The 230,686-nt window shown below is 64.4% G+C and carries 166 protein-coding genes, 53 pseudogenes and 2 riboswitches (2 of these 221 running past the window's edge); of the genes and pseudogenes, 116 read left to right on the forward strand and 103 right to left on the reverse strand.

All coding sequences use genetic code 11. From position 1 onward, the window contains the following. From LN139_RS23200 to LN139_RS23215, 4 genes are all read left to right on the forward strand, one after another. A protein-coding gene (locus LN139_RS23200) for a hypothetical protein (protein ID WP_236357306.1) crosses the window boundary here: on the forward strand, window positions 1–77 show its 3' portion. Its footprint begins 328 nt before the window's first position; the window shows 77 of its 405 coding nt (coding positions 329–405); its start codon lies beyond the left edge, outside the window; it ends in the stop codon at window positions 75–77. A gap of 200 nt (window positions 78–277) precedes the next feature. Beyond that, window positions 278–1,090: an HDOD domain-containing protein gene (locus tag LN139_RS23205; protein ID WP_236360584.1), complete on the forward strand. Its 813-nt coding sequence runs from the start codon at window positions 278–280 to the stop codon at window positions 1,088–1,090. A gap of 1 nt (window position 1,091) precedes the next feature. Continuing rightward, a complete protein-coding gene (gene mutM / locus LN139_RS23210) occupies window positions 1,092–1,904 on the forward strand; it encodes a bifunctional DNA-formamidopyrimidine glycosylase/DNA-(apurinic or apyrimidinic site) lyase (RefSeq protein ID WP_236357308.1) in 813 nt (270 codons plus the stop codon). A gap of 98 nt (window positions 1,905–2,002) precedes the next feature. Further along, window positions 2,003–2,347 carry a multidrug transporter gene (locus tag LN139_RS23215; RefSeq protein WP_236357310.1) on the forward strand — a complete coding sequence of 115 codons (345 nt, stop codon included), beginning with the start codon at window positions 2,003–2,005 and terminating at the stop codon, window positions 2,345–2,347. A 3-nt stretch (window positions 2,348–2,350) separates the two neighbouring features. Here LN139_RS23215 and LN139_RS23220 read toward each other — a convergent pair whose 3' ends face one another. Both LN139_RS23220 and coaD read right to left on the reverse strand, forming a co-directional pair. Next, window positions 2,351–2,605, reverse strand: coding sequence for a YfhL family 4Fe-4S dicluster ferredoxin (locus tag LN139_RS23220; protein WP_236357312.1), 255 nt, complete (start codon window positions 2,603–2,605; stop codon window positions 2,351–2,353). Between the two features lie 92 nt (window positions 2,606–2,697). Continuing rightward, the gene (coaD, locus tag LN139_RS23225; RefSeq protein WP_236357314.1) at window positions 2,698–3,177 is read right to left on the reverse strand and encodes a pantetheine-phosphate adenylyltransferase; all 480 of its coding nucleotides are present in this window, start codon (window positions 3,175–3,177) and stop codon (window positions 2,698–2,700) included. A 146-nt stretch (window positions 3,178–3,323) separates the two neighbouring features. On the opposite strand from coaD, the gene LN139_RS23230 reads away from it, so the two are divergent. Both LN139_RS23230 and LN139_RS23235 read left to right on the forward strand, forming a co-directional pair. Then, window positions 3,324–3,983 carry a TetR/AcrR family transcriptional regulator gene (locus tag LN139_RS23230; RefSeq protein WP_236357316.1) on the forward strand — a complete coding sequence of 220 codons (660 nt, stop codon included), beginning with the start codon at window positions 3,324–3,326 and terminating at the stop codon, window positions 3,981–3,983. 57 nt (window positions 3,984–4,040) lie between these two features. Next, window positions 4,041–4,895 carry a sulfurtransferase gene (locus LN139_RS23235; protein ID WP_236357318.1) on the forward strand — a complete coding sequence of 285 codons (855 nt, stop codon included), beginning with the start codon at window positions 4,041–4,043 and terminating at the stop codon, window positions 4,893–4,895. Here the strand turns inward: LN139_RS23235 and LN139_RS25950 are convergent. The 4 genes and pseudogenes from LN139_RS25950 to LN139_RS23260 all read right to left on the reverse strand — a co-directional run bounded on the left by LN139_RS25950 (window position 4,877) and on the right by LN139_RS23260 (window position 9,267). Beyond that, window positions 4,877–5,790: pseudogene (locus LN139_RS25950) on the reverse strand (YheT family hydrolase). The gene LN139_RS23235 and the pseudogene LN139_RS25950 sit on opposite strands and share 19 nt — an antisense overlap. An 89-nt stretch (window positions 5,791–5,879) precedes the next feature. Next, window positions 5,880–6,470, reverse strand: coding sequence for a 16S rRNA (guanine(966)-N(2))-methyltransferase RsmD (rsmD, locus tag LN139_RS23250; RefSeq protein WP_236357322.1), 591 nt, complete (start codon window positions 6,468–6,470; stop codon window positions 5,880–5,882). Continuing rightward, window positions 6,470–7,918, reverse strand: coding sequence for a M16 family metallopeptidase (locus LN139_RS23255; RefSeq protein ID WP_236357324.1), 1,449 nt, complete (start codon window positions 7,916–7,918; stop codon window positions 6,470–6,472). Before LN139_RS23255 ends, rsmD begins: the two co-directional genes overlap by 1 nt. Beyond that, window positions 7,915–9,267, reverse strand: coding sequence for a M16 family metallopeptidase (locus LN139_RS23260; protein ID WP_236357327.1), 1,353 nt, complete (start codon window positions 9,265–9,267; stop codon window positions 7,915–7,917). Before LN139_RS23260 ends, LN139_RS23255 begins: the two co-directional genes overlap by 4 nt. A gap of 224 nt (window positions 9,268–9,491) precedes the next feature. On the opposite strand from LN139_RS23260, the pseudogene ftsY reads away from it, so the two are divergent. The 4 genes and pseudogenes from ftsY (at window position 9,492) to rpoH (ending at window position 13,525) form a co-directional block, all read left to right on the forward strand. Next, a pseudogene (gene ftsY / locus LN139_RS23265) lies at window positions 9,492–10,858 on the forward strand (signal recognition particle-docking protein FtsY). Beyond that, window positions 10,855–11,526, forward strand: coding sequence for a cell division ATP-binding protein FtsE (gene ftsE, locus LN139_RS23270; protein WP_236357329.1), 672 nt, complete (start codon window positions 10,855–10,857; stop codon window positions 11,524–11,526). Before ftsY ends, ftsE begins: the two are co-directional and overlap by 4 nt. Further along, window positions 11,523–12,554 carry a permease-like cell division protein FtsX gene (gene ftsX, locus LN139_RS23275; RefSeq protein ID WP_236357331.1) on the forward strand — a complete coding sequence of 344 codons (1,032 nt, stop codon included), beginning with the start codon at window positions 11,523–11,525 and terminating at the stop codon, window positions 12,552–12,554. Before ftsE ends, ftsX begins: the two co-directional genes overlap by 4 nt. Before the next feature lie 116 nt (window positions 12,555–12,670). Continuing rightward, window positions 12,671–13,525 carry an RNA polymerase sigma factor RpoH gene (gene rpoH, locus LN139_RS23280; protein WP_236357333.1) on the forward strand — a complete coding sequence of 285 codons (855 nt, stop codon included), beginning with the start codon at window positions 12,671–12,673 and terminating at the stop codon, window positions 13,523–13,525. Between the two features lie 61 nt (window positions 13,526–13,586). Here the strand turns inward: rpoH and mtgA are convergent, their stop codons facing one another. After that, entirely contained in the window at window positions 13,587–14,306 is a 720-nt protein-coding gene (mtgA, locus tag LN139_RS23285) for a monofunctional biosynthetic peptidoglycan transglycosylase (RefSeq protein ID WP_236357335.1), read from the reverse strand. A gap of 71 nt (window positions 14,307–14,377) precedes the next feature. Here mtgA and LN139_RS23290 point away from each other — a divergent pair, with 71 nt between their 5' ends. From LN139_RS23290 to trmB, 4 genes are all read left to right on the forward strand, one after another. Further along, window positions 14,378–14,749: a DUF423 domain-containing protein gene (locus LN139_RS23290; protein ID WP_236357337.1), complete on the forward strand. Its 372-nt coding sequence runs from the start codon at window positions 14,378–14,380 to the stop codon at window positions 14,747–14,749. An 84-nt stretch (window positions 14,750–14,833) separates the two neighbouring features. Next, on the forward strand, window positions 14,834–15,034 hold the full coding sequence (gene thiS, locus LN139_RS23295; protein ID WP_236357339.1) for a sulfur carrier protein ThiS: 201 nt from the start codon (window positions 14,834–14,836) through the stop codon (window positions 15,032–15,034). Between the two features lie 49 nt (window positions 15,035–15,083). Next, window positions 15,084–15,878, forward strand: coding sequence for a thiazole synthase (locus LN139_RS23300; RefSeq protein ID WP_236357341.1), 795 nt, complete (start codon window positions 15,084–15,086; stop codon window positions 15,876–15,878). Between the two features lie 9 nt (window positions 15,879–15,887). Then, the gene (gene trmB / locus LN139_RS23305) at window positions 15,888–16,607 is read left to right on the forward strand and encodes a tRNA (guanosine(46)-N7)-methyltransferase TrmB (RefSeq protein ID WP_236357343.1); all 720 of its coding nucleotides are present in this window, start codon (window positions 15,888–15,890) and stop codon (window positions 16,605–16,607) included. A gap of 117 nt (window positions 16,608–16,724) precedes the next feature. Here trmB and LN139_RS23310 read toward each other — a convergent pair whose 3' ends face one another. The 9 genes and pseudogenes from LN139_RS23310 to LN139_RS23350 form a co-directional block, all read right to left on the reverse strand. Beyond that, complete coding sequence (locus LN139_RS23310; protein ID WP_236357345.1) at window positions 16,725–17,048, reverse strand: DUF3392 domain-containing protein; 324 nt, start codon at window positions 17,046–17,048, stop codon at window positions 16,725–16,727. Between the two features lie 9 nt (window positions 17,049–17,057). After that, window positions 17,058–18,213 (reverse strand): annotated as a pseudogene (gene hemW, locus LN139_RS23315) (radical SAM family heme chaperone HemW). Further along, a complete protein-coding gene (gene rdgB, locus LN139_RS23320) occupies window positions 18,210–18,803 on the reverse strand; it encodes an RdgB/HAM1 family non-canonical purine NTP pyrophosphatase (RefSeq protein WP_236357347.1) in 594 nt (197 codons plus the stop codon). Before rdgB ends, hemW begins: the two are co-directional and overlap by 4 nt. 24 nt (window positions 18,804–18,827) lie before the next feature. Then, entirely contained in the window at window positions 18,828–19,448 is a 621-nt protein-coding gene (metW, locus tag LN139_RS23325; protein ID WP_236357349.1) for a methionine biosynthesis protein MetW, read from the reverse strand. Window positions 19,449–19,455: 7 nt separating this feature from the next. Continuing rightward, window positions 19,456–20,595, reverse strand: a complete 1,140-nt coding sequence (gene metX / locus LN139_RS23330; RefSeq protein ID WP_236357351.1) for a homoserine O-succinyltransferase MetX — start codon at window positions 20,593–20,595, stop codon at window positions 19,456–19,458. Window positions 20,596–20,682: 87 nt separating this feature from the next. Next, window positions 20,683–21,153 carry an RNA methyltransferase gene (locus LN139_RS23335; protein ID WP_236357354.1) on the reverse strand — a complete coding sequence of 157 codons (471 nt, stop codon included), beginning with the start codon at window positions 21,151–21,153 and terminating at the stop codon, window positions 20,683–20,685. Window positions 21,154–21,155: 2 nt separating this feature from the next. Then, a complete protein-coding gene (locus tag LN139_RS23340) occupies window positions 21,156–21,746 on the reverse strand; it encodes a YggT family protein (protein WP_236357356.1) in 591 nt (196 codons plus the stop codon). A gap of 10 nt (window positions 21,747–21,756) precedes the next feature. Next, a complete protein-coding gene (gene proC, locus LN139_RS23345; RefSeq protein ID WP_236357358.1) occupies window positions 21,757–22,575 on the reverse strand; it encodes a pyrroline-5-carboxylate reductase in 819 nt (272 codons plus the stop codon). Window positions 22,576–22,606: 31 nt separating this feature from the next. Beyond that, a complete protein-coding gene (locus LN139_RS23350) occupies window positions 22,607–23,296 on the reverse strand; it encodes a YggS family pyridoxal phosphate-dependent enzyme (protein WP_236357360.1) in 690 nt (229 codons plus the stop codon). Between the two features lie 64 nt (window positions 23,297–23,360). Between LN139_RS23350 and LN139_RS23355 the strand changes: the two genes are divergently transcribed. Continuing rightward, a complete protein-coding gene (locus tag LN139_RS23355; protein ID WP_236357362.1) occupies window positions 23,361–24,395 on the forward strand; it encodes a type IV pilus twitching motility protein PilT in 1,035 nt (344 codons plus the stop codon). 61 nt (window positions 24,396–24,456) lie between these two features. Here the strand turns inward: LN139_RS23355 and LN139_RS23360 are convergent, their stop codons facing one another. Further along, on the reverse strand, window positions 24,457–25,179 hold the full coding sequence (locus LN139_RS23360) for a C40 family peptidase (protein ID WP_236357364.1): 723 nt from the start codon (window positions 25,177–25,179) through the stop codon (window positions 24,457–24,459). Window positions 25,180–25,427: 248 nt separating this feature from the next. Here LN139_RS23360 and LN139_RS23365 point away from each other — a divergent pair, with 248 nt between their 5' ends. Beyond that, a complete protein-coding gene (locus tag LN139_RS23365) occupies window positions 25,428–25,841 on the forward strand; it encodes an NINE protein (protein WP_236357366.1) in 414 nt (137 codons plus the stop codon). 36 nt (window positions 25,842–25,877) lie between these two features. Here LN139_RS23365 and LN139_RS23370 read toward each other — a convergent pair whose 3' ends face one another. The 7 genes and pseudogenes from LN139_RS23370 to gshB form a co-directional block, all read right to left on the reverse strand. After that, window positions 25,878–27,140, reverse strand: coding sequence for a dihydroorotase (locus LN139_RS23370; protein WP_236357368.1), 1,263 nt, complete (start codon window positions 27,138–27,140; stop codon window positions 25,878–25,880). After that, a complete protein-coding gene (locus tag LN139_RS23375) occupies window positions 27,137–28,141 on the reverse strand; it encodes an aspartate carbamoyltransferase catalytic subunit (protein WP_236357371.1) in 1,005 nt (334 codons plus the stop codon). Before LN139_RS23375 ends, LN139_RS23370 begins: the two co-directional genes overlap by 4 nt. A 10-nt stretch (window positions 28,142–28,151) precedes the next feature. Beyond that, window positions 28,152–28,665 (reverse strand): annotated as a pseudogene (pyrR, locus tag LN139_RS23380) (bifunctional pyr operon transcriptional regulator/uracil phosphoribosyltransferase PyrR). A 30-nt stretch (window positions 28,666–28,695) separates the two neighbouring features. After that, entirely contained in the window at window positions 28,696–29,124 is a 429-nt protein-coding gene (gene ruvX, locus LN139_RS23385; protein WP_236357374.1) for a Holliday junction resolvase RuvX, read from the reverse strand. Beyond that, the gene (locus tag LN139_RS23390; protein ID WP_236357377.1) at window positions 29,124–29,693 is read right to left on the reverse strand and encodes a YqgE/AlgH family protein; all 570 of its coding nucleotides are present in this window, start codon (window positions 29,691–29,693) and stop codon (window positions 29,124–29,126) included. Before LN139_RS23390 ends, ruvX begins: the two co-directional genes overlap by 1 nt. A gap of 64 nt (window positions 29,694–29,757) precedes the next feature. Then, complete coding sequence (locus tag LN139_RS23395; RefSeq protein WP_236357379.1) at window positions 29,758–30,660, reverse strand: energy transducer TonB; 903 nt, start codon at window positions 30,658–30,660, stop codon at window positions 29,758–29,760. A 98-nt stretch (window positions 30,661–30,758) separates the two neighbouring features. Further along, entirely contained in the window at window positions 30,759–31,709 is a 951-nt protein-coding gene (gshB, locus tag LN139_RS23400; RefSeq protein WP_236357380.1) for a glutathione synthase, read from the reverse strand. Between the two features lie 175 nt (window positions 31,710–31,884). On the opposite strand from gshB, the gene pilG reads away from it, so the two are divergent. From pilG to trhA, 7 genes and pseudogenes are all read left to right on the forward strand, one after another. Then, window positions 31,885–32,292 (forward strand): twitching motility response regulator PilG, encoded by a 408-nt coding sequence (gene pilG, locus LN139_RS23405; protein ID WP_236357382.1) that lies wholly within the window; start codon window positions 31,885–31,887, stop codon window positions 32,290–32,292. Between the two features lie 32 nt (window positions 32,293–32,324). Further along, on the forward strand, window positions 32,325–32,690 hold the full coding sequence (gene pilH / locus LN139_RS23410) for a twitching motility response regulator PilH (RefSeq protein ID WP_236357385.1): 366 nt from the start codon (window positions 32,325–32,327) through the stop codon (window positions 32,688–32,690). Between the two features lie 10 nt (window positions 32,691–32,700). Continuing rightward, window positions 32,701–33,240 carry a chemotaxis protein CheW gene (locus LN139_RS23415; RefSeq protein WP_236357387.1) on the forward strand — a complete coding sequence of 180 codons (540 nt, stop codon included), beginning with the start codon at window positions 32,701–32,703 and terminating at the stop codon, window positions 33,238–33,240. 21 nt (window positions 33,241–33,261) lie between these two features. Beyond that, window positions 33,262–35,280: pseudogene (locus LN139_RS23420) on the forward strand (methyl-accepting chemotaxis protein); the annotation flags it as partial. A gap of 1,143 nt (window positions 35,281–36,423) precedes the next feature. Continuing rightward, window positions 36,424–39,561 (forward strand): annotated as a pseudogene (locus tag LN139_RS23425) (response regulator); the annotation flags it as partial. After that, window positions 39,554–40,018 carry a chemotaxis protein CheW gene (locus LN139_RS23430; protein WP_236357393.1) on the forward strand — a complete coding sequence of 155 codons (465 nt, stop codon included), beginning with the start codon at window positions 39,554–39,556 and terminating at the stop codon, window positions 40,016–40,018. The pseudogene LN139_RS23425 and the gene LN139_RS23430, both read left to right, overlap by 8 nt. Window positions 40,019–40,085: 67 nt before the next feature. Beyond that, window positions 40,086–40,703, forward strand: a complete 618-nt coding sequence (gene trhA / locus LN139_RS23435) for a PAQR family membrane homeostasis protein TrhA (protein ID WP_236357396.1) — start codon at window positions 40,086–40,088, stop codon at window positions 40,701–40,703. Between the two features lie 97 nt (window positions 40,704–40,800). On the opposite strand, the gene LN139_RS23440 is transcribed toward trhA, so the two are convergent. Beyond that, a complete protein-coding gene (locus LN139_RS23440) occupies window positions 40,801–41,514 on the reverse strand; it encodes a 16S rRNA (uracil(1498)-N(3))-methyltransferase (RefSeq protein WP_236357398.1) in 714 nt (237 codons plus the stop codon). An 18-nt stretch (window positions 41,515–41,532) separates the two neighbouring features. Next, entirely contained in the window at window positions 41,533–42,939 is a 1,407-nt protein-coding gene (locus LN139_RS23445) for an adenosylmethionine--8-amino-7-oxononanoate transaminase (RefSeq protein ID WP_236357400.1), read from the reverse strand. 215 nt (window positions 42,940–43,154) lie between these two features. Here LN139_RS23445 and LN139_RS23450 point away from each other — a divergent pair, with 215 nt between their 5' ends. Then, window positions 43,155–43,706: a cytochrome b gene (locus tag LN139_RS23450; RefSeq protein ID WP_236357403.1), complete on the forward strand. Its 552-nt coding sequence runs from the start codon at window positions 43,155–43,157 to the stop codon at window positions 43,704–43,706. Window positions 43,707–43,743: 37 nt separating this feature from the next. Continuing rightward, window positions 43,744–44,349 (forward strand): YceI family protein, encoded by a 606-nt coding sequence (locus LN139_RS23455; RefSeq protein ID WP_236357405.1) that lies wholly within the window; start codon window positions 43,744–43,746, stop codon window positions 44,347–44,349. A gap of 69 nt (window positions 44,350–44,418) precedes the next feature. Here LN139_RS23455 and LN139_RS23460 read toward each other — a convergent pair whose 3' ends face one another. The 4 genes and pseudogenes from LN139_RS23460 to ahcY all read right to left on the reverse strand — a co-directional run bounded on the left by LN139_RS23460 (window position 44,419) and on the right by ahcY (window position 49,769). Continuing rightward, window positions 44,419–46,314, reverse strand: coding sequence for a DEAD/DEAH box helicase (locus tag LN139_RS23460; protein WP_236357408.1), 1,896 nt, complete (start codon window positions 46,312–46,314; stop codon window positions 44,419–44,421). A 261-nt stretch (window positions 46,315–46,575) separates the two neighbouring features. Continuing rightward, entirely contained in the window at window positions 46,576–47,343 is a 768-nt protein-coding gene (locus LN139_RS23465) for a substrate-binding periplasmic protein (protein ID WP_236357410.1), read from the reverse strand. Between the two features lie 72 nt (window positions 47,344–47,415). Further along, window positions 47,416–48,243 (reverse strand): annotated as a pseudogene (gene metF / locus LN139_RS23470) (methylenetetrahydrofolate reductase [NAD(P)H]); the annotation flags it as partial. A gap of 116 nt (window positions 48,244–48,359) precedes the next feature. Then, on the reverse strand, window positions 48,360–49,769 hold the full coding sequence (ahcY, locus tag LN139_RS23475) for an adenosylhomocysteinase (protein ID WP_236357412.1): 1,410 nt from the start codon (window positions 49,767–49,769) through the stop codon (window positions 48,360–48,362). A gap of 22 nt (window positions 49,770–49,791) precedes the next feature. Beyond that, window positions 49,792–49,891, reverse strand: a riboswitch (S-adenosyl-L-homocysteine riboswitch). Window positions 49,892–50,072: 181 nt separating this feature from the next. Here ahcY and LN139_RS23480 point away from each other — a divergent pair. Then, entirely contained in the window at window positions 50,073–50,471 is a 399-nt protein-coding gene (locus LN139_RS23480) for an acyl-CoA thioesterase (RefSeq protein ID WP_329610984.1), read from the forward strand. 43 nt (window positions 50,472–50,514) lie between these two features. On the opposite strand, the gene LN139_RS25955 is transcribed toward LN139_RS23480, so the two are convergent. From LN139_RS25955 to LN139_RS23510, 7 genes and pseudogenes are all read right to left on the reverse strand, one after another. Continuing rightward, on the reverse strand, window positions 50,515–50,625 hold the full coding sequence (locus tag LN139_RS25955; RefSeq protein WP_442964356.1) for a hypothetical protein: 111 nt from the start codon (window positions 50,623–50,625) through the stop codon (window positions 50,515–50,517). A gap of 40 nt (window positions 50,626–50,665) precedes the next feature. Beyond that, a complete protein-coding gene (locus tag LN139_RS23485; protein WP_236357414.1) occupies window positions 50,666–51,907 on the reverse strand; it encodes a cation:proton antiporter in 1,242 nt (413 codons plus the stop codon). Window positions 51,908–52,266: 359 nt separating this feature from the next. Then, window positions 52,267–53,232, reverse strand: a complete 966-nt coding sequence (locus LN139_RS23490) for an IS110 family transposase (RefSeq protein ID WP_236357417.1) — start codon at window positions 53,230–53,232, stop codon at window positions 52,267–52,269. A gap of 368 nt (window positions 53,233–53,600) precedes the next feature. Continuing rightward, a complete protein-coding gene (locus LN139_RS23495; RefSeq protein ID WP_236357419.1) occupies window positions 53,601–55,328 on the reverse strand; it encodes an acetyl/propionyl/methylcrotonyl-CoA carboxylase subunit alpha in 1,728 nt (575 codons plus the stop codon). After that, a pseudogene (locus LN139_RS23500) lies at window positions 55,325–56,902 on the reverse strand (carboxyltransferase domain-containing protein). The gene LN139_RS23495 and the pseudogene LN139_RS23500 overlap by 4 nt, the downstream one beginning before the upstream one ends. 37 nt (window positions 56,903–56,939) lie before the next feature. Continuing rightward, window positions 56,940–57,710 carry a LamB/YcsF family protein gene (locus tag LN139_RS23505; RefSeq protein WP_236357421.1) on the reverse strand — a complete coding sequence of 257 codons (771 nt, stop codon included), beginning with the start codon at window positions 57,708–57,710 and terminating at the stop codon, window positions 56,940–56,942. A 20-nt stretch (window positions 57,711–57,730) separates the two neighbouring features. Continuing rightward, the gene (locus LN139_RS23510; protein ID WP_236357424.1) at window positions 57,731–58,963 is read right to left on the reverse strand and encodes an NRAMP family divalent metal transporter; all 1,233 of its coding nucleotides are present in this window, start codon (window positions 58,961–58,963) and stop codon (window positions 57,731–57,733) included. Window positions 58,964–59,227: 264 nt separating this feature from the next. On the opposite strand from LN139_RS23510, the gene LN139_RS23515 reads away from it, so the two are divergent. From LN139_RS23515 to LN139_RS23525, 3 genes are read left to right on the forward strand one after another with little or no spacing between them, the layout of a single operon-like run. Then, the gene (locus LN139_RS23515; protein ID WP_236357427.1) at window positions 59,228–59,890 is read left to right on the forward strand and encodes a GntR family transcriptional regulator; all 663 of its coding nucleotides are present in this window, start codon (window positions 59,228–59,230) and stop codon (window positions 59,888–59,890) included. 19 nt (window positions 59,891–59,909) lie between these two features. Beyond that, window positions 59,910–60,851, forward strand: coding sequence for a DMT family transporter (locus tag LN139_RS23520; RefSeq protein WP_236357430.1), 942 nt, complete (start codon window positions 59,910–59,912; stop codon window positions 60,849–60,851). Between the two features lie 27 nt (window positions 60,852–60,878). Next, on the forward strand, window positions 60,879–61,265 hold the full coding sequence (locus LN139_RS23525) for an MAPEG family protein (protein ID WP_236357432.1): 387 nt from the start codon (window positions 60,879–60,881) through the stop codon (window positions 61,263–61,265). Window positions 61,266–61,269: 4 nt separating this feature from the next. Here the strand turns inward: LN139_RS23525 and LN139_RS23530 are convergent, their stop codons facing one another. The 6 genes and pseudogenes from LN139_RS23530 to LN139_RS23555 form a co-directional block, all read right to left on the reverse strand. After that, on the reverse strand, window positions 61,270–61,653 hold the full coding sequence (locus LN139_RS23530) for a DUF1090 domain-containing protein (RefSeq protein WP_236357433.1): 384 nt from the start codon (window positions 61,651–61,653) through the stop codon (window positions 61,270–61,272). Continuing rightward, window positions 61,650–61,973 carry a hypothetical protein gene (locus LN139_RS23535; protein ID WP_236360623.1) on the reverse strand — a complete coding sequence of 108 codons (324 nt, stop codon included), beginning with the start codon at window positions 61,971–61,973 and terminating at the stop codon, window positions 61,650–61,652. Before LN139_RS23535 ends, LN139_RS23530 begins: the two co-directional genes overlap by 4 nt. Before the next feature lie 320 nt (window positions 61,974–62,293). Further along, window positions 62,294–62,401 (reverse strand): annotated as a pseudogene (locus LN139_RS23540) (hypothetical protein); the annotation flags it as partial. Between the two features lie 224 nt (window positions 62,402–62,625). Further along, the gene (locus LN139_RS23545) at window positions 62,626–63,396 is read right to left on the reverse strand and encodes a hypothetical protein (protein WP_236357435.1); all 771 of its coding nucleotides are present in this window, start codon (window positions 63,394–63,396) and stop codon (window positions 62,626–62,628) included. A gap of 92 nt (window positions 63,397–63,488) precedes the next feature. Then, window positions 63,489–64,679 (reverse strand): methionine adenosyltransferase, encoded by a 1,191-nt coding sequence (metK, locus tag LN139_RS23550; protein WP_236357437.1) that lies wholly within the window; start codon window positions 64,677–64,679, stop codon window positions 63,489–63,491. 19 nt (window positions 64,680–64,698) lie between these two features. Then, window positions 64,699–65,693: pseudogene (locus LN139_RS23555) on the reverse strand (ArsR/SmtB family transcription factor). 230 nt (window positions 65,694–65,923) lie between these two features. On the opposite strand from LN139_RS23555, the gene tkt reads away from it, so the two are divergent. The 7 genes and pseudogenes from tkt (at window position 65,924) to fba (ending at window position 72,279) form a co-directional block, all read left to right on the forward strand. After that, a complete protein-coding gene (gene tkt / locus LN139_RS23560) occupies window positions 65,924–67,921 on the forward strand; it encodes a transketolase (protein ID WP_236357440.1) in 1,998 nt (665 codons plus the stop codon). Between the two features lie 60 nt (window positions 67,922–67,981). Next, window positions 67,982–69,047 (forward strand): annotated as a pseudogene (gene epd, locus LN139_RS23565) (erythrose-4-phosphate dehydrogenase). 3 nt (window positions 69,048–69,050) lie between these two features. Continuing rightward, a complete protein-coding gene (locus LN139_RS23570; protein WP_236357444.1) occupies window positions 69,051–70,214 on the forward strand; it encodes a phosphoglycerate kinase in 1,164 nt (387 codons plus the stop codon). A 5-nt stretch (window positions 70,215–70,219) separates the two neighbouring features. Continuing rightward, on the forward strand, window positions 70,220–70,447 hold the full coding sequence (locus LN139_RS23575) for a hypothetical protein (protein WP_236357446.1): 228 nt from the start codon (window positions 70,220–70,222) through the stop codon (window positions 70,445–70,447). Between the two features lie 66 nt (window positions 70,448–70,513). Beyond that, entirely contained in the window at window positions 70,514–70,720 is a 207-nt protein-coding gene (locus LN139_RS23580) for a hypothetical protein (protein ID WP_236357448.1), read from the forward strand. A 57-nt stretch (window positions 70,721–70,777) separates the two neighbouring features. Next, window positions 70,778–71,110, forward strand: coding sequence for an MliC family protein (locus tag LN139_RS23585; protein WP_236357450.1), 333 nt, complete (start codon window positions 70,778–70,780; stop codon window positions 71,108–71,110). 104 nt (window positions 71,111–71,214) lie between these two features. After that, on the forward strand, window positions 71,215–72,279 hold the full coding sequence (gene fba, locus LN139_RS23590) for a class II fructose-bisphosphate aldolase (protein ID WP_236357452.1): 1,065 nt from the start codon (window positions 71,215–71,217) through the stop codon (window positions 72,277–72,279). Between the two features lie 74 nt (window positions 72,280–72,353). On the opposite strand, the gene LN139_RS23595 is transcribed toward fba, so the two are convergent. Next, window positions 72,354–73,052: a polysaccharide lyase family 7 protein gene (locus LN139_RS23595; RefSeq protein WP_236357454.1), complete on the reverse strand. Its 699-nt coding sequence runs from the start codon at window positions 73,050–73,052 to the stop codon at window positions 72,354–72,356. Window positions 73,053–73,357: 305 nt separating this feature from the next. Here LN139_RS23595 and LN139_RS23600 point away from each other — a divergent pair, with 305 nt between their 5' ends. The 4 genes from LN139_RS23600 to LN139_RS23615 all read left to right on the forward strand — a co-directional run bounded on the left by LN139_RS23600 (window position 73,358) and on the right by LN139_RS23615 (window position 77,194). Beyond that, entirely contained in the window at window positions 73,358–75,493 is a 2,136-nt protein-coding gene (locus tag LN139_RS23600; protein WP_236357456.1) for a putative bifunctional diguanylate cyclase/phosphodiesterase, read from the forward strand. Window positions 75,494–75,523: 30 nt separating this feature from the next. After that, entirely contained in the window at window positions 75,524–76,018 is a 495-nt protein-coding gene (locus LN139_RS23605) for a M48 metallopeptidase family protein (RefSeq protein WP_236357458.1), read from the forward strand. A 23-nt stretch (window positions 76,019–76,041) separates the two neighbouring features. Continuing rightward, window positions 76,042–76,356, forward strand: a complete 315-nt coding sequence (locus LN139_RS23610) for a winged helix-turn-helix domain-containing protein (RefSeq protein WP_236357460.1) — start codon at window positions 76,042–76,044, stop codon at window positions 76,354–76,356. Window positions 76,357–76,453: 97 nt separating this feature from the next. Continuing rightward, a complete protein-coding gene (locus tag LN139_RS23615) occupies window positions 76,454–77,194 on the forward strand; it encodes a substrate-binding periplasmic protein (protein WP_236357463.1) in 741 nt (246 codons plus the stop codon). A gap of 134 nt (window positions 77,195–77,328) precedes the next feature. Here LN139_RS23615 and yccS read toward each other — a convergent pair whose 3' ends face one another. From yccS to putA, 5 genes are all read right to left on the reverse strand, one after another. Then, complete coding sequence (gene yccS, locus LN139_RS23620; protein ID WP_236357466.1) at window positions 77,329–79,530, reverse strand: YccS family putative transporter; 2,202 nt, start codon at window positions 79,528–79,530, stop codon at window positions 77,329–77,331. A 51-nt stretch (window positions 79,531–79,581) separates the two neighbouring features. Beyond that, the gene (gene selO, locus LN139_RS23625; protein ID WP_236357467.1) at window positions 79,582–81,045 is read right to left on the reverse strand and encodes a protein adenylyltransferase SelO; all 1,464 of its coding nucleotides are present in this window, start codon (window positions 81,043–81,045) and stop codon (window positions 79,582–79,584) included. 25 nt (window positions 81,046–81,070) lie between these two features. After that, window positions 81,071–84,373 carry a mechanosensitive channel MscK gene (gene mscK / locus LN139_RS23630; protein ID WP_236357468.1) on the reverse strand — a complete coding sequence of 1,101 codons (3,303 nt, stop codon included), beginning with the start codon at window positions 84,371–84,373 and terminating at the stop codon, window positions 81,071–81,073. 33 nt (window positions 84,374–84,406) lie between these two features. Then, complete coding sequence (locus LN139_RS23635; RefSeq protein WP_236357470.1) at window positions 84,407–86,149, reverse strand: potassium/proton antiporter; 1,743 nt, start codon at window positions 86,147–86,149, stop codon at window positions 84,407–84,409. Window positions 86,150–86,351: 202 nt separating this feature from the next. Further along, entirely contained in the window at window positions 86,352–90,302 is a 3,951-nt protein-coding gene (gene putA, locus LN139_RS23640; RefSeq protein WP_236357473.1) for a trifunctional transcriptional regulator/proline dehydrogenase/L-glutamate gamma-semialdehyde dehydrogenase, read from the reverse strand. A gap of 326 nt (window positions 90,303–90,628) precedes the next feature. Between putA and putP the strand changes: the two are divergent. Beyond that, a pseudogene (gene putP, locus LN139_RS23645) lies at window positions 90,629–92,115 on the forward strand (sodium/proline symporter PutP). An 88-nt stretch (window positions 92,116–92,203) separates the two neighbouring features. After that, window positions 92,204–93,055 carry a 23S rRNA (adenine(2030)-N(6))-methyltransferase RlmJ gene (locus tag LN139_RS23650; protein ID WP_236357475.1) on the forward strand — a complete coding sequence of 284 codons (852 nt, stop codon included), beginning with the start codon at window positions 92,204–92,206 and terminating at the stop codon, window positions 93,053–93,055. Window positions 93,056–93,087: 32 nt separating this feature from the next. On the opposite strand, the gene msrA is transcribed toward LN139_RS23650, so the two are convergent. The 4 genes and pseudogenes from msrA to aceE all read right to left on the reverse strand — a co-directional run bounded on the left by msrA (window position 93,088) and on the right by aceE (window position 101,448). Continuing rightward, on the reverse strand, window positions 93,088–93,732 hold the full coding sequence (msrA, locus tag LN139_RS23655) for a peptide-methionine (S)-S-oxide reductase MsrA (protein WP_236357478.1): 645 nt from the start codon (window positions 93,730–93,732) through the stop codon (window positions 93,088–93,090). 63 nt (window positions 93,733–93,795) lie between these two features. Further along, a pseudogene (locus LN139_RS23660) lies at window positions 93,796–96,473 on the reverse strand (putative bifunctional diguanylate cyclase/phosphodiesterase). A gap of 337 nt (window positions 96,474–96,810) precedes the next feature. Then, window positions 96,811–98,790, reverse strand: a pseudogene (gene aceF, locus LN139_RS23665) (dihydrolipoyllysine-residue acetyltransferase). A gap of 11 nt (window positions 98,791–98,801) precedes the next feature. After that, window positions 98,802–101,448 (reverse strand): annotated as a pseudogene (aceE, locus tag LN139_RS23670) (pyruvate dehydrogenase (acetyl-transferring), homodimeric type). A 383-nt stretch (window positions 101,449–101,831) separates the two neighbouring features. Between aceE and glnE the strand changes: the two are divergent. From glnE to LN139_RS23710, 8 genes and pseudogenes are all read left to right on the forward strand, one after another. Next, complete coding sequence (gene glnE, locus LN139_RS23675) at window positions 101,832–104,756, forward strand: bifunctional [glutamate--ammonia ligase]-adenylyl-L-tyrosine phosphorylase/[glutamate--ammonia-ligase] adenylyltransferase (RefSeq protein WP_236357480.1); 2,925 nt, start codon at window positions 101,832–101,834, stop codon at window positions 104,754–104,756. 55 nt (window positions 104,757–104,811) lie between these two features. Then, window positions 104,812–105,861: a lipopolysaccharide heptosyltransferase II gene (waaF, locus tag LN139_RS23680; RefSeq protein ID WP_236357482.1), complete on the forward strand. Its 1,050-nt coding sequence runs from the start codon at window positions 104,812–104,814 to the stop codon at window positions 105,859–105,861. 1 nt (window position 105,862) lies between these two features. Beyond that, window positions 105,863–106,924 (forward strand): lipopolysaccharide heptosyltransferase I, encoded by a 1,062-nt coding sequence (gene waaC, locus LN139_RS23685; RefSeq protein WP_236357484.1) that lies wholly within the window; start codon window positions 105,863–105,865, stop codon window positions 106,922–106,924. After that, window positions 106,924–108,031, forward strand: a pseudogene (locus LN139_RS23690) (glycosyltransferase family 4 protein); the annotation flags it as partial. The gene waaC and the pseudogene LN139_RS23690, both read left to right, overlap by 1 nt. 15 nt (window positions 108,032–108,046) lie before the next feature. Next, a complete protein-coding gene (gene rfaP, locus LN139_RS23695; protein WP_236360586.1) occupies window positions 108,047–108,853 on the forward strand; it encodes a lipopolysaccharide core heptose(I) kinase RfaP in 807 nt (268 codons plus the stop codon). Further along, window positions 108,853–109,587: a lipopolysaccharide kinase InaA family protein gene (locus LN139_RS23700; RefSeq protein WP_236357487.1), complete on the forward strand. Its 735-nt coding sequence runs from the start codon at window positions 108,853–108,855 to the stop codon at window positions 109,585–109,587. Before rfaP ends, LN139_RS23700 begins: the two co-directional genes overlap by 1 nt. Beyond that, a pseudogene (locus tag LN139_RS23705) lies at window positions 109,584–110,335 on the forward strand (lipopolysaccharide kinase InaA family protein). Before LN139_RS23700 ends, LN139_RS23705 begins: the two are co-directional and overlap by 4 nt. Then, on the forward strand, window positions 110,335–111,786 hold the full coding sequence (locus LN139_RS23710) for a lipopolysaccharide kinase InaA family protein (protein WP_236357489.1): 1,452 nt from the start codon (window positions 110,335–110,337) through the stop codon (window positions 111,784–111,786). The pseudogene LN139_RS23705 and the gene LN139_RS23710 overlap by 1 nt, the downstream one beginning before the upstream one ends. Before the next feature lie 12 nt (window positions 111,787–111,798). Here the strand turns inward: LN139_RS23710 and LN139_RS23715 are convergent, their stop codons facing one another. Further along, window positions 111,799–114,723: a dermonecrotic toxin domain-containing protein gene (locus tag LN139_RS23715; RefSeq protein ID WP_236357491.1), complete on the reverse strand. Its 2,925-nt coding sequence runs from the start codon at window positions 114,721–114,723 to the stop codon at window positions 111,799–111,801. A gap of 171 nt (window positions 114,724–114,894) precedes the next feature. On the opposite strand from LN139_RS23715, the gene LN139_RS23720 reads away from it, so the two are divergent. From LN139_RS23720 to LN139_RS23750, 7 genes and pseudogenes are all read left to right on the forward strand, one after another. Then, window positions 114,895–116,652: a carbamoyltransferase family protein gene (locus LN139_RS23720; RefSeq protein ID WP_236357493.1), complete on the forward strand. Its 1,758-nt coding sequence runs from the start codon at window positions 114,895–114,897 to the stop codon at window positions 116,650–116,652. Then, window positions 116,636–117,763, forward strand: coding sequence for a glycosyltransferase (locus LN139_RS23725; RefSeq protein ID WP_236357496.1), 1,128 nt, complete (start codon window positions 116,636–116,638; stop codon window positions 117,761–117,763). The genes LN139_RS23720 and LN139_RS23725 overlap by 17 nt, the downstream gene beginning before the upstream one ends. Then, a pseudogene (locus LN139_RS23730) lies at window positions 117,763–118,658 on the forward strand (GNAT family N-acetyltransferase). The gene LN139_RS23725 and the pseudogene LN139_RS23730 overlap by 1 nt, the downstream one beginning before the upstream one ends. After that, window positions 118,655–120,075: pseudogene (locus LN139_RS23735) on the forward strand (PIG-L deacetylase family protein). The pseudogenes LN139_RS23730 and LN139_RS23735 overlap by 4 nt, the downstream one beginning before the upstream one ends. Window positions 120,076–120,079: 4 nt before the next feature. Then, window positions 120,080–120,958 (forward strand): DUF6625 family protein, encoded by an 879-nt coding sequence (locus tag LN139_RS23740; RefSeq protein WP_236360588.1) that lies wholly within the window; start codon window positions 120,080–120,082, stop codon window positions 120,956–120,958. Further along, window positions 120,955–122,109 carry a glycosyltransferase gene (locus LN139_RS23745; protein WP_236357498.1) on the forward strand — a complete coding sequence of 385 codons (1,155 nt, stop codon included), beginning with the start codon at window positions 120,955–120,957 and terminating at the stop codon, window positions 122,107–122,109. The genes LN139_RS23740 and LN139_RS23745 overlap by 4 nt, the downstream gene beginning before the upstream one ends. Then, window positions 122,102–122,983, forward strand: a complete 882-nt coding sequence (locus tag LN139_RS23750; RefSeq protein ID WP_236357501.1) for a glycosyltransferase — start codon at window positions 122,102–122,104, stop codon at window positions 122,981–122,983. Before LN139_RS23745 ends, LN139_RS23750 begins: the two co-directional genes overlap by 8 nt. Here LN139_RS23750 and LN139_RS23755 read toward each other — a convergent pair whose 3' ends face one another. Beyond that, on the reverse strand, window positions 122,984–123,610 hold the full coding sequence (locus tag LN139_RS23755) for a hypothetical protein (protein WP_236357503.1): 627 nt from the start codon (window positions 123,608–123,610) through the stop codon (window positions 122,984–122,986). 95 nt (window positions 123,611–123,705) lie between these two features. Beyond that, complete coding sequence (locus tag LN139_RS23760) at window positions 123,706–124,806, reverse strand: O-antigen ligase family protein (protein ID WP_236357505.1); 1,101 nt, start codon at window positions 124,804–124,806, stop codon at window positions 123,706–123,708. A 265-nt stretch (window positions 124,807–125,071) separates the two neighbouring features. Between LN139_RS23760 and LN139_RS25010 the strand changes: the two are divergent. From LN139_RS25010 to hldE, 6 genes and pseudogenes are all read left to right on the forward strand, one after another. Then, window positions 125,072–125,793: pseudogene (locus LN139_RS25010) on the forward strand (ABC transporter permease); the annotation flags it as partial. Window positions 125,794–126,081: 288 nt separating this feature from the next. Then, entirely contained in the window at window positions 126,082–126,477 is a 396-nt protein-coding gene (locus LN139_RS25015) for an ATP-binding cassette domain-containing protein (RefSeq protein WP_268944888.1), read from the forward strand. After that, window positions 126,405–126,740: an ATP-binding cassette domain-containing protein gene (locus LN139_RS25020; RefSeq protein WP_268944793.1), complete on the forward strand. Its 336-nt coding sequence runs from the start codon at window positions 126,405–126,407 to the stop codon at window positions 126,738–126,740. Before LN139_RS25015 ends, LN139_RS25020 begins: the two co-directional genes overlap by 73 nt. Window positions 126,741–126,857: 117 nt before the next feature. Then, window positions 126,858–127,252, forward strand: a pseudogene (locus LN139_RS23770) (sulfotransferase family 2 domain-containing protein). Further along, window positions 127,245–127,844, forward strand: coding sequence for an adenylyl-sulfate kinase (cysC, locus tag LN139_RS23775; protein WP_236357507.1), 600 nt, complete (start codon window positions 127,245–127,247; stop codon window positions 127,842–127,844). The pseudogene LN139_RS23770 and the gene cysC overlap by 8 nt, the downstream one beginning before the upstream one ends. 72 nt (window positions 127,845–127,916) lie before the next feature. Next, window positions 127,917–129,337, forward strand: a pseudogene (gene hldE / locus LN139_RS23780) (bifunctional D-glycero-beta-D-manno-heptose-7-phosphate kinase/D-glycero-beta-D-manno-heptose 1-phosphate adenylyltransferase HldE). A 22-nt stretch (window positions 129,338–129,359) separates the two neighbouring features. Here hldE and LN139_RS23785 read toward each other — a convergent pair. From LN139_RS23785 to LN139_RS23800, 4 genes and pseudogenes are all read right to left on the reverse strand, one after another. After that, complete coding sequence (locus LN139_RS23785; RefSeq protein WP_236357509.1) at window positions 129,360–130,319, reverse strand: metal ABC transporter ATPase; 960 nt, start codon at window positions 130,317–130,319, stop codon at window positions 129,360–129,362. A 36-nt stretch (window positions 130,320–130,355) separates the two neighbouring features. Continuing rightward, on the reverse strand, window positions 130,356–131,165 hold the full coding sequence (locus tag LN139_RS23790) for an aldo/keto reductase (protein ID WP_236357512.1): 810 nt from the start codon (window positions 131,163–131,165) through the stop codon (window positions 130,356–130,358). Then, window positions 131,162–132,336, reverse strand: a pseudogene (locus LN139_RS23795) (NAD(P)/FAD-dependent oxidoreductase). The gene LN139_RS23790 and the pseudogene LN139_RS23795 overlap by 4 nt, the downstream one beginning before the upstream one ends. Before the next feature lie 40 nt (window positions 132,337–132,376). After that, window positions 132,377–132,709 carry a DMT family transporter gene (locus LN139_RS23800; protein ID WP_236357514.1) on the reverse strand — a complete coding sequence of 111 codons (333 nt, stop codon included), beginning with the start codon at window positions 132,707–132,709 and terminating at the stop codon, window positions 132,377–132,379. Between the two features lie 97 nt (window positions 132,710–132,806). Between LN139_RS23800 and LN139_RS23805 the strand changes: the two genes are divergently transcribed. Next, window positions 132,807–133,697, forward strand: coding sequence for a LysR family transcriptional regulator (locus LN139_RS23805; RefSeq protein WP_236357516.1), 891 nt, complete (start codon window positions 132,807–132,809; stop codon window positions 133,695–133,697). A 24-nt stretch (window positions 133,698–133,721) separates the two neighbouring features. Next, window positions 133,722–135,001: pseudogene (gene waaA, locus LN139_RS23810) on the forward strand (lipid IV(A) 3-deoxy-D-manno-octulosonic acid transferase). Here waaA and LN139_RS23815 read toward each other — a convergent pair. Further along, on the reverse strand, window positions 134,944–136,401 hold the full coding sequence (locus LN139_RS23815; RefSeq protein WP_236360590.1) for a TolC family outer membrane protein: 1,458 nt from the start codon (window positions 136,399–136,401) through the stop codon (window positions 134,944–134,946). The pseudogene waaA and the gene LN139_RS23815 overlap by 58 nt on opposite strands. Before the next feature lie 149 nt (window positions 136,402–136,550). Continuing rightward, window positions 136,551–136,658, forward strand: a riboswitch (TPP riboswitch). Between the two features lie 250 nt (window positions 136,659–136,908). On the opposite strand from LN139_RS23815, the pseudogene LN139_RS25960 reads away from it, so the two are divergent. The 4 genes and pseudogenes from LN139_RS25960 to cytX form a co-directional block, all read left to right on the forward strand. After that, window positions 136,909–137,022 (forward strand): annotated as a pseudogene (locus tag LN139_RS25960) (hypothetical protein); the annotation flags it as partial. A gap of 224 nt (window positions 137,023–137,246) precedes the next feature. Continuing rightward, a pseudogene (gene thiC, locus LN139_RS23820) lies at window positions 137,247–138,487 on the forward strand (phosphomethylpyrimidine synthase ThiC); the annotation flags it as partial. A gap of 42 nt (window positions 138,488–138,529) precedes the next feature. Further along, entirely contained in the window at window positions 138,530–138,667 is a 138-nt protein-coding gene (locus LN139_RS25965; RefSeq protein ID WP_442964461.1) for a hypothetical protein, read from the forward strand. A 98-nt stretch (window positions 138,668–138,765) separates the two neighbouring features. Further along, window positions 138,766–140,019: a putative hydroxymethylpyrimidine transporter CytX gene (gene cytX, locus LN139_RS23825; protein WP_236357518.1), complete on the forward strand. Its 1,254-nt coding sequence runs from the start codon at window positions 138,766–138,768 to the stop codon at window positions 140,017–140,019. Here cytX and LN139_RS23830 read toward each other — a convergent pair. After that, a pseudogene (locus LN139_RS23830) lies at window positions 139,988–140,726 on the reverse strand (RsiV family protein). The gene cytX and the pseudogene LN139_RS23830 overlap by 32 nt on opposite strands. 184 nt (window positions 140,727–140,910) lie before the next feature. Between LN139_RS23830 and LN139_RS23835 the strand changes: the two are divergent. The 9 genes and pseudogenes from LN139_RS23835 (at window position 140,911) to LN139_RS23875 (ending at window position 150,050) form a co-directional block, all read left to right on the forward strand. Next, entirely contained in the window at window positions 140,911–141,531 is a 621-nt protein-coding gene (locus tag LN139_RS23835; RefSeq protein ID WP_236357521.1) for an NUDIX domain-containing protein, read from the forward strand. Further along, window positions 141,522–141,974 (forward strand): DUF1249 domain-containing protein, encoded by a 453-nt coding sequence (locus LN139_RS23840; RefSeq protein WP_236357524.1) that lies wholly within the window; start codon window positions 141,522–141,524, stop codon window positions 141,972–141,974. Before LN139_RS23835 ends, LN139_RS23840 begins: the two co-directional genes overlap by 10 nt. A gap of 103 nt (window positions 141,975–142,077) precedes the next feature. Continuing rightward, a pseudogene (cpdA, locus tag LN139_RS23845) lies at window positions 142,078–142,895 on the forward strand (3',5'-cyclic-AMP phosphodiesterase). After that, entirely contained in the window at window positions 142,895–143,485 is a 591-nt protein-coding gene (locus LN139_RS23850; RefSeq protein WP_236357526.1) for a YqiA/YcfP family alpha/beta fold hydrolase, read from the forward strand. Before cpdA ends, LN139_RS23850 begins: the two are co-directional and overlap by 1 nt. Before the next feature lie 12 nt (window positions 143,486–143,497). Continuing rightward, window positions 143,498–145,402, forward strand: coding sequence for a DNA topoisomerase IV subunit B (parE, locus tag LN139_RS23855; protein ID WP_236357530.1), 1,905 nt, complete (start codon window positions 143,498–143,500; stop codon window positions 145,400–145,402). Next, window positions 145,399–146,379 (forward strand): esterase-like activity of phytase family protein, encoded by a 981-nt coding sequence (locus LN139_RS23860; RefSeq protein WP_236357532.1) that lies wholly within the window; start codon window positions 145,399–145,401, stop codon window positions 146,377–146,379. The genes parE and LN139_RS23860 overlap by 4 nt, the downstream gene beginning before the upstream one ends. Beyond that, a complete protein-coding gene (locus LN139_RS23865) occupies window positions 146,376–146,900 on the forward strand; it encodes a retropepsin-like aspartic protease family protein (RefSeq protein ID WP_236357534.1) in 525 nt (174 codons plus the stop codon). Before LN139_RS23860 ends, LN139_RS23865 begins: the two co-directional genes overlap by 4 nt. Window positions 146,901–146,907: 7 nt before the next feature. After that, window positions 146,908–149,165: pseudogene (gene parC, locus LN139_RS23870) on the forward strand (DNA topoisomerase IV subunit A). Window positions 149,166–149,345: 180 nt separating this feature from the next. Beyond that, window positions 149,346–150,050, forward strand: a complete 705-nt coding sequence (locus tag LN139_RS23875) for a PqiC family protein (RefSeq protein WP_236357537.1) — start codon at window positions 149,346–149,348, stop codon at window positions 150,048–150,050. Between the two features lie 33 nt (window positions 150,051–150,083). On the opposite strand, the gene LN139_RS23880 is transcribed toward LN139_RS23875, so the two are convergent. After that, entirely contained in the window at window positions 150,084–151,397 is a 1,314-nt protein-coding gene (locus LN139_RS23880) for a bifunctional DedA family/phosphatase PAP2 family protein (protein WP_236357539.1), read from the reverse strand. Beyond that, the gene (locus LN139_RS23885) at window positions 151,376–152,071 is read right to left on the reverse strand and encodes a DNA-3-methyladenine glycosylase (protein ID WP_236357541.1); all 696 of its coding nucleotides are present in this window, start codon (window positions 152,069–152,071) and stop codon (window positions 151,376–151,378) included. The genes LN139_RS23880 and LN139_RS23885 overlap by 22 nt, the downstream gene beginning before the upstream one ends. A 175-nt stretch (window positions 152,072–152,246) precedes the next feature. On the opposite strand from LN139_RS23885, the gene LN139_RS23890 reads away from it, so the two are divergent. The 13 genes and pseudogenes from LN139_RS23890 to LN139_RS23950 all read left to right on the forward strand — a co-directional run bounded on the left by LN139_RS23890 (window position 152,247) and on the right by LN139_RS23950 (window position 164,326). Then, on the forward strand, window positions 152,247–153,518 hold the full coding sequence (locus LN139_RS23890; protein ID WP_236357543.1) for a glutamate-5-semialdehyde dehydrogenase: 1,272 nt from the start codon (window positions 152,247–152,249) through the stop codon (window positions 153,516–153,518). Continuing rightward, window positions 153,515–154,177, forward strand: coding sequence for a nicotinate-nucleotide adenylyltransferase (gene nadD / locus LN139_RS23895; RefSeq protein ID WP_236357545.1), 663 nt, complete (start codon window positions 153,515–153,517; stop codon window positions 154,175–154,177). Before LN139_RS23890 ends, nadD begins: the two co-directional genes overlap by 4 nt. A 55-nt stretch (window positions 154,178–154,232) precedes the next feature. Then, entirely contained in the window at window positions 154,233–154,613 is a 381-nt protein-coding gene (gene rsfS / locus LN139_RS23900) for a ribosome silencing factor (RefSeq protein ID WP_236357548.1), read from the forward strand. 11 nt (window positions 154,614–154,624) lie between these two features. After that, a complete protein-coding gene (rlmH, locus tag LN139_RS23905) occupies window positions 154,625–155,092 on the forward strand; it encodes a 23S rRNA (pseudouridine(1915)-N(3))-methyltransferase RlmH (protein ID WP_236357551.1) in 468 nt (155 codons plus the stop codon). An 18-nt stretch (window positions 155,093–155,110) separates the two neighbouring features. Beyond that, a pseudogene (gene mrdA / locus LN139_RS23910) lies at window positions 155,111–157,005 on the forward strand (penicillin-binding protein 2). A gap of 31 nt (window positions 157,006–157,036) precedes the next feature. Next, window positions 157,037–158,142: pseudogene (gene rodA / locus LN139_RS23915) on the forward strand (rod shape-determining protein RodA). Window positions 158,143–158,159: 17 nt separating this feature from the next. Beyond that, window positions 158,160–159,164, forward strand: coding sequence for a lytic murein transglycosylase B (gene mltB, locus LN139_RS23920; protein ID WP_236357554.1), 1,005 nt, complete (start codon window positions 158,160–158,162; stop codon window positions 159,162–159,164). After that, window positions 159,165–160,171: pseudogene (locus tag LN139_RS23925) on the forward strand (septal ring lytic transglycosylase RlpA family protein). It begins immediately after the preceding gene. Between the two features lie 92 nt (window positions 160,172–160,263). Further along, the gene (locus tag LN139_RS23930; protein ID WP_236357557.1) at window positions 160,264–161,427 is read left to right on the forward strand and encodes a D-alanyl-D-alanine carboxypeptidase family protein; all 1,164 of its coding nucleotides are present in this window, start codon (window positions 160,264–160,266) and stop codon (window positions 161,425–161,427) included. Window positions 161,428–161,504: 77 nt separating this feature from the next. Next, a complete protein-coding gene (locus LN139_RS23935; protein ID WP_236357559.1) occupies window positions 161,505–161,780 on the forward strand; it encodes a DUF493 domain-containing protein in 276 nt (91 codons plus the stop codon). Then, entirely contained in the window at window positions 161,780–162,427 is a 648-nt protein-coding gene (gene lipB / locus LN139_RS23940; RefSeq protein WP_236357562.1) for a lipoyl(octanoyl) transferase LipB, read from the forward strand. Before LN139_RS23935 ends, lipB begins: the two co-directional genes overlap by 1 nt. Window position 162,428: 1 nt before the next feature. Then, the gene (gene lipA, locus LN139_RS23945; RefSeq protein WP_442964357.1) at window positions 162,429–163,436 is read left to right on the forward strand and encodes a lipoyl synthase; all 1,008 of its coding nucleotides are present in this window, start codon (window positions 162,429–162,431) and stop codon (window positions 163,434–163,436) included. Next, the gene (locus tag LN139_RS23950; protein WP_236357565.1) at window positions 163,436–164,326 is read left to right on the forward strand and encodes a S66 peptidase family protein; all 891 of its coding nucleotides are present in this window, start codon (window positions 163,436–163,438) and stop codon (window positions 164,324–164,326) included. Before lipA ends, LN139_RS23950 begins: the two co-directional genes overlap by 1 nt. A 140-nt stretch (window positions 164,327–164,466) precedes the next feature. On the opposite strand, the gene LN139_RS23955 is transcribed toward LN139_RS23950, so the two are convergent. From LN139_RS23955 to leuS, 4 genes are all read right to left on the reverse strand, one after another. Then, window positions 164,467–165,783 carry a lytic murein transglycosylase gene (locus tag LN139_RS23955; protein WP_236357568.1) on the reverse strand — a complete coding sequence of 439 codons (1,317 nt, stop codon included), beginning with the start codon at window positions 165,781–165,783 and terminating at the stop codon, window positions 164,467–164,469. A 65-nt stretch (window positions 165,784–165,848) separates the two neighbouring features. Further along, on the reverse strand, window positions 165,849–166,886 hold the full coding sequence (gene holA, locus LN139_RS23960; protein WP_236357570.1) for a DNA polymerase III subunit delta: 1,038 nt from the start codon (window positions 166,884–166,886) through the stop codon (window positions 165,849–165,851). Window positions 166,887–166,929: 43 nt separating this feature from the next. Next, a complete protein-coding gene (locus LN139_RS23965; RefSeq protein WP_236357572.1) occupies window positions 166,930–167,538 on the reverse strand; it encodes an LPS-assembly lipoprotein LptE in 609 nt (202 codons plus the stop codon). A 66-nt stretch (window positions 167,539–167,604) separates the two neighbouring features. Next, window positions 167,605–170,211, reverse strand: a complete 2,607-nt coding sequence (leuS, locus tag LN139_RS23970) for a leucine--tRNA ligase (RefSeq protein WP_236357574.1) — start codon at window positions 170,209–170,211, stop codon at window positions 167,605–167,607. 228 nt (window positions 170,212–170,439) lie between these two features. Between leuS and LN139_RS23975 the strand changes: the two genes are divergently transcribed. Together LN139_RS23975 and LN139_RS23980 are read left to right on the forward strand one after the other, a co-directional pair. Further along, the gene (locus tag LN139_RS23975) at window positions 170,440–170,724 is read left to right on the forward strand and encodes a hypothetical protein (protein WP_329610985.1); all 285 of its coding nucleotides are present in this window, start codon (window positions 170,440–170,442) and stop codon (window positions 170,722–170,724) included. Window positions 170,725–170,794: 70 nt separating this feature from the next. Next, window positions 170,795–171,652, forward strand: a complete 858-nt coding sequence (locus LN139_RS23980; protein WP_236357578.1) for a YdcF family protein — start codon at window positions 170,795–170,797, stop codon at window positions 171,650–171,652. Here the strand turns inward: LN139_RS23980 and lnt are convergent. From lnt to miaB, 5 genes are all read right to left on the reverse strand, one after another. Beyond that, a complete protein-coding gene (gene lnt / locus LN139_RS23985; protein WP_236357580.1) occupies window positions 171,550–173,076 on the reverse strand; it encodes an apolipoprotein N-acyltransferase in 1,527 nt (508 codons plus the stop codon). The genes LN139_RS23980 and lnt overlap by 103 nt on opposite strands. A gap of 14 nt (window positions 173,077–173,090) precedes the next feature. Next, window positions 173,091–173,930 (reverse strand): HlyC/CorC family transporter, encoded by an 840-nt coding sequence (locus LN139_RS23990; protein ID WP_236357581.1) that lies wholly within the window; start codon window positions 173,928–173,930, stop codon window positions 173,091–173,093. 6 nt (window positions 173,931–173,936) lie between these two features. After that, a complete protein-coding gene (gene ybeY, locus LN139_RS23995) occupies window positions 173,937–174,431 on the reverse strand; it encodes an rRNA maturation RNase YbeY (RefSeq protein ID WP_236357583.1) in 495 nt (164 codons plus the stop codon). Continuing rightward, on the reverse strand, window positions 174,424–175,413 hold the full coding sequence (locus tag LN139_RS24000) for a PhoH family protein (RefSeq protein ID WP_236357586.1): 990 nt from the start codon (window positions 175,411–175,413) through the stop codon (window positions 174,424–174,426). Before LN139_RS24000 ends, ybeY begins: the two co-directional genes overlap by 8 nt. Window positions 175,414–175,511: 98 nt before the next feature. Further along, window positions 175,512–176,840 (reverse strand): tRNA (N6-isopentenyl adenosine(37)-C2)-methylthiotransferase MiaB, encoded by a 1,329-nt coding sequence (gene miaB / locus LN139_RS24005; protein ID WP_236360594.1) that lies wholly within the window; start codon window positions 176,838–176,840, stop codon window positions 175,512–175,514. A gap of 125 nt (window positions 176,841–176,965) precedes the next feature. Between miaB and LN139_RS24010 the strand changes: the two genes are divergently transcribed. Further along, window positions 176,966–177,292: a DUF1820 family protein gene (locus LN139_RS24010; protein WP_236357587.1), complete on the forward strand. Its 327-nt coding sequence runs from the start codon at window positions 176,966–176,968 to the stop codon at window positions 177,290–177,292. Here LN139_RS24010 and LN139_RS24015 read toward each other — a convergent pair whose 3' ends face one another. The 4 genes and pseudogenes from LN139_RS24015 to LN139_RS24030 form a co-directional block, all read right to left on the reverse strand. Then, window positions 177,293–177,844, reverse strand: a complete 552-nt coding sequence (locus LN139_RS24015; protein WP_236357589.1) for a tetratricopeptide repeat protein — start codon at window positions 177,842–177,844, stop codon at window positions 177,293–177,295. 145 nt (window positions 177,845–177,989) lie between these two features. Next, window positions 177,990–179,269 (reverse strand): annotated as a pseudogene (gene hemL, locus LN139_RS24020) (glutamate-1-semialdehyde 2,1-aminomutase). Window positions 179,270–179,296: 27 nt separating this feature from the next. Then, complete coding sequence (thiE, locus tag LN139_RS24025; RefSeq protein WP_236357592.1) at window positions 179,297–179,920, reverse strand: thiamine phosphate synthase; 624 nt, start codon at window positions 179,918–179,920, stop codon at window positions 179,297–179,299. A gap of 23 nt (window positions 179,921–179,943) precedes the next feature. Next, window positions 179,944–180,741, reverse strand: coding sequence for a hydroxymethylpyrimidine/phosphomethylpyrimidine kinase (locus tag LN139_RS24030; RefSeq protein WP_236357594.1), 798 nt, complete (start codon window positions 180,739–180,741; stop codon window positions 179,944–179,946). A gap of 235 nt (window positions 180,742–180,976) precedes the next feature. Between LN139_RS24030 and LN139_RS24035 the strand changes: the two are divergent. The 3 genes and pseudogenes from LN139_RS24035 (at window position 180,977) to amn (ending at window position 186,575) form a co-directional block, all read left to right on the forward strand. Beyond that, window positions 180,977–183,366, forward strand: a pseudogene (locus LN139_RS24035) (hybrid sensor histidine kinase/response regulator). A gap of 49 nt (window positions 183,367–183,415) precedes the next feature. Beyond that, window positions 183,416–185,050, forward strand: coding sequence for an acyl-CoA dehydrogenase family protein (locus LN139_RS24040; RefSeq protein WP_236357596.1), 1,635 nt, complete (start codon window positions 183,416–183,418; stop codon window positions 185,048–185,050). Between the two features lie 112 nt (window positions 185,051–185,162). Then, window positions 185,163–186,575: an AMP nucleosidase gene (gene amn, locus LN139_RS24045; protein ID WP_442964460.1), complete on the forward strand. Its 1,413-nt coding sequence runs from the start codon at window positions 185,163–185,165 to the stop codon at window positions 186,573–186,575. Between the two features lie 80 nt (window positions 186,576–186,655). On the opposite strand, the pseudogene LN139_RS24050 reads toward amn, so the two are convergent. After that, window positions 186,656–187,533, reverse strand: a pseudogene (locus tag LN139_RS24050) (acyltransferase). Between the two features lie 196 nt (window positions 187,534–187,729). Between LN139_RS24050 and rloA2 the strand changes: the two are divergent. Beyond that, a complete protein-coding gene (rloA2, locus tag LN139_RS24055; protein ID WP_236357598.1) occupies window positions 187,730–188,239 on the forward strand; it encodes a retropepsin-like aspartic peptidase RloA2 in 510 nt (169 codons plus the stop codon). A gap of 15 nt (window positions 188,240–188,254) precedes the next feature. Here the strand turns inward: rloA2 and LN139_RS24060 are convergent. Beyond that, window positions 188,255–188,959, reverse strand: a pseudogene (locus tag LN139_RS24060) (3'-5' exonuclease). Beyond that, a pseudogene (locus LN139_RS24065) lies at window positions 188,956–190,891 on the reverse strand (putative nucleotidyltransferase substrate binding domain-containing protein). The pseudogenes LN139_RS24060 and LN139_RS24065 overlap by 4 nt, the downstream one beginning before the upstream one ends. Before the next feature lie 197 nt (window positions 190,892–191,088). Between LN139_RS24065 and LN139_RS24070 the strand changes: the two are divergent. Beyond that, entirely contained in the window at window positions 191,089–191,532 is a 444-nt protein-coding gene (locus LN139_RS24070; RefSeq protein WP_236357600.1) for a response regulator, read from the forward strand. A gap of 30 nt (window positions 191,533–191,562) precedes the next feature. On the opposite strand, the pseudogene LN139_RS24075 reads toward LN139_RS24070, so the two are convergent. Beyond that, a pseudogene (locus LN139_RS24075) lies at window positions 191,563–193,741 on the reverse strand (malate synthase G). Between the two features lie 195 nt (window positions 193,742–193,936). Between LN139_RS24075 and LN139_RS24080 the strand changes: the two are divergent. Next, a pseudogene (locus tag LN139_RS24080) lies at window positions 193,937–194,456 on the forward strand (glycine cleavage system protein R). 216 nt (window positions 194,457–194,672) lie between these two features. On the opposite strand, the pseudogene rarD reads toward LN139_RS24080, so the two are convergent. The 3 genes and pseudogenes from rarD to LN139_RS24095 all read right to left on the reverse strand — a co-directional run bounded on the left by rarD (window position 194,673) and on the right by LN139_RS24095 (window position 198,543). After that, window positions 194,673–195,563, reverse strand: a pseudogene (gene rarD, locus LN139_RS24085) (EamA family transporter RarD). 27 nt (window positions 195,564–195,590) lie between these two features. Then, a complete protein-coding gene (locus tag LN139_RS24090; protein WP_236357601.1) occupies window positions 195,591–196,565 on the reverse strand; it encodes a serine/threonine protein kinase in 975 nt (324 codons plus the stop codon). Between the two features lie 77 nt (window positions 196,566–196,642). Beyond that, window positions 196,643–198,543, reverse strand: a pseudogene (locus tag LN139_RS24095) (PhoX family protein). Between the two features lie 455 nt (window positions 198,544–198,998). Here LN139_RS24095 and LN139_RS24100 point away from each other — a divergent pair. Next, a pseudogene (locus LN139_RS24100) lies at window positions 198,999–199,286 on the forward strand (transposase); the annotation flags it as partial. Then, window positions 199,211–200,371: an IS3 family transposase gene (locus LN139_RS24105; protein WP_236357603.1), complete on the forward strand. Its 1,161-nt coding sequence runs from the start codon at window positions 199,211–199,213 to the stop codon at window positions 200,369–200,371. The pseudogene LN139_RS24100 and the gene LN139_RS24105, both read left to right, overlap by 76 nt. 90 nt (window positions 200,372–200,461) lie before the next feature. Here LN139_RS24105 and LN139_RS24110 read toward each other — a convergent pair. Both LN139_RS24110 and LN139_RS24115 read right to left on the reverse strand, forming a co-directional pair. Beyond that, window positions 200,462–201,233: pseudogene (locus LN139_RS24110) on the reverse strand (TOBE domain-containing protein). Window positions 201,234–201,269: 36 nt separating this feature from the next. Beyond that, window positions 201,270–201,996, reverse strand: a pseudogene (locus LN139_RS24115) (ComF family protein). 91 nt (window positions 201,997–202,087) lie between these two features. On the opposite strand from LN139_RS24115, the gene bioB reads away from it, so the two are divergent. The 12 genes and pseudogenes from bioB to LN139_RS24175 all read left to right on the forward strand — a co-directional run bounded on the left by bioB (window position 202,088) and on the right by LN139_RS24175 (window position 212,207). Further along, window positions 202,088–203,146, forward strand: coding sequence for a biotin synthase BioB (gene bioB / locus LN139_RS24120; RefSeq protein WP_236357605.1), 1,059 nt, complete (start codon window positions 202,088–202,090; stop codon window positions 203,144–203,146). Between the two features lie 6 nt (window positions 203,147–203,152). Continuing rightward, window positions 203,153–204,325, forward strand: coding sequence for an 8-amino-7-oxononanoate synthase (bioF, locus tag LN139_RS24125; protein ID WP_236357607.1), 1,173 nt, complete (start codon window positions 203,153–203,155; stop codon window positions 204,323–204,325). Then, a pseudogene (locus LN139_RS24130) lies at window positions 204,318–205,000 on the forward strand (alpha/beta fold hydrolase). Before bioF ends, LN139_RS24130 begins: the two are co-directional and overlap by 8 nt. After that, window positions 204,993–205,783 (forward strand): annotated as a pseudogene (gene bioC / locus LN139_RS24135) (malonyl-ACP O-methyltransferase BioC). The pseudogenes LN139_RS24130 and bioC overlap by 8 nt, the downstream one beginning before the upstream one ends. A gap of 11 nt (window positions 205,784–205,794) precedes the next feature. After that, a complete protein-coding gene (gene bioD / locus LN139_RS24140) occupies window positions 205,795–206,517 on the forward strand; it encodes a dethiobiotin synthase (protein WP_236357609.1) in 723 nt (240 codons plus the stop codon). 38 nt (window positions 206,518–206,555) lie between these two features. After that, window positions 206,556–206,822 carry a pyrroloquinoline quinone biosynthesis protein PqqE gene (locus LN139_RS24145; protein WP_236357611.1) on the forward strand — a complete coding sequence of 89 codons (267 nt, stop codon included), beginning with the start codon at window positions 206,556–206,558 and terminating at the stop codon, window positions 206,820–206,822. A 219-nt stretch (window positions 206,823–207,041) separates the two neighbouring features. After that, on the forward strand, window positions 207,042–208,847 hold the full coding sequence (locus LN139_RS24150) for a phenylacyl-CoA dehydrogenase (RefSeq protein WP_236357614.1): 1,806 nt from the start codon (window positions 207,042–207,044) through the stop codon (window positions 208,845–208,847). 206 nt (window positions 208,848–209,053) lie between these two features. Further along, window positions 209,054–209,239 carry a hypothetical protein gene (locus tag LN139_RS24155; protein ID WP_236357616.1) on the forward strand — a complete coding sequence of 62 codons (186 nt, stop codon included), beginning with the start codon at window positions 209,054–209,056 and terminating at the stop codon, window positions 209,237–209,239. Between the two features lie 10 nt (window positions 209,240–209,249). Continuing rightward, entirely contained in the window at window positions 209,250–209,534 is a 285-nt protein-coding gene (locus LN139_RS24160) for a hypothetical protein (RefSeq protein ID WP_236357618.1), read from the forward strand. Between the two features lie 16 nt (window positions 209,535–209,550). Continuing rightward, window positions 209,551–209,712, forward strand: coding sequence for a hypothetical protein (locus LN139_RS24165; protein WP_236357621.1), 162 nt, complete (start codon window positions 209,551–209,553; stop codon window positions 209,710–209,712). A gap of 26 nt (window positions 209,713–209,738) precedes the next feature. Next, complete coding sequence (locus tag LN139_RS24170; RefSeq protein ID WP_236357624.1) at window positions 209,739–210,341, forward strand: GGDEF domain-containing protein; 603 nt, start codon at window positions 209,739–209,741, stop codon at window positions 210,339–210,341. Between the two features lie 99 nt (window positions 210,342–210,440). Beyond that, window positions 210,441–212,207, forward strand: a pseudogene (locus LN139_RS24175) (acyl-CoA dehydrogenase C-terminal domain-containing protein). A 266-nt stretch (window positions 212,208–212,473) separates the two neighbouring features. Here LN139_RS24175 and LN139_RS24180 read toward each other — a convergent pair. Then, a complete protein-coding gene (locus LN139_RS24180; protein WP_236357626.1) occupies window positions 212,474–213,358 on the reverse strand; it encodes a LysR family transcriptional regulator in 885 nt (294 codons plus the stop codon). A 169-nt stretch (window positions 213,359–213,527) separates the two neighbouring features. Between LN139_RS24180 and LN139_RS24185 the strand changes: the two are divergent. Continuing rightward, window positions 213,528–214,747, forward strand: a pseudogene (locus LN139_RS24185) (aspartate aminotransferase family protein). 123 nt (window positions 214,748–214,870) lie between these two features. Beyond that, on the forward strand, window positions 214,871–215,029 hold the full coding sequence (locus tag LN139_RS24190; RefSeq protein WP_236357628.1) for a YqaE/Pmp3 family membrane protein: 159 nt from the start codon (window positions 214,871–214,873) through the stop codon (window positions 215,027–215,029). Window positions 215,030–215,108: 79 nt separating this feature from the next. Here LN139_RS24190 and LN139_RS24195 read toward each other — a convergent pair. The 16 genes and pseudogenes from LN139_RS24195 to LN139_RS24275 form a co-directional block, all read right to left on the reverse strand. Continuing rightward, a pseudogene (locus tag LN139_RS24195) lies at window positions 215,109–216,947 on the reverse strand (prolyl oligopeptidase family serine peptidase). Next, window positions 216,919–218,065: pseudogene (pqqE, locus tag LN139_RS24200) on the reverse strand (pyrroloquinoline quinone biosynthesis protein PqqE); the annotation flags it as partial. The pseudogenes pqqE and LN139_RS24195, both read right to left, overlap by 29 nt. After that, the gene (gene pqqD, locus LN139_RS24205) at window positions 218,037–218,312 is read right to left on the reverse strand and encodes a pyrroloquinoline quinone biosynthesis peptide chaperone PqqD (protein WP_236357630.1); all 276 of its coding nucleotides are present in this window, start codon (window positions 218,310–218,312) and stop codon (window positions 218,037–218,039) included. The gene pqqD and the pseudogene pqqE, both read right to left, overlap by 29 nt. Then, window positions 218,309–219,059, reverse strand: a pseudogene (pqqC, locus tag LN139_RS24210) (pyrroloquinoline-quinone synthase PqqC). The gene pqqD and the pseudogene pqqC overlap by 4 nt, the downstream one beginning before the upstream one ends. A gap of 1 nt (window position 219,060) precedes the next feature. Beyond that, window positions 219,061–219,972 (reverse strand): pyrroloquinoline quinone biosynthesis protein PqqB, encoded by a 912-nt coding sequence (pqqB, locus tag LN139_RS24215; RefSeq protein ID WP_236357632.1) that lies wholly within the window; start codon window positions 219,970–219,972, stop codon window positions 219,061–219,063. Window positions 219,973–220,047: 75 nt separating this feature from the next. Beyond that, complete coding sequence (pqqA, locus tag LN139_RS24220; RefSeq protein ID WP_008365141.1) at window positions 220,048–220,119, reverse strand: pyrroloquinoline quinone precursor peptide PqqA; 72 nt, start codon at window positions 220,117–220,119, stop codon at window positions 220,048–220,050. Window positions 220,120–220,275: 156 nt separating this feature from the next. Next, the gene (locus tag LN139_RS24225; RefSeq protein WP_236357633.1) at window positions 220,276–220,590 is read right to left on the reverse strand and encodes a hypothetical protein; all 315 of its coding nucleotides are present in this window, start codon (window positions 220,588–220,590) and stop codon (window positions 220,276–220,278) included. Beyond that, window positions 220,557–220,955, reverse strand: a complete 399-nt coding sequence (locus LN139_RS24230) for a hypothetical protein (protein WP_236357635.1) — start codon at window positions 220,953–220,955, stop codon at window positions 220,557–220,559. Before LN139_RS24230 ends, LN139_RS24225 begins: the two co-directional genes overlap by 34 nt. Next, window positions 220,922–222,664, reverse strand: coding sequence for a pyrroloquinoline quinone biosynthesis protein PqqF (gene pqqF, locus LN139_RS24235; protein WP_236357637.1), 1,743 nt, complete (start codon window positions 222,662–222,664; stop codon window positions 220,922–220,924). The genes LN139_RS24230 and pqqF overlap by 34 nt, the downstream gene beginning before the upstream one ends. Window positions 222,665–222,813: 149 nt before the next feature. Next, window positions 222,814–223,895 (reverse strand): annotated as a pseudogene (locus LN139_RS24240) (polysaccharide biosynthesis/export family protein). A gap of 38 nt (window positions 223,896–223,933) precedes the next feature. Beyond that, window positions 223,934–225,091 carry a glycosyltransferase family 4 protein gene (locus tag LN139_RS24245; protein WP_236357639.1) on the reverse strand — a complete coding sequence of 386 codons (1,158 nt, stop codon included), beginning with the start codon at window positions 225,089–225,091 and terminating at the stop codon, window positions 223,934–223,936. Further along, the gene (locus tag LN139_RS24250; RefSeq protein ID WP_236357641.1) at window positions 225,088–226,200 is read right to left on the reverse strand and encodes a glycosyltransferase family 4 protein; all 1,113 of its coding nucleotides are present in this window, start codon (window positions 226,198–226,200) and stop codon (window positions 225,088–225,090) included. Before LN139_RS24250 ends, LN139_RS24245 begins: the two co-directional genes overlap by 4 nt. A gap of 4 nt (window positions 226,201–226,204) precedes the next feature. After that, window positions 226,205–227,530 (reverse strand): hypothetical protein, encoded by a 1,326-nt coding sequence (locus tag LN139_RS24255; protein ID WP_236357643.1) that lies wholly within the window; start codon window positions 227,528–227,530, stop codon window positions 226,205–226,207. Beyond that, window positions 227,517–228,815, reverse strand: a complete 1,299-nt coding sequence (locus tag LN139_RS24260; protein WP_236357645.1) for a hypothetical protein — start codon at window positions 228,813–228,815, stop codon at window positions 227,517–227,519. The genes LN139_RS24255 and LN139_RS24260 overlap by 14 nt, the downstream gene beginning before the upstream one ends. Beyond that, a pseudogene (locus LN139_RS25265) lies at window positions 228,796–230,042 on the reverse strand (glycosyltransferase family 4 protein). Before LN139_RS25265 ends, LN139_RS24260 begins: the two are co-directional and overlap by 20 nt. Further along, window positions 230,039–230,686: the 3' portion of a glycosyltransferase gene (locus LN139_RS24275; protein WP_236357649.1), read on the reverse strand. 354 nt of this gene lie beyond the right edge of the window; the window shows 648 of its 1,002 coding nt (coding positions 355–1,002); its start codon lies off the right edge, out of view — the gene reads right to left on this strand; its stop codon occupies window positions 230,039–230,041. The pseudogene LN139_RS25265 and the gene LN139_RS24275 overlap by 4 nt, the downstream one beginning before the upstream one ends.

Here is a 230,686-nt window from a genome sequence, read left to right on the forward strand (position 1 = left end):
GCAAGGTTCTATCCGATAACGTTTGGCGCACGCAGTATCAGGCATTCAAGGCGAAGTATGAAAGTGATGAAGGATAATCAGGAAAAACTTGGATGTTGCCCGGCACAGGTAGTGTAGAGGTACTGTTTCTTGTGCGTGGGTGGCGCTCTGCATTATGTGGACAGATGGGCCTGCACGATCGTGGCCTGGGAGAGTAGAATGGCTCCTCCATGGGAGCCCCATCATGTCGTTAGAGTTGTCCCCCGAGCAGATCGAACAGGCGTTGCAAGGCATTAGCGTGCCGCCGCAACCGCAGATTCTCGTCGATCTGCAGATGGAGCAGTACATGCCCGACCCCGACCTGAACGCGATCGCCCGGCTGATCGCGCAGGACCCGGGCCTCTCCGGCGCCTTGCTCAAAGTCATCAATTCGCCCCACTACGGGCTCACCAACCGCATTGCCTCGATCCAGAAGGCAGTGAACCTGCTGGGCAGCCGGTCGGTTATCAACCTCATCAACGCTCAGTCGATCAAGGGCGAGATGAGCGACGAGACCATCGTCACCCTCAATCGCTTCTGGGACACCGCCCAGGACGTGGCCAACTGCTGCGCCACGCTCGCCAAGCGCCTGGGTTCGCAGGCGTCGGATGAGGCCTACGCGCTGGGGTTGTTTCACGATTGCGGCGTGCCGTTGATGCTCAAGCGCTTTCCCGACTACATGCAGGTGCTCGAGCAGGCCTATGCCAATGCAGGCCCCGAGACTCGAATAGTCGATAGCGAAAACGACGCGCTCAATACCAACCATGCGGTGGTGGGCTATTACACCGCGCGCTCCTGGCGCCTGCCGGAGAACGTTTGCGCGGCCATCGCCAACCATCACAATGCGCTGGCGGTGTTCACCGACGATTCCCCTCGACAGGCACCACTGAAGAACCTGCTGTCGATCCTGAAGATGGCCGAGCACATCAGTGCCTCCTACCAGGTGATCGGCGGGCAGAGCGTGGACCATGAGTGGGAAGCGATCGGTGCGCTGGTGCTGGACTATGTGGGGTTGTCCGAGTACGACTTCGATAACCTGATGGTGAACATTCGCGAGCTGGGTAGCCACTGACATGCCTGAGTTGCCAGAGGTCGAAACCACGCGCCGCGGCATCGCCCCACACCTGCAAGGCCAACGTGTCACCCGCGTGATCGTGCGCGACCGTCGCCTGCGCTGGCCTATTCCGGAAGATCTCGACGCGCGGCTTTCAGGCCAGCGCATCGTCGAGGTGCAGCGGCGTGCCAAATACCTGCTGATCAATGCCGAAGTCGGTACGTTGATCTGCCATCTGGGCATGTCCGGCAACCTGCGCCTGGTGCCGGCTGACCAGCCGCCGCTCAAGCACGAGCACGTGGACATCGAGCTGGAGTCGGGCATGGCCCTGCGCTACACCGACCCGCGGCGTTTCGGGGCGATGCTGTGGAGCACCGACCCCCATGCGCACGACCTGCTCAAGAGCCTGGGCCCTGAGCCACTGACCGACCTGTTCGACGGTGAGCGGTTGTACGCGTTGTCCCGGGGGAGGGTGATGGCGATCAAGCCATTCATCATGGATAACGCCGTGGTGGTGGGCGTGGGCAACATCTACGCCACCGAGGCATTGTTCGCCGCCGGCATCGATCCGCGCCGGGAGGCCGGTGGCGTTTCCCGTGCGCGCTATTTGCGCCTGGCGCTGGAGATCAAGCGCATCCTGGCCAACGCCATCGAGCGGGGTGGCACTACATTGCGCGATTTCATCGGCGGCGATGGCCAGCCGGGGTACTTCCAGCAAGAGCTGTTCGCCTACGGCCGCGGCGGCGAACCGTGCAAGGTGTGTGGGCGAGCGCTGCGTGAGGTGCGGCTGGGCCAGCGCGCGAGCGTGTTCTGCGGCACGTGCCAAAAATGAATACATACAGGCTACGCACCGAGCACTGACAAACCCAACGCCGCTGATATAGTGAGGTGTATTTCCACCATGCGCCCGCGCTGCAGAAGGACCGTGCCATGAAGCCGTTTCGCGTGTTATCCCTTTCGCTCGTTTTGGCCATGGCCGCCCAGGCCATGCCCGCGTCGGCCGAGCTCAGTGGTGAATCCAGCACAACAGGGGATGCGACGTATCAGATTCAGAACCCGCCGGCGTACGCCATGATCGGCGACCTGCTCGTCGCCCGGCCCTTGCTGATCGCGGCGACAGTGGTGGGGGCAGGGCTGTTCGTGGTTGCACTACCGTTCACTGCCGCGGGCGGCAATGTCGGTGCGTCAGGCAGGGCATTGGTGGTGGAGCCTGGCAAAGCGGCCTTCGTGCGCTGCCTGGGTTGCACCGAAAGCGGCTATAACCGCCAGCGCTGAGCCTCAGGCGCCTTTGCCGGTGATGCGGCGATATTTTTCCAGCAGCTGCTCTTCGGTTTCCGGGTGGGCTTCATCCAGGGGAATGCAGTCTACCGGGCAGACCTGCTGGCATTGCGGCTCGTCGTAGTGGCCTACGCATTGGGTACACAGGTTCGGGTCGATCACGTAGATCTCTTCGCCCTGAGAAATAGCAGCGTTCGGGCACTCGGGTTCGCAGACGTCGCAGTTGATGCAATCGTCGGTGATGATCAGGGACATTGAGACTCCGGCCCAGGCTTGCGCACACGGGCATAGGCAAAACGGACAGGCGCCATTTTGCCCCATTGTGGCGTGCGATGCACGCCTGTGGCTCAGGTGGGGAAGCGCGCCTTGAGTGCCTCGGCTACCGCAGGGTGCACGAACTTGGAGATATCACCGCCCAAAGCCGCGATTTCTCGCACCAGGGTCGAGGATATGAACGAGTAGCGCTCCGAAGGGGTCAGGAACAAGCTCTCGACGTCCGGTGCCAGCTGGCGGTTCATGTTTGCCAGCTGAAATTCATATTCGAAGTCAGAAACTGCCCGCAACCCGCGCAGCAATACGTTGGCGCCCTGCTCCTTCGCGAACTGGGCCAGCAGGCTCGAAAACCCCATCACCTCCACGTTGGGCAGGTGACTGGTTACTTCGCGCGCCAGCTCCACCCTTTGCTCCAGAGGAAACAGCGGGTTTTTCTTGGGGCTTGCCGCCACCGCGATTACCACGTTGTCGAACAGGCGCGAGGCACGCTCGACCAGATCGCCGTGGCCCCGGGTAATCGGGTCGAAGGTGCCTGGGTACAACACTCGGTTCATCGCGGTGTCCTGGTCGAGGCCGGTTGAGGTGTCGCATGGTAGCGTAGCAACCGGCACCGGCCAAGCATGCCTGCCAATCGCGGCTTTTGCATCGGCCGCTTCGCTGGCTAAGATAGGCGCCCTCAACAGACAGGTAGTTCTACTGCATGAAGACCCCTGAACGCATCGTCCAGGCCAGCCTGGAGCTGTTCAACCAGCAGGGCGAGCGTAGTGTCAGCACCAACCACATCGCCGCGCACCTGGAGATATCTCCAGGCAACCTTTACTACCACTTCGCCAACAAGCAGGCGATCGTGGCGGTATTGTTCGAGCGCTACCAGGCGGCGGTCAGGAAGGCCATGCAATTGCCGGAGGGGCGCGCGCCCGGTATTGGCGACCTGAGCGAATACCTGACCAGCTTGCTGGAGCTGCTGTGGCAATACCGGTTCTTCTACCGGGACCTTGAGCACTTGCTCGCCAGCGACGAGGTGCTTGCCGGCCGCTATCGCGTGTTCTCCCGCCAATGCGTGGCGCAGGGAGGCAAACTGGTGGCTGCCTTCAACGAAGCGGGAGTCGTGGTGCTGAGCGAGCGCCAGGCCGAGGCGCTTACGCTCAACCTGTGGATCGTGCTGACTGCCTGGGTGCGTTACCGCTGCACGAGTGGCCCGCAACCGGCCCCGGAGCGTGACGTGATCCGCCGCGGTTGCTACCAGGTGCTGTCGCTGATTCATGGCCTGGTTCAGCCCGCCTGGCGAGGGGGTGTCGAAAGTCTGATGGACGAGTTCTTCACACCGCTCATGATGGGAGATGAACAAGGACTCGGCTAAGCGGAACTTGTACCGCCGCCGCCGATCAACCCAGCATCTGCCGGAACCTATATCACCATGCCCATCGCGCAACTGATTACACCTCAAGCCCTGGCGCCGCGCCTGAGCGAGCGCAACCTGGTCGTGCTCGACTGCCGCTTTTCCCTGGAAGACGCCGACTATGGCCGGCGCAGCTACAACGAGGGGCACCTGGAAGGAGCCCATTTCGCCGACCTGGAGCGTGACCTGTCGAGCAAGGTGGTCAAGGGCGTGACCGGCAGGCATCCGCTGCCTACGCCCGGGCACCTGCTCGAGCGATTGCAAGCGTTCGGGGTGAATGCCGACAGCCAGGTGGTGCTTTACGACGATGGCAACGGTGCTTACGCCGCTCGCGCATGGTGGCTACTGGCCTGGTTGGGCAAACGCAGTGGCGTCTATCTGCTCGACGGGGGTATCAAGGCCTGGCACGAAGCACGTCTGCCGCTGAGTCTGGATCCGCCCCGAAAGGGCCATGGGCATTTTTCGGGCAAGCCTGACGCCAGCATGGTGGTAACTGCACAGCAGTTGCACGACCGCTTGGGGCAGGAGCGCCTGACCTTGCTGGATGCACGGGCTGAGGCGCGCTTTCGCGGGGAGGTTGAGCCTATCGACCCGGTCGCGGGGCACATTCCTGGCGCCCAGTGCCTGGTGTTCACCGGCAATCTAGATGAGCAGGGCCGCTTTCTCGCTCCTGAGAAGCTTCATAAACGCTTTGCAGCGGCTATCGGCAAGCGGCCACCGGAGCAACTGGTAGCCTATTGCGGATCAGGTGTAACCGCTTGCCATAATCTGTTCTCCATGTGCCTGGCGGGCTACCCGCTCGGCAAGCTCTACGCCGGCTCCTGGAGCGAATGGATCACCGACCCGCAGCGGCCTCAGGCCACAGGCGCCTGAGCCATCAGCCACTGCGGAATGCGCCGCTCCAGGTAATACCCTGGAGCACGCAGGCTGCCTTCGACGAAGCCGACATGCCCACCGCAGGCGTGGCGTTCGAAGGTGGTGCAGGGCGACAGTTCACTGGCCTCTGGCAGGCTGTGGCGAAACACGAAAGGGTCGTCTTCGGCCTGGATCAACAGCGTCGGTGTGGTGATGCCGCCCAGGTAATAGCGGCTTGACGCCTGTCTGTAGTAATCCTGAGCGCTTTCAAAGCCGTGCAGCGGCGCGGTTACGCGGCCATCGAACTGCCAGAAATCACGAATTCCCTCGAGCGTGCCCAAGGCTCGCAGGCTGGCCAGCGCATCCAGGCGGCCCTCTTGCTGAAAGCGCGCCTGCTTGAGCTGCAGATAGCCGAGCATCTCGCGCATGAAGTGGCGTTGATAAATGCGTGAAAACCCCAATGCTATGCGGTCGGCGCACTGATCGAGGCGGTAAGGCACCGACACCGCGACGGCTGCCTGAAGCTGGGATTTGTCCCCTGTTTCTCCCAGGTACTTGAGCAGGATGTTGCCCCCAGCGAATAACCCACGGCATAGAGCGGCGCCATGGGCCTGTGCGCGGCGAGCAATGAAACGATTTCGGCCAGGTCTTCACTCGCGCCAGAGTGATAACTGCGCGCCAGCAAGTTGGGCTCACCCGAGCAGCCTCGCCAATTGATCGCCGCGCTGGCCCAGCCCTGAGCGCCCAAGGTGCGCTGCAAGCCCGCGACGTAAGGCGAGTTGGAAGAGCCCGTGAGGCCATGCAGCACTAGCACAAGCGGCGTACGGGCTTCGTGGGGGCCATGCCAGTCGATGTCGATGAAGTCGCCATCGGCAAGCCATAAACGCTCGCGTTGCCGATCGAGCGGCGGCATCTTGCGCCACAACGGCCCCCAAAGCGTTTGCAAGTGCGGGTTGCCCAGCCCGAAGGCCGGGCTGAAAGAGGGGAGTGCTGCCATTGAATTCAGGCGTCGCGTTGCCAGAGGGCGTAATGCACCTGGCCGCTCTTCTTCTCCCGATGCAGCCGCCAGTTGCCAGGCAAGCCAAGCTGGGAGGGCGCCGCCTCGCTTTCGGTGTAAACCCACGCCCCCGTCGCGAGCCAGCCCTCACTTTCGAGCAGTTGGCAGGTGGGCTCCAGCAGGTTCTGGTGGAAGGGTGGGTCGAGAAACACCAGGTCGAAGGGGTGAGCCGGCTGGTTGGCAAGGTAGCGCAGCGCATCGGCATGCAGCAGTTGGCCACTGGAGCATTTGAGCAGGTCAAGGTTCTGCCGCAGGCTGGCGATGGCAGAAGTGTTGGCATCCAGTGCCAGAGCCATGGCCGCACCGCGTGAGAGTGCCTCGAGATACAGCGCACCGCTACCTGCGAAGGGGTCGAGCACCCGCGCGCCTTCTACATAGGGCGCCAGCCAGTTGAACAGGGTTTCGCGCACCCGGTCGGGAGTGGGGCGCAGGCCTGGCCCTTCCGGAAAGCTCAGGCGGCGGCTGCGCCACTGGCCGCCGATGATGCGCAGTTGGCCGGTGCCGCCGTGGGCCTTGGCCTTTTGAGGAATAGCCATCAGTGCTCCGGGACGCCCATGGGTTGTTCGGTCGGTTTGTCGGACGGTGCCGGCAGCGGTTGTTGCTCCACGGTCGGGCCTACACTCACCACCACCAGCTTGCCCGCATCCAGATGCTTGTTCATGGCATCACGCACCTGCTCGACGGTCAGCGCCTGGGACTGGCTCATGAAGTCTTCGAGAAAGCTCGGCGGCAGGTTGTAGAAGCCCATGGCGCCCAGCTGCCCGGCAATGGCTGCGTTGCTGGCATTGGTCAGCGGGTAGCTGCCGGCCAGCTCGCGCTTGGCATCGGCCAGCTCCTGCTCGGTGGGGCCGGTCTTCAGGTAGTCGCGCAGGATGTTCTGCACCAGCTCCAGAGTGCCCTGGCTCTGGTTGGCGCGGGTCTGCAGGCTGATGCTGAACGGGCCCTTGGCCTGCATGGCGGTGAAGCCGGCGTAGACACCGTAGGTCAGCCCGCGCTTTTCGCGCACCTCGCTCATCAGGCGGGTGCCGAAGGCGCCACCGCCCAGGATCTGCGCGCCCATGCTCAGGGCTGCGTAGTCAGGGTCATCGCGCTGGATGCCCAGCTCGCCCAGCAGCAGGTGGGTTTGCTTGGAGGGGAACTCGATGTGGGTCACCCCAGGTTTCGGCTCGGCCGGCTCAGGCATCAACGCAAGGGCTGGGCCCTTTGGCAACGCGCTGGAGACTTGCTCGGCGATGGCCTTGGCCTGTTCAAGCGTAAGGTCGCCGACCAGCGTGATGACGGTGTTACCCGCTGCATAGGCTCGCTTGTGGAACGCGCGCAACTGCTCCTGAGTGATGCCCTTCACGCTTTTTGCATCGCCTTCGCTGTTGTGCGCATAGGGGTGCTGGCCGTAGAGCTGTTCGGCGAAAGCGCTGCTGGCGAGATAGCCGGGGTTCTGTTTGCGAAACTCGAAGCTGGCCAGCAGTTGGTTCTTGATGCGCGCAAGGGAGTCGGCAGGGAAGGTCGGGTGGCCTACCACTTCGCTGAACAGTTGCACGGCGGGCTCGCGTTTGTCGCCGGCCGAGAGGCTGCGCAGGGTGGCTACTGCCATGTCCTTGTAGGAGCCGTTGCGGAAGTCGGCGCCCAGCCCTTCGAAGCCCTGGGCGATGGCCTCGACGTTCTTGCCCGCCACGCCTTCGTTGAGCATGGCGTTGGTCAGCAGGCCCAGGCCGGGCTGCTCGCCGTCCTGGCTGCTGCCGGCAGCGAAGGTCAGGCGCAGATCGAACATCGGCAGCTCGTGGGCTTCGACGAACATTACCCGGGCGCCGGTTTCGGTGGTCCAGCGCTGAACGTTCAACTCGCGGTGCACGGGTGCGGCCTGGCTGAGCTGGGCAACGCTTTCGAGGCCTTTTCGGGCGGGTGCGGGCTCATCGGCAAGTGCAGGCGCGCCGGTGGCCAGCAGGCAGGCGGCCAGCAGTGTCGAGAGGGCCAGTGGTCGGGTCATTGGGCGGCCTCCTGAGGCAATACGTGGGCTACCGTCAGGCGGTCACGGGTAAAGAAGGCGCGAGCGGCAGCCTGGACATCCTCGGGGGTGACCTTCTGCAGGTCGTCCACTTCGCTGTCGATCAGCTTCCAGGACAGGCCGACGGTTTCCAGCCGGCCAATGGCAATGGCCTGGCTGCTCACCGAGTCGCGCTGGAACACGATGCCGGCGATCAGTTGTGCGCGCACCCGCTCAAGCTCCTGCGCGGCAGGCGGCTTGGCCTTGAGTTCGTCGAGCTGTTGCCAGAGGCCTTTTTCGACGTCGGCGAGGGTCTTGTGCTTCTGCACATTCGGAGTGGCGCTGAGCGTGAAGAGACTGTCACCACGATTGAACGGGTCGTAGTTGGCTGAAACACCCGATACCAGTTCCTGACCGCGCTCCAGGCGCGAGGACAGCCGCGCGCTGTAGCCACCGTCGAGGAGTGCTTCGATCAGGCGCAGTGCGTTGGCGCTGCGCGGATCGCTGGCAGTGGCCAGGCCTGGCACGTTGAAGCCCATGATCAGGCTGGGGAGCTGAGTGCGTTCGTGCAGCGTAAGCAGGCGCTCGCCGGGCGTTGCCAGCTCCAGCGGCAGCTTGGCCGGCGGCGTATCGCGGCGCGGGATGCCGCCGAACCATTTTTCCGCCATGGCCTTGACCTCGTCGGGCTTCACGTCGCCGACGACCACCAGCGTGGCATTGTTGGGGGTGTACCAGCTCTGGTACCAGTGGCGCAGGTCGTCGATCGACATCCGATCGAGGTCGGCCATCCAGCCAATGGTAGGGGTGTGATAGCCGCTGGCCGGGTAGGCAGCAGCCTTGAACATCTCGAAGGCTTTCTGTGCGGGCTTGTCTTCGGTACGCAGGCGCCGCTCTTCCTTGATGACTTCGATCTCGCGCTTGAATTCATCGGCCGGGAGGGCGAGGGTGGCCATGCGGTCGGCCTCGAGCTCGAAGGCGACCGGCAGGCGGTCGCGGGCAAGCACCTGGTAATACGCGGTGTAGTCGTCGCTGGTGAAAGCGTTTTCCTCGGCGCCGAGGTCGCGCAGCACGCGCGAGGCTTCGCCCGCGCCCAATTTGCTGCTGCCTTTGAACATCATGTGTTCCAGCGCGTGCGACAAGCCCGTTTGGCCCGGGGTTTCATAGCTGGAGCCGACCTTGTACCAGACTTGCGAAACGGCGATTGGCGCGCGGTGGTCTTCGCGCACCACGACCTTGAGGCCGTTGGCGAGGGTGAATTCGGTGGTGGGTTGGGGCTCTGCGGCAAAGGCCGCCAGGGGCAGGCAAACCGCGCCGGCGAGCAGGCCTGCGAGGCGGCGTGCTAATGCGTTCATGGGGAATCCAAACCTGTCGAGGGGCCTAACCGGGCTTAGCGCGGCAGGGCGATGAGGTGCTAGGATACTGCTTCCGCCGCGCCTGCGTCAGCGGATATCCCGCCAATCACCTGAACAAAACGTTACTCGTGAACGTGCCGGGTAAAACGCAGTCTGTTCTGCGATGTCGAGAATTCCTCGAAACGCCGCACTGGCGTTTCGCTAGCGTGAGATAGCCATCTTCCATGTTTGGTTCCAACGACGACAAAAAAGCCTCGGCCCCGGCCGCTGAAAAAAAAGGCCTGTTCGGCTGGTGGCGCAAGAAGCCCCAGGAAGAGGCTGTAGCGCCCAAGCCAGAGCCTTTGCCAGAGCCCGAGCCGGCCGCCGAGCCTGAGCCTTCGGCTGCCGAAGTTTCCCTGAGCAAGCGGTGGCTCTGGCGCCGGAGCCGGTACTGGCCCCTGAGCCGGTTATCGAAGCTCAGCCGGAGCCCGAACCTGTCGAAGCTCTGAAACCTGAGGCAGCGGGCGTGCCTGCGTTGCCTGTGGTCGAAGAGCCCGTCGCGTTCGAGCCTGAACCCGAGCCTGCGCCGCTGCCGCCAGCGCACTCGGCCGCCGAGCCAGAGCCTGAACCCCCTATCCCCGCCCTTGCGGCCGCGCCGGAGCCCGCCCCGGAGCCCGCCAAGGCTGGATTCTTCGCTCGGCTCAAGCAAGGCCTGAGCAAGACCAGCGCCAGCATTGGCGAAGGCATGGCCAGCCTGTTCATGGGCAAAAAGGCTATCGACGATGACCTGCTCGACGAAATCGAGACCCGCTTGCTCACCGCAGACGTCGGCGTGGAAGCCACCTCGGTGATCGTGCGCAACCTTACTCAGAAGGTCGCGCGCAAGCAGCTCACCGATGCTCAGGCGCTCTACGGCGCGCTGCAGGCGGAGCTTGCGAGCATGCTCGAGCCTGTCGAAAAGCCGTTGCAGATTCCGGCAAGCCCTGGCCCGTTCGTGATCCTGGTGGTGGGCGTCAATGGCGCCGGCAAGACCACCACCATCGGCAAGCTGGCGCACAAGTTCCAGCTCGAGGGCAAGAAGGTCATGCTCGCCGCAGGCGACACGTTCCGCGCCGCAGCAGTCGAGCAACTGCAGGTATGGGGCGAGCGCAATCGTATCCCGGTGATCGCACAACACACCGGCGCAGACTCCGCCTCGGTGATCTTCGATGCCTTGCAGGCTGCAAAAGCCCGTGGCATCGACGTGCTGATCGCCGATACCGCCGGGCGCCTGCACACCAAGGACAACCTGATGGAAGAGCTCAAGAAGGTTCGCCGGGTGATGGGCAAGCTCGACGAGTCGGCCCCGCACGAAGTGCTGCTGGTGCTCGACGCCGGCACCGGGCAGAACGCGATCAACCAGGCCAAGCATTTCAACCAGTCGGTAGAGCTCACCGGCCTTGCCTTGACCAAGCTCGACGGTACTGCCAAGGGCGGTGTGATTTTTGCTCTGGCCAAGCAGTTCAACCTGCCGATCCGCTACATCGGCGTGGGCGAAAGCATCGATGACCTGCGCACCTTCGAGGCCAAGCCCTTCGTACAGGCGCTGTTCGCTGAACGGGAGCGGGCATGATTCGTTTCGAGCAGGTCGGCAAGCGCTACCCCAATGGCCACGTGGGCCTGCACGAGCTGAGCTTTCGTGTGCGCCGTGGCGAGTTCCTGTTCGTCACAGGCCACTCCGGGGCCGGCAAGAGCACCTTGCTGCGCCTGCTGCTGGCGATGGAGCGGCCTACCAGCGGCAAGCTGCTGCTCGCCGGGCAGGACCTTGGCCAGATCAGCAACGCGCAGATCCCGTTCCTGCGCCGGCAAATCGGTGTAGTGTTCCAGAATCATCAGTTGTTGTTCGACCGCACGGTGTTCAACAACATCGCGCTGCCTTTACAGATCCTGGGCCTTTCGAAGCCGGAAATCGCCAAGCGCGTCGACTCCGCGCTCGACCGCGTTGCATTGAGTGAAAAAGGCGACCTCTACCCTGGCGACCTGTCGACCGGCCAGCAACAGCGGGTCGGCATCGCCCGCGCGATCGTTCACCGGCCTGCTCTGCTGCTGGCCGACGAACCCACCGGTAACCTCGACCCTCGGCTGGCAGCGGAGATCATGGGCGTATTCGAAGATATCAACCGGCTCGGCACTAGCGTGTTGATCGCCAGCCACGACCTGGCGTTGATCGCCCGCATGCGCCACCGCATGCTCACTTTGCAGCGTGGCCGCTTGATCGGCGACGGGGAGGCAGGCCAATGAGTGCCACTCGCAACCCCAAGATGTCTGATCGCGTCGCGCCCAAGGCCGCAGACCCGCAGCCGCCCAAGGAAAAAAAGCCCCGCAAGGGTGATGACGAGGGGCCAGATTTCGGCACGCTGTTCCACGCCTGGCTCGAAAGCCACCGCGCGAGCATCGCCGACAGTTTCAAGCGCCTTGGCCGGCAGCCTTTCGGCAGCCTGTTCACCTGCCTGGTGATGGCCGTGGCGCTGAGCATGCCCATGGGGCTTTCGCTGTTGCTCAAGAACATCGAGCGGCTCGGCGGCTCCTGGCAACGTGCAGCGCAGATTTCGCTGTACATGGACATCAACGCCAGCGACGCCGACGGGCAGGCGCTGGTCGCCCGGGCCAAATCGCTCTCCGGCGTTGCCGAAGCCGAGTACATCAGCCGTTCCGAGGCGCTGAAGGAGTTCCAGCAGCAGTCGGGGCTGGGTGAGGCGCTCAAGGAGCTGCCTGACAACCCGCTGCCGGGCACCGTCGTCGTCACCCCGCTGGAAGTCGACAAGAGCGCGCTTGAGTCCTTGCGAGAGCAACTGGCCGGTTTGCCCAAGGTGCAGCAGGCGCAGCTGGATCTTGTGTGGGTGGAGCGGCTGGCGGCCATTCTCAAATTGGGTGACCGTTTTATCTTCGGCCTGGCTGTGCTGCTGATTTCAGCGCTTTTGCTAGTAATTGGTAACACAATCCGCCTGCATATCGAGAACCGCCGGGTCGAGATCGAGGTGATCAAGCTGGTGGGAGGCACAGACGCCTATGTGCGCCGGCCCTTTCTTTATATGGGTGCGATCTACGGCTTTGGTGCGGGTATCTTCGCTTGGGCAATCCTGGCCTACGGGCTGAATTGGTTGAACCAGTCTGTGGTAGGGCTATCGGAACTGTATGGCAGTGACTTCGCACTCGGCGGCGTCCCCGCTTCGGATGGGGTTTCGCTCTTGCTTGGGGCCGTCCTGTTGGGGTATATCGGGGCGTGGATCGCCGTCGCCAAGCATCTGAGAGAGCTGGCGCCGCGCTGATCGGTTGAATTTTTGACGTCAAAGGCCGTTCTTCATCAAGGAACTTGGTTTTAGGTTCCCGGTCTTATTGGTCGGCGCTCCTCGGAGCGCGAATCTGAGTTTCGGAGGTTCATTACATGACCCAATCCTTGCAACCTGCATATGCGCTGGTCCCGGGTGCGAACCTTGAGGCCTATGTGCATACGGTCAACAGCATCCCGCTGCTGTCGCCTGAGCGGGAGCGCGAGCTGGCCGAGAGCCTTTTCTACGAGCAGGATCTGAGCGCTGCTCGTGAGCTGGTGATGGCGCACCTGCGTTTTGTGGTGCACATCGCCCGTAGCTATTCGGGCTATGGCCTGGCACAGGCTGACCTGGTCCAGGAGGGCAACGTTGGCCTGATGAAGGCTGTGAAACGCTTCAACCCTGAGATGAACGTCCGTCTGGTGTCCTTTGCCGTGCACTGGATCAAGGCGGAGATTCACGAGTTCATTCTGCGTAACTGGCGCATCGTCAAGGTTGCCACTACCAAGGCGCAGCGCAAGCTGTTCTTCAACCTGCGCAGCCAGAAGAAACGCCTGGCGTGGTTGAACAACGAAGAAGTTCACCGCGTAGCGGAGAGCCTTGGGGTAGAGCCTCGCGAAGTGCGCGAGATGGAAAGCCGGCTGACGGGCCAGGACATGGCGTTCGACCCGGCGTCCGAGGCGGACGACGACAGCGCATACCAGTCGCCTGCGAACTACCTGGAAGACCACCGCTACGACCCTGCCAGGCAGCTCGAAGAGGCTGACTGGAGCGACAGCGCCAATACCAGCCTGCATCAGGCGTTGCAGGTGCTCGATGAGCGCAGCCGCGACATCCTCTATCAGCGCTGGCTGGCTGAAGAAAAGGCCACGTTGCATGAGCTGGCGGAAAAGTACAACGTGTCGGCGGAACGCATCCGGCAGTTGGAAAAGAACGCGATGAACAAGATCAAGGGCTCTATCGAGGCCTGATCCGCTCAACGTTCTGATCGCCCGGCCCACCAGCAGGTGGTGCCGGGCGATTTGCTTTGCGCTAGCGCCAGGGTGCGGCGCGGCTGCTGTTCAGGGTTTTCAGGTACTCGTCGCCACCCAACTGGCCCATCTGCTGCCTGATCCACGCCGCTCGCCTTGCCACGTAAGGGCTTGGCCTGCTGGCGCTCCAGTTGCGCGGATTGGGCAGCACGGCGGCTAGCTGGCTGGCCTGCTGCCGCGACAGGTTCGCCGCAGTTACCCCGAAGTGATACTGCGCCGCTGCCTGCGCACCGAATACGCCCGAACCCCACTCCACCGTGTTGAGGTAGACCTCCAGGATCCGCTGCTTGGGCCACAGTACCTCGATCAAGGTGGTGAACCAGGCCTCCAGCCCCTTGCGCAGGTAGCTGCGGCCTGACCACAGGAACAGGTTTTTCGCGACCTGCTGGCTGAGTGTGCTGGCGCCACGGATAGAACCGCCCTGCTCGTTGTGAGCGAAGGCAGCGCGGATGGCGCCGACGTCGAAGCCCCAGTGGCTGGAAAACTTCTGATCTTCCCCGGCGATCACTGCGATCTTCAAATCATCGGAAATCCGCTCCCAAGGCTGCCAGCTGCGCTGCAGGTCGATGGGGTCGCCGCTGACCCAGGACTGCACTTTGCGCTCGACCATCAGTGCGCTGCCCACAGGCGGCACCCAGCGCATAACCAGTACCAGCACCACGCTAAGTAGCACGAACCATTTGATGAGCTTGAATACGCGTTGCAGGATCACACGCAGCATGATGAGCTTGGCCCCGGCCTTCAGAGCGGGCCATTATACAGATCGAACCCCATTGGAAACGGAGCTGCGTGATGCTGAAAATTTTCCTGATGCTGGCTGCCTTTTTCGGCTTCACCGGTGTCGGGCTGGGCGCCTTCGCCGCTCACGGCCTCAAAAACCGGCTGACGCCCGAATATCTCGCGATCTTCCAGACCGGTGTCCAATACCAGCTCATCCACGCGCTGGCGCTGTTTTGCACAGCGCTACTGGCGAGCCACTTGCCTGGGCGGTTAGTGGGTTGGGCAGGCGCCTTGTTCACGCTGGGTATCGTGCTCTTTTCCGGCAGCCTCTACCTGCTGACCCTGACCGGCGTCGGCAAGCTCGGCATCATCACGCCTATAGGCGGGCTGATGTTCCTGGCCGGCTGGCTCTGCCTGGGGCTGGTCGCGCTGAGCCTGGGCTGAGACGAACGGCCCAGGCGTACCTTGGTGGCGCAGGCAGTTGTGGGTAGAATGCCAACCCCAAACGAACCTGATGGCTGCCACCGCATGCGCATTCAACTCAATGGTGAACTCCTCGAACTGCCCGATGGCGCGACCGTCGAGGCCCTGCTCGCGCACCTGGAGCTGATTGGGCGGCGGGTCGCGGTGGAGCTTAACCTCGACATCGTGCCGCGTAGCCAGCATGCCGCCACGGCGCTCAACGAGGGCGACCAGGTCGAAGTGGTCCATGCGATCGGTGGCGGCTGAGCGCGCCGCCGCCCACCGCTTTTTCGCGCCAGACAACGAGGAATGCCCCATGAGCATCGTTCGCAGCGACAAGCCCTTTACCGTGGCGGGCCGTACTTTCCAGTCACGCCTGCTGGTCGGTACCGGCAAATACCGTGACCTGGAGGAAACCCGCCTGGCCATCGAGGCCTCGGGTGCCGAGATCGTCACCGTGGCCGTGCGCCGCACCAACATTGGCCAGAACCCCGGCGAGCCGAACCTGCTCGACGTGGTGCCGCCCAGCCGCTACACCATCCTGCCCAACACCGCTGGCTGCTACGACGCCACCGAAGCCGTGCGCACCTGCCGCCTGGCCCGTGAGCTGCTCGATGGGCACAACCTGGTCAAGCTCGAAGTGCTGGCTGACCAGAAAACCCTGTTCCCCAACGTGATCGAAACCCTCAAGGCCGCTGAAGTGCTGATCAAGGACGGTTTCGACGTGATGGTCTACACCAGCGACGACCCGATCATCGCTCGCCAGCTGGGCGAGATGGGCTGCTGCGCGGTGATGCCGCTGGCCGGCCTGATCGGCACGGGCCTGGGCATCTGCAATCCGTACAACCTGCAGATCATCCTCGAAGAAGCCAAGGTGCCCGTGCTGGTGGACGCCGGCGTCGGCACCGCTTCGGATGCGACCATCGCCATGGAACTGGGTTGTGAGGCAGTGCTGATGAACTCGGCCATCGCCCACGCGCAGAACCCGGTGCAGATGGCCGAAGCCATGAAGCACGCCATCATCGCCGGCCGCCTGGCCTGGTTGGCCGGCCGCATGCCCAAGAAACTCTACGCCAGCGCGTCCTCGCCGCTGGACGGCCTGATCAAGTAAGAGCGCAAGATGACCGATTCGCACCAACCGCCGGCCGAGGCCGGTGCTGACCAGCCGCACCGCCGCGCGATCAAAAGCTTCGTGATGCGCTCCGGCCGCATGACCGAAGGCCAGCAACGTGGGCTGGACATCGGCGGCCCCCGCTTCATCCTGCCGCTGGATGCCGGCCTGACCGACTTCGACCAGGTGTTCGGCCGCACCGCGCCGCGTACCTTCGAGATCGGCTTCGGCATGGGCCATTCCCTGCTGGAAATGGCTGCCGCCTCCCCGGAGCTGGATTTCATCGGCGTCGAAGTGCACCGCCCAGGCGTCGGCGCGGTGCTAAACGGAGTGCTGACGCAAAACCTGAGCAACGTGCGCGTCTACGATTGTGATGCTATCGAGGTGCTCAAGCAGTGCGTGGCCGACAACAGCCTCGATCGCCTGCTGCTGTTTTTCCCCGACCCCTGGCACAAGAGCCGCCACCATAAGCGCCGTATCGTGCAGCCGGCGTTCGCCGAGCTTGTGCGCAGCAAATTGAAGGTGGGTGGCGTGCTGCACATGGCGACCGACTGGGAGCCTTATGCCGAGTATATGCTGGAGGTGATGAATGCCGCGCCCGGCTATCGCAACCAGGCGGCTGATGGCGGCTGCGTGCCCCGGCCTGAAGAGCGGCCGGTGACCAAGTTCGAACGCCGCGGGGAGCGGCTCGGGCATGGCACCTGGGACTTGAAGTTCGAGAAAATCTAGTTCGTGGGAGGCCGGCTTGCCGGGCGACGTGCAACGGGCGACGTGCAACGGGCGACGGGCCGTCGCGCGGCGAGCCGCCCACAATCCCGGGCTTGGAGTTCGGGGTGAAGCTGTGCATCAGTTGCGGTCTGCGACCACCCCGATCAACACAAGTACCACCAACAACACCGGCGCCAGGCTGTAGTTGTTGAACTGCGACAGCCCCTTGATCACCCAGGGCGTTGCGTACACCAGTGCAAGCCCACTGCCCACCAGGCACACCAGCGCCATGGCCGGCACGCGCAGGGCCCCGGCGAAGCCGCCCAGCCGGCCCTCTACCCAGCTTTTGAATTGCGCGCCGAACAGCACCAGCACGCAGCCCACCAAGGCCAGGGAAATTTCCGAAAGGTTGCTGCGGCTCCAGCGGGAAACCGTCGCGAGCAGGTCCAGTATCAGGTCCATGGGCAATCCTTAATTCAAGAACAGCTGCAAAAGGTCATTCAGGAACAGCTGGCCCCGGGCGTTGCCACCAGGCGCGCCGGTTCGACCTTGAGCAGTCCCTTTTGTTCAGCCTCACGGCAGGCATCGGCCAGGCTCACCAGCGGCAGGCCGGTACGGGCTTCGAACAGCCCGGCATCGACGCCTTCTGTGAGGCGCAGCGCGTTCATCATGAATTCGAACGGCAGCTCATCGGCGGGAAGTGGCTTGTCGCCGGCCTTGAAGGGCTTGGCCAGGTTCAGGTAATCCTTGGGCAGGCGGGTTTTCCAGGTGCGGCGAATGCTGCCATCGAGGCCCGTGAGCTTGCCATGGGCGCCGGCGCCGATGCCGATGAAGTCGCCGAACGACCAGTAATTCAGGTTATGCCGTGCCTGCTTGCCGGGCTTGGCGTAGGCAGAGACTTCATACTGCGCGTAGCCTTCGGCCGTCAACAGAGCCTGGCCAGCTTCCTGGATATCCCAGAGGATGTCGTCCTCGGGCAGTTGCGGAGGCTGGTTCCAGAACACCGTGTTCGGCTCAAGCGTGAGCTGGTACCAGGACAGGTGCGTGGGCGCCAGCGCGACGGCCTGGCGCAAATCGTCGAGCGCCTCATCCAGGCTCTGGTCGGGCAGCCCGTGCATCAGGTCGAGGTTGAAGTTGTCGAAACCGGCACGGCGCGCCATCTCCGCAGCCCGCAGCGCCTCATCGCCGGTATGGATACGGCCAAGCTTCTCCAGCTTGGCCGGCTGGAAACTCTGAACGCCGATGGACAACCGGTTAATGCCGAGCTTGCGATAGGCCACGAACTTGGCCTGCTCGAACGTGCCCGGGTTGGCTTCCAGGTGATTTCGATGTCGCTGGCGAACGGGATGCGCGCCTGCACACCTTCCAGCAGCCGGCCCAGGGCCTGCGCGCTGAACAGGCTGGGCGTGCCGCCACCGAAAAAGATCGAGTTAAGCTCGCGGCCTTGGGCGTAGGGCAGGTCCTGGTCCAGGTCACTGAGCAGGGCGCTCACGTAGGCATCTTCGGGCAGCTCTGGGCTGGCCGTGTGGGAATTGAAGTCGCAGTAAGGGCATTTGCGCACGCACCAGGGAATGTGCACGTACAGCGACAGCGGCGGCAGCGCGCCACTGAGAGTCAGCTCGCTCATGCCAGGCCCAGGCGCTCGCGCAGCAGGGCCATGGCGCGAGCGCGGTGGCTCAGGCGGTTCTTCTGCTCAGGCAGCAGTTCGGCGCTGGAGCATTCGCCTTCCGGCACCCAGAACAGCGGGTCGTAGCCAAAGCCGTGTTCGCCGCGCGCAGCTTCAAGGATGCGGCCGTGCCACAGGCCTTCGCAAAGGATCGGCAGCGGGTCGTCGGCATGCCGTACCAACGCAAGCACGCAGACGAACTGCGCGCCGCGCTCGGCTTCCGGCACTCCGGCCAGTGCCTGCAACAGCTTGGCGTTGTTGGCGGCATCGCCCTGTCCATCGGCGTAACGCGCGGAATAGATGCCCGGCGCGCCGCCGAGAAAATCGACTGCCAGCCCCGAGTCGTCGGCCAGCGCCGGAAGGCCCGACAAGCGCGCGGCATTGCGCGCCTTGAGGATGGCGTTCTCGACGAACGAGAGGCCTGTTTCTTCGGGCTCCACCTGGCTGAATTCGCCTACCGAGCGCAGCTGCACGCTGCTGCCGAGCATAGCCTGCAGCTCCTTGAGCTTGCCGGCGTTGTGGCTGGCCAGGACCAGTTCGGGAATGTTCATTGCAAAAACCTCATGGGCGGCGGCTCACACCGCCACTTTATGTTCCGAAAGGCCGGGGCTGCTGACCCGGTAGATGCCGATTTCGCCCAGCAGGTTGGGCCACAGCCTGCTGCCCAGGTTGTGCCGGTGCTGGTTATCCACCGCCAGGCGGTCCAGCACCTGAGCGCGGCGCTCGCGGCACAGGGCCTCGAAATCCTTGAAGGTGCAGAAGTGGATGTTCGGCGTGTTGTACCAGGTGTAGGGCATGAAGTCCGAGACGGGCATCTTGCCTTTGGTCGCAAGGTAGGCGCGGCAGCGCCAGTGGCCGAAGTTGGGGAAGGTGATGATGCACTGGCGGCCGACCCGCAGCATCTCGTCGAGAATGCGGTCGGGGTAGGTCACCGCCTGCAATGCCTGGGTCATCACCACCACGTCGAAGCTGTTGCTGGCGAAGTTGCCCAGGCCCTTGTCCAGGTCCTGCTCGATGACGTTCACACCTTTGCCTACACAGGCATTGATGTTGTCAGGGTCGATCTCCAGGCCATAGCCGCCCACGCCCTTGTGGTCGCGCAGCCAGGCGAGCAGTTCACCGTTACCGCAACCCAGGTCGAGTACCCGGCTGCCGGTGGGGATCCATTCCTGGATGATGTCCAGATCGGCTCTCATGGGGCCCTCAAAGCTCAATACGGTTCATGTAGCTGGAAAACGCCTGCAGATAGCGCGGCACCGGGATCAGGAAAGCGTCGTGGCCCTGGGGCGCGTCGATTTCCAGGTAGCAGACGTTCTTGCGCGCAGCCATCAGCGCATCGACCAGCTCACGCGAGCGGGCTGGCGAGAAGCGCCAGTCGGTGGTGAACGACATCACGCAGAAGTCGGCTTTCACGCTTTCGAAGGTTTTGGCGAGGTCGTCGCCGTGGGCGGCAGCGGGGTCGAAGTAATCCAGGGCTTTGGTCATCACCAGGTAGGTGTTGGCGTCGAAACGCCCTGAGAACTCCTCGCCCTGGTAGCGCAGGTAGCTTTCGACCTGGAATTCCACATTGTGGAAGTCGTAGTTGAGTTTTTCGTTCTTGAGCCCGCGGCCGAATTTCTCGCCCATCGAGTCATCGGAAAGATACGTGATGTGGCCGACCATCCGCGCCAGCATCAGCCCGCGTTTGGGAATCACGCCCTGCGCCTGGAAGTCACCGCCATGGAACTCGGGGTCTGAAAGAATCGCCTGCCGCGCGACCTCATTGAAGGCGATGTTCTGCGCCGAAAGCTTGGGCGCCGAGGCGATGGCCACGCAGTGGCGCAGGCGCTCGGGGTAGGTGAGTGACCATTGCAGTGCCTGCATGCCACCCAGGCTGCCGCCGACCACGGCCGCCCATACCTCGATGCCCAGGCGGTCAGCCAGACGGGCCTGGCTGTGTACCCAGTCTTCCACGGTGACCACCGGAAACTGAGCGCCCCAGGGCTTGCCGGTTTCCGGGTCGATGCTGCTCGGGCCGGTGGAGCCATTGCAGCCGCCCAGGTTGTTCAGCGAGACCACGAAGAACCGGTTGGTGTCGATCGGCTTGCCGGGGCCGATGCAGCTGTCCCACCAGCCCGGCTTGCGGTCGCTCTCGCTGTGGTAGCCCGCTGCATGGTGATGGCCCGACAGTGCGTGGCAGATCAACACAGCGTTGCTGGCCTCGGCGTTGAGCGTGCCGTAGGTTTCGTACATCAACTCGTACGCAGCGAGGGCGCGCCCGCAGGCCAGTGGCAGCGGCTCATGGAAATGGGCGGTCTGGGGAGTGACAAGGCCGACGGAGTCGTCGGCGAAGACCTTGGACATCTGGCCTGCTCTCGGGTGAATGAGGCACAAGTCTAAGGATTGGGCGAGGTTTGTACCAGTGGCAGGCTCAGGTGCCTGCCAGGCCGGTTATTTGAATTTCGGGCCCGAACGGGTATTCAGGCCCTTGGCCATACGGTCATAAAGCAACACATTGACCGTTGCCGCGAGGTTCATGCAGCCGTTGGTTGGAATGTAGACCGTCTCCTCGCACCAGGCCCGCACCTCCGGGCTCAGGGTGCCGTCTTCGGGGCCGAAGATGTACAGCGCGCGGTCGGGGTGGGTATAGGTGGTCAGGTCGCGGGCGCCGTCCACCAACTCCACCGCCACCGGCGTGCAGCCCAACGGGATGATTGCCTGCAGGTCTTCTACGCCGATCAGCGGGATGTCGTAGTGCACTCGCTTGGTATCAGTGACGAAGTCTTTCGAGCGTTCGTAGCGTTTGCCGGTGTAGAACACCGAGCTGACCCCGAAGCAGCCGGCGGCGCGCATCACCGAGCCGACGTTCTCCGGGGACTTGGGGTTGAACAGCCCGACGCAGGCATAGCGCTTGTTCACCACGCTCAGATCAGCCGGGAGATGATGTCAGGCATCAGCGTGGCGTCGGCCAGCGCACCGATCAGGTAGGTGCTCAGCAGCTGGATCAGCACGAAGGCCACCAGCGGCGAGAGATCCAGGCCGCCCATGGTCGGCATGATGCGGCGGATCGGCGCCAGCAACGGCTCGCAGATCTGGTTGGCCAGTTCCGCAGCCGGGTTATGGCTGTTGGGCGCCACCCAGCTGACGATCACCATCAGGATCATGGCGAAGAAGAACACCTTCAGGAACAGCGAGGTGACACCGATGATGGCCCAGATCAGCATCTGCACAGGGGTGCCGGTGACGCCGTAGGCCAGCAGCAAGGTGAGCGCCATCACCAGCAGTTGCACCAGGATCGCCAGCAGCAGCGAGGCGGTGTCCAGCCCGCCGATGCTGGGGATCACTTTGCGCAGCGGCCGCAGCAGCGGCTGAGTGGCGCGTACCGCCACCTGGCTCAGCGGGTTGTAGAAGTCAGCCCGCACCAGTTGCAGGATGAAGCGCAGCAGCACCAGCAGCAGGTAGAGGCCGCCGAATACCTGGATCACGAACACGGCAGCGCCGTTCAAAGCCGTCATATGCAAATCCTCACTTGCCCAACTGTTCAGCCAGTTCCACCGAGCGCGCCGCAGCGGCGCCCAGTGCCTTGTTCACCAGCGCCTCGAAACCCTCGGCCTGGAATGTCTTGATTGCCGCTTCCGTGGTGCCGGCCGGTGAAGCCACCCGGCGGCGCAATTCGGCGGCGTCCACGTCACTGCCAACGGCCATGCGCGCGGCGCCCAGCGCGGTTTGCTCTGCCAGGCGCGCAGCAGTGGCATGGGGCAGGCCAAGTCGTTCACCGGCGGCGGTCATCGCCTCGATGAGCAGGAAGAAATAGGCCGGGCCGCTGCCAGAGACAGCGGTTACCGCGTCCATCTGCGCCTCGGTGTCGACCCATACCGCAAGGCCCACAGCCCCGAGCAGCTGCTCGGCCTGATCGCGTTGCTCCTGGCTCACCGAGCCATTGGCATAGAGCCCGCTGGCACCTTCGCCAAGCAGCGATGGCGTATTGGGCATGCAGCGCACGACAGGGCGCTCGCCCAGCCAGTTGGCAAGGCTCTGGCAGGTGATGCCTGCGGCCACCGAAACGATCAACTGGCCGGGCTTGAGCGAAGGTTGCAGTGCCTGGCAGACGCTTTTCATCATCTGCGGCTTGATCGACAGCACGATGACGTCGGCGCCTTCGGCAGCCTTGGCGTTGTCGGCGTGCATGGCGATGCCGTACTCGGCGGCCAGGCGGTCACGTGTCGGCTGGCTGGGCGCGCTGGCGCAGACGTGTGAGGCGGGCACGCCTTTGGCGCGCATTCCGCCGATCAGGCTGGCGGCCATGTTGCCGGCGCCGATGAAGGCGATGCGGGGAGTGGTCATGGGGAGATCCTTGTGCATGAAGGGCGCGGCATCAAGGCTGTGAGCCATAGTCGCGCGCGCCGAACAGGGCGGTGCCGATGCGAACCCAGGTCGCGCCGTGGGCCACGGCAGCTTCCAGGTCGTGGCTCATGCCCATCGAAAGGGTGTGCAGGTCCAGGCCAGGTTGTTGCAGCAATGCCTGCACCTGAGCGAAGGCCGCGTCTTGCTCGGCGCGCGCCTCCGTGGGTTCGGGAATGGCCATCAACCCGCGCAGGCGCAGGTTCGGCAGCGCCGCTACGGCGGCTACGAGCGCGGGCAGTTCCTGCGGTGTGCAGCCAGCTTTGCTGGCCTCGCCGCTGATGTTCACCTGCAGGCAGATATTCAAGGGCGCCAGCGTGGCCGGGCGTTGCTCGCTCAGGCGCTGTGCGATCTTGAGGCGGTCTACGGAATGCACCCAATCGAAATGCTCGGCGATGGCTTTGGTCTTGTTCGACTGAATGGGGCCGATGAAATGCCAGATCAAGGGCAAGTCAGTGAGCTCTGCCTGCTTGGCCAAGGCCTCTTGCAGGTAGTTCTCGCCGACATCGACAACGCCGGCGGCGTACACCTCACGGATCGCCTGGGCAGGTTTGGTCTTGCTCACCGCCAGCAGGCCGACTTCGCCGGCACCGCGGCCGGCTGCCACCGCAGCTGCCTGAATACGGGCGCTTACCGATGAAACGTTGTCTGCTATCGTGGACATAACTTGCGCCAGCGGCTCTTGGGTCTGCGGCATTCTACCTGCTTGTCCGTATTTGGGGAGTCTCATGGACATTACCGAACTGTTGGCCTTCAGCGCCAAGCAAGGCGCTTCCGACCTGCACCTGTCGTCGGGGTTGCCGCCAATGATTCGCGTGGACGGCGATGTACGCCGGATCAACCTGCCTGCCCTTGAAGACAAGCAAGTGCAGGAGCTGATCTACGACATCATGAACGACAAGCAGCGCCAGGATTTCGAAGAGTTCATGGAGACCGACTTCTCCTTCGAAGTGCCAGGTGTGGCGCGTTTCCGGGTCAATGCGTTCAATCAGAACCGCGGTGCGGGCGCCGTGTTCCGCACCATCCCGTCGAAAGTGCTGAGCATGGAAGACTTGAACATGGGGGATGTGTTTCGGCGTATTGCCGAGGTGCCCCGTGGGCTGGTGCTGGTGACCGGGCCTACCGGTTCGGGCAAGTCCACCACCCTGGCGGCGATCATCGACTACCTCAACAGCAACAAGCACCATCACATCCTCACCATCGAAGACCCGATCGAGTTCGTTCACGAGTCCAAGAAGTGCCTGGTCAACCAGCGCGAAGTGCATCGCGATACCCTCGGCTTCGCCCCGGCGCTACGCTCGGCCTTGCGTGAAGACCCGGACGTGATCCTGGTCGGCGAGATGCGCGATCTGGAAACCATCCGCCTGGCGCTGACCGCTGCCGAAACCGGGCACCTGGTGTTTGGCACCTTGCACACCACCTCGGCTGCCAAGACCATCGACCGCGTGGTGGATGTATTCCCGGCCGAGGAAAAGTCCATGGTTCGCTCGATGCTTTCGGAGTCGCTGCAGGCGGTGATTTCGCAAACCCTGCTGCGCAAGATCGGCGGAGGCCGAGTGGCGGCCCATGAAATCATGATCGGCACCCCTGCGATCCGTAACCTGATCCGCGAAGACAAAGTGGCGCAGATGTATTCGGCGATCCAGACCGGCGGGCAGATCGGCATGCAGACGCTGGACATGTGCCTGAAGGAGCTGCTGGCGCGTGGGGTGATCAGCCGCGAGAGCGCGCGTGAGAAGGCCAAGATCCCGGACAACTTCTGACCGGCCATTGGCTTGGAAACGAAAAAGGCCCGCAGTTGCGGGCCTTTTGCATGGAGAGCGATCAGCGCGGGTGGCGCGTATCGTTGCTCGCCAGGCGCAGCTGAGTTTGTGGCTGCGGCTTGAGCACGCGCTTGGCGACGGCGAAATGCTCGTTCCAGTAGGGCTTGTTCAGGCTGTCGATGGTGACGGCCTTGCCACGGCTGGGTGCATGGATGAACTGGTTGTCGCCCATGTAGATGGCCACATGGTTGACCTGGCGGCCGCGGGTTTTGAAGAAGATCAGGTCGCCGGGCTTGAGGTCTTTGCGCGGCACTTCAATGCCATGGCCGGAAGCCATATCGCGCGAAGTGCGGGGCAGGTTCACCGATTTCACGTCGTTGAACGCGTACTTGACCAGCCCACTGCAATCCAGGCCCTTGCCAGGCGTGTTGCCGCCCCAGCGATAGGGGGTGCCGAGGGCGTCGACCGCGCGGGCAACGACCTGGCTGCTCTGTTTGGTCTGGGCTTTGGCGACAGCGGGTACAGCTTTGCCGCCCTTGGCACGTTTGCTGTTGTCGGCGACACGGCTGCCACGCTTGCGTGGGTCGGCCTTGGTGACGGCCTGTGCGAGCTGTGGAGTGTGCTGGCGGGTAGGCGTGTTTTCGGTCTTGCTGGCTTGCGTGGTCTCGGTGCGAGCGGTGTGGCCCGAGAACCCGCCGGGAAGTCTTTGCTCACGGGTGGTGGCGTGAGCAGCCAGTGGCAACAATAGGCAAAGAGTCAGCCATGTCTTGATGAATGGACGCATTAGGCGAGGCTCAGTGAATGGACGCGCAATCTTATAACAGCTTTTTTTGTCGTTTTCCCCCCGCTGGTCGATCCGGTTTTGTGTCGTTTCGAACTGGCGGCGGCAAATTCTGTCGTAAAGATCCGCTTGAGCCCTCTGTTTCCGGGAGTTACGGTTATGTGTCCGTCCGGTGACCACTTGTCGGGCCGATTGAGAAAAGTCACATACCTGAATAGAAAATTTAATTATCAGCGACCAACGGTACCCACATGAATGGCTATCAAAACGCCCCTTTCCATGACACTCACAGCAAGGTGCTGGGCTACCTGCTATGGATTTTCGGCTTCACTGGGGCGCACCGTTTCTACTATGGCAAGCCGGTCACCGGCACAATCTGGTTCTTTACACTGGGGTTGCTGGGCATCGGTTGGCTGATCGATCTGTTTCTCATCCCGTCGATGGACGCTCAGGCCGACCTGCGCTTCCGTTCCGGGCGCATCGACTACAACCTGGCGTGGCTGCTGCTGACCTTCCTCGGCATATTCGGCGTGCACCGCTTCTATCAAGGCAAATGGCTGTCGGGGCTCATCTACCTGCTGACGGGCGGCTTGTTCTTCCTGGGTGTGCTCTATGACTTCTGGACACTCAATGACCAGATCTCTGTGAAAAACGCAGGCAATTGAAGGCGCGGCCAGCGCTGTCGCTGGCCGCGAGTTGCTTCAGATCACGCGCCCATCCACCAGCGTGTGGCGCACCGCCCCAGGCAGGCAGTGGCCCAGGAACGGGCAGTTCTCACCCTTGGACAGCCAGCCCTGGCCAGCGACCGTAGAGGCTTCAGGGTCGAACAGCACCAGGTCGGCCGCGCCTCCCACCGCCAGCCGCCCTGCCGGCAGGCCCAGGGCCTTCGCAGGCCCGAAGCTCAAGCGATCGAGCAGGGTAGGCAGGTCGAGCAGGCCGTCCTGTACCAATGTCATCGCCAAAGGAAGCAAGAGTTCAACACTGCTGATGCCAGGTTCAGTCTGCCCGAACGGGGCATTCTTGGCGTCGCGCTCGTGTGGTTGGTGATGGCTTGCGATGGCGCTGATCACGCCGGCCTTGATGCCCTCACGCAGCGCCTGGCGATCGGCCAGGGTGCGCAGTGGCGGTTGCACGTGATACAGGCTCGAGAAGCCCGTCAGCGCCTCGTCGGTGAGGATCAACTGGTACATCGCCACATCGGCGGTGACCGGCAAGCCTCGGGCCTGCGCCTGTGCGATCAGCTCAACGCCACGGGCGCTGGTGACCTGAGTGAAGTGGGCGCGCACGCCGCTCTGCTCCACCAGCAACAGGTTGCGCGCCAGCGCCACGGTTTCGGCGGTTTCCGGGATGCCTGGCAGGCCCAGGAAGCTGGCGGTCGGGCCTTCATGGGCCAGGCCGCCGGCAGCCAGGTCCGGGTCTTGGGAGTGGAACACCACGGCCAGGTCGAAGGTAGCCGCGTACTCCAGCGCGCGCAGCAGCGTTCGGTTGTTCGGGAAGGACTTCAGGCCGTTGCCGAAGGCCACGCAGCCGACGTCACGCAGCCCGACCAGCTCGGCCAGTTGCTCGCCGTCCAGGCCTTTGCTCAGCGCGCCGATGGGGTACACCTTGCAGTGCCCTGCGGCCGCTGCGCGGTCGAGGATCAGTTCGGCCACGGCGGTGGTGTCGAGCACCGGCCGGGTTTGCGGTGGGCAGCACAGGCTGGTGACGCCACCGGCTGCCGCCGCGCGGGTTTCGCTGGCGATCGAGCCCTTGCGGGTATAGCCGGGCTCGCGAAGGCTGACCGAGAGGTCGACGAGGCCTGGCGCAGCGACCAACCCTTGGGCGTCGAGGCGCTCGTGCGCGGTGAAACCGGCGGGAGCCACGCCAATCGCCAGCAGCTTGCCGCCTTCGATGTGCAGGTCGGCGACGGTGTCCAGGTTGTCAGCCTGGCTGATCAGGCGTGCGCCCAGAATGCTGAGGTTCACTGGGCGTTCTCCTGTTCGAGCTGGCGCTGCGCGGCCTGACCGCCCATGGTCATGGACAGCACGGCCATGCGTACGGCGATGCCGTAGGTGACTTGATTGAGGATCACGGAGTGGGCGCCGTCGGCCACGGCCGACTCGATCTCCACGCCGCGGTTGATCGGGCCGGGATGCATCACGATGGCATCAGGCTTGGCCAGTGCAAGGCGCTGGGTGGTGAGGCCGAACAGGCGATAGAACTCGCCTTCGCTCGGCAGCAGCCCGCCTGCCATGCGCTCGCGTTGCAGGCGCAGCATGATCACCACGTCCACGTCCTTCAAACCTTGCGCCAGGTCGGTGTAGACCTTAACGCCATACTGCTCCACACCCACCGGCAGCAGGGTGCGCGGGCCGATCACGCGGATATCGGGGCAGCCCAGCGCCTTGAGCGCCAGCATGTTCGAGCGCGCCACGCGCGAGTGCAGGATGTCGCCGACGATAGCCACCGACAGATTCTTGAAATCGCCCTTGTGCCGGCGAATGGTCAGCATGTCGAGCATGCCCTGGGTCGGGTGCGCGTGGCGCCCGTCGCCGCCGTTGATGACCGCCACCTGCGGGCACACGTGTTCGGCGATGAAGTGCGCGGCGCCCGAGTCGGCGTGGCGTACCACGAACATGTCTGCGGCCATCGCCTCCAGGTTGCGCAAAGTGTCGAACAGGGTTTCGCCCTTGCTGGTGGAGGAGGTGGAGACGTTCAGGCTGATCACGTCGGCCGACAGCCGCTGGGCGGCCAGCTCGAAGGTGGTGCGGGTGCGCGTCGAGTTTTCGAAGAACACGTTGCACACGGTTTTGCCGCGCAGCAGCGGCACCTTTTTCACCGCTCGCGCGCCGACTTCGAGGAAGGAGTCGGCGGTGTCGAGAATTTCGGTGAGCAGTTCGCGGGGCAACCCGTCGAGCGAAAGGAAGTGGCGCAGTTGGCCCTGGTCGTTGAGCTGCAGCGGGCGCTTGGCGTCGAATGGCGTCATCGCGGGACTCTTAAAGGCTGGAGGCAGTGAGGGCCTGGCGCTCGAGGGCGAGCGGCGAGGGGCCGAGCAATTTACCCGTTCATGGGCTTGCAGCGACAGGGTGGCGCCCACCACATGCGGGCGGATCGGCAACTGAGCGTCGTCGAGGTCGAGCAGGCACACCAGCGTCACGCTGGCCGGGCGGCCGTAATCGAACAGCTCGTTGAGCGCGGCGCGCACGGTGCGCCCGCTCATGAGCACGTCGTCGATCAGCACCAGATGCTGGCCTTCGATCTCGAACGGCAAAGCGGAAGGCCGCACCTGGGGTGCAGGCCGCTCTGGCTGAAGTCATCACGGTAGAAGGACACGTCGAGCGTGCCCAGCTCGGCCTGGCTGCCCATGGCCGCCAGCAAGGCCTGGGCGACCCAGACGCCGCCGGTGTGGATGCCGATGAAGCGCGGCTGCTCGATACCCTTGCGGGCAAGGTACGCAGGCAGGTCCTGTGCCATCTGGCGGATCAGCGCGGCGGGGTCGGGTAGGGTCATGGCGTCCTCGATGAGTGGAAAGTGAAGCGATCAGCCGGGGTTGGCCTCCAGCCAGCCTTCGAGCAACAGGCGCGCGGCGATGGCGTCGACCGGGTTGTCGCGGTAGCTGCCCTTCTGCCCACCACGGGCCAGGCGTTCGCCCTTGGCCTCGAAAGTGGTGAGGCGCTCGTCGTGAGTATGTACCGGCAAGTTGAAGCGGCCATGAAGCTTGCGGGCGAACTTTTCGGCGCGCTCGCTCATTTCGCTGGGGGTGCCGTCCATGTTCAGTGGCAGGCCCACGACCAGTGCGTCGGGTTGCCACTCCTTGAGCAGGGCCTCGACCCGCGCCCAGTCGGGCACGCCATTTTGCGCCTTGAGGGTGCAAAGCTCGCGAGCCTGGCCGGTGATGGCCTGGCCGACGGCGACGCCGATCTGTTTGCTGCCGTAGTCGAAACCCAGTAACAGGCGAGGTGCTGGCATCAGGCATGGCCCGCCTGGCTGGTGAGCAGGCTGAGGTCTACGCCGAGGCGCCTTGCGGCTGCATTCAGGCGCAAGTCGGGCTCGGTGTTGAAGAGGATGTCGGCATCGAACGGGCAGGTGAGCCAGGCGTTGTCGGCCAGCTCCGCCTCCAGCTGGCCGCTTTCCCAGCCGGCGTAGCCCAGGGTGATCAGGCTGTGCTTGGGCCCCAGGCCATCGGCGATGGCGAAGAGGGCGTCTTGTGAAGTGGACAGCGAGATGCCCCCCAGCTCGACGGTGGCCTGGTAGGTAGGCCCGCTGCTGTGCAGCACGAAACCGCGATCCGTTTGCACCGGGCCGCCGGCGTAGATCGGCACCAGCTGCGCGCTCAGAGGCGGCTCGATGTCGGGCTGCAACTGTTCGAGGATATCGGCAAGGCTCAGGCCTTGCGGGCGATTGATGATCAGCCCCATGGCACCGCTGTCGCTGTGCTCGACGATGTAGGTCAGGGTGTGAGCAAAGTTCGGATCGGCCATGTGCGGCATGGCGATCAGGAACTGGTGCTTCAAGTAGGTGGGTTGGAAGTTTTTCATGGGGCTAAGTGTGGCGCTGGGCTGGCAGACATACAAGCTGGCAATGCCCACAGGTGTGTTGCCATCAGTTGCTCGACAGCTTGTCGCCTTTTTCGAAACGCCAGGTACGGATGATCTCCAGCCGGTCGATATCGGAAAGGTCGCCCGTGAACGGCGAGAAGGGCGCTGCGAGGCGCACGATGCGCATGGCGGCCTGGTCGAGCACCGGTTTGCCCGAGGATTCGAGGATCTGCACTTCGTAGAGCGAGCCGTCGCGGTTGAGCGACACCAGCATGCGCAGGCTGCCGTAGATGCGTTCGCGGCGGGCTTCGTCGGGGTAGTTCAGGTTGCCGATGCGCTCGATCTTCTTGCGCCAGTCTTCTTTATACCAGGCGCCCTTGTCGCGGATCGTGGAGGCCGCAGTGAGCCGGTAGATGCGCGGGCGCTTGGCGTAGGCCTGCTGCTCGCGGGCAAGCTCGGCTTCAAGGCTGGCGATCTGGCTGGACATCTGCGGGCTGTCGAAGTCGGGTGTGGCGCTCTGCGGTTTGTCCTGCGGCTTGCTGCGATCCGGGTCGGCCTCGGTCTTGCGCTGGGCGGGCGCCACGGTGGCCACTGCCTTCTGCTTTTGCGGAGCGTCGACCGGTTGCACACGCTGGGCCGGCGGCGGGGTCACCTGGTTGATCTGGGTGTCTTCGAACGGCGCTACCTGCGTGGTGCGCGGGATGGCCTTCTTCTCCAGCGTGCCGCTGCCTTGCTGGTTGTTCTGCGCGAGAAAGTCAGCCTTTTTCGGGGCTTTGTCGCTCTGGAAACTGGCCAGGGTCACCTCGAGGGTACGGGTGATCTCCGGGGGCGGCGTGGGGCTGAAGCTCAGGCCCAGCAGCAGCGCCAGATGCAGCAGCGCAGCGATCACCAGAGCAAGGCCCAGGCGGTCGGATGGGCGGTGGGCGATGCGCAGCAACTGGGCGGGAATGTGGGTGAAGCGGGTCATCAAGCGCCTGCGGTGCGTGGGCAAAACGAACGGCCGGCATCATAACAGATGGGCCGCGAATGCGGCGCCTCAGGGTTGACCAAAGGCGCCGCCTGGCCTCAGCGGCCCAGCTTGCGGGCGATGGCGTCCATCAGCTTGCCACCGATGTCGGTGTCGAAGGCGGCATCAATCTCGCGGATGCAGGTGGGGCTGGTGACATTCACCTCGGTGAGGTAATCGCCGATTACATCCAGGCCAACGAACAGCAGGCCTTTTTCGCGCAGCGAAGGGCCGACCTGTGCCGCGATCCAGCGGTCGCGCTCGGTCAGTGGCCGCGCTTCGCCACGGCCGCCGGCGGCCAGGTTGCCACGGGTTTCGCCCTGGGCCGGGATGCGCGCCAGGCAGTAATCCACAGGCTCGCCGTCGATCATCAGGATGCGTTTGTCGCCGTTGACGATCTCCGGCACATAGGCCTGCGCCATGATCTGGTGTGCGCCGTTGTGGGTGAGGGTTTCGAGGATCACCGACAGGTTCGGGTCGCCGGCGCGGTGGCGGAAGATCGACGCGCCGCCCATTTCATCCAGTGGCTTGAGGATCACATCGCCATGTTCCTGGGCAAAGGCGCGCAGGATGTCCTGGCGGCGGCTCACCAGCGTAGGCGGGTTGCACTGCGGGAACTGGGTGGCGAAGAGCTTTTCATTGCAGTCGCGCAGGCTCTGCGGCTTGTTGACGATCAGCACACCGGCGCGCTCGGCCGCCTCCAGCAGGTAGGTGCTGTAGATGAACTCGATGTCGAAGGGCGGGTCTTCGCGCATCAGCACGGCATCGAGCTCGGTGAGCGCGATGTCCTGCTCTTCGCCCAGCTCGTACCAATGGGCCGGGTCGGCGAACACCTTGAGCGCGCGTGCCCGGGCACGAGGTTCGCCCGAGGTCTGATAGAGGTCGGGCTGCTCCATGTACACCAGCTCCCAGCCACGGGCCTGGGCGGCCAGCAGCATGGCCAGCGAGCTGTCCTTTTTGTAGGAGATGCGCGCGATGGGGTCCATGACAATCCCGAGGCGTACGCTCATGGGGAAATCCTCTATAGGGCGGGGGCCGGAACGGCCCGTGGCGATGGAAATGGCCGTCAGGGTGATGCCAGGCGCGGCGTGGGTCAAGGCGCAGGCCGTGGAACGCGTTCCAGTAGCGTGCTGAAAAGCCCCTTAGACGACACCTCTGAAGCATCCACAGCCTGATAGAGCAATCATGGAGCAGCATTCCAACGGTCTCAAGGTCATGGTCGTCGATGATTCGAAAACCATCCGCCGCACAGCCGAAGCGCTACTGCAGCAAGCCGGTTGCCAGGTCATCACCGCCGTGGATGGCTTCGATGCACTGGCCAAGATCGCCGACTACCAACCCAGCATCATCTTCATCGATGTGATGATGCCGCGCCTGGACGGTTATCAGACCTGCGCCCTGATCAAGCACAACAGCCAGTTCCGCAGCACCGCCGTGGTCATGCTGTCGTCCCGTGACGGGCTGTTCGACCGCGCCCGTGGGCGGGTGGTGGAAGCCGACCAGTTCCTGACCAAACCATTCAGCAAGGAAACCCTGCTGGGCGCGATCCGGGCCCATGTGCCAGGCTTCGGCGTGCCGCAGGGGCAGCCATAACGGCGGCGCTGCCGCCATTGACGGGGAAGAGCATGGCCCGAATTCTGATTGTCGACGACTCACCGACCGAGCTGCACAAACTCACCGATATCCTGGAGAGGCAAGGCCATCAGGTACTCAAGGCCGACAACGGCGCCGATGGCGTAGCCCTGGCGCGCCAGGAAAAACCCGATGCCGTACTGATGGACATCGTGATGCCGGGCCTCAATGGCTTCCAGGCCACGCGCCAGCTGGCCAAGGATCCTGAAACCAGCGCGATCCCGGTGATCATCGTTACCGCCAAGGACCAGGAAACCGACAAGGTCTGGGGCACCCGCCAGGGTGCGCGCGAGTACATCACCAAACCCCTGGAAGAGGGCGCCCTGCTGCGCACCCTCGCCGCCGTGCTGGCCGGCTGAAGAGGCGCGCATGACACCGGGGCGCACCGCCTTCGAATTGCTGCTGGAGATCGACCGCCGCTGCCGCGCCCAGGCTGCCGCGCTGCCGTCGCAGCAGGCGCGCCTGCAGAACTGGAGCGGCATCGGCTTTCGCCTGGCCGGGCACTGGTTCGTCGCGCCCATGGCAGAAGTGGTCGAAGTGCTGCCCGAGCCGCGCCTGACCCAGGTGCCCGGCGTGCGCCACTGGGTAATGGGCATGGCCAACCTGCGCGGCCGGCTGCTGCCGGTGATGGACCTGTGCGGGTTCTTCGGCCAGGGCCTGAGCCCGTTGAAAAAGCAGCGGCGCATCCTGGTGATCGATCACGAGGAGCTGTTCACCGGCCTGATGGTCGACGAGGTCCCGGGCTTGCAGCATTTTGCGATGCAACGCCTGAACCCTTCTTCCCCTCCGGGGCTGCCACCGTCGATGGCGCCCTACGTGCAGGGGCACTTTCAGCGTGAGCGCAACTGGGCGGTGTTCAGCCCCCTGGCGTTGACGCATGTTGCGGAGTTCATGAATGTGGCGTTGTAACCCCCCTGCGCGGAGGGCTCGATGAAACGGGCTGTCCAAGGTTCACGCAGCGCGGCGCAGATCGCCGGGCTATTCGTGGCGCTGATCATCCTGATCATGCTGCTGTTCGCCAACTTCGCCTACCTCAACACCCGCGCCAACTACGACAAGCAGTACATCAGCCATGCCGGCGAGCTGCGCGTGGTGTCCCAGCGCATCGCCAAGAACGCCACCGAAGCCGCGGCGGGCAAAGCCGAGGCCTTTCGTCAATTGAGCGAGGCGCGCAACGAGTTCGAGCGGCGCTGGCGCTACCTGGTCGAGGGCGATCGCCACACCGGGCTGCCGCCGGCGCCGCATGAAGTCAGCGATGAGATCAAGGCGGTGCAGGCTGGCTGGGACCACCTGCGCAAGAACACCGACACGATCCTGGGCAGCGAGCAAACCGTGCTTGCGCTGCATCAGGTGGCCGCGACCCTCAGCCAGACCGTGCCACAGCTGCAGCTGCAATCGGAAAAGGTCGTGGACATCCTCCTGCGCCGGGGTGCGCCAGCCAATCAGGTCGCAATGGCGCAGCGTCAATCTCTGCTTGCCGAGCGTATCCTCGGTTCGGTCAATACGGTGCTGGCTGGCGATGAGAACGCAAGCCAGGCCGCCGAAGCCTTCGGCCGCGACGCTAACCGCTTCGGCGTGGTGCTGGCCGGCATGCTCAACGGCAATTCCGGCCAGCAGATCAGCCAGGTACAAGACCCCGAAGCCCGCGCCCTGCTCAAGGAAATCTCCGAGCTGTTCGCGTTCGTTTCAGGCTCTGTGGACCAGATCCTGGAAACCTCGCCTGAGCTGTTCCGCGTACGCGAGGCCAGCTCGGGCATCTTCAACCTTTCACAAGGTTTGCTCGACGACGCCTCACGGCTGGCCACAGGGTTCGAGCACCTGGCGGGCGGGCGTTCGGTCGATACCGTCGGCGGCTACGTGCTGGGCCTGCTGGCGCTGGCTTCGATCATCCTCATCGGGATGGTGATGGTGCGTGAAACCAACCGCCGGTTGCGGGAAACAGCCGAGAAGAACGAGCGCAACCAGGCCGCGATCATGCGCTTGCTCGACGAGATCGAAGACCTTGCCGCCGGCGACCTCACGGTTACGGCATCGGTCACCGAAGCCTTTACCGGCACCATCGCCGACTCGATCAACAACGCCATAGACCAATTGCGCGAGCTGGTGACTACCATCAACCGCGCTGCTGAAGATGTCGCCTACGCGGTCCAGCACACCGAGGGCAACGCCAGCCACCTGGTCAAGGGCTCGGAGCATCAGGCCCAGCAGATCAGCGAGGCGTCGCGGGCGATCAGCGACATGGCCCAATCGATCGACCATGTGTCCAACAATGCCTACCAGTCGGCCAAGGTCGCCGAACGCTCGGTGGACATCGCCAACAACGGAAGCCGCCTGGTGCACAACACCATTCGCGGCATGGAAACGGTGCGCGAGCAGATCCAGGAGACGTCGCGGCGGATCAAGCGCCTGGGTGAGTCCTCCCAGGAAATCGGCGACATCGTCAGCCTGATCGACGAGATTGCCGACCAGACCAACATTCTGGCGCTCAACGCAGCGATCCAGGCGTCAATGGCTGGTGAAGCCGGGCGTGGCTTTGCGGTAGTTGCAGACGAAGTGCAGCGCCTGGCCGAGCGTTCGTCGTCGGCACTGCGGCAGATCGAGCTGCTGGTGCGGGCGATCCAGGCCGACACCAACGAGGCAGTGATGTCCATGGAACAAACCACCTACGAGGTGGTGCGCGGTGCCCGCCTGGCTGAAGACGCCGGGGTGGCGCTCGAGGAAATCGAAGGCGTGTCGGAAGACCTCGCCGCGCTCATCCAGTGTATTTCCAATGCGGCCCAGCAGCAGACCTCTTCTGCCGGGCAGATTTCCCACACCATGGCCATCATCCAAGAAATCACTACCCAGACCTCCTCCGACTCCATCGCCACGGCCGACAGCATGGCGAACCTGGCGCGCATGGCCAGTGAAATGCGCCGTTCGGTCTCAGGTTTCCGCTTGCCCGCCGGAGCCGGGCTCGGCGCCATGAACGCGGCCGTGGATTTCGTGGCCCTCGAGTGGGTTCGCAGGGAGCTGGCCGATAGCCTGCCGCCCATACGGCAGGCACTGCTGGCCGGCGACCCGGCCCTCGCCCGGCAATGGCTCGCCCAGGCGCGCGGGGCAATGCGCTTGTTGGAGCTTGAAGGTGCTGGCGCGTTGCTCGAGGCGCTGGGGCTTCTTGATGCTCTACAGCCGGCAGTGCAAGGCCTGCTGCTGCGGGTGATGGAGCAATTGCCTGAGTGGCTGGAGCGCGTACACCGCGCCCGGCGTGATATGCCCGAACTGATGCTGCCACTGCTCACCGAGGCGCGCGCCTTGCAAAGCGGCGCTCCGGGTGCTGCGCAAGTGTTGCCGCCAGAACTGGCCGGCAAACTGGAAGCTGGCAACCGCGATGCGCTGCGGGCGGTGGTCCAGGCGCTGTGCGTGGAGCTGGTGCGCCATCATGAAAGCCTGGAAGCCTGGCTCGAAGCGCCGGAATGTGGCCCACAGGCACTGGGCGAGCGCCTGCCGGCCTTGCGGCAAGTAGCCGACACGCTGGCGGTGCTGGGTTTCGAACAGCCACGCCGGTTGATCCTCGATCAGTTGAACGTGCTGCAAGCCTTCGTGCAGGGCCAGCGCGCGCCGGATGAGGCTGCGCTGATGGACGTGGCCAGCGCCCTGCTGTACATCGAGGCCACACTGAACGGCATGGTCGGGCCCGAAGCCGGTCGCCAGCGACGAACTTGGCCCCAGCACGGATATCGACGAAATCCACCGCCTGGTGATTCGCGAAACCCTCGCGGGCCTTGAGCGCTTCGCGCAGGGGCTGAAGGCGCCTGGGCGGCAGGCTGGCCTCCGGCCGAATGCCAGGCGCTGGCCGAGCAATTGCACCCGTTGGCAGGGGCGCTTGCGATGATCCCGTTGCCTGCTGTGGCCTCGCCATTGGAGGCGATGGCGCGCTGGCTGGCGGGCGCGCCCAGGCGAGTGATTGCCGAGGCACTGGCCGAGGTGATCTGCGCGCTGGAATACCACCTGGAGCGTTTGCTGCTCGATCCCGACGGCCCGCACCAGCCCAGCCTCGCTCGTGCCGAGCGGGCGCTCGATGCGCTATGCCGGGGCGCCGGCTCCGCGGCAGCCGGGCTGGCTGCTGACGCGCCTGAACCTGTGGCGCCCGCGCCGGCCTCGTTGCTGGCGATCTTCCGTGATGAGGCGCAAGGTTACCTCGCCGTGCTGCAGCGCTGGCTGGCAACGCCGGAAGCTGTGCCTGGGCATGCCTTGCACGTGGCGTTGCACACGCTCAAGGGCAGCGCCTCGATGGCTGGGGCCAGCGCGATCAGCGAATTGGCTGCGGCCCTTGACCGCATCGCCCAGCGTGCTCCGCTGGACGAACCTGAGGTTCGCACGCTCTTCGAGCAGGGCGCCGCGCAAATCGAAAACCTCCTGGCCGGCGAGGCCGCCGAACGGGCACAGGCAGTGATCGACCAGGCCAATGCTCTGCTTGGCGGGGCAGATGCCGCGCCGCCTTCGGCCGCCCAGAGCTTCTTGCGCGCACATATGGATCGCGTGCTCGACAGCGAAGCGGCCCTGCGTGCCTGGGCGCGCCAGCCACGCAGCCGCCAGGAGTTGGCCGGCTTGCTCGACGAATTGACCGACCTTGCACAAGGCGCCCACGACGCAGGCCTGTCGGCCGTCGATGAGCTGTGCGAAGCGCTGCTGGATGTTTACGGCGCGGTGGAGGAGGGCAGCCTGCCGGTCAACGATGCGTTCTTCGAGCGGATGGGCCGTGGCCACGAGGCGCTGATCGATCAGTTCGACCAGTTGGCCGCAGGCCAAGGCGCTGCGCCTGCTCCGCTTGCATTGCGTTACCTGCGGGAGTTGCTCGACCAGGCGCTGCCGCCGGACGCCCTCGGCCGCCTGAGCGACGGCCAGGCGCAGGCGCTGCCAGCCCTGAAACCGGAACCGGAACCAGAACCGGAACCAGAGCCAGAAACCGACGGCGTCGACGAAGGCCCTGCCGACCAGGAGCTGATGCAGGTCTTTCTCGACGAAGGCTTCGACATCGTCGAAAGCGCGGGCGAGGCCCTGCTGCGCTGGGAAGCCGAGCCCGGCAACACGCTGGAGGTGGAAAACCTGCTGCGCGACCTGCACACCCTCAAGGGCGGCGCGCGGATGGTGGAAATTGCGCCGATCGGCGACCTGGCCCATGAGCTGGAAACCCTCTACCAGCGGCTGGCCGCCGGCACGTTGCTGCCCAGTGCCGGGCTGTTCGAGCTTTTGCAAAAGGGCCATGACCGCGTCGGCCTGATGCTCGATGCCCTGCGTTCTGGCCAGCAAGTGCAGGCCGACCCCGCGCTGATCGCTCGCATGAACGGCTTTGGCCTGGCCCACGCGCCACGGGGCAGCGCCCAGTCGCCGCGCATGGAGCCTGCGCCGGCCGTGATGGAGCGCGGGCCGGTGGACATGGTCAAGGTCACCGCGCTGGTGCTCGAAGAGCTCGGCGACCTGGCAGGCGAGGCGGCCATTGCCCGCGGGCGTGTCGAGCAGCAGGTCAACGACAGCCGCTCGGCCCTCTATGAAATGGAAATGACGCTCCAGCGCATGCGCGACCACCTGCTGCGCCTGGACAGCGAAACCCAGGCCGGCCAGCGCGAACATGCCCAGGAAAGCACGGCCTACGCCGAGTTCGACCCGCTGGAAATGGACCGCCATTCTCAGCTGCAACAGCTCACACGGGGCCTGTTCGAGGCGGTCTCTGACCTGCTCGACCTCAAGGACACGCTCGACGAGCGCAACCACGAGGCCCAGGCGCTGCTGGCGCACCAGTCACGGGTGAGCAGCCAATTGCAGGAAGGCCTGATGCGCACGCGCATGGTGCCTTTCGAACGGGTGTTGCCACGCTTGCAGCGGGTAGTACGGCAGGTGGCCGAAGAGCTGGGCAAGCAGGTGATTTTCGAAGCCGGCCATGCCGAGGCCGAAATGGACCGCACGGTGCTCGAACGCATGGTCGCGCCGCTGGAGCACATGCTGCGCAATGCCGTGGACCACGGCCTTGAGCCTGCGGCGATACGGCGCGCCTCGGGCAAGCCCGAGTCGGGCCTGATCAGCCTGAGCGTGGCCCACGAGGGCGGCGAGGTGGTGATCGAGCTGGCCGACGACGGCGCCGGTGTGCCGCTGGACGCGGTGCGCAACAAGGCGGCCATGCGCGGCCTGCTGGCGGCGGGCAGTGACATGAGCGACCACGATGTCATGCAGTTCATTCTTCAGCCGGGGTTCTCCACCGCCGAGAAGATTACGCAGATTTCCGGGCGCGGCCTGGGCATGGACGTGGTGCATGAGGAGGTCAAGCAGCTTGGCGGCAGCATGACCATCGACTCGCGGCGCGGTGTGGGCGCGCGATTCCAGATCCGCCTGCCGCTGTCGGTGTCGGTCAACCGGGCGCTTTTGGTGCAATGCAACGAAGAGCTGTACGCGGTGCCGCTCAACAGCGTGGAAGGCATCGTGCGGGTCGGGCCCGCCGAGCTGGATGCACATTACCGGCATACTCCGCCGGTGTACCGTTACGGCGGCATGAATCACGACCTGCGTTACCTCGGCCAGTTGTTGAATGGCCAGGCCCGGCCTGCGCTGCTGAGCCAGGAACAGGCACTGCCGGTGCTGCTGGTACGGGCACACGAGCATCAGGTCGCCGTGCAGGTCGATGCGATCACCGGCTCACGCGACATCGTGGTCAAGAGCCTGGGGCCGCAATTCGTGACAGTGCCGGGCCTTAATGGCGCAACCATTCTGGGCGACGGGCGAGTGGTGCTGATCCTCGACTTGCTGGGCCTGATCCGCGCGCAGCAATTGCGCCAGGGGCCGGCGCGCAGCCCCGAGCAGCGCGCCGAGCCAGCTCCCGCTCGGCCACGTCGAGTGCTGGTGGTCGATGACTCGGTGACCGTGCGCAAGGTCACCAGCCGCTTGCTGGAGCGCCATGGCATGCACGTGAGCACCGCACGGGACGGTGTCGAGGCGGTCGAGCGCATGGAAGAGCAGCGTCCTGACATCCTGCTGCTGGACATCGAGATGCCGCGCATGGACGGCTACGAGGTGGCAGCCTGGGTGCGCCGCGACAGCCGCCTGAAAAGCCTGCCAATCATCATGATCACCTCGCGCACCGGAGAGAAGCACCGCGACCGTGCCATGGCCCTCGGGGTCAACGAGTACCTGGGCAAGCCGTTCCAGGAGCCGCAACTGTTGGCCTGCATCGAAAAGTGGAGCCCTCGCCATGCATGAACGTGCTTTCGAGCGGCGCCACAGCCTCACGGCCTTGCTGCTGCCGTTGACCGATCGTCAGTTGGTGCTGCCCAACGTTGCGGTCGCCGAGCTGATCGATGACCGCCCCGGCGTGCCGGTGGCCGGCGCGCCTTCCTGGCATCTGGGGCACATCGCCTGGCGCCATCGCGAGCTGCCGTTGCTGAGCTTCGAGGCGGCCTGCGGCACCGAGCCCCGGCGCGGCGAGCGCAACCACATCGTGGTGCTCAACGCCTTGAGCGGCGGGCCTTTGGCCTTCTACGCCATGCTGGTGCAGGGGATCCCTCGCTCGTTCAAGGTCGACAGCCAGCTCAGCTACGTGGATGTGCCGCTGGACCGCTTCGAACTGGCAGCGGTGCAGTTGGGGGAAAGCGTGGCGCGGGTGCCGGACCTGGACGGCCTGGAGCGGCTGGTGCAGCAGGTATGGCCGGCGCTGTAATACCTGCGTAGGCAAAGCTTGCTGCAGCATGGCGGCCTCACTCAGGAACCAAGAGGGCCTTGCCGCCATGTATCACGGCGAACGTCTCAATGCCTGGACTCACCTGGTTGGCACGGTGCTGGCCTGCGTCGGTGCGCTTTGGCTGACCGCGCTGGCCGGTATCCAGGGCAACCCCTGGAAGATCGTCAGTGCCGCGGTGTACGGCGTCACCCTCACGGCGCTGTACGCCATTTCCACCGTTTATCACAGTGTGCGCGGCCAGGCGAAAACGGTGATGCGCAAGCTCGACCACCTCGCCATCTACTTGCTGATCGCCGGCAGCTATACACCCTTCTGCCTGGTGTCACTGCGCGGGCCTTGGGGGTGGAGCCTGTTCGGGGTGGTGTGGGCGCTGGCGGTGCTGGGCATGTTGCAGGAGCTCAAGCCGCGGTCTTCGGCGCGGGTGTTGTCGGTGGTGATCTACGCCGTGATGGGCTGGGTGGTGCTGGTGGCGGTCGGGCCACTGCTCGATGCGCTGGGCACTGCCGGCTTCTGCTGGCTGGCCGGCGGAGGGCTGTTGTACACGGTGGGGATCATCTTTTACGCACTTGGCGAGCGCATGCCCCATGGGCATGGCATCTGGCACCTGTTCGTGATCGCCGGCAGTTTGCTGCACTTCGTGGCGATTTTCTTTTATGTGATCTGAAGGGGGCCGTCGCGCGGCGAGCCGCCCTCCCACTTTTTGAAACCTTCATATGCCTGATCGATGAAGTGAGAAGGCGGCTTGCCGCGCGACAGGCCGATCAGAAATCGCCCCACAACTGCTGCGCCAGCGCCAACGCCACCACTGGTGCGGTTTCGGTGCGCAGCACCCGTGGCCCCAGCCGGGCGGGATGGAAGCCCTGAGCCTGGGCCTGAACGACTTCCTGTTCGGTGAGGCCGCCTTCCGGGCCGATCAAAAATGCCAGGCGCCCGGGCCGTGGATGGCTGGCAAGCGGCTCTGCCACCGGGTGCAGCACAAGCTTCAGGTCTGCCTCTGTCTGGCCAAGCCACTGCTCAAGAAGCAGTGGCGGATGTATCACCGGCACGCTGGAGCGCCCGCATTGCTCGCAGGCGCTGATTGCGACCTGCCGCCAGTGGGCCAGGCGTTTATCGGCACGCTCGTCCTTCAGGCGCACCTCGCAGCGCTCGCTGAAGATCGGAGTGATCTCGGCAACGCCCAGCTCGGTCGCCTTCTGAATGGCCCAGTCCATGCGCTCACCGCGCGACAGCCCCTGACCCAGATGCACATGCAGCCCGGAGTCCGGCTGGCCGGCCAACTGCTCGATCAGGCGCACGGTCACGTGCTTCTTGCCCACTTCCAGCAAGGTCCCCCGGTACTCCTGGCCGGAACCGTCGAACAACTGCAGCGCGTCGCCTTCGGCCAGGCGCAGCACCCGCGCGATGTAATGGGCCTGCGCCTCCGGCAGCGGGTGGTCGCCCAGGCTCAGGGGCAGGTCTGTGTAAAAGCGTTTCATCGATAACCTGTTCAGCGGTTAGCCCGGGTCACGAAAACCGGGGTGGAAGTCAGTCTTGACCGGCACGCTCACGCGGCTGCCGGTGGCGATGTCGATGCCCTCGCTGGCCACTTCGGCGAGGAAGTCGATCTGTTCGGGCGTTATCACATAAGGCGGCAGAAAATACACCACGCTGCCCAGCGGGCGCAGCAACGCGCCACGCGAAAGGCCATGTTCGAAAACCTTCAGGCCACGGCGCTCCTGCCAAGGCCAGGCGGCCTTGGTGGTTTTATCCTTGACCATCTCTATGGCCAGCGCCATGCCGGTCTGGCGCACCTCACCCACATGCGGGTGGTCGGCCAGGTGCGCAGTAGCGCTGGCCATGCGCGTGGCCAGCGCCTTGTTGCGCTCGATCACGTTGTCTTGCTCGAAGATGTCGAGCGTGGCAAGCGCTGCGGCACAGGCCAGCGGGTTGCCGGTGTAGCTGTGCGAGTGCAGGAAGGCGCGCAGCGTGGAGTAGTCGTCGTAGAACGCCTGGTAGACGTCATCGGTGGTCAGCACCGCCGCCAGCGGCAGGTAGCCCCCGGTCAGGGCCTTGGACAGGCAGAGGAAATCCGGGCGGATGCCGGCCTGCTCGCAGGCGAACATCGTGCCGGTGCGGCCGAAGCCCACAGCGATTTCGTCGTGGATCAGGTGCACGCCGTAGCGGTCGCAGGCCTCACGCAGCAGTTGCAGGTACACCGGGTGATACATGCGCATGCCACCCGCGCCCTGAATCAGTGGCTCGACGATCACCGCAGCAACGCTGTCGTGGTGCTCGGCGAGGGTCTGCTCCATGGCAGCGAACATCGTGCGCGAGTGCTCTTCCCAGCTCACGCCCTCAGGGCGCAGGTAGCAGTCGGGGCTTGGCACTTTCAAGGTCTCGAGCAGCAGCGCCTTGTAGGTTTCGGTGAACAACGGCACGTCGCCCACCGACATCGCCGCGATGGTTTCACCGTGGTAGCTGTTGGAGAGAGTAACGAAGCGCTTCTTGGCCGGTTGGCCGCGGTTGAGCCAGTAGTGGTAGCTCATCTTCAGCGCCACTTCGATGCATGAGGAACCGTTGTCGGCATCGAACACCCGGTCGAGCCCTTCGGGGGTGATCTTCACCAGGCGTTCGGACAGCTCGATCACCGGTGCGTGGCTGAAGCCGGCCAGGATCACGTGTTCGAGCTGGTCGACCTGCGCCTTGATACGCTCGTTGATGCGCGGGTTGGCGTGGCCGAAGACGTTGACCCACCAGGAGCTGACCGCATCGATATAGCGCCGGCCTTCGAAGTCTTCCAGCCACACCCCTTCACCACGGCGGATCGGTATCACCGGTAGCGTCTCGTGGTCTTTCATCTGGGTGCAGGGGTGCCACAGCACGTTCAGGTCACGCTGCATCCACTGGTCGTTCAAGCTCATGGTGATTCTCCTGGCAGCACGTTTGGCCTGCTGGGCTAAATTGATGCGCAAGCCTATGCGTCATGGGCGATAGGGGCAACTGCCGTTAATGGTTAGTTAACAGATGTATTTCAGACTTTTCATCGCCTGGCTCGATAGATCAAAGCGAAAAATTCTGCTTTTTTTCGATGTTTAAGCCGGTACGCTTGCTCCCACGGTTATCGAGGATTTCGCCGATGCAGCTCAAGAATTCACCCGCCCGTTATGGCGCCGTCAGCATGTTCCTGCATTGGGGCACAGCCTTGACGGTGTTCGGCATGTTCGCCCTGGGCCTGTGGATGGTCGGCCTTGGTTATTACGATCCTTGGCGCAAGGCAGGCCCGGACCTGCACAAAAGCATCGGGCTGACGTTGTTCTTCTTCATGCTGTTGCGCGTGGTGTGGCGTTTCATCAGCGCGCCACCGCCGCCTACTCCCAATCAGGGCCGGCTGACACGCCTGGCCGCTGCGGCGGGGCACTTGTTTCTCTACGCAGACCTGTTCCTGGTGATGATCACCGGTTACCTGATCTCCACTGCCGACGGTGTGGGCATTCCGGTATTCGGGCTGTTCGACGTTCCTGCGTTGTTCACAGGCTCCGACAGCCAGGCCGAGGTCGCCGGGACGGTGCATCTGTACCTGGCCTGGGCGCTGGTGAGCTTTGCGGTACTGCATGGCCTGGCCGCGCTCAAGCATCACTTCATCGACCGTGACGCTACCTTCATTCGCATGCTGGGCCGCAAGGCCTGACCTACACTCACCCGATCCAAGCAAAAGGAACATCGCTATGTTGAAGAAAACCCTGGCCGCCCTGGCTATCGGTTCCGCCCTGCTGACCGCAGGCCAAGCCATGGCCGAGCCGGTCAACTACAAGATCGACAAGGAAGGCCAGCACGCTTTCGTCGACTTCAAGATCAGCCACCTGGGTTACAGCTTCATCACCGGTACCTTCAAAGACTTCGACGGCTCCTTCGTCTGGGATGCCGACAAGCCGGAAAACTCCTCGGTACAGGTCACCCTGAAAACCGCCAGCGTGTTCACCAACCACGCAGAACGCGACAAGCACATCAGCAGCAAAGACTTCCTCGATGTCGCCAAGTACCCGGAAGCGACCTTCAAGTCCACCAAGGTCACCCCCACCGGCAAGAATGCCGATGGCAAGCTGACTGCTGACGTGGCCGGTGACCTGACCCTGCAAGGCGTCACCAAGCCTGTCGTGATCAAGTCGACCTTCCTGGGCGAAGGCAAAGACCCGTGGGGTGGCTACCGTGCAGGTTTCGAAGGCCAGACCACCATCAACCGCAAGGATTTCGCGCCCAAGACCATGGACCTGGGCCCGCAGTCCGACACCGTTACCCTGTACTTCACCTTCGAAGGTGTTAAGCAGAAGTAAAGGTTGGCACCAACGAAAAGGCCGCGCTCTTGAGCGCGGCCTTTTCATTTGCAGCGAACGGAGCCTGAATCAGCTCTCGCCGCGGGTCAGCAGGGCGGGTTTTTCACCGCGCGGCTTGTTGCTGCGCTGCAGCTCGTCCAACTGCTCGAGCGTGAGCGAGCTCAGGCGGGACTCCTTGTGGATGATCTTCGGCTTGGGTGCGTCCTGGCGTGCAGAAGGGATCATCGACTCGCCACGCGGCGCGTCGCCGGTGAGCACGCGGCGGCTGCCGCCGTCGCGACGGCTCTGGCCGCCGCCATTGCTGCCACGGCGGTTGTTGTTGGCTGGTTTGGCCCCACCGCCATTGCTGCGCGGCGCGCCCTGGCCTTGACCTTGACCCTGGCCCTGGCGGCGTTGCTGCGCCTGGTTCTGGCCTTGGCCGGCGCTGCCAGCCGGGCGGCGGTTGCGGCCGCCGGGCTTCTGGTCCTTGTAGGGGCTGACGTAGTCGGCGCGGTTGCCGAAGTTATCGACGTCGTCGTCACGGAATTCTTCCGGGTCGCGAGCTGCCTGCGAGCTTGCGCCCGCTGCCTGGCTCTGGCCCTCAGGCTTCTTGCCGCTGCGTTGGCGGCGATTGCGGCGCTCACCGGCAGGGCGCTCGCCTGTGGTCTGCTTCTCGCCACGGCTTTCGCCAGCGGGCTGGTCAGCGGCCTTTTCTTTCGGCTTGTCCTTGCGAGGCTTGTCTTTGCGCCCACCATTGTTGCTGTTGGCACCCTGCCCACGGCCGCGGCCCTGTGGCTGGCGAGGCTCGCGCACCTCAGGCTTCTCAGCCTCGATGGTGCTGGCGTCGAAGCCCATGGCGTCGCCATCAGGGATACGCTGGCGGGTCATGCGCTCGATGCTCTTGAGCAGCTTCTCCTCGTCAGGTGCGACCAGCGAGATAGCCTCGCCGCTACGACCTGCCCGGCCAGTACGGCCAATGCGGTGTACGTAGTCTTCCTCGACATTGGGCAGCTCGAAGTTGACCACATGGGGCAACTGGTCGATGTCCAGGCCGCGAGCGGCGATGTCGGTGGCGACCATGACTCGCACAGTACCGGCCTTGAAGTCGGCCAAGGCCTTGGTGCGAGCGTTCTGGCTCTTGTTGCCGTGAATCGGCGCGGCGGTGAGGCCGTGCTTGTTCAGGTACTCGGCCAGGCGGTTGGCGCCGTGCTTGGTGCGGGTGAACACCAGCACTTGCTCCCACGCACCCAGGGTGATCAGGTGCGCCAGCAACGCGCGCTTGTGAGACGCCTGCAGGCGGAACACACGCTGCTCGATACGCTCGACCGTGGTGTTGGGTGGGGCGACTTCGATGCGCTCGGGGTTGTCCAGCAGCTTCTCGGCAAGGTCGGTGATGTCCTTGGAGAAGGTGGCCGAGAACAGCAGGTTCTGGCGCTTGTCAGGGAGGCGCGCGAGGACCTTTTTCACGTCGTGGATGAAGCCCATGTCGAGCATGCGGTCGGCTTCATCGAGTACGAGGATTTCGACATGGGACAGGTCGACGCTGCCTTGGCCGGCCAGGTCGAGCAGGCGGCCGGGGCACGCCACCAGCACATCGACACCCTTGGCCAGGGCCTGCACCTGCGGGTTCATGCCGACGCCGCCGAAGACGCAGGCGCTGACGAACTTGAGGTCGCGGGCATAGATCTTGAAGCTGTCATGCACCTGGGCCGCCAGCTCGCGGGTGGGGGTGAGCACCAGCACGCGAGGTTGCTTGGGGCCATGGCGGCGAGATTCGTCCGGGTGGCCTTCAGGGAAAAGGCGCTCGAGGATCGGCAAAGCGAAACCGGCGGTCTTGCCGGTACCCGTCTGGGCCGCCACCATCAGGTCGCGACCTTGCAACACGGCGGGAACGGCCCGCTGTTGCACCGGGGTTGGCTGCGTGTAGCCCGCGGCCTCGATAGCGCGGACTAGAGCCTCGGAGAGACCGAGGGAAGCAAAGGACATGGGCAATCCTGTTCATGTGGGGGCTAGTGCCCGAAGGTAATCTTGCCTGGCGCGAACGGCATGAGGATGCGCGTGGCGACCGGTACTGCCGGAGCTTCGCCGCCGTATTGGTGAAAATGGCTACCTGGGGCAGGTAGCGCCAATAGGCGTTTTTGCGAGATCGGGCGTCCGGGCGTAAGCCTGGCGGGAAGGCCGAGTATAACAGAGGCTCGGCCACAGCAACCGATTGTAATGATGTTCTTGAACAAAAAACAGCCACCTTCATGGCGCGGGGGTGGCGAATCGCGCCAGCAACTCGACGTAAGCCGGCTCACCGCGGAACTGGCGCAAGGTACTGGCAAAGCGCTCTGCAAGCTCTTCCATGCCCGGCCCGCGGCGTAGCGCCAGGTATTGGCGGTCGCTGCTGACCACGGTAGGCAGGGCGCTGACCTGCTGCTGGAGGTTGAGGTGTTCCAGCGCGTATTGCCCGGCCCGGCGGTCAGTGATGACCAGATCGACGCGCCCCAGCATCAACTTGCCCAGGTTGGCCTCGAGTGTCGGCGCGGACTCCCGGTAGATGCCCGGCGCCTTCATGAACGCCTCGCCATACTGGAACCCGGCCTGGGTGCCGATGATCAGCCCTTGCAGGTCAGCCATTGTGTTGAACGCATGGGGGCGCTCGTTGGCCTGGAACAGCAGGAACTCCACCTCCGACAGCGGCTCGCTGGGGTAGATCAGCATGGCGTCGCGTTCGCGGGTTTCAAGGATGTCCAGCACGGCGTCCGCCTGCCCTTGGCGAGCCATCGCCAGGCAGCGCCGCCACGGCAGGAACTGCCAGTGCACCTGAACATTCATGCGGCGGAACACTTCAGCGGCGATTTCGTAATCCAGCCCCGTCGGCTTGCCGTCTTTCAGGTAGCTGAAAGGCGCCCAGGGTTCGGTCACCAACCGCAATGGCTCCGCACGCGCGCTCAAGGCCAAGGTTGCCAGCAAGGCGGCAACCAGCCAGCGCCAAAGGGCAGGCAGGGTAGGCAAGCGGTCAGGGAGCATGGGCGGGCCAGATAAGGCAAACGGTAGGCATGGTAGTGCGCGCGCCTACCGTTTGGCCACCCGCCAGTTTTGTCAGCTAGGCAACTGCAGGTTGTTCCAGATCGCCAGGCTAGGCTCGGCCTGGTTCAGGGTGTAGAAGTGCAGGCCAGGCGCGCCGCCGGCCAGCAGTTGCTCACACAGGCGGGTGATGACTTCTTCACCGAAAGCCTGAATGCTGGCGCTGTCGTCACCGTAGGCTTCCAGCTGCTTGCGCACCCAGCGCGGGATCTCGGCGCCACAGGCGTCGGAGAAGCGTGCCAGCTTGCTGTAGTTGGTGATCGGCATGATGCCCGGAACGATCGGGATATCCACACCCAGCTTGCGTACGCGCTCGACGAAGTAGAAGTAGCAGTCGGCGTTGAAGAAGTACTGGGTAATGGCGCTGTTGGCACCGGCCTTGGCCTTGGTGGCGAAGGCGGCCAGATCGTGCTCGAAATTGCGCGCCTGCGGGTGCATCTCAGGGTACGCAGCCACTTCCAGGTGGAAGTGGTCGCCGGTTTCGGCGCGGATGAATTCGACCAGGTCGCTGGCATGGCGCAATTCGCCTGCCGCCATGCCCATGCCCGAGGGCAGGTCACCGCGCAGCGCAACGATACGCTTGATGCCGGCGTTCTTGTATCCGGCCAGCAGCTCACGCAGCTCGGCCTTGGTGTCGCCTACGCAAGAGAGGTGAGGCGCGGCGGGCACGCTGACTTCGCGCTCCAGTTGCAGCACCGTACCCAGCGTGCGATCACGGGTCGAGCCACCGGCACCGTAGGTGCAGGAGAAGAAAGCAGGTTTGTGAGCCGCCAACTGGCGCGCCACACCCATGAGCTTCTCGTGCCCCGCCTCGGTCTTGGTGGGGAAAACTCGAAACTGATGTTATCTGATGTCGTCATGGAAGAGCCTTCACTCAGCCTCAAGCTCCAAGCCTCAAGCTGCAAGCCAAGGCAGATCTGCTTTGACTTGCAGCTTGCAGCTAAAAGCTTGCAGCTCGATTAATACCGGTAGGTGTCGGGCTTGAACGGGCCTTCGACCGTGACGCCGATGTAATCGGCCTGCTTGGGCGTGAGTTGAGTGACTACGCCGCCGAAGCCCTTGACCATTTCCAGGGCCACTTCCTCGTCCAGCTTCTTGGGCAGCACTTCGACGGTCAGGCGCGCGGCCTTGTCTGCGCCGGAGAGGTCAGCGAACTTCTGCTCGAACAGGTGGATCTGCGCCAGCACCTGGTTGGCGAAGGAACCGTCCATGATCCGGCTCGGGTGGCCAGTGGCGTTGCCCAGGTTCACCAGGCGGCCTTCGGCCAGCAGGATCAGGTAGTCATCGTTCTGCGCATCGAAGCTGCCGGCGCCGGTGCGGTGAACCTTGTGTACCTGTGGCTTGACCTCTTCCCACGCCCAGTTCTTGCGCATGAAGGCGGTGTCGATCTCGTTGTCGAAGTGGCCGATGTTGCACACCACTGCGCGCTTTTTCAGCGCCTTGAGCATGTTGGCGTCGCACACGTTGACGTTGCCGGTGGTGGTCACGATCAGGTCGATCTTGCCCAGCAGGGCGGCATCCACACTGGCTTCGGTGCCATCGTTGAGGCCGTTGTTGTACGGCGAAACCACTTCGAAGCCGTCCATGCAGGCCTGCATGGCGCAGATCGGGTCGACTTCCGACACCTTGACGATCATGCCTTCCTGGCGCAGCGACTGCGCCGAGCCCTTGCCCACGTCGCCGTAGCCGATCACCAGCGCCTGCTTGCCGGAGAGCAAGTGGTCGGTGCCGCGCTTGATGGCGTCGTTCAGGCTGTGGCGGCAGCCGTACTTGTTGTCGTTCTTGCTCTTGGTGACCGAGTCGTTGACGTTGACCGCCGGGACCTTGAGGGTGCCCTTGGCCAGCATGTCGAGCAGGCGATGCACACCGGTGGTGGTTTCTTCGGTCACGCCGTGAATGCGGTCGAGCATCTGCGGGTATTTGTTGTGCAGGATTTCGGTGAGGTCGCCACCGTCGTCCAGCACCATGTTGGCGTCCCATGGCTGGCCGCCGCTGAGGATGGTCTGCTCGATGCACCACTCGTACTCGGCTTCGGTTTCGCCCTTCCAGGCGAACACCGGGATGCCGGCGGCGGCGATGGCGGCAGCGGCCTGGTCCTGGGTCGAGAAGATGTTGCACGACGACCAGCGTACTTCAGCGCCCAGTGCGATCAGGGTTTCGATCAGCACGGCGGTCTGGATGGTCATGTGGATGCAGCCGATGATCTTGGCGCCCTTGAGCGGTTGCTGGCCGGCGTATTTGCGGCGCAGGCCCATCAGGGCAGGCATTTCGGACTCGGCGATGATGATTTCGCGGCGGCCCCAGGCAGCCAGGGAGATGTCGGCGACCTTGAAGTCGGAAAAACCGGCAGGCGTCATTACAGCGCTCATTGAAGAGCCTCCATTCGTTAGGTGCGAATGGGCGCCGTTGTGCGTTTGGCCACGGAACCGGGCCGGAGCACGCCCCATCCGAGCCTGACAGGTGAACACCTGCTGCAGCGCCCCTCGGACAGGTGGCGGGAACGCCCGCGGCAGTGGCGGGCGCTGAACGAAAACGGTGTGATTATAGGGAAGGGTTTCGGGGCTGTCGAATCCCCGCAAAGGTGTTTTGCACAGCCGGCCATCGGACGATTGTGGGCGTTGCACCCGCTCTGCCATCATGGCCGGCACATCCCCAGACGGCAGGAGCGCGCCATGAACTTCCACACCCGCAAGTGGGTGAAACCCGAAGACCTCAACCCCAACGGCACCCTGTTCGGTGGCAGCCTGCTGCGCTGGATCGACGAAGAGGCGGCGATCTACGCCATCGTGCAGCTGGGTAATCAGCGGGTCGTGACCAAGTACATTTCCGAGATCAACTTCGTCAGCGCCTCGCGCCAGGGCGACATCATCGAACTGGGCATCACCGCCACCGAGTTCGGCCGCACCTCGATCACCTTGAGCTGCGAAGTGCGCAACAAGATCACTCGCAAGAGCATTCTGACCATCGACAAGCTGGTGTTCGTCAACCTCGGCGAGGACGGCCTGCCTGCCCCGCACGGCCGCACCGAAATCCGCTACATCAAGGACCAGTTCTCCAGCGAAGAGCTTTGACCTGAAACGAAAAGGCCGGGCAATCGCCCGGCCTTTCGTATTTTCAGAAGATCAGCTTGAAGGCCAGGATCACCACCACCAGGCCGATCAGGAAAATGATGCCAACGGTACCGCCGAGAAACTTGAGCATGGCCCTACTCCATATGGGATTCATGCGATAGACACTCGGGATGTGCCATGCGTTTCGTCGGGTTTCAACCGGCTTTGGGCGCGGTCACCGCCTTGACCACTTTGCCGATGGTCAGGCCCTGCAGCAGGATCGACGAGAGCACCACGATGTAGGTGATGCTCAGCAGCAGGTCACGCTCCGGCCCTACCGGCAACGCCAGCGCCAATGCCACCGAAACACCGCCGCGCAGGCCGCCCCAGGTGAGCACCCGGATCGACCCTTGCGGAATGTTGCGCCAGCGGCGCGCCAGGGCAATGGCCGGTGCCACGGTGATGAACCGCGACAGCAGAATCGCCACCGCCAGCATGCTGGCGGCCATCAGGTGCGTCCACGAGAACGGCAACAGCAGCAGCTCCATGCCGATCAGCGCGAACAGCGCGGCGTTGAGCATGTCGTCGAGCAATTCCCAGAAACCGTCCATGTAGCGGCGGGTCATGTCGTTCATTGCAAGCTTGCGGCCCAGGTTGCCGATGATCAGCCCTGCCACCACCATGGCGATGGGGGCCGACACGTGCAGCTCGTAGGCCAACGCCGAGCCGCCGATCACCAGGGCAAGCGTCAGCATCACTTCAACCTGGTACTGCTCGACGCTCTTGATCATGCGGTACACCGCGTAGCCGATCAGGCCGCCGAACAGCACGCCGCCAATGGCTTCGTGCACGAACAGCATCGCTGTGGCGCTGACGGTGGGCGCTTCGCCCAGTTGGGCAATGCCCAGCAACACGGTGAACACCACAACGGCTGTGCCGTCGTTGAACAGCGATTCGCCGACGATGGTGGTTTTCAACGGCTTGGACGCATTGGCAGTGCGCAGCGCGCCGAGCACGGCGATCGGGTCTGTGGGTGAGATCAACGCGCCGAACAGCAGGCAGTAGAGGAAGCTGATGTGCCAGCCGAACATCGCGAAGATGTAAAACGCCAGGGTGCCGATCACGAAGGTGGCGATCAGCACGCCGAAGGTCGCCAGCAGCCCGATGGGCCAGCGGTAGCTGCGCAGGTCGCCCAGGTTCACATGCAAGGCGCCGGCGAACAGCAGGAACGACAGCATCCAGTTCATCAACAGGTCGTTGAAGTCGATTTCGCCGATCAGTGCGCGCACTCGGTCTTCGAGCCCGGGGTAGCCCAGCAGGCTCAGGCCTTGCAGCATCAGGGAAAACATCAGCGCAGTGACCATCACGCCAATCGCCGGCGGCAGGCCGATGAAGCGATAGTTCACGTAGGTGAGCAGGGTGGTGAGGCAGATGAAAGTTGCGACAATTTCAAGCATTCGGCATCCCGTCCTAGAGTCCAATGAACATGCCCGGGGAAGTGCGGGCAGGGTGTAGGAAGGCCATCACAGGCCTTAGGGCACATGGACAAGTCCTGATAGGCCTGCGTTTCGTCGCACCATCACATCGCAATGATGATGGCGACCACCATTGGTGGGAGATTCTATGGTTTTTGCAACCCTTGTCTCTGACCATCTTGCAGCCCCGGCGTAGCGCCGGGGTCACGCTGTCAATGGCGTGGGAGGCCGGCTTGCCGGGCGATGCGGGCCCCACAGCTGTACTCGCGCCCAGCCGTAAGCGCCGAGGTGACAGAATCGCCTCGGTTGGTTCTCACCGCTTCAAACCTCCAGCAGCTTTTTCAGGCGCTAACGGTGGCCCCATAACTTCTCGTGACGGCCTGGTACTCGGTGCCACCCTTCATCAACGCGAATGCCACACGCGCCAGTTTTCGCGCGAGCATGACCAGTACCTGTGTCGTTGCCAGCCCTCTGGCCCGGTGATGTTCGTAGAATCCTTTCCACTGTGCGGTGCGGCTGGCACTCATTCCAGCGTTGTGGAGCAGGCGTCTGATCTCACCGCAGCCTCGCTTGCTCAGGCATCGCTGGCCCTGTTTCCTGCCTGAGTCCGACACGCGCAAGTCCAGGCCGAGGAAGGCGATGAAGGCGTCGGAAGACGTGAAGTCGCCGCGGATGAAGGCCATGATCAAGCCAGCAGCCGTCAACGGGCCTATGCCCTCAATGGCCTGAATACGTTTGGCGTGACTCAGCAGGTTGGCCTCTCTGAGCGCCTCGTGGATCTTCTTTTCCATGCTGCGAAGCGCAAGCCCCAGCTGCCGCTTGATCTGTGCAAGTTCGGCTTTCAGTGCCGGCTCGCCGTCCAGGCTCAGCTGCATGCACTGCAGGCTTTTAACCACCACCGCGCGCCGGCGCAAGAGGCTTTGAAGCTTGCGGTAGGCCGGTGGGGGTGGCGACCAGGGGCGCAGTTCGTCACCTTCGTTTTTCAGATAACGCGCCAGCAAACGCGCATCGCAAGGGTCGGTCTTGGCCCGCTGGCCGATTCCCTTACGGTAATTGTTCAAGCGGTAGCCATCGATCACAAACACGTCGAAGCCGGCTGCATGAGCCAGTTCCGTCACGTCATAGTGATAGGCATTGGTAGGCTCGAGTGCGATTGCGGCCTGGGCGGGCAGCGATCTAAGCCAGGCCTTGATTTGAGGTTTTGTATTGGGGATGCGCGTCAGGCTGTCGCAATCGCTGCGGTAGATCACCAGTTCGTCCTTGGCGACATCGACACCCAACTCGGTACGTTGCACACGGTTTGCCATGGTCGGCCACTCCGGTTAGCTTTGACGATACTTGAAGGGGGCACCCAGTGGCGCAGCCTTGTCGCTATCGTCGTTTACGACCGAAGCATTCTTTATCGGCGCTTGGGTGAAGGGGGAGGGACGTTTTCTCTCACTGGCTGTATTGCTGGTCAGAGCAATCAGATGGGCGGCTTGTCCCTCCTCCCCCTTCAAGTATCACCATACAAGGGCGGCTTGCCGCGCGATGCGCTTGGCTTCGAACTGTCGCCCGGCAAGCCGGCCTCCCACTCGGCAGATTCAACCTACCTGGTGGGCCCATCCATTTGACAGATCTCATCCACCTGGCAAATGCCACCGGCCTCCCACTTTTGGAATAAAACAGCATTAGGTCAACCCGCCTTGACCTGCCCCAGCACCGACCGCGCTTCGCAATAATCCCCGGCGGCCTTTTCGATGCTCAGTACGCCTGAACACGGCGCCAACACCTGCGTCTCCATCTTCATCGCCTCTATCACCGCGATCACCTGGCCAGCCTCCACCTGTGCGCCGTCGTCCACCACCCAGGCGTGCAGGTTGCCTGCTACCAGCGCCTTGACCGCACCCGGCTCCGGAGCTGTTTCGCAAGCCACCGCCGGCGTGGGCGCGGCCTGGTTGAAGCCGCCCAGCAACGCCGCCGGCAATCCCAGGGCATGGCGTTTGCCGTCGATCTCGACGAAAGTGCGCAGCACCTGCGGGCCAGCCTCTGGCGCTGTGTAGGGCGCAATGGCGATCTGCTCGGCAAATGCCGTTTCGATCCAGCGGGTGTGCACGGCGAAACGCTCCGGGCCGGTGAAGTCCGCGTGGGCCATCACTGCCTGGTGAAACGGCAGCACCGTGGCAATGCCCTCCACCTGAAACTCGGCCAGCGCGCGGCGGGCGCGCGCGATGGCCTGCTCGCGGGTGGCGCCGGTGACGATCAGCTTGGCGATCATCGAATCGAAGTTCGCCGGCACCCGCCCGCCGCTTTCGAGGCCACTGTCCAGGCGCACACCCGGCCCGCTGGGCGGCACGAAACGCGTCACCTGCCCGGGCGTTGGCAAAAAGCCGTTACCGGCGTCTTCGGCGTTGATGCGGAATTCGAGACTGTGCCCGCGCGGCGCGGGCGGCTGGTCGAACGACAGCGGCAGGCCGTCGGCAATGCGCAGTTGCTCCTGCACCAGGTCCAGGCCGCTGGTTTCCTCGGTCACCGGGTGCTCGACCTGCAAGCGCGTATTGACCTCCAGGAACGACAGCGTCCCGCCTTCGCTGAGCAGAAATTCCACCGTGCCGGCCCCGACGTAGCCGGCCTTTTCACAAATGGCCTGGGCCGACTCATGAATGCGTTGGCGCAAGGCATCGTTCAAGAACGGCGCCGGCGCCTCTTCCACCAGCTTCTGGTTGCGCCGCTGCAACGAGCAATCGCGTGTGCCCACTACGCGTACACGCCCATGGCTGTCGGCGATCACCTGGGCTTCGATGTGGCGCGGGCGGTCGAGAAACTGCTCGACGAAGCATTCACCGCGGCCGAAGGCGGCAGTCGCTTCGCGCACCGCCGAGTGATAGAGCTCGGCGACCTCGTCCATGCGCCAGGCCACTTTCAGCCCGCGGCCGCCGCCGCCAAAGGCCGCTTTGATGGCGATCGGCAAACCGTGCTGTTCGGCGAACGCCAGCACTTCGGCAGCGTTCTCTACCGGCCCTTCAGTACCCGATACCAGCGGTGCGCCGACGCTCTGGGCGATGCGCCGTGCCTGCACCTTGTCGCCCAAGGCTTCGATGGTGGCAGGTGACGGGCCGATCCAGATGAGGCCTGCGCCTATGACTGCCTGAGCGAAGTCGGCACGCTCGGACAGGAACCCGTAGCCGGGGTGCACGGCATCGGCGCCGGCGCGTGCCGCCACGGCGAGCAGTTTGTCGATGGCCAGGTACGTGTCGGCGGGGCGCTCGCCGCCAAGGGCGTAAGCCTCATCGGCCATGCGCACATGCAGGGCATCCATGTCGGCATCGGCATACACCGCGACCGACGCCACGCCATAGTCACGGCAGGCGCGGGCGATGCGCACGGCAATTTCACCACGGTTGGCGATCAGAACCTTTTTCATGGGTGTTCGTCATCCTGAAGGCTGGGGCACACGGGTTCGAACGCGCCCAGCAAATTGAAGCGAAGGGTGGCACCTACCGGGATCTGCCCGGCGAGGTCCAGATGATGGTTGGCGACCATGCCGATCACCGGGTAGCCGCCGGTGAGCGGGTGGTCGGCCAGAAACAGCACGGGCTGGCCGTTGGCAGGCACCTGGATGGCGCCAACCGCAGTGCCTTCGCTGGGCAGCTCGCCCGGCACCTGGCGCTCCAGCGGCACTTCGCCCTCCAGGCGAATGCCCACCCGGCTTGACTGCGGTGTAACCCGCCAGCCCTGCGTGGCCAGGTTGCTCAGCGCCTGCGCGGTGAACCAGTCGGCGCGCGGGCCCGGCACGACATCGAGCACAACCGTGCTGCCCGGGCGAGGCGCTTCGAAGGCCGGTGCTTGCTCGGTGCTGACCGCTTGGCCGGCCGTTTGGGGCCGGATTACGAGGCGGTCGCCGCGAGCCACCGCAGGCGGGCCGACTTGCGCCAACGTATCGGTGGCGACGCTGCCCAGCACCGGCGCAACCTCGAAACCGCCGCGGGCGGCCAGGTAGCTGCGCAGCCCGGCGGTTGGCGCATCGATAAACACACGATCACCGCTTTCGAGCATGAAAGGCTGATACAGGGCTGGCGAGCGAACCGCGCCTTCGCTGTTGGTGACCTCGACCTTGCATTCGGCACCGGTCACCGCCAGCAGCGCACCGCCATGGCAACGTGCCTCGAAGCCGCCGAGCAGGATCTCAAGACAGCCCGTGGCGGCATCGTTGCCCACTGCACGATTGGCTGCGCGCAGGGCACCGCAGTCCAATGCACCCGATTGCGATACCCCTTCACCGGCCCGGCCGGGGCGGCCGAGGTCCTGCCAAAGAGCCTGCATGCCGGGCGCCAGCACTTTCAGGTGAGGGCCGTCAGGAACAGATGCAGCCACGGCTTCCTGCTTGCTCGGCACAGGCGCTGCGCCCACCGCCACTTGCGGGCCGGCATCACGAAAACGCACACGGTAACCGGGCTTAAGCAACGCCGGCTCATCGCGCTCCAGGTCCCACATGTCCAGCGGCGTAACGCCGATCAACTGCCAGCCGCCGGGGCTGGCCTTGGGGTAGACGCCGCTGAACGCGCCAGCCAACGCCACCGCGCCAGCCGGGATACGCATGCGTGGCGACGGCCGTCGCGGCACCTCGAAACCTGCGCCGCCGCTTCAGTAGGCAAAGCCTGGGGCGAAGCCGCAGAAGGCCACGCTGTAGTCACTGCCGGTGTGGCGGCGGATCAGCTCCGGCACGGTCAAGCCCAGCAGCGCGGCCACTTCCTCCAGGTCTTCGCCCTGGTAATGCACCGGGACCTCCACCTGCTTGCCGGCGGCGCGGCCCTGCTGGTGCAGGTCGAGGTGGGCAATGCGCTTGGCCAGAGCCTCGCGGGTGATGGCTGCTGGGCGAAAGGACACCAGCAGCGTGCGCGCCGCCGGCACGATCTCTTCCACGCCTTGGATGGGCGCGGCCAGTAAGGCGTCGAACGCGGCCAGGGTCTGGTCGAGGTTCTCCAGCTCCACCAGCAGCGCGTCGAAGTTGACGGGGTAAACGCATGGCCACCCCCTAGCCTTTGGCGCTGGCGAAGGCCGCGATGCGCAGGCCTTCCTGGTCGAAGCGCTGTTTGATCACTTGCGCCATGGCCACTGCGCCGGGGCTGTCGCCATGCACGCAGATCGAATCGGCCTCGATGCGCACCAGCGAGCCATCGTGCGCATGCATCACGCCCTCGCGCACCCAGCGCAGCAGGCGCTCGGCGACCTCTTCGGCATCATGCAGCACCGCGCCCGGCTGATTGCGCGGCAGTAATGTGCCTTCGGGTGTATAGGCTCGGTCGGCGAAGGCCTCGGCCACGCAGCGCAGCCCGGCCTCGCGCGCCCAGCCGATCAGGGGCGAGTTGGCCAGCGCGACAAGGGCGAGCGTTGGGTCTAGTTGCAGCAGAGCCTGGATCACGGCGTCGGCCTGGCGGCGGTCGTGGGCGATGGTGTTGTACAGCGCACCGTGCGGTTTGACGTAGGTCACCTGAGCGCCAGCGCTGCGGGCCAGGCCCTGCAACGCGCCGATCTGGTAGATCACGTCGCTGGTCAACTGCTCCGGGGCCACGTCCATGTTGCGGCGGCCGAAGCCGACCAGGTCGGGATACGACACATGTGCGCCGATGGCCACGCCGCGCCGCGCCGCGCTCTGCACCGTACGCCGCAGCCCGGCAGGGTCGCCTGCATGAAAGCCGCAGGCGATGTTGGCGCTGCTGACGATATCCAGCATCGCCTCGTCATCGCCCATGTGCCAGGCGCCGAAGCTCTCGCCCAGGTCGCTGTTCAGATCGATGGTTCGCATCAGTTGCTTCTCCCTTGAATTCAGGCCGCGCCGATGTAGGCGAAGATAGCGCTGGCGGATTTGAACGCCATGTACCACGACAGCATGCAGGTCAGCACGCCCAATACCAACAGCCAGCGTGGGTAGTGGTAGCCGCCCATCAGGTCGGCACGGCGCCAGCCGACGTACATGAACAGGCTCAGGCCGATCGGCAGGATCAGGCCGTTGAAGCCGCCGGCGAAGATCAGCAGCGCGGCCGGCGGTTTGCCCAGCAGCAGGTAGACGACCACCGAGATCAGGATGAATGCCACGGTGGCCAGGTTGCGCCCGCGCTCGCTGATGCGCGGGGTGAAGACGGTGATGAACGACATCGAGGTGTAGGAGGCGCCGATCACGCTGCTGATGCCGGCAGCCCACATCACCAGGCCGAACCCGATCAGCCCGGCCTGGCCGGCTGCTGCGCCGAAGGCTTGCGCCGCCGGGTTGGCGCCCTGGCCGGACACGTCGATCGCCACGCCACTGGCGACTACGCCGAGGATGGCCAGGAACAGCACGAAGCGGGCGATGCCGGTGACCAGGATGCCGTTCAGCGCAGCCTTGGAGACGACGTCGATGTGCTCGACGCCCACGGTGCCCCGGTCCAGCAGCCGGTGCGCGCCGGCATAGGTGATGTAGCCGCCTACGGTACCGCCGACGATGGTGGTGATGGCCGCGAAATCGACGAAATCAGGCCACACCGCCTGGCGCAGGGCCTCGCCCAGGGGCGGGTGCGAGGCGAAGCATGCGAACAGGATCAGCCCGACCTTGAGCACGCCCAGCAGGATCATCGCCCTGTCCATGGCCATGCCCGCGCGGCGCGAGATGAAGATGCCGATGGCGAGCAAAGCGCTGAGGGCGCCGCCCCATTTCGGGTCCAGCCCGGTGAGGGCGTTCAGGCCCAGACCGGCGCCGGCGATGTTGCCGAGGCTGAACACCAGGCCGCCGAAGATCACCAGCACCGCCAGCAGGTAGCCGCTGCCGGGAATCGCCTCGTTGGCGAGGTCCGAAGCGCGCATGCGGGTAAGGGTGACGATCCGCCATACGTTGAGCTGCACGACGAAGTCGATCAGTACCGAGGCGAGGATGCCGAAGGCGAACGCCGCGCCGAGGGTGGCGGTGAAAGTGGCGGTCTGGGTGAGAAAGCCGGGGCCCATGGCTGAGGTGGCCATCATGAAAACGGCGGCGATCAGGGAGGAGCGGCGTGCTTTGGTGAATTCGGTCGCGGTCTGTGTCACGGCAAGCAATCCCGGAATGAAGGTGCCTGAGGCAGAGCAATAGGCGTGCCATCGGTTGGAAAAATAGGTCGGATGGTCACTTTCAGGGCGCTTATATTGTTCAACAATCAATTGTTAATACGTATACAGATTGCACCAAATTGTTACTCGATTACCCATGCATGCTACCGAATGATGCACAGCCTGCTCTTGCCGTTCTTGTCAGTAGCGCAGCTGTTAGGGGAAGATCCACCCGCCAATCGCTCCCCCCTTTCTGGACGCCTTATGAACGACCTGCCCCTTTCCGCCCCTCGCACTCTGGGGGAATCGGTGATTCAACAGATTCGCCGGATGCTGGAAGAGGGCGAGCTGGTGCCCGGGCAGCGGCTGTCCGAAGCTGCGCTGGCCCAGAGCCTGGATATCTCGCGCAACACGCTGCGCGAAGCTTTCCGCGTGCTCACCCAGGAGGGCCTGCTCAAGCACGAGCCCAATCGCGGTGTCACCGTGGCCGTGCCGGACATGGCCTCGATCATCGATATCTACCGCCTGCGCCGTTTCATCGAATGCCAGGCGCTGGCCAAGTCGTATCCCCAGCACCCGGGCGCGGCGAAAATGCGCGCCGCCGTGGACGCTGCGCAGCAGGCCCGCGAGCAGCAGGACTGGGTTGCGGTGGGCACAGCGAACATGGCGTTCCACACTGCGATCGTGGAGCTGGCCGACAGCCCGCGCCTGCTGGCGTTCTATGCGCAAATCTCTGCCGAGCTCAGGCTGGCCTTCGGCCTGCTCAAGAATGCTGAATTTCTTCACGCCCCTTACGTCGACATGAACGCAGCCATTGCGCGCAGCCTTGAACAAGGCCGTGCAGCCGAGGCGACGCGCTTGCTGGAAAGCTATCTCGTGCAGTCCGAACGAACCGTGCTGGCCGCCTATGAGCGCTTGAAGCGCTGACCTGCCAAGGAGCTCCTCCGTGACCCAACCCAAGGCCCTCGACGGGCGCGCCATCGCACTGATGACGGTGCTGTGCGCCATCTGGGCGCTGCAGCAGATCGCTATCAAGCTGGGGGCCGACCAGGCTGCGCCGGTGTTGCAGATCGGTTTGCGCTCCGGCGGTGCCGCGTTGCTGGTGGGGGCGTTGATCTGCCTTCAGCGCGCGGGCTTCGCCTGGCGCAACGGCATCTGGCGGCTCGGGCTGCTGGTGGGCGGGCTATTCGCGCTGGAGTTTCTGCTGGTGGGCCAGGGCCTGCGTTACACCAGTGCCTCGCACATGGTGATTTTCCTTTACACCGCGCCCATCTTCGCCGCCGTTGGCCTGCACTGGGCGCTCCCGGCCGAGCGGCTGCAACCGTTGCAATGGCTGGGCATCGCCTTGGCGTTCTGCGGCGTGGTGGCGGCGTTCGCGGAGCGTGCCTTGGGCGGTTTCGCCGGCGCGGCCGGCGATGTGCTGCTGGGCGACGCACTGGGCCTGCTCGGCGCGGTGGCCTGGGGCGCCACCACGGTCGCGGTACGCTGCACGGCGCTGGCCCGGCTGCCGGCCACTCAGGTGCTGTTCTATCAACTGGTGACGGCCTTCATCCTGCTGCTGCTTGGCGCTGCGTTTACCGGGCAACTGAGGTTCGAGCCGACCGCCGTGACCTGGGCAAGCCTGGCCTTTCAGACGTTCGTCGTGGGCTTTGCCAGCTTTCTGGCCTGGTTCTGGCTGCTGCGCCACTACCTGGCTTCACGGTTGGGCGTGCTTTCGTTCATGACCCCACTGTTCGGCATCCTCGCGGGGGTGATGTTGCTGGGCGAGGAGGTCGAGCCTGGCTTCTTGTTGGGGGCGGGCCTGGTGATGGCGGGGATTGTGATGGTCAGCGGGCGGGAACTGTTCACTGCACTGCTGGCTCGAAACTCAGCGAAACAACGGCCCTGATGGGCACTCAAGCCAAGGAACTGCCTGATGACTATCGCCTACTGGTGTGTGCTGATCGCAATCTTTTTGCCGTACGTGTGCACGAGCATCGCAAAGGTGGCCAGCGGCCGCTTCGACCGCAAGGCCAACCACGACCCGCGGGGCTTCCAGGACGGCCTGCAAGGCTTGCCGCGCCGGGCTCACGCTGCGCAGTTGAACAGTTTCGAGGCGCTGCCGGGGTTTGCTGCCGCGGTGATCATCGCCAGCCTCGCCGGCGGCGCGCAGCAGGGTACAGTGGACAGCCTGGCAGTGGCGTTCATCGTCAGCCGAGTGCTCTACATTCTCTGCTACCTGGGAGATTACGCCCGGTTGCGTTCACTGGTTTGGTTCGTGGGGTTGCTGCTGGTGATTTCGCTGTTCGTGGCGGCGGCCTGACGGCCTAGCGGTCCAGCTCGTCGACCGCCTGCTGCAACTCTTTGCGGGCTTGGGCGAGTTTATCTTTGCGCTTGTCGATCTTCTCCGGGTCGCCCTTCCTGATCGCCTTGTCCAGGTCTGCCTGGCGTTGGCTGACCTCCCGTTTGGCATCCAGCACCTTGTTTTCACGTTCCTTGTGCAGCGAGCCGTCGTTGCAGTTGCGCTGGATGTTTTCCAGCGCTTCCTGCAGCCCGCCCTGTTGCGCACTTCCGGCTGGAGCTGCGGCAAGCTCCGCACGCACGTGGGCTTCCTTGGCGGCGCAGCCCTTCAGTGGCTCTGGCTCGTCGGCCAGCGCCAACGGGCTGAGCAGCAGGCCTGCAAGCAGGGGAAGAACGCGATTGAGGATCATGGTGGCTCCGAGGCTGAAGGTCGATCAAGCGAGCTATTGGACCGGATAACCAGCGGAAATTCCAAGCGCGAAAAGGCTGAAACTTCTTGATGCTCAAGATAGCCAACCATGGCGACCACTTCCGGGTGGGCAAAGAAGCGTTCCAGCCGTTCGGCCCGAACGGCGCCGATGCCAGGCTCGGCGAGCCACGACTGCCGGGTGCGAGCGGCCAGCAGATGCCAATGCTGCCCCAGATCGGCGGAGCCGGCGGGCGGCACGCCGATAGCCTTGAGCCAATGTTGGAATGGCAGTGAACGGGCTGCCTCAAAGCGGGCAGCCATTTTTTCGCCTGAGCCGGCCCGATACCTGCCACGTTCTCCAGTGCGGCTGCATCCAGCTCAAGCCAGGCGAACAGATGAGGTAGCTTGCCGGCGTCGATAAGCTTGCGCCAACTGGCTGGGCCGACCCCTGTAATGTTCAGGTGTTGGCGCTTACCCAGCCACTGCAAGCGCGCCAGGAACTGCGCCTCGCAGCCTTGAGCAGGGCGCCAGCAGGCCAATGGGTCCGTGGCAGCAGGCGGCTCGGGAAGCGGCGGGCGTGGCGTGGCACGCCAGGCCACGCTTTGCACTTGCGGGATGGTTTGCCCTGCCAGCGCAATCACCACCTGGTCGCCCGGGCGGATGTCCAGCTCGCGCCAACGCGCGACACTCCCTGTACTGACCTTGCGCACGGTCCGGTCATCGAGCCGGGCTGCAGCCAGCAGCAGCATCGGCGTGACCTTGCCGGTGCGCCCGACCTGAAACTCGATGGCCTGCACCTGTGCCAGTGCAGTCTTGGGCTCGTACTTCCATGCAGCGATCCAGTACGGTGCCTGCGCTTGCCATTGGCCGGCCTCCGGCCGCTTGCTGTCGCGCAGGATGATGCCGTCGGTGGCGAAGGGCAGGGGCGTGTTGTACCAGGTGTCGCGCACATGGCGGGCCTGTTCCTGCGTGGTTACGCGCTGGCTGTAGTGCCGGACCAGGCCGAAGCCCAGGCGCTCCAGTGCCTGGAGCCGTTCTGGCAACTCTGCCGGCCCTTCGGGCCAGTCCCAGGCGAAGAACCCGAGGCTGCCCGGGGCACAGCAGCTGCGTTCTTGCGCGCCATCCAGCCCGCTGCCTGCGAGCGGGCGTTGGCCGAGCCGTGCCTGGCCTGAACGTGACCGGCTTCGATGCGGAAGATCTCACCCTGCAATCGCAGGTCGATGGGCTCGGGAAGTTCGTCCGGCAGCCCATCGATCCCTTGAGCGTTGGCGGTCCAGTCGTGGCCGTGGGTGCCGTCGCCGCGGCTGATCACTTGAGCGAGGCGGCCATGCCGATAGACCACGGAGGCGGCGATGCCGTCGACTTTGGGTTGCGCCCAGACATCCTGACGGCCTTTGATCCAGGCTGCCACAGCGGCATCGTCTTGCAACTTGTGCACGCCGGTGTGCGGCACCGCATGGCGAACCGGCCCGGCAGCGCTGGCCAGCGGATCGAGCTTTGCAAGCAGAATGTCGGGGTAGCAATGGCGAAGGCGGGCCAGCCGTTGCTCAGCCTGATCGTATGCCGCGTCGGAGACCTCACTGACGCCATCTCGATGATAACGCTGGTTCCAGTGACGCAATCGGGCATCGAGGGCGCGCAGGTGCTGCGCTGCCTCCTGGCTCGACCAGTCCGGGCAGGCGCTGGCGAGTGCCGTTCCGGTCGATAGGCCGAACAGCAGGATAATGGACAGGAAAACAGCCATGGATGAGCTTCCTTGCTCGAAACGACCCGGGCAAGGCTAGAACGAAAAAACCTCCCGGCCATGGGAGGTTTTTTCAGGGTGTTGCGTTGGCCTTACAGCCCGGCGCTGGCCCGCAGTGCCTGTGCCCGGTCGGTCTTCTCCCAGGTAAAGGTGCTGAAGGTGTCGTCACCGATGGTCAGCTCGTACGGATTGCGGCCAAAGTGCCCGTAGGCAGCGGTGGCGCGGTACATAGGGTGCAGCAGGTCGAGCATGCGCGTGATGGCGTACGGGCGCAGGTCGAAGTGCTCGCGCACCAGCTGGATGATCTTGTCGTCGCTCAGCTTGCCGGTGCCGAAGGTGTTCAGCGAAATCGAAGTGGGTTGGGCCACGCCGATGGCGTAGGACACCTGAATCTCGCAGCGGTCGGCCAAGCCTGCAGCCACGATGTTCTTGGCAACGTAACGGCCGGCGTAGGCAGCGGAGCGGTCGACCTTGGATGGATCCTTGCCGGAGAACGCGCCGCCGCCGTGGCGGGCCATGCCGCCGTAGCTGTCGACGATGATCTTGCGGCCGGTGAGGCCGCAGTCGCCGACCGGGCCGCCGATGATGAACTGGCCGGTGGGGTTGATGTGGAACTGGGTGTCCTTGTGCAGCAGCTCGGCCGGCAGGCAGTGCTTGACGATCAGTTCCATCACGCCTTCGCGCAGGTCGGCGTACTTCACATCGGGGTTGTGCTGGGTGGAAAGCACCACTGCATCGATGCCCACCACTTTGCCGCCGTCGTAGCGGCAGGTAACTTGCGATTTGGCATCCGGGCGCAGCCACGGCAGCAGGCCCGACTTGCGCGCCTCGGCCTGGCGCTCGACCAGTGCGTGGGAGAAGCGGATCGGCGCGGGCATCAGCACGTCGGTTTCGTTGCTGGCGTAGCCGAACATCAGGCCCTGGTCGCCAGCGCCCTGGTCTTCAGGCTTGGCGCGGTCTACGCCCTGGTTGATGTCGGGCGATTGCTTGCCGATGATGTTCATCACGCCGCAAGTGGCGCCGTCGAAGCCCACGTCGGAGCTGGTGTAGCCGATGTCGCAGATCACGTCACGGACGATCTGCTCCAGGTCGACCCAGGCACTGGTGGTCACTTCACCAGCAACGATGGCAACACCGGTCTTGACCAGAGTCTCGACGGCTACACGGGCGTGCTTGTCCTGAGTGATGATCGCGTCCAGCACGGCATCGGAAATCTGGTCGGCGATTTCGTCCGGGTGCCCTTCGGACACGGACTCGGAGGTGAAAAGGGAGTATTCGCTCATCTCGAGGGCTTCCTGAAATTTACCGATGGTGATTAGTGCCAGCAGGCCGCCCGAACAGGCGCGCCTGAATCTGGAAACCATTGCGCAGGCCCACATAGAGGCCTTCCCCGGGCACGAGGCCCGCAGCGGTGGCCCATTGGGCCAGGTCTTCCTGTTCGAACCCCAGCCAGAGATCTCCGCAGGCCTCCCTGGCCCAATCCTGGTTGTGGCGGCATAAGTCGGTGATCAGCAGGCAGCCTCCGGGGTTCACCCGGTCGGCCAGCCTGCCAAGCGCGATAGCGGGGTCGCTGAAGTGGTGCAGCACCATGTTCAGCACCACGCAGTCGGCGTTCATTGCTTCTGAACCCAACGCATCGGCCAGGTGCAGCTTTACATTAGTCAACTGCTGGCTCTCGCACAGGGCACGCGCCAGCTCCAGCATGCTGGCGTCGTTGTCCACAGCGGTGACGGTGCTGAAGCGCTCGGCAAGGTCGGGTAGAAATTCTCCATCGCCGGGGCCGACTTCAAGCGCCGTGGCCGCTGCGCCGAAGCCGCGCTTGTCGAGCAGCGCCAGCAGGCTGTCGCGGTACTGCGCAAGGCCTGCGATCAGGTCTTGCTGGGCACGGAATTTTCTTCCATGCGCGAGTAGAAGTTCTGCCGTGCATTGGCGCGTTGGCTTTCGACCGAGGCGAGCCGGCCCAGTGTTGCGGCGGGCAGCCCGAGGCGGTCGACCTCTTCGAGCAGCGCCTGGTGCAACTGCCCGCCCAGCCGAGCCGGAGCAGGCAGGGCGCGGCGGTAGAAAATCGCATTGCCTTCGCGGCGGGTGGTCACCAGGCCAGCCTGGGCCAGCACCTTGAGGTGGTGGCTCATGCCGGACTGCTTGATGTCGAAGATACTTGCCAGCTCCAGCACACCGAACGAGGCATTGGCCAACGCACGCAGCACGCCCAGGCGCAATGGGTCGCCGCTGGCTTTGGCCAGCGCGGACAGCTCATCGAAGGGGGCAGGTGCGAGCACCATGGCGAGGTCATTCATGGGCGCTGAGTCTAGGAGCAGGTCGTGCAGCCTGCAAGGGCTATATCAAAACTTTTTGATATAGATTTGCCGAGTGAGGCGAGCGATGCCGGGGTGCGGCCAAAAAGCCCGTGATACGGCTGTGGCTGAAACGATACACTTGTGCTGTGCTGTCATCTTTGATTGCCCCCACGGGGCCGGTGATAGAAAATGCCGGCCTTTGCCGTTTCATCTAATACTGGAGACAAACGATGCCCAGCCGTCGTGAGCGTGCCAACGCCATTCGTGCACTGAGCATGGATGCGGTACAGAAAGCCAACAGCGGCCACCCCGGCGCTCCCATGGGTATGGCGGACATCGCCGAAGTCCTGTGGCGTGACTTTCTCAAGCACAACCCGGCCAACCCGTCGTTCGTTGACCGCGACCGTTTCGTCATGTCCAACGGTCACGGTTCGATGCTGGTCTATTCCCTGCTGCACCTGACCGGCTACGACCTGTCCATCGATGACTTGAAGAACTTCCGCCAGCTGCACAGCCGCACCCCGGGCCACCCCGAGTACGGCTACACCCCGGGCGTCGAAACCACCACCGGCCCGCTGGGCCAGGGCATCGCCAATGCCGTGGGCTTCGCCATCGCCGAGAAGGTGCTGGGCGCGCAGTTCAACCGCCCCGGCCACACCATCGTCGACCACCACACCTACGCCTTCCTGGGCGACGGCTGCATGATGGAAGGCATCTCTCACGAAGTGTGCTCGCTGGCCGGCACCCTGGGCCTGGGCAAGCTCATCGCCTTCTACGACGATAACGGCATCTCCATCGACGGCGAAGTCGAAGGCTGGTTCAACGACGACACCCCCAAACGCTTCGAAGCGTACGGCTGGCAGGTGATCCGCAACGTCGACGGCCATGACGCCGACGAGATCAGGACCGCCATCGAGACTGCCCGCAAGAGCGAGCAGCCGACGCTGATCTGCTGCAAGACCGTCATCGGCTTCGGCTCCCTGAACAAGCAGGGCAAGGAAGAGTGCCACGGTGCGCCGCTGGGTGCCGACGAAATCGCCGCCACTCGCAAGGCACTGGGCTGGAACCACGGCCCGTTCGAAATCCCTCAGGACATCTACGCCGAGTGGAACGCCCGCGAGAAGGGTGCCGAGGCCGAGGCCGAATGGGACCAACGCTTCGCCGCCTACTCCGCCGCTTTCCCTGAGCTTGCCAACGAGCTGATCCGCCGCGTCAGTGGCGAGCTGCCGGCCGACTTCTCCGAAAAAGCCGCCGCCTGGGTCGCCGAAGTCGCCGCCAAGGGCGAAACCATCGCCAGCCGCAAGGCCAGCCAGAACGCCCTGAATGCCTACGGCCCGCTGCTGCCCGAGCTGCTGGGCGGCTCGGCAGATCTTGCCGGCTCCAACCTCACGCTGTGGAAAGGCTGCAAGGGTGTGAGCGCTGAAGACGCCGCCGGCAACTACATGTATTACGGCGTGCGCGAGTTCGGCATGAGCGCGATCATGAACGGCATCGCCCTGCACGGCGGTTTCGTGCCGTACGGCGCAACCTTCCTGATCTTCATGGAATACGCCCGCAACGCTGTGCGCATGTCGGCCCTGATGAAAAAGCGCGTGCTGTACGTGTTCACCCACGACTCCATCGGCCTGGGCGAAGACGGCCCGACCCACCAGCCCATCGAGCAGCTGGCGAGCCTGCGCGGCACCCCGAACCTCGACACCTGGCGCCCGGCGGATGCCGTGGAGTCGGCCATCGCCTGGAAATACGCCATCGAGCGCAACGACGGCCCGTCGGCACTGGTGTTCTCCCGCCAGAATCTCCCGCACCAGCCACGCGATGCCGACCAACTGGCCAATGTCGCAAAAGGCGGTTACGTCCTCAACGACTGCGCTGGCGAGCCGGAGCTGATCCTGATTGCCACCGGTTCCGAGGTTGGGCTGGCGGTGCAGGCGTTCGAGAAACTCACCGCCGAAGGCCGCAAGGTGCGCGTAGTGTCGATGCCGAGCACTAGCGTGTTCGACCAGCAGGACGCTGCCTACAAGCAGGCCGTGCTGCCACTGGAAGTGAGCGCGCGCATCGCCATCGAGGCTGCCCATGCCGACTTCTGGTACAAGTACGTGGGCCTCGAAGGCCGCATCATCGGCATGACCACCTTCGGTGAGTCTGCGCCGGCCGCACTGTTGTTCGAAGAGTTCGGCTTCACCGTCGACAACATCGTCGCCACCGCAGGCGAGCTGCTGGAAGACTGATGCACGGCCAGCCGGCACACCGCGTGCCGGCTGGCTCCCTGCCTACCCTGAGCTTGCTCGATGCCCTCCACGCGCCCCTACAAAGTTGCACTCAATGGTTATGGCCGCATTGGCCGCTGCGTATTGCGCGCGCTTTACGAGCGTGGCGAGCGCGACGGCATCGAGGTGGTCGCGCTCAATGATCTGGCCGACCTGCCAAGCCTCGAATACCTCACCCGCTTCGACTCCACCCACGGCCGCTTTCCAGGCGAGGTGCGCATCGAAGGGGACCGTTTGAACGTGCACGGCGACAGCCTGCGCGTGCTGCGCAGTGCCGAGCCCGAAGGCATCGACTGGGCAGCCTTGAATCTCGACCTGGTGCTGGAATGTTCCGGCGCCTGGAACACCCGCGCCGATGGCGAGCGCTTTCTCGCTGCCGGCGCACCGCGTGTGCTGTTTTCCCAGCCGATGGCCAGCGAGGCGGATGTCGATGCCACCGTGGTGTTCGGCATCAACCAGCACCAGCTCACCGGCGCCGAGCGCCTGGTGTCGAACGCCTCCTGCACCACCAACTGCGCCGTGCCGCTGCTGCGCCTGCTGGACCGTGCGCTGGGCATCGAGTACGCCTCGATCACCACGATCCACTCGGCGATGAACGACCAGCCCGTGATCGACGCCTATCACCACGAAGACCTGCGCCGTACGCGTTCGGCCTTCCAGTCGGTGATTCCGGTGTCGACAGGGCTCGCGCGAGGGATCGAGCGCCTGCTTCCGGAACTTGCCGGCCGAATTCAGGCCAAAGCGGTACGTGTGCCGACGGTCAACGTTTCGTGCCTGGACATCACCCTGCAGGTGGGCCGCGATACCAGCGCCCACGAGGTGAACCGGTTGCTGCACGAAGCTGCCACGGCAGGCCCCCTCAAGGGCTTGCTGGCTTACACCCAGTTGCCGCACGCCAGTTGTGATTTCAACCATGACCCGCATTCGGCCATCGTCGATGCCAGCCAGACGCGCGTTTCCGGGCCGCGGCTCGTGAACCTGCTGGCCTGGTTCGACAACGAATGGGGCTTTGCCAATCGCATGCTCGATGTCGCGGCGCATCTGCTCGGCATCAACCCACCCAACAGCCAAACTGCCTAAGGACTGACACATGACTGTGTTGAAAATGACCGACCTGGACCTCGCCGGCAAGCGTGTCCTGATCCGTGAAGACCTCAATGTGCCAGTCAAGGATGGCAAGGTTACCAGCGATGCCCGCATCGTGGCCTCGCTGCCGACCATCAAGCTTGCGCTGGAGAAGGGTGCAGCGGTGATGGTCTGCTCGCACCTGGGCCGGCCTACCGAAGGTGAGTTCTCCGAAGAGAACAGCCTCAAGCCCGTCGCCGACTACCTGGCCAAGGCTTTGGGCCGCGATGTGCCGCTGGTCAAGGATTACCTCGGCGGTGCCGACGTAGCCCCTGGCAGTGTGGTGCTGTTCGAGAACGTACGTTTCAACAAGGGCGAGAAGAAGAACGCCGATGAGCTGGCCAAGCAATACGCCGCCTTGTGCGACGTATTCGTGATGGACGCCTTCGGCACCGCTCACCGCGCCGAAGGCTCCACCCACGGCGTGGCCAAATTCGCCAAGGTTGCTGCTGCTGGCCCGTTGCTGGCCGCTGAGCTCGATGCCTTGGGCAAGGCGTTGAAGGCCCCAGCCAAGCCGATGGCTGCCATCGTTGCTGGCTCGAAGGTGTCGACCAAGCTGGATGTGCTCAACAGCCTGAGCGGCGTGTGTGATCAGCTGATCGTTGGCGGCGGCATCGCCAACACCTTCCTCGCGGCTGCTGGCAAGCCGGTTGGCAAATCGCTGTACGAGGCCGACCTGGTTGGCACCGCCAAGGCCATCGCCGCCAAAGTGAGCGTGCCGTTGCCGGTGGACGTGGTCGTGGCCAAGGCTTTCGCCGAGGACGCCGAAGCCACCGTCAAAGGTGTCGATGACGTCGCCGACGACGACATGATCCTCGACATCGGCCCGAAGACTGCCGCTCAGTTCGCCGAGCTGCTCAAGGCGTCGAAAACCATTTTGTGGAACGGCCCGGTGGGCGTGTTCGAATTCGACCAGTTCGGCGAGGGCACCAAGGCGCTGGCGCTGGCTATCGCCGACAGCCCTGCGTTCTCCATCGCAGGCGGCGGTGACACCCTGGCGGCGATCGACAAATACGGCGTAAGCGACAAGATCTCCTACATCTCCACTGGCGGCGGTGCTTTCCTCGAGTTCGTCGAAGGCAAGGTGCTGCCGGCGGTCGAAATGCTGGAACAGCGCGCCAAGGGCTGAAAGCGATGATCAGGCATGTTGCCTCGATGGCGTTGGCTGTGATGCTTGCAGCCTGCTCCAATCCCCAGGCTCAAGCGCCCGGTACACCTGAGCAAGGTGTGCCGGCGCAGGGCGGTTGCCGCCAGGCTGGCTGGCAGGCGGAAACCGCACCGGTTATCAGCAAGCGCCAGGGCCAGGAGGCGCTGGAGCGCTATGACCCCGAAGCACAACCCGCCGGGAGTGGTTGCCCATAGCAATTTCGGCGGGCGGTTGTGGTCTGCATGGTTAGTGTCACTCACGTTTCGTGAAAGGAGCTCACCATGAAGATTGCAGCAGCGGCCCTGATCGCTTGCCTGGCTTTACAAGGTTGTTCGGTGTTTGGCGGCGATCGTGCCAAGACCTGTGAGGTGTTCAGCCCCGCATCGGTTGAAACCCCCAGCAATCAGGACAACCAGCGTGTACAAACCAATGCCACCGGTGATCCGACCGGAGGCGGCAACAAATTGCAAAATTGTGAGTCGCAGTAGCTTGTGCCTGGCCGGGGTGTTTGCCGGCCACGCTGGGTTGCTCGGCCTGGAGTGGTAATGAGAAGGGCAGCAGGCCTTGTGTGTTGCGCGGTGCTGGGCGGTTGCGCCTGGTTCCAGCCAACGCCGCAAAAGGCAGACGATAACTGGGCACACTGGATGTGCGACAGCCAGGCAGGCGTGCAGTGGCGTTACGTGCCGGCGCACAAGGATGTGGTCGAGGTGCGCCTGGACGGCAGCGAGCAGCTGTACACGCTGCAGGCAGAGCCGGGTGCTGCACAGGGCACCCTGTTCAGCGACGGCGTGCTGGCCTTCGACAATCAAGGTAATGAAGGGCTGGTCTACTGGGTTGCGACCAATGACCTGATAGGGCGTGGCTGCAAGGCCAGATAGCGGCACGTGTGATCGCGGGCTGCAAGAATTTGAAACGCATGAACGGCAGGTCGCTCAGCGACCCTGCACGGCATAAATACCCTGGAGCGGGAGAGAAATAAACCATGGCACTGATTAGCATGCGCCAGATGCTGGACCACGCCGCCGAATTCGGCTACGGCGTGCCAGCTTTCAACGTGAACAACCTTGAACAGATGCGCGCGATCATGGAAGCCGCCGACAAAACGGACTCGCCGGTGATCGTTCAGGCTTCGGCCGGTGCCCGCAAGTACGCCGGTGCCCCGTTCCTGCGCCACCTGATCCTGGCGGCGATCGAGGAGTTCCCGCACATCCCGGTGGTCATGCACCAGGACCACGGCACCACCCCGGACATCTGCCAGCGTTCCATCCAACTGGGCTTCAGCTCGGTAATGATGGACGGCTCGCTCAAGGCAGACGGCAAGACCCCGTCCGACTACGACTACAACGTGCGTGTCACCCAGCAGACGGTAGCCTTTGCCCACGCCTGCGGCGTATCGGTGGAAGGTGAGCTGGGTTGCCTGGGTTCGCTGGAAACCGGCCAGGCCGGCGAAGAAGACGGCGTAGGCGCAGAGGGCGTGCTGGACCACAGCCAACTGCTGACCGACCCGGAAGAAGCTGCCGACTTCGTCAAGAAGACTCAGGTGGATGCCCTGGCCATCGCCATTGGCACCAGCCATGGCGCCTACAAGTTCACCAAGCCGCCAACCGGCGACGTGCTGTCGATCCAGCGCATCAAGGAAATCCATGCGCGCATTCCGAACACTCACCTGGTGATGCACGGCTCTTCGTCGGTGCCGCAAGAGTGGCTGGCGATCATCAACGAGTTCGGTGGCGACATCAAGGAAACCTACGGTGTGCCGGTCGAGGAAATCGTCGAAGGCATCAAGTATGGCGTTCGCAAGGTCAATATCGATACCGACCTGCGCCTGGCCTCTACCGGTGCCATTCGCCAGTTCATGGCCAAGCACCCGAGTGAGTTCGACCCGCGCAAGTACCTGGCCAAGACCGTCGATGCCATGCGTGACGTGTGCATCGCTCGTTATGAAGCCTTTGGTACCGCTGGCAACGCTTCGAAGATCAAACCGATCTCCCTGGACGCCATGTTCGCCCGCTACGCCAGTGGCGAGCTGGATGCCAAGGTGAACTGATCGTTCGGTCAGCTTCCACGCTTCAAGGATTAAGCCCGGCTTGTGCCGGGCTTTTTCGTTTCTGACTGTACTGCTCAGCGAGCCGCAACGTTTTGAGCATCGGCCTTGGCTGCGTGTGTAGCGGCCAGTTTATAGAAGGTTACCTGGCCGCCTTCAGTGGCGTAGCCGGTGTTGTCCTGGGTGTAGACGCCAGCCTTGAAGTACAGGTCTTTTGTTTTCCAGGCAGCGCCCAAGGTGGTGCTCCACTGGTAGTCGGCGGCGTTCACGACCAGGCTGCCGGCAGGGGTCAGGTGGATGGTGTAGGTGAAGCGGCTGTTGAGCGGCACATTCTGAGCGATGGTGATCACCGTCGGCTCGTCCTGATCGGGCGTTGGGCGCAGCTTGGCCACGATGTTGCCCAGTTTGGTCTTGTCCTTGTACTGGTATTCCACTTTCAGCAGTGGCTCGTTGCTGCCGAACTGGTGGATCTGGCCAATCACTACCTTGCCGCTGGACGGTACTTTGTTCACAGCCAGGGCGGCGCGCAGGAAGTTATCGGCATCGGCGTACTTCCAGTTACGCAACGAACCATTGGCATAGGTTTCGCGCAGCTCGCTACGCGGGTACTTCGCGCTCTTGGTAACCGAGCCGGTAACCGGTGCCCAGAAGAACAGAGTATTGGAGTCAGCATGGAAGTACTGATCCTTGTAACCGGCAGACAGTGCAGGGGTGTCGATGGTGGTAGCTGGGCTGCCAACGGGGATGCTCAGGTTCCAGGTAGAGAGGTCGATCACGATGTTCACCTTCGTAAAACAAGCGTTAAGGGTCGTTAAACTCCGCGCTACCTGCGATTTAGAAGGGCTGCCATGCCCTGTGGTGCGGAAGATACTTCTTTTATCGGCCGCGTCCAGAATTTGGCGTCATCCGTTTGTCGGCTTCTCGTAAGCATTTGATTGCTGAAGTTTCAGCAACGCGACCGTTAGTCGGCAGCAAGGGGGGAGGTGAAAATTTTTTCTCGGCAAGGGGGCATCTGCCGGGCTAGGCTGTTTGAGTAGTTGTTCAGTTGTGGCAACGAGCCATTATTACGTTGAGTAGCAGCATGGAATGCGCGCAGTCGAAACCCGCCGATGATCGTTCGGTGTTGTTGGTCGTAGATGACTACCCAGAAAACCTGATCAGCATGCGCGCATTGCTTGAGCGCCAGGATTGGGACGTGGTAACTGCCGCTTCCGGGGTCGAAGCGTTGGGGATGCTGTTGCAGCACGAGGTCGATCTTGTGCTGCTGGACGTCCAGATGCCGGGCATGGACGGTTTCGAAGTTGCGCGGTTGATGCGCGGCAGCCAGCGCACTCGCCTCACCCCGATCATTTTCCTGACTGCCAACGAGCAATCCGAGGCTGCAGTGCTCAAGGGTTATGCCAACGGCGCAGTGGATTACCTGTTCAAGCCGTTCGACCCCGAGATTCTCAAACCCAAGGTGCACGCCCTGCTCGAACAGCAGCGCCATCGCAAGGAGCTGCAGCGCTTGAGCAAAGACCTGGAGTCGGCGCGCGCCTTCAACGCCTCCGTGCTGGAGCATGCGGCGGAGGGTATTCTGGTCATCGATGAGGTGGGCAACATCCGCTTCGCCAACCCGGCCATCTCACGGCTCTTGGGGGCGACCATCGATGAGCTGGAGAGCGCCCGCCTGCTGGACTTCATCGAAAAGCCCGCTGTGGCCAGCTGGCATGAATCCGATTTTTTTCGCGCCTATACGCTGCAGGACATCCACCGCCTGCATGACGCAGTCATGCGCACCTACAGCGGCCAGTCGCTGCCCGTTTCGCTCTCGTGTGCGCCGCTTGCCGGTGACAAGGCAATGGTGGTGACGGTGCAGGACATGTCGGTGGTGCGCAGCCTTCATCAGCAGCTGGAGTACCAGGCGGTGACCGATCCATTGACCGGTTTGCTCAACCGTCGCGGCTTCCACCAGACGGTCGAAGGTGCGTTGCTGCGCAACGAGCGGCCGGACAAGACGCAAGCCTTGCTGTACATGGACATGGACGGCTTCAAGCGCATCAACGACTTTCACGGCCATGACGCCGGTGATCGGGTGCTGCGCTGGGTGGCCATGCAGCTGAAGGAATGCCTGCGCCCCTACGACATTGTCGGGCGTATGGGCGGCGACGAATTCACCGCCTTGCTCGATACCCTCGACTACCCGGAGCAGGCAGCCAAGGTTGCTGAGAAAATCCTTGAACGCATTCGTATCTGCGAGGAAATCGACGGCATCGAGGTTTCTCTCGGGGTCAGCATCGGTATCGCGACCTACCCGGAGTGCGGCTCTACACTCGAGCACTTGCTACGCGCGGCTGACATCGCGATGTACGCTGCCAAACAGGCGGGCAAGCAGCAATATCGCTATTACGACCAGGACCTGAACGTGCGGGCGCGCTCACGCTTGATGTTGGAAGAAAGCGTGGCGGAGGCCATCGAGCAGCGGCATTTCAGCCTGTGCTTTCAGCCGCAGGTCGCGCTCGCAAGTGGCAAGGTGAGGGGGTTCGAGGTGTTGTTGCGCTGGAATCATCCCAGTGTGGGTGATGTGCCACCCGGCTTGTTCATTCCCTTGCTGGAGGAGGCGCGGCTGATCAGCCGCCTGGCTACCTGGATCTATCAGGAAAGCGCAGCTACGCGCCGTGCGCTGGGCGACAGCTTCGGCAGCCAGGCCGTCATCAGTGTCAGCCTGAGCAACGCCCAATTCAGCATGCCTAATCTGGTCGCCGAGCTGCAGCGGGCCATTGCCATGAACGGTCTGTTGCCCAGGCAGGTCGAGATCGAACTGACCGAGCCATCGCTGCTGCACAACCTCCACGAGGCGCGCCAGCAGTTGCTGATGCTGCGTGGCCTGGGGGTGCGAGTGGCGCTGGATGATTTCGGTGCCGAGCACTGCTCGCTTGCGCTGCTGCGTGACCTGCCCATCGACACCCTCAAGCTCGACCGCCAGTTGATCGCTCGGCTGCCCGATAGCCACCGCGACGCGGCGCTGGTGCGCAGCCTTATCGATCTGTGCAGGGATTTTTCGGTGGTTGTGGTCGCCGAAGGGGTAGAAACCCAGGCGCAGTATCAGTGGCTGCTGGACAATGGCTGCGAGTTTGGCCAGGGCTTTCTGGTAGCTGGGCCGGTGCCGGCCAGCGAAGTCGCCAGCTTCCCGTCGCGGCTTGACTGGCAACTCGCCGCCAGCGGTGAGCAAGGTTAGACTGGCGGCTCACTGTCGCATGTGGTCACCATGCTTACGCTTCGATACCTCCAAGGCTACCCCGCGGACCTGCTTGCCCAGGTGCGCAAACTGATCGAACAAGGCCGGCTTGAGAGCTACCTCTACGAGCGCTATAGCGGCCAGCATGGCGTGCAGAACGACAAAGCCCTCTACGGCTACGTCAGCGAGCTGCGCCAGCAGTATCTGCGTTCGGCGCCGTCGATCGACAAGGTGCTGTTCGATAACCGCCTCGACCTCACGCATCGCGCGCTGGGCCTGCACACAGCGGTGTCGCGCGTGCAGGGCGGCAAGCTCAAGGCCAAAAAGGAAATTCGCATCGCAGCGTTGTTTCGCCAGGCGCCGCCTGAATTTCTGCGCATGATCGTGGTGCACGAGCTGGCCCACCTGCGCGAGGCCGATCACAACAAAGCTTTCTATCAACTGTGCGAACACATGCAGCCGGGCTACCAGCAGGTCGAATTCGACCTGCGGCTTTACCTCACGGCTCGCGACCTTCGGCCCTGAGCCGCCTGACACGGAACTGCCCCATGGACGTCAGCAAGACCCGCACCAGCTTTTATCGCCGCCTTTACCTGGCCTGGCTGATCGATTCAGGCCAGGCAACCACCGTTCCGGCAATCACCGAATTGACCGGCATGCCACGGCGTACCGCGCAGGACACGCTCGCCGCGCTCGGCGAGCTGGACATCGACTGTGTGTTTCAGCAGGAGGCCGGTAGCCGCCACCAGATCGGCCACTACCGTATCCAGGATTGGGGTGCGGTCAATGCGGCATGGGTAGAGGCGAACCTCGAACGGATCTGCAAGGTGTTGGGTTACCCGGTGTCGCTGTCGGAACAGTAATCATTCATTCGCGACAGGCTGCCACCGGGGCATTATCCCTCGGGTTGTTTTGTGGCATCGTGTTTCGATATGTGATGTCCCAGGACGGGAGTGAAGCATGCGGCGATTGCTGATGGGCTGTTGTTTGCTCACGGGGCTGTGGTTATCACTGCCGGCCAGCGCAGCGACCTTGCGTTTGGTCGCCGACCCTTGGCCGCCCTTCACCGACGAGAGCATGCCGAACAAAGGCATTGCCACCGAAATCGTTACCCGTGCGTTGGCCCGCGCCGGCTATACCACCCAATACGAACAAGTGCCTTGGGCCAGAGCCCTGCTGGGGATAGAGGCCGGCCGCTATGACGTACTGGTCAATGCCTGGTTCAACGAGGCCAGGCTTCATGCCGGATTGTTCTCCGCCCCCTACCTGCACAATCGCATCTGTTTGCTGCAGAACAGCCGGATCAAGCAAACCTACGACGGCAGCCTTGCCAGCCTTCGGCCCTTTTCAATTGCGGTCGTAAGGGATTACGCCTATTCACCGCAGTTCGACGCTGATACGAGCTTGCACAAGGTACTGGTGCAGAATTTCTCCCAGGCCTTGCGGATGCTTGCAGCGGACCGGGTAGACATGGCGCTGGAAGATGAATATGTCGCGCGTTATTACCTGCAGCGTGAGCCGGAGGCAGTGCGTGAATCGGTGAAGTTCGTAGGGCCACCGTTGTCGGAAAACAGTCTTCACATTCTGGTCAGCCGCAAAACGCCGGATTACGAGCGTATCGTTGCGGACTTCGATAAGGCCATCGACTCAATGCGGGCGGATGGGACGCTGGAGCAGTTGATGGGTGCCCAGGCGCATTGAAGCAGGGCGTCGCGCGGCAAGCCGCCCTCCCACCGGCTGATGAAAGGAGAAAGTGGCTTGCCGTCGCGCCACAGCATTGCTTCCTCACGCCGGCCAAGGTGGGAGGGCGGCTTGCCGCGCGACGGCATTGCCCCTCAAGCCACCTTCGCCACCGTCCGTTCCCCTTTGCCACGCACCAGGTGCGCCGCCATGTTGCGCAGTGGCGCCAGTTGCCGGCAGATCAGCGCCAACTGCGTCTGCACCAGGCGCTGGCTCTCGCCCAGCTCCTCGGGCATCTGCTCCAGCTCCGCCGCCAACGTCTGCTCGGCCTCATCCTCCAATGGCACCGGCGTGCGCGCTGCCAACCCTTGCGCCAGGCTCTCCAGCGAACCCGCCAGGCGCTCGCCTACGCCCAGGATCAGTTCATGCTTCACCGGCTCCGGCAAATCGCTGCCGCGGTGCGCGCCTAGCCCTGAGAGGTAATTGAGCAGCGTGTGCGACAGCACCAGAAAGCGAAAGCCCATGTCCGCCTCCTTCCGAAAATGCCCTGGCTCCAGCAGCATATTGGCCAGGGTGGTCGACAGCGCCGCATCTGCGTTGTGGGCGTTACGCCGGGCCAGGCGATAGGCGAGGTCGTCGCGCTTGCCGTTGGCGTACTGGCCGAGGATCTGGCGCAGGTACAACGCGTTGCATGTCAGAGTATTGGCCAGCACCTTGTTAAGGCGCCGGCCCTGCCAGTCGGGCAGGAACAGGAACACCGCAAGCCCCGCGATCAGGCTGCCCACCAGCGTATCGAACAGCCGTGGCAGAAACAGCCCGTAACCGTCGCCGGTCTGGTTGAAGCAGAACAGCACCATCAGCGTGATGCCGGCCGTGGAAATGGTGTAGCTGCCGGTGCGGTAGATGAAGAACACCATGCCTGCACAGATGGCGAATAGCGACTGGATGACAGGGCTCGGAAACAGATCGAACAGCGCCCAGCCCACCGTCAGGCCAATGGCTGTGCCGAACACCCGCTGGCCGAGCTTGCGCCGGGTGGCACCGTAGCTGGGCTGGCAGACGAACAGCGTGGTCAGCATGATCCAGTAGCCTTGCGAAGGGTGGATCAAATGCACCGTGCCATAGCACAACGTCAGCGCCAGCGGCAGGCGCAGCGCGTGGCGGAACAGCAGCGACGTAGGCGTAAGGTTTTGGCGGATGCGCCCCCACATGTCGCGCAGGTTCTGCGGTGCGCGGTTGAGCAGGCTGCTGTCGGTGGCCTCGGCCAGGGCATCAGGGTTGCTGGCGTCGCTGAGCAGCCGGTCGAGCGTTGCCAGGTTGGTCGCCAGGGCGCCCAATGAGCGCAACAACCCTCGCCAGGCTGGGTTGCTTTGGCTGCGCAGGTGCTCGAGCGAGGCGTGCAGGTCGCCCAAGGCTTCGGCGAAGCTGTCGTCGTAAACGAAGGGTTGGCGCAGTTGCAGGCTTTCGGAGAGCCGCTGGCAGGCACTGCCTTGCTGGCGCAGCAGGCGCTGGCAACGGAACAGCACGTCACTGTGGAAAAACGCCTCGGCCAGCGCGTTGTAGGGGTAGTGCGAGGAGCTGGCGCGTTCATGTACATCTTGCGCCAGGAAATACAGCTTCAGGTAGCGGCTGGTCTTGGCCCCGGCGCGGCTGCCGCCGACGCGGTTGAGGATGATTTCCTTGGACGCGTTGAGCGCCGCCACCACGCGGCCATTCTGCTGGGCGAGCTCCAGGCGCCGGCCTTCGACGTCCAACCCGCGGATCGGCTCGAACAGCGAAGACTTGATCTTCAGGTAAAGCCCCAGCTCGCGGAACACCCGCGCCAGGCTTTGCTGCACCGGCTGGTTGGCGAACAGTGCCTGCCACAGCACCGATAACGAGCCGTACCAGGCTGCACCGGCCACCAGCAGCATTGGCTCGTGCCAGAAGTCCTGCACCTCGCCGCCGCGCTGGTCGACGCCGATCATGGTGTATACCGAAAGGATCAGCGTGGCATAGGCCACCGCGTTGTAGCGCTCGCCCAAGGCACCGAGCATGGTCAGGCAGAAGGCGGCCACCGCCAGCGCGGTGGCGAACAACCAGGGGTAGGGGAACAGCAGCTCCACGGCCAGCGCCGCCACGCTGAAGCACACCAGGGTCACGGCCAGCGCGGTCGCCCGGCCCTGCCAGTTATCGTCGGTTTCGGCCAGGGCGCTGGCGATGATGCCCAGGAACAGAGGAATCAGCAGGTGCATCTCGTTCTGCCACCAGCACAGCGCCATGCTGCCGGTGAGTGCGATGAACACCCGAATGCTGTAGCTGAACTTGTCCAGCGCCCACAGGCGGCGCAGGGTATTGCGGAAGGACTTCTTGGCCATCAGGTGTGCGAGCCTGGGTGAACGATGCGCCGATCATAGCCCGGCCAGATGTCAGGAAGAACAGCTGATTTCCAGATGCTTGCCCCAGTCTGGCGGGCGCTGGGCAAAGCGTTCCTGCCCGGATTGCTCATCGAACGGGCGAGTGAGCACGGTATGCAGTTGGCGCACGAGGCTGTAGTCCCCTTGCTCGGCGGCCTCGATGGCTTGCTGGGCCAGGTAGTTACGCAGCAGGTAAAGCGGGTTGACGTTGTGCATGCGCTGCTGCCGTTGCGCCTGCGGCTGGGCCGGCTCCTGGGCCAGCCGCTCCAGCAGTCGCTTGCCCCAGCGGTCGAACGCCTCACGGTCGACAAAGTCGTCACGTAGTTCGGCCAGCGCGTGCTCGGCAGGTGTATCGCCCAGCCGGCGGAAGAACAGGTTGTAGTCCACGCCGCTGTTCTGCATGCACTGCAGCAGTTGCTCGACCAGAACGTGATCGCCTTCCTCGGCAGTGGCCAGGCCCAGGCGCTGGCGCATCAGGTCCTGGTACTTGGCCTGGAAGATCGGCAGGTAGAGCTCCAGCGCACCCTTGAGCGCCTCGACCTCGATGAACGGTGTCAGCGCCTGAGCCAGCGCGCTCAGGTTCCAATGGGCGATCGGCACCTGATTGCTGAAGGAGTAGCGGCCCTGGTCATCGGAATGGTTGCAAACGAAACGGGCGTCGAAGTCGTCGAGGAACGCGTAGGGGCCGAAGTCGAAGGTCAACCCCAGGATCGACATGTTGTCGGTATTCATTACCCCGTGGTTGAAGCCATAGGCCTGCCACCACGCGATCAGCTCGGCGGTACGCTCCACCACCTCGGCAAACATCGCCAGGTGCGGGTTCTCGGCCTCCAGGCAGTGGGGAAAGTGCGCTTCGAGTACGTGCTGGGCCAGCTCGCCCAGCTGTTCGTGCTGGCGGGTGTAGTAGAAGTATTCGAAATGGCCGAAGCGCACGTGGCTGGGTGCCAGGCGCAGCAGCATGGCGGCGTGCTCGCGTTTCTCGCGCCATACGGTGGTGTCTGAGGCCGTCACGCACAGCGCGCGCGAGGTGGGGATGCCCAGGGCATGTAACGCCTCGCTGGCGAGAAACTCGCGGATCGATGAGCGCAGCACCGCGCGGCCATCGCCCATGCGTGAGTAGGGCGTCTGCCCGGCACCCTTGAGGTGCAGGTCCCAATGCTCGCCACGGGCATTGACCACCTCGCCCAGCAACAGGCCGCGGCCGTCGCCCAGGCGCGGGGTGTAGCCGCCGAACTGATGCCCGGAATACACCATCGCCCGGGGCTCGGCGCTGTCCCACAGCTTGTGGCCGCTGAACACCTCGGCCAGCAGCGGGTTATTCGCCTCTTCAACTGGCAGGTCAAGCAGCGCCATTGCCGCTTCGCTCGCCACCACCAGCCGGGGCGCCTCGATCGGGTCGGGCAGCACCTCGGTGGAAAAGGCGTCGCCCAGGTGGGCGAAGCGGTTGTCGAAGCTCAGTTCGTCGAGGCGTTTCATGGCAAGGCCCAATGCGAGTTGAGGTTCAGGATGGCTCCGGTTTGCTGCTGCTGTCTACCACCGGGAAGGTGTACTCGCCGCCATCGGAGTTCTTAAGGTAGACCTCGACCTGGCGGAACGAGATGCGCACGCCGTTGGCCTTGAACTCGCGGTTGATGGCCCGGTTGATCTCATCGAGTGCCGGGTTGCGGTCGCCCAGGTCGCGCACGTGCATGCGCAATTCGTGGTCCAGGGTGCTTTCGCCGAAATTCAGGAAGTAGACGATCGGCTCCGGGTCCTTGAGCACCCTCGGGTTTTCGTCGGCGGCCTGCAGCAGCAGCCTGCGCACCAGGTCCAGGTCCGAGCCATAGTCCACACCCAGGCGCAGCGTTACCCGAGTGACGGTGTCGGTGAGCGACCAGTTGATCAGTTGCCCGGTGATGAACGTCTTGTTGGGGACGATGATGTCTTTTCGGTCGAAGTCGGTGATGGTGGTGGCGCGGATGCGGATCCGGCTCACCGTGCCCGACAGGTTGCCGATGGTGATGGTGTCGCCGATGCGCACCGGGCGTTCGAACAGGATCATGATGCCGGAAATGAAGTTGGCGAAGATCTCCTGCATGCCGAAGCCCAAACCCACCGAAAGTGCTGCCACCAGCCATTGCAGCTTGTCCCAGCTCACGCCGAGGGTGGAGAGCGTGCTGACGAAGCCGAAGCCGGCGATCGCGTAGGAAAGCAACGTGGTAGTGGCGTAGGCGCTGCCCTGCTTGAGGTTCAGCCGCGACAGCACGAACACTTCCAGAAGCCCCGGCAGGTTGCCGGCCAGCACGAAGGTGATGGCCACCACCACCAGCGCGCCGATCATGTCGCCCAGGCTGATCGGCACCATGCTCATGTTGGTGCCGCTGCCGCTGGTGTATTGGTAGAGCACGATGTTGTCCAGGTACGAGAACACCGTGATCAGGTCGGCCCACACCCAGTACAGCACGCCGATGAACGTACCCAGCAGCACCAGGCGAATCAGGCGCAGCGACTGCTGGTTGACCTGCTCGATGTCCAGCGTCGGCTCCTCGATCACCAGGCTGTCGTCGCCGCTTTCCTTGGCCGCCTGGCGCTTGCTCAGCGCCCGCTGGTAGGCCAGGCGCCGGGCCGCTACGCTGAGGCCGCGCACGAACATCGCCTCGATCACCAGCCACGCCATGGCCAGGTAAAGCGTGGCGATCAGCCGATCGGTGAGCTTGAGCGCGGTGTAGTAGTAGCCAAAGCAAACGCCCAGGAACAGCGCCACCGGCAGCAGCGTGAAGGCGATACCGATCAACCGGCGAAACACCGAGGCATTGCCATGGGTGGGGCTGGCGAGCAACAGGCGCGCCAGCAGCCAGGTCATCAGGCCATAGCAGGCCAGCACCACGCCGATGCCCAGCACGTCGTCGGCCAGTGCCGCAGGTTGCAGCTCGGCCACCGCCACCACCGAAACCAGCGCAAGCACCACAAAACCCAGGCGCCGCACCCAGCCGCGCAAAAACGCCACCTGCGCGCGCTCCCAGCGAAAATGCAGCTCAGCCACACCACTGGGCGCAAGAATCCGGTAGGCGGTGTAGAACACGATCCAGGCCTGGGCGATCTGCAGCAGAGCGGAGCCCAGGCTTGCGTTCTGGCCGCGTGCGTCGATCTGCAGGGCGAGGCCGCACAGCCCGAGCACCAGCGCCACCGGCAATGCCAGGAGCACGTTCACCAGTACAGCCAGCGGCGTGTGCCACTGGCTGTCGCGCTTGAAGTGGCCAACGTCCTTGTGCACCTGGCTGAGCTTGCCGTAGAGGTAGCGGCGCCGCCACAGCAGGCCGCCGATCATCAGCACCAGCGGCAGGAACAACAGCGGGCGCTGGGTCAGGCCGTCGCCCAGCTGCTGCACGCTCGACCACCACGGCAGCGTGCTGATCTGTTTGATCAGCCGTTTGGGCGCACCGGCCAGCCATTCGAGGTCAAGCGGCTTGTTGCTGGGGATCCAGAACATCTGTTCATCGAGGGTGCTGCGCAGGTTTTGCGCGGTGTCGAGCAGTTGTTTCTGGTTCAGTTGCAGATTGATCGAAGCGTTGAGCAGCGCCGCCAGCTCCCGGTTCAGCCGCTCCAGCAGGTCGGCACGGGTGAAGGCCAGGTCGAGCAGGCTCTTCTTGAGCTGTGGGGTGATGTCTTCCTCGGGGTGTGCGGCGACCAGCCCGTCGACATAACCTTGCGGGTTGCTCAGCGCCTCGCGCTGCTGGCTCACTTCGAACTGGTACAGGCGGATGTCGGCGATCTGGTCGGCCAGGTTGCGGTCCAGTTTCAGGTGCGGCAGCGCCTGCTTTTGCGTGTAGAGGATCTTCGACAGCAGCAGGCTGCCGCGCAGCACGTTGATCTGCTCGTCCAGCGCCTGGTCGGTCTGGCTCAGCGAATCGAGCTGCTGGCGGGTCTTGAGGTCTTGCTGGGTCAGCTCGTTGAGGCGGTCGGTGCTGCGCAGCAGGTAATCGGAGAGGCGCACGTTGGTGGCGCTTTCAGTGGCCAGCAGGCTACTGTTGCCGGCTTTCTGGGCTTCGGCCGATTGCTCGTTGACCGTTTGCTGCGATTGCGCCAGGCGCTTCTGGTTGATCAGCGACTGCAGGTCCTGGATTTCCTGGGCCTGGCGGCCGATCTTCTCCAGCAGCAGGTCGTGCTGGCTGTTGCCCAGGTCTTGCAGGGCGCTGTTACCGGCCAGCTCCTCGCGGCGCAGAGCAATGCGCGCGTTGATCGAGGCGAGCTCGGCCAGGTACTGGTTGCGCAGGTCGCTGGAGAGCGTCTTGCTGCCGTCCTTGCCCGTCTTGAGTGTGCTGTTGATCTGCTGAATGCGCGTTTGTGCGTTGCTGATTTCGGTCTGGGCCCGCTCCGGGCGGGTCTGGGAATTGATGATCAGCGTATTGGCATCGGCCAGCTGCCGTTGCAGCTCGCCTTGCTGGGTGCCGCGGTCGGCCAGCAATTGCTCAAGCTGTGGCACGCTTTGGTTGGCGTAGCGTTGGGTGACGGACACCACCTTGGTCGCCTTGAGCCGCTCCAGCTCGCGCTGGTTGTCGTTGTTCTGGCGTGGCGCGTCAGCGATCTGCCGCTTGGTTTGCGCCAGTTGCTTGGTGTCGGTGTCGGCGCTGCCCAGGAACGTGAGCGTTTGCTCCAGTACCTGCTCAAGCGCTTTTTGATCGGGGTCGGAGAGCTTGCGGTCGGCGATGTGGTCCAGGCTTTGCTGGACGCTTTCGGCACTGGGCGGGTCGGCCGCCAGTGCGATGGGCGAAAGCAGGCACAGCCCCAGCAGGGCTGCGCCGAAAAAGGCGCGGAAATCGAGCATGGTGGCGGCAGGCCTTGGAAAAATAGGACGATTCTAAAGGAACAGCCCGGGCCCTGGGCGGGTTCCTTCCGGGAATCTGACGCCGACTTTGGCGATCTTGTTCCCGTCCATGACCGCGACCGTCCAGATCGTGCTGTTCCACTCGATCTGGTCGCCCACCACTGGCGCACCGCCCACCTTCTGCGCAATGAAGCGCGCCAGCGGGGTGCTGGCATCCACGCCTTCAAGCTTGAGGCCGTACAGCGCCGAAACGGCGCCCAGCTCCGCATCGCCTTCGAGCACGAAGTCGCCGAAAAAGCGCAGGTCCAGGCCACGTTGCGGCGCCTGGCTGAACAGCTTGCCGAGGGCCGGCAGGTTACGCTCGTGGCCGATCACGCAAAGCATGTCGCCCACTTCCAGCACCGTGCTGCCGGAGGGGTGCAACAGTTGCTCGTGGCGGAACAGCGCAGCGATGCGCGTGCCCTCCGGCATCTTCAGCTCGCGCAAGGCCGCCCCGATGCACCACTTTTCCGCACCCAGGCGATAAACGAACAGCTCCCACTCGCTGGTGTGGTGCACTTCCAGCGCTGAGCGCGAGATTGGGGCAAGGTCTGGTGGAACGGTCACCTTCAGCAACTTGGCCATCCACGGCAGGCTGGTGCCTTGCAGCAGCAACGAGACCAGCACGATGAAGAATGCCAGGTTGAAGTACAGCTGTGCATTGGGCAGGCCAGCCATCAGCGGGAACACCGCCAGGATGATCGGCACCGCACCCCGCAGGCCCACCCAGGAAATGAAGGCCTTTTCACGGCCGTGGAAGGCGCGGAACGGCGCCAGCCCGATGAACACCGAGAGTGGCCGCGCAAACAGGATCATCCACAGGGCCAGGCCCAGCGCCGGCAGGGCGATCGGCAGCAGGTCATGCGGTGTCACCAGCAGGCCGAGCACCAGGAACATGCCGATCTGCGCCAGCCAGGCCATGCCGTCGAGCATGTGCAGGATGCTGTGGCGGCTGCGGATCGGCCGGTTGCCCAGTACCAGGCCTGCCAGGTACACCGCCAGGAACCCACTGCCATGCAGGGCGTTGGTAAGGGCGAACACCACCAGGCCGCCGGCGATCACCAGGATCGGGTACAGCGCGTGGGCCAGGTTGATGCGGTTGACCAGTTGCAGCAGCACCCAGCCACCGCCCAGGCCCAACACTGCGCCGATGCCGAATTCCCGCAACAGGTGCCCCAGCAGGCTCCAGTGCAGGCCGGTCTGGTGGGTGGCGAGCATGTCGATCAACGTCACGGTGAGGAACACCGCCATCGGGTCGTTGCTGCCTGACTCGATTTCCAGGGTAGCGGTCACCCGCTCGTTCAGGCCCTTGCCGCCCAGCAGCGAGAACACCGCTGCGGCATCCGTGGAACCGACGATGGCGCCGATCAGCAGGCCCTGGATCATGTTCAGGTCGAACAACCACGCCGCCAGCACGCCCGTGAGCCCCGTGGTAATCATCACCCCGACGGTCGCCAGCGACAGTGCCGGCCAAAGGGCGACGCGAAAGCTCGAAACCCGGGTGCGCAGCCCGCCATCGAGGAGAATGACCGCCAATGCAAGGTTGCCCACCAGGTAGGCCTGCGGGAAGTTGTCGAAGACGATACCGCCGCCATCCACCCCGGCGGCCATGCCCACGCCCAGGATGATCACCAGGATCGGGATGCCCAGGCGCGAGGAGAGGGAACTGACCAGAATGCTTGCCCCCACCAGCAACGCACCGATCAAGAACAAGCTGTTGATGGCGTTGGCGGTCAAAGGCGGTACTCCCTGAAAAGACTTGAAAAGCATGTATCGTGCCAACCGATTCTAACCTTAGTGTTGCAGCGTCTGTCAAAGGCCGCTGCACCATGATTGCGCTCGGTGGCCACTGGCACGCACTTCACGGTGGGCACGATTGCCGTAAGCGCCAACGAGAAAGCCCAGGCTCTCGCCTGGGCTTTTTCGCAAACAGGGACGGTCAGCCAATGCTCATCAGGCTGGCGTTGCCCCCCGCAGCGGCGGTGTTCACGCTCAGCGCGCGCTCGATCACCAGGCGCTCCAGCGCCACTTGGGTTTCGCCTTGGGCCAGCCCCTGCACGCCGATGATTGCACCGGCACGTTGGGCGACCTGCTGGCACACCGCGCGCAATTGGTCGGAATCGCCATGGTGGATCACCGCATCCAGCGCCAAGTCATCCCTGGCCCAGTCGCTGACCACACGAATGCGCGCGACCACTTCCTTCGGCAGCTTGGCACGCAGGGCATTGCCCGGCTCGGCATTGGCCCACACGGCGCTGCTACCTACCGCCAGGACTGCAGCCAACTGCGTGAGCAGGTCAGCCTCAGTGTCGGCCAGGCACAGCACGTGCTCGCGAGGCAGGATGATGTAGCTGTTGCGCTCGCCGGTCGGGCCCGGCAGCAGGCGGGTGATGCCGCTCTGCGACTGGGCAGCGAACTGCTCGCACACCTCGGCCAGCGCTGCATGCTGGCTGCCCGAGGCCCAGGCCTTGAGCGCGGCCAGCGGCTTGAGCAGCTCGGTTTGCGCGGCCAGGTCAGGGGCGGCGGTTTGCTTGCGGGCGAACGCGTTGCTCAGCGAGTCGCTCGGCGAGGTCGAGAGCAGGCGGTAAAGATAGAGCGGGCCGCCGGCTTTCGGGCCGGTACCCGAGAGGCCTTCGCCGCCGAAGGGCTGCACACCGACCACGGCACCGACGATGTTGCGGTTGACGTAGGCGTTGCCGGCATTGACGTTCTCCACCACCTTGGCGATGGTTTCGTCGATGCGGGTGTGCACGCCCAGGGTCAGGCCGTAGCCGGTGGCGTTGATCTGCTGGATCAGCGCGTCGAGGTCTTTGCGGGCATAGCGGATCACGTGCAGTACCGGGCCGAACACTTCACGCTTGAGCTCGTCGAGGTTGTCCAGCTCGATCAGCGTGGGCAGCACGAACGTACCGCGTTGCAGTTCTTCGCCCTGAACACGAGCGACCTGATAGACCGAGCGGCCTTTGTCGCGCATGCCCTGGATGTGCTTCTCGATCCCGGCCTTGGCTTCGGCGTCGATCACCGGGCCGATGTCCACGGCGAGCGATTCGGGGTTGCCGATGCGGGCTTCGGCCATCGCACCCTTGAGCATCTCGATCACGCGGTCGGCGCTGTCTTCCTGCAGGCACAGCACGCGCAGGGCCGAGCAGCGCTGGCCGGCGCTGTCGAAGGCAGAGGACACCACGTCGATCACCACCTGTTCGGTGAGTGCCGAGGAGTCGACGATCATTGCATTCTGGCCGCCGGTTTCGGCGATCAGCGGGATAGGGCGGCCCTGAGCATCGAGGCGGCCGGCCACATTGCGTTGCAGTAGGCGAGCCACCTCGGTGGAACCGGTGAACATCACGCCCTTGACGCGCTCATCGCCCACCAGCGCGGCGCCGACGGTTTCGCCGCGGCCCGGCAGCAGTTGCAGCACGCCTTCCGGGATGCCGGCTTCGAGCAGCAGGCGCACTGCCTGGGCTGCGACCAGCGGGGTTTGCTCAGCGGGTTTGGCCAGTACCGGGTTGCCGGCAGCCAGCGCCGCGGCCACCTGGCCGGTGAAGATCGCCAGCGGGAAGTTCCACGGGCTGATACACACCACCGGGCCCAGCGGGCGGTGGGTGTCGTTGGCGAAATCGTTGCGTGCCTGGGCAGCGTAGTAGCGCAGGAAGTCCACCGCCTCACGCACCTCGGCGATGGCGTTGGCATAGGTTTTACCGGCTTCACGCGCCAACAGGCCCATCAGCGGCTGAATCTGCGCCTCCATGGAGTCGGCTGCGCGGTCGAGGATCGCACCGCGCGCGTCGGGCGGCGTGGCTTGCCACATGGCGCCGTGGATCTGTGCGCACTGCAAGGCGTTGCCGACGTCTTCGACGGTGGCTTCCTGCACATGGCCTACCAGGTCGCGATGGTCGGCCGGGTTGAGCACGGGCTCGGCAGTGCCGGCGCTCGCTTCGCAACCCAGGATCGGCAGCGCCTTCCATTCGGTGTGGGCGCTGGCCAGCAGAGCGCTGGAAAGCGAGGCCAGGCGGTGTTCGTTGGCCATGTCGATACCGGCAGAGTTGGCCCGCTCAGTGCCATACAGCGCGCGCGGTTGCGGGATGCGGGCGTGCGGCAGGCCGATGCCGCCTTCCTGCGAAGCCATGCGCTCGACCACCGCGACCGGGTCGGCCACCAGCTCCTGAATAGAGATGGAGTGGTCGGCGATGCGGTTGACGAACGAGGTGTTCGCACCGTTTTCAAGCAGGCGGCGCACCAGATAGGCCAACAGCGTCTCATGGGTGCCGACAGGGGCGTACACGCGGCACGGCCGGCCGAGCTTGCCTTCGGACACCTTGCCTACCACTTGCTCGTACAGCGGCTCGCCCATGCCGTGCAGGCATTGGAACTCGTACTGGCCAGGGTAGTAGTTCTGCCCGGCGATCTGGTAGATGGCCGACAGCGTATGGGCGTTGTGGGTGGCGAACTGCGGGTAGATGGCCTCCGGCACCGCCAGCAGCTTGCGGGCGCAGGCGATGTAGGACACGTCGGTGTACACCTTGCGGGTGTACACCGGGTATCCCTCCAGGCCTTCGACCTGGGCGCGCTTGATCTCGCTGTCCCAGTAGGCGCCCTTGACCAGGCGGATCATCAGCCGGTGGCGGCTGCGGCGCGCCAGGTCGATGACGTAGTCGATCACGTACGGGCAGCGCTTCTGGTAGGCCTGGATGACGAAGCCGATGCCGTTCCAGCCGGCCAGCGACGGCTCGAAGCACAGGCGTTCGAGCAGGTCCAGCGACAGCTCCAGGCGGTCGGCTTCCTCGGCGTCGATGTTCAGGCCGATGTCGTATTGCTTGGCCAGTTGAGTGAGCGACAGCAGGCGCGGGTACAGCTCGTCCATCACACGCTCGTACTGGGCGCGGCTGTAGCGCGGGTGCAGCGCCGAGAGCTTGATGGAGATGCCCGGGCCTTCATAGATGCCGCGGCCGTGGGAGGCCTTGCCGATGGAGTGGATGGCCTGCTCGTAGGAGGCCATGTACTTCAGGGCGTCGGTTTCGGTCAGCGCAGCTTCGCCGAGCATGTCGTAGGAATAGCGGAAGCCCTTGCTTTCGAATCGCGTGGCGTTGGCCAGCGCTTCGGCGATGGTTTCACCGGTGACGAACTGTTCGCCCATCAGGCGCATGGCCATGTCCACGCCCTTGCGGATCACCGGCTCGCCGCTTTTGCCGATGAGGCGGCTGAGGGAGGAGGTGAGGTTGGCCTCGCTGTGGGTGGACACCAGCTTGCCGGTGATCAGCAGGCCCCAGGAGGCGGCGTTGACGAACATCGACGGGCTCTGGCCCAGGTGCTGCTTCCAGTTGCCGTTGCTGACCTTGTCACGGATCAGCGCGTCACGGGTGGCCTTGTCAGGGATACGCAGCAGCGCTTCGGCCAGGCACATCAGGGCAACGCCCTCCTGGCTCGACAGCGAGAACTCTTGCAACAGGCCTTGCACCAGGCCGGCACGCCCGCTGGCGCTCTTCTGGTTGCGCAGCTTCTCGGCGATGCCGGCTGCAAGCTTGTTGGCAGCCTCGGCCTGAGTAGCCGGCAGGCGCGCCTGCTCCAGCAGCATGGGGACCATTTCCTGCTCGGGGCGACGATAGGCGGCGGTGATGGCCGCGCGCAGCACCGATTGCGGCAGGATGCTTTCAGCGAACTCGAGGAACGGCTGGGGGCCTGCATCGGCCGGGAGCTCGCCCACGTCGTCATGCTCGCGCGCAGGGGCCTGCCCCAGCTCGGCCAGGTTGGCGCCCGACTCCAGGCGCTCGAGGTAACTGAAGATGGCCTGCTTGATCAGCCAGTGCGGCGTGCGGTCGATGGTGTGCGCGGCGGCCTTGAGGCGCTCGCGGGTCGGGTCGTCGAGTTTGACGCCGAGGGTGGTGGTCGCCATGTAATTGTCCTCATAGGGCGGGGCGATGCGGTGGCGAGAGATTATCCGGGTGTTACGCCGGGTGCAACCAGGTGCAACCCAATTTTTCCGGGCATCGCAGTTGTGCTGCCATGCTGAGGCCAGATGCCCTGAAACAGTGCGTTCTCAGGCTTTTGAGCACTATTTCCTTTTAAAACAAGAAAGTAGGAATGGTCTGAAAGTGTTGTAGGAAAGGGCTATATGACTTCCAAACCCATTGAGCCATGTGAGTTCAGCCCGCAGGATGCGCCCTCGTGGTGCAACCCCGGTAGCGCCTACCTCCCCTAATAACAACATGGTGGCTAACGATGAGTGTGAGCAACCCCACGCTGATAACCTTTCTTGCCTATACGCTGCTCCTGCTGGCAATCGGCTTTTACGCCTATCGCTCTACGCAGAACCTTTCGGACTACGTGCTCGGCGGGCGGCGCCTCGGCAGCGTGGTCACCGCGCTGTCGGCGGGCGCTTCGGACATGAGCGGCTGGCTGCTGATGGGCCTCCCGGGGCGATCTACCTTTCGGGCCTCTCGGCCGGGTGGATCGCCGTGGGCCTGGTCACTGGTGCCTGGCTCAACTGGCGCCTCGTGGCCGGGCGGTTGCGTGTGCACACCGAGCACAGCAACGACGCGCTGACCCTGCCGGACTATTTCGCCAACCGCTTCGATGACCGCAGTGGTGTGCTACGGATGATGTCGGCGCTGGTGATCCTGGTGTTCTTCACCATCTACTGCTCCTCCGGCGTGGTGGCCGGGGCGCGATTCTTCGAAAGCAATTTCGGCCTGCCGTATGAGCAGGCGATCTGGGCCGGTGCCGCGGCCACCATTGCCTACACGCTGATCGGCGGCTTCCTTGCCGTCAGCTGGACCGACACGGTGCAGGCCACGCTGATGATCTTCGCGTTGATCCTAACGCCGGTGATGGTGGTGATCGCGACGGGAGGAGGGGAGGCGTCGGTTGCGATGATTCATGCGGCCCATCCTGAGCATTTCGAGATGCTCAAGGGCGCCACCTGGGTGGGTACGCTGTCTTTGCTGGCGTGGGGCCTGGGCTATTTCGGGCAGCCCCATATCCTGGCGCGCTTCATGGCAGCCGACTCGGTCAAGTCCATCACCAGGGCGCGGCGTATCTCCATGGCCTGGATGGTCCTGTGCCTGGGTGGCGCTTGTGCGGTAGGGTTCTTCGGCGTGGCGTTCTTCCAGGCCAACCCGCACCTGGCCACTCCCGTGGTGGCGAACCAGGAGGTGGTGTTCATGGAGCTGTCGCGCCTGCTGTTCAACCCTTGGGTCGCAGGCGTTTTGCTCTCGGCCGTGTTCGCGGCAGTGATGAGCACCCTGAGTTGCCAGCTGCTGGTGTGCTCCAGCTCATTGACCGAGGACTTCTATCGGCAGTTCATCCGCGGCCGTGCTTCACAGCGTGAGCTGGTGTGGGTAGGGCGCGTGATGGTGCTGGTCGTCGCGCTGGTGGCGATCATGCTGGCTCGCGACCCGAACAGCAGTGTGCTGGCGCTGGTGGGCTATGCCTGGGCGGGCTTCGGTGCTGCATTTGGCCCGCTGGTGCTGCTCTCGGTGTTGTGGCGCGGCGTGACGCGCAACGGCGCCATCGCTGGCATGCTGGCAGGTGCGGTGACGGTGCTGGTGTGGCGCGAGGGCGCCTGGTGGGAGCTGTATGAAATGATCCCGGGCTTTATCGCCGCCACACTTGCCATCGTGGTGGTCAGCCGCCTGGGGCGGGTGTCGCTGGCGATCACAGAACGCTTCGAAGGTGCCGAGCAGGCGTATCGGCAGGCCCTGCGCTGATGCCACTGGGCCCCCGGCCTTTGGCCGTGGGGCCGTGTGCGGTTACACTGCGCGGCCCATAGGTGCCACCGCCCGCCGATACCACACGATGAATTACCGCCATGCCTTTCACGCCGGCAACCATGCCGACGTGTTCAAACACATAGTCCTGACTCGGCTGATCGGCCTGTTCCTGCGCAAGGAGCAGCCGTTCGCCTATATCGACACCCACGCAGGGCTTGGCCTGTATGACCTGCAGGGCGACCAGGCCAGCCGCACCGGCGAGTACCTCGAAGGCATCGCCCGCCTGTGGAGCGCCCAGGGCGCCCCAGTGGGCTGCGACGATTACCTGCGCGTCGTGCGAAAGCTCAACCCGGACGGTGAACTGCGTTACTACCCCGGCTCTCCCGAACTGGCCCGCCGCCTGGCACGGCAGCAAGATCGCGTGCTGCTCAACGAGAAGCACCCCGACGACGGCCAGTTGCTCAAGGAAAACTACCAGCGCGACCCACGCGTCACCGTTCATCAGGGTGAGGGCTGGCACCTGCCGAGGGCATTGCTGCCGGTGGCCGAAAAGCGCGCGATCATGTTGATCGACCCGCCGTTCGAACAGCTCGACGAGCTGGACCGCTGTGTAAAGGCGATGAGAGAGGCTATTGGCCGCATGCGCCAGACCATCGTGGCCATCTGGTACCCGATCAAGGACGATGCCCGGGCCATGCGTCGTTTCCATCAGGAACTGACCAGTACCGGCGCGCCGAAGCTGCTCAACGCAGAGCTGTACGTTCACGACGAAAGCACGCCTAACAGCTTGAACGGCTCTGGGCTGGCCATTTCGAACCCGCCTTGGGGCCTGGAAGAAGAACTGCAAGAGCTGCTGCCATGGCTGGCCCAGTTGCTGGGCCAGAGCCAAGGCAGCTACAAACTCGAATGGCTTATTTCCGAAGCCGCTAGCCGCTAGCCCCAAGCTAGCAGCTTGAAGCTCAGCTCAGCTCAGATGAAGCAGACGCCAGTGCCGCCAATCCCGCAGTAGCCTTCAGGGTTTTTGGCCAGGTACTGCTGGTGGTACGCCTCGGCATAGTAGAACGTCGGCGCCATCTGGATTTCGGTGGTGATGCCGGCCAGGCCCGCTTCACCCAAGGCTGCCTGATACTGCTCGCGGCTGGCCAGCGCAGCATGCAGCTGCTGCTCGTCGGTGGCGTAGATCACCGAGCGGTACTGGGTGCCGATGTCGTTGCCCTGGCGCATGCCCTGGGTAGGGTTGTGCGACTCCCAGAACACTTTGAGCAGGTTCTCGTAGCTGGTTTCGGTTGGGTCGAACACCACCAGCACCACTTCGCTGTGGCCGGTCAGGCCCGAGCACACTTCTTCATAGGTGGGGTTCGGGGTGAAGCCGCCGGCGTAGCCGACCGCACTGCTGTACACGCCGGGCTGTTGCCAAAGGCGTCGCTCGGCGCCCCAGAAGCAGCCCAGGCCGAAGATCGCGGTTTGCAGGTGCGCCGGAAATGGCGCTTGCAGCGGGTGGCCATTGACGAAATGCTCGGCCGGCACCGCCATGGGTGATTCGCGGCCCGGCAGTGCTTGCTCGGCGCTGGGCAGCGCGTTCTTGTTCACGAGAATTTCAGAGCGCAGGACCATGGGCCATTTCCTCCAGGCAGTTGGTCGATAGACCACCGAGTGTGCCTGAGGGTTTCGCAGCTGTCAGGTGTGCTCAGGGCCGCGCGGGTAGCGCGCCAGGGCACTGATCAACTCAGTGGAAGGAATGGGCTTGTCGAACAGGTAGCCCTGGCCCACGTCGCAGCGGTGGCGGCGCAGGAAGGTCAATTGTTCGGCGGTCTCGATGCCCTCGGCCACTACCTTGAGCTTGAGGTTGTGCGCCATGGCAATCACCGCCGAAGTGATTTCCATGTCGTCCGGGTTGGACGGGATTTCGCTGATGAAGCTGCGGTCGATCTTCAGCACGTCGATGGGGAACTTTTTCAGGTAGCTCAACGATGAATAGCCCGTTCCGAAATCGTCCATCGCCAGCGACAGCCCCAGGCCCTTGAGCTGGCTCAGCAACTGCCGGGTGTCCTCGGTGGCTTCGAGCAACAGCCCTTCGGTCAGCTCCAGCTCCAGCAGATGCGCGGGCAGTTGTTCCTCCTCCATGATCGTGCGCACCGAGGCAACCAGATCCGGGTCGGAGAACTGTTTCGGTGACAAGTTGATCGCCACGCTCAGGTCCCCCAGGCCAGCAGTGCTCAGGCACTTGCTCATGCGGCAGGCCTGGCGGATCACCCATTTACCGATGGGAATGATCAGGCCGGTTTCCTCGGCCACGCTGATGAACTGGTCCGGGCGGATCATGCCGCGTTCTGGGTGATTCCAGCGCAGCAGCGCCTCCATGCCCAGCAACCTGCCACTGCGCAGGCAGATCTTGGGCTGGTAGAACACCTCGAGCTCGTTCTGGGTAAGCGCGCGGCGCAAGTTGTTTTCCACGAACAGCTTGTAGTTGGCCTCGGCATGCAGGGTTTCGGTGAACACTTGAACCTGATGCTTGCCGTTGGCCTTTGCCTTGTGCAGCGCAAGGCCTGCGTTCTTCATCAGGGTCTGCGGATCGTGCCCGTGCAAGGGCGCGCAGGCCAGGCCCACCGAGGCGGTCACGTTGATCAGCTGGCTGTCGACGAACATTGGCTTGTCGAGTGTCTTGAGCACCTGCATCGCCGTTTGCTGGGCAGCCTCGGGGTCGGTGGCATCCAGCAGCACAGCGAATTCGTTGCTGGCAAAACGCGCGAGCGTGCCTGAGGCGCTCAAGCTGTTGCGCAGCCGCCGAGCCAGGCTGATCAGCAGCTTGTCACCGGTCTGGTGGCCGAGGCTGTCGTTGATGCGCTTGAAGTTATCGATGTCCACCAGCATCAGGGCGATGGGCGCCTCGCCATCACGGCAGAAGCGGTCGTCCAGGGCGCGGATGAATGCCGGGCGGTTACCCAGGTTTGTCAGGTTGTCGGTGTAGGCCAGCCGTTCGATACGCTGCTGGGCCAGCTTGGCCTGGGTGATGTCTTCGTAGATGCCGATGTAATGAGTCAGCTCGCGCTGATCATTGAACACTTTCGAGATCGACAACTGGCCCCAGTAGGGTTCCAGGTTCTTGCGCCGGCTCTTGAATTCGCCCTGCCAGCTATTGTTGCGGCTCAGCGCAGACGGCGCGTCGAACAACAGCTCGCCGAGGTTCTCCAGCGCCGGCAGCTCTGAAAGCCGATGGCCTTGTACTTCCTCAGTGGTGTACTGGGTGATGGCGGTGAAGCTGGGGTTGACGTACTCCACCATGCCATCCGCAATTGACCAGCAAAAAGGCGTTGGCACTTTGCTCGACCGCACGCTGGAAGAGGTTCAGCGCACTGAGTAGCGGCGCGGCGGTTCTGGCTGGTGATGACCTGGGCGAACTGGTCGGCCAGCTCACCGGCAAAGGCAACCTCGTCCGATTGCCAGGGCCGCGCGGCACCTTGCTGTTCCAGGCAGAGCACGCCCACCAGTTGGCCGTCCACGCGAATGCTGGCGTCCAGGATCGCGGTCACATTGCGATGCGCCAGGCGCTCAGCCAGCTCGTGGGTGCGCGGGTCGGTGGCTGTGTTGTCGGCGGCGATAGCCCGGCTGCTGTGCAGGGCCTCGAGGTAGTCCGGGGTGCCGCTGGCATTGAGCGCGTCCGGCACGGTATGGCATTCGTGGCGCGCCGACCAGGCGGTGATCGGCACGAAGCATTTGCCGTCCAGGTGCCAGAGGCTCGCGGAGTCCACAGCGTAGATGTCGCATGCACTGCGAGTGATCAGCTCGGCGGCCTCGAGCAGCGGGTCGTTGGTGACATAGCGTTGGCGCGCCAGGCGCAGGATCAGGTCTTGCTGTGCACGGACCCTTTCCAGGTGCTGCAGTTGCTCCTGCTGGGCACGCTGGTTTTGTTCCAGGGCCATTTCCAGCCGGTCGCTCTGGGGCGCCTGAGGCGCGCCGAGGGCGTCATCGACCATCAGCAGGTAACCACGCAACAGTTGCCGGTGATGCTGACGATACGGCTCGCCCAGCTCCAGAATGCTCACTGGCCCATGGTTGGTGTGCAGCGTGTAGCGGATCAGATAGTAATTGCGATAAGCCAGCTGCTCCTGGATGGCATCGTGCAGCTGGTAGCGCTGCTCCGGCTCCATGAGGCTTGCGTAGGGTGAGCCGATCAGAGCGCACAGCTCAGAGGCTTGCAGGCCGAAGTCGCGCTCGCAATTGGGATCCAGATAAAGCAGCGCCCAGTTGGCCTCGTTCAGCCGCTCGAAACGCAACATGCCGAGGCGCGAGGGCACCGGCAACTGCGTCACTACCTCGGCTGCCATACGCGTGGCAGCATCTGGCTGGCTTTTCATCGAGTGCTCACTTCTGAAGTGCGGGGCCAACGACCACGCATGGGCCAAGGTTGCATCATGGCGACGGCGCTGACAAGTGACAGGGTGGCGTAATGCCTTCAGTGTGTCGACCGTTGGGAAGATTTCTTCAGCCCTGATGCACGGGCATTTTCGTGCAGGGGAAAATCTGGTGCATAGAGCAAGGCGACGGAAGAAAATTCCGTAATAACGAAATGATTTGTCGCGAAGGCGGGTTTCAGGCGGTTTTGAGGGCAAAAAATTGCAAAAAACCCCGCTGCCCAGTCAAGGGAGCGGGGATCTGCCTGCACATCAGGGCGCTAGGCGCCCTGCTGCATGATTACAGCAGGATAGTGCGAATGTCGCCCAGCACGTCACCCAGGCGCTTGGTGAAGCGAGCAGCCGCCGCGCCGTTGATCACACGGTGATCGTAGGACAGCGACAGCGGCAGCATCAGCCGCGGCTGGAATGCCTTGCCATCCCACACTGGTGCCATGGCTGCCTTGGAGACACCCAGGATGGCCACTTCCGGCGCGTTGACGATCGGCGTGAAGCCGGTGCCGCCAATGTGCCCGAGGCTGGAGATGGTGAAGCAGGCGCCTTGCATGTCGTCACCGGACAGCTTTTTGTTACGGGCTTTTTCAGCCAGCGCAGCGGCCTCGGCGGCCAGTTGCAGCAGGCTCTTCTGGTCGACGTTCTTGATCACCGGCACCAGCAGGCCATCAGGGGTGTCGACCGCGAAGCCGATGTTGACGTACTTCTTGCGGATCACAGCCTTGCCGCTTGGCGCGAGCGAGGCGTTGAAGTCCGGCAGCTCCTTGAGCAGGTAGGCGCAGGCCTTGAGCAGCAGCGGCAGCACGGTGAGCTTCACACCGGCTTTTTCGGCCACAGCCTTCTGCGCAACGCGGAAGGCTTCCAGCTCGGTGATGTCAGCCTGGTCGAACTGGGTCACGTGCGGGACGTTCAGCCAGCTGCGGTGCAGGTTGGCAGCGCCGACCTGCATCAGGCGGGTCATCGGCACTTCTTCGATTTCACCGAAGCGGCTGAAGTCGACGGTCGGAATCGGCGGGATGCCAGCACCACCGGTGGGCGCAGCGGCGGAGGCGGCAGGCGCTTCCTTGGCTTTGCTCATGATGGCTTTGACGTAGGCCTGCACGTCTTCCTTCAACACGCGGCCGTGTGGGCCGGTGGCGTTGACCTGAGACAGCTCGACACCGAACTCGCGGGCCAGTTGGCGAACCGCCGGGCCTGCATGAACCTTGGCGCCGGGCTTGGCCGATGCACCAGCGTGCACGTGCTCCACCGGAGTCTCAGCCTTGGCGGCAGGTGCCTCGGCCTTGGCCGGTGCAGCAGCAGGCGCGGCGGCCTGGGCCGGAGCCTGCGCGGGTGCTGCGCCCTGGACCTTCAGCTTGAGAATCAGGTCGCCAGTGCCGACTTCGTCGTCGAGCTTGGCGATCACGCTCTCCACCACGCCAGCGGCGGGCGAGGAATCTCCATGCTGGCCTTGTCGGATTCCAGGGTGATCAGCGATTGGTCGGCCTCGACCGTGTCACCGGCCTTGACCAGCACTTCGATGATCTTGGCCTTGCCGGCCGAGCCGATGTCCGGAACCTTGATTTCCTGAACGCTGGCGGCAGCCGGCGCAGCCGGTTTTTCAGCAGCCGGTGCGGCGGCTGGGGCCTGGGCGGCCTCAGCCTTCGGCGCCTCTTCGGCCGCAGGAGCCGAAGCCCCGGCAGCCCCTTTGAGGACCAGAATCAGGTCACCGGTACCGACTTCATCGTTGAGCTTGACGCTGATGCTTTCGACCACACCGGCAGCTGGAGACGGGATCTCCATGCTGGCCTTGTCGGATTCCAGGGTAATCAACGACTGGTCAGCCTCGACCGTGTCGCCGACCTTGACCTGAATTTCGATCACCTGGGCTTTGCCCGAAGAACCGATATCCGGAACATTGACGTTCTGTGGCGCGGCGTTGCCTGCAGCCGGCGCGGGGCGGCTGCGGGTTTTCCTCGGCCTTTGGCGCCTCGCTGGCTGCCGGAGCAGCCTCGGCGGCAGGCGCGGCCGCAGGCGCGGCGGCTTCGGCAGCGCCGTCGGCTTCCAGCTCGATCAGGTCGTCGCCCTCCTTGAGGCGGTCGCCGATCTTGACCTTGATGGCCTTGACCACGCCGGCTTTGGGCGCAGGCACTTCCATGCTGGCCTTGTCCGACTCCAGGGTCACCAGGCTTTGCTCGGCTTCGATGCGGTCGCCGACCTTGACCTGGATTTCAATGACTTCACCCTCACCGCTGCCGATGTCGGGTACGCGTATCAATTCGCTCACAAGGCGTCTCCTTAGCAGTCCAGCGGGTTGCGTTTTTCCGGGTCGATACCGAACTTGGTGATGGCCTCGGCCACGACCTTGCGTTCGATCTCGCCACGGTCGGCCAGCGCTTCGAGCGCGGCCAGTACGACCCAACGGCGGTCCACTTCGAAGAAATCACGCAGTTTGCGGCGGCTGTCGCTGCGGCCGAAGCCGTCGGTGCCCAGCACCTTGTATTCCTTGACCGGCACCCACTGGCGAATCTGCTCGGCGAACAGCTTCATGTAGTCGGTACTGGCAACGACCGGGCCCTTGCGCCCGTTCAGGCACTGCTCGACGTAGCTCTGCTTGGGCTCGTTGCCCGGATGCAGACGGTTGCTGCGCTCCACGGCCAGACCATCACGGCGCAGCTCGTTGAAGCTGGTCACGCTCCACACATCGGCGCCGACGTTGTAGTCGTTGCGCAGGATCTTGGCTGCTTCGCGAACTTCGTTGAGGATCGTGCCGCAGCCCAGCAGTTGAACGTGGTGCGCTGCTTCGCGTTTGTCTTCTTCGAGCAGGTACATCCCTTCGATGATGCCGTCTTCCACGCCTTCCGGCATGGCCGGCTGGTGGTAGTTTTCGTTCATCACGGTGATGTAGTAGTAGATGTTTTCCTGCTTCTCCATCATCCGGTAGGTGCCTTCGCGCATGATCACCGCCAGCTCGTAGGCGTAGGTGGGGTCATAGCTGCGGCAGTTGGGGATGGTGCTGGCCAGGATGTGGCTGTGGCCGTCTTCGTGCTGCAGGCCTTCGCCGTTGAGGGTGGTGCGCCCGGAGGTGCCGCCCAGCAGGAAGCCGCGGGTCTGGCCGTCGCCAGCTGCCCAGGCCAGGTCGCCGATACGCTGGAAGCCGAACATCGAGTAGAAGATGTAGACCGGCAGCATCGGGGTGTCGTAGTCGCTGTAGGCGGTGCCCGCAGCGATGAACGAGGAGAATGCACCCGCTTCGTTCAGGCCTTCCTGAAGGATCTGGCCGTCTTTCTTCGCGGTAGTACATCACCTGGTCGCGGTCGACCGGCTCGTACAGTTGGCCGACCGGGGAGTAGATACCCAGCTGGCGGAACATGCCTTCCATACCGAAGGTACGGGCCTCGTCAGCAAGGATCGGCACGATGCGCTTGCCCAGCTCCTTGTCCTTGACCATGGCAGCCAGGATGCGGCCGAACGCCATGGTGGTGGAGATTTCGCGGTCGCCCGAACCGTCGAGCACCGACTTGAGAATCTCCAGCGGCGGGGTCGGGATGCTGACGGTGCCACGGTTGCGTTGCGGCAGGTGGCCGCCCAGCTTTTCGCGGCACTTGCGCAGGTATTTCATTTCCGCGCTGTCTTCGGCGGGGCGGTAGAACGGCAGCTCTTCGAGTTGCGAGTCGTTCAACGGAATGTCGAAGCGATCGCGGAATTTCTTCAGCGACTCGATATCGACCTTCTTGGCGTTGTGCGCGGTGTTCTTGCCTTCGCCGGCACCGGTGCCATAACCCTTGATGGTCTTGGCCAGGATGACGGTCGGCTGGCCTTTGTGGTTGACCGCCTGGTGGTACGCGGCATAGACCTTGTACGGGTCGTGGCCACCACGGTTGAGTTTCCAGATCTCGTCGTCGGAGAGGTTCTCGACGCGCTTGAGCAGGTCAGGGTCGGCACCGAAGAAGTGCTTGCGCACGTAGGCGCCGTCCTTGGCCTTGTAGTTCTGGTATTCGCCGTCGATGGCCTGGTCCATGCGGCGCTGCATGCGGCCGTCGTGGTCCTGGGCGAACAGTGGGTCCCACATGCGGCCCCAGATGACCTTGTTGACGTTCCAGTTGGCGCCACGGAACACGCCTTCGAGTTCCTGGATGATCTTCGCATTGCCGCGAACCGGGCCGTCGAGGCGCTGCAGGTTGCAGTTGATGACGAAGATCAGGTTGTCGAGATTCTCGCGGCCGGCCAGGGAGATAGCGCCCAGGGTTTCCGGCTCGTCGGTCTCGCCATCGCCGATGAAGCACCATACCTTCTGCTTGCCGGCGGGGATGAAGCCGCGGTTTTCCAGGTACTTCATGAAGCGCGCCTGGTAGATCGCGGTGATCGGGCCCAGGCCCATCGACACGGTCGGGAACTGCCAGAAGTCGGGCATCAGGTGCGGGTGCGGGTAGGACGACAGGCCCTGGCCGTCGACTTCCTGGCGGAACTTGAGCATCTGCTCTTCGCTCAAGCGGCCTTCGAGGAAGGCGCGAGCGTAAATGCCGGGCGAAGCGTGGCCCTGGTAGTAGATCAGGTCGCCGCCGTGTTCTTCGGTCGGAGCCTGGAAGAAATAGTTGAAGCCGATGTCGTACAGCGTGGCGCTGGACGCGAAGGTGGAGATGTGACCGCCCAGGTCAGGGTCCTGCATGTTGGCACGCATGACCATTGCCAGCGCGTTCCAGCGCACGATCGAGCGGATGCGGCGCTCCATGAACAGGTCGCCGGGCATGCGCGCTTCACGCGTGACCGGGATGGTGTTGCGATAGGGCGTAGTGATGGCATAGGGAAGCTGGGAGCCGGTCCGGGTGGCCAGTTCGCCCATGCGGGTCATCAGGTAGTGAGCGCGGTCTTCGCCTTCTTTGTCGAGAACCGACTCCAGGGCGTCCAGCCATTCCTGGGTTTCGACGGGATCGAGGTCTTGCATGGCTTGCTCCAGGGCGGAAAGGCCACCAGAATCGGATGGCCTGAGTTTGCGACTGGCCTTGTGGGCAGACGACATGAATTCTTGGATTACCGGAGGTTGGCCCGGCGGGCTGTAGTTTTACTACAAATCAATTCGGTTTTCATGTTTGCGGACGACACGGGCAGTAGTAAAACTACAGGGATTTGGCTCGATAGCCTTCCAAGGGTTGTGAGAATAAACGATCCCGTAGTTCAAAAATAAGTCAGCAAGCGGGTGCTCTTGATGATTTCTGCCAGGTTTCATCCAGCTCGAACAATATTTCACTTTTGTTCGACATGTAGCTCGGGCACTACCTCCCTTCATTTAACTGCAATTGCCGGATTTAGCGGCTTCAAGGATAGACCATGAGCCAGCCGACCGTGGCACCACTTCCCGCTGCCCTCGATGATCTGGCCCACGCCTGCCGCAGCGAGTTCATTTCCATTGCCCCTCCAGCAGCCGAAGGGTTCGATGAGGTCTTCTGGCAAGCTCTCGGCCGGGTGTGCGCCTGCAGCGACTTTGTTGTGGAGCAGATCCGCCGCGCGCCTGCGTTGCTGCCCGAGCTTGTCGCCAGTGGCGACCTTGGCCGGGTATTCGGCCCAGGCGAGTTGCGCGCCCAGGTGCATGCCGCGCTGGAATCGGCCGAGACCGAGGATCGACTCGGGCAGGTGCTGCGCCAGCAGCGCGCGCGCCAGCAGGTGCGCATCGTATGGCGCGACATCACACGCGCCGCCGATCTGGGGCAAACCTGCCGCGATCTGACCGAGCTCGCCGACGCCTGCATCGATGAGGCCTATCAATGGCTCTACCCGCGCCACTGCCAGCAGTTCGGCACCCCGGTCGGTCGGCGTAGCGGTGAGCCGCAGCACATGATCGTGCTGGGTATGGGCAAGCTGGGCGCTGGCGAGCTGAACCTTTCCTCGGATATCGACCTGATCTTCGCCTATCCCGAAGGCGGCGAAACCGAAGGGGTGAAGCGTTCGCTGGACAATCAGGAGTTTTTCATCCGCCTCGGCCAGCGTTTGATCAAGGCACTGGACCCGGTGACCGTCGACGGTTACGTGTTCCGCGTCGACATGCGCCTGCGCCCTTACGGCTCGGCCGGCGCGCTGGTGCTCAGCTTCAATGCGCTGGAGCAGTATTACCAGGACCAGGGCCGCGACTGGGAACGCTACGCCATGATCAAGGCGCGCGTGGTGGGTGGCGATGCCAAGGCCGGCGTGCAATTGCTGGAGATGCTGCGGCCGTTCGTCTACCGCCGCTACCTCGATTTTTCCGCCATCGAGGCGCTGCGCACCATGAAGCAACTGATTCAGCAGGAGGTGCGGCGCAAGGGCATGGCCGAGAACATCAAGCTGGGGTCGGGCGGCATTCGCGAAGTGGAGTTCATCGCCCAGGCCTTCCAGCTGATTCATGGCGGGCGAGACCTGAGCCTGCAACAGCGGCCATTGCTGAAAGTGCTGGCCACGCTGGAGGGGCAGGGCTACCTGCCGCAGGCCGTGGTGGCCGAGCTGCGCGAAGCTTACGAGTTCCTGCGTTATGCCGAGCACGCCTTGCAGGCGATCGCCGACCGGCAGACACAGATGCTGCCGGCCGATGAACGCGACCAACTGCGTGTCGCGGCCATGCTGGGCTTCGCCGATTGGGCCAGTTTTCATGAGCGGTTGTCTCATCGGCGCGGGCGGGTGGCCTGGCACTTCGGCCAGGTGATCGCCGACCCGGACGAAGACGAGAACGCGGCACTGGATGAGCCGGTCGGTGGCGAGTGGATGCCGCTGTGGCAGGACGCACAAGCCGAGCAGGATGCCTGCCGTCAACTGGAGGAGGCCGGGTTCACCGACCCTGGCCGAGCCTTTCGGCAACTGGCCGACCTGCGCAACAGCCACCTGCTGCGCGCCGCTCAGCGTATCGGCCGTGAGCGCATCGACGCGTTCATCCCAAGGTTGCTGGCCCAGGCGGTGGCTTTGGGCGAACCCAATCTGTTGCTGGATCGGGTAATGCCGTTGGTCGAGGCGGTCACTCGCCGTTCGGCTTACCTGGTGCCGCTGACGGAAAACCCCGGCGCCTTGCGCCAATTGCTCGCGCTGTGTGCCGCCAGCCCCTGGGTGGCCGAGCAGATCGCGCGTTACCCGCTGCTGCTCGATGAGTTGCTCAACGAAGGCCGCTTGTTCAACCCGCCCCAGGCGCCGGAGCTCAAGGCCGAGCTGCGCGAGCGGCTTACACGCATTCCCGAGGACGACCTGGAACAGCAGATGGAGGCGCTGCGGCATTTCAAGCTGGCCCACAGCCTGCGGGTGGCGGCTTCGGAAATCGCCGGTACCTTGCCGCTGATGAAGGTCAGCGACTACCTGACCTGGCTGGCCGAGGCGATTCTGGAGCAGGTGCTGGCGCTGGCCTGGCGCCAGACCGTCGCCCGCCATGGCGTGCCGCTGCGTGCCGATGGCCGGCCGTGCGAGCCGGGGTTCATCATTGTCGGCTACGGCAAGGTCGGTGGAATCGAATTGGGCCACGGCTCGGACCTGGACCTGGTGTTCGTCCACGACGGCGACCCGCAGGCCGAGACCGATGGCGACAAGCCTATCGACGGTGCGCAGTTCTTCACCCGCCTGGGCCAGCGCATCATTCACCTGATCACTGCGCAGACCAACTCCGGCCAGCTCTATGACGTCGACATGCGCCTGCGCCCGTCCGGCGCGGCAGGGCTGCTGGTCAGTTCGCTGGGGGCCTTCGAGCGCTACCAGCAGCAAGAGGCCTGGACCTGGGAGCATCAGGCGCTGGTGCGCGCGCGGGTGCTGGTGGGCGATGCCGAGGTAGGCGAGGGCTTCGAGCGCGTGCGCGCTGGCGTGCTAGGCAAAACCCGGGAGCTGGCTGAGTTGCGCGCGCAGGTCAGCGAGATGCGCGCCAAGATGCGCGACAACCTCGGCACCCGCGCCAGTGGTGCCGGGCGGGGTAGCAACGCCTTCGAGGCAGCGGTGCCCTTCGACCTCAAGCAGGACGCCGGAGGTATCGTCGATATCGAATTTATGGTGCAATACGCGGCCCTGGCGTGGTCTGGCACGCACCCGGCGCTGCTGCGCTACCCCGACAACATCCGCATTCTCGAAGGCCTGGAAGAGGCCGGGTTGTTGCCGGCCAGCGATGCCGTGCTGCTGCGTGAGGCCTACAAGGCCTATCGCGCTTCAGCCCACCGGCAGGCCTTGCAGAAAGCACCCTCGGTGGTGCCGGGGGATCAGTTCGCGGCCGAGCGTCGTGAGGTGATGCGGATCTGGGCCGGGCTCGGCCTGGGCTAGAGTGATGGCAGCGGCCTGTGAATGAACGGCAGGCCGCGCGTTTTTCGGAAAACCCATGAACATTCTGATCATTGGGCCCAGTTGGGTCGGCGACATGGTAATGGCCCAGACACTGTTCCAGTGCCTGAAGCAACGCCACCCGCAGTGCCAGATCGACGTGCTCGCCCCCGAGTGGAGCCGGCCGATTCTCGAACGCATGCCACAGGTGCGCCAGGCCTTGAGCTTTCCGCTCGGCCACGGCGTGCTCGACCTCGCCACGCGCCGGCGCATCGGCCGTTCGCTCAAGGGCCAGTACGATCAGGCGATCCTGCTGCCCAACTCGCTCAAGTCCGCGCTGGTGCCGTTCTTCGCGGGCATCCCGAAGCGCACGGGCTGGCGCGGCGAGTTCCGCTACGGCCTGCTCAACGATGTGCGCACGCTCGACAAAACCCGCTACCCGCTGATGATCGAGCGCTTCATGGCGCTGGCCTACGAGCCTGGCGCCGTGTTGCCCCAGCCTTATCCACAGCCGCGTTTGCGCATTGAGCCCCAGAGCCGTGACGCCGCGCTGGCCAAGTTCGGCCTTGAGCTCGACCGCCCGGTACTTGTTCGATGCCCCGGCGCCGAATTCGGCGAGGCCAAGCGCTGGCCCTCCGAGCACTACGCGGCAGTGGCCGAGGAGCGTATCCGCCAGGGCTGGCAGGTGTGGATCTTCGGCTCACAAAAGGATCATGCGGTGGGCGAGGCGATCCAGGAGCGCCTGATTCCGGGGCTGCGCGAAGAAACCGCCAACCTCTGTGGCGGCACGTCGCTGGCCGAGGCGATCGACCTGATGGCCTGTGCCAGGGCAGTGGTTTCCAACGATTCGGGCCTGATGCACGTGGCCGCCGCGCTCAACCTGCCGCTGGTGGCGGTATACGGCTCCACCTCGCCTGGCTTCACCCCACCGCTGGCCGACCAGGTCGAAGTGGTGCGGCTAGGCCTGGATTGCAGCCCGTGCTTCGACCGCACTTGCCGTTTTGGCCATTACAACTGCCTGCGACTGCTCGAGCCCCAGCGGGTCACCGAGGCCCTTCGCGGGCTCGAAGGGCCCGAGCCGGTCAACGTTCTGGCCGAGGTCGACTGACTTGCGCGTTCTGCTGATCAAAACTTCGTCGCTGGGCGACGTTATCCACGCCATGCCGGCACTCACCGATGCGGCACGGGCGATCCCCGGCATCCGTTTCGACTGGGTGGTGGAGGAGGGCTTTGCCGAGCTGCCCACCTGGCACCCGGCGGTCGACAAAGTCATCCCCGTAGCCATCCGCCGCTGGCGCAAGAGCCTCTGGCAAACCTTCAAGGGTGGCGAGTGGAAGGCCTTCAAGGCGGCGGTTGGCGAGCGGAAGTACGACCTGGTGATCGATGCCCAGGGCCTGTTCAAAAGCGCCTGGCTCACCCGCTATGTGAAGGCGCCGGTCGCCGGCATGGACAAAGACTCTGCCCGCGAGCCGATCGCTGCGCGCTTCTACGACCGCAAGGTGCCGGTGATCAAGGGCCAGCACGCCGTAGAGCGGCTGCGCCTGCTGTTCGCCCTGGCGCTGGGCTACGACCTGCCGCCGGGCACCGGCCAGTACGGGCTCAACCGCTCCAGGCTGCTCAGCATTCCCAACCCGACCTCTTATGTTGTGTTTCTGCATGGCACCACCTGGGCCACCAAGCATTGGCCGGAGGTGTACTGGCGCGAGCTGGCCGAGCGCTTGCGCCTGGCCAACATCGGCGTGCGCCTGCCGTGGGGCAATGAAGAAGAATTTCGCCGCGCGCACCGCATCGCCGCCGGCATGAACAACGTGCAGGTGCTGCCCAAGCTCAACCTGGCCGGCGTTGCCGGGGTGCTGGTGCAGGCGCGCGCCTGCGTGGCGGTCGATACCGGCCTTGGCCACCTTGCCGCCGCGCTGGATGTGCCCACGGTGTCCGTCTACGGCCCCACCAACCCAGGGCTCACCGGCGCCTACGGCCGTACCCAGGTGCATCTGGCCAGCAACTGGCCTTGCGCACCGTGCCTGCAGAAGCAGTGCACTTACAAACCCACGCCGGAGGACCTGGCGCGGCACGATCTCAAACGCGAAGGGCCGTTGTGCTTCACCCGCGTGAACCCCGAGCGTGTGGCAGGGCAGTTGAGCACGCTGTTGTTGGCCGAGGGCAGGCGTTGATGCAACTGGCGTTCGTTTTGTACAAGTACTTCCCGTTTGGCGGCTTGCAGCGCGACTTCATGCGCATCGCCCTGGAATGCCAGCGGCGCGGGCATGCCATTCGCGTCTATACCCCCATCTGGCAGGGCGAGGTGCCCGCGGGCTTCGATGTGCGCATCGTCCCGGCCAAGGCGCTGTTCAACCACCACCGCAATGAAAAGCTCACTGCCTGGATGCAGGCAGACCTCGCCCGCGACCCGGTCGACCGCCTTGTAGGCTTCAACAAGATGCCGGGGCTGGACGTCTGACTACGCCGCCGACGGCTGCTTCGAAGACAAGGCGCAGACGCTGCGCAACCCGCTGTATCGGTACTTCGGGCGTTACAAGCATTTCGCCGACTACGAGCGGGCGGTGTTCGCGCCCGAATCGAAAACGCAGATCCTGATGATTTCCGAGGTGCAGCAGCCGCTGTTCGTCAAGCACTACGGCACCCCGGCCGAGCGGTTTCACTTGCTGCCCCCAGGCATCGCTCAGGATCGCCGCCGCCCGGCCGATGCCGACGCCATCCGTGCGGCATTTCGCCAGGAGTTCGACCTGGCCGAACAGGACCGCCTGCTGGTGCAGATCGGTTCGGGCTTCAAGACCAAGGGCACTGACCGCAGCCTCAAGGCGCTGGCCGCGTTGCCCGAGGCGTTGCGCAAGCGTACTCGGCTGTTCGTGATCGGCCAGGATGACCCTAAGGTTTTCCAGCTGCAGGCGCGCGCCCTGGGCGTGGGCGAGCAGGTGACCTTCATGAAGGGCCGGCCGGATATCCCGCGTTTTCTGCTCGGCGCTGACGCGCTGATCCACCCCGCCTACAACGAAAACACCGGCACGGTGCTGCTGGAGGCATTGGTAGCCGGGCTGCCGGTGCTGGTAACCGCAGTGTGCGGCTACGCCCATTACATCGCCGAGGCCGGCAGCGGCCTGGTGCTGAGCGAACCCTTCGAGCAGGCCCAACTCAACCGCTACCTGGTGCAGATGCTCCAGGACGACGCTGCGCGCGCCCGCTGGGCCGCGCAGGGCTTGGTGTTCGCCGAGCACGCCGACCTCTACAGCATGCCCGAGCATGCCGCCGATCTGATTCTCGAGCGAGGCCCAGGCATGACCCTGATGTTGCTGGAACCCTTCAAAGGCCTGTGGGCCGCGCGTGACCCGTTCGAGGCCGTCGAGGCCCTGCAAGGCGAGGTGTACCGCGAGTTGGAGGGCCGTCGTACCCTGCGCACCGAGGTGCAGGGCCGCGGGTATTTCGTGAAGATCCACCGCGGCATCGGCTGGGGCGAAATCGTCAAGAACCTCGCCAGCGCCAAGCTGCCAGTGCTGGGCGCCGGCCAGGAGTGGCGCGCCATCGAGCGGCTGCACCAGGCGGGCATCGCCACCATGACGGCGGTGGCCTACGGCGAGCGCGGCAGCAACCCCGCGCGGCAGCACTCGTTCATCGTCACCGAAGAGCTGGCGCCTACCGTAAGCCTTGAAGACTACAGCCTCACCTGGCGCACCCAGCCGCCAGCGCCTGCGCTCAAGCACGCCTTGATCGCCCGAGTGGCGAGCATGGTCGGTGGAATGCACCGGGCCGGCGTGAACCACCGCGACTGTTACATCTGCCACTTCCTGCTGCACACCGACCGGCCCGTCACGCCGGCCGAGCTGCATGTGTCGGTGATCGACCTGCACCGCGCGCAAACCCGCAGCAGCACCCCGCGCCGCTGGCGCGACAAGGACCTGGCGGCGCTGTACTTCTCGGCGCTTGATATCGGCCTGACCCGCCGCGACAAGCTGCGCTTCCTGCGAGATTACTTCCGCCTGCCGCTGCGCCAGGTGTTGCGCGACGAAGCGCGCCTGCTGGCCTGGCTCGAACGCAAGGCGGCAAGCCTTTATGCGCGCAAGCAGCGCTATGGAGACGCCCTCTGATGGCTGGCTGGACTCTGGAGCCTGAGTACGAACACCTGGCCGAAGCCTTTGGCAGCCTGGAGGCCGTCTTTGCTCTGCAAGGCGAACGCCTGACCTACGACAACCTCTCGGAGGTCATTCGGGTGCGCCTGGATGGCGTGCTGTATTACGTCAAACGCTACACCGGCGCCGGCCGCGGCCTGCGCCGCTACATGGGGCGCCCGAGAGTGCGTGCGGAGTGGCAGAACCTCAAACGTTTCGCCGAATGGGGCATCCCCACCGCCGAGGTGGTCGCCTGGGGGCTGGAGCGGGATGGCATGGCCTTCGGCCGTGGTGCGCTGATCACCCGTGAGCTGGAGCATACCCAGGACCTGGACCATCTCGCCGGCAAGCGCGATGCGCGTTTGCGCAACCCGGCCTGGGTCGATTACGTCAGCCAGCAGGTGGCCCGCCACACTCGGCAGATGCACGATCACCACTTCACACACAACGACCTGAAGTGGCGCAACCTGCTGGTGGATGATCAGGACACGGTGTTTTTCATCGACTGCCCCAACGGCGCGTTCTGGCAAAGCTTCATGTTGCGCTACCGCATCACAAAGGACCTGGCGTGCCTCGACAAGGTGGGCAAGTACCACCTCTCGCGCACCCAGCGCCTGCGCTTCTACCTTCAATACCGCAAGCGCGAGCGCCTTAACGCGTCGGACAAGAAACGCATCCGGCACATCCTGAGTTTTTTCGAGGGGCGTGAATGAACACTTTCGATGGCGCCGACGCCCAGGCGCTGCTGGCACGCCATGGGCTGGACAGCTTCCAGGCTTTGTGGAACCTGCAATTGACGGCGGTGGACGAGCCCAATACCGGCCGCGGCGGGTGGAGCAGCGTCTACCGGCTCGAGCTTGAGGGCCAGGGGTTCTTCCTCAAACGCCAGAGCGGTTACCTCACCCGCACCTTGCGCCGGCCGCTCGGTGAACCAACGTTTGCCCGGGAGTTTCGCAACATCCAGCGCTACCGGCAGATGGGCATTCCCTCGCTGGAAGCGGTGTTCTACGGCCAGCAAAACACTCCTGAGGGCACCCAGGCGGTGCTGCTGACGCGTGCGCTGGACGACTGGGCGGACCTTGAGTCATGGAACGACAGGTGGGCTGAGGTGCCGCCCGAAGGCCGCAAAGCGATCCTCGATGCAGTCGGTGCACTGACCCGCACTCTGCATGGCGCCGGGCAGGTACACAACTGCTTCTACCCCAAGCACATTTTCCTGCGTGAGCAGGCTGGGGCCTTCCAGGCCTGCCTGATCGATCTCGAAAAACGCGCCCACTGATCTTCGGCCAGCGCGATCGCGTACGCGACATCGAGCCGTTGCTCCGGCGCTCGCACATGTGGAGCGATGCCGAGGTGCGCCAACTGCTGGCGGCGTACTTGCAGCAACCTGCCGAGAGCGCCGAGGTGGGCGCCTGGCTCGACCGCCTGGTCCGCCGCCGGCGTCACAAGGGAAACCGCTGATGCAACTGGTCGATCTGCAAAAGGCCGGCCGCGCGCCTGCGCTGCCGTTGGACATTTCCCTGGCCGATGCCGCCGGTGCGGCCGACTTGCATTTGCTGACCCTGCTGCGCGTGCTGCCTGGCCAACGCTATGTCGGCGCCGGCGTATGGCGCGGCCGCCCGGTGCTGGCCAAGCTGCTGGTGGGGCCCAAGGCGCCCCGGCATTTCGAGCGTGAGCTGGCGGGTGTGCGGCTATTGCAGGCGCAGGGGCTGACCACACCACAATTGCTGGCGGATGGGTTAGAGGGCGGACAGGGGGGCTGGCTGCTGTTCGAGCTGCTGGACCCTGCACAAAGCCTGGGCCAGGCATGGGAGGCGGTCGAGCATCTGCCTGTGCTGGCCGACGAGCAATCGGCCGTGCTCGGCGAGGCATTGACGGCAGTGGCCCAGATGCACCTCAAAGGCCTCTGGCAAGAGGATCTGCACCTGGACAACCTGCTGCGCGCCAACGGCCAGCTGTACCTGATCGATGGCGCCGGCGTGCGCGCTGCCGAGGCCGGCCAGCCCCTGCCGCGCGAGCGTGTGCTGGAAAACCTCGGTGTGTTCTTCGCCCAATTGCCGCCAGCCCTGGCGCCGTTCACCGAGGAGCTGCTGGTGCATTATCTGCTGGCCAACAGCGAGCACGCCCTTCCGCTGGAGGCCCTGCAAAAGCAGATCGACAAGGTGCGCGCCTGGCGGCTGAAGGATTACCTGGCCAAGGCCGGCCGCGACTGCACGCTGTTCAGCGTCCAGCGCAGTGCCTCGGGGCTGACGGCCATGCGCCGTGACCAGGCCCCGGCACTGGCCGAAGTGCTTGAACAGGCCGATGCGCTGATCGATGCAGGCCACCTCTACAAGACCGGCGGTGCCGCGACCGTGGCACGAGTGCAGGCTCAAGGCCGTACGCTGGTGATCAAGCGCTACAACATCAAGGACGCACTGCACTGGCTCAAGCGCTTCTGGCGCCCCAGCCGGGCCTGGCATTCGTGGATCGCCGGGCATCGCCTGGCATTCCTCGGCATCGCTACGCCCAGGCCACTGGCGGTACGGGAAAGCAGAACCCTCGGCCTGCGCGGCCGCGCATGGCTGGTGACGGAGTACCTTGAAGGGCCCGACATCATCGAGCACTGGGCGCCCTGCATCGAGAGTGGGCAGGTGCCTGAAACCGAACTGCTGGCGCTCGACGAGCTGTTTCAAGCGCTGCTGCGCGAGCGCATCAGCCACGGCGATCTCAAGGGCCACAACCTGTTCTGGCATCAGGGCCGTTGGGCGCTGATCGATCTGGACGCCATGTGCCAGCACGGCAGCGAGGGCAGCTTCGCCAGCGCCTATGCCAAGGATCGCGAGCGCTTCCTGCGCAACTGGCCGGCGGGCAGTGCGCTTCGCACGTTGCTCGAAGCGCGCCTGCCTGCCACCTCTTCGCCTCAGGCCTGAGGCTGCGCTGGCTTAGTCGATGTCCAGCCAGGCGCTGGCCATGGCCAGTTGCTTGAGCTTGGCTTGCCAGCCTGAGCCGTGTGGCGCTCTGCGCAGTTTCAAAGTCAGGGTGTCGCCGCCGCGCTGCGGGGTCGGATGCACGACGGTGTAACGCCCCGCAGCCAGGCTGCGCCGCACTTGTAACAGCGTGCCTCCCAATTTGAGCAACTGCCGCCCCTCGTCTTCGAATACCTCGCCTTCAGTGGCATTCTCGGGGCCTGCCACGCTCAGGCGTTGCAGCAGTGCTCGGATGTCCGGGACGATGCCTTTCCACAGCGGCAGGCCAAGCATCTCCCATTCGCCCCTGGCATTGCGCTGGATCGTCGGCTTGTAGAGTGCGTCCGGCTTGCGGGCGTCGATTACCCGCCAGTGTTCGCCGTCGAACATCACCTGGTAGCGATTGCCTTGGCGGTCCTGCACGAAATAGTCGCTGTAGCCGTCGGTGAGCACGCGTGCCTCGATCACTTGGTCGGCGTTGCTCAGTTCATAGCGCAAGTGCGTGCTGGCGGGGTTGGCGGCATATTGGGGGTGTAGCGGGCGCACCGTATTGAACGGGAAGCTGCGAACGAGTTTGCTCGTCAGCGGGTTGCTGGAGAGCGCGACGGCGGCCTCCAGCAGGTGGGAATACATCTCTACCGCGCCGAGCAATTGCGCCTCGGTGCTGGAGGTTTCCAGGCTTTGAGTGAAGGTCACGGCCGACCACGCTGCCCGTGCCACTGACAAGCTGCCCACAACCTTTGCGGGAAGCACGCAACTGATCAGCTCGATCAGGGTGAGCGCCAGGCGCTGCGCCGTGTCGAGATTCACCTCGCGATTGCTGGTGGTCAGCGCATCGGCGTTGGCGATGATCATGCGTGTCTCGGACAGGTAGCCGTTGCTGAGTACGTCAGCCGTGATCCGTTGGGCGTCGATATGCCGGTAGAGCTTGGGCGAGCTCAACAAGGCGCGAACGGCGGGTTGTTCCGGTAGCGCCACCCTGGCGCACAGGTATTGCCTGACGTCGTCCCGGCTCAGCCACTGCTGTGCCAATGCCGCCCGGTTGTCGAATCGTGCCCAGTACTGTCGGTCGGGGCTGTCGGGTGCATAGACCAGAACGGGGGTTGCCTGGCCGTCCGGAGCGGGGCCGATCAGATAGACACCGTGAACGGGTGCCTGCCGAATCATCAGTTGCCAGGCTTCGATGCGTTGGCCGTCTACTACGCGGAGCTCTGAGCTCTCCGGGTGTGCGAGCAGGGCTGCGATCCATGGATGGAGGCGGTCGCCACCGCCCAGGTGGCCCCGATAGCCGTCCTTGAGCCCTTCGTAACGCATTTTTGCGCTTAACAGCTGGCGATAGGTTTCGCGACGCCACTGGGCTTCATGCCCGGTACGCAATTGTGCAGTCAGATACTGCCCATAAGTGCCGCCGACATTGGCCTGACGTACCAGCTTGCGTACAGCCCCGGCACCCAGGCCGGGGATGGCGTTGCCATGTTCGTCTCGTATGCGTGCCGTCAGCAGGTAATCCAGATCGAGGGGGCTGAGGTTATCCAGCGCCAGCTGCAGCAGGTTGCGGGTGTGGGTCAGGTGCTCCAGTGGTGGCCCGGTGCGGTCAAGCACTCGGCCAGCACTGGAGCCGGTTTCAGCGGGGTTGGCCGGTGAGAGCAGGGGGCCGGTTGCGCGGGTTCGAGTCACGCTGACCAAAATGCGTTCGGGCGGCAACACAATGCCCAGAGCCCGCAGGCCGCTGGCCAGCCTGTCGCGAGCGAAGGCCTCAAGGCCGACGCGCGAGGCGAACCGCTGCAGAGGGATCAGTTCGGGCGCCATGGCGGCAGCGGTTGCGACCCGCAGGTCGCTCATCGCCCGGTTGAGCCTGAGCATCCGCTCGTTGCCGAGGGTTTTCAGCCAGGTTGGCATCGCCGCTACCAATTGAGCGGTGACGTGCGTTTCGCGAAGCCCCGTAGACGTCAGCAATGGCTTGAGGTCGCAGGCGGCCCGTAGTGTTTCGTCCGCCGCCAGCATGTCTTTCGAGCGCAGCTCGGCAAGGGCCTGAGCCCAGCCATCCTGAGCTGCGTGGCGTTGGCGCAGGATCAGCGAATTGGCCAGGGCTTCGAAGATCAGCCCGCGGATGGGGACCCATTCCAGTCGATCGCAACCGCTGCAATTGCGGGCATCCGAGGGCGCCATGGCGCTGAGCAATGCCGGCCCCTGCACGTCGTCTTCCAGCCGCGCGACCAGCTCGGCATAAAGCAGCGGCCAGTTGTCGAAGGGCTCGATGCCCCAGGCCAGCGTCGACAGCACCACCGGTTGCAGGGGGCTGTTCAGCGGGTTGGTCGCAGCCAGCACAAAGGCACCGCTCAGCCACCAGAACCGGTTGCCTGCCCACAGCCTTGGCATGCCTTGCCAGCAAGGCTCGCTGCCGAGGGGCGCATGGCACAGTGCCCTTGCGGGTTCGGCCAGTGTTCGCCCCTGCTCGCGCAGTGTGAGCTGCGCCTGCCACTGTTCGCGCAGCCAGCCGGCCAGCCAGCGGGAGCGGGTCTGGCCCAGGTAATCGTGCACATTCCAGAAGGCGTACAGGCTATCGAGCCAGCGTGTACGGGCATCACGGCTGAATTGCCGAGCCAGGTGCAGGAGGCTTTGCGTTTCGGCCGGCGGGAGTGGCGCCTGGCCTTCGGCTGTGAGGTGCTCGACCGGCGTGGGTGGTTCGCCTCCACCTGCGGCGATCGCCGCAGCCAGCCAATGTGTCAGGGGCTGTTCGGCCAGGTAGAGCGCATCCGGGGCCGTTGAATTGGCAGGTGAGCGCAAGGCCGAGGCAAGATTGCTGCTCAGCAGGCTCCAGAGCGTTGGGGTCGTTTCCAGGGCTCGGGCCAGCTGTGATTCCAAGGCGGTCAGGTGTGTGAGGGGGGCTTCGTCTTTCATGGCGCAGAGGCTCCTGAGCGTTGGGAAATCGCCAAGCCTGAGCGTGCACCGTTACCTGAGGTGGTATTTAAGACTATGACGCACCGGGCGTTGGGGATGCCGGCGGCACATCCTCTGGTATACTTCGCCGCTTTCGATTCACACCGATCTGAGTTCGATGAGGCCCCAACCTTGGCATTGACGATTCTTGGCCTGTCCGGCGCCCTGAGCCACGACCCCTCCGCTGCGCTTTACATCGATGGCAAGCTTGTCGCTGCTGCCGAAGAAGAGCGTTTCGTACGGGATAAACACGCGAAGAACCGCATGCCCTACGAGTCGGCGAAGTTCTGCCTCGAGCAGGCAGGCATCAAGCCGTCCGATGTGGATGTGGTAGCCATTCCGTTCGCTCCGATCAGCCTGTTCGGCAAGGCCCGCTGGCACTACGCCAAGCGCTACTGGTATGCCCCTGACCGCGCATTGGATGCGTTGCTGATGGGCAACCGCCGCTACAAGCGCTACCGTAACAAGATCGTCTGGTGCCTCGAGCAACTGGGCTTCGACCCGAAAAAGGTCAAGATCGAGCCGGTCGAGCACCACCTGGCGCACGCTTCCAGTGCGTACCACTGCTCCGGCTTCAAGGAAAAGACCGCCATCCTCGGCATCGATGGCAAGGGTGAGTACGCCACCACCTTCTTCGGCTACGGTGAAAACGGCAAGATCCACAAGATCAAGGAATTCTTCGACCCTGACTCGCTGGGCGGCCTTTACGGTGCGATCACCGAGTTCCTGGGTTTCGAGATGCTCGACGGCGAGTTCAAGGTCATGGGCATGGCGCCTTATGGCGACGCCAGCAAATACGACTTTTCGCGCCTGGCCAGCTTCGAGAACGGCGAGCTGGTGATCAATACCGAGCTTGCCAACGTCATCGGGCTGCGCCGCTACAAGGAAAACGGCAAGGGCTTCTACTTCTCGCCCAAGCTGATCGAGTGGCTGGGGCCCAAGCGTGAAGGCGATGTCGCTGACGAGCCTTACATCCACTACGCGGCCAGCATGCAGGCGCTGTTCGAGAAGCTCGCGCTGCAGATGATCGACCACTATCTGGGCGACATCCTCAAGGAAACCGGCAAGCTGGCCTTCGCCGGCGGCTGCGCGCTGAACGTCAAGCTCAACCAGAAGATCATCGCTCGCCCTGATCTGAAGGAGCTGTTCGTGCAGCCCGCCTCTGGCGACGCGGGCACTGCGGTGGGGGCGGCAGCTTATGTGTCGCACGCCCGTGGCGTGCCGGTCGAGAAGATGGAGCACGTCTACCTCGGCCCGGCGTATTCCAACGAAGACGTGATCGCCGCGTGCGCACGCCATCCGAACAAGCCTGAATGGCGCAAGCTCGACGACATGCCGCAGCGCATCGCCCGGATCATGGTCGACGGCAACCCTGTGGCCTGGTTCCAGGGCCGCATGGAGTTTGGCCCACGTGCCCTCGGTGGTCGCTCGATCATCGGTTGCCCGAGCGCTGCCGGCGTGGCCGACCGCATCAACGAGCAGATCAAGTTCCGCGAGCGCTGGCGCCCCTTCTGCCCATCGATGCTCGACACCGTGGCACCGCAGATGATCATGGTCGATCACCCGGCACCTTTCATGACCTTCACCTTCGAAGTGAATGAAGAGTGGAAAACTCGCGTACCCGAGGTGGTGCACGAAGACGGCACCTCGCGCGCCCAGGTGCTCAAACGCGAATACAACCCGCGTTACTACGACATGATGAAAGCGCTCGAAGAGCTCACCGGCAACGGTGTGTCGCTCAACACCTCGCTCAACCGTCGTGGCGAGCCGATGATCTGCTCGCCAACCGATGCCCTGAACATGTTCTACGGCTCGGACCTGCAATACCTGATCATGGAAGACATCCTCGTGGTCAAAGAAGGCGCCGACCCTTATGTCAGCCTTGGCTGAGCGCCATGTGCTGCAGCTGTGCCACAGCTATTCGGGGCCGTTCCTCGACTGCGCCCGGCAGTACGCGAGCCTGTTCCGCGGGCGTGGCTACAAGGTGACCACGGCGTTCCTGACGGGCGAGGCAGCGCCGCACCTGGCCGCCGAATGCGGCAGCGACGAGGTGCAGTTCCTGGGTTTCAGCTCCGCAGATGTTCGTGGGCTGAAGCTGGGTGCCATCGCCGCCTTGCGCAAGCTGGTGAGTGCCCGTGACTACGCTTTCTGCATCGCCCACCGCTTCAAGCCGCTCTACGTGGCTCTGCTGGGTACGCGCTTGCCAGTCATCGGCGTGCACCATGGCTTCGGAGACTATGAGCGGGCAGGGCGGCGCCTGTTCGCCAACCTCTTTCGCACGCGCCTGTCGTTGCTGGGTGTATCCGATGCCGTGCGCGACGACATGCGTCGCTGCCTGCCCGGGTGGCCGGCTGAGCGTATCGAAACCTTGTACAACCGCATCGATCTTGCCGAGCGCAAAGCGCAACTGTTGCCGCGCAGCGAGGCTCGGCAGGCGCTTGGGCTTGCCGACGGCGACTGGGTGATCGGCAACGTTGGCCGGCTACATCCGGACAAGGACCAGGCCACCCTTTTGCAGGGGTTCGCCCTGGCGCGCAGTCGCCTGCCGGCCAACGCCCGGTTGGTGATCATGGGGGAGGGGCGGCTGGAGGATGCGCTCAAGCGCCAGGCCGAGCAGGCCGGAATCGATGACGTGGTGTTGTTTGCCGGCCAGGTGCCTCAAGGCGCCCGCTATTTTTCGGCGTTCGACGCCTTCGCGCTCACCTCTGATCATGAGCCTTTCGGCATGGTGCTGCTGGAGGCAATGAGCGCTGGCGTACCGCTGGTGGCTACCGATTGTGGCGGCGCGCGCGAAGTGGTCGAAGGGGTTGGCGAGTTGTTCGCGCTACGTGATTCGCAGGCGCTGGCCAATGCGCTGGTGCGCGTTGCAAGTCTGGATCCGGAGCAGCGCCGGGCCCTTGCCGAGGCGATGAGTAAGCGCGTAACCGCCCGTTTCAGTGACCAGGCCGTTGCCGATACCTTCTGGCGCCTGCCCATGGTTCAGCCGCGGAGGCCGGCTTGATGCTCGAGCGCTTTGCCTTCTGGCGCGAACGTGGCTGGGCGCCGATCGATGCAGCGGCTTACGCGCAAGCCTGGGCGCAGTTCGGCGGCAGCGTCGCCACTCATCCCGAGGTGGTGCAGCGGCTGGCGAACCTTGCCGGGCTGCCGGTGCGCTATCTGGGGGTCGAGCGCGGTGGGGAACTGGTCGCCGCGCTGCCGGCCTGGGGGCGGCACCTGGCTTTGAGCAAGGAAGGCTTGAAGGCAGCCGGTAAAAGGGGCTCTTCGACCTCGGGAACGCAGAAATCATTCTGCCCGCCAGTGACACGGCGCAAGCGCCGTTGCGGCATCGGGCCCGTTACCTGTCCACGCTCAACCAAGGCAGGTTTTCGGGCCTGAAGGCTCAGCCGGAGCAACTGGCGCTGGCCCGCGAACCCGAAGACCTGTCCAAGAAATTTCGCTACAACCAGCGCCGCGAGCTGCGTTTGCTGGAGGAGGCAGGCGGAGTGGTGCGCCCGGTGAGCGAGTTTTCCGCCACCGAACTGGCACGGATCTACTGCGACCTGTTTCAGCGCCGTTGGGGCTTTGCCGCCACGGGCGCTGCGCACATGGCCGAGGTGGTCGAAAGGCTTCAGCCTTTTCTGATCGGCTCGATCATCTTCCTGGAAGGAGAGCCGATCGCCACGCAGTTGATCTATCGCGTCGAGGCGCCTCGATGGATCAGCGTCGAGTACGTCAATGGCGGTGTCGACCCTCAGACGCGCGAATTCAGCCCTGGCAGCGTGCTCAGTTTTCTCGACACTCAGGCTGCCTGGGAAGATGCCCGCGCCAGGGGCAAAGCCCTGCGCTTCTCGTTCGGCCGCGCCGACCGAGAATACGAAGCACGCTGGTGCAACCCGGTCGAGGTCTGGCAGGCATGAGCCGCAAGCAGACATTGTTGCGCCGCCACCGCCGCAACAAGCGCGTCACGCTGATCATCGGCTTGCTGATGCTGTTGGCGCTCGGTGTTCTGCTGGCCTGGTGGGTAATGCCGCTAGGCGTGCTGCTGGCATGGGTCGCCCATGAAGCCTGGTTCTCCGACCATTTGTTCTATTCGCCCGCGCAGGACTACCAGTACGACCTGCCCTCCGAGCGGCAATGGCCCGTAAGCCTCGCAGGCGGCCGCCTGGCGTTGCCGGCCGAGGCCGCAGCGGCCGTCGTCGAGGGCGACACGCTGGTGTTGCGCGTCCAGCTGCGCAGCGCCTGGGCGGGGCGCTTCATCGACCCCTATGTTGCGCTGGGCAGTGACCGGCAGACCTTCGAGCGTGGCTCGCGCGGTGTTCGCTACCTCAACCTCACGGGCGTCGATCCGGTAGCTGGCCTGGCGTTGGTTCCGCGCCATTGCCGCCTTGGGGCGGATGCCACCTTGCTCGCGTTCAGCCCGCCTGCGGCGGCGCTGGGCCGGGTACTGGTCATTGCACCCCATGCCGACGATGCTGAGCTGGCAGCGTTCCAGCTCTACAGCCAGGCACGCGAAAGCTGGATCGTGACATTGACCGCCGGCGAAATCGAGGCTGAACACTATGAGCGCATGGGCCTGCCCAAAGCTCAGGCAAGCCGGCTCAAGGGCCAACTGCGAGCCTGGGACAGCCTTGCGGTACCCTGCGGGCCGGCGTGCCGGCCGAGCGCTGTGTGCAGTTGGGCTATTTTTGCCTGCAATTGCCGGCAATGCGCGAGCAGCCTGGCACGCCCATCGCTTCCAGAACGGCCCCATTGTGCGATGTGCGCCCGTTTCGGCGCTTCAACCAGGTGGCCCTGCGCAGCGACAGCGATGGTGCCCCGACGTGGACCAACCTGATTGGCGACCTGGTTGAGCTGCTCGAGCGTATCCGCCCGGATGCCATCGTGCTGCCTGACGCAGGCCTGGACCCTCATCCTGATCACATCGCTTCACGCCAGGCGGTAGTGCAAGCGCTTGAGAACGCCGGGCAGGCGCCTGTTTTGCTCGGTTATGCCAACCACCTTCACGACAACGACCGTTGGCCCATGGGTAACGCGGGAGATGGCGTGGCATTGCCACCGTGTTTCGATGCCAGCCAGCTGCGCCAGCCCTGGGTTGTGCGAGTCAGCCCCGATCAACAATGGCAAAAGGCTATGGCTCTTGGCATGATGCACGACCTTCAGCCACCATTGCCGGCCAAGCGTCGCCTGCGGCGCTGGTTGCAACGGTTGTTGAGCGGCCGTAAATGGCCGCGCTATGGTGAAAACGAATTCTTCCGCAAGGCGGTTCGGCGTCATGAGTTGTTCTGGGTCCAAGGGCTCGAACCTGGCCCGGCCAGCCGCGGCCCCGAAGTGTGAGGCCATTGTGAACCGCCCGCCAATCCTGTTCCTGATCCCGTATTTCGGCGCCTGGCCGTTCTGGATGCCGTTCTTTGTGCAGAGTTGCCGTGCCAACCCAGACATTGACTGGCTGCTGTTCAGTGATTGTCCGGTGCCGGACAACCTCCCGCCCAATGTGCGCGTGCGCTCGATCAGCTACGCCGACTACTGCGCGCTTGCCGCGCAGCGCATGGGCATCGAGTTCGCACCTGCCAACCCTTACAAGCTGTGCGATATCGAGCCAGCCCTTGGGCATATCCATGAGAATGACCTCAAGGGTTATGAATTCTGGGCTTTCGGCGATCTCGATCTGTTCTATGGCGACTTGCGCGCCTGGCTGAGTGACGCCCGGCTCAAGCGCTACGATGTGCTCACCACTCATGCCCGGCGAGTGGCCGGGCACCTGTGCGTGCTGCGCAACACTGCCCGCTATCGGCAGCTGTTCATGCGAATGAAGCAGTGGCAGCAGCGTTTCAGCGACCCCCAGCATCATGCGATGGACGAAGGCGCGTTCAGCCGCTTGTTCGTGTGGCGCAAGAACTTCCCCAGGCCGCTGTTCAAGTTAGTTGGCCTGTTCAACCCGCTGCGTCGTGCCAGCCTGTTTCAGGAGGCCTATACCACGCCGAATGGCTGCATTGCGTGGCGCGACGGCCGCCATGAGTTTCCCGAACGGTGGTACTGGCGCTCAGGCAAGGTCGGCAACGATCTTGATGCTGGGCCATACCCCTACTTTCATTTCGCCTGCTGGAAACGCAACGAGTGGCGCGAACTCGCGCCCCAGAATGCCTCCATATTGTCGGCCATCGCCGCAAGCGGGCATTGGATCGTCGACACCGAGGGGTTTCACCCTGGAGAACCATGAGCAAGCCCTTCAAGATTTTGCAGCTGCACCCTGACTACAACATCAAGCGTCATGACTTCGCGGACTTGTCCGAACAGATCGTCAAGGCCCTGCCGGCTGAGCGCTACCAGGTCACGCAAGCGTTCCTGCGGGGTCGCCCCGGCGCTGGCGAGCCGGAAAGCCGTGCTGCCCGCAGTGTCTACTTCGATATGAGCGAGACTGCGCTCAAGGGTGTGCGCCGGCTGGGCGCCTTGTGGCGCCTCTATCGGTTCTGCAAGGCAGAAGGCTTCGACGCGGTCATCTGCAACCGGTTCAAGCCGGTGAACATGATGATGCAGCTCAATCGTTGGCTGAAGATCCCGCTGTGTATCGGAATCGTACATGGTTTCGGTGAATACGACCGAGCCTACAGGCGCCGGCAAGCGCACAAGAGCATCGACCGGCACTGGCGCTTCATCGGCGTATCGCCAGCTGTGCGCGAATACCTGTTGGGCCTGGGTTGCGGCTTCACACCTGGCAATACCGTCGCCATCACCAACGCCATCGATATCGACCAGGCGCGGGGCCTGCAACTGGAACGGCAAGCTGCCCGCTCCGCTCTGGGGTTGCGCCAGGACGCCCGGATGATCGGTGCCTTGGGGCGGCTAGTGCCGGTCAAAGGCCATACTTTCCTGTTGCAAGCGTTCGCGCGGCTGATGGACCGTTATCCGAACGTTGAGCTGGCCATCATCGGCGCGGGCCGCGAAGAAGCCAACCTGCGGCGGCAGATCGGTGACCTGGGCCTGGCGGGGCGGGCTCACCTGCTGGGGTTCCAGGCTGATGCGCTGCAGTATGTGCGCGCCTTCGACGTGTGGACCATGCCGTCGTTGGCTGAGGGGCTTGGCCTTGCGCTGCTCGAAGGCATGAGTGGCGAGCTACCCGTAATTGCCTCGAATGTGCCGGCCATGCTCCCGCTGATCAAGGGTGCAGGTGGTATTGCGGTTGCGCCTGGAGATATCGACAGCTTGGCCGAGGCCCTGGATACCTACCTGGCAATGCCGGACGAGCAATTACGTGAAAAGGGGAGCGAAACCTTCGCCTATCTCTGCCAGCACCACGCTATCGAGCCGTTCCGCCAGGCCTACCTTGAATTCATAGAAAATAGCCTTGCGATGGAGTGTACTCGTGGCTGACAGCCTCCCATTGGTAAGCGTAATCATCGCTTCCTACAATCATGGTCCCTACATCGAGGAATGTATTCTCAGCGTATTGGCACAGGACTACCTCAACATCGAGCTGCTGGTGGTCGACGACGGCTCAACCGACGACAGTGTCCAGCGCATAGAGCGGTTGCAGGCACAGCATGGTTTCGACTTTCGGGTGCAGCAGAACCAAGGGTTGACCAACACCCTGAATGGCGTTGTCGCCCGTTGCCGCGGTTCGTTGATTGCGCCGTTCGGCTCGGACGACGTCATGCTCCCGGGGCGCATCAGTGCTCAAGTCGCGCACATGGACGGCAAGCCGGAAGTCGGGATCTGCTGCGGCAACATCGAGCTGATCGACGCCGATGGCAAGCTCTATCCGGAAAAGCGCCAGAATCGTGACATACCGTTTCGTCGGCTGGATTTCGACGACATGTTCATGGAGCGCAAGCCGTATCCGCCTGCGCCGACGCTGCTGATTCGCCGTGAGGCACTGGAGGCGGTAGGCGGGTTCGACCCGCGCATCCGCCTGGAAGACCTGTTGATCGAGCTGAAAATCACCCGTGCAGGCTATTACATCGACGGGCTCAATGTGCTTATGGCGCGCTATCGCAAGCACGCCACCAACTCCTACAAGAACCTGCGCTTTATGACAGATGCCATCCTGCGAAGCTACGCGTTGTTCAGCGACCACCCGCAGTATGAGTACGTAAAGTACCGCTTTCTCAACTCGATGTTCCTGAAAGTCTCCAACCGTGACCGCACGTTCGCCCGAGAACTGCTAGCGCAGATCCCCTTGAAACGCTTCAACGGCAAGACCGTCCGTGGCCTGATTCGCTATGTGCTGCCTTACAGGAAAGCCTGATCAGGCTGAGGTCAGCATCAAACGCTCTGCAGGGCCATGGCCGGCCTGTGTGGCATAGCCCGCTCTGAAGGCCCCCGCTTCGCTGGCCAACAGCCATTGGGCATCTTCCGAATAGCGATGGATGTGCTTCAGGTTGCGCTGGCGCAGGCTGGCCCTGAGCGGTGAGGGCAGCAAGCGCATATCGGCCACGTCGATCAAGGCAAACCGCTGCTGCTCGTCGATCAATACGTTGCCCAAGTGCATGGAGCGGAAATAGATGCCTTGTTCGTGCACCTGGGCCATGAAGGCGCCGAACGCACGAGCCAGGCCTGCGGCGTCTGCAGTACCTGTGTGCGCTTGGCGCAGCGTCTGGCCGGGCAGGGGGCGATAGCGCACAGCAGCGGCCCCTGCGCCCATGTCCCACAGTGCCAGCACCGTAGGGGCGGTGATGCCACGTTGGTTCAGGAAAAAGCAATTATCGGCGAAGCGTTGCGCCAGCGGATAAAAACTGTTGCTGGTAAACAGGCCGCGGGCGCGAAACAGTTTGACGAAGCTGCCGTCTGCAAGCTCGACCACTTTGGCGCCCAGGCCGTCGGCCTCAATCACCTTGCCTTGTTCGATGCTTTGCCGATCCGCTGCGCAGGGCACGCTTGGCTGGATTGTGGGAAGCCCACCGCTGCGGTGCGCAATGGCCAGTGCCGCGATCCAGGCCAAGGGCAACCAGAGCAGATACCAGTGTTCATTCAGGGCGAGAACACTCCGCCGCCCTCGGTCAGGCCGCTACTAATGCCGAAAATCAACCATGTACTACCCAGCACCAGCAGCGGCTGGTGCCGAAGCTGCAAGCCGCACCTCAATGCGACCAGCTGCACCCCTGCCCATGGGATGAAGCCGATAATACCCAAGTAGTACAGTGCGCCCAGTGCAAAGTTGTGCGGCTCGGCCAGCATGTAACCAACGTTCACATCGACCACCAGCTCGGCATCGTACCCATGCCCCTTCCACGGATGATCGGCAATGTGGCCAGCCACGATTTTCCATATATCGAAGCGATATGAGCTACCGCGGCTCATCAGCTCCTGATGAAACACCAGGAATGTCAGGGCGCCAGCTACCAAGCCTGCCAACAGCAGGCCAACGCTGCGTTTGTCCCTGTTCACCAGCGCCATCCACCCCACCGCCAGCGATAGCGCCATCAATGGTGTGCGAGAGCCTGTAGCGAGAACTGCGGCAAATGTGATCAGGGCACCTGCAGCACACCAGGCGAAAGTGAAGGGGTTACGCTCGCTCAAGCACCGGTAGAGCCAATAAGTACAGAAAAAACCGAAGAGGTGCGCGCTCAATAGCGGATTGTCGAAAGCTCCGCCGCCGACAAAGCGCGTTTCAACGGTGGGGTAGGCAACATAACTGACAAGAAACTCGGCTGTGAACAGCGTTGTGACTGTCGCTGCAATCTTCACGAGCGCCGGCAGGGCTTCGAGACGGTGTCGGGCAATCAGTGCAAGAGCAGGAAAAAGCAGCAGCATTAGCAGTGGGCGCTTCGCCAGGCTTGTTGCACTGTCAGTGGTGTCGCTCCAGGCAATGCTTGCCACCGCCCACGCGGCCAAGCCAAGTGCCAGCAACACGATCGGCTCGCGCAGTGCTACCAATAACTCACGGGGCCGCAGGAGCAAAGCCACAAGTGTAGGGAGTGCCAGGAACAGGTAATAGAGAGTTTGCAGGGGCCCGCGACCCGGCAGTACAAACATGCCGCAAAGGAAGGCAAGCAGCCCGAAGGGCAATATCCATTGCGTTATGGCATCGAAAGCCCGGTCGGCGTAAACCCTCGGTTGGCTGGCTGGCATGTCTTGAAAGCTGTCCTGTAACCCGTTGCGAAGGCGCGATGTTAACGGTATGGCGCCCGCACTGCCACGTCCAACCGACCTGTGCTGTGTTAAAGTGCGCCATTTCCCCAGCCAAGCAGTTGTTCACTCCATGTCCGAAAGCCCAGCCAGCGCCAGCCCTTCGAGCCTGAAGATTTATTTCCGGCTGTTAGGTTATGTCCGGCCGTATATCGGCCTTTTTCTGCTCAGCATCGTAGGCTTTCTGATCTTCGCCTCCACTCAACCGATGTTGGGTTACGTGCTGAAGTATTTCGTCGATGGCCTGTCCGACCCGAACGCTCGGCTTTTCCCAAGCGTGCCGATCCTTCGCGACCTGCAACTGCTGCAGGCGGTGCCGCTGCTGATCATTGTGATCGCCGCCTGGCAAGGCATAGGCTCCTACCTGGGCAACTATTTTCTGGCCAAGGTTTCACTGGGCCTCGTGCACGACCTGCGTGTGCAGTTGTTCAACAATTTGCTGACGTTGCCCAACCGTTACTTCGACCGTAACAACTCTGGCCACCTCATCTCGCGCATCACTTTCAACGTCACGATGGTCACTGGCGCTGCCACCGACGCGATCAAGGTGGTCATCCGCGAAGGCATGACCGTGGTGTTCCTGTTCGGCTCGCTGCTGCTGATGAACTGGCGCCTTACGCTGGTCATGGTTGCCATCCTCCCGCTGATCGGCTTCATGGTGACCCGAGCCAGCCGCACTTTCCGCAAGCAGAGCAAGAAGATTCAGGTGGCCATGGGGATGTCACGCATGTGGCGTCGGAAACCATCCAGGGCTACCGCGTGGTGCGCAGTTTCGGTGGTGAAGCCTACGAGCGGGAACGTTTTGAGGCTGCCAGCCAGAGCAACACCGACAAACAACTGCGCATGACCCGCACCGGCTCGATCTACACCCCCATGCTGCAGCTGGTGATCTACAGCGCCATGGCGGTGCTGATGTTCCTGGTGCTGTACATGCGCGGTGATGCATCCGCCGGTGACCTGGTGGCCTACATCACTCTGGCAGGCCTGTTGCCCAAGCCGATTCGCCAGTTGTCCGAAGTGAGCTCTACCGTCCAGCGCGGCGTGGCGGGTGCCGAAAGCATCTTCGAGCAGCTCGACGAGCCGTGCGAAGTCGACCACGGCAACGTCACGCGTGAGAGCGTGAATGGCCGGCTGGAGGTTCAGGGGCTGGACTTCACCTACCCCGGTACCGACAAGCAGGTGCTGCATGGCATCAGCTTCGTTGCCGAACCCGGGCAGATGGTTGCGCTGGTCGGGCGCTCAGGCAGTGGCAAGTCCACCCTGGCGGCGCTGATCCCGCGCTTCTACCAGCACGGCCAGGGGCAGATCCTGCTCGATGGCGTCGACGTGCAGGACTACACGCTGCTCAACCTGCGCCAGCACATCGCACAGGTTACCCAGCAGGTCACCCTGTTCAGCGACACCGTGGCACGCAATATCGCTTACGGTGATCTCGCCGATGCCCTCGCGAGGACATCGAGGCCGCCGCCGAGGCTGCATTCGCCAAGGGCTTCATCGATCAGTTGCCGCAAGGTTTCGACACGCCTGTGGGCGAAAACGGTGTGCTGCTCTCCGGCGGCCAGCGCCAGCGCCTGGCCATCGCCCGTGCACTGCTCAAGAACGCCCCCTTGCTGATCCTCGATGAAGCCACCTCGGCACTGGATACCGAGTCGGAACGGCATATCCAGGGTGCGCTGGATCAGGTCATGAAAGGCCGCACAACGCTGGTGATCGCGCACCGGTTGTCCACCATCGAAAAAGCCGATCTGATCCTGGTGATGGATCAGGGGCGCATCGTCGAGCGGGGTACACACGCTCAGTTGCTCACGATGAATGGCTACTACACGCGCCTGCACGCCATGGGGCTGGAGGAGCCTGGCAGCGAGCCAGCCATCTGAGGGGCATGCTGCCAGTATTCGCATCCGGCCGCGGACGCTGCCGATACCACTGCTCGATAATAAGGCCATAGCCGCTTTGCTAGTGTCCCGGTTTCGCAACGAACCGAGGACACTGCGATGCTGCAACGCTTCGTATGGAAGCTGCTGCCCAAGGCGCAGCGTACTTTTCTGCTCCACCGCCTGTCAGTGATCGACCGCCAGGTCGTCAACCGTGCGATGTCGGCCAACATTCGATTCCCCTCAGCCTTTACTGACAAACACTGCCTGTTCATCCCAGTTTCCTGGTCAATGGCCTGGGGCGGCTGGCCATGGATTTCATCGGGCGGCACGAGAACCTTCAGGAAGATTTCGCAAGTGTCTGCCGCCACCTCGATATCACGTCGACGCTGCCCACGCGCAACGTTTCACTCGAGCGCCAGGTGCCCAGTGCGCTGGAAGTCGCCAGCACCACAACGCGGGAGCGGATACGTCAGGTCTATCGCCGCGACTATGAGTTGCTTGGCTATGAATGACCTATCCCAGGCAGGCTTCATCCACCCCTTCGCTCTTACCGTACAGCCCTGGCAGCGGGCTGCGCTCAAGGGGCAGCGTGGCCGTTGTATCTGGCTGACCGGTTACTCTGGCGCCGGCAAGTCGACCCTTGCAGTCCACCTCGAAATGGCGTTGCTCAGCCGCAGCCAGCACACCTTCGTGCTCGATGGTGACAACCTGCGGGCGGGCTTGTGCCAGGATCTGGGCATGGGCCCGGAAGAGCGCCGGGAGAATATCCGCCGCATGGCCGAAGTCGCCCGCCTTATGGTGGACGCCGGGTTGATTGTGATCGTCGCGGCGATTTCACCGTTCGAGGCAGACCGGCAGGCCGCTCGTGCGCTTTTTGCCGAGCATGAATTTTTCCTTGTGCACGTGAGTACATCGCTCAAGGAGTGCGCTCGGCGGGACCCCAAGGGCCTGTACCGGGCAGCCAGGGAAGGCCGAGTACGGCAGTTCACCGGGGTCGACAGCCCTTACGAGGCCCCTGCGGGCGCTGATTTCGTGATCGATACCGCCGCGCTGCCGCTTGAGCAGGCCACGTCTCGGTTGGTAGCGGCGTTGCAGGCAGGTTGAAGGGGGCTGTCGGGCCGCTGGCTGGGCTGTGCTGATATCCCGGCCCTGTTCATTTTGTAGATGGGTTGTTCCATGAAGTTGTCGATGCCGCGTTTCGAGCAGGCCCCGGTCCTGGTGGTTGGCGATGTGATGCTCGACCGCTACTGGCATGGCGGCACTTCACGCATTTCGCCCGAGGCCCCGGTGCCGGTGGTGAGGGTCGAGCAGATCGAAGACCGCCCGGGCGGCGCCGCCAACGTCGCGCTCAACATCGCCGCCCTCGGCGCGCCCGCTGCCCTGGTGGGCGTTACCGGCGAAGACGAAGCCGCCGAAAGCCTGCTCGCCAGCCTCAAGGCTGCCGGTGTGCGCACCGGCTTCCAGCGCATCGCCCACCAGCCCACCATCGTCAAGCTGCGAGTGATGAGCCGCCATCAGCAACTGCTGCGCATCGACTTCGAAGAGCCTTTTGCCACCGACCCCGTGCACCTGAGCGCCGAAGTCGACGCCTTGCTCGATGGCGTCAAGGTGCTGGTGCTGTCCGACTACGGCAAGGGCGCATTGAAGAACCACCAGGAGCTGATCCAGGCCGCCCGTGCGCGCAACATTCCCGTGTTGGCCGACCCCAAGGGCAAGGACTTTTCCATCTATCGCGGCGCCAGCCTGATTACCCCCAATCTGAGCGAGTTCGAGGCCATCGTCGGCCGCTGCGCCGACGAGGCGGAGCTGGTGACCAAGGGCGCAGGCCTGATGGCTGATCTTGAACTGGGGGCGCTGCTGGTGACCCGTGGAGAGCACGGCATGACCCTGCTGCGCCCGGGCCATCAGGCGTTGCACTTGCCGGCCCGCGCCCGCGAAGTGTTCGACGTGACTGGCGCCGGCGATACGGTCATCTCCACCCTGGCCGCGTCGCTGGCCGCCGGAGAAGAGCTGCCCCATGCCGTGGCGCTGGCGAACCTGGCCGCCGGGATCGTGGTCGGCAAGCTCGGCACCGCCGCCATCAGCGCGCCTGAGCTGCGCCGTGCGATTTCACGGGCCGAGGGGTCCGAGCGTGGCGTGCTGACGCTTGAACAACTGCAACTGGCCATCGAAGACGCCCGCGCTCACGGTGAGAACATCGTCTTCACCAACGGCTGCTTCGATATCCTGCACGCCGGCCATGTGACCTATCTGGAGCAGGCCGCCGCCCAAGGCGACCGGTTGATCGTGGCGGTCAACGATGATGCGTCGGTGAGCCGCCTGAAGGGCCCAGGCCGGCCGATCAACAGCGTCGACCGGCGCATGGCCGTGCTGGCAGGCCTGGGCGCTGTCGACTGGGTGATCAGCTTCGCCGAAGGCACCCCGAGAAGCTGCTGGAGCAAGTGCGCCCTGACGTGCTGGTCAAGGGTGGCGATTACGGCATCGACCAGGTGGTCGGCGCCGACATCGTCAAATCCTACGGCGGCGAAGTTCGTGTGCTGGGGTTGGTGGAAAACAGCTCCACCACTGCGATCGTCGAGAAAATCCGCAGCCGCTGACCGGTTGGCCACCCGGCGCGGTTCACAGCTTGTGCCGCGCCAGCCTGATCAACGCCTTGGCCTTCGTCGCCACCTTCTTCAGCCCGCTCTTGCGCACCGCCGGCACTTCCAGGCCCTGGCGGTGCAGCCAGTCTTTCCACTTCACTCGCTCCTCGCGCACCACCCAACCTTCCTGGCTGGCGAAGCTTTCGGCCAGGAACAGCCCGCGCGTGGGCGCGGCATGCAGCTCTCCCTTGCGCAAGGTGTAGAGCTCCGGCAGGGGGTTACCGCCTTCCAGCGGAATGAGGTAGAGGTCGGGCCGTCTGCGGCTCAGGCGGGCCACCAACTGGTCATTCTCCAGCCGCTCGTCCACGTGATAGAGGCTCAGGCCCTTGGCTTCCTTGGGCACTTCCAGGCGCAGGTCGTAGACCAGTTGCAGCGAGGCTGTTGGCAGGTGGACGTACGCTCGCGGCTGCTCGATCAGCGCTTGGGCACCGCAGAGCACAGTGCGCGCGGCACCGGCTTTGGGAATCAGGTCGAAGCTCGGAGTTTCGCGGTACTTCAACGCCCCGGCATAGGCATCCGGCAGCCAGGTGTCCTTGAAGCGGCCGTTGAGCCAGCCGCTCGGCGTTTCCAGCAGGCACTCCTCTGCCACTTCCTGCACGGCAGTGTGCAATGGCAGGTTCAACTCATGGGCTGGAACGTAGCCGGAGATCAGCTTGAGCACCACGTCGCCACGGTCTTCGCGGCGCTGGCGCACCAGCACCCAGTAGTCGCGGCCTTGCCAGGCCAGAGTGAGGCGCACTGAAACGCCCAGGTTGGCAAGCTCGGTAGAGAATTGCTCTGGGTCGCCGATCTGGATGGGTTGGCGGCGCTCGAGGGTTTGCGCGAAATTCTGCGGCATGCCCACGCTCTGGTAGGCCAGCGCCTGGGGCGTGGCCTCCACGAACAGCGGTAGGGTCTTGAAGTTGCCAGGGTTCTTGCGGATCAACGTTTGCGGCATACAGGGTCCTTGGTCAGGGCGCCGGGCCGCTCGCGATCATCGGCCGGCAATCACGGCGGCGGCCGTAGCCACATTGTGTGCCAAGTGCACGGGGTTGATGGTCCCGACGATAGCACTGGTGACCCCTGGCTCGCCAAACAGCAACTGGAAGCTGGCGCGTACCGGGTCTTGCCCGGCCAGACAGGCATGCCCGCTGGCCAAAGCCTTCTTCACCAGAATGCCCTTGCCATGTGACAGGGCATGGTCGATCACCGGGCGCTCCGCGCGCTCGTTCAGATTGTAGGTGACCATGGCGCAGTCGCCGCGTTCAAGCGCAAGCAGCCCACCCTCTACGGTTTTGCCGGAAAACCCGAAGCCCAGCAGCTTACCCTCGCGCTTGAGCTCGGCCAGCGTCTCGTACACGCCTTCCTCCTGCAGGATCCGCAAATCCTGGCCATCGGAGTGCACCAGCACCAGGTCGATCCGGTCGGTTTCCAGGCGCTTGAGGCTGCGCTCCACCGAGAGCCGCGTGTGGGCCGCGCTGAAGTCGAAGCTGGACTGGCCGCCGACAAACTCTTCGCCCACCTTGCTGACGATCACCCACTCATCGCGCTGCCCCCGCAGCAATGGGCCGAGGCGCTCTTCGCTCACGCCGTAGGCAGGTGCAGTGTCGAGCAGGTTGATGCCCAGCCCGTGGGCCTGGCGCAGCAGCATGCGGGCTTCTTCGTCGCTTGGGATGGTGAAGCCGCTGGGGTATTTCACGCCCTGGTCGCGGCCGAACTTCACCGTACCCAGCCCCAGAGGTGAGACCAGCGGGCCGTTGGCGCCGAGGCGGCGATGGTGCGCGTGCAGTGTGGGCAGGCTCATGGCAGCAGGGCCTCCCAAGGGGCCTGGCCCAATGCCGGCCGGGGCAGCTCGGGCAGGGCCGGGTGGGGCTGGGGCTGGATGCCGTCACGCTCGAGCGCGGCGAAGACCCGGTCGGAGAAGTCCGGTGCCAATGCGAGCTTGGTCGGCCAGCCCACCAGCAGGCGGCCCTGGTCGGCGAGGAACGCGTTGTCGGGCGTACCAGGCCGGATTGTGCAGGCTCCGCGCGGTCAACGCGAAGGGTGGCCCAGTGCAGGCCGCTCTGGTCGAGCCAGGGCATCAGGTCGGCCAGCTCGCGTTGGGCGGCGGCAATCTGTTGCTCCGGTGAGCGTGCCACTGCATCACCCTCGGCGATATCGCCACCCAGGTACCAGACCCATTGGCCGTCAGCGGCTGGGTGCGTGGTCACCGTGATACGCGGCTTCGGCCCGCCGCCCAGGCAGTGGGCGTACAGTGGTTTGAGCGCAGCGCCCTTGGCCAGCACCATGTGCAACGGCCGGCGCTGCATGGCCGGCTCCTTCACCTCAAGAGCGGCGAGCAGGCTTGCCGTGCCTTCGCCGGCGCTGAGCACCACACGCTGGGCGCGAATAGCGCGGCCATCGACGACCAGGCCCGTGAGCTCGCCGCTTTCATGCAATGCCGTAATGTGTTCGCCGCGCAGCAGGCTACCGGCACCCAGCTCGGCCAGGCGGGCTATCAGGCTTGGTGTGTCGACCACGAGCTCCGCCAGGCGATAAACCTTGCCTTTGAATTTGGGATGCTGAAGCGCCGGCGGCAACTGGTCACCCTTGACCGCGTCAACGCGGCCGCGCACGGCCTTGCTCGCGAAAAAGCTGGTGAGGTTACCGGCCAGGGTGCCCGGCGACCACAGGTAGTGCGCGTCCGACAACAGCCGCACGGGAGAAAGGTCCAGCTCGCCATTACCAGCCAGCGCCTCGCGCCAGCGCCCCGGCATTTCGGCAATGGCCTCGGAGGCACCCGTAAGGGCGCCATGCAGGGCGTACTTGGTACCGCCGTGGATGATGCCCTGGGATTTCAGGCTCTGCCCACCGCCCAGGGTGGCGTTTTCCACCAGCACGGTCGAGTAGCCGGCGCGGCGCAGGCGGGCGTTGAGCCAGAGCCCGGCGATACCCGCGCCAACGATCAGCACGTCTGTGGAAACAACCTCGGCCATCGGGCACCTCGTTGGGGGACAAAGGCGCGAGTATATCAACCTAGTGCCCGGAGGATTGCGAGAAGAGCTGGATCACCAGCACCCCGCTCACGATCAGGCCCATGCCGGCGATGGCTGGCAGGTCCAGCCTCTGGCCGTAGACGAACACCGCCGCCACGCTCACCAGCACGATCCCCAGCCCCGACCAGATGGCGTAAGTCACCCCCACCGGAATCTGCCGCATCACCAGGGTCAGCATGAAGAACGCGATGCCGTAGCCCAGCACCATCAGCAGCAGTGGCAACGGAGTGCTCAGGCCTTTGACCGCCTTCATCGACAAGGTGGCGATCACTTCGGCGCAGATGGCGATAACCAGGTAGTAGTAGGCAGTCATGAGATAACCCTCTTCAGTACGGGCCAGTGAATGAGGTGATTCTCCCGCTCGGCTCAGATGCGGTAAAGTCATTACCTATCTGGTTTGGAGATAGATTATGGCGCTGCGTTGGACGTTGGAGCAGATCGAATTGTTCGTCGCCGTAGCCGAGCAGCGCTCGTTCTCGGCGGTCGCTCGGGACAGGCGCAAGGCGCAGTCCGCCATCAGTGCGGCGGTGGCTACGCTTGAGGATGACCTGGGTGTGCAGCTGTTCGAGCGCAGCAGCGGCCGCCAGCCCCAACTCACCGAGGCTGGCGCCACGTTGCTGGAGGAGGCGCGGGAGCTGTTAAGGCAGAGCGAACGCCTCGACGGCCGCGCTGCGGCGTTGCTACGTGGCCAGGAGCCCAGATTGTGCCTGGCTCACGATGAGGCCATGCCCTACCAGCCGGTGCTCGACAGCCTGGCAGAGCTCGCCGACCGCCACCCCTTGATCGAAGTGCAACTGGCAAGCGCCGCCCAAGGTGCGGTGGTGGCCCGTTTGCTTGCGCGGGAGGCGGACCTTGGCCTGGCCTTCAGCCACGAGCGCATGCCGCAGGCGCTGGAGCGGCGGGCGCTCGGCAGCGTGGAGATGGTCACGGTGTGCCCGGTGGGCCATCCGCTGACGGAGGTTGCCAGCGTCACCCGCCGTGAGCTGGCCCGGCATCGACAACTGCTGATGGCGATGCCGGGCAGCAGCTACGCGGGCGGGGAGCAGATCAGCCCGCAGGCCTGGCGCGCCGACAGTTTCTACGCCATGGCCGAATGGCTCATGCGTGGCCTGGGCTGGGCCTGGCTGCCACGGCATGTGGTGCAATACCCGGCCTACCTCGGGCGGATGGTGGAGCTGCGCAGCGACTGGGTGCCGCCGGCACTGGTGGTGGAGTTGCTGTGGCGTCGCGACGAAGCCCTCGGCCCGGTCGCCAGTTGGCTGGCACAACGTTTCGCTGCGCATCTGCGCGCGATCGGCTGACCGGCTGAGGTACACTCCGCGGCCATGAACAGACACTTCTATACCCTGATATTTACCCTGGCACTGCCGCTGATCGCCCTGCGCCTGTGGCTGCGCGGGCGCAAGGCGCCAGCCTATCGCCAGCGCATCGGCGAGCGCTTCGCCCTGGGCCTGCCACCGTTGCCCACTCAGGGCATCTGGGTGCACGCAGTGTCGGTAGGTGAAAGCATCGCCGCCGCCCCCTTGGTGCGTGAGCTGCTGGCGGAATATCCCGAAATGCCAGTCGTCATGACCTGCATGACGCCTACCGGCTCCGAGCGCATCCGCGCGCTGTTCGCCAGCGAGCCTCGCGTGCACCACTGCTACCTGCCCTATGACCTGCCGTGGATGGTGCGCCGTTTTCTCGACCACATCCGCCCGCGCCTGGCGGTGGTGATGGAAACCGAGCTGTGGCCCAACTACGTCGACGTGTGCGCTGTGCGCGGCATTCCCATGGCGTTGGCCAACGCTCGCCTGTCGGCACGTTCGGCCAAGGGTTACGGGCGCTTTCCCACGCTCACCCGGCCAATGCTCGGCGCGCTCAAGCTGATTGCCGCCCAGACCGAAACCGAGGCCGAGCGTTTTCGCCAATTGGGCGCGCGCCCGGACTGCGTGCAGGTCACGGGCTCGATCAAGTTCGACCTGAAGATCCCCGGCGGCCTCGCCGAGCAGGCGAAGCACTTGCGCGAGCAATGGCAGGCCAGCGCGCGGCCGCTGTGGATAGCCGCCAGCACACATGCGGGTGAAGACGAGTACGTGCTGGCAGCCCATCGCCTGTTGCTGCAAAGCTGCCCGGATGCGCTGTTGCTGCTGGTGCCGCGCCACCCGGAGCGTTTTGATGACGTCCATCGCCTGGCCATGGCCGAGGGCTTCGCCTGCGTGCGCCGCTCAAGCGGCCAGATGGTGCAAGCCGATACCCAAGTGATGGTGGGTGACACCATGGGCGAGTTGCTGTTTCTCTACGCCGTGGCCGACATCGCCTTCGTCGGCGGCAGCCTGGTGCCCACCGGCGGCCATAACCTGCTGGAACCGGCGGCCCTGCGCCGCCCTGTCTGAGCGGCCCACACCTGTTCAACTTCCTCGACATCGCCGCTCAGCTGCGCGAAGCCCAGGCCCTGCGAGTGGTGGAGAACGCCGAGGAACTGGCAGAGGCTTTGCGCGAGTTGATCGAGCTGCCACAAGCCGCCGAGCGCATGAGCGTGGCGGGGCTTGAGGTGATGCGCGCCAATCAGGGTGCGCTGGGCAGGTTGGTGGCGGCGTTGCGCGCGGTCGGCCCGCCCGTCTGAGGCTTGAGCAGCTCGCGGGCCTTCTCCTCCAGGTCAGGCGGCAGGAAGTCCTTGTCCGGATTGTAATCGGCCTTCAGATAGCGCCCCAGCGCCTCCAGGTCCTGAGGGCTGAGAGTGCCTGCCGCCTGCTTGAGCCGCAGGTTGTCGAGGATGTAGTCGTAGCGGCTGTTGTTGTAATCACGCACCGAGGCGAACAGCTGGCGCTGCGCCTGCAGCACATCGACGATATTGCGCGTGCCCACCTGGTAGCCGATCTGCGTGGCCTCCACCGAGCTCTGGTTGGAGATGATCGACTGGCGCCGCGCTTGCACCTGCTCTACATCGGTGTTCACGGCCCGGTGCAGGTTCCGGGTGTTTTCAACCACCTGCCGGCGCAACGCCTCGCGCTGATATTGCGCCTGGTTCAGGCGCTGGCTGGCCTCGCGCACCTGCGAGCTGGTGAGGCCGCCGCTGTAGAGAGGAATGTTCAGGCGCAGGCCGATGGTCTGCTGGGTCACATCGCTGCCATAGCGCTGGCCATCACGCGGAGCAGGGTTGGAGAGCTGGAAGTTATCGTTGTCGCCACGCTGGTATTCGGCCACTGCGTCCAGCGTAGGCGCGTGCCCGGCCTTGCGCTGGCGCAGGGTTTCCTCGGCGGCGTCGATGGCGTGGCTGGTGGCCTGAAGGTTGAGGTTCTGCTGGGCGGCGGTGTCGACCCAGGCGCGGGCGTCGTTGGGGACCGGCGCCAGCACCGGCAATGTGTGTACAACACCTTGCAGCGCGTTGTAGTGGCGGTTGGTCAGGGTTTCGAGCGCCTGGAACGCGTCTTCGACCTGGCGCTCGGCGCTCAAGCGGCTGGCGCGCGCGGTGTCGTAGCTGGCCTGGGCCTGGAGCATGTCGGTGCGGTCGGTCAGGCCCACCTTGAAACGCTCGCTGGACTGATCGAGCTGATACTTGAAAGCGTTTTCTTCAGCGCGAGCGGTGGCCAGGGCATCCTGAGCGCGCAGCACCGAAAAGTACCCTTCGGCGCTCTGCAGGATCAGGTTCTGTTCAGTAGCCGAGAGCTCCAGTGCTGCCTGCTCGTCACTGGCGTGCGCTGCCTTGAGCTGAAACCAGCGGTCGGCGCGAAACAGCGGCTGGCTCAAGGTTGCGCGCCAGCTGGTGCCGCTGCGGCTGGCGGTCACGTCCTGGCCGCTCACCGGCACGCTCTGGCGGCTGTCGTTCACATCCGCACCAGCGGAAAGATTAGGCAACAGCCCGGCGCGGGCTTGCGGCACTGCTTCACTGCGCGCGGCGTAATCGGCACGGGAGGCGGCCAGGTCAGCGTTGTTGCCTGCCGCTTCGCGGTACACGCTCATCAGGTCGGTCTGGCTGGCCAACTGCCCTTGCGCCCAGGCGAGCGAACTGCCCAGCACGCCCATCGCCAACAGCCAGCCACAATGCTTGAACATCCCTTCGCTCCCTGATGAATGCCGGCTGAGTATACGAACCGGCGCCTTTTCCGACCACGGGCAGTGCGGTTATATCCTTGGCGTTGGCCAAAAGGCCGGCACTTGGCTACACTCCCGGGCAGTTCTTGTCGGGGTGCCTCATATGAGAGGCTGAGATCGGATATATCCGGATCCCGTTGAACCTGATCAGGTTGAAGCCTGCGTCAGGGAACAAGATTGCTCGCTTCCCGGCGAGCCCTCTTGTGTTGGGCCCGGGATGCGTATTCACGCCTTTCGTGCCTGGCACGCCGCTGCCGCGCCCGCTGTCCTTCAGGTTCATCCCCGGCTCAACCAACCGTTGGAGAGCCTGCGATGAGTCAAAAACAACAACAGATTGCACTGAGCGAATCGGCCCAGGTCGATGAGCAGTCCGTCAAACCCTTTCCCCGTTCGCAGAAAGTCTACGTGCAGGGCTCGCGCCCGGACATCCGCGTGCCGATGCGCGAAATCAGCCTCGACACCACCCCCACCGACTTCGGCGGCGAGATCAACCCGCCGGTAATGGTCTACGACACCTCTGGCCCCTACACCGACCCCAGCGTGCAGATCGATGTGCGCAAAGGCCTGGCCGACGTGCGCTCGGCCTGGATCGACGACCGTGGCGACACCGAGCGCCTGGCCGGGCTGTCCTCGGACTTTGGCCAGCAGCGCTTCGCCGACCCGGCGCTGGCTGCCTTGCGTTTTGCCCACGTCAACAACCCGCGCCGCGCCAAGGCCGGGGCCAACGTGTCGCAGATGCACTATGCGCGCAAAGGCATCATCACCGCCGAGATGGAATACGTCGCCATCCGCGAGAACATGAAGCTGCAAGAGGCCAGGGCGGCCGGGCTGCTCAAGGAACAGCACGCCGGGCACAGCTTCGGCGCCAATATCCCGAAGGAAATCACCCCGAGTTCGTGCGCGACGAGATCGCCCGCGGCCGCGCCATCATCCCGGCCAACATCAACCACACCGAGCTCGAGCCGATGATCATCGGCCGCAACTTCCTGGTGAAGATCAACGGCAACATCGGTAACAGCGCGCTGGGCTCCTCCATCGAAGAGGAAGTGGCCAAGCTTACCTGGGGCATTCGCTGGGGCTCGGACACGGTGATGGACCTGTCCACCGGCAAGCACATCCACGAAACCCGTGAGTGGATCATCCGCAACTCGCCGGTGCCGATCGGCACCGTGCCGATCTATCAGGCGCTGGAAAAGGTGAACGGCGTTGCCGAAGACCTCACCTGGGAGCTGTTCCGCGACACGCTGATCGAGCAGGCCGAGCAGGGGGTGGACTACTTCACCATCCACGCTGGCGTGCTGCTGCGCTATGTACCGCTGACCGCCAAGCGGGTGACCGGCATCGTCAGCCGCGGCGGCTCGATCATGGCCAAGTGGTGCCTGGCGCATCACCAGGAGAACTTCCTGTACACGCATTTCGAAGAGATCTGCGAAATCATGAAGGCCTATGACGTGAGCTTCTCGCTGGGCGACGGCTTGCGCCCCGGTGCGATCGCCGATGCCAACGACGCGGCTCAGTTCGGCGAACTCGAGACGCTGGGCGAGCTGACCAAGATCGCCTGGAAGCACGATGTGCAGTGCATGATCGAAGGCCCCGGCCACGTGCCGATGCAGCTGATCAAGGAGAACATGGACAAGCAGCTCGAATGCTGCGACGAGGCGCCGTTCTACACCCTCGGCCCATTGACCACCGACATCGCCCCAGGCTACGACCACATCACCTCCGGCATCGGCGCCGCGATGATCGGCTGGTTCGGCTGCGCGATGCTCTGCTACGTGACGCCCAAGGAGCACCTGGGGCTGCCGAACAAGGACGACGTCAAGACCGGCATCATCACCTACAAGATCGCCGCCCATGCCGCCGACCTTGCCAAGGGCCACCCGGCGCACAGATCCGCGATAACGCCCTGTCCAAGGCGCGCTTCGAGTTTCGCTGGGAAGACCAGTTCAACCTTGGCCTGGACCCGGACACCGCGCGGGCCTACCACGATGAGACGCTGCCCAAGGAGTCGGCCAAGGTCGCGCACTTCTGCTCGATGTGCGGGCCGAAATTCTGCTCGATGAAGATCACCCAGGAAGTGCGCGAATACGCGGCCAGCCAGAAGATCGACAGCGTCGATGTGACGGTCGAGCAGGGCCTGCGTGAACAGGCCGAGCGCTTCAAGAGCGAAGGCAGCCAGCTTTACCACAAGGTGTGACCGTGGCCCGGCGGTGGGGAGAGCCCGCCGCCGGGGGCGTCACCGCATCGTTCGACCGAGACCGACATGAACCCGAATCTCATTCCCCTAATGCCGTCGTGGCTGCCGAACAGCGTGTGCTGGGTGGCCGTGACCTGTTTTCGCTGTGGTTTTCCCTCGGCGTAGGCCTGATGGTGCTGCAGACCGGCGCCCTGCTTGCACCGGGGCTGGGCCTGGCGCAGAGCTTGCTGGCCATCGTGCTCGGCACGCTGGTGGGTGTGGCGCTGCTGGCGGCAGCCGGCGTGATCGGCACTGACACCGGCCTCTCGGCCATGGCTTCGCTGCGCCAGAGCCTGGGCCGCCATGGCGCGGTGCTGCCAGCGCTGCTCAACCTGCTGCAACTGGTGGGTTGGGGCGCCTTCGAAGTGATCGTGATGCGCGATGCTGCGAGCCTGCTGGGGGCACGCGCCTTCGGCGAAGGCAGCCTGGCCGCCAGCCCGCTGGCCTGGACGCTGTTGTTCGGCGCGCTGGTGACCTTGCTGGCAGTAGCGGGGCCGCTGACCTTCGTGCGCCGCGTGCTGCGCAAATGGGGCATCTGGCTGCTGCTGGCGGCGTGCCTGTGGCTGACGTTCAACCTGCTGCGCCATGCCGACCTCGCCACGCTGTGGCGCCAGCCTGGCGATGGTTCGATGGCGCTGGCCGTGGGTTTCGATATCGCCATTGCGATGCCGCTTTCATGGTTGCCGCTGATTGCCGACTACTCGCGCTTCAGCCGTGGCGCTCGCAGCACCTTCGGCGGCACGGCCCTTGGCTTTTTCCTGGGCAACCTGTGGTTGATGGGGCTGGGCGTGGCTTACACCCTGGCGTTCGCGCCCACCGGCGAGGCCAACGCGCTGCTGTTGGCGCTGGCGGGGGCGGGCGTGGGCATTCCGTTGTTGCTGATTCTTCTCGACGAATCGGAAAACGCCTTCGCTGATGTGCATTCGGCGGCGGTGTCGGTGGGCTTGCTGGCGCGGATAGAGGTGCGGTACCTGGCGCTCGGCATTGGTGTGCTGTGCACCTTGATTGCAGCGTTCGCGCCGCTGGCCGAGTACCAGACGTTCCTGCTGTTGATCGGGTCGGTATTCGCGCCGCTGTTCGGGGTGGTGCTGGTGGATCACTTCCTGCTGCGCCAGCGCCGCAGCCGCCTGGCATTGCCGGCCCTGATCTGGCCGGCGCTGTTGGCCTGGGCCGGTGGCGTCGTCACCTACCAGCTGTTGGCCAACCATTGGCCGGAACTGGGCGCGACCCTGCCTTCGTTGCTGGTCGCGGCCCTGTTGCAAGCGGTACTGGGGCGCCTGTTCAGCGGCGCGCCGGCACCAGCTCCGGCTTGATCACGCCGTTGAGCCGGGCGTAGGGGATCGCCAGCTCGATATGGCCCAGCGCGTACGGCGCAATGCTGCTCACGTCGTACTTGAGCAACACGGCGCGCTGGCCCAGTGCGATGTTGTCGGTGGTCTGGAACGGCCATTGTTTGACAAAGCCTGGGTCCTGGGCCAGTTTCGCGTCGATCAGCCAGCCACGATGAGCTTCCTGGGCGGCGAGCCAGAAGGTGCTTTCCTGGCCAGGCACCAGCATGTCCTGAAGCGTCAATGCCTTGTGCTGGGTGCGCGAGTAGTTGATGAAGCTACGGCCCGGATTGCCTTGATCACCGCCTTTGTCCAGGTAGCTGGACAGCTCCACGATCACCAGCCCGTCATGCTGCTCGCGTACCTTGGCTTGCAGGTAAGTGGCATTGCGAGGGGCGGCACTGGCCAGGAACTGTTGCTCGTAGGCTTGCAGGCTCGCCGGCGGCGGTTTGATGCCGGTCAGCGCCAGCAGCCGCTGCTGGATCAGCGCGTCAAGCGCGGGCTCGTCGGCGAAGTGCAGGGTGTCTGATATTGACCAGTGGGCACTCGTTGCCGGTGCAGCCGGCCTTTGTGTGTTCCCAGGCCTCGCGCTGGCTGGGCAGCGGTTTGTCTTCAGAGGGCTGGAACAGGCTCTGGCAGGCAGTGAGGCTGGCCACCAACAGGGCCAGTGCGGTCAGTCGGGGCAGCGACATGAAAATCCTTGTGCACGTGTGAAGTCGTGCTTGGACTATAAACGGCGCGTGCGGTTCGCCACCAGCCTTGGGCTTGAATTACCGGCAGGCAACCCCACTTGCGCCTCTGATCCGCAAAGCGTGCGCAAGCCTTGGTGCCGCGCTACGATGCGGCCCAATCCCCATGGAAGACAGGAGCATTACCATGACCGATGCCAGCGCGTCCGTACCGACCCAGGTCGAAATCGAAAGGCGCGAGAACTGCTTCAAGGGGTTCTACAAGGTCGACAAGCTGTACCTGCGCCATGAGCTGTTCGCCGGCGGCATGGGCAAGCAGATCAGCCGTGAGCTGTTCGTTCGTCACGATGCAGTCTGCGTGCTGCCGTACGACGCTGCCGCCGACAAGGTTGTATTGATCGAGCAATTCCGGGTGGGTGCGATGCAGAAGGTCGCCAACCCGTGGCTGGTGGAAATGGTCGCCGGCCTGATCGACAAGCCCGGGGAAAACCCCGAGGACGTCGGCCGCCGTGAAGCGGTCGAAGAAGCAGGGCTCGAGCTCAAGGCGCTTTGGCCGATCACCAAATACTTCCCATCGCCCGGTGGCAGTGACGAATACGTGCACCTGTACCTGGGCCAGTGCGATAGCAGCGATGCCGGTGGCCTGCACGGCCTGGAGGCCGAAGGCGAAGACATCCGCGTGCGGGTGTGGGCCTTCGAAGACGCCTTGCAAGCGGTGCGCGACGGGAAGATCATCAACGCAGCAACGATCATCGCCATCCAGTGGCTGGCGCTCAATCGTGAAGAGATCAGGGGGATGTGGAAGTGATCAGGTTCCGCGAACGCTACCGAGTCGACCTCGCCGCGCTGCAAGCGGCCTGCGAGGCCAACTATGCCCGCCTGATGCGCCTGCTTCCCGGGATGCGTGGCGAGCAGCGTTCGCGGCGGATCGCCATGACCCAGGGCGATCAGATGCTCGGCGTGCTGGTGCTGGAAGTCACCCAGGCCGGGCCTTATACCAGCACCCTGCGGGTGAGCCAGCAGCACAGCCTGCCCTGGCTGCCGGTGCCACACATGGAGGTGCAGGTGTACCACGATGCGCGCATGGCCGAGGTCATCGGCGCCGAGCACACCCGGCGTTTTCGCAGCATCTACCCTTACCCCAACGCCGGCATGCACCAACCCGACGAAAAGGCCCAGCTCAACCTCTTCCTGGGTGAATGGCTGAGCCACTGCCTGGCCTGCGGCCACGAATACGAAACTGTCAGGTAAGCTTCGAGCTTGTAGCTGTAAGCTTCAAGCCGGGCTGGGTGGCTGGAAGTGCGCACTCTACTTCCAGCTTGGCGCCAGAGGCCTGTAGCTCAACCAAAAGGGGATGGTTTTGCCGAACGTTTATGCAACGCCTGAAGATTCGGTGCTGCTCTTGCAACTGACCGACAGCCATTTGTTCGCCGAGGACGATGGCAAGCTGCTTGGTATGGAAACCCGCGCAAGCTTCGAGCAGGTGCTGCAGCGTGTTCAGGCCGACGGGCACCGCTATGATCTGGTGCTGGCCACCGGTGACCAGTCGCAGGATGGCACGGTGGAGTCCTATCGGCGCTTCAAGGCCATGGCGGCCTGCATCGATGCGCCCAAACGGTGGATACCCGGCAATCACGATGAATCAGCGGTGATGCAGGATCTGTACGGGCAAAGCGAACTGCTCGACCCAGTGACCGACGTGGGCAACTGGCGGGTGATCATGCTCGATTCTTCGGTGCCGGGCTCGGTGCCTGGCCTGCTTTCGAACGACCAGCTCAAGCTTCTCGAAGACGCTTTGGCCGACGAGCCCAATCGCCATCACCTGATCTGCCTGCACCATCACCCAGTGTCCATCGACTGCAAGTGGATGGAGCCGATCGGCCTGCGCAATGCCGACGCTTTTTCGCAGTAGTCGACCGCTTTCCCCAGGCTCGCGCCGTTCTGTGGGGCCATATCCACCAGGAGTGGGACACTCAGCGCAACGGTGTGCGCCTGCTCGCTTCGCCTTCAACCTGCATTCAGTTCGCACCGCGCTCGGAGGACTTCGGCCTGGACCGCATCGCCCCTGGCTACCGCTGGTTGCGCCTGCACCCTGACGGCACCATCGACACTGCCGTGGTGAGGGTCGAAGGTTTCGAGTTTTCCGACGATTTTGGCGGCAGCGGTTACTGATGAGCAGCGGCATCCTCTATATCCACGGCTTGAACAGCTCGCCGTTATCGGTCAAGGCCCAACAGTTGAGCGAGGCCATGGCGGGCCTGGGCGCTCCGGAACGCCTGCTGGTGCCGGCATTGCACCATCACCCCCGCCAGGCAATGGTGCAACTGCAACAGGCCATCGACACACTGGGTGGCAACCCATTGCTGGTCGGCAGTTCCCTGGGCGGCTACTATGCCACCCACCTGGCGCATCGCCTTGGCTTGAACGCGCTGCTGATCAACCCGGCGGTGAACCCACACCGGCTGTTCGACGGCCACCTGGGCACCCAGGCCAACCTGTACAGCGGCGAAACCTGGGAACTCACGCTCGATCACATCGCCGCGTTGGCCGAGCTCGAAGTGCCGCCGCCGGAGCGGGGCGCTTGCATCGAGGTCTGGCTCCAGGCCGGTGACGAAACCCTCGACTACCGCCACGCCGTGCAGTTCTACCAAGGCTGCGTGGTCGACCTGCAACCCGGTGGCGACCACAGCTACCAAGGCTTTGCCGAACGCCTGCCGCGCCTGCTGGCGCTGGCGGGCCTGAAACCCGATTCAACCTTTTGACGACGAGACCCCATGGCCACCCCCAGCGCGAGTTCCTATAACGCCGACGCCATCGAAGTCCTCTCGGGCCTCGACCCGGTGCGTAAACGCCCGGGCATGTACACTGACACCAGCCGCCCCAACCACCTGGCCCAGGAAGTCATCGACAACAGCGTCGACGAAGCCCTGGCGGGCCACGCGCGGTCGATCCAGGTCATCCTGCACGCCGATCATTCCCTCGAAGTGACCGACGACGGCCGTGGCATGCCAGTCGACATCCACCCCGAAGAGGGCGTGCCGGGCGTCGAGCTGATCCTCACCAAGCTGCACGCCGGCGGCAAGTTCTCCAACAAGAACTACCAGTTCTCCGGCGGCCTGCACGGGGTGGGCATTTCGGTGGTCAACGCGCTTTCAACTCAAGTGCGGGTGCGCGTCAAGCGTGATGGCAATGAATACCAGATGACCTTCGCCGACGGCTTCAAGGCCACCGACCTGGAAGTGGTCGGCAGCGTCGGCAAGCGCAACACCGGCACCAGCGTCTATTTTTCGCCCGACCCCAAATACTTCGATTCGCCCAAGTTCTCCGTCAGCCGCCTCAAGCACGTGCTCAAGGCCAAGGCTGTGCTGTGCCCGGGCCTGGACGTCACGTTCGAGGACAAAAGCACCGGTGAGAAGGTGCAGTGGCACTACGAAGACGGCCTGCGCTCTTACCTCGCCGATTCGGTGGCCGGCTTCGAGCGCCTGCCGCTCGAGCCATTCTGTGGCAGCCTGGCCGGTAACAAAGAGGCTGTCGACTGGGCGCTGCTCTGGCTGCCCGAGGGCGGCGAGAGCATTCAGGAAAGTTACGTCAACCTGATCCCGACCGCCCAGGGCGGCACTCATGTCAACGGCTTGCGCCAGGGTTTGCTGGACGCCATGCGCGAGTTCTGCGAATTCCGCAACCTGCTGCCGCGTGGCCTCAAGCTGGCCCCGGAAGACGTCTGGGAGCGTATCGCGTTCGTCCTCTCGGCCAAGATGCAGGACCCGCAATTTTCCGGGCAAACCGAAGAGCGGCTGTCGTCCCGCGAGGCGGCGGCGTTCGTCTCAGGCGTTGTAAAAGATTCCTTCAGCCTCTGGCTCAACGAGCACCCCGAGCTGGGCCTGCAACTGGCGGAGCTGGCCATCAGCAACGCTGGCCGGCGCCTCAAGGCCAGCAAGAAGGTCGAACGCAAGCGCATCACCCAAGGCCCGGCATTGCCCGGCAAGCTTGCCGATTGCGCAGGCCAGGACCCGGCCCGCGCCGAGCTGTTCCTGGTGGAGGGTGATTCGGCCGGTGGCTCGGCCAAGCAGGCCCGCGACAAGGAATTTCAGGCCATCCTGCCGCTGCGCGGCAAGATCCTCAACACCTGGGAAGTAGACGGCAACGAGGTGCTGGCCAGTCAGGAGGTACACAACATCGCCGTGGCCATCGGTGTCGACCCTGGCGCCGCCGACCTCTCGCAGTTGCGCTACGGCAAGGTGTGCATCCTCGCCGACGCCGACTCGGACGGCTTGCACATCGCCACCTTGCTCTGCGCGCTGTTCGTGCAGCATTTCCGCCCGCTGGTGGAGGCAGGGCACGTGTATGTGGCCATGCCGCCGCTGTACCGCATCGACCTGGGCAAGGAAATCTACTACGCCCTGGACGAAGCCGAACGTGACGGCATCCTCGACCGCTTGGTGGCCGAGAAGAAGCGTGGCAAGCCGCAGGTCACCCGCTTCAAAGGCCTGGGCGAGATGAACCCGCCGCAGTTGCGCGAAACCACGATGGACCCCAATACCCGCCGCCTGGTGCAACTTGCACTCGACGACCTGGAGCCCACCCGCGAGATCATGGACATGATGCTGGCGAAAAAGCGCGCGGCCGATCGCAAGAGCTGGCTGGAGGCCAAGGGCAACCTGGCCGAGGTGCTGGTTTGAGGCTATCGGCCGGGCTGCTGTCGGGCTTGCTGGCGTTACCCGGGCTGGCGCAGGCCGCCCAGCCGGAGCTTGCGCTGCAGAGCGAGCATGTCATCGAGGGCATGCCCAGGGGCAATCTGTCCGGGCTTGCCGAATGCGGCGGTGCGCTGTGGGGTGAATCGGACCGCGACGACGATCGCATCTATCGCTTCGAGCAGAACGGCGCCACCTGGCAGGCAGTGCCGCGCACCTTCGAGGTGCCTGACGCGCCGGACACCGGCCTTGCCTGGAAGCTACGCGCCACTGCCAGTGCCGCTGCGGTGGTGCGGGGTGGCGCCCACGATTTCGAAGGCATCAGTTGCGATGCGCGGGGCAACACTTACCTGGTCAGCGAAGCTCACGCCGCCGTGCTCAAGGTTCCCGAGCAAGGGCCGGCACAATGGCTGGCATTCGCGCCCGAAGTGATCGCCCAGGCCCAGAAGGCCGGGATGCTGCAGCACTTCAACGCGATTTTCGAAGGCCTTGCGCTGTCGCCCGACGGCAAGCAGCTGTGGCTGGCGGCCGAGCGAGAAAAGCGCGGCCTGTTGCGGGTACGGGAGCGCGATGGCGTCTGGGGCTGTGACGGCAGCTGCGTATTGCTCAGCGAAGGTGGCAGCCAGCCCAGTGCGGTTAACCCAAGGGCGGCCGTGAGCCTGGATTTCTCTGACCTGTCGCTTTACCGCGGCAAACTGTTCACCCTGGAACGCAATGCTTACCGCATCTGCCGGCGCGATGCGGCCTCGGCCAAGGTCGAAGCGTGCTGGTCGTTTGCGACCACTGCGCTGGCGGCGCAACGCCGTTATCAGGAAATCTATGGCCTGACCGAGGCGCTGGTCATCGATGACGCCGGCGCCTGGGTGGGCACCGACAACAACGAATGGAAGCGCCAGGATGGCGAAACCCGCCCGGTGGTCTGGCGCTTTGCCGCCCCCGCCGGCGGCTGGATGGGCAAACCGTGAGTGGCGCCCAGCCGGGCAAGCGTGCCGGCAAGCTGTTGCTGATCGCGGCCTGGGCGGCGGGGATCTTCCTCGCCACTCGCTTTTTCGGCAGCTGGGAAGAGCGCCAGGAGAACCCCAATCAGCAGGTCGCCACGGAGGTGGCCAACGGTGTGGTCGAGGTCCGGTTGCAGGCCAACCGGCAAGGCCACTTCGTCGCCAGTGGCAAGATCAACGGGCAGCCCGTCACCTTTATGGTCGACACCGGCGCCACGCAGGTCGCGGTTCCGGCGGAGCTGGCCGCAAGCCTGGGGCTGCGCACGGGCGCGCCTGTCACGCTCAGCACGGCCAACGGCCTTGCCGAAGGCTCCCGTAGCCGGCTGGCCAGCCTCTCGCTGGGGGGCATCGAGCTGAGCGATGTGAACGCCGTGGTGATGCCGGGCATGGGCGACAGCACTGTGCTGCTGGGCATGAGTGCCCTCAAACAACTTGAATTCAACCAGCGCGGCGGCACCTTGCTGCTGCGCCAACATCCGACACCATGAGGCTTGCATGAGCAATTCCCTGGACCTCAGCCTGGATGGCGTAGAACGCCGCTCCCTGGCTGACTTCACTGAACAGGCCTACCTGAACTACTCCATGTACGTGATCATGGACCGCGCGTTGCCGCACATCGGCGACGGCCTCAAGCCTGTGCAGCGGCGCATCGTGTACGCCATGAGCGAGTTGGGCCTGGACGCCGACGCCAAGCACAAGAAGTCCGCGCGTACCGTGGGCGATGTGCTGGGTAAGTTCCACCCCCACGGCGACTCGGCCTGCTACGAAGCCATGGTACTGATGGCGCAGCCGTTCAGCTATCGCTACACCCTCGTCGACGGCCAGGGCAACTGGGGCGCGCCAGACGATCCGAAGTCGTTCGCTGCGATGCGCTACACCGAAGCGCGGCTGTCGCGCTATTCCGAAGTGCTGCTCAGCGAGCTGGGGCAGGGCACGGCCGACTGGGTGCCTAACTTCGACGGCACCCTCGACGAGCCCGCTGTGCTGCCCGCACGCCTGCCCAACATCCTGCTCAACGGCACCACCGGCATCGCTGTGGGCATGGCCACCGACGTGCCGCCGCACAACCTGCGTGAAGTCGCCGCCGCCTGCGTGCGACTGCTCGACGACCCCAAGGCCACGGTCGAGCAGCTGTGCGAGCATATTCCCGGCCCCGACTACCCCACCGAAGCCGAGATCATCACGCCGCGCAGCGAGCTGCTGAAGATCTACGAAAGTGGCCGCGGTTCGGTGCGCATGCGCGCGGTCTACCGGGTCGAGGACGGCGATGTCGTCGTCACCGCACTGCCTCACCAGGTGTCGGGCGCCAAGGTGCTGGAACAGATCGCCGCGCAAATGCAGGCCAAGAAGCTGCCGATGGTTGCCGACCTGCGCGATGAGTCCGACCACGAAAACCCTTGTCGCATCGTCATCATTGCCAGGTCCAACCGGGTGGACGTCGAGGCGCTGATGCAGCACCTGTTCGCCACCACAGACCTGGAAAGCAGCTACCGGGTGAACGTCAATATCATCGGCCTGGATGGCCGCCCGCAGCTCAAGAATCTGCGCGCGCTGCTGCAGGAATGGCTGGAGTTCCGCCTGCGCACCGTGCGCCGCCGGCTGCAATTCAGGCTGGACAAGGTCGAGCGCCGCCTGCACCTGCTCGACGGTTTGCTGGTGGCCTACCTGAACCTGGATGAAGTGATTCACATCATCCGCACCGAGGACCACCCCAAGGCCCGGCTGATCGAGCGCTTCGCACTCTCGGAAATCCAGGCCGACTACATCTCGACACCCGCCTGCGGCAGCTGGCGCGCCTGGAAGAGATGAAGATCCGCGACGAGCAGGATGCGCTGGTCAAGGAGCGCGAAAGCCTGCTGGCGCTGCTGGGCAGTGAAGCCAAGCTCAAGAAGCTGGTGCGCAGCGAACTGATCGCCGACGCCAAGACCTACGGCGACGACCGCCGCTCGCCGATCGTCGAGCGTGCCGAAGCCCGCGCCTTGGCCGATAACGAGCTGATGCCCACGGAGCCTGTGACCATCGTGCTGTCGGAGAAGGGCTGGGTGCGCTGCGCCAAGGGTCACGACATCGATGCGACAGGGCTCTCCTACAAGGCGGGCGATGGCTTCAAGCTGAGCGCTCAGGGCCGTTCCAACCAATTTGCCGTGTTCATCGACTCCACCGGGCGCAGCTATTCGGTCGCTGCGCACACCTTGCCTTCGGCCCGAGGCCAGGGCGAGCCGCTCACAGGGCGGCTCGCACCGCCGCCTGGTGCGCAGTTCGAATGTGTGCTGATGCCCGATGATCAGGCGCTGTACGTCATCGCGTCCGACGCTGGCTACGGCTTTGTGGTCGAAGGTGAAGACCTGCAGGCCAAGAACAAGGCCGGTAAAACCCTGGTCAGCCTGCCCAAGGGTGCCAAGGTGATCGCGCCGCAAACCATCGGCGACCGCGAGAACGACTGCCTGGCGGCCGTCACCACCGAAGGGCGGTTGTTGGTGTTCCGCATCGCCGACCTGCCGCAGCTGGCCAAAGGCAAGGGCAACAAGATCATCGGTGTGCCGGGTGACCGTGTGGCCACCCGTGAGGAGTTCGTCACCGGCATCGCGGTACTCGCCCAGGGCGCAACGCTTGTGCTACAGGCTGGGAAGCGTACGCTGTCGCTCAAGGGTGATGACCTCGAGCACTACAAAGGCGAGCGCGGCCGGCGCGGCAACAAGCTGCCGAGGGGGTTCCAGCGTGTGGACGCATTGACGGTGGAAAAAACCGCCTGAGCGGGGCCAGGTCAACGAAAGGCACCATCGGTGGCGCCTGGTTGGCCGATCAGCCCTTGAGCACTGGAGAAATGGCGCATATTCGCGGATGATATGCGCCTTTGTTACGGCAGATTGCTCTGCCGCTTCTTCTTGTAGCTATGGCACTGCGGCGTTCAACGTTATTGCCGCCTGGATGAAATGATGACCTTGTTGCGTCTTCCTATGGTGATGGTACTGGCGGGGCTGCTGGGCCTTGCCGGTTGTAGTTCACAGCGCCCCGCCGCGCTCTATCAGCTGGACAGCGGCAATCCGGGCCAGCCTCGGCAGGCCGGCATGGCTGTGCTGCTGGGGCCCGTGTCGGTGGCCGATTACCTGCAGCGTGAAACGCTGCTCCAACGCCAGCCGGACGGCAGCCTGAGAGCCTCAACCGAAGGGCGTTGGGCCGGTAGCCTGTCATCGGATATCGACCAATTGCTGCTGCGCCAACTGGCGTGGCGGCTGGACAGCCAGCGCATCATGCTGGCGCCGACCGCGAACAATTTCACGCCGGATGTGCAGGTGCTGTTGTCGATTACACGGCTCGATTCAGGCAGTGATCAACCTGCCGTTCTGGATGCACAGTGGCGCCTGATCGACCGCCGTGGCCAGGTGCGCGACAACAAGATCGTTCACCTTGAGGAGAAGCATGCCGGCAGCGCTGCGGCGCAGGTGCAGGCTCAAGGTGTTCTGTTGCAGCGCCTTGCCGAGCAGTTGAGTGCGTCGCTCAAGCCGCTGGGCAACCAGGCGGTGGCTGACGAGCCACGCAAGGCACCGGCTCAGGCCCGCAAGGACGATGCGCCGGAAAAGTCCAAGATCCCGCTGGCGACGCCTATCCGTACCGATATGGAAGTGTTTCGCTTCTGACGTCGGTGTTCGCGCGGCAGCGCCGCGCGAATCTCAGTATTCGTAGCGCATCAGTGCGTGCGGCAGTGCATGCGTGGCGCTGAACGCCAGCCAGATCGCACACACCGGCAGCACCAGCCACCAGGCACGCGCCGGCATGGGTGCGAGCCGGTAGAAGCGTTGGCTCAACGCGAACGATGCCGCGCACATGGTCGCCGCAAGCAGGGCGCCGGCGATCACATCACTCGGCCAATGCGCGCCCAGGTACACCCGCGAGAAAGCCACCGCCAGCGCCGGCACGCAACCCACCAGGATCCAGGCCAGGCGCATGCGCGGGGGCTGGCCGCGGCCGGCGAGCAGGGCCAGGGTGAGGCAGAAGGCGAACGTGCCGGAGCTGTGGCCGCTGGGCATGCTGAAGCTGGTGAGCGGGTCCAGCAGCACTTCGGGCCGCGCTCGCCCGAAGAATGCCTTCAAGACCGTGTTGCCCACTGCCGTGGCAAGCAATGTGCCGCCTGCGAACAGCGCGCAGCGCCACTGCCTGGCGATCGCCAGGGCAAGCACCAGCAAGCCGCCCAGAAACAGTTGGGTGCGGAAATCGCCCAGGCGCGTGATCATCACCACCACGTGGTCCATGGCCGCACTGCGGTGCTGCTGGATCAGGCCGCTCAAGCCCTGATCGAAGGCATTGAGCCAAGGCCAGCCAATGAGCATGGCCAGCAGCAGAACGAAAGCGGCGCCCGATACCAGCAAGATCGTGCGAGGCTTTTGATGCCAGGCGCTGTGAGCGCTCAGGCCTACCAGTGCTGCGATACCGCAGGCCACCACCGCCGCCTGGGGCCAGAAACCGTCGGGCAGCGGCAGGCGTACGGCAGCGCCTGCCATCCAGCCCGGCATGAGGTACGCCACCGACCAGCCGGCGGCAGCCAGCAGGCTCACCAGCGCGAAGCGCAGCACGGGCATCTCCAGCATCCCGGCGACCATCGGCAGCATCGGCCGCAGCGGGCCGATGAAACGGCCGATCAGCAAGCTGGCGATGCCATAGCGGGTGACATAGCTTTCGGCACCGGAAAGCCACTGCGGATGGGTGCGCAGCCCTGGCAGGTTGCGAATGTTCTGATGCAGCCCGCGGCCTATGGCGTACGACAGGGCGTCGCCCAGCAAGCCACCGAGATAGCCCAGCAGCAGCGTTTCGCCCAGGCTCAGGGCGCCGCCGCCGGCCAGCACGGCAATGGCGAACAGCATCACGGTGCCGGGCACGATGAGCCCGGCGATCGCCAGGCACTCGACGCAGGCAGTGATGAAAACGGCCAGGCCCAACCACTGCGGGTGGGCGCCGAGCCAGGCGTTCAGGCTGTCGAGCCAGGCCATAGGGGCATTCCTTCGGTCAATATATGGTAATCGCGGCCTTCGACCTGGCCCCGGCGAAGCGGGTTCCGGGTGCAATGGCGGGCGTATTCGGCGTCGGCGAAGCGATAAGGCAGGTGTTCGTCACGCCCGCTGGGGATGCCGAGCCTTGCGGCCTGAATCACCCGGGGTACGGCAATGTCGCAGTCGTCGACATACAAATGATCGAGGTCGAAACGCTGGGCGTCCCAGCGTGGCACCTTCAGGCCTAGCGCCCTGCACAACAACGTTTGCCCCGCGCAGAGGCGTTCCGGCGCGCGGGGTTTGCCTTGCGCATCGGGATTGTTCAACTGCATCTGGGCCAGGGCATTGGCATCGCTGAGCGCGTCCACCCAGGGAAAGCCGGCCTTGATCAGCACGGCGTTGCCCGGCCCATGGGCGCTGAAGTTCAGCGAGTCGCCGCCACGGGCGTAGTACATGTAGATGTGCCCGCCGTCGAGAAACAGTGCCTTTCGCTTTTCGGTGTAGCCAAGCGAGGCATGGCTGCCCTTGTCGGCCAGGTAGTAGGCTTCGGTTTCGATGATTCGCGCCGCCAGCCACAGCGAGCCTTGGCGATGGCGGATGACCTTGCCGAGCAAGGCACGCGCCACGCATTGCGCGTCGCGGTCGAAAAAGGCGTCTGGCAGAGGGGATGGCACGTGGAGTGGCGCTCGGCAGTGGCTAAGGAGCCCCGATGATAGCAATGCGCTGCTGAATTGGCCCTTAACAGAGATTGTTACAGCTGTTTACCAACCTTCTGCCCGGCAGCGCTGGGCGTGGCGCAGCGCTCTCGCTATAATCAGCCGCTTTCCTTGCAGATCAAGCCCAGATCCCATGACCGAGTCCGTTCTTGACTACATGGCCCGCCTCGGGCGTGCCGCCCGCGAAGCCTCGCGAGCCATCGCCCGTGCCAGCACCGGGCAGAAGAACCGTGCGCTGCTGGCCACTGCCGCAGCGCTGGACGCCGCTCGCCCGGAGTTGGCGGCCGCCAACTCACAGGATATGGCCGGCGGCCGCGCCGCTGGGCTCGACCCTGCGCTGCTCGATCGCCTCGAGCTTACCCCCGCACGCATCGATGGCATGATCGAAGGCCTGCGCCAGGTCGCGGCCTTGCCCGACCCGGTCGGTGCCATCCGCGACATGAGCTACCGCCCCTCCGGCATCCAGGTGGGCAAGATGCGCGTGCCACTGGGCGTGGTCGGCATCATCTACGAATCGCGGCCCAACGTGACCATCGATGCCGCCAGCCTCTGCCTGAAGTCAGGTAACGCCACCATCCTGCGTGGCGGCTCCGAGGCCATTCACTCCAACCGCGCCATTGCCCGTTGCATCGCCCAGGGGCTGGAGCAGGCCGGCCTGCCGCCCGCGGTGGTGCAGGTGGTCGAAACCACCGACCGCGAGGCAGTGGGTGCGCTGATCACCATGCCCGAGTACGTCGACATCATCGTGCCCCGCGGCGGCCGCGGCCTGATCGAACGCATCAGCCGCGATGCGCGGGTACCTGTGATCAAGCACCTGGACGGCATCTGCCATGTCTACGTGTCGGCCTACGCCGATCTGCCCAAGGCTCAGCGCATTGCCTTCCATGCCAAGACCTACCGCTACGGGATCTGCGGAGCGATGGAAACCCTGCTGGTCAACGAGGTGGTCGCCGAGGCGTTTCTGCCGGCGATGGTTGCGCAGTTCCGTGAAAAAGGGGTCGAGCTGCGCGGTTGCGAGCGCACCCGCGAGATCGTCGACGTGCAAGTGGCCAACGAGCAGGACTGGAGCACCGAGTACCTGGCGCCGATTCTTTCGGTCAAGGTCGTCGAAGACCTGGACGCGGCCATCGAGCACATCAACCACTATGGCTCGCACCACACCGATTCGATCGTGACCGATCACCAGGGCGAAGGGCGGCGCTTTCTCGCCGAAGTGGATTCCGCTTCGGTGATGCTCAACACCCCGACCTGCTTCGCCGACGGCTTCGAGTATGGCCTGGGCGCGGAAATCGGCATTTCCACCGACAAGATCCACGCGCGTGGCCCGGTCGGCCTGGAAGGGCTGACCTGCGAGAAGTACGTTGTGATCGGTGATGGCCAGCTGCGCGGTGAGTCCAGCCATTGAGCGGGCAGGCAGGCGGGCTCCGGCGCATTGGAGTATTGGGCGGCACCTTCGACCCGGTGCACATCGGCCACCTGCGCAGCGCGCTGGAGGTAGCCGGTGCGCTGGCGCTCGACGAGCTGCGTCTGGTGCCCAATTTCCGCCCTCCGCATCGGAGCACGCCACAGGTTGCGCCGGAGCAGCGTTTGCGCATGGTCGAGCTGGCCGTGCAGGGCGCCGCACCGTTGCTGGTCGACGGGCGGGAGCTGATGCGCGACAAGCCCTCGTATACCGTCGACACCCTGGAGTCGATGCGTGCAGAGCTGGGCGAGCAAGCCCCGTTGTTTCTGTTGCTGGGCTGGGACGCCTTTTGCGGGTTGCCAGGCTGGCACCGTTGGGAGGCACTGTTGCAGCATTGCCATATCATCGTGCTGCAGCGGCCGGACGCCGATGTCGAGGCGCCGGAAGCACTGCGCGACCTGCTCGCGGCACGCCAGGTGACCGACCCCAACGCGCTCATCGGGCCTGCCGGCAACATCACGTTCGTCTGGCAAACGCCCCTGGCGGTGTCGGCCACGCAAATCCGGCAATCGCTTGCCAACGGCCAGTCGGTACGGTTTCTGGTACCCGACGCTGTACTGGCCTACATCGAGGCTCACGGTCTGTACCGTCAGCCATTGTGAATACCGGCGTTGCCCTTAGTGGGCGCGCATTTGAACTGAATACATACGAGTTTCTATGAACAGCAAGAACACCCTGAACAGCGAAGCGCTGGTGCAACTGGCCACCGCCGCACTGGAAGACATCAAGGCACAGGACATCCTCTGCATCGATGTGAAAGAAAAAACCAGCATCACCGACTTCATGCTGATTGCCACCGGTACCTCCAACCGCCACGTCAATTCGATGATCGAACACGTGCGCGAGAAGGTGAAGGCCCAAGGTGTGCAGCCGTTGTCCGAAGAAGGCCGTGGCGACAGCGACTGGGTACTGCTGGACCTGGGCGATGTGGTGGTGCATGTGATGACCTCCGCCGCGCGCCAGTTCTACGACCTGGAACGCCTGTGGCAGGGTGCCGAGCAGAGCCGCGCCGCCCACGGCCCTGACGAACAAGCCTAAGCGCCGCTGCCGTGCGTATTCGTCTGATCGCGGTGGGCTCGCGCATGCCCGGCTGGGTTGAGCAGGGCTGGCAGGAGTACGCCAAGCGCCTGCCCTCCGAGCTGCCCCTGGAGCTGGTGGAAATCCCGCTGACCACGCGTGGCAAGAACGCTGACGTGGCGCGGATGATCCGCCAGGAAGGCGAAGCCATGCTGGCCAAGGTGCAGCCCGGCGAGCGTGTGGTCACCCTGGAGGTGCACGGCAAGCCTTGGAGCACTGAGCAACTGGCCGTGGAGCTGGACCGCTGGCGGCTGGACGCGCGCACCGTGAACCTGATGGTCGGCGGCCCAGAGGGGCTGGCGCCTGAAGTGTGTGCCCGGGCCGAGCAGCGCTGGTCGCTATCGCCGCTGACGTTGCCGCACCCGTTGGTGCGCATCCTGATCGGCGAACAGATCTACCGCGCCTGGACCGTGCTGTCCGGGCACCCCTATCACAAATAACGCCATGCGCAGCGTGCGATGACCCAGCCGATCCGCCTCAAAGACCACGAAAAGGACGCGCGCCTTGTGCGTACGCGCGTGCTCGTGGGCGCTGTGGCGGTGGTGTGCCTGCTGTGCGTGCTGATCGGGCGGCTGTATTACCTGCAGGTGATCCAGTACGAGTATCACTCGACGCTTTCGGAAAACAACCGCGTTCATGTGCAGCCCATCCCGCCACCGCGGGGGATGATCTATGACCGTAACGGGATAGTGATCGCCGATAACCGCCCGAGCTTCAACCTGAGCATTACCCGCGAACGCGCCGGTAAATGGCAGGAAACTCTGGACACGATCATAGAAGTGTTGGGCATGACCGCCGATGATCGGGCGCTTCTGGAAAAGCGCCTTCGCCAGGGCGCCGGCCGTTCGAGCCGGTGCCGATCCTGATGGAGCTCAGCGAAGAGCAGATTGCCCGTATCGCGGTGAATCAATTCCGCCTGCCTGGAGTAGACGTGGTTGCGCAACTGACGCGCCACTATCCGCAAGGCGAGCACTTTGCGCATTCGGTGGGTTACATGGGCCGGATCAACGAAAAAGAGCTCAAGAGCCTCGACCCGGTTGCCTACAGCGGCACCCACCAGATCGGCAAGACCGGCATCGAACGCTTCTACGAAGACGAGCTGCACGGCGAAGTCGGTTACGAGGAAGTCGAGACCAATGCCCGAGGCCGGGTGATGCGGGTGCTCAAGCGTACCGATCCGGAGCCTGGCAAGGACATCGTCCTGACCCTCGACGTGAAGCTGCAGGAGGCTGCAGAAAAGGCCCTTAGCGGGCGGCGGGGCGCTATTGTCGCGCTCGACCCGCGCAATGGCGAGGTGTTGGCGATGGTCAGCCAGCCCAGCTTCGACCCCAACCCTTTCGTCACCGGCATCAGCTTCAAGGCCTACGCCGAGCTGCGAGATTCGATCGATCGGCCATTGTTCAACCGTGTGCTGCGTGGCCTTTACCCGCCGGGCTCGACCATCAAGCCGGCCGTGGCCATCGCCGGGCTCGATGGGGGCGTGGTAACGCCGGCCTCACGCGTCTTCGACCCCGGCTATTACCAATTGGCCAATGTCGACCACAAGTACCGCAACTGGAACCGCTCCGGTGACGGCTGGGTCGACCTGGATACCGCGATCATGCGTTCCAATGACACCTATTTCTACGACCTGGCGCACAAGCTGGGGATCGACCGGCTCTCCGATTACCTGGGCCGCTTCGGCATAGGCCGCAAGGTTTCCCTGGACATGTTCGAAGAGGCGCCCGGCCTGATGCCTGACCGCCAGTGGAAGCGCCTGACCCGCCGCCAGGCGTGGTTCCCCGGCGAGACCATCATCCTCGGCATCGGCCAGGGCTACATGCAGGTCACGCCGTTGCAGCTGGCCCAGGCTACCGCGCTGATCGCCAACAAGGGCCGCTGGAACCGCCCGCGCCTGGCCAAGGCTATCGGTGGCCAGCCGCCTGTCGACCAGGACCCGATCCCGAACATCGTGCTGCGCGACCCAGGCGACTGGGCCCGGGTGACTCACGGCATGGAGCAGGTCACTCAGAACGCCCGTGGCACTGCGCGCAAGGCGTTCCTCGGCGCGCCATACCGTGTGGCTGGCAAGAGCGGTACCGCACAGGTGGTCGCGATCCGCCAGGGCGAAAAATACGACCGTAGCAAGATCAAGGAAAGGCACCGCGACCACGCCTTGTTCGTCGGTTTCGCGCCGGCCGAGAACCCTCGCATCGTCATTTCGGTGATGCTGGAAAACGGCGAGGCCGGGTCCGGCGTGGCGGCGCCGGTGCTGCGTGAGGTGATGGACGCCTGGCTGCTGGGCCCCGACGGCCAGCTCAAACCCGAGATTGCCAGCAGTACCGACAGCGGGAGCACGGCACGTGAAGAGTAATTTCGACCGCATCCTTTCCAGCGAGGACGTGATGCGCCGCCGCGCATCGTTCCTGCAGCGTATTCATGTCGATGGGCCGCTGCTGATCCTGTTGCTGATCCTGGCTTCCGGCAGCCTGTTCGTGCTGTATTCGGCCAGTGGCAAGAGCTGGGACCTGTTGATCAAGCAAGCCTCGTCTTTCGGTATCGGTCTGGTCTCGATGTTCATCATCGCCCAGGTCGAGCCCCGCTTCATGGCGCGCTGGGTGCCGCTTGCGTACGTGATCGGGGTGGTGCTGCTGGTGGCAGTGGACGTGATGGGCCACAACGCCATGGGCGCCACGCGCTGGATCAACATCCCGGGCGTGATCCGCTTCCAGCCATCGGAATTCATGAAGATCATCATGCCGGCGACCATCGCCTGGTACCTGTCCAAGCGCAACCTGCCGCCTCACCTCAAGCATGTGGTGGCAAGCCTGGGCCTGATCGGCGTGCCATTCGTGCTGATCGTTCGCCAGCCCGACCTCGGCACTTCGCTACTGATCCTGGCTTCAGGTGCTTTCGTTTTGTTCATGGCTGGCCTGCGCTGGCGCTGGATACTGAGCGTGATCGCTGCGGCAGTGCCGGCAGCGGTGGTGATGTGGTTCTTCTTCATGCACGACTACCAGAAGCAGCGCATCCTGACCTTCCTCGACCCGGAGAGCGACCCGCTGGGCACTGGCTGGAACATCATTCAGTCGAAGGCTGCCATCGGTTCGGGCGGGGTATTCGGCAAAGGCTGGCTGATGGGCACGCAATCGCATCTGGAACTTCCTGCCTGAAAGCCATACCGACTTCATCATCGCGGTGCTGGGCGAAGAGTTCGGCCTGGTGGGCATCTGTGCATTGCTGCTGATCTACCTGGCGTTGATCGGCCGCGGGCTGGTGATTACCGCCCAGGCGCAGACGCTCTACGGCAAGTTGCTGGCCGGCAGCCTGACGATGACCTTCTTCGTTTATGTCTTCGTCAATATCGGGATGGTCAGCGGCTTGCTGCCGGTGGTGGGGGTGCCGCTGCCCTTCATTAGCTACGGCGGAACTTCGCTGGTGACACTACTGTCAGCGTTTGGGGTTTTCGATGTCGATCCACACCCACCGCAAATGGATCGCACAGGTTTGAGCAAGGTGACGTCAACAATGCAGTCAATGCGGGCATGGGCCACGCGACACATCCCTTGGGTCGGCCTTGCCGGCCTGTTGAGCGGCCCTGCGCAGGCGGGGGATTACGACAGCTCGCCGCAGGTAGCCGAGTTCGTCGCTGAAATGACCCGCGACTACGGGTTCGCTGGTGAACAGCTCATGGGGGTGTTCCACGAGGTCAAGCGCAAGCAGGCGATCCTCGACGCCATCTCCCGGCCTGCCGAGCGAGTCAAACCTTGGAAAGACTACCGGCCGATGTTCATCACCGACGCGCGCATCGCTCGGGGCGTGGACTTCTGGCGCCAGCATGAGGCCGCCCTGGCGCGCGCCGAGCAGCAATACGGTGTGCCAGCCTCGGTGATCGTTGCCATCATCGGTGTCGAAACCTTCTTTGGCCGCAATACCGGCAACTATCGGGTGATCGATGCGCTGTCGACCCTGAGCTTCGACTACCCGCCGCGTGCGGACTTCTTTCGCAAGGAGCTGCGTGAATTCCTGCTGCTGGCGCGCGAGGAGCAGGTCGACCCGCTTATCCTCAAGGGGTCCTATGCCGGTGCCATGGGCCTGCCACAGTTCATGCCCAGCAGTTTCCGCGCCTATGCGGTGGATTTCGACGGCGATGGCCACATCAACATCTGGAGCGACCCCGACGACGCGATCGGTAGCGTCGCCAGCTATTTTGCGCGGCACGGCTGGGTAACCGGGCAGGGTGTGGCAAGCCGCGCCCAGTTGCACGATGGCCTGGGCGAGGGCGGCCTGAGCGCTGGGCTCGACCCTGATCGGACGGTCGGGGAGTTGCGAGCGTTGGGGTGGTCGAGTCATGATGCGCTGCGCGACGATGAGCGCGTCACGGCATTCAAGCTCGACGGCGACCAAGGCCCTGAATACTGGATGGGCCAAAAGAATTTCTACGTGATCACGCGATACAACCGCAGCGCGATGTACGCAATGGCGGTGCACCAATTGGCGGATCGATTGATCCAGGTACGGGGCGGTAAATAAATGCGGTTTCTGGTTACAAGTACACCCGTGAAGCTGATGGTCTGCGGCGCGGCGGCCCTGTTGGTCGCCAGTTGCTCGACCGGCAGCCGCACGCCGTCGACCGGCTACAAGGTCGCAGCGCAGCCCGGGCTGGACATCAACCACGCGCACAAGGACGGCGCCCCCTGGTGGGACGTGGACGTCAACAAGATCCCTGACGCGGTACCCACCCTGCACACCGGCCCCTACAAGGCCAACCCTTACACCGTGCTGGGCAAGACCTACTTCCCGATGGCCGACTCCAGAAGCTATGTGGCCACTGGCACGGCCTCCTGGTACGGCACCAAGTTCCATGGCCAGAACACCGCCAACGGTGAGGTGTATGACCTGTACGGCATGAGCGCGGCGCACAAGACGCTGCCGCTGCCCAGCTACGTGCGGGTCACCAACCTGGACAACAACCGCAGCGTGATCCTGCGGGTCAATGACCGCGGCCCTTTCTACTCCGACCGCATCATCGACCTTTCCTACGCGGCAGCCAAGAAGCTCGGCTATGCCGAAACCGGTACCGCGCGGGTGCGCGTCGAAGGCATCGACCCTGCGCAGTGGCTGGGCCTCCCGTGGCCGCCCGGCGCCACTGATGCTCAAGGAGCCTGTGGTCAGCACCCCGCCGCGCCAGCCAGCCCTGACCGCCAGCGCCGGGACCATCGAGCAGTACACCCCGCCACCGGAGCAGCATGCTCCTGCCGTGCAGCCGGTGGCGATCGACCCGAAAAAACGCTTCTGCGCAAGCAACTGGCCTGTTTCTCCAGGTGGGAGCCTTCGCCAACCCGGACGCTGCCGAACTGCTACGGTCGAAGCTGGGCTCGATGGTGAGCGCGCCGGCCTTTACCAGCCCGATCGTGCGTAACCAGCAAACCCTGTACCGTGTGCGCCTGGGCCCGATCGCCTCGCAGAACGATGCGCAACAAATGCAGAACACGATTCGCACGGCCAACCTCGGGAACCCGAGCGTGGTCACCGAATGAGCGGCTTGCCATGGAGGGCGGCTGATAGCAAGCGGCCCCTGTCGGGGGCCCGAACCAAGAAGATTCGCCTTAACAACCATTTCGAGAGACGGATGAACATCACCACCTTTGCCAAACGCCTGTGCCTGCTCGTTCCACTGTTGACCACGCCCGCCTGGGCTGCCGATGTCACACAAATGGTTCCCGCCCCGCCCCAACTGGCGGCCAAGGCCTACGTGCTGATGGAAGCCAACAGCGGCCAGGTGCTGGTCGAAAGCAATGGCGACGAGCGCCTGCCGCCGGCGAGCCTGACCAAACTGATGTCGGCCTACATCGCCACCCTGGAAATCCACCGGGGCCAGATCAAGGACACCGACATGGTGACCGTCAGCGAAAACGCCTGGCGCACCGGCGGTTCGCGGATGTTCATCAAGGTTGGTTCGCAGGTGTCGGTCAGCGACCTGCTGCACGGGATCATCATTCAGTCGGGTAACGATGCCACGGTCGCGCTCTCCGAGCATATCGCCGGTTCCGAGGATGCGTTCGCCGACATGATGAACACCCAGGCGCAGAAGCTGGGCATGGTCAACAGCCACTTCATGAACCCCACTGGCCTGCCGAACCCGGACCACTATTCCACGGCCCATGACATTGGCATCCTGGCGCGGGCGATCATCCATGAAGACCCGGCTCACTACGCCATTTATTCCCAGAAGGAGTTCTTCTGGAACAACATCAAACAGCCCAACCGCAACCTGCTGCTGTGGCGTGACAAGACGGTCGACGGCCTGAAGACCGGCCACACCGAAGAAGCCGGCTACTGCCTGGCAGCCTCTGCCGTGCGCGATGGCATGCGCCTGATCGCGGTGGTATTCGGCACCTCAAGTGACCAGGCCCGTGCCGCTGAAACCCAGAAGCTGCTGACTTACGGTTTCCGTTTCTATGAAACCCAGACCTTCTACAAGTCTGGCACCGAGCTTGCCAAAGCCAGCGTCTGGAAAGGCACCACCAGCGAAGTGAAGGCCGGCCTTGCCGAAGACCTCGCCATGACCTTGCCGCGCGGCCAGCTCAAGAACCTGCAAGCGAGCATGACCCTCAACCCGCAGCTCACCGCGCCTATCGCTCAAGGCCAGGTGATCGGCAAGGTCGAAGTCAAGAACGGCGACAAAGTGGTTGAGACAAAGGATCTCGTCGCACTGGATGCCGTGGACGAAGGTGGTATCTTGCGCCGCATCTGGGATAGCATTCGCCTATTCTTCTACGGCTTGTTCAACTGACCAGCCCTGTCGGCCCGCCCCCGCCAGCGTGGTGGGGGCGGGCTTGTTTTTAACGGCTTGATGAGGCCGTCACTGCCATGACTGATACCGATGTAAAGCCGCCTGTCATCGAATTCCCTTGCGAGGACTATCCGATCAAGGTCATTGGTGACACCACGGTCGGCTTCAAGGACCTGGTGATCGAGATCCTGTCCAAGTACGCCACCGTAGACATTGCCACCCTGGCTGAACGCCAGAGCAGCAATGGCAAATACACCACGGTGCAACTGCACATCGTGGCGACCGGCCAGGATCAACTGCGCGACATCAACAGCGCCCTGCGCGCGACCGGTGTCGTGCACATGGTGCTCTGATGCCGGGCGTGCTGGGTGTGCGCGAGCTGGGGCTGGCGCCGTATGAGCCGGTCTGGCGCGCCATGCAGCATTTCACCGACCACCCGCCGGCTGCGGCCTGCGACGAACTCTGGCTGGTGCAGCACCCGCCAGTGTTCACACAGGGCCAGGCCGGCAAGCCCGAGCACCTGCTGCTGCCGGGCGACATTCCGGTGGTCAAGGTCGACCGCGGCGGCCAGGTGACCTACCATGGCCCTGGCCAACTGGTTGCGTACCTGCTGCTGGACGTGCGAACGCGAGATTTCGGCGTGCGTGACCTGGTCAGCCGCATCGAACACAGCCTGATCGACACGCTTGAAGGCCTGGGCATCACCAGCCAGGCCAAGGCAGACGCCCCGGGCGTTTATGTCGGCGGCGCCAAGATCGCTTCACTGGGGCTGCGCATTCGCAACGGCCGTTCGTTTCATGGCCTGGCGCTGAATGTCGACATGGACCTTGCCCCCTTCCGGCGCATCAACCCTTGCGGTTACGCCGGGCTACCCATGACCCAGGTGCGTGAGCACACGGGCCCGATCGACATGGCTGAGGTCAGTGCCCGGCTGCGCGTGCAGCTCGTCAAACACCTCGACTATGCTGAGCAGACGACCCTGACGGGCGGAATCGACTGATATGACTACTGCGCAAGACACCGTGGCAACCCTGGACCCCAAAACCGACAAGCCGCGCCCGGCCAAGGTCGAGGCGGGCGTGAAGCTGCGCGGCGCCGAGAAGGTCGCGCGCATCCCGGTGAAGATCATCCCCACCGAGGAGTTGCCGAAAAAGCCCGACTGGATCCGCGTGCGCATCCCGGTTTCACCTGAGGTCGATCGTATCAAGCAGCTTTTGCGCAAGCACAAGCTACACAGCGTCTGCGAAGAGGCTTCCTGCCCGAACCTGGGCGAATGCTTCTCCGGCGGTACCGCAACCTTCATGATCATGGGCGACATCTGCACTCGCCGCTGCCCGTTCTGCGACGTCGGCCACGGCCGGCCAAAGGCGCTGGACGCGGACGAGCCGATGAACCTTGCCGTCGCTATCGCCGATTTGCGCCTGAAGTATGTGGTGATCACTTCGGTCGACCGCGACGATCTGCGTGATGGGGGCGCCCAGCACTTCGCCGACTGCATCCGCGAGATTCGCAAGCTTTCTCCCGGTGTGCAGCTCGAAACCCTGGTGCCTGATTACCGTGGCCGCATGGATGTGGCGCTGGAAATCACCGCCGCCGAGCCGCCGGATGTGTTCAACCACAACCTGGAAACGGTGCCGCGCCTGTACCGCGCTGCGCGCCCGGGCTCCGACTACGACTGGTCGCTGGATCTGCTGCAGAAATTCAAGCAGATGGTTCCTCATGTGCCGACCAAGTCGGGCCTGATGCTGGGGCTGGGTGAAACCGACGAGGAAGTGATCGAAGTGATGCATCGCATGCGCGAGCATGACATCGACATGCTGACCCTGGGCCAGTATCTGCAGCCTTCGCGAAGCCACTTGCCGGTGCAGCGCTTCGTTCACCCTGACACCTTCGCCTGGTTCGCCGAAGAGGGCTACCGGATGGGCTTCAAGAACGTAGCCTCAGGCCCGCTGGTTCGCTCCTCTTACCACGCCGACCAACAGGCGCACGAAGCCAAGAACAAGCTTTGATGCTGACCTGGCCCAAGCCACTGCCTGCCGGTGGCCAGCTTGCACTGGTCGCGCCGGCTGGGCCGGGCAGCCTGGAGGTGGCGCAAGCGCAGGCCTGGGCCGAGCAAGTGGGCTATCGGCTGCGCATTTACCCCGGTGTTTTCGAGAAAACCGGTTACCTCGCTGGTACCGATGAGCGCCGGTTGGCCGACCTTCACGCAGCGTTTGCCGACCCGTCGATCGACGCGATCCTGTGCCTGCGTGGCGGCTACGGTACGCCGCGGCTGCTGGATCAGCTGGACATCGAGCTGATTCGTGCCAACCCCAAGCCTTTTGTCGGCTACAGCGACATCACCGCCCTGCATCTGGCGTTCAACCAGTTGGCGGGGCTGGTGACCTTCCATGGCCCATTGTTTCGCTCCGAGCTGCTGCCACGCTTGCAGCCTGGTGAGCAGGCGCTGCTGGCGATGCTAAAAGGGGAAATTGGCGGGGATATCCCTCATCCGGCAGGGCATCCATTGATCACTGTCGCACCAGGGCGCGCCAGTGGCCGCCTGGCAGGCGGGAACCTGTCTCTGCTGTGCGCCACCCTCGGCACGCCCTGGGCGCTCCAGAGCGAAGGCATCGTGCTTTTCATCGAGGATGTGAACGAGCCGCTTTATCGGGTCGATCGCTTGCTGACTCAGTTACGCCTGGCGGGCAAGCTCCAAGGGCTCGCAGGGGTGCTCGTAGGGGATTTTGCGGGTATATCGGCGGAGCAACTGCAGCCGTTGGTCAAGGAGTTTTTCGAACCCTTGGGTGTGCCGGTGCTTGCCGGCTGGCGTTCGGGCCACTGCCAGCCCAATATCACATTGCCCCTGGGGGCTGAGGTCGTGCTGGACGCCAGTGAGGGGCGCCTGCTGCTGGCCTGATTGCCGAGGCATATTGCATGTCGCGCGGCAAGCCGCCCTCCCACGAGGGAACCGGGTCACCCTGTGTGAGGCCGACTTGCCGGACGCCGTGTAACGGACGCCGTGTAACGGACGCCGTGTAACGGGCGACGCCGACGCACTCAACGCTTTCGCAAACTCTCCAGCAGGGCATGGTTGGCATATCCATCCGCCGGCCAGCCGCGCTGCTGCTGCGCGCTGCGGATCGCCTTGCGGGTGTTGGCGCCGATAATGCCGTCCGGGTTGCCGGCGTCATAGCCGCTGGCAGTAAGCAGTGTCTGCAGTTCGATACGCTCGCTACGCGTCAGCGGCATGTCGTCCTTGGGCCAGTTACCCAGGATATAGCCACCGCTGCCCGCCAGTCGTTGGCTCAGCAGGCTTACTGCCAGCGCATAAGACGATGAGTTGTTGTACTTGAGCACCACGCGGAAGTTGTCGAGGATCAGGAACGCCGGCCCGCGGTACCCGGCCGGAAGCAACAACGCGGCTTGCAGGCCACCGCTCTCCGGCGGCAAGGTGGAACCTGCCGGCAGCTTCACGCCCTCGGCCAGCCACTGGCTCACTGGTTTGCGCAGGCTAGCGTCGGCCTGAGCGTAGTCGAAGCCCTCTGGCAATTGCACCTCGAAGCCCCAGCTCTGGCCTTTTTGCCAGCCGGAGGCAGCCAGGTAATTGGCGGTAGAGGCCAGCGCATCGGCAGCGCTGCCCCAGATGTCGCGCTTACCGTCACCATCGAAGTCCACAGCATGGGAGTTGTAGGTGGTGGGAATGAACTGGGTCTGGCCCATTGCGCCAGCCCAGGAGCCGCGCATGCGGTCGGCAGTGATGTCGCCGTTCTGCAGAATCTGCAGGGCCGCGATCAATTGGTCCTGCGCGAAGGTCGGGCGGCGCCCCTCGTAGGCGAGCGTTGCCAGAGAGCGGATCACCGACTTGTCGCCCTGTATTTGCCCGAAGCTGCTCTCCATGCCCCATACCGCTACCAGTGCCTGGCGGTCCACGCCATAGCGCTGTTCAAGTTGCAGCAGCACGGCGGCGTACTGGCTCATCAGCGTTTGCCCGCGCCTTACACGATTGGCTGAAATGGCATTGTCGAGATACTCCCAGACAGGCCGGGTGAACTCGGGTTGCGAACGGTCTGCGGTGACAACGGCCGGGTCTGGCTCTACGCCTGCGAAAGCCGCATCGAAGACCTGCGGGCGAATACCGGCCTGCAAGGCCTGCTGGCGGAAGCGCGCTTGCCACTGGGCAAAGGTTTCGGAAGGCACCGGCTGCCCATCGCCATCGAGCGGCGCAAGGGTGGTAACCGGTTTGGGTTGTTCCGGGGCACTGCCAGGAAGAGGATCAGCGGCAGACGGGCGATCTGAGCAGGCACTGAGCAACACCATGCCGGTAGTGAGAATGGCGCGCCGCCAGAAGGTGGCAGAGGTACGGCTGAAGAACATGCAGGCTTCCAGTTGATCGCACAGGCCTGCACCTTATCACGCCGCAGCGCCCGGCCCCAAGCGGCTCACTGGGCGTCGAGCGTGAGCCTTTGGCCGCACATCAACAGTGCCAGGCGTGCAAGGCCCGCCCATACCGAGCCTTCGGCCTGCCCCTTGATCTGGGCATCCAGATGCTGGGCATCGATCAGCAATTGGCTCCAGCGTGCCGCAGACAGCCGTTGCAGAGCCTTGCTCACCAAGGGGCGACGCTTGTCCCAGATGGGCGGGCGTATGCTGCTGAAAGCCCTGTCCAGCGGCACGCCCTGGCTGAACTGCTGCGCCAGGCTGCCCAGAGTTCGGAGTTCCCTCGCCAATGCCCACAGGATCACCGGTGGTTCCACACCCTCACCGCGCAGGCCGTCGAGCATGCGCAGCGCGTGGCTGGCGTCGCCGGCGAGAATCGCATCTACCAGGCCGAAGACATCGAAGCGCGCACTGTCGGCTACCGCGCTCTGGACGGTTTCCAGCGTTACCTGGTCGCCTTCGGCAAGCAGCTTGAGCTTTTCGATTTCCTGGGCGGCTGCCAGCAGGTTGCCTTCGACACGCTCGGCGATCAGGTCGACCGCCTCGGGCTGTGCAGCCAGGCCTGCCTGGGCCAGGCGCTGGCGAATCCATTGTGGGAGTTGCGCACTGTCCACCGGCCAGATCTGCACGAATTGGGTGTGCTCGCCGTTGACCAGCGCCGATCCCCATTTGCTTTTTTGCTGATTGCCGTCCAGCTTGGGCAGGCTGAGGATCAGGACGGTGTCCTCGGCGGGGCGGGAGCAGTATTCGATCAGCGCTGCGGCGCCCTTGTCCCCGGGCTTGCCTGAAGGCAGGCGCAGCTCCAGCAGACGCTTTTCAGCGAACAGCGACAGGCTGGCAGCGGCCTCCAGCAGCGTGCCCCAGTCGAAGTTGGCCTCAGCGTTGAATACCTGACGTTCATCGTGCCCCTGCTGGCGGGCGGCAGTACGGATCGCGTCCAGCGCCTCCTGGCACAGTAAGGGTTCATCACCGCTGACGATGTAGACAGGCGCCAGCGGCCCTTGCAGGTGCCGGCCCAGTTGCGCGGGAGCGAGTTTCATCGGGGCCTCGGAAAAGACCCCGCCACGAGGGCGGGGTGGGCGGTCAGCGCGCCGGCGGCAGTTCCACTGGCGACTGCTGCGGTGTGTTGTCCTGCACGCGTTGGGCTTCGGCGGCGGCGGCTGCATCGGCCTCGGCGCGAGCATCAGCCTTGGCCTGCAGCTCGTCGAGCTGTGCGGGCTGGAGCTGAGCCAGGCGCAGCATCAACCGTTGCTCGAGGTCGCGGCGCATTTCAATGCGGGTCTGCCGGGCTTCCTCGTCGGAGCCTGCGAGGTTACTGCTGTCTTGCACGTAGATCTTCTGGACGTCCATGTGATCATCGATCAGCACGCGGTCGCGGCGGCCAACTATCTGGTAGTAGACGGTTGTGGTCAGCTCGACTTCGGAGCTACGCGCCGAGCCGTTGTAGCTGGCGTTGCGACGGGTCTCTTCCTGACGGCCCAGCACGAGCTTGTAGGGCGCACCGCCGACGATGCGTACCCCGCTGCGTTCGAGCAGCGCGCGCATGTCCTTGGTGAGCGGGCCGTAGGCGTCGCGTGCGGAGAAGTCCATTTCCTTGATGGACATGGCGTCGACCTGGGTGCCACGCAGGTGGAAACCGCAGCCGCCCAGCACGGTGGCAAGGCCAATGACCAGCAGGTTGCGTTTGATCATGCTTGTTGCTCCTTCAAACCTTATAGGCCAAGCGGAAGGGGCGCCGCGCAGGGCGCCGCCGGCCGATCAGTTGGCGACGATATTGACCAGCTTGCCCGGAACCACGATGACCTTGCGCAAGGTCAGGCCCTCGGTGAAGCGCAGCACGTTTTCGTTGACCCGCGCTGCCGCTTCGATTTCCTCGCGGGTGGCGGAGGCGGGCATGTCGATCTGGCCGCGCAGCTTGCCATTGACCTGCACCACCAGGGTGAGGGTGTCCTGTACCAGTGCGCTCTCATCCACTGCCGGCCACGCCGCGTCGATGGCTGCCTCGGTATGGCCCAGCTCGGCCCACAACTGGTGGCTGATGTGCGGAGTGATCGGCGCCAGCAACAACGTTACTGCTTCCAGGCCCTCCTGCAACAGCGCACGGTCGAGGTCACTGACCTGGCTGGCTTTTTCCAGCACGTTCATCAGCGTCATCACCTGGGCGATGGCGGTGTTGAACTTGTGATGCAGGCCCACGTCCTGGCTGGCCTGCTTGATGGCCAGGTGGATGGCGCGGCGCACGGCCTTCTGTTCGTCATTCAGGTTCGCCAGCGCTACGGTGCCCGGCAGGCCCTGGGCAATGTGGCCCTGGGCCAGTCGCCAGACGCGACGCAGGAAGCGGCTTGCGCCCTCGACGCCGGAATCGGACCATTCCAGGCTCATGTCGGGCGGGGAGGCGAACATCATGAACAGGCGGCAGGTGTCGGCGCCGTATTGGTCGATCATCGCCTGCGGGTCGACACCGTTGTTCTTGGACTTGGACATCTTCTCGGTGCCACCGATTTCCACCGGCTGCCCGTCGCTGCGCAGGGTCGCGGACACGACCTTGGCCTTGGCGTCACGCTCGAGGTCCACATCCGCGGGGTTGAACCAGCTCTTGCCGCCGTTGGCCTCGGTACGGTAGTAGGTCTCGGCAACCACCATGCCCTGAGTCAGCAGGTTCTTGAACGGCTCGTTGGAACTCACCAGGCCTTCGTCGCGCATCAGCTTGTGGAAGAAGCGGGCGTACAGCAGGTGAAGGATGGCGTGCTCGATACCGCCGATGTACTGGTCTACCGGCAACCAATGGTTGGCAGCGGCCGGGTCGACCATCCCCTTGTCGTAATGTGGGGATGCGTAGCGGGCGAAGTACCAGCTGGACTCGACGAAGGTGTCCATGGTGTCGGTTTCGCGCTTGGCGGGGGCGCCACATTTCGGGCAGGCGCACTCGTAGAACTCAGGCATGCGTGCCAATGGGGAGCCTGCGCCGTCGGGCACGACGTTTTCAGGCAGCACCACAGGTAACTGGCTTTCCGGTACCGGCACGTCGCCACAGGCGTCGCAATGCACGATTGGGATCGGGCAACCCCAGTAGCGCTGGCGGCTGATGCCCCAGTCGCGCAGGCGGAACTGGGTGCGGGACTTGCCCAGTTCCTTGTTGATCAGCGCCACTTCCATGGCATCGAACGCGCCTTCGAAATCCAGGCCGTCGAACTGGCCGGAATTGATCAGTTGGCCATGCTCGCCGTAGGCAGCCTGCCACGGGGCCGGGGTCTCGTCGCCGGCGCTGGTACGCACCACTGCTTTGACTGGCAGGTTGTATTTGGCCGCGAACTCGAAGTCACGCTCATCGTGGGCAGGGACGGCCATGACCGCGCCGTCGCCGTAGTGCATCAGCACGTAGTTGGCGATCCAGACCGGGAGCTTTTCACCCGTGAGCGGGTGCTCGACGAACAGCGAAGTCGCACGCCCCTGCTTTTCCTGGGTGGCGATGTCGGCCTCGGCAACGCTGCCGGCCTTGCATTCATCGATGAAGGCCTGCAGGGAAGGGTCACGCTGCGCTGCCAGGGTTGCCAGCGGATGCTCGGCGGCCACGGCCACGTAAGTAGCGCCCATCAGGGTGTCGGGGCGAGTGGTGAAGACCTTCAATACACCGGCTTCGCCGATGCTGGCGGTGTCGTAGGGGAAGCCTACTTCCATCCCGCGCGACTTGCCGATCCAGTTGCGCTGCATGGTCTTGACCTGCTCGGGCCAGCCCGGCAGCTCATCGAGGCTTTGCAGCAGCTCATCGGCGTAGTCGGTGATGCGGAAATAGTACATCGGGATTTCGCGCTTCTCGACCAGCGCACCGGAGCGCCAGCCGCGGCCGTCGATCACCTGCTCGTTCGCCAGCACGGTCTGGTCGACCGGGTCCCAGTTGACAGTGCCGTTCTTGCGGTAGATCACACCCTTTTCGAACAGGCGAGTGAACAGCCACTGCTCCCAGCGGTAATAGTCGGGCTTGCAGGTGGTGACTTCGCGCGACCAGTCGATGGCAAGGCCCAGGCTCTTGAGCTGGGCCTTCATGTAGTCGATGTTTTCGTACGTCCACTTGGCCGGCGCGACCTTGTTCTTCATGGCGGCGTTTTCCGCCGGCATGCCGAAGGCGTCCCAGCCCATCGGTTGCAACACGTTGCGACCCTGCATGCGCTGGTAGCGCGCGATCACATCGCCGATGGTGTAGTTGCGCACGTGCCCCATGTGTAGCTTGCCGCTGGGGTAAGGGAACATCGACAGGCAATAGTAGGTGGGCTTGCCAGGCTGTTCACTGACTTCAAAGGACTTGCGCTCGTCCCAGAAGCTCCGGGCGGCGGCTTCGATCTCGCGGGGCTGGTAGTTTTCGTGCATGGCTACTTGGTTGCTTGAGCAAGGGGCTACGACGGCCGGGCAGGTGGCGCGCCCGGTCATGAAACGCCGTAGCATACATGACCCCCCTACGGCGTGGGAAACCCTGATTGCGCGGGCTCGGCCATTGGTCGCGGCGACGAGCCGTCAGCCTTTGGGCGGCTAAGCTGATCTCTGGGGAGTCACTCTTGTCATCAGCGAGGTGAGTGAATGGTGAAAACGCGGACGAACATGCTGGAGCCGCAGCTTTGCGAACGCCTGATCGATCGTCTGGGCCTGGCTCTGGACGCAGCACGCACAGCGTGCGGCCTTGGAAACGAACTTCCTGACGAGCTTGAACTGCGTGGCCTGAGCCATGCCGAAATCAGATGGATCAATGCCTATTTGCAGGCCATCGGTGAGCCTGCCGTAGGCAAAGCACCCAACCGCCGCGCCGAGCGCGACAACGTCGTATGGCTACGTCCTGAACCGAGCGACAGGACCCTTCCGCCCACGCCGGCTCGCCGAGCCCGGTAAGGCCAACCTCGGCGGGCATTGCCCGCCTTCTTCTTGCACGCTAGCCTGCCCGCTCCATGGGGGGCGGCAAATGTTCTGGCGTTATGTAATCAAACAACTGTTGATGGCACCGGGTTGCCTGCTGGTGCTGATAGCGCTTGCGTTCTGGCTGCGCCGTCGGCGGCCCGGGCTGGCTGGCCTGATGTTCACGTTGGGTTTCGGTGGCTTATGGGCAATGAGTTCGCCTGCGGTTGTGGAGCTTGCTGCACATGCCCTGGAAACCGAACCGGCTATGGCGCCGGAGAGCTGGGCCGGCCTGCGCGAAAAAGCCGATGCGATCGTGATCCTTGGGGCTGGGCGTGAGCGGGGTGATGCTGCCTGGGGTGGTGAAGATCAGAACACAGCCCTGGCGCTGGAGCGCGTGCGATATGGCGCCCGACTGGCAAAGGCCAGCGGCTTGCCGGTGTTGACCAGCGGCGGCCTGCACTATGGTTCACCGCCGAGCGAAGCCTGGTTGATGGCGCGCTCGCTGCAGGAAGACTTCGGCGTACAGGCGCGCTGGCTGGAAGAGCAAAGCCGCACGACCTGGGAAAACGCCGAGCTGTCGGCGCGCCTGCTCAAGGCAGAAGGCGTGCAGCGCGTGGTGGTGGTGACCCAGGCCTGGCACGCGCCGCGTGCGAGGTGGTGTTTCGAGCGCGCAGGGCTGGAGGTGGTCAGCGCACCTACAGGTTTCGCGGGTGTGGAAAGCGCTCGGCCTCTGGGCGGTTGGCTGCCAGAGGGCAAGGCCTTCTGGCAGAGCACCCAGCTGCTCAACGAGGTAGCAGGTAGCCTGGGCTACAGGTTGTTCTATCGAGCTGAGGCGGTTCTGGCCATGCGCGAAGCCAGCAACGCCCAGCCGAGGATCAACGTGGCCAGCACCATCAGTGGCCAGGAGCGCCAGCGCAGGTAAGGTGTCAGGCCCTGCATGGGCGTAACCTCGCCATACAGCGTCGCCTGCTCGAACTGCGGAATGCGCTCGGTGATCTGGCCGTCAGGGTCGATCAGTGCAGTGATCCCGTTGTTGGTGGCGCGGATCATCCAGCGGCCGGCTTCGAGTGCGCGCATCTGCGCCATCTGCAGGTGCTGAAGCGGCCCGATCGAGGTACCGAACCAGGTGTCGTTGCTGATCGTCAGCAGCAGGTCACTTCCGGCGGCCATCTCGGCAGCGAAGTCCGGGTACACCACCTCGTAACAGATGAACGGTGCGATCTCATACCCCTTCGCCTGCAGCAATGGCTGGCCTTCAGGCCCTCGGGCGAAGTCGGACATCGGCAGGTCGAAAAAGGCGATCAGGCCGCGCAGCAGGTCCTGCAACGGTACGTATTCGCCGAAGGGCACGAGCCGCTGCTTCAGGTAACTGCCTTCGCCCTCGCCGACCACGGTAATGCCATTGAAGTAGCGCGGTTGCTTGTGTACTTCCTGGCGAATGGGTACGCCGGTGATCAACGCCGAGTGGCGGTCGATGGCGAAATTGCCCAGCATGTCCAGATAACCTTGCGCCTGGTGCCGGAACACCGGCACGGCGGTTTCCGGCCAGATGATCAGGTCGGCAGGGCGGGTGGCGAAAGTCATGTCGCGGTACAGGAGCAACTGCGCGTTCACGTGGGCAGGGTCCCACTTCACGCTTTGTTCGACGTTACCTTGCACCGCGGCAACCGACAGCGGTTTGCCCGCGGGATGTGTCCAGGCGTAGTGCTTGAGCGCCATGCCAATGGCCCACGGCCCGGCCAGCAACAACACGCCCAGCGCAAGAAACCCACGCCGCTCGCGCAGGCGCGAGAGGTTGCACAGCAGTGCTGCGCTCAGCGCAAGGCAGAAGCCGATCAGCCATACCCCGCCCAACGGTGCCAGGCCCGCCAGTGGGCCATCGAGCTGGCTGTAGCCGCTGTACATCCATGGAAAGCCGGTCAGGAACCAGCCACGGAAGACTTCCTGGGCGAACCACAACGCCGCGAATGCCAAGGCGTCGGCCAGCGGTGCTTCGTTGCGGCGCAGCCAGCGTGCCCAGAGCCAGGCCGGCAGGGCGAAGAACCACGCCAGGCACGCCACCAGGCCCAAGGTGAGAAAGCCTGCCAGTGCGACCGACGCCTCGCCGTAGGTGTGGATGCTGATGTAGATCCAGCTGGTGCCTGCTCCGTATACCCCGAAGCCATAACACCAGCCGCGCCCCAGCGCCTGGCGGGGGCTGAGCTGGCGCAGCCCAAGGTAGGCAACGCCCAGCGCCAGCAATGCCAGTGGCCAGAAGTCGTAGGGCGCCAGCGCCAGGGTGGTCAGGGCACCGGCGATCACCGCCAGCAAGTTGCCCGGCCAACCGGGGCGAGTGATCCAGCGCATGGGGTTCCTTAGCGTCAGCGCGAGGTGGGAGTCAGGCGCAGCAGGTGAATGCGGCGGCTGTCGGCATTGAGCACGCGAAAGCGCCAGGCGCCGATTTCGATGGTCTCGTTGCGCTTGGGCAGGTGCCCGAAAGCATTCATGACCAGGCCGCCGACGGTGTCGAACTCGTCGTCGGAAAATTCGCTGTCGAAGAACTCGTTGAAATTCTCGATCGGCGTAAGTGCCTTGACCAGGAAGTCGCCACTGGGCAGCGGCTTGATGTAGCTGTCCTCTTCGACATCGTGTTCGTCTTCGATCTCGCCGACGATCTGTTCGAGCACGTCCTCGATGGTCACCAGGCCTGCCACGCCACCGTATTCGTCGATGACGATGGCCATGTGGTTGTGGTTGGCACGGAACTCGCGCAGCAGCACGTTGAGGCGCTTGGATTCAGGCACGAACGTGGCGGGGCGCAGCATGTCGCTCAGGTTGAAGATGCCGCCGTTGTCCTGAAGGATCAATGGCAGCAGGTCTTTGGCCAGCAACACGCCCATGACGTCGTCGTGGCTTTCACCTATGACCGGGTAGCGTGAATGCGCTGCGTCGATCACGGCAGGCAGGAACTCGCGAGGTGTTTGCGAGGCCTTGATGCTGATCATCTGCGAACGAGGGACCATGATGTCGCGAACCTGCAGGTCTGCGACCTGGATGGCACCTTCGACGATGGTCAGTGCTTCGCTGTCCAGCAACTTGTTCTGGTGTGCTTCACGCAGCAGCTCCAGCAGTTCCTGGCGGTTTTTCGGCTCGTGGGCAAAAGCCTGGGTGATCTTTTCCAGCCAGGACTTCTGCCCGTTGCTCGATCGATCTTCGCTCATAGCGGTTTACTCGTGTTCCTTTTGTGCATCAGGGGTGGGAAATTCGGTTTCGTCATCGGCATAAGGGTTCGGATGGCCCAGTTCGGCAAGCAACTCCCGTTCCAGCGCTTCCATTTCCTCAGCCTCATCGTCTTCGATGTGGTCGTAGCCAAGCAGGTGCAGGCAGCCGTGGATGACCATGTGCGCCCAGTGCGCCTCGCTGGCCTTGCCTTGTTCCTGCGCCTCACGCTCCACTACCGGCGTGCAGATCACCAGGTCTCCCAGCAGCGGGATGTCCAGCAATTCGTCGGGCACATCGGCAGGGAAGGACAGCACGTTGGTGGCGTAATCCTTGTGACGATAGGTGTGATTGAGCTCGCGGCCTTCCACTTCATCGACCAGCCGGATGGTGAGCTCCGAGTCGCCGGAGCGCTGGCGTAGGGCCAACTCGCACCAGCGCTGGAAATCGGCATCGCCGGGGGCGGGCGCTTCATGGGCCCGCTGCAGATCGAGCTCAACCATCGTGGCGCTTGCCTGCCTGTTCGCCATCGTAGCGCTCGTAAGCTTCGACGATGCGCTGCACCAGAGGGTGGCGCACCACGTCCTTGGGCTTGAAGTGGGTAAAGCTGATGCCGGGAACATCGGCCAGAACATCCATCACGTGCGACAGGCCCGACTTGGTGCCGCGCGGCAGGTCGACCTGCGTGATGTCGCCGGTGATGACCGCTGTGGAGCCGAAGCCGATGCGCGTCAGGAACATTTTCATCTGCTCGGTCGTAGTGTTCTGGCTTTCGTCGAGAATGATGAAGCTGTTGTTCAGCGTGCGCCCGCGCATGTAGGCCAAGGGGGCGATCTCGATCACCTGTCGCTCGATGAGCTTGGCAACGTGCTCGAAACCGAGCATCTCGTAAAGTGCATCGTAGAGCGGGCGCAGGTAGGGGTCGATCTTCTGCGCGAGGTCGCCGGGCAGAAAGCCGAGCTTTTCACCGGCTTCGACGGCCGGGCGTACCAGCAGGATGCGGCGCACCTGCTCGCGCTCCAGCGCATCCACGGCGCAAGCAACGGCGAGATAGGTTTTGCCCGTGCCCGCTGGGCCGATACCGAAGTTGATGTCGTTGCCCAGGATCGCCTTGACGTACTTCTGCTGGTTGGCGCCCCGTGGCCGGATCATGCCCTTGCGCGTGCGCAGCGACACCGCTACCTCGTTGGCCGCCGGGTTTTCCAGGTCCTCGACCGCCGACTCCTGCAGGAACAGGTGAACAGTGTCGGGCGACAGCTCCGAACCACGGGTTTCCCGATAGAGGCGGCGCAGCAGCAGCTCGCCCGAGTTGGTCATGCCGGGTTCGCCGATCAGTTCGAACTGATTGCCACGGTTACGGATTTCGATGCCAAGGCGCTGTTCGATCAGCCGCAGGTGCTCGTCGAACTGGCCGCAGAGGTTTGCGAAGCGTTGGGCTTCGAAAGGTTCGAGGGTAAAGCGATGTGGGGCGATGGGTACGTTCAAGGTTGGGGATGGCCGCTCTCGGGCTTGGAAGATAGGGGCAAGGATAACCCCGGATGCCAGAGCGCGAAAGCTGCCGCGCTGCTGGCACCGGTAAGTGGCTATTGCACGATCGAGCCGCGCAGCGAGTGTGGAAAGGCCTGGTCGATGTGCACCTCGATGAAGTGGCCGATCAGCGTCGGGTCGGCGCACTTGAAATTGACGATGCGGTTGTTGCCGGTACGGCCCTGCAATTCGCCGGGGTCGCGCTTGGAAAAATCGGTGACCAGGATGCGCTGCACGCTGCCGACCATGCGCCGGCTGATTTCGAAGCCTTGATGGTTGAGCAGGTGCTGAAGGCGTGCCAGGCGCTCTTTTTTCACTTCTTCGGGCGTGTCATCGGCCAGGTCGGCGGCCGGTGTGCCCGGGCGGCGGCTGTAGACGAAGGAAAAGGAAAAATCCATGTTCACGTCGGCTACCAGCTTGAGCGTCTGCTCGAAGTCCTTTTCGGTTTCGCCGGGGAAACCGACGATGAAGTCGGAGCTGATGCAGATATCCGGCACCGCTGCTCTGAGTTTGCGCAGCTTGGACTTGTATTCGAGGATGGTGTGGTTGCGCTTCATCGCCGCCAGCACACGGTCCGAGCCCGACTGCACGGGCAGGTGCAGGTGCTTGACCAGCTCAGGCACTTCGGCATGAGCCTGGATCAGGCTGTCGGAAAACTCCAGAGGGTGAGAAGTGGTGTAGCGAATGCGCTCGATGCCTTCGACCGCCGCCGCCACGCGGATCAGCTCGGCGAGGTCGGCCAGGCGGCCATCGCTGGTAGTGCCGCGGTAACCGTTGACGTTCTGGCCCAGCAGCGTCACTTCACGCACACCATGCTCGGCAAGGTGGATGACCTCGGCGATGACGTCGTCGAACGGCCGGCTCACTTCCTGGCCGCGGGTGTAGGGCACCACGCAGAAGGTGCAGTACTTGCTGCAGCCTTCCATCACCGATACGAACGCGGTGGGGCCGTCGACGCGCGGCTCGGGGAGGTGGTCGAACTTTTCGATTTCGGGGAAGGAAATGTCGACCTGCGGCACCTGGGTAGTGCGCACGGCGTCGATCATCTCGGGCAGTCGGTGCAGCGTCTGCGGCCCGAACACCACGTCTACATACGGCGCTCGGTCGCGGATCGCCTGGCCTTCCTGGCTCGCCACGCAGCCGCCCACAGCGATGACCATGCCCGGCTTGCCTTCCTTGAGCTCGCGCCAACGGCCCAGTTGCGAGAACACGCGATCCTGTGCCCGCTCCCGAATCGAGCAGGTGTTGAGCAGGATCACGTCGGCATCCTCAGCTTTGGCGGTGACTTCCATGGCCTGGTGTTCGCCAAGCAGGTCGATCATGCGCGAGCTGTCGTACTCGTTCATCTGGCAGCCGTGGGTTTCTATATAGAGCTTCTTGGCCATTGCGCGGTCATCAGGGTGTTCGAATGAACCGCGCATTATAAAGGCCCGGCGCCGCAGTTCCTAGGGTGGCCCGCTATATGGCTGTGCTATGCTCCGCGTCCCTCACATCCAGTGCCACTTGTCCGATGAGCAAACGCGAAGCTGCCGTGTACCGAGTGATTTTCCTGAACCAGGGCCAGGTGTTCGAAATGTATGCCCGGCAGATCTTCCAGAGCGAGCTTTGGGGGTTCCTGGAGGTAGAGGAGTTCGTGTTCGGCGAGCGCACCCAGATGATCGTCGACCCCTCCGAGGAAAAGCTCAAGGCGCAGTTCGAAGGCGTCAAGCGCAGTTTCGTGCCGATGCACTCGATCGTGCGCATCGATGAAGTCGAGAGCCTGGGTGTGGCCAAGATCACCGAGGCCAACGGCAGCAGCAATGCGATGCCGTTCCCGGTGCCCATGCCGAGCAAGTGATCAGGGCAGTGGCGAGAAGGGCGTGCGGCCGCCGTCGGCGGTTTGCAGCTCCATCAGGTATTTGCGGAAGATCTGCCCCAGCACCTGTGTAGCGCTTTCCAGGTCCTGCGGGCTCATCTGTGCCGATACCTCGTCGGCGCTGTCCAGCGCGTCTTCGGCGCCATTGACCGCAGCCATCTTCAGCACGATGTAAGCCTGGATATTGTTCGCCGGCACCGCTTCGCCATGGAAGAACATCAAGCCAAGGCGATATTGCGCGTCAGCGTGGCCCTGCAGCGACGCCTGCTCGAAACGGCTCAGTGCCTGCGGCAGGTCCTGCGGCACGACCTTACCCTCGTAATACAGCACACCCAGCTCGTACTGCGCCTGCGCATTCCCGGCATCGGCCTGCTGCTTGCAGGCATCGATGGCCTGGGCGAGGTCTGCCGGCTGCGCATCGAGGCTGCAACGGCCTTGCGCCGGGATCAGCAACGCATTGCCGTCCGCCACGGCCAGTAAAGGCTGTACGAGCAAAAGGCAACCGAGTGCGAGGGCGCGGCCGGTGTGGTTCATGAGGGTTGGGGTACCTCTGCGCAGTGGCTAAAAGCCACCCTGGATCTGATTGCATACATTATGAAATAAGCCGGGTACTGCTTACAAAGTGTTTCCCCGGCTTTTTTTCAAGCATGCCCGCCAGGGCCGGCGAGCGAGGCCCGGTTCAGAGCTTGGCGAAGGCGTGCTCGGCGGCGTCCAGGGTGATCTTGAGCTCGGTTTCGCCGTGGGCGATGGAGGTGAAACCGGCCTCGAACGCACTCGGGGCCAGGTACACGCCGCCCTCCAGCATCAGGTGGAAGAAGCGCTTGAAACGTTCGGCGTCGCTGGCCATCACGTCCTCGAAGGTCACGATGTCGTCTGCCCCGCTGAAGTACAGGCCGAACATCCCGCCTGCCTGAGTGGTCACGAACGGCACGCCTGCTGCATCGGCACGTTCCTGCAAGCCCTGAAGCATGCGCGTTGTGTAGGCGGTGAGTTCGTCGTGAAAGCCCTGGCGGCTGATCAGGTTGAGCGTAGCCAGCCCCGCAGCCATGGCCAGCGGGTTGCCCGATAGCGTGCCGGCCTGGTAGACCGGGCCCAGTGGCGCGATGTGCGACATGATCTCGCGCTTGCCACCGAAGCAACCCACCGGCATGCCGCCACCGATGATCTTGCCGAAGGTGGAGAGGCACGGCGTGATGCCGTAGTACGCCTGCGCGCCACCCAGTGCAACGCGAAAGCCGGTCATCACCTCATCGAAGATCAGCACCACGCCGTGCTGGTCGCACAGCGAGCGCAGCCCTTGCAAAAAGCCCGGTGCCGGCGGCACGCAGTTCATGTTGCCGGCCACCGGCTCGACGATGATGCAGGCCACGTCCTGGCCACGCTCGGCCAGCATCTGCTCTACCGCAGCCAGGTCGTTGAACGGCAGGGTGAGCGTGTGCTGGGCGAAGGCTGCCGGCACGCCCGGTGAGCTGGGCACGCCCAGGGTGAGTGCGCCGGAGCCGGCCTTGACCAGCAAGCTGTCGGAGTGGCCGTGGTAGCAGCCTTCGAACTTGATGATGCTGTCGCGGCCGGTGTAGCCACGCGCCAGGCGGATGGCGCTCATGGTGGCTTCGGTGCCAGAGCTGACCATGCGCACCATTTCCATCGACGGCACCAGCTTGCACACCAGATCGGCCATGTCGGTTTCCATGGCCGTAGGGGCGCCATAGGACAGGCCATGATCGAGCTGGCGGCGCACGGCATCGAGCACGTCGGGGTGGCTGTGGCCGAGGATCATCGGGCCCAGGAGCCAACGTAGTCGACATAGCGCTTGTCGTCTTCATCGACCACGTAAGCGCCTTCGGCATGCTTGAAGAACAGCGGCGTACCACCCACGCTCTTGAAGGCTCGCACGGGCGAGTTCACGCCGCCTGGGATGTGCTTCTGGGCTTTTTCGAACAGGGCTTGCGAACGGGACATGGTGGTTACTCTCGGAAAACGTTGAATTCAAAGGCCCAGCAAGGCGTTGAAGGCGCGGGCGCGGCGGGTGACCTCGGTGGCGCTGTCGGCACCGAACAGGCCGCCTATCACCGCCAGCAGGTCGGCGCCGCGCTCTACCAGATCGGGAGCATTGGCCAGGGTGATGCCACCGATCACGCACAGCGGCAGCCTGAACTGCTCGCGCGCCTGGTTGACCAGCTCCGGTGGCGCGGGCGGCGCATCGGGCTTGGTGCCCGAGCCGAAGAACCGGCCGAAGGCCAGGTAGCTGGCCCCCTGTTGCGTGGCTTGCTCGGCCAGCTCAAGGCTTGCGTGGCAGGTGGCACCGATGATCGCCTGGCGCCCGAGCAGCGAGCGCGCAGCGGACAGCGGCCCGTCACCCTGGCCCAGATGCACGCCCACGCCCAGCCGGGCCGCCAGCTCGGCGTCGTCGTTGATGATCAATTGGCACCGGTAAGGCTCGCAGAGTTTCATCAGTGCGCTGGCCTCGCGAAGCCTTCGCGACTCATCCATGGATTTGTCGCGGTATTGAATCAGCACCATGCCGCCGTCCAGGGCAGCCTGCACCCAGGTCAGGAAGCGGTTGTGCAGCAATTGGCTGTCGGTCACGCCATACAGGCCGCGCAGTGTCATTGGAGCCTCCCGTGGTCTTGGGATCAGTTGCAGTAGTCCAGCGGCAGGCGGCGGGGCACGTACTGCCCGCGGCCAAGCCGTTCGGCGTCGCGCAGGGTTCGCCAGGTGTAATCCAGGGCGGTGCCAACCGCGCTGCCCAATGCCTCGCCCAGCGCCAGCCGCCCGGCCAGAGCGCTGGCCAGCGTGCAGCCGGAGCCGTGATAGCTGCCGGGAAGGCGCTGGCAGGTCGAGGTTTGCCTCAAGCCGCCACGGCCGTAAAGGCGGTTGTGGATTTCGTTCTCCTCACCGTGCCCGCCGGTGATCAGCAGGTGCCGGCACGCCGGCAGCAGGCGCTCGGCGCATTCGTCGGCGCTGCCGTCGGGCAGCTCGGCCAGGATGCGCGCTTCAGGCAGGTTGGGCGTGGCGATGGTGGCCAGCGGCAGGAGTTTTTCACGAATGGCGTAGCCCACTTCATCCTTGCCCAGGCGCCCGCCGCCGCCGGCTCGAAGGACGGGGTCGCAGACCACCGGAATCGTTGGGTTGGCCTGGATGATCTCGACCACCGTGTCGACCATTTCAAGCGAGCCGAGCATGCCCAGCTTGATCGCTGCGACGGGGGAGTCGGCCAGTACCGCATGGGCCTGGGCCAGCACCCACTCGCGGTCGAGCACACGGAAGTCGCTGACGTTGACGGTGTCCTGCACGGTGAGTGCGGTAACGGCCGGTGCAGCGTGGCAACCTTGTGCCAGCAGCGCTTCGATATCGGCCTGCAAGCCGGCGCCGCCACTGGGGTCGTGGCCGGAAAGGCAGAGAACTACGGGGCGGGAGCTGTAAATATTCATGGGCCGCGAGCTTACCATCAAACCCGGCGCCAGGCCCCGGCGCAGCACGGGTTTTTTGTTTCCTCAGGCCTCCATTGGGGCGCTCAGCAGGCCCCGCGCCGGTCGTAAGCCAGCCGTACATAATGGCTCAAGGCTATGCTAGGATGCCGCGACACCGATAACAGGTCTTGCGCAGCGTCGTCTCAAAGGGAATAGGGGCTCCCGACGTGTCGCGCCCAGGCCAGGTCCGAGCTCAATGCGCTACTTCCTCATCCTCCTGCTGGCCTGGCTGCCCATGCTCGCCAAGGCAGTCGATTTCGACGACAGCACCCGTTCCCTCGCCCTGGGCCGAACCCTCGAAGTGTTCGAAGACCCAAGCGGCAGCGCGACCATCGATCAGGTGGTCACCAAGGCCGCCGCCGGCCAGTTGCAGCGCAACCACACCGACGTGATCAACGCAGGCTATTCGACCTCCGCCTGGTGGATACGCGTGGCTCTGCGCTATCAGCCGCATCTGGCCGACGGCGGCACCCGCCGCTGGTTGCTTGAACTGGCCTATCCGCCGATGGACCACGTCGACCTCTACCTGCCCGACGCCAGTGGCCAGTATCAACTCACCGAGCGCACCGGGGACGAGCTGCCATGGGCCAGCCGGCCGATTCGCCAGAACAACTACCTGTTCGAGCTGCCGTTCGACCCGGGCCAGGAGACGGTGGCCTACCTGCGCGTGCAGAGCGAGGGCTCGGTGCAGGTGCCGCTGAAACTGTGGTCGCCGATCGCCTACCTCGAAGACCAGCCGATACGCCTGTATGTGCTGGGCATGATCTACGGTGTGCTGCTGGTGATGCTGGTGTACAACCTGTTCATCTACCTCAGCGTGCGCGACACCAGTTATCTCTACTACATCCTCTATATCGGCTCTTTCGGGCTGTATCAGGTGTCGGTCAATGGCGCAGGGGTCGAATTCCTCTGGCCTGAGAACCCTTGGTGGGCCAATGCCGCCACGCCGTTTCTGATTGGCGCATCGGGCTTTTTCGGTTGCCAGTTCACTCGCAGTTTCCTGCAGACGGCGCGCTACAGCCGCTGGGGTGATCGCCTGCTCAAGGCGCTGATGGCCTGGGGCGTGCTGGTGATGGTGCTGGCGCTCTCGGCCAGCTATGGCCTGTCGCTGCGCCTGGCCACCGCCCTGGCGCTGAGCTTTACCCTGGTGATCTTCTTCACCGGCGTCGTGGCCTGGGCGCGGGGGCTGCGCCAGGCACGTTACTTCATGATCGCCTGGACGGCCTTTCTGCTTGGTGGAGTGGTCAACACGCTGATGGTGCTGGGGCTGCTGCCCAACCTGTTCATCACCATGTATGCCAGCCAGTTGGGCTCCACCCTTGAAGTGGCGCTGCTGTCACTGGCACTGGCCGACCGCATCAATGTGATGCGCGAGCAACAGGCGCGCATCCTGCTTGAAGCGGGCCAGAAACTGGAAGCGATGAACCAGCAGTTGCAGGTCAGTAACCGCCTCAAGGACGAATTTCTCTCAAGCCTTACCCACGAGCTGCGAACTCCCATGAACGGGGTGATCGGCTCGCTGGAGTTGATGCAGACAGTGCCGATGGACGCCGAGCTTGCCCAGTACCAGGAAACCGCTGCGGGCTCCGCGCGCGACATGATGGGCCTGATCGATGACATCCTCATCCTTTCGGAGCTGCAGGCGGGCAGGCTGAAGATGGCCCAGGAGCCGTTTCGTTTGCGTGCCCTGCTCGAAGGGCTGCAGATGCAGCACCTGAGTGCAGCGCGCGACAAAGGCCTGGGGTTCTCGATCAACCTGTGCGATGGCCTGCCCGAGCGCTTGCTCGGCGATTCGAAAAAGCTGGCGATCGCGCTGGGCTGCCTGCTCGACAACGCGGTGAAGTTCACTCGCCAGGGCGCTGTCGCCCTGAGCGTGGCGCGTGCCGAAAGTGACGAGCAACACCTGACGCTGCGGTTCGCCGTGGTCGATACCGGTATTGGCTTCGACATCGACAGCCAGGCTCTCTATCAGCGGTTCCAGCAGCTGGATGGTTCGATGACCCGTGAACATGGCGGGCTGGGCATCGGTTTGGCGATCTGCCAGCAACTGGTAACGCTCATGGGCGGCCGTTTGCGGCATTTTCCGTGCCAGGCCAGGGCAGCCGCTTCGAAGTAGAGCTGCCATTGGGTGTGGTGGAGGGCGAGCCGGTGCTGGTACAGGCAGGCGCCCTCAGCCTCCCTGACGGGTTGTATGAGCCGCAGGCTTTTACCGTACTGATGATCGACGATCACAGCGTGGAGCAACTGGTGTTGAGGGGAATGTTGCTGCGCCTGGGGTATCGCATCCGCACTGCCGACAGTGACGAGGCTGCCATCGCGCTGCTGCGCACCGAGGCTGTGGACGTGGTGATGCTGGACGGCCAGTTGCCGGCGGCCGACCTGGCTGTACGTGCATTGGCCTTGCGCGGCGCCGCTGACGCACTGCTGCTTGCAGTGGTTGCGGGCTTGCAGGGAGCCGAGCGCGAGCAGTGCCGTGAGGCCGGTGTGGCCGGGTTCGTCGAGCGCCCGGCGCGGTTCGACGACGTGCAGGCCGCTCTGCAGCGGCTGCTGGCCAACCGAGTGGGGCAGCAGACCGCCAGCGCGTAGGGCTGTGGCGTGCTTCACTGGTAGGGTTCACTGCCAGGAGCGCCCATCCATGGACCTGCGTGCTTACGCTGAGACCCATAAGGTCACCGACCAGCCACCGCTGTTGGAAGACTGCAACCTCTATCGCATCGACCTGCCGTTGCAGGCGTGGGTGCGGCGCTTCGGGGCAGGCTGGGCCGAAGCAGGCATCGACGCCTACGGTGCGCTGGCCGGCGGCCCGTTGATGGCCGCAGGGTTTCTCGCCAACCAGTACCCACCGCAATTTCATAGCCACGACCGCCAGGGGCATCGTATAGACCGGGTGGAGTTTCACCCTGCCTACCACCAGTTGATGCAGGCGGCCATCGAGCATGGCCTGCCGTCGGCACCCTGGGCTGCGCCTCGGCCCGGTGCTCACGTCGCCCGCGCCGCCACTACGTACCTGCACACCCAGGCCGAACCCGGCACTGGCTGCCCGCTGACCATGACATTCGCCAGCGTGCCGGTGCTCAATCGCGAGCCATCGATTGCCAGAATCTGGCTGCCCAAGGTGCTGGCCCGCAGTTACGACCCGCGTGACCTGCCGGCGGCGGAAAAAACCGGGCTCACCCTCGGTATGGCCATGACCGAGAAACAGGGCGGTACCGACGTGCGCGCCGACACTACCCGCGCCTGGCCGGTGGGCCAGCGGGGCGCGGGGCAGGCCTATGAGTTGCTGGGGCACAAGTGGTTCTGCTCAGCGCCCATGTGTGATGGCTTTCTTACGCTGGCGCAGACCGAGGCCGGGCTGGGCTGTTTTCTTCTGCCGCGCCAGCGCCCGGATGGCAGCCGCAACGAGCTTTACATCCAGCGGCTCAAGGACAAGCTGGGCAACTGCTCGAATGCGTCCAGCGAAATCGAGCTGCGCGGGGCGCTGGCCTGGCTGATCGGCGATGAAGGGCGCGGAATCTCGACCATTCTGGAGATGGTCGCGCTCACCCGCTTCGACTGCATGGTCGGCTCCAGCGCTCTGATGCGCCAGGCGCTGACCCAGGCCTCCCACCACTGCGCCTGGCGCCAGGTGGGCGGCCGGGTGCTCGCCGAGCAGCCGCTGATGCAGAACGTGTTGGCGGACCTGGCGCTGGAAAGCGAGGCCGCGCTTGCGCTGAGCCTGCGCATGGCTCAAGCGCTGGACCGAGGTGAGGCAGCGTTCGTGCGGCTGGTGACGGCAGTGGGCAAATACTGGATCTGCAAGCGAGCGCCGGCGATGATCAATGAGGCCGCCGAATGCCTGGGTGGCGCGGGGTACATCGAAGACAGCATCCTGCCCAGGCTCTACCGCGAGGCGCCGGTCAACTCCATCTGGGAGGGCTCGGGCAACGTGCAGTGCCTGGATGTGCTGCGTGCGCTGGAGCGCGAGCCCGGTGTGCTCGACAGCTTGTTCGCCGAGCTGGGCGATGGCCACGGCAGCCGGCCGCTGGCGGCCGCCATCACGCGATTGAAAAACGACCTGGCCGATACTGAGCAGGGCCCTTACCGGGCCCGGCAACTGACCGAGGCCATCGCCCTGGCCCTACAAGCAAAGCTGCTGCTCGAAGCCGGCGACAGCGATGTCAGCGATGCCTTCATCGCCAGCCGGCTTGGTGCTGCACACCGGGCCTTCGGCACATTGCCACGAGGCCTGGCGGTGGCGGCGCTGGTGGCACGTGCCAGCCCCATTGAGTGAGCAGGTGCAAAGCAGGCAAGATGGGCGCACGCCCGAGCACAAGGATCAACACCGTGAGCGACAACACCGATGATTTCATCCGGGTGAACACCCTGAAGAGGCGGTAGAGCACCTGGCGGCGCTGCACGAACGCGCTACCGGCGCGTTGAACCAGGCGCTCAAGCGCTATCTGAAAGACCGCACCGAACCCACCGCCGAGCAGCGCCAGCAATTCCGCTACCCGCTGCTGCGGGTCGCCTACCAGGCCCACGGCGAGATCCCCAGCACCACGCGCGCCTACGCCAAGCTGCAAGTGCCTGGCACCTATTCGGTGACCGTTACCCAGCCGGCGGCTTTTCGCAAATACCTGCTCGAACAACTGCGCCCGCTGCTGCGCGATTTCGGCGTGTCGCTGGAAGTGGGCCCCAGTGACCAGAACATCCCGTACCCCTACGTGGTCGATCAGGGCGACGAGCTGGCCGGCACCGGCGTTACCGCTGCAGAGCTGGCTCGCGTATTCCCCAGCACTGACCTCTCGGCCGTTACCGACAGCGTGGCCGATGGCTTGCTCGACTGGGCAGGCGCCGACGCCATGCCGCTGTCGCTGTTCGACGCTGCCCGCACCGATTTCTCGCTGCGCCGCCTGGTGCACTACACCGGCAGCGATTGGCGCCATGTGCAGCCATGGATCCTGCTGACCAACTACCACCGCTACGTCGACCAGTTCGTCGCCCACGGTCTCGAGCAGCTGCGCAATGACCCACGCTTCGTGCGCCTGGTGATGCCGGGCAACGTGGTCATCGAAAAGAGCATGGACAACGGCGAGGCCCAGGCGCTGGTCGCCGGTGTGGTATGGCACCGTTACCAGATGCCGGCTTACCACCTGATCGCCGATGACGGTGATGGCGTCACCTTGGTCAACATCGGCGTCGGCCCGTCCAACGCCAAGAACATCACTGACCACCTGGCCGTATTGCGCCCGCACTGCTGGCTGATGATCGGCCACTGTGGCGGCCTGCGCCAATCGCAGACCATCGGCGACTACGTGCTGGCCCACGCCTACATGCGCCGTGACGGCATCCTCGATCGCGTGGTGCCGCCGCACATCCCGATCCCGGCGCTGGCAGAGGTGCAACTGGCGCTCCAGGAAGCGGCTGCGCAGGTGACTGGCGAGCGTGGCGATGAACTGAAGAAACGCCTGCGCACCGGTACCGTGCTCACCTACGACGACCGTAACTGGGAACTGCGCTGGGCTCAGGAGCGCCCGCTCATCAACCTGTCGCGTGCAGTCGCGGTAGACATGGAAAGCGGTACGATCGCCGCTCAAGGCTACCGCCTGCGGGTGCCGTATGGGACGTTGCTGTGCGTGTCGGACAAACCGCTGCACAGCGAGATCAAGCTGCCGGGCTCGGCCAACGCGTTCTACAACCGCGCGGTAAGCCAGCACCTGAAAATCGGCATCGCTGCATTGGACCTGTTGCGTACCGAGCTCAACTCGCTGCACTCGCGCAAACTGCGCAGCTTCGACGAGCCGCCGTTCCGCTGAATCTGGGAGCTTCAAGCCGCAAGCCGCAAGCCGCACGCTTGGAGCTTGGAGCTTGGAGCTTGGAGCTTGGAGCTACAAGCTCACCCCATCTGCAACCTCAGTTGTTCGATCCGCTCATCCTTCTCTCGCCACAGCTGGTTGACCCAGCCCTGCACCTTCTCGCGAAAAACCGGGTCATTCTCGTAATCCCGGTAATCAGCTCCGGGGCGATCTCGCGGCTCTGGATGTCAACGATCACCTGGCTCACACGCCCGCACAGCAGATCCCAGAACCCCGGCGCCTGCTTGCCGGGATACACCACCGTCACATCCAGCAAACGGTCGAGCTTGTCGCCCATCGCCGCCAGCACGAAGGCCACCCCGCCGGCCTTGGGCTTGAGCAGGTTGCGAAACGGCGAAGCCTGAGCGTCGTGCTTGGCCTGGGTGAAGCGGGTGCCTTCCAGGTAATTGACGACGGTGACCGGTTGGCGCTTGTACAGCTCGCACGCCTTGCGGGTGATTTCCAGGTCTTTGCCGCGCAGTTGCGGGTGCTTGGCCAGGAACGCCTTGCTGTAGCGCTTCATGAAGGGGTAGTCCAGCGCCCACCACGCCAGGCCCAGCAGCGGTACCCAGATCAGCTCCTTCTTGAGGAAGAACTTGAAGAACGGCGCACGGCGATTAAGCGCCTGAATCAGCGCCGGGATGTCGACCCATGACTGGTGATTGCTCATGACCAGGTAGGAGGTCTGAGTGTCGAGCGCCTCTGCGCCGCGGATGTCCCAACGAGTCGGTGTACACAGAGCGAAGATCGCCTTGTTGATCTCGGCCCACGTTTCAGCGAACCACATCACGCCAGCGGACATCACATCGCGGCTGCGGCCTGGGGCGATCAGCTTGAGCAGGCCCAGCAGCACCAGTGGGCCGATCAGTATCAGGGTGTTGAGCGATAGCAGCAGGGCAGTGACCAGGCCTGTGAGCATGGGGCGACTCTTGGGAAATTGTTCTGGCTGGCAATGATACGGGGCGGCCGTGCGGCGCCAAATCTTCGTGACTGAGCGTTAGTTCATGAAATTTTTACTTTTTATTACTGCAACCGTGCCCGTACCTTAGTCGAACCAATGTCGGTGCAAGGGTCGAACTGGCCAATGCACCTGGATACGAAAGGAAATCTCCGACGTGAAATACGTGCTCGCCCTGCTGCCGTTCCTGGCGCTTCCCGCCCTGGCCGACCAACCGACCATTTACGGCCGTTACGAGTATTTCCAGCTGCCGGAGCTGGACCAGACGCTCAAGGCAAAGATGGACACCGGCGCGTTGACGGCCTCGTTGTCGGCGAAGGACATCGAAACCTTCACCCGCGGTGGTGAGGATTGGGTGCGCTTTCGCCTGGCGACCAAAGGTGGCGATGGCAAGGTCTACGAGCACAAGATTGCGCGCATCAGCCGCATCAAGAGCCGCGCCGATGAAAACGACGGTGATGATGAAGGCGCTGAGGTGGCCAAGCGCCCAGTGATCGAGCTGGCGCTGTGCCTGGGTGAAGTGCAGCGCACCATCGAGGTGAACCTCACCGACCGCAGCAGCTTCAACTACCCGCTGCTGATCGGCGCCAAAGGCCTGCGCGAGTTCGACGCTGCGGTCAACCCGGCACGCCGCTATGTGGCCGGTCAGCCGGATTGCCGCGGCTGAGCCGATAAGGGCTGCTCACATGCGTGGCTGGGCCTGGCGCCGGCGCCACTGCTCCAGCCGCTGGGCCAGCGCTTGCGGCGTTTCGATACCGTCGCGGCGAGCGTAAGCGAACAGCATCAAGGCGATTTCTGCAGTCACCTGAGCATCGGCCACGGCGTGATGGCGTTCGGCAATGTGCAAGCCCATGTGGGCAATCCAGTCATCCAGCCCTGAGCCCGGCCGCGGCCCCTCGGGAAACAGCATCGGCGCCAGCTCCGCCACATCGAGAAAGTGTGCCTGCCAGCGGTATCCCAGGCTGTGCTTCATCGCTCGCGCCAGCATCTGTTGATCGAAGGGCGCGTGGTAGGCCAGCAGCGGGCTGTCGCCCACATAGTTGAGAAAGCTCGAGCAAAGCCTCGGCAGGCTCCACACCGGCGGCCAGCGCGTTAGGGCCGAGCCCGTGCAACAGCACGCTGGGCCCCGGCCGGTGTTCCCGCGCTAGCGTGCACTGGAAGCTTGCCCGAAGCGAGATCGCGCCGTTTTCGATGGCGACCGCACCGATGGAGAGTACCTCGTCGCGGGTCAGGCTCAGGCCGCTGGTTTCTACATCCACCACCACCCAGCGCTGCTGGGCCAGGCTGTGGGCGGCCTGCCACGGCAGTGCGGGGGCAGCGCAGCCAGGCGCGCTTGTTGGGTGGGGTCCTGGCAAGGCGTGGGGCGCAGCCAGTCGAACAGCCTCACAGCTGATACCTCAAGCTCAGGCTCGCTTGCAGGCGCTGAGCCTGGCGCAGGGACTCGCGCAGGATGCGCCGGTCGAGGTGGTTAAGGGTGTCCGGGTCGAGCCGGTTGCCCAGCGGGAGGTTGTTGCGGGCCTGGCTCTGGTGCTGCTGCATGCGCGTTTGCTGGATGAACTGATACGCCTCTTCATAAGCCGCACCGTCGTGCGGGTCGATCGCTTCGCGCAGCACCAACTGGCGCAGGCGCTCCAGGGTATTGCTGGCGTCGATGCCATTGGCCAGGGCCAGCAGGCGCACGCCATCGACGAACGGGCCCAGGCCTTGGGTCTTCAGGTCGAGCGTGGCGGCTTTGTCGCTGCCCTTGCGGGTGAGCACGAAGTCGCGGAAGCGCCCCACGGGGGCGCTGGCGCAGGGCATTATCGGCCATGAAACGCTGGAACAGCGGGCTGGCGGCGATTTGCGCGATCACGCCCTGGCGCAACTGGTGAACCGGCTGTTCATCGCCCCACACCGCACGCAGGTCGAAATAGATACTGGAGGCCAGCAGGTTTTCCGGGGTCGCCTCGCGCACCATCCCGGCAAAACGCCGCGCCCACTCGGCCCGGGACAGGCGCAGCTCGGGGTTGCCGGCCATTACCTGGCCCTGGCACAGCGCAAACCCGCACTGGGCCAGCGCCAGGTTGATCTGGTGCGCCAGCGGCAGAAGGCGCTGGCGGTGTTCTTCGGCCTGCACGGCGTCATCGGCCTCGAACAGAATGCCGTTGTCCTGATCGGTGTGCAGGGTTTGTTCCTGGCGGCCTTCACTGCCGAAGGTGAGCCAGGTGAAGGGCAGGCCAGGGTCGTCCCATTGCTCGATGCACAGCTCGATCACCCGGCAGGTGGTGTGGTCGTTGAGCTGGGTGATGATGCGGGTGATTTGCGTGGAGGAAGCGCCGAAGGCCAGCATGCGCTCGACCATCTGGCCGATCTCACCGCGCAGCGACACCAGTGTTTCCACCCGTGGCGCGTGGCGGATGGCACGGGCCAGGTGCACCAGGTCGACCCGCTGCAGCGAAAACAGGTCGCGCTCGGACACCACGCCGCACAAGCGCCCGCCGTTGACCAGGCACACGTGCGCGATGTGCCGCTCGGTCATGGCCATGGCGGCGTCGAAGGCACTCGCCTCCGGCGTCAGGGCAAAAGGCGCCTTGCTCATGTGGGCCTCGATGGGGCTGGCCAGGTCCGCCGCGCCTTCTGCAATCACCTGGCGCAGGTCGCGCAGGGTAAAGATGCCCAAGGGCGCCTGTTCAGCGTCGACGATCACGATGCTGCCCACCTGTTGCTCATGCATCGCTCGCACGGCCTCACGCACGGGCGTCGCAGGCTCGCAGGTGACCGGGTGGCGCATGGCCAGGTCGCCCAGCCGCGTGTTGAGGGAATACTGGGTGCCCAGGGTTTCCACCGCCTGGCGGCGCACTTGCAGGTTCACCTGATCGAGCAGGCTGCTCACACCGCGCAGGGCGAAATCGCGGAACGGCTCGGAGAGGGCAAACAGGCGTATGAAGGCAGCTTTGGGCAACTGGAAGCAAAAGGTGTCTTCGCCGGCCAGGTGCTCGGTGCGCGTGGCGCGCTCGCCCAGCAGGGCGGCCAGCGGAAAGCATTCGCCGGTGGTGATTTCGAAGGTGGTTTCGTTGCCGCCGCGAGCGCTGTGCGGGCGTTCGCCCACCACCCGGCCCTGCTTGACGATATGAAAATGCTCCACGGGCCCGTCGGTAGGCTTGAGGATGCTTTCGCCGCTGGCGAAGAATCGCAGCTGGCATTGCTCCACCAGAAAGCTCAGGTGGGCAAGGTCCATCTGGTTGAACGGCGGAAAGCGTTGCAGGAACTGCAGCGTGCCCTGCACGTTCTGCAGTACCGCCGTGCGGCCGGCCTGGGTGAGGGCGTCGGCTTTGCTCATGGGCGTGCACCGTTGTTTTTGTTATCAGAACCCATGCTGTGCTTTGCCCCTTGGCGTGCCCATTGGACGTAAGTCTAAAAAATCAGACAAAGTGGAAATTATCGCGTCAGGGTGTGCAAGGCACCCTGTGCGTGGTCAAAATCAAGCCTGGTCTATCGTAGACAGAGCGCTCACCCGCTGGAAGCCGACACTGCCCCATGATCGAGCTGGATATCCTCACCGACGCCGAACGCGAAGCACTCAGTGAAGTGCTGCTGGCCCCTGGCCCGACAGCTGGGCGCGTGCTGGTGGTCGACGACGACCGCGACTCCCGTGAGCTGCTGGCCGAAATTCTGGCCCTGCACGGCATCAGTTGCCTGGTGGCCGACAGTGCGCAAAGCGCTTTCGACCTGCTGATGAGCAATCGCTCGATAGGGTTGCTGGTGACTGACTTGCGCATGGGGCCCGATGACGGCCTGAGCTTGATCCGCCAGGTCCGCGCGTCAGAGCGCGCGGCGTTGCCGATCATCATCGTCTCGGGCAATGCCGGGGTGCGGGACGCCATCGAAGCCATGCACCTGAGCGTGGTGGACTTTCTGCTCAAGCCCATCGACGTGGCCGAGCTGCTGACGCTGGTGCGGCGGGAGCTGAACCTGAATTGACCGGGGCGGCCTTGGCCGCCCCGTTTTCCCTCAACCGCGTTGCGCGGCCTTGAACTGCCGGCGCCGGCGGTGCAGCACCGGCTCCGTGTAGCCATTGGGCTGGCGCGCACCTTCGAGCACCAGCTCCAGTGCAGCTTCGAAGGCAATGTTGTCGTCGAAGTCGGGCGCCATCGGCCGGTACAGCGGGTCGCCTGCGTTCTGCCGGTCGACGACCGGTGCCATACGTTTGAAGCTGTGGACTACGTCCTGCTCGGTCGTTACCCCATGGCGCAGCCAGTTGGCCAGCAACTGGCTCGAGATACGCAACGTGGCGCGGTCTTCCATCAGCGCGACATCGTGGATGTCGGGCACCTTCGAACAGCCCACGCCCTGGTCGATCCAGCGCACCACGTAGCCCAGGATGCTCTGCGCGTTGTTGTCCAGCTCCTCCTGAATCGCCTGCTCCGACCAGCCCAGGTCGTTGGCCAGCGGAATGTGCAGGATGTCGTCCAGCGAGGCCCGTGGCCGGCCTGCGATCTCGGCCTGGCGTGCCTGCACGTCGACCTGGTGATAATGCAGAGCATGCAGCGTGGCAGCAGTAGGCGAGGGCACCCGAGCGGTATTGGCGCCAGCCTGTGGATGGCCGACCTTCTGCTTGAGCATTTCGGCCATCAGATCAGGCATGGCCCACATGCCTTTGCCTATCTGCGCCCGGCCCTTCAGGCCGGCAGCCAGGCCCAGGTCGACGTTCTGGTTTTCGTAAGCGGCGATCCACGGCTCGGCCTTCATGGCCGCCTTGCGTACCATCGGGCCGGCTTCCATGGAGGTGTGGATCTCGTCGCCGGTGCGGTCGAGAAAACCCGTATTGATGAACACCACACGCTCGCGGGCTTCATGGATGCAGGCCTTGAGGTTCACCGTGGTACGCCGCTCCTCGTCCATGATGCCCACTTTCAAGGTATTGGCTGGCAGCCCGAGCACCTGCTCGATGCGGCCGAACAGCTCGACGGTGAAGGCCACTTCTTCGGGGCCGTGCATCTTCGGCTTGACGATGTACACCGAGCCGCTGCGGCTGTTGCGCAGCGCGCCCTGGCCCTGGAGGTCGTGAATCGCGGCCAGGGCGGTGAACAGGCCGTCGAGAATGCCTTCGGGCACTTCGTTGCCATGAGCATCGAGCACTGCGTCGTTGGTCATCAGGTGGCCAACGTTGCGCACGAACAGCAGCGAGCGGCCATGCAGCGTCAGCTCGCCGCCAGCGGCGGCCTGGTAATGGCGGTCAGGGCTGAGCGTGCGTGTGAAGGTGCTGCCCTGCTTGCTGACGGTTTCGGCGAGGTCGCCTTTCATCAACCCCAGCCAGTTGCGGTACACCAGCACTTTGTCTTCTGCGTCGACCGCGGCGACCGAATCTTCGCAGTCCATGATGGTGGTGACCGCTGACTCCAGCGCCACATCCTTGATGTGAGCGGCGTCGGTCTTGCCGATCGGGTGGCTGGCGTCGAACTGGATCTCGAAATGCAGGCCGTGGTTGCGCAACAGCAATGCGGTCGGCTGATTGGCATCACCTTGGAAGCCGATCAGCTGTGCCGGCTGCTTGAGGGCGCTGCGTTGGCCACTCTTGAGCGTTACCTGCAAGGCACCGTGTTCGACGGCATAGGCCTGGGCATCACTGTGGCTGCCGCTGGCGAGCGGGGCCGCCTGGTCGAGGAACTGGCGGGCGAAGGCGATGACCTTCTCGCCGCGAGCGGGGTTGTAACCCTGGCCTTTTTCCGCGCCACCGGCTTCGCTGATGGCATCGGTACCGTAGAGCGCGTCGTACAGCGAGCCCCAGCGGGCGTTGGCGGCGTTGAGAGCGAAGCGTGCGTTGCTCACCGGCACCACCAACTGCGGGCCGGCAATCTCGGCGATTTCCTGATCCACGTTGGCGGTGCTGGCGCTGAAGTCGGCAGGTTCCGGCACCAGGTAGCCGATGCGCTGCAGGAAGGCTTTGTAAGTGGCCGGGTCATGGGCCTGGCCGGCGCGCTCCTGGTGCCAACGGTCGATCTGCGCCTGCAGGTCGTCGCGCTTGGCCAGCAGATACGCGATTTTTCGGGGCAAGGTCGTTGATCAGGCGCTCGGCGCCTACCCAGAAGGCCTCGGTATTCACGCCGGTGCCGGGGATGGCTTCCCGGTCGACGAAATCGAACAGAGCCTTGGCGACCTTCAGGCCGCCGACGGATACGTAGTTGGTCATCGCTTGCCTCACTCTTGCGCGCAGGGCGCGTTCTTGTCGGTTTTCGTCGGTTATGTAGTGCAGGGTTTTCGATACTACATGAGCGCCGCGCAGGAAGAAAATCAGACTAATGGGTCACATCCGAAGGCATCGCAGCCATCGCTGAGCGGCCATTGCCCGCTGACTATACTCAAGGCCTCTGACGGAGGAACGACTGTGGATCATCTGGTATTGACGGTATTGGCCGCCGACAAGGCGGGGCAAGTGGAGCGTGTGGCGCAATGCATCGCCGAGCACAACGGCAACTGGCTGGAGAGCCGCATGGCGCGGATGGCCGGGCAATTCGCCGGCATCCTGCGGGTGGCCGTGCCACCGGAGCGTTACGACGAACTGATCGTCGCACTTCAAGGCCTGGATACTCATCGGCATCCGGGTGCTTGTGGCCGAAAGCGGCGTACAACCCGGAGGTGAATGGCGCCCGGTGACCCTGGAGCTGACCGGCAATGACCGCGCCGGTATCGTGCGCGACATCACCCGCGTACTGGCAGCGGCGGGAGTGAACCTTGAAAAGTTATCCACCGACGTGCAGCCCGCACCCATGAGCGGCGAGCCGCTGTTCAGTGCACAGGCTCAACTCGCCGTGCCGCTGAGCATGACGCTGGATGAGTTGCAGGCCCGCCTGGAGGGGCTTGCCGACGAGCTGATGGTGGACCTGGCCCTGCGCAGCGATCCGTGAATTGGCTTATTCATCAAAAACTTGCATGAGGCTGTGGATAAGCTGGGGGCCTACGGCTGTAGCCCTAGTGCGCCGTGGCCTGCAGAGAGTTGGCGAAAAAACGAGCAATTTCGGCAGCTTGTACACACTGGAAGTGGACGGGGTTGTGGATAAGCTTGGGAAGCAATGCTGCAGGCCACGTCAGCCGTGACCTGCAGAGATTTGGTCGCTTTTTGATCAGCTTTTTCGGCGTAAAGCTATCCACACATCGAAGCTATACACAGCCAAACCGGCCCAGATGAAGGCGAATGCCGTGAGGGTGGATGTGGACAAGTGCTCGCCATACAGCCCAACTGCAAGGGCGAGCACCAAGGTGGGCGCCACGTATTGGAGAAAGCCCAGCGTCGCATACGGCAGATGGCGTGCGGCAGCGTTGAAGCACAACAGCGGTACCAGCGTTACCGGGCCTGCGGCGATCAGCCAGAGCGCCTGGGGCGTGTTCCAGAAGCTGGCCTGGGTGGTCATGGCGGTGCCGCTGTTGAACAGCATCCAGCCCAGGGCCACCGGCAGCAGCAGCCAGGTTTCCACCGCCAGGCCCGGCAGCGCTTGCACCGGCGCCTTCTTGCGGATCAGCCCGTAGAAACCGAAGGTCAGCGCCAGTGCCAGCGACACCCAGGGCAGGCTGCCCACCTGCCACACCTGCTGCGCCACCCCGGCCACTGCCAGCGCGACCGCCGCCCATTGCAACGGGCGCAGGCGCTCGCGCAGGATCAGCAGCCCCAGCAGCACGTTGATCAAGGGGTTGATGTAGTACCCCAGGCTCGCTTCGAGCATCCGCCCGTTGTTCACCGCCCAGACGTAGATCAGCCAGTTCACCGCCGATCAGGCTGCCGCTGCCGGCCAGCACCGCCAGGCGCGCCGGGTTCTCGCGCAGCGAGCGCCACCAGCCGGGTGTTTCCAGATCAGCAGGGCCAATGCCGCGAACAGCGCCGACCAGATCACCCGGGCGAGGATGATCTCCAGCGCCGGAATGCTCTGCAGGGTTTTGAAGTAGATGGGGAAAAGGCCCCAGGTGACGTAGGCAATCAGGCCCAAGAGGTACCCACGGCGCGGATTGGCGGCGTGCATCGGTGTTTCCTTGTTGGCAGAGTCGAATCAGAAAAGCGTCAGCGGTGCTTCGGCAAGGGCGGAGAGTTGTTCGCGCATGGCCAGCACCTGGTCGCCCCAGTAGCGCTCGTTGCCGAACCAGGGAAAGCTCGGCGGGAACGCCGGGTCATCCCAGCGCCGTGCCAGCCAGGCGCTGTAATGAAGCTGGCGCAGCGCGCGCAGCGGCTCGATCAGGGCCAGCTCGCGCGGGTCGAAGTCGTGGAATTCCTGGTAACCGTCGACCAGCTCGGCCAGTTGCCCCAGGCGCTCGTGCCGCTCCCCGGCGAGCATCATCCACAAATCTTGCACGGCGGGGCCGGTGCGGCAGTCGTCGAGGTCGACCACGTGGTACACCTCGTCACGGCACATCAGGTTGCCGGGGTGGCAGTCGCCGTGCAGGCGGATGCCGGTGTGGGGCGTTGCGGCCCAGCGTTCGCGCACCACTTCGAGCAGGTCGCGTGCCACTGACTCCCATGCCGAGCGCACCCCTTGAGCGACGAAGCCGCCCTCGATGAGGGTCGCGATCGACTGCTCGCCGAAGTTATGCACAGCCAGGTGTTCACGGTGCTCGAAGGGGCGGGTGGCGCCTACCGCATGCAAGCGGCCGAGCAGTTGGCCGAGGCGGTAGAGCTGGTCGAGGTTGCCCGGCTCCGGCGCGCGGCCGCCTCGGCGTTCGAACAAGGCAAAGCGAAAGCCGCCGTGCTCGAACAGGCTGCGGCCCTCCAGCTGCAACGGCGCGACCACAGGCACTTCGTGCTCGGCAAGCTCGGCACTGAAGGCGTGTTCTTCAAGGATGGCTTCATCGCTCCAGCGCCCTGGCCGGTAGAACTTGGCGATCAAGGGCTGGGCCTCTTCGATGCCCACCTGATAGACGCGGTTCTCGTAGCTGTTGAGCGCCAGCACCCGCGCATCGCTCAGATAGCCCACGCTCTCCACGGCATCCAGTACCAGGTCCGGGGTGAGAGTGTCGAAGGGGTGGGCCATGTACATCAACTCCTCGAGGCGGGCCGGGGCGGCCAAGCGCCCAATGGTAGCTCAGGCCGGCCCGGTGCCGCAGGTTTTCAGGCGCCGATGACCCCGCCGTCGTCGCGGGTGATGGCCATTACCGAAGAGCGCGGGGTGCCGCCCGGCAAATGCTCGGGGAAGGTCGACACACCGCTCTCGCCAGGGTGCTGGATGCCCACGAACAGGGTTTTGTGATCGGGTGAGAAGGCGATGCCGGTCACCTCGCAGCCCACCGGGCCGACCATGAAGCGGCGGATCTCGCCACTGGCGGGGTCGGCGGCGAGCATCTGGTTGTTGCCCATGCCGGCGAAGTCACCGGCGTTGGACATGTCGCCATCGGTGAGGATCCACAGCCGCCCGCCGTCATCGAACGCTAGGCCGTCGGGGCTGTTGAAGAGGTTTTGCGCGGTGATGTTCGGCGAGCCCCGGCCCGGCCCTTCGGTGTGGGCGACCGGGTTGCCCGCCACAGCGAACAGGTCCCACTCGAAAGTGTCGGCGGCGTGATCATTGCCGAGCTGCCGCCAGCGCAGGATCTGCCCGTAGACGTTCTTGGCACGCGGGTTGGGGCCGCCCACCGGCTGGCCGTCATCGCCACGCTTGATGTTGTTGGTGAGGGTGCAATAGACCTGCCCGTCACGCGGGCTGATGACGATCCACTCCGGGCGGTCCATGCGCGTGGCCTTGAGCAAGGTCGCGGCCTGGCGCGCGTGGATCAGCACCTGGGCCTGGCTTTCGAAACCGGCGGCGGCGTCCAGGCCGTGCTTGCCGTGGCTGAGCTCCACCCACCGGCCACGCCCGCGCGGATGCTCGGCGCTGCCGTCGCCTTCGTCGAAGCGGGCGACGTAGAGGGTGCCGTGGTCGAGCAGGTCACGGTTGGCCTTGGGGTTGTCCGGGGTGATCCGGTCGCGGCTGATGAAGCGGTAGATGAATTCGCCGCGCTCGTCGTCGCCCATGTACACCACGGCACGGCCATCGGCCGTCTGGCCTACGGCAGCGTTCTCGTGCTTGAAGCGGCCCAGCGCGGTGCGCTTGACCGGTGTGGATTTCGGGTCGAACGGGTCGATCTCCACGACCCAGCCGTGGCGGTTCAGCTCGTTGGGGTTCTTTGCCAGGTCGAAACGCGGATCATGCGGGTGCCAGTTCACTTCCTTGCTGGCGGCACTGACGCCGTAGCGCTTCTGCGCCGTGTTCATGGCCTGATTGGGGTCACTGCAGCCGAAGCAGTCGGTGAAGTTTTCCTCACACGTGAGGTAAGTGCCCCACGGGGTCTTGCCGTTGGCGCAGTTCTGGAAGGTGCCCAGCACCTGGGTGCCGCTGGGGTCGGCGGCGGTCTTGAGCAGCGCATCGCCCGCTGCCGGGCCGCTGAAGCGCAGCGGGCTGTTGCCGTGGATGCGGCGGTTGTAGGGCGAGCCCTGCACGAACTGCCACTGGCCCTGCTGGCGCCGCACCTCGATCACCGACACGCCTTCGCTGGCCAATGCCTTGCGTACGTCTTCGGCCGACTGCGGCGCGCCGCCGTGGCTGAACAGCAGTTTGTAGTTGGTGTATTCGTTGTTGATGGCCATCAGCGCGCGGTCTGGCTCGCCCGGAAAGGGGAACAGGCTCATGCCGTCGTTGTTGTCGCCGAACTGCACCTCTTGCTCGGCCGCGCTGTTACCCCCTTTGGCGTCGAACGCCGGGCCACCGGCCTGCAGCGGCTGGCCCCAACTGATCAAGGGGCGTGCTTTGTAGCCAGGTGGCAGGGCAATGTCGTCGGCAGTCGAAGCCGCGATGCCGGTAAAGCCAAGCAGTGGGCTGGCGGCCGAGACGCTTTGCGCCAGCACGCTACGGCTGAGCAGGCCGCCGCCGAGAACAGCGCGGCGCCGCGCAGCGCGCCTGCTCCGAGAAAGTGGCGGCGGGCGAGGCCCTGGGTGAGGGTTTGCAGATCGGTGGGCTGGTCGTCGTGGAGAAGGGTCACGGTGAAAGGCTCCCTGCGGGTTTTTGCGCCACGGTCAGGAGGGGATGTGACAGGGTTCTTTCCTTACATATCCCGCAACACATTAGTACGGGCTGATGGAGCTAATGCCTAAGGATTGTCGGATTCGCTTTCCCTGGCTTTGCCTCAGCAACCAGTCAGCCGCCATGCCGTAAAGCCCCCACCCGCGTCGTCGCCCGGCAAGCCGGCCTCCCACCAAAGGTTCGGCGGTGCAGCTCAGCGAGTGGGAGTGCATCGCCCGGCAAGCCGGCCTCCCACCAAAGGTTCGGCGGTGCAGCTCAGCGAGTGGGAGTGCATCGCCCGGCAAGCCGGCCTCCCACCGAAGGTTCGGCGGTGCAGCTCAGCGAGTGGGAGTACATCGCCCGGCAAGCCGGCCTCCCACCGAGTGATCTGCGCCCCTGAAGTTGGACACACCAACCAACTCCAGGGAGCTCCACATGCAGAAGTACGCCCATCAGTTCAAGCTATCCGCTATCCAGGCCTTCCTCGAGCGCGGCTTCGGCTTTCGCTTCATCGCCGAGCAATTCGGCATGGACCCTTCACTGCTTCGCCGTTGGGTCGAAGCTTATCGCCTGCACGGCGAAGCCAGCCTCGAACCACGTGGCAAGGATCACACCCCCCAGTTCAAACTTTCCGTGCTCCAGCACATGTGGCGGGAGAAACTGTCACTGCGCCGCACCGCTGCGGTTTTCAACCTGGTCTGTTCCACTCAGATAGGCAGCTGGGAGCAGCAGTATTACAGTGGCGGACTTCCAGCCTTGGTTACACGAAAGATAGGAAAGCCTCCCGCCATGCCAAAGAAACCCGCCAAGTCGAAAGTCGCCACGCCCCTGACCGAAGAACAGCGCGCCTACAAGAATTTGCTGGCAGAAGTCGAATTCCTTCGCATGGAGAACGCCTACCTAAAAAAGCTCAAGGAGCTTCGCGAGGAGAAAGCGAGGCTACGAGAACTCGAGCAGAAAAAACCCGGATAGTCAGCGAGCTGCGCTCACAGTTTCCGCTGGATAACCTGCTCAGCCTGATTGGCTTGTCGCGCAGCACTTACTATTACCAGCTCAAGGCAATGGCTGCCCCGGACAAGCATGCCCCGCTGAAAGCACTGATCCAGAGCATTCAGACGCAGCATAAAGGTCGATACGGTTATCGGTGGATAGAGGCTGCGCTGGGCAATGAGGGGCATGTCGTCAACGGCAAGCGAGTACGCAGATTGATGGCCGAGTTGGGCCTGAAGTGCACAGTTCGCCCCAAGCGCTACAAGTCTTTCCGAGGGGAGCCTGGGCGCATTGCAGAGAACATTCTGGAAAGGCAGTTCGACACGGATCGACCCAACTGCAAATGGGTCACGGACGTCACCGAGTTCAAGGTCAACGGCGAGCGGCTTTACCTTTCGCCGGTACTGGACTTGTTCAATGGAGAGATCGTGGCTTACCAGGTCGATACTTCGCCGCATTACGCGCTGGTCGGGCGGATGCTGGACAAGGCCCTGGCGAAGTTACCCGAAGGCATTTGCCCGTTGATGCACTCGGATCAGGGATGGCAGTACCAGTACTACCGTTATCGCCATCGACTGGCGGAACGCGGGCTGACGCAGAGCATGTCACGCCGGGGCAACTGCCTGGATAACGCGGCGATGGAAAGTTTCTTCGGCACGTTGAAATCGGAGATGTATTATCGACAGCGTTTCACCAGTACGGCAGAACTGGCGGCTGCGATCGATGAGTACATCCATTACTACAACCACGATCGCATCAAGATGAAACTGGGTGGCCTGAGCCCTGTGGCGTACAGGACTCAGGTGGCAATGGCCTAGCAGAATGGTGTCCAACAAAAGGGGCGCAGATCAGAGGTTCGGCGGCGCAACCCAGAGCGAGTGGGAGGGCGGCTCGCCGCGCGACGTGCTTTACATCGGCGTACCAATCAACACTGAACCCGCCTCGAAACTAGCCGCAACCGGTGCCCGGCACGGAGCCTCAACTCAGCCACCCGAGCGGGCTCCGATAACACGCACAGGACCTGCCCATTGGGCAGGCCCACCCGAACCTCGGTCGGGCCGTCGGCATCTTCGATCACAGACTGCACCTGGCCCTCCAGCGTATTGACCTCCGGCGCTGCCAAGCCCCCTACGGCGTTCAGCTGTAACCAGCCTGCCTTGATCAACGCCACCACCGTAGCCCCTTCGGCCAGCCCCAGCCGCACCGTGCTCTCATGGGTCACCGTCGCCACCAGCGACAGCCCGCCGCCCAAGTCCAGCGTCAGGTGGTCGTTGCGCCCTTGCCCCTGAATGCCGGCGATGCGCCGCGCAACTGGTTGCGGGCGCTGGTGTGCAGCATCAACTGGTTGAGCACCTCCAGGTCGCCTTCTTCTTCCACGGCCTCCAGCACCTGGGCCTGCATCGCCATGAGCTTGCGGTACAGGCGAAGCAACCGCTCCCCCTCTGCCGACAGCCTGGCGCCGCCACCACCCTTGCCGCCGACGCTGCGCGCCACCAAAGGCTGGGCGGTGAGGTTGTTGAGCTCATCGATAGCGTCCCAGGCCGCCTTGTAACTCAGGCCGGCAGCCTTGGCGGCGCGGGTGATCGAGCCTTGTTCGGCGATGTGCTGCAACAGCGCAAGGCGCTGAGGGCGGTGGTGCAGGTAATGGGCGATGACGTTGGGCATATGAAGGCGGGCCATGAGTTTTGCGCAAGGTGCTGCACCGCCGCGCACACGTCAAGCCGGCCGTGGCGTGCGCGCAGCGCAATACACATCCACCCGCGCTGCACCGGCCTCTCGGAGCAGGTACGCAAGCGCCCGGGCGGTGGCGCCGGTGGTCATCACGTCATCTACCAGCGCCAGGTGCATGCCTTCTACCTGGGCGCCTGGCGCCAGGGCAAAGGCCGTCTGAAGGTTTGCCTGCCGCGCCACGAAATTCAGGTCCTGCTGCGCCTGGGTATGGCGAGGGCGCAGCACCCAGTCGGGGTTGGGTGGGTATGCGCAATGGGCTGCTCAGCCATTGCACCAGCAAGCCGGCCTGGTTGAAGCCGCGCTGGCGCAGGCGCTTGCGTGAGAGCGGCACCGGCAACAGCAGGTCGGGGCGCGCCAGGCCTTCATCGAAGCGGTGGCGCAGGTGCCGCGTCATGACATCCGCCAGCAGCCGGCCCAGTGGCCACTGCCGTTGGTGCTTGAAGCGGCTGGCCAACGCATCGACGGGAAACCCATAGGCCAACGGCGCCTCTACCCGGGTGAAGGGCGGCGGGCTGAACAGGCATTCGTGGCACAGGGCGCCCGGCATCGGCAGTGCGCAGAGGGCACAACCGGGGGCGAGCCAGGGTAATTCGAGCTCACAGGCTTCGCACAGGGGCAAGCCGGGGAGGGCGGGCTCATCGCATAGCAAACACGTTTGATTAAATATTGAGCAGATGTAAACCCTGAGTTTTTCAGCAAGTTGACAGCGCATGGTCTTTCCCTGACGATTGCTTATCCGTGTAACGCCTGTGGCTATTCCCTGCCCGGCGTCCCCCGCCCCAGCATAATCAAAGGACCCCTGCATGAGCGCGAGCACCCAGGCCCAACTGCGTCACGATTGGACGCTGGCCGAAGTCAAGGCACTGTTCACCCAGCCCTTCAACGACCTGCTGTTCCAGGCCCAGGCCGTGCATCGCGCGCATTTCGATGCCAACCGTGTGCAGGTCTCCACGCTGCTTTCGATCAAAACCGGCGCCTGCCCGGAAGATTGCAAATATTGTCCGCAGTCGGGCCACTACAACACCGGCCTTGAAAAAGAAAAGCTGATGGAAGTGCAAAAGGTGTTGGAAGAAGCTGCCCGCGCAAAGGCCATCGGCTCCACCCGCTTCTGCATGGGCGCTGCCTGGAAGCACCCTTCGGCCAAGGACATGCCTTACGTGCTGCAGATGGTGCGTGGCGTGAAGGCCATGGGCCTGGAAACCTGCATGACCCTCGGCCGCCTCGACCAGGAGCAAACCGCCTCGCTGGCCGAAGCGGGCCTGGACTACTACAACCACAACCTCGACACCTCGCCCGAGTTCTACGGCAGCATCATCACCACCCGCACCTACAGCGAGCGCCTGCAAACCCTGGCCTATGTGCGCGACGCCGGTATGAAGATCTGCTCCGGCGGCATCCTCGGCATGGGCGAGTCGCTCGATGACCGTGCAGGCTTGCTGATCCAGCTGGCCAACCTGCCAGAGCACCCGGAATCGGTGCCGATCAACATGCTGGTGAAGGTGGCCGGCACGCCGCTGGAAAACGCAGAGGACATCGACCCGTTCGACTTCATCCGCATGCTGGCGGTGGCGCGCATCCTGATGCCGCAATCCCACGTGCGCTTGTCTGCCGGCCGCGAGCAGATGAACGAGCAGATGCAGGCCCTGGCCTTCCTGGCCGGCGCCAACTCGATCTTCTACGGCGAAAAACTGCTGACCACCGGCAACCCGCAGGCGGATAAGGACATGCAGCTGTTCGCACGCCTGGGCATCAAGCCCGAAGCCCGCGAAGAGCATGCCGATGAAGTGCACCAGGCCGCTATCGAGCAGGCGCTGGTGGAGCAGAAGAGCAGCGAGCTGTTCTACGACGCCGCCTCGGCATAATCGGCGATGGGTTTTGACCTCAAGGCGCGCCTGGCCGAACGCCAGGCCGCCAGCCTGTACCGCCAGCGCCCGCTGCTGCAGAGCCCGCAAGGGCCGCAGGTCACCGTCGACGGCCAGCCGCTGTTGGCGTTTTCCAGCAATGACTACCTGGGCCTTGCCAACCACCCCGATGTGATCGCCGCCTGGCGTGCCGGCGCCGAGCGCTGGGGCGTGGGCGGTGGTGCGTCGCACCTGGTGATCGGCCACAGCGGCCCACACCATGAGCTGGAGCTGGCGCTTGCCGACCTCACCGGCCGGCCCCGCGCATTGCTGTTCACCACAGGCTACATGGCTAATCTCGGTGCTATCACCGCGCTGGTGGGGCAGGGCGACACCGTGTTGCAAGACCGCCTCAACCACGCGTCGTTGCTCGACGGAGGGCTGCTCAGCGGCGCGCGCTTCTCACGCTACCTGCACAACGACGCCCAGAGCCTGGCCAGCCGCCTGGCCAAGGCCCAAGGCAACACGCTGGTGGTGACCGACGGGGTGTTCAGCATGGATGGCGATGTCGCCGACCTGCCGGCCCTGGCGCGCACCGCGCAAGCCCAGGGCGCCTGGCTGATGGTCGATGATGCCCATGGCTTCGGCACGCTGGGCCGCCACGGTGGCGGTGTGGCCGAACACCTTGGCCTGGGGATCGATGAGTTGCCGGTGCTGGTGGGCACGCTGGGCAAGGCTTTTGGCACCGCTGGCGCCTTCGTTGCTGGCAGCGAAGATCTGATCGAAACCCTGATCCAGTTCGCCCGCCCCTACATCTACACCACCAGCCAGCCGCCGGCGCTCGCCTGTGCCACGCTCAAAAGCCTGCAATTGCTGCGCGATGAGCACTGGCGACGTGAGCACCTGGCAGCACTGATCGCGCAATTTCGCGCAGGCGCGCAGCGCATCGGCCTGCAACTGCTCGACAGCCCGACGCCCATCCAGCCGATCCTGCTGGGCGATGCGCCCCGAGCACTGCGCTTGTCCCAATGGCTGCGCGAGCGCGGGGTGATGGTCGGCGCGATTCGCCCGCCCACTGTGCCGGCCGGCAGCGCGCGCTTGCGGGTGACGCTGACTGCCGCGCACACCGCCGAGCAGGTGGACCACCTGCTTGCGCTGCTTGCCGAAGGCTATGCCCTGCTGGAGCCGGCCGATGCGTGAGGCGCTTTATCTGTTGCCAGGCTGGGGCCTGGCACCTGAGCTGCTCAAACCGTTGGCCGAGGCGCTGCATTCGCGCTGGGACGTGAAGCTGCTGGCGTTGCCGGAGCGCGGCAGTGCCGAGCTTTGCCTGGATGCACTGGACCGCCAGATACCCGCCCACGCCTGGCTGGCCGGCTGGTCCTTGGGTGGCATGCTGGCGGTGGCCCTCGCTGCTCGGCGCGGCGCGGCGTGCCCGGGGTGATCAGCCTGGCCGCCAACGCTTGTTTCGTCGCCCATGATGACTGGCCGGAGGCGATGCCGGTGGCGACCTTCGACGCCTTCCTCGCCGGCTGCGAGGCTGACTCCCGCGCCACGCTCAAGCGCTTTGCGCTGTTCTGCGCCCAAGGCAGCGGGCAGGCGCGAGGGCTTGCCCGCCAGCTGCAGGCCGCGCCGGGTGCGCTGAGCCCTGCGCTGCTGCGGGTGTTGGGCGAGCTGGACACCCGTCAGGCGCTGGGCGCTTTCGATGGGCCGCAACTGCACCTGTTCGCCGAGCAGGATGGCCTGGTGCCGCAAGCCGTTGCTGGGCGCGTACTGTGCAGCCAAGTGCTGGCAGGGGCTTGCCACGCCTTCCCGGTCGAGTCGCCCGGCCTGGTCGCCCAGGCCATGCTGGCGCTGCGGGGGCGGGCCGATGCTTGATTACGTGCTTCCGGACAAACGACAGGTCGCCGCGTCCTTTTCCCGCGCGGCGGCCAGCTATGACAGCGTCGCGCAGCTGCAGCGCGATGTGGGCGGCCAATTGCTGAGCGAGTTGCCAGCAACCTTGCAGCCACGGCGCTGGGTCGACCTGGGCAGTGGCACCGGCCATTTCAGCCGGGCGCTTGCGGCGCGTTATCCACAGGCCCATGGATTGGCGGTGGACATTGCCCAAGGCATGCTGCAGCACGCCCGCGGCCTGGGCGGCGCCACTCATTACCTGGCAGGTGATGCCGAGTGCCTGCCGCTGGCTGCCGAATGCACCGATCTGGTGTTCACCAGCCTGGCAGTGCAGTGGTGCGACGATTTCGCCGCCGTGCTCGATGAAGCGCACCGGGTGCTGCGCCCGGGCGGCGTGTTTGCTTTCACCAGCCTCTGCGCCGGCACCCTTGCCGAACTCAGTGCCAGTTGGCGCGAGGTAGATGGCGACGTGCATGTGAACCGCTTCCGCACCGAGGCCGCCTACCGAACGCTCTGCGCGGCCAGCCCGCTGCGGGCCGAGCACCTGGCGGTGGAGCCGGTGGTGTTGCATTACCCCGATGTGCGCAGCCTCACCCACGAACTCAAGGCGCTGGGCGCGCACAACCTCAACCCCGGCCGCCCGGCGGGTTGACCGGCCGCGCTCGCATCGCTGCGCTGCTTGCTGCCTACGAGCGCCACCGAACGCCGGCCGGGTTGCCTGCCACCTGGCAGGTGATCCGCGGCGTACTGCGCAAACCCGCTTGAAGGAGAGGCCGATGGCCCGTTATTTCATCGCCGGCACCGACACCGAGATCGGCAAGACCACCATCGCCGCCGGGCTGCTGCACGCTGCAGCCAGAGCCGGCTTCACCACCTTGGGCGCCAAGCCAGTGGCCTCTGGCTGTGAGCGCACCGCCGAGGGTTTGCGCAACGAGGACGCGCTGGCCCTGCTCGGCCAAAGCAGCCTGCAGCTGCCCTACGCAGCGGTTAACCCTTATGCCTTCGAGCCCGCCATCGCACCGCATCTGGCGGCGCAGGAAGCCGGTGTGGCGTTGACCGTTCAAGCCTTGGCGCAACCGATGCGGGAGGTGCTGGCTCATCAGGCGGGGTTCGCGCTGATCGAAGGCGCTGGCGGCTGGCGGGTGCCACTGGCCGGTGGCGAATACCTTTCCGGCCTTGCCGTGGCGCTGGAGTTGCCGGTGATTCTGGTGGTCGGCGTGCGCCTGGGCTGCATCAATCACGCGCTGCTGACCGCCGAGGCGATTGCCGCTGACGGGCTGGTGCTGGCCGGATGGGTGGCCAATGTGGTCGATGCGCAGACCTCGCGGCTGGAGGAGAACCTCGCCACGCTCAGCGAGCGGTTACTCGCCCCTTGCCTGGGCCGCGTGCCGAGGTTGCCGGCGGCCACGCCCGACCAGGTGGCCGCCTATCTGGACCTGAGCAAGCTCGAGCGGCATTGCCGCCTAACGGCGCTGGCAGAGCGGCGGGCGCCGCGCTAAAGTCGTGGCAACTTGCCAAGCCACCTGAGGGTGTCGCTATGATCATTGCCTCCAACAGCCTTTACAGCACCGGCCTGAGCGCTATTCAGGCAGGGCTCTCGCAGGCCAACGGTGCCGCGCGTGAAATCGCAAGCCAGGCCACCGATTACCAGGATGAGCGCCTGCGCGGCGTCGACCGCAGCAAACCGGACATCGCTATGTCGATGGTCAACCTTGTGCAGGCCCAGCGGCAGGTGCAGGCCGGCGCCAAGGTCGAGAGAGCGTCCGACGAAGCATTGGGCCGGCTGATCGATACCTGGGCCTGAGCCTTTCATCGGTTTTAACATGACACCTGGCATTACATTTCCGCCTCCGCCGCGCTAGCCCGCAGCGGGGCGGCTCTGCTTTGGGCGCCGGAAATTCATCACCTGCGATGGCGGTTTCGGCCTCTTGCAATCTCTCCGCTGGAAACGTATGTTTCAAACAACTGTTTGACCCGCCAAGTAAGGGTCGCCCTACCGTGAATTCGCCAGCCGAGGTTTGCCATGCCCGAGTACAAAGCCCCCTTGCGTGACATTCGTTTCGTTCGCGACGAATTGCTCGGCTACCCAGCGCACTACCAGAGCCTCCCAGGCTGCGACGGTGCCGATGCCGACACCGTGAATGCCGTGATCGAAGAAGGCGCCAAGTTCTGCGAGCAGGTGCTGTCGCCGTTGAACCGCGTGGGCGACACCGAAGGCTGCCGCTGGAGCGAAACCGGCGTCACCACCCCCACTGGCTTCAAAGAGGCTTACAAGCAATTCGTCGACGGCGGCTGGCCGAGCCTGGCCCATGACGTCGAGCACGGCGGCCAGGGCCTGCCCGAGTCGCTGGGCCTGGTGCTGAGCGAACTGGTCGGCAGTGCCAACTGGGCGTGGGGCATGTACCCCGGCTTGTCTCATGGCGCGATGAACACCCTGTCGGCGCACGGCACCGACGAGCAGAAGCACACCTACCTCACTCGCCTGGTCACCGGCGAATGGACCGGCACCATGTGCCTCACCGAGCCGCACTGCGGCACCGACCTGGGCATGCTGCGCACCAAGGCAGAACCCCAGGCCGACGGCAGCTACAAGATCACCGGCACCAAGATCTTCATCTCCGCCGGCGACCATGACCTGGCCGAGAACATCGTCCACATCGTGCTTGCCCGCCTGCCCGACGCGCCTGCCGGCACCAAAGGCATCTCGCTGTTCATCGTCCCCAAGTTCCTGCCGTCTGCCGAAGGCGGCGTGGGCGAGCGCAACGCTGTGACCTGCGGTTCGCTCGAGCACAAGATGGGCATCCACGGCAACGCCACCTGCGTGATGAACTTCGACGGCGCCAGCGGTTTCCTGATCGGCCCGGCGAACAAAGGCCTGAACTGCATGTTCACCTTCATGAACACCGCGCGCCTGGGTACTGCGATCCAGGGCCTGGCGCACGCCGAAGTCGGCTTTCAAGGCGGCCTGAAGTACGCCCGCGAACGCCTGCAGATGCGCTCGCTCACCGGCCCCAAGGCACCGGACAAATCCGCCGACCCGATCATCGTGCACCCCGATGTGCGCCGCATGCTGCTGACCATGAAGGCGTTCGCCGAAGGTTCGCGTGCGATGGTCTACTTCACCGCCAAGCTGGTGGACGTGCTCAAGTACAGCGAAGACGAAAGCGCCAAAGTGGCCGCTGACGAACTGCTGGCCTTCATGACCCCCATCGCCAAGGCCTTCATGACCGAAGTGGGCTTCGAGTCGGCCAACCACGGCCTGCAGATCTACGGCGGCCACGGCTACATCGCCGAGTGGGGCATGGAGCAGAACGTGCGCGATGCCCGCATCGCCATGCTCTATGAAGGCACTACCGGTATCCAGGCGCTCGACCTGCTGGGCCGTAAGGTGCTGATGACCCAGGGCGCTTCGCTCAAGAGCTTCACCAAGTTGGTGCACAGGTTCTGCCAGGCGCATGAAGGCAACGCTGCCATTGCCGAGTTCGTCGCGCCGTTGGCGCAGCTGAACAAGGAGTGGGGCGAGGTGACGATGAAGATCGGCATGGGCGCCATGAAAGATCGCGAGGAAGTCGGCGCCGCGTCGGTGGACTACGTGATGTATTCCGGCTATGCGTGCCTTGCCTACTTCTGGGCCGACATGGCCCGCGTCGCAGCCGAGAAAGTCGCCAGCGGCGAGGGCGACACCGCCTTCTACCAGGCCAAGCTCGATACCGCGCGGTTCTACTACCAGCGCATCCTGCCACGTACCCGCGGGCTGGTCGCTACCATGCTGTCGGGCGCAGGCAACCTGATGGCGATGAGCGAAGAGTCTTTCAGCCTGGGCATCTGAGCCTGCGAGCCTCACCGAATGCCGCGCCTTCAGGCGCGGTTTTTCTTCGGGAAAAATAAATGCCTGTTCGATCAAAAGCCTGACGCCAAAATTTCATCCAGCACTTCATCTTTTTCCAGACACGGCCGATACGAATGCAGGCACAATGATATTGGCCTGCTGCGTACGCGAGCATCAGGCCCCGACGCCGGACTGGAGCAAAGCCCTTGCTGCAACTCAAAGCCTATCGGATCAGCCACTTCCTGCCGTCGCTGGCGCTGCTGGCAGCCGGGCTGGGCGCGGCCTACGTGCGCGACCTCAACGTGTTCTTCACCTCGCTGTTCAATGTGCTGCCCACCCTGGTGGTGCTGTTGGGCGGCGCCTATTGCGCGGTCTACCAAACGCCAGCGTGAACTGTTTCTGATGGTCACGGTGTACACCGTGTACTTTTTGCTCGACACCCAGACCGACTATTACCGCGATAACGGCCGGGTGCGCGACGACGCGGCGGTCGTCTTCCACCTGTGCTGCCTGCTGCTGCCGATCCTCTACACCCTCTACGGTTTCTGGGAGGAACGCACCCACCTGGGCCAGGACCTGCTGGCGCGCCTGGCGGTCATGCTGGCGCTGGGCGGGGTGGCGTTCGGCTTCGAGCAAAGTTTTCCACCAGGCCCTGCTGGCGTGGCTGGCCGACATCCGCTGGCCTAGCCTGCACTGGCCCTGGATGAACCTGATCCAGATGAGCTACCCAGTGTTCTTCATCGGCCTGGGCGTGCTGGTCGCGCTCTACCTGCGCAAGCCGCGGCCGTTGCATGCGGCGTTGATCATCGGCTTGGTGGGCCTGTTCTGGATGCTGCCCAAGACTTTCATCTGCCGTTCACGCTGAACATCATGTGCAGCCAGGTGATGCTGATGCTCGCCGCTGCCGTGGCACACGAGGCGTACCAGATGGCGTTTCGCGACGAGCTCACCGGCCTGCCTGGCCGGCGCGCGCTCAACGAGCGCTTGCAGCGGCTGCGGGCGCGACTACGTGCTGGCCATGGCCGACGTGGACCGTTCAAGAAATTCAACGACACCCACGGCCATGACGTCGGCGACCAGGTATTGCGACTGGTGGCCAGCAAGCTGGGCAAGGTCGGTGGCGGTGGCCGTGCGTACCGCTACGGCGGTGAGGAGTTCGCGGTGGTGTTCGCCGGCAAGACGCTCGAAGAGTGCATGCCGCATCTGGAAGTGATCCGCGGGGTGATCGAGGCGTATGTGATTCACCTGCGCGAAGCCGACCGCCCGCAAAACGACCAGCAGGGCCGGCAACGCCGTGGCGGCTCGGCAGCGACCAGCGTGTCGGTGACGGTCGGCGTCGGTGTCGCCGAGCGCCAGCCGGAGCAGCGTACTCCAGAAGAGGTGATGAAGGCCGCTGACCAGGCGCTGTATGCCGCCAAGGGCGCCGGCCGCAACTGCCTGATGGCCGCAGGCAACCAGCGCCGCGGTGCTGTACGCACCGGCGGTGCCGCGTGACCTCTTGGAACTTACTGGTCACGCCTTGACGCTACGTCTCTGAAACGTGCCTGGGCTACACTGGCCGCACCTGTTTCCTGCCTATCTTGCGAGGTCCCCATGGCCGACTACGAAGCCCCTGCGCGACATGCGTTTCGTCATGAACGAGGTGCTCGAATTGCCCGCGCTCTGGGCGCAACTGCCGGCGCTGGCGGAAGCCGCCGATGCCGAGACTGTCGCGGCGGTGCTGGAGGAGGCTGGCAAGGTTGCCGGGCAGAGCATCGCGCCGCTGAGCCGCGCTGCAGATGAAGAAGGCTGCCACTGGCACGAGACTGCCGTCAGCACGCCAAAGGCTTCATTCAGGCCTATGGCACTTACGCCGAAGGCGGTTGGGTGGGCGTGGGTGGCGACCCTGAGTACGGTGGCATGGGCATGCCCAAGGCCGTCTCCGCGCAGGTCGAGGAGATGGTCAATGCCGCAAGCCTCTCCTTCGGCCTGTACCCCATGCTGACCGCTGGCGCATGCCTGGCGATCAACGCCCACGGCAATGACGAACTCAAGCGAACCTACCTGCCCAACATGTACGCAGGCACCTGGGCGGGCTCCATGTGCCTGACCGAGCCGCATGCCGGCACCGACCTGGGGATCATCCGCACCCGCGCCGTCCCCGCAGCTGATGGCAGCTATGAGGTGACCGGTACCAAGATCTTCATCACCGGTGGTGAGCATGACCTCACCGAAAACATCATCCACCTGGTGCTCGCCAAGCTGCCTGATGCGCCGGCCGGGCCCAAGGGTATTTCGCTGTTGCTGGTGCCCAAGTTCATGGTCAATGCCGATGGCAGCCTGGGTGCGCGCAACGGCGTGAGCTGCCGGCTCGATCGAGCACAAGATGGGCATTCAGGCCTCTGCCACCTGCGTAATGAACTTCGATTCAGCCATCGGCTACCTGGTGGGCGAGGCCAACAAGGGCCTGGCAGCCATGTTCACCATGATGAACTACGAGCGCCTGGGCGTCGGCGTTCAAGGCCTGGCCTCGGGTGAGCGCTCCTACCAGAACGCCATCGAATACGCTCGCGAGCGCCTGCAAAGCCGTTCGCCACGCCGGTGCCCAGGCGCCGGCCAAAGTGGCCGACCCGATCATCGTGCACCCCGATGTGCGGCGCATGCTGCTGACCATGAAAGCCTTCAATGAAGGCGGCCGGGCGTTTCCACCTACGTGGCCATGCAACTGGACATCGCCAAGTACGCCGAAGATGCCGCCCAACGCATCGCCGCCGAGGAGCTCGTCGCGCTGCTGACGCCGGTGGCCAAGGCCTTCCTCGACGGACCTGGGCCTGGAAACCACCGTGCACGGCCAGCAGGTGTTCGGCGGCCACGGGTACATCCGTGAATGGGGCCAGGAGCAACTGGTGCGTGACGTGCGCATCACTCGGATCTACGAAGGCACCAACGGCATCCAGGCGCTGGACCTGATGGGGCGCAAGGTCGTGGCCAACGGCGGCGCTTACTACCGGCGCTTCTCATCTGAAGTCAGGGCGTTCATCGAAGCCAACGAGAGCGAATTCAGCACCCCTTGAAGGCTGCGCTGGACAACCTCGACAGCCTCACGGCTTGGGTATTGGACAGCGCCAAGGCCAACCCCGAGGAAATCGGTGCCGCTTCGGTCGAGTACCTTCAGGTGTTCAGCTACACCGCCTACGCCTGGCTCTGGGCGCGCATGGCGCTGGCTGCGGAGCGGGGCACGGGTGATGACGATTTCTATGCCGGCAAACTGGGCACGGCGCGCTTTATTTCGCCCGCCTGTTGCCGCGCGTTCATTCGCTCACCGCCTCGGTCAAGGCCGGCAGCGAGTCGCTCTACCTGCTGGGCGAGGCGCAGTTCTGACCCTGTAAGCCATGGCTTACTTCACGCGGCGGTGTTCGCCCAATAGGCGCCGCCGCTACGCTTGGTTAATCTTTGTTTCAAGGACGTCGCGCAGGATAGCGCAAAGGAAAACGCGGACACGTCAGGAAGGCTGCCAGGGAGGTGGCTATTCAAGGATGAACGGGAAACCGTCTGTAGAACCCCGCCATGGTGCGGGGTTTTCTTATTTCATGTTCAGACGCCTTCGTCGCCCGGCAAAGCCGGCCTCCCACCTGATGACCCCAGCATCAAGTTCTGATTACCTCCTCCAACAACTGCCGCAACAACTCCACCGACGCCTGCTGCCGCTGCGCATCCCGATACACCAACCCCACCTTCAACGGCACTCGCGGCTCGGTCAGTGGCTTCCATAGCAGCTCCGCCGAATCGCTGATCACCTGTGCCCGCCCCGGCAGGACGGTGGCCAGTCGCGTATGGGGCAGGGTGTCGAGGATGCCGGCCATGGTGTTGAGCTCAGCCTGCACACGAGGGCGGCGGCCCAGGGTGGCCAGTTGGGTTTGCCACATCTGGCGGATCTGGAATTCCTCGCCCAGCAACAGCATCGGTTGGTCGGCCGCCTGCGCCAGTGACACCTTGCGAAAGGCTTGCAGGGGGTGATTGCGCGGCACCACCAGTTGCAGCTCGTCTTCGTAGAGCGCCAGCCCGTGCAGCGCCGGCTGGCGCGGCGGCAGGTAACCGATGCCGATGTCGAGGGTGCCGCCTTGCAGGCGACGCTCGATTTCCAGGCCCGACAGTTCGTAGATCTGCACCACCAGGTGCGGCTGTGCGCGGCTCATGCGTTCGAGCAGTTGCGGCACCAGGCTGGGATGAACCGTCTGCAACACGCCGATGGCCAGCGTGCGCTGCGCCTGGCCTTGAAAGGCGCGCATGGCCTGATGGGTGCGCTGCAGCCCGTCGAGCAGTGGCAGGGCGTGGCCATAGAGGGTGTGCGCGGCCAGTGTGGGCAGTAGGCGCTTGCCGCCGCGCTCGAACAAGGCCAGGTCAAGGCTGTGTTCGAGCTGGCGGATCTGCTGGGAAAGCGCCGGTTGCGAGATCGACAAGCGCTCCGCTGCGCGGCCCACGTGGCCCTCTTCGTAGACTGCGGCAAAGTAACGCAGCTGTCGAAAATCCATAAGTTCTGCTTATCGAAAGAGATGCTAAATCGAAATGGCTCAAGGCCAGCCAGGCGCCTAGTCTAGCTTGGAATAAGGGGCCATAAGAGCCGATGAGGAAAATGAGCCGCGTGCATACCCAGGCAAGATGCATAGGCAAAGCGAAACAGCACGATAACGGGTGGCAGGCGTGAACCTGTTCCGTCTGGCTCGCCCCATGGCCGATGAGACGGGCTTCGATGCGCAGGCTGCCCGTGCCCATCGCCTGCAACCGAGCGAGCGCCCCCAACGGGTGTTCGTGCGAGGCCAGGGCTCCTGGCTATGGGACGACACTGGCCGTGCCTATCTGGATTTCACTCAGGGCCTGGGTGTAGACAGCCTCGGGCACAGCCCCAGCGCGCTGGTCGAAGCCTTGCAGGCTCAGGCGCAAGAGCTGGTCAACCCCGGCGCGCGCTGGGAGCATCAGGGCGAGCTGGCCCTGTTGCAACAGCTGTGCCGGGCCACGGGCAGCGATTTCGGTTACCTGCTGGGCACTGGCAGCGAAGCCTGCGAGGCCGCCGTACTGCTCGCGCGGCAGTGGGGCGAGGCTAACCGGCGCGGCGCGTTCGGCATCATTACCGCTCAGGGCGGCTGCCATGGCCATGGCCTCGGCGCCCGCTCCAGCACCGCTCGGCTGCGGCACGGGCCGGAACTGCAAGGCTTCACTCAAGTCCCGTTCAACGACCTGCCGGCCCTGTGCGCGGCGATCGACACCGATACGGTTGCGATCATGCTCGAACCGGTGCAGGGCGAAGCAGGTGTGCTGCCTGCTGACGTCGGCTACCTGCGCGGCGTGGAGCGGTTGTGCCGTGAGCTGGGAATCCTGCTGATTCTCGATGAAGTCGGCACTGGCATGGGCCGCTGCGGCACATTGCTCGCAGAGGAGCAGTACGGCATACGCGCCGACATCCTCGCCCTGGGCAAGGGCCTGGGCGGCGGAGTCGGCCTGGCGGCAGTGCTGACACGCGAGCGCGCTTGCGCACTGCGGTTGGAGGACTTCGCCGGTAGCCATCACGGCAATCCACTGGCCTGCGCTGCGGGCCGCGCAGTCTTCCAGGCGGTGCCGGAACTGCTGGGGCGGGTCGAAGATCGCGGGCGCCACTTGCGTGAAGGCCTGGGCCGGCTCGCTCAACGCTATGAATTGCTGGCGCCGCGCGGGCTGGGCCTGCTCTGGGGGTTGCCGCTGCCCAAGGCAACGCTGCCCAGGTAGTGAATGCTGCCTTGCAGGAGGGCTTGCTGCTCGACGCCCCGCAGTCAGATGCGCTTCGTTTCACTCCGGCGCTGTGCGTGAGCCGTGGCAACATCGATGACATGCTGGCCCGCCTGGGCCGTGCTCTGGCGCGGGTGCATGCCGCGCAACTGAGCTGCTGAATACCGTCTGGCGTATCTGCGCACCGCCCCGGGCCGGCTGTTTGGGCCCGGGCGTTTTTTCAGGCGCTGAACCGCTTCGCTGGCAGTGTGGTCGTAGTAGCAACCACCGTTTCGGAGCCTCGCATGGACATCATTCGCATCATTTTCGCAATCATCCTCCCCCCGCTGGGCGTGTTCCTGCAGGTGGGGTTCGGCGGTGCCTTCTGGCTGAACATTCTGCTGACGCTGTGCGGGTACATTCCCGGTATCGTGCATGCGGTGTGGATCATTGCCCGGCGTTGAGGGGCCACCGCGTCATACGTCGCCCGGCTAGCCGGCCTCCCACTCCAAATGGTGGGAGGGCGGCTAGCCGCGCGACGCTTCACGCTAGAACCCACTGATAAAACCGATACTCCGCCTCCAGCGCATGCGCCAGGTTAGCCGCCTGGCGAAACCCATGCCGCTCCTGCGCATAATCGTGCGCCTCCACCGGCACCCCCTGCCGCTCAAGCGCTGCCACCATCGAGCGCGTCTGCTCCGGCACCACCACCTTGTCCAACTCCCCCTGAAAGAACACCACCGGCACACCGATGCGCTTGGCATGCAGCAGCGGCGTGCGTGCCGCATACCGCTCAGCATCCTGCACGGGGTCGCCGATCAGCCAGTCCAGGTAGTCCGCCTCGAACTTCGTGCGTCGCCCTTGCCAGCGCGGCCGGGTCGCTGACGCCATACAGGCTTGCTCCGGCACGGAACACATCGGCAAACGCCAGTGCGCACAGCGTGGTATAGCCGCCCGCGCTGCTGCCGCGAATGAAGGCCTGGCCTGGCTCGATCAGCCCCTGCTCGCACAGGTGCCGCACCAGCGCGCAGGCATCCTCCACATCCGACTCGCCCCAGCGCAGGTGCAGCGCCTGGCGAAAGGCACGGCCATAGCAGGTGCTGCCCCGGTAGTTCAGCTGCGCCACGCTGAAGCCGCCCTGTGCCCAGAATTGCACGCGCAGGTCGAGCACCGGGTAGAAGCTGGAAGTCGGCCCGCCATGGATGAATACCACCAGCGGCGCGGGTGCCTGCAGCCCCAAAGCGGGGTAGAAAAAGCCGTAAGCGAAACCGTCGCCACTCGGAAAGCGCAGGGGCACGGGCTGGCTCAGAGCCTCTACCGGCAGCGGGCTGGCACCGCCGGCAAGGGCCTCGGAGCCATGATCGTGGCGGTTGATGCGCACAATGGCCGCCGGCATGCTGGGCGACTCGGCGATTGCGTAAAGCCAGTCCGCGTCGAACGCGAGGCTACGAAAACGGCTGTAGCTGCCGGTGTAATCCTCCACTGGGCCGCCGATCCGGCAGATGCCCAAACGCGCAAAGCCCTCTTCGAACCAGGTGGCCAGGTATTCATCGTCGCTGATCGGTGCCCAACTGCTGGCGCCCGATTGCCATGGTGCGCCGCCATGGTCGGCCAGGGCGCTGGGCAGTGGCTGCCAGCCGTCGGCACTCTCGCGCCAGGGCTGCCAGAAACCATTGCGGTCGGTCAGGCAATGCAGGCGGCCGCGCTCGTCGAAGCAGGGCTGTTGCAAGCTTTCGGGTACCACCCCATCGCCGGCCAGGCACACCGGCATGAACCAGCCGCCGTCGGCGCGGCGTTCGGCGCACATCAGCCGCGTTTGCGTCCAGGGCTGGTGCGGGCGGCTCCATTCGACCCACGCCAGGCGCGTGCCGCGGTCGCCCAGCGCAGGGCTTGAGTAGAAGTCGGCACCTTCGGCCAGCACCTGGCGCGCGCCGCTGGCCAGGCTGATCGCCACCAGCCTGTGGATATCCACAGGCTCAACTGCTTCCTCCTCGACCGCCAGCACCAGGCCCTCGGCGAACACCAGGCCGCCGTAGCGGTAACTGCCTTGAGTCAATGGCTGCGGCTGGCCGCCGAAATGGGCTGGCGATACAGCTGCTGGTCGGCGTCGTTGACGAACACCAGGGCTTCACCTGCCACGCAGAAGCTTCCGCCGCCGTACTCATACACCCGGCTGCGGGCGCTGAAGCCATCCGGAGTCAGGCGCTGTGCCTGGCCGTCGTGCCAACGCCAGAGGCGGCAGGCGCCGTCCTCGGGGCGGTACTCGTTCCAGAACAGGCCCGCCGGGCTCACCTTGAGCTCGGCAAAGTCGATGCTGGCGGCCACCGCTGCAGCGGCGCTGAGCGGCTCGGCCGCGGGCGATGAGGCGTGAGTTTCGGTCATTGCGGTAGGTGAGCTGGCTGATGGTTTCGGTGGCGTGCTCGGATTCCTCGCGCGCGGCAAGGATCATTCCGTGGTGCGGTGACTTGCTGCACACAGGGTCTGCCTGGGTGGCGTCGCCTGTCAACATGAACGCCTGGCAGCGGCAGCCGCCGAAATCCTTCTCTTTTTCGTCGCATGAGCGGCACGGCTCGGGCATCCAGTCGTAGCCACGGAAGCGGTTGAAACCGAACGAGTCGTACCAGATGTGCTGCAGGCTGTGCTCGCGCACGTTGGGGAAGGTAATCGGCATCTGCCGCGCGCCGTGGCAGGGCAGGGCGGTGCCATCCGGCGTCACGGTCAGGAAGATGTTGCCCCAACTGTTCATGCAGGCCTTGGGGCGTTCCTCGTAGTAATCCGGCGTCACGAAGATCAGCTTGACCTTGCGCCCCTCGGCCTCGAAACGCTCGCGGTATTCATTGGTGATGCGCTCGGCCCGCTCGCAGTTGCGCGCGGGTCGGCAGCAGGCCCACTCGGTTCAAGTGCGCCCAACCGTAGAACTGGCAGGTGGCGAGCTCGACGAAGTCAGCCTCAAGCGCCACGCACAGTTCGATGATGCGGTCGATCTGGTCGATGTTGTGCCGGTGCGTCACGAAGTTGAGCACCATCGGGTAGCCGTGGGCCTTCACCGCGCGAGCCATGGCCAGCTTCTGGGCGAAGGCTTTCTTCGAGCCGGCGAGCAGGTTGTTCACCTCTTCATCGCTCGCCTGAAAGCTGATCTGGATGTGGTCGAGCCCGGCCTGCTTGAATTCAGCCAGGCGCGCTTCGGTCAGGCCGATGCCGGAAGTGATCAGGTTGGTGTAGTAGCCCAGCCCGCGCGCCTCGGCGATCAGCTCGGCCAGGTCCTGGCGCACCAGCGGCTCGCCGCCGGAGAAGCCCAGTTGCGCTGCGCCCATTTCCCGGGCCTGGCGCATCACCTGCTTCCACTGCTCGGTCGACAGCTCCTGGCCCTGCGCTGCGAAATCCAGCGGGTTGGAGCAGTACGGACACTGCAGCGGGCAGCGGTAGGTGAGCTCGGCCAGCAGCCAGAGCGGCAGGCCGACTTCGGCTTTTTCAGGCAAGTTCGAGCCAGTGCTTTTCACGCGCTACCTCCATGAACTGTTCGACGTCGTCGCCCAGCTCCGGCACTCCGGGAAATTGCGCGTCGAGCGCAGCGATGATCGCCGCCACCGAGCGCTGGCCGTCGATCAGGCCTCCGATGGCTGCGGCGCTGTCGTTGAGCTTGATCATCCCTTCGGGGTACAGCAGCACGTGGCCCTTTTGCGCCGGCTCGTACTGGAAGCGGTAACCCTGGCGCCAGGCCGGGACTCTCGAACGGTCGAAACTCATAGGGCGATCCCCTTGTGCCAGGCGCGCTCGCTGGTCACGGTGTGATCGGGCGGGCGATGCAGCTCGTAGGCCATGCTCATGGCGTCGAGCATGCTCCAGAGAATGTCGAGCTTGAACTGCAGGATCTCCAGCATGCGCTGCTGGCTCTCCCAACTGGTGTAGTGCGCCAGCGTGATCGTGAGGCCATGCTCCACGTCGCGGCGTGCCTGGCCCAGGCGGGTGCGGAAGTACTCGTAGCCGGCCGGGTCGATCCAGGGGTAATGCTGCGGCCAGCTGTCCAGGCGCGACTGGTGGATCTGCGGGGCGAAACAGCTCGGTGAGCGAGCTGCTGGCAGCCTCTTGCCAGCTGGCGCGGCGGGCGAAGTTCACATAGGCATCGACCGCAAAGCGAACGCCGGGCAGCACCAGCTCCTGGGATCGCAGCTGGTCCGGGTCAAGCCCCACCGCCTGGCCGAGGCGCAGCCAGGCTTCGATACCGCCGTCCTCGCCCGGCGCGCCGTCGTGGTCGAGCAGGCGCTGTATCCACTCGCGGCGGATCTCGCGGTCCGGGCAATTGGCCAGGATCGCAGCGTCCTTGAGCGGGATGTTCACCTGGTAATAGAAACGGTTGGCCACCCAGCCCTGGATTTGCTCGCGGCTGGCGCGGCCTTCGTACATGGCCACGTGATACGGGTGGTGGATGTGGTACAGCGCGCCCTTGGCGCGCAAGGCCTGCTCGAACTCGGCGGGGGTGAGGGCGGTGGTCATGTCACAGCTCCAGGCTCATGCCATCGAACGCCACCTCGACCTGCCGGCGCGCCAGCTCTGCACGCTCGGGCGAATCCTCATCGAGAATGGGGTTGGTGTTATTGATGTGGATGAGCACCTTGCGCGGCTTGGGCAAGCGCTCGAACACCTCCAGCATGCCGCCGGGGCCGTTCTGCGCCAGGTGCCCCATCTCGCGACCGGTGCGGGTGCCTACGCCACGGCGCTGCATCTCGTCGTCGTTCCACAAGGTGCCGTCGACCAGCAGGCAGTCGGCGCCGGCCATGGTTTCGAGCAGTGCGTCGTCGACCTTGCCCAGGCCTGGGGCGTAGAACAACGTGCCACCGGTGCGCAGGTCTTCGACTACCAGGCCGATGTTATCGCCCGGGTGCGGGTCGAAACGGTGCGGCGAGTAGGGCGGCGCGGCACTGCGCAGCGGCAGGGGGGTGAAACGCAGGTTCGGGCAGGCCGGCACGGTAAAGCTGCCGGAGAGCTCGATACGCTTGCGCTGCAAGCCGCCGTTCCAGTGTTCGAGCATGTTGAACAACGGAAAGCCCGTGGTCAGGTCCTGGTAGACCATGTCGGTGCACCACACCTGATGCGGGCAGCCCTCGCGCAGGCTGAGCAGGCCGGTGGTGTGGTCGATCTGGCTGTCGAGCAGGATGATCGCGGCGATGCCGGTGTCGCGCAGGGCGCGGGCCGGCTGCATTGGGCCGAAGCTCTGCAGTTGCGCGCGGATGTCGGGGGAGGCGTTGCGCAGCACCCAGTTCACGCCGTCGTCGGACAGCGCGATCGAGGACTGAGTGCGCGCCGTGGCCCGCAAGGTGCCATCACGCAGGCCCTTGCAGTTGGCGCAGTTGCAGTTCCACTGGGGGAAACCGCCACCGGCGGCCGAGCCCAGGATTTGAATGTACATGGCCCCTCCGGCATGGGCGCTTTTGAAAAGAAAACGCCCCGGTTCGACCGAGGCGCTGTGCTGCAGCTGCGTGAATCAGCGGCTGGCGAAGTACATGGTGACTTCGAAGCCGATGCGCAGGTCGGTGTAGGCTGGCTTGGTCCACATGGGGGCGCTCTCCTTCAAGGGTGGTTCGGGGGGTACTGATATCTTGGTCCACGCCGGGGCGAGAACGTTCGAATGATCGTGCCGGGCATTCTACCTCAATGAAACGGCCCGAACGGTTACTTCGGTGTAATGGACTTTCTCCGCATCTGTAACGATTCAGCGAACCGATTGCCAGCGATCGTCCGGTGCCGGCCCGTTGGCCAGTGCCAGCCAGCCGCTGCTCGCCTGCTGCAATTGGCGGGCGGCGTCGGCCACGTGCTGTGGGCGCAGCGCTGCCAGGGCTGCCTGAAGCTGCTCCAGGTAATCCGGGCCCTTGCCGCCCAGGCCGGCCTGCCACAGGGTTTCGCCCAACTGCGGGGTGTCCAGCTCCTCGCGGGACAACCGCGCGGCCAGGCTCTGCGCCTGGCTCAGCACGGTGCTGGTCCCCAGGTTGTTGATCAGCCGGGGCAGTTGCTCGAAGAACTGTTCCATATGCCCAAGAATGCCGGGCAACGCCGTGCCCGGTGACTGCACCCGAACACCAGCCCGGCGCTGCCGCTGATCTGCCTGAAGCTGGCGAATACCGCATAGCCCAGTTGCAACTCCACCCGCATGCGCTGATAGAAAGCCGTCTGCGAAAGATGTGCGAGCAAGCGCCAGGCCGCTTCGTCAGCCAGTGAACCGTGTGGCGCCGGGCAGAACAGCAACAGCGCATGTTCGCCCGCTGCGCTTTGCAGGTGGCTCCAACGGCGGCCGCTCATGGGCGGCACGCTGCCACCAGTCTGGCTGGCCGGCTGGCCAGGGAGCTGGCGCAGGGCCTGGTTCAGGCCGCTGCGCGCAGGCTCGGCAAAGCCCACAGCCAGGGCTTCCCAGCGAGTATCCCCCACAGTTTGACCAAGGTGCTGGCCTGCACCGCCTCGCGCGTATCACGCAGCTGGACGTTGAAGAAACCCAGGCAATGCTCGGGCAGGCGCTTGAGCAATTCGCGGATCGGCGCCTGCGCGGCATGCTCGGCGGGCTCGGCGTTGCGCCAGGCCTCTGGCGCAGGGCTGCCCAGGTGCTGGGCGGCGTTTTCCAGCAATGCCGGCATCGGCTCGGCGATGCCCGACAAACGCAGCTGCCAGTCGTCGCCCAGCCGATGGAAGGTCAGGCGCACGCCGGCCTGGCGCGCTTCGTCGGCGAGGCGGCGCAGGCTGTGGTCCAGCACTTGAGTGATACCGGGATGGCGCGAGGCGTGCCCACGCCAGCGTACGAACACCTCGCCTTCCTCTGGCGCGCTTGCCGAGCCTTGGCTGTAGCGCACCGAGCGCAGGTCCGGCAGGGTCTGGTCCGGGCGCCGGGTGGGGCGCAGGAAGCGGTTGCGCTGCGGCAGCCGCCAGGCCACCTGCGGCACGCTGCCGTAAGGTTCTGGCAGCGGATGGATGAGGTTTTCGGCCTTGAGCTGCGCGAGCACCGCGCCCAACGCAGCGGTCACGGGCGCGCTGGCGATGGATGCCTCACGGCGGGCCAATTCCAGGGCACCGGCCACCAGTTGCTGGCGCTTGCGCAGCAGTGCGTACTCTTCCTCAAGCGGTGCCCAGGCGCCAAGGGATTCGAAGAACTCCAGCCAGCTCAGGCACAGCTGCGCGACGTTGCCGGCCGCACGTACGCCGGCCGGCGTCAGGCGGAAGTCGAAGTCCAGAACCGCCTGGTCGGCATAGTGGTAGAGCACTCTCACGTCGAGGCGCTCGACCCATTCGCGCTTCTGCAACTCGGCCAGCAACCCGCCCGGCTGGGGCTGCGCCGCCCAGGCGGTGAGAAAGGCCAGGGCGCTGGCGCTGTATTCGGGCAGGTCCTGGCAGGCGAACGCCAGGCTGAGCCGGCGCGGGTCTGCCGGAGGGTCTGCCTGGCCGCTGCCGTCGAGCAGGGGCACGGGCGCAGGCCGTGGCTGGCGCTTGCCGTTGGGCAGGATCTGCGCGCAGCGGCGGGCCACCGTCAGCAACGCTTCCGCGGGCTGGGGGCCGGCCAGGCGCAGGCTCATCTGCGCCCCGTGATAGAAGCGCCGGTAGAAGGTCATCAGCCCTTGCTGAAACTCGGCGTTGCCCAGCGGCAAGCTGTAACGGTTTCCGGCATGAAAGGCCCGCAGCGGGTGGCGCGCTGACAACGGCTCGGCCAGCCACAGCTGGTGCTGGGCCTCGGCGTCACGCGACCACGCGAGGAACTCGGCGTGCAGCACTTCCCGTTCGCGGCGCTGATCGCCCAGCGCCAGGCGTGGGCGGGCGAGCATTTCGCACAGCCGCTCCAGCGCCCCGGAGAGGGCGGCAGGCGGAACTTCGAAAAAGAATTCAGTGTGCCGCTCGCGGGTGCTGGCATTGAGCTGCCCGCCCTGGCGCTGCACGTAGGCCATCAGTGCCTGGTCGCCGTCGTAGCGCTCGGTGCCGAGGAAGAACAGGTGCTCGAGAAAATGCGCCAGGCCCGGCCAGGCCGGGTCCACGTCATGGCTGCCCGCCTCCACCCGCAGGAACGCCGCTGCTTTGCGCAGCCGCGGCTCATGCAGCACCTTCAGCACCAGGCCGTTTTCCAGCACGAGGGCGTTGTCAGGGGCTGCGGGGAGAATGGCATGGCGGGCGTTCCGGTGCGTTGGGCAAGTGGCGCAACATCCTAGCGGATTAATGTGCCACTACGACAGCGCCATGGGCCAGTATCGCCCACCGGTCGTCACCGGTGGGCCAACGGTCAATTGCTGCGCAGTGCAGCGGTGGCGCCGACCATGCTCGCCGATGGCAGCAATTGGCTGATGAAGCGGTTCCAGCGCGTGATGTTCGCCGGGCCGACGAACACCACGTCAGCCGGGCGCAGGTCGAACTGGCTGGCCAGCAGGAAGGCGGTCGGCTTTTTCGCGTCCAGATAGAACACGGTCGGTGCCTGTTTTTCCGCCGCCTGTGCACCGCGAATCAGCGTAGATCGCCTCGGCGTTGGCGGTTTCCGGAGCCACGCCACCAGCGCTGCCCAGGGCCTGCATCAGCGTGTAGGTGCTGGTGCCGTAGTTCAGGGTTTGCGGGTTGCGCACCTCGCCCAGCACGTAGAGGGTGTTGGCGCGGTTGTTGCCCAGGTGCAACTGGTCGCCGTCCTTCAGGTAGATGCTGCCCAGCTGCGAATCGGCGCGGTTGAGGGTGTCGATGTCGAGCATGTACTCCTGGCCGTCGCGGCGCAGGATCAGGCCGGCCAGGTTGGCGTTGTCGGCTTCACCACCGGCGCGGCTGACCGCGTTGACCAGCGACAGCGGAATGTTGTTCAGCGATTGCGGGCCAGGGCTTCTGAAGGCGCCGGAGGAATTACCCGCTGGCTGTTGTAGCTTTCAATGTTCACGTCCACCCGTGCCACGGTCAGGTATTTGGAAAGCGCCACCTGCAGGTCGTTACGGAACTGCTCGACGGTTTTGCCCCCGCCTGGATCGACTCGATATCGGGGTCAGTAGAGCGTGCCGTCGTTGCGCACCACGCGGGTGCTGGAGCTGCTCTGCTCAGGCCCGCCAGGGGCGTTCAGTTCCTGGTGCTCCCACACCGTCACCACCAGCCCGTCACCTGCGCCGATGCGGTAGTCGCCGGGCTTGTAGGCCAGCAATTGCTGGGCGACCGGCGCCGGGGTGTAGATCACCTGTTGCTGGCGAGCGGTGGCGCTGGTGATCTGCACCACGTTGACCGGGCCTGCGATGGCGTCGTCGCCGACGTCATCGGGGTCATGTGCTGGCCGGGGGCGAAGGCGCAGCCTTGCAACAGCGCACCGCAAAGCAGAGTGAACAGGGCGTGGCGGATCATGTCGGGTTTCCTGGGGTTCGGTTTGCTGTTCAAGAGGTTCAGGCGGACGTCGCGGCCAGGCGCAGAGCCGGCGGTTCGACGGTCAGGCCCAGATGCTGGTCTACCAACTGGCGAAGCTGGTGCTCGAAATGCCGCTCGGAGAAGCGCTCGGCGTTGTCGCGGCAGGCCTGCGCGCTGATGTGTGCCTGCTCGCGCTCGAAAAGCTGCACCGCTTCGGCCAGCGCCGTTGCGCTTTGTTCCCGATAGAGCACGCCGGTGGGGTTTTCCTGCTCCAGCCCGCGCACGGTTTCCAGCACGCCACCGCGGCCGAAGGCGATCACCGGGGTGCCGCAGGCCTGGGCTTCCACTGGGCTGATGCCGAAATCTTCCTCGGCGGCGAACACGAAGCCCTTGGCGTTTTGCATGTGCTCACGCAGCACGTCGAAGCTCTGATGGCCGAGCACAGTGACGTTCGGGCCGGCAGCCTTGCGCACTTTATCCATCTCCGGGCCGTCGCCGATGACCACCAGGCGCTTGTCGGGCATCTGCGCGAAGGCCTCGACGATCATCGGCACCTTTTTGTAGGGCACCATGCGCTGGGCGGTGACGTAGTAGTCCTGCTTCTGCGCTTGCAAGGTGAAGCCGCGGGTGTCCACCGGCGGGTAGATCACCTCGGCCTCGCGGCGGTAGGCCTTCTGAATGCGCCGCGCGATGAACCGCGAGTTGGCCACGAAGCAGTCAACCGCAGGCGCCGTGCGCTGGTCCCAAAGGCGCATGTAATGCAGCACCATGCGCGCCACCGCGCCCTTGATGCCCTTGGCCATGCCGCTTTCGTTCAGGTACTGGTGCTGCAGGTCCCAGGCGTAGCGGATCGGCGAGTGCACGTAGCTGATGTGCACGGTGTCGGGGCCGGTGAGCACGCCCTTGGCCACGGCGTGGCTGCTGGAAATCACCAGGTCGTAACCGGAGAGGTCCAGTTGCTCGATCGCCATCGGCATCAGCGGCAGGTAGCGCTGGTAGTGGGTGCGCGCCTTGGGCAGGCGCTGAATGAAGGTGGTGGTGGCGCGCTTGCCGCCCAGGCGTGCACGGTCTTGATCGCTAAGGAAGTCGATCACCGCGAACAGGTCGGCCTGCGGCCACAGGCGCAGGATCGAAGCCAGCACCCGCTCGGCGCCGGCGTAGGTCACCAGCCAGTCATGAACGACGGCGATTTTCATGCGATCTCCTTGGCCGCAGCCACGTGGGAGGTTGAATAGGGGGCCTGGGCCGGTTGCCCGAGCAAGGTGTCGAGCTGGTCGCTGATGCGCTGTGCCGAGGTTTGCCAACTGAATCGCGCAACGTTGTGCCGGCCCAGCTGGCGCAGGTGTTGGCCGATGCGCGGGTCTTCCAGCACCAGGCGCATGGCGCCGGTCATCTGGGTGGTGTCCAGCGGGTCGAAATACAGCGCGCTTTCCTGCAGCACTTCGGGGATGGACGCCGCATTGGCTGCCAGTACCGGGCAGTCGCAGGCCTGGGCCTCCAGCGGCGGAATGCCGAAGCCTTCGTACAGCGAGGGAAACAGGAACGCGCTGGCGCCCTGGTACTGGGCGATCAGTTCGGCATCGCTCAGGCGCCCGAGGAAGCGAATGCGCGCATCGCCTTTGGCCTGCTGGGCGAGGCTGTCATCGGCGAAGATGCCGCTGGCGCCGCCGACGATCCGCAGCTGCACGTCGTCATGGCCGTCCAGTGCCAGGAAGGCCTGGATCAGCCGGCTGAAGTTCTTGTGCGCGCTGGGCGAGGACACCGCCAGCAGGTAACGGGTGGTGGCCGTCGGCGGCTCGGCCGGCCGGAAGCTGCCATCCACCGCGTTCGGCACCACCAGGATGCGTTCGGCCGGGTAGTGGTAGAACTGGCTGATTTCGCCACGGGAGAACTGGCTGACGGTGATCAGCCCGCGGGTGCTGCGCAGCATCAGCGGGGTCATCCAGCGGTAGGCCAGGCGGAAGGCGCGGCTGTAGCTTTCCGGGTGGCGCACATAAGTGATGTCGTGGTGGGTGGCCAGCTGGTTGCGGTAGAACAGCGGCGCGGTGGCACCCAGCGACAGCAGCAGCGGGTTGCCCTGGCCTGCCAGGTAACGCGGCAGGTCCCACTGTTCCCAGCGGTGGCCACCGTTGCTGCCGATCACCTCGGCGCCCAGCGCCTTGGCTGACGCGTGCATGCGAATGCCGGGTGGGCAAACGAAGCGCAGGTCGCTGCGCAGTTCGCGCAGGGCCAGGCAGATCTGCTCGGCGAAACGTTGTACGCCGCGCAGCTCCTGGGTCAGAAATCGGGCATTGACGATAATCATCGGGTCAGTCCTGCGCAGCGGTGAAAGGCAGACCACGGGCAGTGCCCAGGTCGATCACAAGGGGGAAACCAGTCAGCGGCACACGCGCCTGGCACAGGCCGGCGTCACACTGCCACTGGCTGTCGATGGCGCGGTAGCCCTGTTCGGGCACGGCCAGGTCCAGCGCCTTGAGCGGGCCGGGCTGGCCGCCCTGCACGCGCACGCTGAGCGAGGCGTTCGGGCTGTCGGCCCAGACGGCCAGCTGTTGATGGCCGCCCTGGCTCAACAGCACCGCCCACGGCCCGCCAAGCTGGCTGGCGGAGGCGTCGAACTGGCTGTTCTGCACCAGCGGGGCGATGGCCTTGAGCACATTGAAAGCCGGTTTGGGCGAGAGGTCCGGGTTGAGCAGGCCGAAGTTGTGCTCCTGTTCGGCGCGGTCGTTGCCGTCGTTGATCAGGTCGTACCACCACATGCCTTTGATGGCCGGCACGGTGCGCGCCAGCAGGAAGCTGCGCGCCAGGAACGCCGCCTGGGTGCTTTCGCTGACCCCGCACGGGTGGCGGTCGCCGGTGCTGTGCCAGCCCATCTCGGTCAGGTACAGCGGCACCGGCTTGCCGGCCTCGGCATCGAAGCGTGCCGACAGCTCGCGCAACCAGCCGATCCAGTGCTCGGGCTTGTAGCCGTTGTTGGCTTTTTCGCAGTGCACGTACGGGTGCAACGACAAGCCGTCGGCGTAGTTCATCACGCCGCCTTGCAGCAGGCGATCGGCAAAGCCTGCCTTGATCCCCTCGGCGGTGATCGCCCCGGCCAGCACCTTCGCCCCCGGGGCCTGGGCACGCACCACCGGCGCGCTCAGCTCGGCCAGCTTCAGGTAGCTTTTGCTGTCGCCCACCATGCCGAAGCGCGGCTTGGCGATGTCCCACTCGTTGTAGATTTCCCAGTAGTCGACCTGGCCCTTGAGCTGCCGGGTGACGAACGCGGTGTAATCCAGAAAGCCGCCGCGCACGCTGTCGAAAGCGGGCTTGGCATTGCTGTTGTAGAAACTGTTGCCGTAGCCGAGGATCAGCACGTTGCTCATGCCCAGTTGCCGCTGGGCGCCGAGGTAGCGGCCCCAGGCTGGCGGCATGCCGAACTGGCCTTTCTGCAATTCCACGTGGCCCCACCAGGCGTCGTCGCGTACCGAGTCGATCCCGGCTTCACGCGCTTTGGCCAGCGCCGGGCGCACGTCGGTTTCGGCGTTGAGCAGATGAGTGCCTACGCCGACGATGAACGCCGGTGCGTCAGCCTGAGCTTGGGCACACCATGCCAGGCACAGGGCGGCCCCCAGCGCGCGCCAGTCAAACACGTTCATGGCCGGCCTCCCTGGCAGCAGTGGTGAACGGCGCTGGCGCCGGCATCGCCGAACGCAGCAGCACGTGCGACACCGCCATGCCGAGGAACAGGTTGCTCAGCGACAGCTCCAGCACGTCGGTGGTCCAGCTCACCAATACGTTGCAGAAGGTGATGGTGAGGTAGGCCACCGCGGTCGGCGAACGCTTGCGCAGCAGTTGCACCATCAGCGGCAGCACCGCCAGGTACAGCGCGATCCCGGCCACGCCGAAGGCGGCCCAGAGGTACAGCAAGGTGTTGTCGCAGATCGCCGGGCCGCTGGCGCCGTATACCGGGAACAGCGACACGCTGCTGCCGAACAGGCCAAAGCCTGCACCGAACAGCGACCAGTCCAGCCCCTGCTGGCTCTGTTGCAGGTAAACGTTGGGCCAGGTGTTCACCAGGCGGTCGTAGAACGAGGCCAGCACCGAGGTGCCCTGGGCCTGCAACGGGTCGAAGTCCATGGTCAGGCCCATCACCGGCAGCGCCACGCCGATGCCCACCACCACGCACAGCGCCAGGCGGCTGAGCAGCGGTGCGCGCAGCAGTGGCAGCAGCATCAGGGTGAAGAAGAACGCCGCAGCGGTGGACTTGTTGGTGGTCATGTACACCGCACCCAGGCTGGCGCCGAACAGCACGGCGAGCTTGAGCCAGGAGCGGGTCCAGGCACTCAGGTACAGCGCCATGATGGCGATGATCATCGCCGCCATGGTCGATTGCCGGGTGAAGCCGGCCAGGCGGTCGTCGTCGCCGGTGGTCCAGGCGGTGTTGCCCTTGAGTTCGGTGTCGCCAAGGTTGTAGCTGTAGCCCTTCCACGGCACCACCGAATAGCGGTCCAGCAGCAGGCCGAGAATCGAGGCCAGCAGGCACAGGCCGATCACCCAGGCCAGCAGGCGCTTGCGGTGCTCCAGATGCACGCCGCAGACCATGCCGAACAGCAGCGGGCTGTACATGAACAGGCTGAACAGCACGTTTTCCGGCGCCGCGCCATGCAGCATCGCCAGCAGGCTGGAGGCTACCAGGCCGAGCAAGGCCACCCAGAAAGTGCGGCTGACCTTAACCCGCAGCAGCTCCAGGGCGAACATCATCGAGCACAGTGCCTTGGGCAGGTACATCAGCGGCGCCAGGTGCGCCTGGTCGAGGTAGTAGCGCAGCGCCCCGGAGAACGTCTCGGTCACGATCAGGCTGATGGCGGTCCACACCATCAGCGTCGAGATCTGCACGCTCAGCCACGGCCGGGCTGCCGGCTTAGAGGCTGTGTAGGGCAAGGTCGTTATCATGGCGCGGGCTTCGCTGTTCGAGAACCTGTCGGAAAAGTTGCTGGTACTGCTCAAGCATTGCGTCCAGGTCCTGGAAGCGTTCGACGCTGGCGCGTGCCTGGCTGGCCAGGCGGTCGCGCAGCACCGGTTCCTGCCACAGCCGGCGCATGGCAAGGCCCAGGCTGGCAGGGTCGTCAGGGTCGCAGATCAAGCCGTTGACGCCGTCGCGGATGATCTCCGGCAGGCCGCCGCGCTGGCTGGCGATCACCGGCAACGCATGGCTGCAGGCTTCCACTGCCACCAGGCCGAACGGTTCGTTCCAGATCGATGGCACCACCGCCACGTCGATCGTCCGGTAGAAGGTGTCGGCCGACTGGTAGCCGACGAACTCGATGTTCGGCGCGCCTTCGGCCAGCGCATGCAGCTCGCGCTCGTAATCCTGCTGGCCACGGCCGGCGATGCTCAGCGTGGCCGGGAACGGCAGCTTGCGGAACTGCTGGATCAGCCAGCGCAGGCCCTTTTGCTCCGACAGCGTGCCGATGAAGCCGAAGCGCAGCGGCTGGCCCAGTTCACGCGGGCCGTCGGCGCCCAGGCTCAGCCAGTCATCGGCCGGGGTGTGGCGCTGTAGATCACTTGCGCGTGGGCACCGCGGAAGTAGCGCTGGCCGCGCAAGCGTTCGAGCAGGTAATTGCTCACGCCCACCACCGCATCGACCTTGGCCGAGCGTTCGGCGTGGCCTTGGCGAAAGCTGCGGCACAGGGTGCAGGGCGTGGTGCAGGGGCTTTGTTTCTTGAACATGTTGCTGCCCGGGCACATCAGGTAGAGGTCGTGCAGCACCTGCACCACCGGCAGCCCGGCCTTGTGAACTTCATCCCAGGCCGCCACCGACCAGCCGGCCAGGTTATGGCACACCACCAGCTCCACGGCTTCACGCTCGATCACTTCGGCAATGAAGCGGTTCATGCCGCTGTTATAGCGGTCGCGCAGGTGCCAGCCCAGCCGCGCGAGGGCGCCGGGGCGTTGCTCGCTGTAGTGCCAGTAGGTGTTGAGCAGGCCGGCGCGGTACACCTTCACCCCGCGCACGTAGCTGGCAGCCAGCCCCGGCTGCGGCCCGGTGGCCAGCACCACGACCTCATCGCCGCGCGCTTGCAGGCCTTCGACGGTGCGCTGCAGCACCACCTCGGCTCCGCCACCCATGTGGGGCGAATACAGGCTGCTCAGGAACAGGATTTTCATAGCGCGAAAGCCTCGTGCACACCCAGGCGCCCGGCTTCGCCGTCACGCATGGCTTGTTCGATCAGTTGCAGGCGCGGCCCGGTGCCTTTGCGGCGCGCCACCTGGCGCAGCAGCAACAGGAACAGCCCGCGGTTGAGGCGATACAGCCAGCGCTGGCCTGCCCAGACATGCTTGTCGAACCAGGCCTGGTTGCGTGCGGTGTAGTAGGCGCGCAGGTCGGAGCCGCCGAGCAGGAAGGTCTCGTAGATGTTGCGGGTGCGCGCCTTGGTGTTCCACGACTCTTCCAGGTCGTCGAGCAGCGCGCCGGTCACCAGGGTGATCTGCCCGCCCTGGGCGGTGATGCGCCAGGTGTATTCAGTGTCGTCGGCGTACAGCACCATCTCCGAGCGAGGCAGGCCGATCTTGCGGTAAAGGCTGGCGTGGGCCAGCAGGCCGCCGTAGGTGGTGAAAGGCAGGCGCACCTGTGCTGCCGGGTTGGGCTTGGGCTGCGGGCGGCCGAACGGCAGCCGGCGCCAGACCTTGTAGGGCAGTTGCAGGATGTGAAAGCCAAAGCAGCTCGAACGCCATTGCACGGCGAAGGCGCGCGGCACACCGGCGGCGAAGTCGGCCTGGTGGCCTGGGCGAAAACCGATCACCGCAGCGTT

The sequence above is a fragment of the Pseudomonas sp. KNUC1026 genome (assembly GCF_021650705.1).
Taxonomy (GTDB): Bacteria; Pseudomonadota; Gammaproteobacteria; order Pseudomonadales; family Pseudomonadaceae; genus Aquipseudomonas.

Excerpts from the sequence above, each read along its gene's own strand:
- LN139_RS23930 (WP_236357557.1), top strand. The coding sequence starts at position 160,264 with ATGAACATCACCACCTTTGCCAAACGCCTGTGCCTGCTCGTTCCACTG.
- LN139_RS23980 (WP_236357578.1), top strand. The coding sequence starts at position 170,795 with ATGTTCTGGCGTTATGTAATCAAACAACTGTTGATGGCACCGGGTTGC.
- coaD (WP_236357314.1), bottom strand. The coding sequence starts at position 3,177 with ATGAACCGAGTGTTGTACCCAGGCACCTTCGACCCGATTACCCGGGGC.
- LN139_RS24245 (WP_236357639.1), bottom strand. The coding sequence starts at position 225,091 with ATGAAAATCGCCGTCGTTCATGACTGGCTGGTGACCTACGCCGGCGCC.
- LN139_RS24010 (WP_236357587.1), top strand. The coding sequence starts at position 176,966 with ATGAGCAAACGCGAAGCTGCCGTGTACCGAGTGATTTTCCTGAACCAG.
- miaB (WP_236360594.1), bottom strand. The coding sequence starts at position 176,840 with ATGGCCAAGAAGCTCTATATAGAAACCCACGGCTGCCAGATGAACGAG.
- LN139_RS24070 (WP_236357600.1), top strand. The coding sequence starts at position 191,089 with ATGATCGAGCTGGATATCCTCACCGACGCCGAACGCGAAGCACTCAGT.
- rfaP (WP_236360586.1), top strand. The coding sequence starts at position 108,047 with ATGACCCTGATGTTGCTGGAACCCTTCAAAGGCCTGTGGGCCGCGCGT.
- LN139_RS23835 (WP_236357521.1), top strand. The coding sequence starts at position 140,911 with ATGACCGATGCCAGCGCGTCCGTACCGACCCAGGTCGAAATCGAAAGG.
- rsfS (WP_236357548.1), top strand. The coding sequence starts at position 154,233 with ATGAACAGCAAGAACACCCTGAACAGCGAAGCGCTGGTGCAACTGGCC.
- glnE (WP_236357480.1), top strand. The coding sequence starts at position 101,832 with ATGAGCCAGCCGACCGTGGCACCACTTCCCGCTGCCCTCGATGATCTG.
- LN139_RS24015 (WP_236357589.1), bottom strand. The coding sequence starts at position 177,844 with ATGAACCACACCGGCCGCGCCCTCGCACTCGGTTGCCTTTTGCTCGTA.
- mscK (WP_236357468.1), bottom strand. The coding sequence starts at position 84,373 with ATGCTCGATTTCCGCGCCTTTTTCGGCGCAGCCCTGCTGGGGCTGTGC.
- rdgB (WP_236357347.1), bottom strand. The coding sequence starts at position 18,803 with ATGAACATTCCCGAACTGGTCCTGGCCAGCCACAACGCCGGCAAGCTC.
- LN139_RS24225 (WP_236357633.1), bottom strand. The coding sequence starts at position 220,590 with ATGGAACAGTTCTTCGAGCAACTGCCCCGGCTGATCAACAACCTGGGG.
- LN139_RS23390 (WP_236357377.1), bottom strand. The coding sequence starts at position 29,693 with ATGAAAAACTTCCAACCCACCTACTTGAAGCACCAGTTCCTGATCGCC.
- lipA (WP_442964357.1), top strand. The coding sequence starts at position 162,429 with ATGACTACTGCGCAAGACACCGTGGCAACCCTGGACCCCAAAACCGAC.
- LN139_RS23710 (WP_236357489.1), top strand. The coding sequence starts at position 110,335 with ATGCAACTGGTCGATCTGCAAAAGGCCGGCCGCGCGCCTGCGCTGCCG.
- LN139_RS23890 (WP_236357543.1), top strand. The coding sequence starts at position 152,247 with ATGACCGAGTCCGTTCTTGACTACATGGCCCGCCTCGGGCGTGCCGCC.
- LN139_RS25015 (WP_268944888.1), top strand. The coding sequence starts at position 126,082 with ATGGTTGCGCTGGTCGGGCGCTCAGGCAGTGGCAAGTCCACCCTGGCG.
- LN139_RS23785 (WP_236357509.1), bottom strand. The coding sequence starts at position 130,319 with ATGCCGCAAACGTTGATCCGCAAGAACCCTGGCAACTTCAAGACCCTA.
- LN139_RS24165 (WP_236357621.1), top strand. The coding sequence starts at position 209,551 with ATGAACCTGATCCAGATGAGCTACCCAGTGTTCTTCATCGGCCTGGGC.
- bioD (WP_236357609.1), top strand. The coding sequence starts at position 205,795 with ATGGCCCGTTATTTCATCGCCGGCACCGACACCGAGATCGGCAAGACC.
- selO (WP_236357467.1), bottom strand. The coding sequence starts at position 81,045 with ATGAAACGCCTCGACGAACTGAGCTTCGACAACCGCTTCGCCCACCTG.
- LN139_RS23495 (WP_236357419.1), bottom strand. The coding sequence starts at position 55,328 with ATGAAAAAGGTTCTGATCGCCAACCGTGGTGAAATTGCCGTGCGCATC.
- LN139_RS25955 (WP_442964356.1), bottom strand. The coding sequence starts at position 50,625 with ATGAATCCCATATGGAGTAGGGCCATGCTCAAGTTTCTCGGCGGTACC.
- LN139_RS23395 (WP_236357379.1), bottom strand. The coding sequence starts at position 30,660 with ATGACCCGCTTCACCCACATTCCCGCCCAGTTGCTGCGCATCGCCCAC.
- ruvX (WP_236357374.1), bottom strand. The coding sequence starts at position 29,124 with ATGCCAGCACCTCGCCTGTTACTGGGTTTCGACTACGGCAGCAAACAG.
- LN139_RS24180 (WP_236357626.1), bottom strand. The coding sequence starts at position 213,358 with ATGGATTTTCGACAGCTGCGTTACTTTGCCGCAGTCTACGAAGAGGGC.
- LN139_RS23955 (WP_236357568.1), bottom strand. The coding sequence starts at position 165,783 with ATGTTCTTCAGCCGTACCTCTGCCACCTTCTGGCGGCGCGCCATTCTC.
- LN139_RS25965 (WP_442964461.1), top strand. The coding sequence starts at position 138,530 with ATGAAGATCACCCAGGAAGTGCGCGAATACGCGGCCAGCCAGAAGATC.
- thiS (WP_236357339.1), top strand. The coding sequence starts at position 14,834 with ATGCGCATTCAACTCAATGGTGAACTCCTCGAACTGCCCGATGGCGCG.
- LN139_RS23300 (WP_236357341.1), top strand. The coding sequence starts at position 15,084 with ATGAGCATCGTTCGCAGCGACAAGCCCTTTACCGTGGCGGGCCGTACT.
- LN139_RS24030 (WP_236357594.1), bottom strand. The coding sequence starts at position 180,741 with ATGAATATTTACAGCTCCCGCCCCGTAGTTCTCTGCCTTTCCGGCCAC.
- tkt (WP_236357440.1), top strand. The coding sequence starts at position 65,924 with ATGCCCAGCCGTCGTGAGCGTGCCAACGCCATTCGTGCACTGAGCATG.
- ftsE (WP_236357329.1), top strand. The coding sequence starts at position 10,855 with ATGATTCGTTTCGAGCAGGTCGGCAAGCGCTACCCCAATGGCCACGTG.
- LN139_RS23450 (WP_236357403.1), top strand. The coding sequence starts at position 43,155 with ATGCAGCTCAAGAATTCACCCGCCCGTTATGGCGCCGTCAGCATGTTC.
- yccS (WP_236357466.1), bottom strand. The coding sequence starts at position 79,530 with ATGGCCAAGAAGTCCTTCCGCAATACCCTGCGCCGCCTGTGGGCGCTG.
- LN139_RS23725 (WP_236357496.1), top strand. The coding sequence starts at position 116,636 with ATGTCAGCCTTGGCTGAGCGCCATGTGCTGCAGCTGTGCCACAGCTAT.
- LN139_RS23230 (WP_236357316.1), top strand. The coding sequence starts at position 3,324 with ATGAAGACCCCTGAACGCATCGTCCAGGCCAGCCTGGAGCTGTTCAAC.
- fba (WP_236357452.1), top strand. The coding sequence starts at position 71,215 with ATGGCACTGATTAGCATGCGCCAGATGCTGGACCACGCCGCCGAATTC.
- LN139_RS23950 (WP_236357565.1), top strand. The coding sequence starts at position 163,436 with ATGCTGACCTGGCCCAAGCCACTGCCTGCCGGTGGCCAGCTTGCACTG.
- proC (WP_236357358.1), bottom strand. The coding sequence starts at position 22,575 with ATGACCACTCCCCGCATCGCCTTCATCGGCGCCGGCAACATGGCCGCC.
- LN139_RS23790 (WP_236357512.1), bottom strand. The coding sequence starts at position 131,165 with ATGAGCCTGCCCACACTGCACGCGCACCATCGCCGCCTCGGCGCCAAC.
- rpoH (WP_236357333.1), top strand. The coding sequence starts at position 12,671 with ATGACCCAATCCTTGCAACCTGCATATGCGCTGGTCCCGGGTGCGAAC.
- metW (WP_236357349.1), bottom strand. The coding sequence starts at position 19,448 with ATGAGAGCCGATCTGGACATCATCCAGGAATGGATCCCCACCGGCAGC.
- LN139_RS23535 (WP_236360623.1), bottom strand. The coding sequence starts at position 61,973 with ATGGCTGCCCGCTTTGAGGCAGCCCGTTCACTGCCATTCCAACATTGG.
- LN139_RS23355 (WP_236357362.1), top strand. The coding sequence starts at position 23,361 with ATGGACATTACCGAACTGTTGGCCTTCAGCGCCAAGCAAGGCGCTTCC.
- ybeY (WP_236357583.1), bottom strand. The coding sequence starts at position 174,431 with ATGGTTGAGCTCGATCTGCAGCGGGCCCATGAAGCGCCCGCCCCCGGC.
- LN139_RS23460 (WP_236357408.1), bottom strand. The coding sequence starts at position 46,314 with ATGTCCTTTGCTTCCCTCGGTCTCTCCGAGGCTCTAGTCCGCGCTATC.
- LN139_RS23255 (WP_236357324.1), bottom strand. The coding sequence starts at position 7,918 with ATGACCCGACCACTGGCCCTCTCGACACTGCTGGCCGCCTGCCTGCTG.
- mtgA (WP_236357335.1), bottom strand. The coding sequence starts at position 14,306 with ATGCTGCGTGTGATCCTGCAACGCGTATTCAAGCTCATCAAATGGTTC.
- bioB (WP_236357605.1), top strand. The coding sequence starts at position 202,088 with ATGAGCGCGAGCACCCAGGCCCAACTGCGTCACGATTGGACGCTGGCC.
- LN139_RS24255 (WP_236357643.1), bottom strand. The coding sequence starts at position 227,530 with ATGAACGTGTTTGACTGGCGCGCGCTGGGGGCCGCCCTGTGCCTGGCA.
- LN139_RS23530 (WP_236357433.1), bottom strand. The coding sequence starts at position 61,653 with ATGATCCTCAATCGCGTTCTTCCCCTGCTTGCAGGCCTGCTGCTCAGC.
- LN139_RS23515 (WP_236357427.1), top strand. The coding sequence starts at position 59,228 with ATGAACGACCTGCCCCTTTCCGCCCCTCGCACTCTGGGGGAATCGGTG.
- holA (WP_236357570.1), bottom strand. The coding sequence starts at position 166,886 with ATGAAACTCGCTCCCGCGCAACTGGGCCGGCACCTGCAAGGGCCGCTG.
- LN139_RS23805 (WP_236357516.1), top strand. The coding sequence starts at position 132,807 with ATGGCGCTGCGTTGGACGTTGGAGCAGATCGAATTGTTCGTCGCCGTA.
- LN139_RS23800 (WP_236357514.1), bottom strand. The coding sequence starts at position 132,709 with ATGACTGCCTACTACTACCTGGTTATCGCCATCTGCGCCGAAGTGATC.
- LN139_RS23615 (WP_236357463.1), top strand. The coding sequence starts at position 76,454 with ATGCGGCGATTGCTGATGGGCTGTTGTTTGCTCACGGGGCTGTGGTTA.
- LN139_RS23365 (WP_236357366.1), top strand. The coding sequence starts at position 25,428 with ATGAATGGCTATCAAAACGCCCCTTTCCATGACACTCACAGCAAGGTG.
- LN139_RS23485 (WP_236357414.1), bottom strand. The coding sequence starts at position 51,907 with ATGCTTGAAATTGTCGCAACTTTCATCTGCCTCACCACCCTGCTCACC.
- LN139_RS23935 (WP_236357559.1), top strand. The coding sequence starts at position 161,505 with ATGACTGATACCGATGTAAAGCCGCCTGTCATCGAATTCCCTTGCGAG.
- LN139_RS23480 (WP_329610984.1), top strand. The coding sequence starts at position 50,073 with ATGAACTTCCACACCCGCAAGTGGGTGAAACCCGAAGACCTCAACCCC.
- LN139_RS23505 (WP_236357421.1), bottom strand. The coding sequence starts at position 57,710 with ATGCGAACCATCGATCTGAACAGCGACCTGGGCGAGAGCTTCGGCGCC.
- LN139_RS23415 (WP_236357387.1), top strand. The coding sequence starts at position 32,701 with ATGACACCGGGGCGCACCGCCTTCGAATTGCTGCTGGAGATCGACCGC.
- LN139_RS24170 (WP_236357624.1), top strand. The coding sequence starts at position 209,739 with ATGCTCGCCGCTGCCGTGGCACACGAGGCGTACCAGATGGCGTTTCGC.
- LN139_RS23605 (WP_236357458.1), top strand. The coding sequence starts at position 75,524 with ATGCTTACGCTTCGATACCTCCAAGGCTACCCCGCGGACCTGCTTGCC.
- bioF (WP_236357607.1), top strand. The coding sequence starts at position 203,153 with ATGGGTTTTGACCTCAAGGCGCGCCTGGCCGAACGCCAGGCCGCCAGC.
- LN139_RS23430 (WP_236357393.1), top strand. The coding sequence starts at position 39,554 with ATGCATGAACGTGCTTTCGAGCGGCGCCACAGCCTCACGGCCTTGCTG.
- waaF (WP_236357482.1), top strand. The coding sequence starts at position 104,812 with ATGAACATTCTGATCATTGGGCCCAGTTGGGTCGGCGACATGGTAATG.
- LN139_RS23570 (WP_236357444.1), top strand. The coding sequence starts at position 69,051 with ATGACTGTGTTGAAAATGACCGACCTGGACCTCGCCGGCAAGCGTGTC.
- LN139_RS24145 (WP_236357611.1), top strand. The coding sequence starts at position 206,556 with ATGATCATTGCCTCCAACAGCCTTTACAGCACCGGCCTGAGCGCTATT.
- LN139_RS23850 (WP_236357526.1), top strand. The coding sequence starts at position 142,895 with ATGAGCAGCGGCATCCTCTATATCCACGGCTTGAACAGCTCGCCGTTA.
- LN139_RS23650 (WP_236357475.1), top strand. The coding sequence starts at position 92,204 with ATGAATTACCGCCATGCCTTTCACGCCGGCAACCATGCCGACGTGTTC.
- pilG (WP_236357382.1), top strand. The coding sequence starts at position 31,885 with ATGGAGCAGCATTCCAACGGTCTCAAGGTCATGGTCGTCGATGATTCG.
- LN139_RS23875 (WP_236357537.1), top strand. The coding sequence starts at position 149,346 with ATGATGACCTTGTTGCGTCTTCCTATGGTGATGGTACTGGCGGGGCTG.
- trhA (WP_236357396.1), top strand. The coding sequence starts at position 40,086 with ATGTATCACGGCGAACGTCTCAATGCCTGGACTCACCTGGTTGGCACG.
- LN139_RS23360 (WP_236357364.1), bottom strand. The coding sequence starts at position 25,179 with ATGCGTCCATTCATCAAGACATGGCTGACTCTTTGCCTATTGTTGCCA.
- gshB (WP_236357380.1), bottom strand. The coding sequence starts at position 31,709 with ATGAGCGTACGCCTCGGGATTGTCATGGACCCCATCGCGCGCATCTCC.
- LN139_RS24160 (WP_236357618.1), top strand. The coding sequence starts at position 209,250 with ATGGTCACGGTGTACACCGTGTACTTTTTGCTCGACACCCAGACCGAC.
- LN139_RS23815 (WP_236360590.1), bottom strand. The coding sequence starts at position 136,401 with ATGGGCGTGCTGGGCAGTTCGCTCGCCTGGGCGCAAGGGCAGTTGGCC.
- LN139_RS23440 (WP_236357398.1), bottom strand. The coding sequence starts at position 41,514 with ATGAAACGCTTTTACACAGACCTGCCCCTGAGCCTGGGCGACCACCCG.
- LN139_RS23235 (WP_236357318.1), top strand. The coding sequence starts at position 4,041 with ATGCCCATCGCGCAACTGATTACACCTCAAGCCCTGGCGCCGCGCCTG.
- LN139_RS23965 (WP_236357572.1), bottom strand. The coding sequence starts at position 167,538 with ATGATCAAACGCAACCTGCTGGTCATTGGCCTTGCCACCGTGCTGGGC.
- LN139_RS23340 (WP_236357356.1), bottom strand. The coding sequence starts at position 21,746 with ATGACGGCTTTGAACGGCGCTGCCGTGTTCGTGATCCAGGTATTCGGC.
- metX (WP_236357351.1), bottom strand. The coding sequence starts at position 20,595 with ATGTCCAAGGTCTTCGCCGACGACTCCGTCGGCCTTGTCACTCCCCAG.
- LN139_RS23525 (WP_236357432.1), top strand. The coding sequence starts at position 60,879 with ATGACTATCGCCTACTGGTGTGTGCTGATCGCAATCTTTTTGCCGTAC.
- LN139_RS23220 (WP_236357312.1), bottom strand. The coding sequence starts at position 2,605 with ATGTCCCTGATCATCACCGACGATTGCATCAACTGCGACGTCTGCGAA.
- LN139_RS23880 (WP_236357539.1), bottom strand. The coding sequence starts at position 151,397 with ATGGCCTGGCTCGACAGCCTGAACGCCTGGCTCGGCGCCCACCCGCAG.
- LN139_RS23975 (WP_329610985.1), top strand. The coding sequence starts at position 170,440 with ATGCTGGAGCCGCAGCTTTGCGAACGCCTGATCGATCGTCTGGGCCTG.
- mutM (WP_236357308.1), top strand. The coding sequence starts at position 1,092 with ATGCCTGAGTTGCCAGAGGTCGAAACCACGCGCCGCGGCATCGCCCCA.
- cysC (WP_236357507.1), top strand. The coding sequence starts at position 127,245 with ATGAATGACCTATCCCAGGCAGGCTTCATCCACCCCTTCGCTCTTACC.
- LN139_RS23610 (WP_236357460.1), top strand. The coding sequence starts at position 76,042 with ATGGACGTCAGCAAGACCCGCACCAGCTTTTATCGCCGCCTTTACCTG.
- LN139_RS23575 (WP_236357446.1), top strand. The coding sequence starts at position 70,220 with ATGATCAGGCATGTTGCCTCGATGGCGTTGGCTGTGATGCTTGCAGCC.
- rsmD (WP_236357322.1), bottom strand. The coding sequence starts at position 6,470 with ATGGCTATTCCTCAAAAGGCCAAGGCCCACGGCGGCACCGGCCAACTG.
- ftsX (WP_236357331.1), top strand. The coding sequence starts at position 11,523 with ATGAGTGCCACTCGCAACCCCAAGATGTCTGATCGCGTCGCGCCCAAG.
- LN139_RS24090 (WP_236357601.1), bottom strand. The coding sequence starts at position 196,565 with ATGGCCCACCCCTTCGACACTCTCACCCCGGACCTGGTACTGGATGCC.
- LN139_RS23465 (WP_236357410.1), bottom strand. The coding sequence starts at position 47,343 with ATGCTCCCTGACCGCTTGCCTACCCTGCCTGCCCTTTGGCGCTGGCTG.
- LN139_RS24150 (WP_236357614.1), top strand. The coding sequence starts at position 207,042 with ATGCCCGAGTACAAAGCCCCCTTGCGTGACATTCGTTTCGTTCGCGAC.
- putA (WP_236357473.1), bottom strand. The coding sequence starts at position 90,302 with ATGGCGACCACCACCCTCGGCGTCAAACTCGACGACCCGACCCGCGAG.
- LN139_RS23350 (WP_236357360.1), bottom strand. The coding sequence starts at position 23,296 with ATGTCCACGATAGCAGACAACGTTTCATCGGTAAGCGCCCGTATTCAG.
- pqqB (WP_236357632.1), bottom strand. The coding sequence starts at position 219,972 with ATGTACATTCAAATCCTGGGCTCGGCCGCCGGTGGCGGTTTCCCCCAG.
- pilH (WP_236357385.1), top strand. The coding sequence starts at position 32,325 with ATGGCCCGAATTCTGATTGTCGACGACTCACCGACCGAGCTGCACAAA.
- thiE (WP_236357592.1), bottom strand. The coding sequence starts at position 179,920 with ATGACACTGCGCGGCCTGTATGGCGTGACCGACAGCCAATTGCTGCAC.
- LN139_RS23600 (WP_236357456.1), top strand. The coding sequence starts at position 73,358 with ATGGAATGCGCGCAGTCGAAACCCGCCGATGATCGTTCGGTGTTGTTG.
- mltB (WP_236357554.1), top strand. The coding sequence starts at position 158,160 with ATGCAGTCAATGCGGGCATGGGCCACGCGACACATCCCTTGGGTCGGC.
- LN139_RS23455 (WP_236357405.1), top strand. The coding sequence starts at position 43,744 with ATGTTGAAGAAAACCCTGGCCGCCCTGGCTATCGGTTCCGCCCTGCTG.
- LN139_RS23580 (WP_236357448.1), top strand. The coding sequence starts at position 70,514 with ATGAAGATTGCAGCAGCGGCCCTGATCGCTTGCCTGGCTTTACAAGGT.
- LN139_RS23290 (WP_236357337.1), top strand. The coding sequence starts at position 14,378 with ATGCTGAAAATTTTCCTGATGCTGGCTGCCTTTTTCGGCTTCACCGGT.
- ahcY (WP_236357412.1), bottom strand. The coding sequence starts at position 49,769 with ATGAGCGCTGTAATGACGCCTGCCGGTTTTTCCGACTTCAAGGTCGCC.
- LN139_RS23445 (WP_236357400.1), bottom strand. The coding sequence starts at position 42,939 with ATGAGCTTGAACGACCAGTGGATGCAGCGTGACCTGAACGTGCTGTGG.
- LN139_RS24250 (WP_236357641.1), bottom strand. The coding sequence starts at position 226,200 with ATGATTATCGTCAATGCCCGATTTCTGACCCAGGAGCTGCGCGGCGTA.
- lnt (WP_236357580.1), bottom strand. The coding sequence starts at position 173,076 with ATGCGCTGGATCACTCGCCCCGGTTGGCCGGGCAACTTGCTGGCGGTG.
- LN139_RS23760 (WP_236357505.1), bottom strand. The coding sequence starts at position 124,806 with ATGCCAGCCAGCCAACCGAGGGTTTACGCCGACCGGGCTTTCGATGCC.
- LN139_RS23990 (WP_236357581.1), bottom strand. The coding sequence starts at position 173,930 with ATGAGCGAAGATCGATCGAGCAACGGGCAGAAGTCCTGGCTGGAAAAG.
- LN139_RS23215 (WP_236357310.1), top strand. The coding sequence starts at position 2,003 with ATGAAGCCGTTTCGCGTGTTATCCCTTTCGCTCGTTTTGGCCATGGCC.
- pqqD (WP_236357630.1), bottom strand. The coding sequence starts at position 218,312 with ATGAGTTTCGACCGTTCGAGAGTCCCGGCCTGGCGCCAGGGTTACCGC.
- leuS (WP_236357574.1), bottom strand. The coding sequence starts at position 170,211 with ATGCACGAAAACTACCAGCCCCGCGAGATCGAAGCCGCCGCCCGGAGC.
- LN139_RS24040 (WP_236357596.1), top strand. The coding sequence starts at position 183,416 with ATGGACCTGCGTGCTTACGCTGAGACCCATAAGGTCACCGACCAGCCA.
- parE (WP_236357530.1), top strand. The coding sequence starts at position 143,498 with ATGGCCACCCCCAGCGCGAGTTCCTATAACGCCGACGCCATCGAAGTC.
- msrA (WP_236357478.1), bottom strand. The coding sequence starts at position 93,732 with ATGGTCCTGCGCTCTGAAATTCTCGTGAACAAGAACGCGCTGCCCAGC.
- LN139_RS23490 (WP_236357417.1), bottom strand. The coding sequence starts at position 53,232 with ATGGCAAACCGTGTGCAACGTACCGAGTTGGGTGTCGATGTCGCCAAG.
- LN139_RS23375 (WP_236357371.1), bottom strand. The coding sequence starts at position 28,141 with ATGACGCCATTCGACGCCAAGCGCCCGCTGCAGCTCAACGACCAGGGC.
- metK (WP_236357437.1), bottom strand. The coding sequence starts at position 64,679 with ATGAGCGAATACTCCCTTTTCACCTCCGAGTCCGTGTCCGAAGGGCAC.
- LN139_RS23310 (WP_236357345.1), bottom strand. The coding sequence starts at position 17,048 with ATGGACCTGATACTGGACCTGCTCGCGACGGTTTCCCGCTGGAGCCGC.
- trmB (WP_236357343.1), top strand. The coding sequence starts at position 15,888 with ATGACCGATTCGCACCAACCGCCGGCCGAGGCCGGTGCTGACCAGCCG.
- LN139_RS23745 (WP_236357498.1), top strand. The coding sequence starts at position 120,955 with ATGAGCAAGCCCTTCAAGATTTTGCAGCTGCACCCTGACTACAACATC.
- lipB (WP_236357562.1), top strand. The coding sequence starts at position 161,780 with ATGCCGGGCGTGCTGGGTGTGCGCGAGCTGGGGCTGGCGCCGTATGAG.
- LN139_RS23260 (WP_236357327.1), bottom strand. The coding sequence starts at position 9,267 with ATGAACGCATTAGCACGCCGCCTCGCAGGCCTGCTCGCCGGCGCGGTT.
- LN139_RS24190 (WP_236357628.1), top strand. The coding sequence starts at position 214,871 with ATGGACATCATTCGCATCATTTTCGCAATCATCCTCCCCCCGCTGGGC.
- LN139_RS23545 (WP_236357435.1), bottom strand. The coding sequence starts at position 63,396 with ATGGCTGTTTTCCTGTCCATTATCCTGCTGTTCGGCCTATCGACCGGA.
- LN139_RS23585 (WP_236357450.1), top strand. The coding sequence starts at position 70,778 with ATGAGAAGGGCAGCAGGCCTTGTGTGTTGCGCGGTGCTGGGCGGTTGC.
- LN139_RS23715 (WP_236357491.1), bottom strand. The coding sequence starts at position 114,723 with ATGAAAGACGAAGCCCCCCTCACACACCTGACCGCCTTGGAATCACAG.
- LN139_RS23700 (WP_236357487.1), top strand. The coding sequence starts at position 108,853 with ATGGCTGGCTGGACTCTGGAGCCTGAGTACGAACACCTGGCCGAAGCC.